Genomic DNA, 230,686 nt, shown 5'->3' with positions numbered 1-230,686 from the left:
ATATTTCTCAGGGTCGATATTTCGTGTGCTACCAATCGGGAACAGACGTGTGTAGAACTTGGCTGTGTTGCTGGTGTCTCGCTCCAGTTCCGTCAATCCATTGCCATAGCCAATGGCAAGTTCCTCACCATGCTCACAACGGCAAATGTTTACGGTTTGCCCTTCAATCCACCATTCTGCCTTTCCACCTACCTTTTCAGCGATTTCCTTCAAGGCTTCATCGCAATACTTGCCATCATAGTCAATGACAATGTTATCAGTGCCATCCACTTGGCCAATCTTCCAGTCAGTAGTATGATCCAAGCCATTATTGATGCACTTCACTATCATCTTCACATGGTCACGTGGTGGAGCCGTGAGAGTGAACACTGGTTCAGTATTGCCATCGGTGGTTTCAAGCACCAAGAAACGCTTGATGATGCTCTCTATGCCATACAGTTTCAAGTCATACACCCATTCTGTTTCGTTGTTCTGCTTTGGGGCATACTTTTCCATCAGCCAATAACGTTCGCCCTCAAAGTCCGTGTAATCGTTCACGTCAAGGGCAATGTTGGCATAATGGGTGAATGAAAGAGTGAGGATGTTGTCACCCTGCACCTCCTTCACCTGGGTTGAGCTGTCATCAGGGGCAATCTCTGCCTTTGCATAGCCTGTTTTGTCGTATATTGTTTGAACCATGTTTCAATACTGTTATAATGTCATTTAAATGATGGGTACTGGCTCACGGAATTTCACTTTGAATTTGCTTGCTTGAACACCATCTTTCCAGATATAGGTCAGAGGTTTAAACTTTCCGCAATCCAAGAATCTCATGTGCAATGTCAAATCAAGGTCAGGAAAAGTGAAGTCAAGCCAACCGTTTTTGCCTTGCTTCAGGAACTTGATGAAATCGGCATACGACTTCAACCATCCTTCCTTTGTCTTGTTATACATGGCAAAATACAGTTCCACGTCACGAGCCTCATTTTTTGGTGTCAATACGTCAGAGTATTTTTCACCATCCTCCTCTCTAATGTTCACTGCCGTTTCATCCTTTGTCTTGCTTGGTGTAAGTATGGCGGTCAGATTGGCCATGTCGCCCTTTTTGTCTTCTGTCAGAAAAACACCATATTCTTTCCAGATGTCGGTGCCATTGACCAGTACCTGGCCACTAAGTATTTCATCCATATTATTTCATTTTAAGTCCATCACGAATAATCTTTCTTATTTCCTCCTTGATGTCGTTCAGATGCGTGACACTCATACCAGTGTTTTCTGCAATGCGTGCCAGATGGCTTTCAGCCACATTCATCTTCTCGACCACGTTTTCAAGTTGGTCATCCATGCTTGACCAATGTTGCAAGCCACTGGTGAACATTCCTTCGAGCTTTGTGCCTTGGTCTTGTGTCATGGCAGAGAAACCGCCACTTTTACCGCTTTGGCTTGTGCTGCTGTTACCAGTGTACCCAGTGGCTTCTGCAAGTTTGTCACGCAAGGCAATGGCATCTTTCACATAGCCCATGTATTCCTCTTGGAGTGCATTGCGTTCTGCCTCTGTCAGGTCATTGTCTTCCATAGCAGCACCAAACTTCTTCCACCATTCCTTTAGCTTGTCAGCATACATTTCACCAATCTGGTTTGAAAGCATGGCACGCATGAAGTATTCTGACAGGTCATCAGCCATATCCTCAGCCGTGGCATTCATATCCATAAGGGTGTCCACAAAGCTGTCATACATGGAATCGAAGGAAATGCCAGTCAATCCCTCATAGAGTTCATCGGTCAGTTCCTCCAGTTTGCCAGCCTGGTCTATGTAGTCATTCAGCTTGTCAGCAACGTCATTTCCATAACTACCCTTGCCAGTGTTCTTGATATATTCCCAAATACCGACATTGGAGCGAAGTTTCTTCATTTCCTCTGGGCTAAGACTCCAGAGATCACCATTGAAGTCTTCTTTTACGTTCTGCTTGATCCAGGCAGTTTGGTCATTGTTGAAGCCATTCCAATAGTAGTTCCAACTATGATGCTTTTTCCAATAACTGGCTTGCGCCTTTGCCATATCCAGATAATTCTGGTTGGCTTCTTGCTGGTTGGCGTATGCCTGTTGATAGGCTACTACCGATTTTGTTCCCTTGCTTGCCTTGATTTCGTCTGTCAAATCCTCGATGGCATATTGCAGAAGCTCGTTGCGCTTGGTCAAGTCGTCAATGGTCTTTTGCACCTTGGCTTCATTGCCATTCAAACCGAAAAGGTCATCAATGCCAAACCAACTGCCAATGCCACTGACCAAACCTTGCAAGATGTTGCCCACATCCTTGATGATGGACAAAACGATTTCGGGCAAATCCTCAACAATTTTTTCCACACAATCGGCGATTTTGTTCAAGAGGTCATCAATGAAGCCCTTTGGATCATCACCAAGCGCATCAATGATTTGAAGGATTGCGCCAATGATACCGCCTATCTTGCCACCAAGCTCATTCAATGACTTGCCTATTCCGTCTGAGCCTTTTCCAAGTGAGGTAATGAGTTTGCTCATACCATTGGCAAAGCCATACAGGGAACCATTTGACATTTCATTCAGATAGTTGGTGAAGTTCTGAATGCCTTGCGCTGCTGCATTGGTGTTGTCCGTGAGCGTCTGGCGTGCCTTGTTGCTTTCATCCTGTGCCTCCGTTTGCTCAGTGGCAGTGGCATCGACCTTTCCTTGTGCAATATCAACCGCTTTCTGGGCAATTTCCTTTGAGGTGTCATCAGTAGCAGCAGCCAAGTTTGCTTGCGCCTTTTCCAGTTCATCGACCGCCCTTGTGTGGGCATCCGTCTTGTTTTGGAGATTTCGCACGCTTTCTTGGTATGCCGTGACATTCTTGGAGATTGTACCCCATATCTTGAAGTTGAACGGACTGGTGCTTTCCGCACCTGTCTCTTGCTTCAACTTGGCTTGCAAGTCAGTGTAAGTCTTTTTGTTTTCAGCAGACAAAGCCTTGAACTCAGCCGTCTTCATGTACGTCTCCACCTTGCCAAGTGTCTCTTTTGCCACATCTTTCAGCACATTGCCCACGCCCTCAAAGGTAGTACCCCAGTCTATATCCAGGGCAAGGCTCTTGGCATCCACTTGGCTCATGGCGGTGTCACGCTGCTTTTCGAGTGCCTTCACCTTCCACTGTTTTTCATCAGCAGTGCCAGCACCCTCATTCACCTCCTTAATCTTTTCAGCATATTCCTTGGCAATGGCATACTTTTGTTCTTGTATGGTTCCATACTCCTTCAAATAGTCTGTCATGGCAAGCAACTCATCCTTCAAGGCTTCCTTGTTGGCTTCCTCGATGGCCTTAGTTCTGCTTTTCTCGTTCAAGGCGTGCGCCTCGTTAATGGCATCGGTCTGTTCCGTGGTAAGCCCATTTGTACCAGTGGCAATGCCTGCTTTCTTGTTATCTCGTTTCCATGCGGTTTCTTGCTTGTTTATCTCGTTCTTCTGAGCCTGATAGTCGTTTTCTATCTGGCGAAGTTTCTTTTCCAAGCCTTCTTGCATGGTATTAATTTCTTCCTCGTCATTTTTACGTTGCAGTTCTGCAAGTTCCTGACCCACCTTTTCCTTGGTCTGCTTGCGGCGTTCTTCCGCTGCTTCTTCCTTGGCTCTTGCAGCTTCCGCCTTGGCTGCTGCCTTTTGTGCTTTCTCGCTGTCTTTGTCCGAACCAGGTTTGCGTGAATCATATTCCTTTTTGGCAAGTTCCATTTTTTCCTTTAGTTCCTTTGCCTTTTTGTCATATTCTTCTTTGGTTAGGTTGTTTGAGCCTTTGCTGATGAAGTCGTTGTATTTCTTCAATGCTGCTTTATAAGCCCTCTTGTCGGCTGCGCCCCAATCAGAACTTGATTTTCTTGGTTCATTACGGCGGTTCTGTTCAGATTTCAATTTGTTGAGTTGATACTGCAATTCATCCTTGGTGTATGTGCCACGGATATTTTTGCCGTCATTGGTTGTATAGCCATATTTATGACCAGACATATTCATTCGGGCAATGAGGCTTTCGCGCTCCTTTATCTGCTTTTTCAGATCGTTGTTGCTGACCCCCGTGAGATTGTCAAAGTAAGCGTTCACAGAATCCTTGCGCACCTGCTTGTTTAGGTTCTGTTGCTTCTTTTGAAGGTTTTTGAGTTCGGCTTCCTCTTTCTTGCTCAAACCTCCGACTTTCTTCATACTTGTACCAGAGCTATTGCTTTCAACCCACTTTTCCGTGCGCTGTTTTGCTTCAAGTTCTTTGATGCGTTTGTTTACGCTGTTGAGTTCGTTCTTTGGCTTTGTTATGCTTTGGCCAGCCTCCAACTCAGCAATCTCCAACTTGATTTTCTTGATGTTTTTCAGCTTCTCATACTCTGTGTCATATTTGGCAAAGATAGCAGGGTATTTCTGTTCGAGACGATTCAATGCCTCACGTCTTGTGTCGGTGCTGAGAGCTTCATCACCAGCAATGGAACAAAGCTCTTCCATCTTGCGTTTGTGCTCTTCCTCAGCCTCAATGACCTTTTGTTTTTGCGCCTCATAGTCTTCATCGGCTGCTTGCATCAGTTCTGTTTCCGTCTTCATGGAAACCATTACGGCGATAACACTTGCAATGGCTGTGGCAACCAATACGTATGGATTGCTTAGCATGGTAGCGTTAAGCAGCTTCTGCGCTTTCTCCACCATGACAATCCAACCGTAGTGAATGGCTTCCGCTGCGGTCATGCCACCAATACCAACCGTTATGAGACTGTGGACTGCTGCCACCGTCATGCAAGCCGTGCGGTATGTTCCATAAGTGGCAACCAATCCCATCAGAACACGTCCGAATTGCTCATAATGTTCCACGATATAGGAGACACCGCTAAGTGTTGTATTGATAACACCCTCGCTTTGCTTACCTAAGTCGTTGAACATTGTTGAAATAGCATCTTCGATGTTGCTTATCTGTCCTGATATGGTCTTGCTCTGTTCCTCCATCAAGCCACCGAACTTACTGCCTTCACCAGTAAGGTTCTCTATGACTTTCTGCACTTCTGGGAATCCCACCTTGCCAGCCTCCACCAAGTCCTTCACCTTGCTTTCTGCCACACCAAACACCTTGGCGAGTTCCTGGATCATCGGAATGCCACGACCAGTGAACTGGTTAAGGTCTTGCGTGTAAAGTCTGCCTTGCGCCATCGTTGTTCCGTACAGATAAACGAGGTCATTCAATGGCATACTAAGACCTGCGGCAATGTCACCCAGACGAATCAAGGTTTCGTTCACCTTCTCTGCCTCCATGCCATACGCCAAGAGTTGTTTCGCACCCTGTGCCACACCTTCAAGGTCAAACGGTGTCGTGGCTGCTGTATGAATCAGCTGAGCCATCAGATTATCGGCTTTGTCTGCACTGCCAAGCATGACATTGAAAGCCACCTCCAATTTCTGGAACTCGCCCCTGACAGTAGCGACCTCCGTAATAACCTGCTTCATGGAAAAGGCCATGCCAAGCCCCATGAGCGACTTTTTCACCTTGTCGCTCACGTTTTCCAATCCGCTCAATCCTTTCTTGGCTTCATCGGTGTAACTTTTTAGGGCATCCATCTTTTTGTTTACCCTATCAAGTCCACCGCTGATGCGGTCAAGGAGTTCAATTTCTATCGCTACTGTCTTGCCTTTGCTCATTTCAATTTACTTTGGAAAAATCCTACAATGTCGTTGGCTTCCTCTTCGGCACTTCTTTCGTCCTTGGGCTTGCCGTTCTTTTTCTTGCTAACATAATGTGGGGCATCGCTCAGCATCATAATCAGGGTTTGGTAGTTGACACCATTAAGAATATAGTCAACGCTCCAACCTGTTTCGCTTGCTATCTGCCACACAAAACCGAAAGGGCTATGGGAACCTTCGTATTCGCTCGTTAACTCCCTTTCTTCTTTTGGCTCTTCCTCAGCTTCATCGGATTCACCGCTTCTGCCGATTTGATAATATCTATAAAACTGTCCGTTCCCATCAGCCCGACAAATTTCTTTATCACGCTGACAAGATACTTGTTTTCCATCCAGTTTCTTACAGCCCATGCCGTTAAGCCAACAAACAGATGTCGGCTTATCCAGCCACGGCAAAGGGTGTAAGCTATCATGCAACTGATTTTCTTGCCGTGATCAACAAGGAACTTCATTTCTTCCTCCTTGGAGAAATGCCACATTTCTTCGCTGGTCACGCCCATTGCCAACCATTCCCTTGCAATTCTGATTTGCCCTGCCAAGGTAGGTCGGCGCATGGTCACACGTAAATGGATGGATTTTTTGCAAAAAGGAAGGTGCAACTCCTTCAATGGCACTGAAAGACCAGTGTCCAAAAGGGCTTCCGCACCTTCCTTTTCTATTAGCCTGATGGTGTTCTCATCCATACGCTAATCCTTCACGCTGTTTGCCTGGCTGGTGGATGATGAACCTATTGGGTTGGATGTGTTCTGAATGTCGTAAGGCTCACTACCATCAGAAGGTTTGTTCACCTTCAACTGACATTCCAACTTCGACACCTCTGTAAGTGTGAGTTTACCACCGAGGTTGGCCAAAATTGTGGCATTCGGGATGGTGCAAGTCTGACCAGAAACAAAGTCAATAGTCCATTTGCCCGAAAGTTGCACCAGATTCTTTGGTGCTTTCCAGCCTGTGTAATTTCCTTTGCTTCCTATGAGAGTGCCACCAAGCACCATCTGAATGTTCTCGTAGTTCAACTGTATGATGTTGAATGTTGGCGAGATTGTTGCATTCTTGGTGAGGATGGTCAGCACTGGCACATCAGGAACTTGCTCCGCATCAATGTCGGTACTCTCAGGCTTTGTGCCGCCCCAGTCCCATGATCCTTTCTCAATGTAGCCAATGATATTGTCATCAAACTTCACGGCTGCTATGCCGTACATGAAATTCTTATTCATTTTTCTTTCTTGTTTTGATTGTGATTATTATGCCAGACACCAGTCCGACAATAAAACTGAATATAGCCACTTTAACAGGGTTTGAACATTGTTCTTTCTCTGTTCTAATGGTGTTAGAGAGTTCTGCGTTTTGCTTGGTCAGCTTCTTGTTTTGTTCCTCATAATAGAGGCACAACACTTGCAAGCTGTCACAAGAGGCATCAATGTATATCACATCTTTGCCGTCTTGCTTTCCCAAACTTGCCTTCACGTTGGCACGCCCTTCTTTCTTGTTGAAGGATGCGCCCGATGGCAAACGTCCTATGCTGTCAAGCGGAATGATTAGATGCACTTGGTCTTGTGGCACCTTTTCCGTCCATATTATCTTTGTCGTGGTCTGCTTGTTTTCTGCGCTGTCCTTTTCCACCTTTGCCTCTGCCTGGGCTGTCATCGTCTTCGTCGAGCGACAACTCACTGCTGACAGGGCAAGAATTGCGATGAGGACAAAGCTTGATAGCCTCGATTGCACGGCTGAGCCGATTGATGGCGAGGCGTGTCTTGTGGTTCTCTGCCGTAAGCACTTCCACAACCTTAGTGTTGTCTTCATATTTCTGTTGTGTTTCCAACAGCACCTTTGATATGTCCTCGTACATGCCTTTGTAGGTGTCATGCACTATCTTGGCATTTTTGGCGTTGTTGGCCTTTCTGTTGGCAAACCAAACGATGGCAGCACCTATGCCGCCCGATGGTATTGCCCACTGGATGAATTGCAGTAAAATGTCTGCCATCGTTGTTCTTCTATTATGGGGTTAAACTTGCTTGATGCCTATCGACCGCAGCCACTTCTGGACATCAAACGATGGGCAAGCCTTGTGACTGTTAAGTTCGTTGTGTCCAACAATGCGGATGGTGGGGAAACGCTCATGGAAGTTGCGCACGTATTCGATCATAGCCTTCTGCTGTGCCGCCGTGCGTGTGTCCTTAGCTGTCTTGCCGTCAGTGGCAAGCCCACCAACATACACAACGTGACGGCTCACAGAGTTGAAGCCTGCTGCACCGTTTGTTATTTCCCAAGGGTCAACCTCTGCATCCTCGTTGTTCTCCACAAGTCGCTCCACTTTACCGTCAAGGTGAATCATGTCGGTATAGCCAACTTGCTTCCAGCCACGACCACCCTTCTTTACTGGGTCGGTGTGCCAGTGGCGAATTTCGTCACTGGTCACTTCACGGCCTTCTGGTGTGGCGGTGCAATGAAGCACCAGATATTTCATCTTTGCCATGGTTACGATGCACTATAGTCGCTCATCATTACGACACCTGCATCTGCCTTCTTAGGCATACAAATGAAACGATGGCGGAAGTTGATTTTGTTACGCTGGTACTCAGGATCGTTCTCCGCTGCGCTCCAATACATCTTGGTTGAACCTGTAGCCTTGAACACACGAGGAACATAGAAGGCAAACGAGCATTGGAACTCACCTGTTGTAGCAGCTTTATTCAGATCTTTCTTTACACCAGCTGTGGTGTATAATGGGTTATTAGCAAACTCGTAGATGTCAAAGCCATACAAGCGTCCAACGGTTCCGTCATTGCGGTTGATATTGTACTGCTCGCGGAATGTCTGCTCAATCTCCAAAAGGTCGTTGATGTGATCTGAGCAAAGCACAAGACGGCGACCTGCCGAAGGCACTTTCAGAGCATCCATACTACGCTTCATACAAAGCACGTCATTTCTGGTGAGCTTCTTACGCCCAGTAACAGCATCCCTCTCACCAGTAGTCTTCAATACAGGTGTTTTCTCTGAGTTCTGCTTGGCGCAAAGAGCATGGGCTGCTTTGGTAAACTTTGCATCGTTAATGGCATTACCATGTGATTCCTTCACTCGCGCAATTTTGTCGTAACTGATGGCATAAAGTTCATCATCAGTGATAGGTGTTACCTTAGTCTGGAACTTGTCAAGCTGGATGGAAATATCCTTGTCTTCCAAAGCTTGGAGACTGATAGGATATGTAGTGTTGTTAATCAACACATCTGGGTCAACGCCGACATCCACCAAATGAATAACATCATTTTCCACGATACTTGAAGCGTCAGGAATACCATCAAGCCAAGTGGCTTCCAAGCCACGGCGAAGGTACTTCACCAGCTCACCAGTCCACACCTCTTTATATACACCAGCACGCAATGCGCCCTGGGCTACTTTACCGCCTACCATTGAGGCGATACAATTCATACCCAAGGCTCCCTCTACAGGCGAAAAGCCAAGGACTGCACCGAATACACTGCCAGTGATGCAGTTGAAAAGCACTGCCATTGTCAGTGCAAGCAATCTGTTCTTCTTCATTTTTCTTGTTTTATGGTTATACATTTTAGATTTCACACTCAAAGCCATATTCAGCCTTGAAGAGGCGTTTGTATTCATCAGGATTGTCAGAGCGCATCTTCTCCAGCTCTGCGCCTGGCACCTCACTAAACTTTGAATAGGTGGTTGGCTGCTGTGTCGGTGTTCCACCCTGATGACCAATTACGGCACTGAGCTTTACCATTGGCGACATGGCTGCGAAGATCTGCTTCAAGTCTTCCACGCCAATCTTCTTGCCGAGGTTGATGAAATGCTCTTTCTTGTCCTCGCCGATGCGTTTCTCTGTGATTGCGGTCTCTACGGCGGTGGTGATTGCCGAGAGTGTCAACTGAGCCTTCTCCTTGGCAAGTGTCTCTTTTTCTGTTTCTGCTGCCTTCAATGAGTTAATCTTTTGAAGGATTGTCGCCTCGTCTGCTGTCTCTGGCAGTCCGAGCTGTGCACACAAAAGTTTCTGTTCCATTTGTTTGTTGTTTTGTTGTTTGTTACTGAGCAAGGTCAACGGGTTCTTTCCGTCCTTGCCTAATGTTATTTGTTCACCGTTCTTTCTCATTACGATGGCATCGTCATTGGCTCCTATGTCCACGACCGACACTTCAAAGAGTTTGCTTTTGGTAATTGTCTTGTACTTTTGTCCTGGAAGTATCACGTCAGGATCGTCACTTTCTTCCACGATGTCAATGCCCGCGCTCACCATTTTCAGGCTTCCGAACTCCCATTGCTTCTTGCAGCGTTTTGAGAGTTCCGTAGCTTCATCAAACATAAGTACACCACTTACCTCATCATTTTCCACTTTGAGGTCTTTCACATAGCCAATCACATTGCCACGCTCGTGCATATATAACAGTACTGGATTACGGCAATACTGCTGCACGTCCATGCCTTTTGTCAGTACACGGCTGCTGTAACTGTTAAGGCTGTCGTTTGAAATTCTTACTCGTTTCATTTTCTCGCTTTTTGCGTTTTGCGCTGCAATATTACTGCTAAATTTGTTAACCGCCAAAAAAGTGTGAAATGGTTGCACACATCTATGAAACGATTGCACACTTTTTTGGCGGTGCCACCGAATTGTTGCAATTTTGCAGCACATTTGATTTTTAACAATGTATTGCACATGACAAAAGCAGAAATAGAAAAGAAACGTTCGTTAGCCAGAACACTCTTCATGTCGGGTATGGAACAGGCTGAGATTGCCGAAAAAATAGGAGTCTCGCGTGTCACCATTTCCAAGTGGTGTGTGGCTGATGGATGGAAGGAGGCACGTGCGGCCAAGAGTGTCACACGTCCTGAACTGGTCAACAAGCTGTTGTTGACCATTGACGCGCTTATAACGCAAGTGAATAATTCTGGCGACCCAATGGCGATGGCTGGACTGGGTGACAAACTCGCAAAGCTTTCCTCTGTCATAGAGAAACTTGACAAGAAGGCCAACGTGGTTGACATCATTGAAGTGTCCATGAAGTTCAGCAAGTGGTTGGAGTTCCGTGCCAAGTCTGACCCTACGATAACAACTGAGTTGATGAAGGCAATCAATCATCTTCAAGACTTGTTTATCATGGAACAGATGGGTGTTAAATAATTAAGGAGTATGGCAACAGCAGCAGAAAAGAAACTCGCATACGAGCAATGGAAGGAACGGTGCAAGCAAGTTCAGGCTTTCACCGACACCTCTCTTATGCGTAAGGAAACGCCCCTTGAAAAGGAAAAACGTATTCGTAGGCTGCAATCCAATTACGCTGCATTCTGCGAATATTACTTTCCGCATTTCCTACAGCTGAGAGATAAGACTACAGGCGAAGTAATCCGAACCATACACAATGCGCCTTTTCACAATCAAGCTGCACAGAAGGTGAAGAACACGCCGAACCTCAAAGCGGTCTTTATGTGGCCTCGTGGTCATGCCAAGTCCACCCACATGGACATTTTTACTCCTTTGTGGCTGATGTTTCAGACCAAGCGTCTGATTAACTTCATGGTGGTAGTTGGCAAGTCCGAGGATAGTGCCATCCGTTTGCTTGGCGACATCCAGGCTGAATTGGAGTACAACCAACGCATCATTGCCGACTTTGGCACACAAAAAAACGCTGGCGACTGGCAAGAAGGTGAGTTTAAGACCAAGGACGGCGTGAAGTTCCTTGCCTGTGGTCGTGGTCAATCTCCTCGTGGTTTGCGTGACCGTGAGGCACGTCCAGACTACATTGTCATTGATGACCTCGATGATGATGAGCTTTGCCGTAACGAGAAGCGTGTGCATGACCTCACCGACTGGGTGAAAGAAGCCCTTTTCGGTTCGCTTGATGTAGGTCGTGGTCGCTTCATTATGGTTGGAAACCTCATTTCAAAAACTTCCGTTCTTTTCAACCTGGCACATACCAAGGGGGTGTTCCTTTCTAAGATTGTGGCGGTTGATTCTGATGGCGAACCAGTATGGCGTGAAAAGTGGACAAAGGATGAGGCGAAGGCTTATGCCGATTTTGTGGGCTTCCGAGCATGGAACAAGGAAATGATGCACAACCCAATTAAGGACGGCACCATCTTTCGCCATGATTGGATCCATTATAAGAAGGTTCTTCCTCTCAATAAGTACGACCAGCTTATCTGTTACACTGACCCTTCTTTCAAATCGACTACAGCCAACGACTACAAGGCTTCACGCTTTTGGGGCAAGATTGGCACAGAGTTCCATTTGATTGATTGCTATGTGCGTCAAGATACCGTTGGCGGTATGGTCAGATGGCTATACAATCTTTATGAATCATTGCCAGAGGATGTGACGGTTTCCTTCTTCATGGAGGCAAACTTTCTACAGGACACCATCCTTGATGAGTTCACGGAAGAGGGTAATCGGCGCGGCTACCAGTTGCCGATAACAGGCGACAAACGCAAGAAGCCCGATAAGTTGCAGCGTATAGAGGCCATATCCCCATTGTGGGAGCGTGGTTTTGTCTTCTACAATGAGGCGTTGAAGGATTCTCCTGACATGGAAGTTGGCATTGAACAGACGCTTTCACTTGAACGTGGCAGCCGCGTGCATGATGATGCGCCCGATGCTGATGAGGGTGCCATCTGGATGCTCCAGCGCAACACAAGGCAAGTTAAGTATAAACCGAGGTTTGGCAAGCGTCCGACCTCTAAAAACAGTTGGTAAGATTATGATTAGACTATTCAGAGATTTGATTTTCGCTTGGCGTTACAAGCGTGCTGTCAAGGAAGCCATTTTGCTCTCCCAGGGTAGTGGTTTGAAATATTATGTCCTTTATATGAACGGTGGTTTTAAGGTCGTTCCAAAGCAGACCATCAAGACGCTTGTGAAGCGTCACCGTTTCAAAAAAGGCACCAAGGTTGAAGACATCGAACGGCGTGCCTTGTTTGTTACAAAGTAAGGAGGTGCATCATGTTTATAACAGAGGATGATTATAAGGTGGTTATCGGCGATACCGCCATGAAGGTGGTTTCACAGGCTTCTGCCGAGAATCGTGCCAACGCCGAGCGTGAGGCACAGGAGGAAATTTCGGGCTATTTGCGCCCTAAGTATGATTGTGACGCTGTATTTGCAGCGGAAGGTGATAAGCGCAATCGTCAGATTGTGATGTTCACTTGCGACATTGCCCTTTACCACATGGTTTCGGCAATGCCTCAGAAAATGGGTTCCGACATCAGAAAGGAACGCTATGAGCGTGCCGTCAAGTGGTTGGAGGGTGTTCAGTCCGGAAAGATTGTACCTGACCTTCCCTTGATGCTTGATGAGGATGGTGAAATGGTTGGCTGTTCCATTGTCTATGGCTGTCAGCCTAAACTAAGACATAACTGGTAAACGATATGGGAGTTATTCAGAATTTAATACAGAACATTACAGGCAAGCCGAACGTCTTGCACACGAAATATGGTGACTACAACCTTGCCAAGTCTTCTGGACGTAGGAATGTCCAAAAGATTGTGGCACAGCTTCAACGTACCACCGAGGCACTTACACGTTCCGACATGAAGGACTGGCGCAATGCCTGGCAGATGGCAATCAGTGTGGAAAGTCCCAACCGTCAACATCTCTATGACATTTACCGTGACGCTGATGTTGATGCTCACCTTTCGGGATGTGTCGAACAGCGCAAGGGCTTTGTCATGGCTCGCTCCTTCAAGATTGTTGACAAGAATGGCAATGTGAAGGATGATGCGCTGCACTACTTCAACCAGGCATGGTTTAAGCAGCTCTTGCGCCTTGCCCTGGATTCTATCTATTGGGGACATTCGCTCATTGAACTTGGCGACATTACCACTGATGGCGATGGTTGCCCATGCTTCAGTGGTGTGAAGTTGATTAACCGTAAGTATGTCATTCCTGAGTATGGCCGTGTTATCACCGACCTTGGCATGGACTGGACTACTGGCATCGACTACCATCAGCCACCTTTCACTGATTGGCTCATTGAAGCTGGTCAGCCCGATGACCTGGGCTTGTACTTGAAGGCAGCAGCGCATACCATTCCAAAGAAAAATACGCTTGCCTTTTGGGACACGTTCGGTGAGATTTTCGGTATGCCTATGCGCATCGGCCACACCACTGTCCGTGACGATAAGGAACTTTCAAAAATGGAGGACATGATGGCAAACATGGGTACTGAGTTTTGGGCTTTGTTTCCAGAGGGTACCGACATTGAGGTGGTTGAGAGTTCCAAGGGTGACGCTTTCAATGTGTATGACAAACGTGTTGACCGTGCCAACTCAGAACTTTCAAAGCTCATCATCGGGCAAACAATGACCATTGAGGATGGCAGCAGCCTCTCACAGTCGCAAACCCACCTTGAAGTGTTTGAGAACTTGGTGGAAAGCGATGCGGATATGTTGGCAGACCTCGTGAACAATCAGCTGATTCCTCGTATGGTGAAGCTTGGTTTCCCTATTCAGGGCTTGCGCTTTGCCTGGGATGATGCTGTTGACTACACTCCAGAACAGCAATTCAGCTATGAAAAGATGATTGCCGACCGTTATGAGGTCGATCCAAAGTATTTTGCCGATAAGTACAATATGCCTGTAGGTGAACGCCGTCAACATCAATTTCCTGCACCTGACCCAGACGGTGATGGTGAGGACAAGGATGATAAGGGCAAGAAGACGCAAAAGAATGCACATCCTTTTTTCGATTAAGCCCCACCGATTACGTGGGGCTGCACCAGCGGTACGCCGAAATCTTAGGTGAAGAGCTTTCCGTTACCTCATTGTGTCTGAGCAAAAAGGAAGAGGAATTTGATGCTATTGCCAAGAAATGGGCAAGCGGTATCAGCAACAAGTACGTAAGGGAGCAAGCGGAAGAGGCTGCACGGATTGCACTCAGGCATGGAATCAAGGAATTGCCAGAGCTGCGTGAGGCAGACTTGGGTCGAATCACCAAGTATCATGGCATCCGTGCGTCTTTCCATGCTGGATTGACCGATGAGCTGCCTTCCGTTATCCGTGTGAACAAACGAGGTTACAGAGGTTGGAAGGAGGCTCATGCAAATGCCGTCCGTTATGGTCAGCTCGCTCAGGACAATCCCATCTTGCACGAATTGGGGCATTACATAGACTATTGCAATGATTCCACCTATTACAGAAAGCTCGAACACTCATGGAAAATGGAGAATGTGGATGAAACCCTTATAAAAAAGAATCTTTCCACGTATGCCCTCACTGATTATGCTGAGTTTGAGGCGGAACTGAATGCTGCCATTATGAGGGGCAAAGTGCTTCCAAAGGAATTGCTTTCATACTCGCACATGAATAAGGTGGACACACCTCTTGCCAAACGTTTGCTTAGTTTAGGCTCTGGTGATAGCGTATGCCTTCCAAGCGAAGAGGTTAGCAAGGGATTCAAGGATGCGATGAAGGCTATTTTCAATCAGAAGGGAAGTTCTTTCTCTATTGACATCATGGCAGATGGCAATGTTCAGAACTTGATAGAGGCTCATGCTGGTGTCCTTGACCGCAACTTGCAACGCTTGGAAATGTCCGACCTCATGCGTCAGCGTCTTACTCGCTCCAACTATATATTTAGTGGCTTGAAGACTTTCCATGAGTTGAATGAGACTTTTCCGTCCTTACTTGATGAGAATGGCAATAAAAAGACGTTTGAACGCTTTTTGAACGATGTCCGAAAGATAGATGAAACATACAATTCCAACTATCTGCGTGCTGAATACAATTTTGTTCAGGCATCAGCGGAAATGGCTGCTAAGTGGGAAAAATTCATGGAGGATGGTGATCATTATTATCTCCAGTATCGAACACAGCATGATGATAAGGTTCGCCCAGAACACGCTTCGCTCGATCGTATAACGCTTCCACCAACTGATTCCTTCTGGGAATCATACTACCCACCAAATGGTTGGAATTGTCGCTGTACCGTGGTGCAAGTTCTGAAACGAAAATACGAGCCAACACCACATGATGAAGCCATGTCACTGGGTGAGGATGCTTTGCAGACTGATAAAAAGGGCATATTCCGTTTCAATTCTGGCAAGGAGCAAAAGACAGTCCCTGACTACAACCCTTACACCATCAAGCGATGTCGTGACTGTGATATTGCAAAAGGTAAGTTGGATCTTGACAGAAAGCCTGTTGCAGATAATGAACTTTGTGCTGCTTGCCGCTTGGTACATAAATGCGCCAATTCGTACACTGATTCAGGAAAAACAAATCTGTCTGTTGAAGACCGTGATGCGATACTTGCAAAGCCTTTGGATGAACAATATTTCACCAAATACATAGGCATTAAAGGAAAAGTGTTGCAACATGAGTTGGCTTGCTCTACAGCAGAAGACTATAAGCGAGTTTTAGATGTTGCCAAGGCTTTTGCTGATGAATTTGGTGATTGTTTACTAAATCCTGAAATTCAATTCACCGCAACAAATGGAAGAAGAAAGGTTTATGATATGCTTCCAGAAGACAGTAAAGCAAACCCTGATTTAAAAGTGGGCGAATTTGGATATATAGATGTGAAATCACCAGAGAAAGTAATGAACTGCTGTCGTAATGCGAACCATGCTTCTGATGCACAACACGCTTGCGTTTGTCTGACTGATCATTGCTTTAGAAAGCCAATTACAGAAAGACAAATCCAAGATAGAAACAAAGCTATTTGGGATAGTAAAGATTACCACCATGACTATATCTTTTGGTATGTCAATGGCAAGCTCAGAAAATACAAGAGACCAATGGAATAATCCGTTGGCCTCAGGTTCTGCAACGTCGCACGCTGCTTTCAGTGGTTATCAGTACTTCGCTCTCCACGCTGCAAAGATAGTAATAAATCTTAATATAGCAACTAAATGACAACATTTTTTAAGATTATTCGTTATAAAATGTATAGCTACAGAGTTTTATACGTAACTTTGCAGCCCAAAAGGTGGACTTTCCCAATAAGCCGTGTGGTTTATCGTGGGTACAACAACGCGAATGCGAATGGCGGTGTCGTGAATGCGAATGCGAATAACGATGCCTCGAATGCGAATGCGAATGTCGGCTCGCGTCTGGACAAACTGATTACATTATCAATCGGCCTACCATACAAGGGACGTGCTCCCTAAGATGGTGCCGAGGGAAACGAACCTCAGCAAATTACTATTATAGGAAAGCTGAAACATCAAGTGTTGGGTGGAGTTTGGTAGGCCAGCAATGGCTCGAAGAAGTCAGACCCAGAGACAGGAAGGCCGAAAGGCCATTAAATTATTAACAATGCGTAGAGAAGGTTACATCATAGAAGAAATCATTGACTACTCCAATATGTCAGAGTCGTTTGATGAAGTTCTCCGTGGCAAGAAGCGGAAACGCTCACGTCAGGGACGCTACTTGCTTGCGCATCGTGAAGAGGTGATTAAGGAGCTAACAGAGCAAATTGCCAATGGCTCTTTCCGTGTGAGTGGTTACCGTGAGCGCACAATCCACGAATACGGCAAAGAAAGGAACCTGCAGATTCTTTCGATGAAAGACCGCATAGGTGTCCATGCTATAATGTCCGTGGTGGACAGACATCTGCAAAGGCGTTACATACGCACAACAGCAGCATCCATCAAGGAACGTGGCACGCACGACCTTATGAAGGTAATTCGTCAAGATATGCAGCACGACCCAGAAGGCACGCTATATGCCTACAAGTTTGACATCAGACATTTCTATGAGAATGTTCGTCAAGACTTCGCCATGTGGTGCTACCGCCGTGTGTTCAAAGACCAGAAGCTGCTTGTTATGTTGGAATCCTTTGTTACTATGCTGGACAGTGGCATCAGCTTTGGACTAAGAAGCTCACAAGCCACTGGCAACTTGTTGTTGTCTGTATTTTTAGACCACTATTTGAAAGATAAGTGTGGGGTCGCTCATTTCTATCGCTATTGCGATGACGGCCTTGTGCTTGGTAAAACGAAAGCGGAATTATGGGTGATTCGTGAAATTATCCACAACCAGGTGAACCAAGTCGATTTGGAAATCAAACCAAACGAAAGGGTGTTCCCAGTGGATGAGGGCATTGACTTCTTGGGGTATGTCATATATCCCGACCATGTAGCGATACGCAAGCGTATCAAACAAAAGTTTGCCCGAAAAATGCACGAGGTTAAATCGAGGAAAAGAAGGCGCGAACTCATTGCCAGTTTCTACGGAATGGCAAAGCACGCCGACTGTAATAGATTGTTTAATAAATTAACAGACAAAACAATGAAATCATTTAAAGATTTGAACGTTTCTTATAAGCCGGCAGATGGCAAGAAGCGTTTCCCTGGGTCAGTGGTAAGCATCAGGGAGTTAGTGAACTTACCAATTATCGTGAAGGACTTCGAGCTTGGTATCAAGACAGAGCAAGGCGAAGACCGCTGCATTGTCTCCATCGAACAGAACGGTGAGGCAAAGAAGTTTTTCACCAATTCGGAGGAAATGAAGAATATTCTCCAACAGATCAGTGAACTGCCAGATGGCTTGCCTTTTGAGACAACTATCAGAACAGAGACATTTGGCAAAGGTAGAACCAAATACGTATTTAGCTAATGAAACGAACAGAAGGAAGTGCGGTGGTGAAACTGCTTGAATGCGTGAACCCCGTCAAGAACAAATGGCGCATCCGTTGGGATGTCATAGTTAAAGAGGACGGTTCGGCCAACTACATGGAGGCAGAGTTTACCAATGGCAAGCCTTCTGTGGATGACATCAAGCGAATCGTCTTGGACTGGTACAACGAACAGACTGACCAAGCCATCATTTCAGGCTTCACATATAAGGGTCAGGCTGTGTGGCTCTCCACTGAAAACCAGTTCAACTATAAGGCAGCTTATGACCTTGCCGTGCAAACGGAAGGAAAGACGCTGCCAGTAACGTTCAAGTTTGGAACTGAGGATGAACCGTCATACCATACGTTTGACACACTTGAAGAACTTGCCGACTTTTATCTGAAAGCCACCGAATATGTACAAAACACCTTGGCTGAGGGATGGAAGAAGAAGGATGCTTTTGATTTGAGCTTGTATCAATAAGGTTCAAACGGCATCCGAATGACATTAAAAAAGCATCCGAAGCTGTCAAGCCATCGGATGCTTTAATCATATTTACTTGGACTGGTCAAGTTCTCTGTACCCCACATAACTATAAGTCTCAATGTTTTCCAAAATATCCTCATGGTTGTGGTTGGTTGTCGAATTGCTGATGTCGAACTCTCTGAAATGTTCACCGTTCACATCTGCCAGAACTGTGTGAATCTTTTCCAAGAGGTCAAACACTGTTAGGCTCTCTTCCCTTTGGTCACTGTTGGCTGCACTGCTGCCCACCCAGTCTGTCACCACGTGCAAGTTCACTTTCGCCTCTGTCACATAGCGCATACCTACCACCGTGGCTTCCCAGTTGATTGGGCAAAGTTCCACAAACACCGCTGGACGTTCCCAGTTATCTTCTTGCTCTATGAACTCCACGTTGTGGTTCCAAAGATCAATATACTTGATTTCTGGTATATTGCCTAAACGTTCACAAAGCATCTTGTAAATCTCTTTTCTCATTTCTTCAATCGTTTTTCAAAATGTTCCATTTCCTTTCCGAGGTATTCTTGCAAATTATCCTCGATGATGTCCGTAACTGCCTTTTCCACCTCTGGTGACAAACCAAGAAACTGCCTCTTAGGTATCTTGATTGTCGTGCCTTCCTTCTTCAATGCCATGAACTTCCAGAACTCTGCCACGTCACTGATATGCCGTGTCTTCTTGTCCTTGCGCTGCGTGCCGTCCTTGCGCCTTGCAAAGGTCAATGCACCTGCTGCATCCATGTACTTGTGCCAGAAATAGCCTTTCATTCGTTTTGTCACCACTATCTCACCGCCTTCATTGTGAATGTCGGCGTATGGCAAATCAGTGAAGAAGCGGATGCTCGTTTCCTTCATCTCGCTTCTGACGCTTCTCCTCAGCGTGCCTGTATCAACAAGAATATGCCCACCTGGTCGAAGGGGGCTTCTGTGCCGTTCCCATGCCTCGCTGAAAAATGCCTCTCGCTCAAAGTTCTGGTCAAACTCGTCACTTAGGTCAACGCGGATGTCATTCAGAATCCTCTTAATAATAGTCTTTTCCTTGCTCATCATTCCAAAAATCAAGATACGGTTGAGCGTCTGCTGGAATCACATTCTTTGATTCAGCAGACGCTTTCAATATATTGTAAAATTGACGCTCACTGATAGCATACTCAGGATATATGAACCTGCGCCATATCTCACGGTTTGGAACACCGTCCTTGATATGCTGGTCATATATCCTGTTGATGTCAGCAACACGTTTCTGATAACTTAGTCCGCGTCGCTTTCCCATAGGGCTAAATGTTTGTTGAATGTTTAACCTTTGGATGATAAGGACGGATGTCAAGTGTCATTTCACAGCTCACTGTCACACGTCCACTTCCTTCACATTGTGGGCAAATGTCTTCGCCCTTTCTCCCAGTGCCGTGGCACATTCTACACAGTGCCACCTTGGGTGCCTTGGTTGTCGTTGTCTTCATTGCCTTCTTGTTTAGTTTCTGTTGGTTCTACATCTGTAACACTCAAAGGGATGATGTGCCACTTGTTGTGTTCGTCCTTCCACTCAGCTCTGATGAACTGCTTGGTGAGCGATGGCTGATAAGCCTCTTCGATGATTTGCACACCTTCCTTGAATTGGTCGTTGTCGCTCTTGTCTGCCAGTTTGCGAAGCTGCAACACACGGCTTGCCTTCAAGTTGCCAGTTCCGTCACGGCTCAATAGCTGTAGGATGGTTGCCACAAGTTCCTTGCTTTTGGTGTCGGTTGCAAGGCTCTCGATGTACTGCTTGACGATGGCAATGCCGTCATTCACTGTGTCACGGTAGTCATCAATGCAGTTGTAACCAAGCGTGAGGCGCATCTTTCCGTTTGAATGGGTGAAGGTGTGTGTGCGCTGGGTGTCCTTGGTCAGCTTTAACACGTTTGCCTTGATGTTGATGACTTCCGCAAAGTTCTCATAAACCTTGCTCTTCACTGCAAGCATCTGTTCTGACAGGCTGCGAAGTTCGGGGATGGCACTCTCAATCTCGCTGTCCACCAACTGGGCGTAAGCCTCACGGTCTTCCTTGCGCTTCTTAGCAGCCTTTTCCTTGGCTTGCTTCTCTTGGAACTGCTTGAAGGCTTCTGCCTCTTCCGCTGTCATTTCCACTGTCTGTTTCTTGTTCTCTTCCATTGTCTTATTGTTTTAAATGGGTTGTATTTTTAGGCATGAGGGATTCCATCCAAAGGGATATACATCACCATCCTGCCAGGATTGTTCACGTCTTCTTTCTCTTTCAAACCGCCTTTCTTCTTGATTGCTCTGAGTTTTCTTTGGAAATCTTCCATTTCGTCAAGTCGGATTCTGGCAAACTCCTTTCCGCAAATTCGGGGATGCTTGCAGAACTCATTGATGCGCTGCCAGTCGGTTGTGTCCACGCCAATCTCTTGTATCAGCTTTAGGCAGATGCTGCGATTGCGTTTCAATCGTTCTTTTCGACCGCTCAGTTTCTCCAGACCGTCACAGCAATCATTGTACTCTTGCCAAGTCATTTCCTTCAAGCTCTCTGTGCGTCCGAATGTGTATTGACTGACTATTTCCTTCTTGAACTCTTCACGGCTGCCACAATAGCAAGGCAGTTCGTTGAATGAGGCAAAGAAACGGCTAAAGTTCGTTATTTGCTGCTTCATGGCCGACACCTCTGTAAGTCATAAAATACTGGCGTGCCTCTTTCACGCTTGCAGCCATGCCAAGGGTCAAGTCTTCCGTCTCCAGTATTGGCACATTGTCGAAGCAAAGGAATATCTTGCCATTGAACTCTCTCGCCTGTAGTCTTGACATGGCTTCTTCTCTCACTTGCGCTGCACGTTTCTGTTCTGCCTTTTTCTTGTAGTTCTCACGCATGACATGGAACCAATTACCGATTTTACTCATATTCGTTTATTTTTTAGTTGTCTTTTCATTGTCTGGTAGCCATGTTATTTCAATGATGGCTTTCATTTCTTTCTTGCCTTGGCATATAGGGCAAGGAACTTTCACGCTTTCCCAATTGGCGTCACGTCCCCAGAAGTAGCCATTGCCGTGGCAATATCCACATTCATGCCCATGGCATATCACTGTCTCATGGGTAATTTGGCATGATGGTGGAACCAGTTCTAACACCCTTCGTTCTTTACTCATTGTCTGCCACCTCCTTTCTCTCACCAAGATACTCACATTTCATGGCATCAAGCGACATATCGTTTAATCTGCCAGACAAGTCTCGGAACATCTGTTCTTGATCCAGGTAGGTAAAATCCTTTGTCTTGTCCTTGATGATTGCCACCAGGCTTTCAATCACTTCTTCCATAAGCTATATTATTTGATAAGTTACTTTTTCATATCCATGCCACTGGATGATTCTGTTTGCCCACATCAGACTTTTTGTTTTCAGTACAAACTTGCCTTTGTTCTTCTGTGAGCGCATTACATTCAAGTCGCACTCGTATTTCTGTTCAAGCCATTCTCTCATAACCGACTTGCATTGCTCTGCCGTCATCAAGATGAAAATGGTATCACCATCCTTGTATTTGTTCATACGCCTTATGTTTCGTTGCTTGTTTGTATTACTCCATCCTCCCATACGGTGAATGCCTCACCAGCCTCACCAATGGCACGACCTTGGCAATATGCCTTATATCCTTGCACTCTCACCTTCATACCTGCCATATATTTCAATCGGGCTGCTGGTTTGCCAAGCGGTTGTCCCTTGTATTCCTGGCTGATGAATATGAAGCACTTTCGAGGAAAGTCATCTGCAAGTGTCTTGGCTTGCTCATAGCTCCAATTTGAATATTGGAAACTATCAATGATGACAAACTTGGCACTCTTGCGTTTTTTAAGCCTTGCTATCAAATCGTCAAGGGTGTCGTCTGTTGCCACACGAAACTTGCCTTGCACCTCATTCATCTTGTAGCGGTTGATGCGGTCTTGAAAGCTCTTGCTCACACCTTCCTCATAACTCAGGTAAAGAACGCCACCATACGAGCAAAGTTCCTTGGCAAGCTGCATCACAAAGCTGCTCTTTCCGCTTGCGCTCGATCCAGACACAAACCATGTCTCTGTTATGCTTGGATAGCCAAACACCTTGCTCCATTTCTCACCCCAGGGAATGGTGACGTATGTCTTTGCTGCAATATCCCTGGGGCTGTATGCTCGCTTTGCCATCGTTATGCAAGTTTCAGTTTCTCAATCTCAGTATATACACGGCGCAAGCCACCATTTGTTTTTCTCACGATGGTTGCAATGTCAGCATCCTTTGGAGCGTTAGCCCTTGCCACCACTTCTGCCTGATGGCGCAAGAACTTGTCTCGCTCCTTGCCATCGTCTGGTGTCACCTTGGAATATCTGCCACCGTAACGGCTCAACATTTCCGTGTAACCAACTTTCTTGCACTCAATGGAACGGTTGATTTTTTCCTTCAATCCGTCCGCTCCCATCATGTACCAAGCACAACAGCGTTCCGTAGCATTCCAAAGGGCTTTGAGTTCCAAGAATGCCTCATACTGCAAATCACCAGCTTCATCAAGGATGATAAGAGGGTGTTCGATGGAACGAAGGTAATAAACCAAGTCTTCATACACATCAGCATAATGTCCTTTGCTATCCACGCCAAACTCAGATGCTATCTTGCGAACCAACTTCAACTTGGTCTTTACTTGTGAACAGTCGATATAAACTGCATTCTTGTGACCTTGCACATAATAGCGTGCCGTGAAGGTCTTTCCAATGTTGGGTATGTCGCAAAGGATGCTGCTTTGCCCTGAGCCTTGACAGAACTCTATTTGCTTGGTGATATACTTGAAGGTCTCTGTTGGGGCTGCGTTCCATTCTATTTCGTTGCGCAAGGCCACATTCAGCTTTCTTGCAATGCTCAACCAGTTGGCATCACTCAATGCCTTTTCTGTCTGACCGTTCTTCAACATACTGTAGATGGATGTTGAAAGTCCAAGGGCGGTTGCGTGCTTTGCGTCACTTGGATAGTTTGACCTGTTGGCTGCTATCGCTGCCAGGATCTTTTTCTTTGTTGCTTCTGCTATTGTCATATTCTTAATCTTTAATTGTTATTATAATGATGTTTGAACGGTGTCTAAATGTCTGCCAAAGCCCTTTCCTCAATGCTCATGTCTGGCTTATATGCTTCATCGGGGTCTTCTATCTTTGGCGGTGGAAGTACAAAGGTTTCCTCTGCCTCTTCCTTTGGCACATCCGACTTCATTACTCCAACCTTGCCAATGGCATTGTCCTTGACGTATTTCGTGAATGAGGCAACTTTCTTCTGTTGCGCTTGGTATTTCTCCAAGTCTTCATCAGTCTGTTCTGCCATCACACGGTTGTAGGTTTCCACTCGTTCCACTTGGTCAATGAATCTGTCACCTTGAAAGATGAACACCTCTTGTGGCTTGCCGTCTGCATCTGGAATGTAGTATGCCGTCACCTTATTGTTGTTTGGCTCCAGACGTTCCAGCTTTTCGGTCTTGCTCAACCACCAATCTTCGTATGCCACTCTTACGGTGGAGTTTCTTCTGATGCTTGTTTCCACTCTCTCACCAATGTATCTTGCAAGCGTAAGTTTGTCAAGCGGTTGAAGGGTTGGATTGATGTTGCTAACAAGAACGTCCCATCTGCTCATGCCAGGGTACTTCTTTTGATTCGGGTGCAAGCTGTGATTCCACTCATAGTTGTCTTGGCGGTCATCAGCTATCAGTTGATCATAGCTGAAATATTCCTTATCCTCATACAGCTCATTGGTTTCATCACTGATTTTCTTGCTTTCCGTTCGCCACTTGCCTTTTCCATAGAAACGGCCAATGCCCTCATGGTTCTTGTGGATGATGCTGCGTTTCTTCGCTCCGTTCAAGTTCTCTGCATATTTCTCTTGCGAGTTCTGAGGCGCACAGAAATGAACGAATGGGAATGCGACACCTGCTTGCAGAAATCCGTCCTTGTATTGCGACATCAAGTGATTCTCAACCTCAATACCTGCTGGCATACCCCAACCATTGCGTTCTATCAGTCGGAACATATCCCTAAAGCAGTCAAGCACCAGGATTTCATCCTTTTTCCTTGCGTAAGATGCGCCAATCACACATTGGCTGACCACATCATAAGCATAGTAAGCGTGAACCCTCTGCTTGGTGTCTTTCAACTTTCGTGTCAAGTCCACGTCATCCATTGTGATTTGGCTCAGAGAGAACTCACCTGCATGGCGGTGCATGTGCGGCATCTGTTCGTGCATGAAGGTGGTGTAACTCATAAGCTCATGTTCAATTAGCACCTTGTTTTTCGGTCGGTTCAAGTAGTTGGTGATTGTCGATTCACTCAAAACCTTTGGTTCACCGCTCTTGTCTGTGAAATCATCGGGGTTGAATAGTTCTCCAGTTTCTGGATCATAGACCTCTATTTCACCACATACAAACGAATTGTATAGTTCCAAGACACTTGTATTGAATGGCTTGTTAGGAAGTACCGCCAAGCCTAAAATCAAGCGTTCCGTCTTGTGGTCAACCTTGCGTGCGCTTTGGTTTCCGAACTTGCCACTTATCAGACAGGCATAACCAAACTTCTTGTATTCGGCTACCTTCTTTCTGAATCGCATGGTTGAAGCTGGTAGCGTATGGCCAAATTTATCTTTGAGTGTTTTGATGGTGGTTGCCATCTTTTCCCAGTCGTATTTTTCTCCCATCAGCTTCTTTGATGCGCTTGCACGGTTGTAGAGCTTGATGCAAGTGTTCAGAACTGAGGCGTTCACCACATATTCCTTCACTTTCTCTTGTGTGAGGTCAAGCCCTGTCTTGGCACGGTCGTTGAAGAAAGCAACGGCTGCTTGGTCGGTCTCATAGTTGGACGTTATCCAACCCTCCAGTCTCACAGTGTCACCACCAGGATAAAGTTCATCCACCATTTTGCGGTAGATGGTAGGAATGCTATCAACGGCAACCAGAGCATAACGTCCTTGCCCCTTACCGCTACGCACCACATTGATGCGCTTCCTGGCAGATAGCTGCTTGTAGTTCGAGGCAGTCATTATGCCACCTTCAACAAGCTCACGTGCTGAAATGCAAAGTGTGTTACCGTAATACTCCATTTCTCACCTCCTTGATTATTCGGCACAAACAGGTCTTGCGTACTTCTTGCGAAGCTCTGGGGTAGTCAAGATGTCGGCATCCCTCTGTGTCCATGCAGCAAAGATGCTTTGGATTTCTTCCAGTTGCTTGATTTTCACATCCTGGTATTGCTTCATCATCTTGCCCTTGTAGAACACATCCACATTGCCATTGGCTTTGTTGCACTCAATCATTGCACCATTGGGGAAGTATTGGCGCATATAGCCATCTGCATCATGGATGGTCTCAACCTCTGGGGCAACTATCATCACAATGCCCCCTTTCTGCTTGGCATATACACGGATGCGCTTTGCCTTGTCACTTTCGCCACGCTTTGCGTCAAAGTTCAGGGCATAATAAACCATTTTCCCTGTAACGTTGAACGCTGCCATGATGTCCTGGCGAACTTCTCTTGTTACGTCAATGTACTTTTTCATTGCTTCCATTTTTAATCGTTATACAAATCTTGTTTTATCTTTTTAAGATGCAAAATTCGTCTTTCTCACGCCTTTTTTGTATCTTTGGCGCGGTGTTCCTTTAGTAACACGGTGCAAAGATAAACAAAATATCTCGATTATGCAAGAAAATAAACAAGAAAAATCGCTTATAAAGCAAAATATCTTGCTTTACTTGTCCAAAAAGGACGTTACACCCTATGAATTTTACAAAAAATCGGGTGTAACACGTGGTATATTGCAACAAAACAATGGTATTAGTGAAGATAACATTGCAAGATTTCTCGCTTATGCTCCAGATGTAAATGTAGAGTGGCTGATAACTGGCAATGGTGATATGTTGCGCACTATGCAAGAAAATAAACAAGAAAAATCGCCATATAATGATTCTTTAACATATTGCACTCCAAAGCTCGCTGATGATCCAAATGTTGGTAAGCCATACTATGATGTTGATTTCATTGGAGGCTTCACTGAAATATTCAACTCTCAGGTAAATGTTCCTGCTACCAACATTGTCATCCGTGGTTTTGAAAAGGCCGATTTGTGGTGCAATGTTACAGGTCATTCAATGGAGCCAAAAATCAACCATGGCGACATCATTGCCCTTCGCCAATGTACGCTGGATGATGTCCAGTATGGCGAAATATACGCTGTTGTGCTTGACACGATACGAACCATCAAGATATTGCGCAAGTCTGATGATCCTGACAAGCTCCGTTTCATCCCAATCAACTTGCAAGATTTCGATGAACAAGAATACCCCAAATCAAGGATATTGAACATCTTTGAGGTCATTGGTAGCATCAGCAAGTTCTTTTAACCTCATAGTGACACCCCCTTTGGTACTCCAAGTGGGGTGTCACCCCCTCTTTATCGCCTCAAAAGCCCTATATTATATATAATAAGGTGTAAACTTCAAAAATCGTTGCTCACAAAGGGGTAGTTTCTTCACAATTAACCGCAAAAAGTGGTTAGTTTCTTCATTCAGCTTTTTGTATGCCAACGACCCCACTTTTGTAACCCTTAATTCTCGAAAGTGTAACCCTTAACTGTAACCCTTAGTGTAACCCTTACCCCAAAATCGCCACTTTTCAACACGAAAAAAGGGAGCCGTAAAGCCCCCTCATTCATATTCGGTTTGAATACCGTAAATAAGCCGTTCTAACGGCGTTTTAACCACTTCCTTTCATAGACCCTTGCCGACCACCCGAAATAAGCGTAGATTGCTTTATAATAGCTCGTTTCGTGATTATAGACCCATTCCCAGACAGCCCAGCATGAAGCAAGTAACTCTTAGTACATCCGACCTCTTCTGAGGTCAGCACGGTATAAACCGCCGATATGCTTGAAAAGTAGAAGTCTTTCAAACCATTATGTTTGCCCACAATAAGATGGACGTGTATAACCTTTGCCATATCAATTCATTTAAATTTTGGTGCAAATATACCAAATAATCATTATATGGAATAATTTTGCATTTTAAATAATCATAAAAGGGCGAAAATAAAGGGTAGCGATTGCCACCCATGCACAAGCCCCATCATCCTCATGTAAGCCATTTGTAAACCTCATTCAAGTCCACCGCCCTCAAACGCAAGCCAGAAGGCCACAGAATTAAACCAAAATTAAACTCATGTAAACGTTTCGTTTTGTGTCGTTATTCATGCGAGATTATCGTAACTAACTATATTTCAAAGACTTCACCCGATATTTAGGCATAAGGATTTATATACGCTTCGTTCTGTGCCCTTTAGATACCTTTTTTCATCTTATTTCTATTTTGTTTTTAGGTTTATTTCTTTGCCGCAAGTTCCTCTGCAGTCAAGTCTTCCGCTTTAGCAGCTTCCAATGCAAGCTTTTCAGCTTCCTTTGCCGCCTTGGCTTCAGCTATTGCCTTCTCACGCTCTTTGCGCTCCTTCTTCTTCAGCTTGATTTCAGCATCGCTGCGCTTCTCGAGCAAAACGACGTTCTCTACGTGAGGAGTATGAGGGAACATATCTACCGGCTGAACGGCAGCCACCTTGTAGTGGTCGTCCATCAACTGCAGGTCGCGAGCCTGGGTAGCAGGGTTGCAACTTACATACACGATGCGGTTAGGAGCCGCATTCAGGATTACGTTCACTACATCAGGATGCATTCCGGCACGTGGAGGGTCGGTGATGATTACGTCTGGGCGACCGTGCTGGGCGATGAATTCGTTGGTCAGAATATCCTTCATGTCGCCTGCATAGAAGAGGGTATTCTCGATGTTGTTCACCTGAGAATTCACCTTTGCGTCCTCTATGGCCTCTGGTACGTACTCGATACCGATTACCTTCTTTGCCTTGTGAGCCACGAAGTTGGCGATGGTTCCCGTGCCGGTGTAGAGGTCGTAGACCAACTCGTTTCCGGTGAGGTTGGCAAACTCGCGAGCCACGCAATAAAGGTGGTAAGCCTGCTCGGTGTTAGTCTGATAGAAACTCTTTGGACCCACCTTGAACTTCAAATCCTCCATCAGCTCGAAGATGTGGTCGTTGCCCTTGAAGAGGATGAGATCCAGGTCGTTGATGGTGTCATTTCCCTTCTGGTTGTCCACGTACATGAGCGATGAAATCTGAGGGAACTTGTCAGCCACCTGCTGCATCAGTTCCAATGCTCTCTGCTCATCACCCTCCTCATCATAATGGAACTGGAACACGAGCATCCACTCGCCAGTGTTTGAATTACGAATCATCATATTGCGGAGCAATCCATGCTGCTCACGCAGGTCGTAGAAGGTGTAGTCGTGAGAATCAGCGTATTCGAAAACGAAGTTGCGGATTTCGTTGCAGAGGTCGTCCATCAGCCAGCACTTCTTGATAGGGTAAATCTTATCGAAGGCACCGGTGATATGGAAACCGATGGCGTTCTGGGCGTGGCGCTCCTTGAGGGAAGTGATGGTTTCTTCTTCCTTCTGAGGCAGCTGGGCCAGTTCCTCGGCGGTGAACCAGCGCTTGTTACTGCATCCGAACTCAATCTTGTTTCTATACTCCTGGGTCTTCACGCTGCCCATGATAGGGCGGAACTCAGGAAGTTCAATCTTGCCGATGCGGGTGAGCTGGTCTTCCACCTGCTTCTGCTTCGCCTTGATCTGCTCCTCGTAAGGAAGATTCTGCCACTTGCAACCGCCACAGATGCCAAAGTGCTCGCACATAGGCTCCTGTCTTACGTCGCTCTTCTTGATGAAGCGAACCACCTTCGCCTCGCAATACTTATGTTTTTTCTTAACTACCTGCAAATCTACCACATCGCCAGGTACGCAGAAAGGCACGAAGATGACCTGGTCATCTACGCGAGTGATGCACTTACCCTCGGCAGCTACTGCCTCAATGGTGATGTTCTCCAAAAGCGGTAATGGTTTACGTTTTCTTGCCATAATAATGTTTTGTATTTCTTTATGGCTGCAAAGTTACTACATTTTTGCGAGAAATGAAAGATTTGCCCCGAATATTTTTAGTCTTGTCCCGGATGTTGGGATGGTGAAGGTGGAAAAGGCAGAAAAGTGGAAAGGCAGAAAGTGAAAAGGTGAAAGTGAAAAAGTGAATTTTCTCTAAAAGACGAGTTACAGATGTTTTGCTATTGTATATAGTATAGTTTGTTATTATATATAATAAGGTAGTACTTACGCGCGTACATTATTATATAAGATTTTATCTTTCTTATCTTGTAATTTCAGTCATCCATATCTTGTAATTTATATCTTATATCTTATATCTTATATCTTATATCTTATATCTTTTCATTGCATTCACCAAATTCACCATTCACCAAATTCACTTTTTCTCTTTTACCATTCACTAAAATCACCTTTTCACTTTCACTTTTTCACTTTTGCCAAATGTGACTTCCTACGTGGCGACGTAGCAATTCCTACGTCGCCACGTAATATTTCCCGCGTCGCGACGTAGGAATCAGGGCATCAGGAGAATCCCAAATGTTGTTAAAAGTATTTGAATCGCAATCTCGGCTCACTTTTAAATTCCCCACAATTTCCAACTTTTTCTTGGGGATTGTTAAAAATATCCCCGTGTGTGCGACAACAGTTTAAAATGTAATCTCGGGATAGCAAAAAAGCGTATAAAAGTTTGGTGGTTTCAAAATAATGTTGTATATTTGCATCATCAACTAAGAATTGGTAATAAGCAAAATAATATAATATTTTTGAACCTATAAAATATGAACGAAAAAAGAGTTTATACGTTCGGCAATGGAAAAGCCGAAGGAAATGCAAAGATGCGTGAAGAACTTGGCGGTAAGGGTGCAAACCTCGCCGAGATGAACCTTATTGGTGTTCCTGTTCCTCCAGGTTTCACCATCACAACTGATACCTGTAACGAGTATTATGAGGTGGGTGAGGAGAAAATCAAGGAACTCCTTCAGGACGAGGTAATGGCTGCAGTAGCTCATACGGAGGCTTTGATGAACAGCAAGTTCGGTTCTGTAGAGAATCCTCTTCTCGTATCTGTTCGTTCAGGAGCACGTGCTTCTATGCCAGGTATGATGGATACGATCCTCAACCTCGGTTTGAATGATGAAGTGGCTGAGGGCTTGGTTAAGAAGACCGGTAATCCTCATTTCGTATATGACTCATATCGCCGTTTCGTACAGATGTACGGTGACGTCGTTATGGGACTGAAGCCTGTGAACAAGGAAGATATCGACCCATTCGAGGCCATCATCGAAAAGGTGAAGGAAGAGCAGGGTGTGGTTCTCGATAAGGACCTCTCTGTTGAGTCACTCAAGAAACTCGTTGAGCTCTTCAAGGCAGCTATCAAGGAGCAGACTGGTCAGGACTTCCCTACCAATCCTATCGAGCAGCTTTGGGGTGCTATCTGCGCCGTGTTCCGTTCTTGGATGAACGAGCGTGCTATCCTCTATCGCAAGATGGAAGGTATTCCTGATGAGTGGGGTACTGCCGTTTCTGTGATGGCGATGGTATTCGGTAACATGGGCGAGACTTCTGCTACAGGTGTTTGCTTCTCTCGTGATGCTGGTAATGGTGAAAACCTTTTCAATGGTGAGTATCTTATCAATGCACAGGGTGAGGACGTTGTAGCTGGTATCCGTACACCACAGCAGATTACAAAGATTGGTTCTCAGCGCTGGGCTGAGCGTGCAGGCATCTCTGAGGAGGAGCGCGTAGCTAAGTATCCTTCTATGGAAGAGGCTATGCCTGAACTCTACAAGGAGCTCGACGCTCTCCAGGATAAACTGGAGCACCACTATCACGATATGCAGGACATGGAGTTCACCGTACAGGAAGGTAAGCTCTGGTTCCTCCAGACACGTAATGGTAAGCGTACAGGTACCGCTATGGTGAAGATTGCTATGGACCTCCTCCACGAAGGTATGATCGACGAGAAGACTGCTATCCTCCGCTGTGAGCCACAGAAGCTCGATGAGCTTTTGCACCCAGTATTCGATAAGCTGGCTCTCTCTAAAGCTAAGGTCATCACTCAGGGTCTCCCTGCTTCTCCAGGTGCTGCTTGCGGTCAGATTGTATTCCACGCTGACGATGCTCAGGAGTGGCACGAGGATGGCAAGAAAGTAATCATGGTTCGTATCGAGACTTCTCCTGAAGACCTCGCTGGTATGTCGGCTGCTGAGGGTATCCTTACTGCTCGTGGTGGTATGACTTCTCACGCTGCCGTTGTGGCTCGTGGTATGGGTAAGTGCTGCGTATCTGGTGCTGGCTCTATCAACGTTGACTACAAGACTAAGACTGTTGAGATTGAGGGCGTAGTTTACAAGGAGGGTGATTACATCTCTCTGAACGGTACTACTGGTCAGGTTTACGCAGGACAGATTGAGACAAAGGCTGCAGAGCTTTCAGGCGACTTCAAGGAGCTGATGGACCTCTGCGACAAATATACAAAGATGGAAATCCGTACCAATGCAGATACTCCACACGATGCTGAGGTAGCTCGTGCATTCGGTGCCAAGGGTATCGGTTTGACACGTACAGAGCACATGTTCTTCGATGATCAGAAGATCGTTGCTATGCGTGAGATGATTCTGGCTGACTCTGTTGAGGGTCGCGAGAAGGCTCTTGCTAAGCTCCTCCCATATCAGAAGGCTGACTTCTACGGCATCTTGAAGGCTATGGATGGCTGCCACGTGAACATCCGCTTGCTCGACCCACCTCTCCACGAGTTCGTACCACACGATAAGGCTGGTCAGGAGACTATGGCTAAGGAGATGGGCGTAAGCGTTGAGGAAATCAAGAAGCGTGTGAACTCTCTGGCAGAGAACAACCCAATGCTCGGTCACCGTGGTTGTCGTCTCGGTATTACATTCCCTGAGATTACAGCTATGCAGACTCGCGCCATCCTCGGTGCTGCTTGCGAGTTGAAGAAGGAGGGTTATAATCCATGTCCTGAGATTATGGTTCCGCTCATCGGTACTGTTCAGGAGCTCAAGCAGCAGAAGGCTATTATCCTCGCTACTTCTAAGGAGGTATTCGCTGAGTACGGCGTAGAGGTTGAGTTCGAGATTGGTACTATGATTGAGATTCCACGTGCTGCCCTTACTGCAGGTCAGATTGCAGAGGAGGCTCAGTACTTCTCATTCGGTACTAACGACTTGACACAGATGACCTTCGGTTACTCTCGTGACGACATCGCTTCATTCCTCCCTGCATACATGGAGAAGAAGATCTTGAAGGTTGACCCATTCCAGGTTCTCGACCAGGAGGGTGTTGGTCAGCTCATCAAGATGGCAGTAGAGAATGGTCGTGCTACCCGTCCTAACCTCCGCACAGGTATCTGCGGTGAGCATGGTGGTGAGCCTTCATCAGTTAAGTTCTGCGCTAAGGTTGGTATGAACTATGCTTCATGCTCTCCATTCCGCGTGCCTATCGCCAGACTTGCTGCGGCGCAGGCTGCTGTAGAGGAATAACAACAGATAGTTGTAAATCAATAGGTTAAGAGGAAAGTCCTTATTTTAAGGGCTTTCCTCTTAATTCGTTTATATCAATAGTAGCACTAAAATGATACAAATGATACTCTTTGTTTAGAAATGTTTTTGAGAAATTTATATTGATGTTTAGAACGTGTTTAGAAGAATATGGCAACATTTAAAGTAGTAGTACAGAAACAGAGAAATGACGGATTCTATGCCGTATATATAAGAGTCACACACAACAGAGGTGTGAAGTATTTGAGAACAGATAATTCTCAGGAAATGTTGGATGCTTACAACAGTTATCTTCAAGACCATGGTCTGGAAGACAGCGTAGAGTCTGCCGCCAGATACCTGGATGAAGATGATAGCATTGCGATGTTGAAAATGGAAGAGGAGAATGAAATGGAAGAAGAGGCTACTCCTGCTATTTCTCAAAGCTCGATAGAAGTTTATGAAAAGTGGAAGCAGGATGTCGAAATGACCAATTCTCTTCTTGCTGACAATACTACTGCAGCTAAGATAGCTTTGTGGAGATACAATAATCCTACTTCTGATGACAGGCATCTTTGTGCCGAAGAAACAGATACTGATGACGCTACTGTTGAGAAATGGTGGTTGGCGATAGATTTCGTCTGCGGATCCATCGGCGGCACATCTTTCAAACTGGCTTCACCAACATTACAAAACATGGAAACGCTGATTTCCAATGCCACGATAGATATTTTGGGGTAGTAATCCTCTTTTTATTATAATATATGTTTATTTCGAGTTCCCTTATCTCTTGGAGGTAAGGGAACGTTATGTTAATGTTTTAATTGACTAGCCTTACTTTATTTGGGTAGCAAAGTATGTTTTAAGGAGAGATTTAACATTCTTAAATATAAATATATTAAAGAAACCTACTTTTTTGTGAATTTTCTTGTTAAAAAGTTTGTGTTTTCAATAATTATTCGTATCTTTGCAGCGTCAGTCCTCGCCAAGCCTCTTAACAATGCTCAAATCGTGCGAGGCGTTTTTTGTTTATAAACATTTGAACATGGCAAATCTTATACCCTTTACAAAACGGTTTGAATCTTCAGAAAATCTCGTTAATTTGCTTGAATCACGAGGTTTACAGATTTATGATAGAAACAAAGCTATACAGTATCTTGACAATATTGGTTACTACAGATTGTCTGCTTATATGTATCCTTTGTTGAAGATGCCCAAGACAGCACATTTGTACAAGGAAGGTTCAACCTTCAAAAAAGTGATGATGCTTTATCGCTTTGACAAGAAACTGAGACTACTTATGTTCAATGAGATAGAAAAGATTGAAATTGCTATCAGACGGGCAGTAATGCAAATAACAGCAGATATGACGGGCAATCCTTTTTGGCTTACTGACTCTTCTTATTTCTTGGATAGTTCCAGGTTTAATGAAACAATGCGAGCTATATCCAAGGAATACAGCAAATCCAAGGAGGAGTTTGTTCTTCATTTCAAGCGAACCTATTCTGAGCCATATCCACCATCGTGGATTTTAGGCGAGCTGCTTACTATTGGAAATGTCAATGCTATTTATCGTAACATCAAACAAAATCGCATACGCAAACGCATAGCTAAACGTTTTGGTTTGCCTATCAATGTGTTTGAGTCATGGCTTACAGTTATTGCTGTTACTCGAAATGCCTGTGGTCATCATTCAAGAGTATGGAACAAACAGAATGCTATTCAGCCAGCGATTCCAAATAGTCCTGAAAGAGAATGGATAACGCTACCAACAGATTCCATGCGTGCTTACTTCGATCTGTGCATCATCAAGTACTTTCTTAATGTTATATCCCCCAATAATGATATGCAGTCCAAACTAACATGGTTGTTCATTCGTTTTCCTGAAATTGACTTAAAAGCTCTCGGCTTTCCGCAGGGATGGGAAATGGAACCATTATGGAGGTAATAATATGTGGAATGGCTAGTAGTCTGTAAAGTCTAAAAGTTGGGTAATATATATATACTGCATCATTCAATATCAACAAAAATGGATGTTGTTTTATGCAACTTTTAGACTTTACAATCCACTAGGTAAATAGTTTTGTGATTTTTGTCATAAGGTGAGGATTTTCCCCACCTTATCTTTTTACTTATCGTCTGCCATGCCTGACATGGTGGCTGACGGAATCTTCAGCCTGCTGTTCCTGGTTTTCATTGCTGCCCTGTTTCTGATCGGCAACAAGATTTTCCTGGCTATCCACTATTCCATTTCCATCGGAGTCGATATTGATGGGTGTGGCTGAGCGCATATCGATCTCATTACCTAGCTGTGGTTTTATACCTGATATGCGTGATTCTACCAATGCCTGTGAGATACTTGCTGAGACCAAAACATCTCTTGCATAATCCGGGTCATTGCGCAGTCTCTTTTTCCAGATAGCACTCTGCTGTGGAACGGTAACGTTGAAACGGTTTTCCTGTCCGAGCATATTGGCTCCTACAAGGGAAATCAGCTCTTCCTTTACCAATGCATTGTATTTGGTATTTCGGGCTTCTTTCTGTCTTGTACTGCGGATGAGTCCTTCTGCCAAATCTCTATAGAAATCATCTTCCTTATCATACTGGTCCTGGCTGCCAATATGAATGACATCCTCTTTGCTGTTGTAGGATGCCAGGTTTGGCTTGCCGTCCTGGACAATAGCAGAACTCCATCTATCAGGCTGCAACAGACGAGGGAGCCGGTTTTCCTTCTGATTCTCCTGTTCCTCGGAAAGCAGCTCGTTCTTCCGGGAAGCATACTCCTGGGGATAGCGGAAGGCATAGTTGGTCTGTTCTATGTTATAGACGTTCACGATTCCACGTTTTTCAATGAGAGGGAAACTGCTGGCGTCCTTTTTGACAAGGAGCTTCTTACTCTTCAAGTCCTCTTCAGTCAGGTATACCGGCATAAAGAAGCCGTTCTTCTCCGTGTTGAGGGCAAGAACAAAGGCATGGATTCCCTGATACTCTTTTTTATCAAGGGTGGTTGGCAGACTCCTTCTGTTGTTGGTAAGAGGAAGCTTCTCGTAGGTTTGCTGCAAAGCCAGTTTCTCTGCCAGCAGCTTACCATATTGGAGATAGACTTCTCTTTGCTTTATATCTGGAGTATGCCAACGACCATATCCCTCTGAATCAGAAACTTCTGTGTCTTCAATATTAACCTTTTCTTCGGCAACTGCAGCAGGAGTCTCAGCAGGGTGGATATGTGTTTCAACTTCCTTCTTGCTTTTTAACTGTTCATCATTAGCAGGACGTTGTTCTTCCTTAGCTACCTTGTTACTAGCGTCCAAGGAATGATTCTGTTCCATTCTTAATGGCTTTGGGGTAAAATGAAGAAGCTTATGCAAACGGTCAAAGCGTGCCTTCTTCTCCAAATCAACCTTTCCGGGATTGATTCTATAGGCATCCACCAAACGTTTCAGTTCAAGAGTATAGATGAGAGAAGCAGCATTCCATTCAGCCTTATACTGGTTGGCAAAGTCTTCATCTTCAGGATGATTTGCATATTGATTATACGCCTGTTCTAACTGCCATTCTTGTCTGCAAAGACTCTTGATTCTTGTATTGGCAGGAAGTTTATCGATATCACCGGAATGGATGTCATCTGCTATGGTCAGGGATTCCACATAATCTTTCATCAAGGGAACAATAAGATCCTTCTCTAATTCCTTTTGCTCAATGATACCATTGATAACGAGACTATTCTTCATCTTCTGAAGATCATTCTGACTGAGTTCTACATGATGATTGCTTGACAGGGCAAACAATTCACCTTGCTTATCCACCAGTATGCTGTCAATATCAACACCCTTGTCTGTATGGAATAGGGCAATACTGCGAGGCATCTTGTAGAAGGCTTCTCCATTGGGAAGTTTGTTTCCCAATGTTTTAACCAGAGCTGCAGACAGTTTGCTGTCGCGCTGTATGTAAACGCCATCATATATGACATCCAGTAATTCCTTATAGTTGCAGGCATTCATATGGTCAATAACCAAGGTTTTATCTTCATTTCTGTCAGAGTGTCCCTTCAATGCTATTTGGGTGCCACCATGAATGATGCCCCAAGATTCTGGTATAAACATACCATTCTCTACACCATACGCCTTCTGCTGCTCAATAGGTATTTTTCCTTCAGTGATAGCTATTGGAGAATCCAAGACGGTACGTCCGATCATCTCATACTGTATTTTAGCTTCCCGGGCATCCGCAAGTCTATCATTAAAAGCAGCTTCTTCTCTACTGGATAAAAGATGAAAGACAGTCTGAATATCGTTTTTGAACTTTTCAAAGTTGATGCTCTCTTTCTTCCCGGAGATATCGTCTGGAGTATATTTTATCAATGAGAGTGTTGGCTCTTCTTTGTCGCCAGTCTCTAAACCTTCTACATGGTAGATATCTCCATTGTTGGTTTTGAAGTGTCTGTCAAGAATGTCTCTTGCCTCATACTTTCTGATAATATCCAACTGTTTGTCCGGCAGGATATAGTTCTGTGCCTTCAACTCCTTCAATTTAGCTACCTGTTCGGTTTCATTGTCTGCAACCGGAAGCCCCTTGACATAGCTGCTCATGATGCCGCCTTGCCACTGCACATGATTGAAACCGGGTCTTGCTGTAGAGCCAAAGCTTTCTATGTAAGCCTTTTTACCAGCTTCTACCGCCCATTTTTCTATTTGGGTAAGAGGCTCGCCTGTCTTTGAAAGATACGCTAATTCCTCTGGGTAGAAGAAGCGGTCTCCAGGGAATGGTTTGGGTTGCGGCGCATTTTTACTGCCACCAAAAAGCTGTCCCCATCCCTGCAGGAAACGGCTTATCATATTTTGTTTTTCCTTTTCCATAATTTTCATAAGTAAAGAGAAATAGCCTGAAAGTTTCATGCTATCTCTCTTAGGATGATTACTTGTGATGCCTGAACAGCAGATGCAAGATGCCTAAAACACCTACTGCCAATACTGCAAACACATAAAATACACGGAGTAGGGAGTGCTTAAGATGGCTGCTGCTCTGCATTTGCTTCTGCCGTCTTATTCAGTTCCCAAGGTGCTATGCTCTTTACCTTGCATTCCAGCTGCAACTCTCCCTTGAACACGTCTAGCTGGAGATCGCCATGTACCTCTACATATTTATCTGCTGCCAGATACTCTTCATGAATAGGGGAGAGATTGATGAAACTTACCCAGGTAAACTCATAGTTCTCGCCATTCTTATCAGAAGAGAAAGCTGAGAATGACTGCATAGGCTTACCCTTCTTGCTGTTGAAATCCTTGATACCTTTCTTCGAAATCTTGCCTCTGAACTCCATACTGCCCACAAGGCGGTCTGGCGTGGTGGACTCATTGAACTCAATATTTGTGTCTGTACGGAGATTCAAATAGGTGCTGCTGTCGTGCTTTCTGATATGAAGCACACCGGAAACGGTTACTCTTCTTCCGGCAGAATAGTTGGCTGCACTTTGTGCATCACCTGGTGCTGAAACAGATATATACTGCTCCTTTACTGTACCATCCTTACCTTCAAAAGGTACCACCATGGAAAATGAAATGAACTTTTCACCTTCCTTACTTGTTTTCTCTTCTGCGGAACTGGTAATCACTCCACAGGTTGTTACATTACACTTGATCATAATTTTTTGTTTATTTGTTATCTAATAAATTTTCTGTTAAGCAAGACGCTGGCTCTGCTGCTGACCCTGCTCTGGACTTTCTGCATCGAACATCATACTGGCATTTGCTTGTATTTTCTGTACGTCGCTTCGGCTCATTTTCACTACATTGTTTTCTTCTGTCTCTTCTACCTTTGCCGCTTTGCTGAAAGCTAGTTCTTCGGCTTCGGCTTGTTCTTCGCTCCTTATCTTCAAGCCCAGAGTGAGAGCGGCTGAGAAAAGGGAAGAAATCAGGCTGGAGATGATATCCTGACCGCTACCTAGCGTTTCACCATTCTGCTGCATCATATAGCTCAACCATTCCGTAGGGTCGTTGGAATTAGTGATGGAAGCCAGAAGTGCCATATTGCTGTCTTGCTGTTGGTTCGTCTGCTGTGAAGGCTGGTTATTCAATGCCATACTGTTACGTGCTTCTGCAAGATAGTCTTTGCCGTTTCTATCCAGTGAAGTGGTGATGCCGCTTCTTACCTCCATCTCTGCTAGATAGTTCTTCGGATCGAACTTCTCCCACTCTCCATTCTGATTCTGGACACTGGTTTCAAAATGCAGATGGGGTCCGCTACTTCTTCCTGAATTTCCCGACATGCCCAATTGCTGACCGGCATTCACGATATCGCCCTTTTTCACGTCTATCTGGCTCAGATGCATATAGGTGGCACGTATGTTGGTACCATCCTGTCGGTTATATTCCACCGTTACCATATTGCCGGCAGCACCATTATTGTGTTGGACGGCAACCACTTTTCCATTATCTTCCGTTGCAGCCACCGGGAAATACTTTCCTTGGGTTGACAGATCCAGTCCACCATGCAGATGACCAGTACGTGATTCATGGAACTGTCCTGTTACCTTCACTTGGGCTAGGTCTATCGGCAATGCCCAATTTCCTTGAAGAGGATTCAGTAACTGCTTGGAAGGGGTAGAGGCTGGAGTGGAAGGGGCTTTGCCGTTCCTCATATATCCAATCTCCACGCCTTGCTGACGAGCCTGCTCCAATGCCATCTGGTCATATTTGTATAACTGGTTCTCACCGATAAGCTTGATGAGCTTCTGGGCATAGGTCTTATCTGAGGCATAACCGGCTGCCCTGATTTGTATAGCCCAGTTCTGATAGTCGGTAGAGGAGTAGTTGAAACATTTTCTGTAACGTGAAGCCATCAATACTTTAGAATGGTTCTCCACGCTCTCCTCTACACTGCCATAAACCCTGAATGCTTCCGGATAACTGTGGTCATCCACCTTCATAACGGTGGGACCTTTCCAGCTGCTACCGGCTTTCACACCGAAATAATTATTGTAGTTTGCTGCCAGGTCGGATTTGCCATGACCGCTTTCCAATGCCATCTGCTGCAGGGTGATAGAGGCAGGAATGCCGTATTTTATCTGTTGGTCTATTGCCAACTGGGCATATTTCTCATAAAAGTTCTGTTGTGACATTCTTTTTTGGAGTTTAAAGAGTGTGCCGAAAGGCGCACTCTTATCAATTAATGTAATCCTCGTCCCCTATGGGAAGTTTGCTCTACCTGTTCTTCCTGCTCCTGTTCAGGGGCAGGGGAGTCCTGCTTTACAGTTTCTTCTGTTTTCACAGAGGCTTGTTGGTGGACATCACTTTTCACTTCTTTCTTGATGAAAGACTCAAAGATGACAGCCGCCAGGCGTTGCTTGTAGTCACTCATATCTTCTGAAAGCCACATCTTGTTCCACTGTGCCTTGGAAACCGGGGCATGCATACGTTCTCCATTCACGGTAGCAAAGATAATGTGTTGCTTCGGATCGTTGCGCTTAGCTGTAATACAGATGCGCTCAATCTTGGCATCGCCGATATCTACCTTTCTAGGGGTTATGACATCCACCCTGGTATCCGGATGCTTGGTTCCCAGCTCGTAATACTTCTTAGCCAGAGCGTTGTGAACAACTGCCCTGTTCTCACTCTTCAAGGTGGAATAGAACTGGTTGACATGCTCTTTATTCGGATATACGGCAAAGGACGGCTCGTTTTCAGCCTTGATAAAGAAAGCATAGCGTCCCATATCGTCCGGCAAAGCCTCGAAAGTGGTAATCTTGACTTCCTTCTTTGGGGCAAGCTTGTCCTTCAAGTCAACGGTTTGTTGGGTGAGCAATTCATATTGCTTCAGTTTACTGACAGTCACCTCTTTACCCTTGTAATAGTCGTTTGACTCATGAAGGCTCAATCCACCACCGGCATTATAGAAGCTCACTTCCTTAACTCCCATTTTACCGAGGGCAGTAAGGATTCTCTTCTTGTTCATTCCCGGTACTTCATTGTTTACCTGAAGGGAAGCCCCAGCAGGTAGGATTATATCTGCAGTTTTGTGCTTCTTGTCCAATACAACAACCATTTCCTTTGTTTCTATGGAAGGAAGCTTTGCCAAAGAGAAACTGATACTGAAACGCTCAGGATTCTCTGTGAGGATTTTTCCCGGTATTTGTCCACGGATTTTCTTATAGTCCACCTCTCGTTTTGCAAGGATGCCGTCGATGGTTTCTACTGCATTGTTCACATCACGCTCCAGCACTCCCAACATCTTCGGGTTTTCCGTCAGTTCTCGCTGCCAGTAAGGAACCAGTTTTTCACTTTCCTTGGAAAGGATGGCTGGAAGTCCCTGGCGTGTCATCAGCACACCTGCAGCCAACTCCTGTACCAACTTCTCATGCTTGGCATCGTCTTCCGGAAGGAAACTGTTTCTGCCGGAACGGTCAAGACGGTTTTCTGAGCCTACAGCGGCAACTACAGCCCGGTAGATATCATTTGCCTTATACAGTGTGGCATGATTCTCATCGGCTGTTTTCTCACTCATACCGCTGACAACGATTTTGTCATCTTCCTTATCGTATTTGGCATCCTGGACAACCATGATACGCTCATACTTCATGCCGCTCTGGTCGGCAACAGCCTTGGCGGTGGAGTAGGCTTTGTTCAGAATGGCAGTATGATCCTGTACAGGAACGCTTACCTTTTTTTCCTTCGGACTATCAAAGAAGGCTACGCGATTACCTGCCCGGATAATTTTAGGAAGATACGTGTCAAGATGCTGGCTAGGGAAGGAGATAAAAGCCACTTCCTTTCCATCCATCTTCTTTTTTTCAACTTCTAAGTTGAGAATTTTAGCCACTTCTGAGGCTTTTTCCCCATAGATTTCATAGGAATCTCTCCTCTTGACCGGAATCACCATGTCAGGATATTTATTCTGATAGTCGTTATACTGCTTCAGCACAGATACCGTCTTCTCTTCTGTCTTGACGAAAGGAGCCCCCTTTGTCTTCACCAGGTTGCCATAGGCTTCGTGATCCTTAGCATTCATAATGGTCTGGTCGACATTATAGATATGTTCCACCACTCTTGATGCATGTTTGGAATAGAAACTCTTTTCTTCATCAGAGAGCGTGTCGTATTTCTTCTGGGTGATGATATCATCATGGTTCATCACGTTCTGGTAGTCCCAGTTTACCCAATTAAATCTCAAACTCTCCTCATTTCTTTTTACTGGCAAATTATTTTCTGCTGCTGTTTTATAGAAAGTATAGACGTTGGTCTTATACTTGTTGGCATCTGTGTTGAGAGTCATCATGATGCTGTTATAGGCTGTAACAGGGGTATGGGAATGGATAAACTCAGCCGGCTGACGCTGGGCACGGTTCATCCAGACTCCATTTTTCTCGGAAGCAAGACCGAGGGCTGCAAAGAGCAGGGCAGCATGGCTTACTGGCTTTTTCTCCTCTTCTTTCTTTGCCTGCTCCTCTTGCTTCTTCTGCTGTAGTTTCTGCTCGGCATCCTTTTGCTTCTCTTCATCGTGATACTCCTGGTGCTGCTGTTCCTCGGCAATGGACTTGGCTTTCTGTTCTGCCTCTTCCATCGGCATACCTTCAGCTGCAAACTGATTTGCCATGCCAGCAACATCGGTCTCGATATTGCTATCTTCACGAGGAACTTCTACCTGGTTGTCTTCATCAAGAGACTCGGCTTCTTCCTTGTCTTCTTCTATAGCCTGGTATTCCTCATTCTCCTGAAGGCTTTCATAGACAGCTTCCAGATTGGCATCAAGGGTCTGGTTGACATCATAGTCGAAAGTATGTTCTTTCATCAAACCTATATTGGTAACATGCCCCACTTCTACCTGATTTTTCTCCTGGTTATACTGGAAGTAGAGGACATCATTGTTAGGCATGGTGAAAGCTGGTATCTGAGCCTTGATCCCGGAAAATTGCTTGGCAACACTCTCATAGGCTACTTTTTTCACATCCTCAGAAGCATCCTGGTCCAAGCCATAGCGGTCAATATTGTCAAGAACCTCTTCTTTTGTCTCCTTACGCATGAGTTCATAGGTTCCTCCATTTCCATTATTGTAAACCACTGCATAATGGTCATCCTCATCGAGGATATCATCACTGCCATACTTTTTGGCATTTTTGAAGGTCTTACTCTGCTCCAGTGCATCGCCCTGGTCATACATTTGAGCAAGCTGGAGAATCTGCTTGTAATCGCCCTTCTTCTGCAAATCGTCAAATTCCTGCGTATCATCTGTTGATTGCAAGTAGGCGTATGAATAATAATAAACATCACCCTTCTTCTCCTGGGTGACAGAAGCTTTTTCCTTGTTTTCTTTTTCAGGGGAAGCCTCTTTGGTTGATTGATATTGCTTCATGTTTGCAAATTTTTGCCAAAGGTCGCCCACATTCTTCGTAGTGCTTCCTTCGTGATTATACTTTGTACTATAAATTTCTGGCTTTCCGTCCTCGGTAGTATAGGCAACGTTGAGTGTATCTTTCTCTTTGTCATACTCCACCGTAAGGACATCTCCCGACGGCATCTCCAGCTTATTGTCTGTGATTCGCCATTTGAGAGCTGTCTTTTCTCTCTGTTCAACCTCTTCTTCGCTCAGCATCCGAAAATCATCCAGGCCAGTAAGGTCATCATGGGCAATGGACAGGTTATGCTCCGGACTGCTCGACAGATCGTAGTCGAATGTATACAGTACGTTCATGCCTTCAGAGGTCATCTTGCCAACTTCTATCTGGTTGCTTTCTTCGTTATACTGAAAGTCAAGTACTTCTCTGTTTGGCATGGTTAGAAAACGTGGCTCATGCTCTGCAAACTCTGCCATCTGCTGAGCTGCATCCTCGTATGCCAACTTCTGCACGTCAACAGAAGATGCTTTGATTTCATCGTTGTCGTTGATATCGCCAATAAGTTCCAGAACCTTTTCCTTTTCAATTTTGCGCAAAAGATCGTATGTACTATTCTGCTGATTATAGGTTACAGCGTAAGAACTGTTTTCAACAAGAACTTTGTCCTCAGAATTTTTGGGTGCATTCTTTCGCACTTTATTCAATTCAATGAGGTTGTTCACATCCATGATTTCTGCCAGATGAAGCAGTGCTTCATTTTCGCCGTTTTCACGGTGATTGTCAAATGCCTTGGTACGCTCAGAAGACTCGAATCGGGCAAAAGAGTAATAGTAGCTCTCATCAATTGGTCTTTCAGAAGTTGCTGCTTGCCCCAGAGAGATACTTGCAGTGTATTCTGCTCTAGGAATAAACTTATGCTCATCTTCAAAGTATCTGTTACCATAAGCTCTGCTTATGTTGGCTTGATAGTCATAGATGATGGCTTGCGCCTGTTCTACACGATGAGTAATTTGCTTGATTCGATGATCTAGAATGTCTATTTCTTCCTTTTTGTTTGCAATAGCAGTACTGAATAGCAACCTGGTACGCATTGACTTGACTGCTGCATATTGAGAAATGAGATGATCATAGGCTTTGTTCATGTCGTGGATTGTTCTGCCTTCCTGATGAGGATACCGAATGTTGGGAAGTCTATCTGCTCCAGATTCGATGAGTTCTCGATTACTTGCGCTATTCATCCACTCGCTAACGTAAGAATTATCCTTAAAGTAATCTCTTAGCTCGGAGATGCTTTTGATTTCCAAGGCAGAATGACCTTCATGCTCGCCATCGGTGAAGCTGTTCATCAGGATGGTGAAGTATTTCTTACCGGAAAGAGCGTTCTCTTCAGAAGTTACAGGATTTTCATTTATAGCTGATTCCTTTACTTCGGCTTCGGAATTTTCCTGTTGGCTCAACTCTACTTCCTCCTGTTCTTCTGTTGATTCCGCCTCTGTATTTTGGGCGGTTTCAACTTGCGAAGGTGCAAAAGTCTGTGTATTGCCTAACTGAGCATTCTCTTGATTCTCATTGGAAAGGTTCTCCATCTCCTTTTCATTCTTTTCACGCTCTTCCTCGCCGTCTAAGTTACCTTCAAGTAAAGCCTTTTCTCCCAGTTTCACGCGCTGTTCGTCAATGTGCTCGATTACCATAGCAGAAGCCTTATTGACATCAGACATGACTGACAGGAGAAACTTCGGTTCCTTTTTCAGAGCACTCATCCAACTCTTAATGTAGGCGGTGTTGTTATCACGGATTCTGCTGTCAAAGCCCAGGGCACTGCCTACCATGGCTGCCGTAAGTTCGGCTACCAGCTCTTCCTTTGCATATTCCGAACCGCCAAATTTTCCGTCTGGATTTAAGCGGTTCAAACGGCTTTCATGACCTGTGGAATGTGCCATCTCATGAATAAGGGAGGAGTAGTACTCTTCACCATCCTTATAGATTTCTTCTGGCGTATCACTGATCTTAAACTGGTCTTTGCGAGGAACTATAATCAAGTCCTTGCTCTTGTTATAAAGAGCACTAGGGTTCTGTTGGTTATATTCCACGTGGCAGACCCAGGATTGGGAAGCCAGCATCTGGTCGATAGCGGCATTACAGTACATACCTTTATCGTCCTTGATCTCTTTGGTCTCAAACTTGGAAAGCAGGACATCGTATTTCTCCTTATTCACCTCTTCCAGATTGGTTTGGTCAATATTCCACTCTTTAAAGATTTTAAGATAAGGAATAACCTTATATTTTTCATCCCGCTCTTCTTTTGGGAGGCTGTCGTATTCCTTCAAAGTGGCTTTCTTGCCGTTTTCACGATTGTAAATACTGAGTCCCCACTTGAAAATAGGTATACTTTTCTCACCTTTCTTCGGATGAGCTCCCAAATCTCTGATCTGTTTATGGGTAAAATAGACAGGAACCTTATAGTTCTTTTTCATTGTGTGAAGCTGACACAAAAAAGCATTACTGCCAGTATACACTCTTCCTGTAACATTCTGAGGTAGTCCTATCATCGCTTCACCATCTGTCCAGCCTTTCTTCCAGTTGCTCGCTTCAATAGTCTCCATTCTGGCGATTATCATATCAGCAAATGTTTGGAGAGCTGAATTGATTCTGGCTTCAGCCCTTTCCTTTTTTTCAGCATTTAACTCTTCTCTTGTCATAATATTTTGAATAATGATTAAAATTATAGGGCAAAGTAACTGATTTTTTTTCATTGAAGAGGTGCTTTTGCGATATACCTTTGAAATTAACAATTGCAAAACAGTCCACTTTGGGGAGCTGCTACAGCTCAAACTTCCAAATTTGCGTATTTTTAAAGGATTTTGCAATATAAATTTGCGTATTTTCGTATATTTCATGGAAATAAATTTGCGTATTTTCAATATTATTCGTATCTTTGCACTGCGTAAGTATCTGACTCCTTTCGTCTAAATTCAAAAGAAAGTGTTAAGTCTTGAACTTTCACATGTGGTTCAAGAACGGGCTGAAGACCCAAAAGCCTTCCATATAATTAAAAAAAAGATACGAATAAAAGCTATGATTTTACTTGCAACGGGAATGTTGCAGGAAAAAATAGGGAGAAAACTTGGTATATTCAGATTTTCTTCGTACCTTAGCAGCGCAAAACGTAAAGTGCGTAGAATATGGCAAAAATAGTAAATAAATATCCTGTAGGAATACAGACCTTTGAAAAAATCCGCGAGAATGGCTATCTCTATATAGATAAGACCCAATACATTGTGGATTTCAGGGAAAAGAAAATGTCGTATATATTTCTGAGTCGTCCAAGGCGATTCGGAAAGTCGCTCTTTGCTTCTACCCTTCAGGCTTATTTTGAGGGAAGAAAGGAACTTTTCGAGGGATTGGCCATTGCTGATTATGAGAAAGATTGGGTGAAGCATCCTGTGTTACATTTCGACCTGAGCGGTGCCAAGCACTTTGATGCTGATGCCTTGAACAGTTATCTGAATCTGCAGCTTTTACCCTATGAAGAGCTTTATGGTAAAGGTGAAGGTGAAAATTATCCTAACGAAAGATTGGATGGAATCGTAAGGCGAGCTTACAAGCAAACTGGCGAAAAGGTGGTGGTTATCATTGATGAATATGATGCCCCATTGCTGGATGTGGTGCATGAGAAGGATGAACTCAAGCAGTTGCGTCTTATCATGCAGAACTTCTATAGTCCTTTAAAAAAACTCGACCCATATCTGGAGTTCATTTTCATCACGGGAATTACTAAGTTTTCACAGCTCAGCATCTTCAGCGAACTCAACAACCTCGACAATATCAGCATGTTTGACCAGTACTCTGCAATTTGTGGTATCAGCAAGACAGAACTGACCACAGCTATGAAACCTGATGTGGAAGCATTGGGGGAGGCTTTAGGTGTATCTTACGAGGAATGTCTAGAAGAATTGCGCCAATATTATGATGGCTATCATTTCAGTGAACATTCTGAAGATGTGTTCAATCCGTTTAGCCTGATAAGGGCTTTGTCGGGGCAGAAGATTGACGCCTATTGGTTTAGCTCCGGTACGCCAAGCTATCTCATTAAGAGTTTGCAGAAGTTTCATGTAAATGTGACTAACATCGAACAGAAGAGCGTGAGTGTTGACGATTTTGATGTGTCGCCCGAGCAGATGACCTCTGCTTTGCCTCTGCTCTATCAGAGTGGTTATCTTACCATCAAGCAATACAAACCGTTTACCAAGAGTTATAAGCTGGGCTATCCTAACCAGGAGGTGAAGATTGGTATGCTGAAGAGTCTTGCGCCCAATTATCTTTCGCCGGTTTCTGTAGATAATAACGGACTGGTGAATGAATTTGTGGAACTGGTTTATGAAGGAGAAATAGAACAGGCAATGGTCCGCCTGAAGGCCTATCTCTCCAGTATCTCAAACCGTTTAAGCAATAAGAATGAACGTGATTTTCAGACCGTCTTCTATCTGATATTCAACCTGATGGGTGCCCTTATCAAAGTGGAGGAGGATAGTGCCATAGGCAGAGCTGATGCCGTGCTCCATCTGCCTGAAGCCATCTATGTGTTCGAATTGAAATACGATGGCTCTGCCGAGGAAGCCTTGAAGCAGATTGATGACAAGGGTTATCTCATTCCATATTCAGCCGATGGCAAGCGATTGTACAAGGTAGGTGTGAATTATGATAGTACCCAGCGGACTATCAGCGATTGGAAGATCAAGGAAGAATAAGAGTATCTGAAAATCGTTGATAGTTTTGATATATTATTTTAAGTTCAACCCTTGGTACGTGATGTATCAAGGTTTTGTGTTTTCTAACAGTTAACAAAATCCTCCCGATTCTCACGAACCGGGAGGAACAATCAACTCTTTAAGTTGGCATTTTACTACTATTTAATACCTATTTGTTGTGGAACGGAATTTTCCTGTCTGTTAATCTGTTCGTACTTGTGGGATGCCAAAGACTGATTCTCATCATACTTTTTTAGTACTGCATTTGCCAGGGTATTTAGTGGTATTACACCTTTTTGATAGGCATCTGCAGCACTGTTTGAAATATTGATGACGCAAGGGCTTCCATCAATGGTTGCTATCATGGAACCGCCTTTCATTGTGACATCTGTAATACGTGGGTTCAACTTCTCATCTTCGTATTTTTTATACATTTTAAGAGTCGAACTGCTTCTACTTAAACCTTCCTTAAGGGATGCGTGACCGGCATTATTAAGGATGTTGACACCACCAAAACCTATCAGCAGCATCTTTATCAGAGGGTTTCTGATAAACATACTGCCTACGATTGCAGCCAATGGCATCAGGTTATCCTGCATCTTCATGTTAGGGTTTTTACCTGTAAACATACCGATAAGCATATCAGGAAGCATGGCAAGAACATAGCCGAGATTCTTTGATACAGTACTGAAATCATGCAGTCCCATCTGTTTCAGGATATTTCCCCATCCTGCAAATTGCTGACTATTATTACCTGTCTGCGAGTTTTGCTGAGTGGATTCTGCCTGTTGTGTCTGAATGGTTTGTGACGAAGCTGGTGTGCTTTGTTGAGCATAAGGAAGCCGTGTACTACTTGCTGAAGAACGAGTAGGAGTAGGAGAGGATGAATGCCGGTGTTTCTTTTCAGGAACTGTACCATTGATGGAAGCATTCAACTTTTCCATTTCTACTTCCCACTGGTCTTTCCCTTTTGCCGATGCTGCTTTTCGGGACTGATAAGGGGTATGCTTATCTAGATAGTCAGCAGATCTGGCGTAGTCATAGGCTCGTTGACTTACTTCTTTCAAAGACATCTTCTTGCCACCGCATTTGATCCAGTCCTTCTCCTGCTTTGACATTTCTATCGCAAGGGAATGGAACGTGGCAGCAAAGGCTCTGTTCTGTTTAGCTGTTTTAGCCAACATCCATCTGGGAATTTCAGTGTTACCCTTATAGGCGATGCATTGTTTGGAGAAATCGGTCTTGATGGTATTGAGTAGCTTTGCAGAATTACCCTTATGCTGAACCAGCAGGGCGTTGCTGGCTTTCTTGGCAGAGTCACTTACTGAGAGTGGAGCCACCTTGATTTTTCTGCTTAATGCACTGTTGATGTTGTCAATGAACTCAGTACCGCTCTTGCGATACTTTGCAGAACCTGTCTGTATCTTCTGTAATGCATCTGCATCGCCAAAGACTTCTTTACTGCTCTCCTTGGCGTATTCTTCTTTTGACCAGTCTTTGGATGATTTGTGACCAATAAATTCTCTGATACCGAAATCTGAACCTACACCAAATCCTGCTTTAGCTATAGCCTTCGTACTTCCGGAAGCAACGCCGCCAAAACCGCCCATCATAGCTGTGTCTATAAGACTCGCACCCAAAAAGCCGGTAGCTTTAGATAAGACAGAAGGGTTGTACATCGCCTCTGCCTTGTTTTCTACCTTTTCACCGTATTCGCCTTTCTTTAATCCCCAGGTAGGCATTACAAAGGCTATCAGACTGTCTGAGAAAGTTTTTCTCGCTATGTAACTTGCAGTATTTCTCGGAACCTTTTCCCTAGCCAGCTGCTCTACCATAAGCATCTCAAAGCGGTGCATCACATACGACTGGGCATATTCAAAGAGTTTCTTGGATTCCTTGCCGCCATTCTGTACCACAAGATTCTCATAGAAAGCATAAACGAATGTACTGTAGTCATTCTGCAATCTCTTGTCTTTGTTCCATCTCTGATTACATCTTTCAATGAGATCGTCTGTAGACATCTTATTCCATTTACCATTGGCATCGACTTGCTTTTTGGCACGATAAGCTGGGGTTACACCGTGTCTGCTGTCAACAGCCTGTGCCCAAATGGAACGGCCGCTCTCCTTGTCTATGGCTTCCATGAACTCCTTTGTCTGGTTTTTCTCTATTCTCTTTTTCTCTTGAACCAGAGTAGAAGCCATGTATTTACTGTAATACTGGCTGATGCAATAGTCAACCTGCGAGAAGGGTTGATAGTTATTTACTTTTGCCATAATTCTGTTTTTAAAAACCTAAAATCTGCTGACGAGCCTGTTCTATGGCTTTATAGTAAACAGACATCTGTTTCGGATAATACCGGGAAAGCCATTCATTAAGACCAATCTGGTCTTCGATGAACTTTAAAGCCAGCTGGCGTGTAATTTCAATAGCTTTCTCTCCCTTTTCTCTACCATTAAACCAGGCTTTCGTCCAGCATCTCGTACCAGAATTGTCAAAATACACAGAAGCTTCCCTGTCTATATCATAACTCTGTACGTCTATCTGTAAGTCAAGCAGAGGGTCTATGGTTTTTCCGTCGTTGGCAATTTCATCAAAAAGTTTTTTTTTTTGAGTTTCATCCCAGGTAGGAAGATAGATGTTATGATTCAAAGCCATATAGCTGAGGAAATCATCTATCAAGACATCCTGCACCTTACCGGCAAGGATGCTGCTTCTTCCGGAGAGTCCGAGAGGATTACCTATTGAAGGCATGCTTTCAAAAAAGTAATTCTTCTCGGCTGCCTGACGGAATATGTTGCGTAAAGACATATCTGCCCTTTTGGAAGAGGTATATGCTCCGCTCACGAGGTCATTCCAATAGCTTGGAAGCCATCGGAGCATCATCATTAATAGGGCATCTTTGTCTTGTTCAAAACTGTTTTCTACTTTCTTGTCTCCCAGTGTTTCCATGGATGGCAATTGACTGATTCCCATGGCTGCCAGCTGTTCGATGTTCGCCCATATCATACTCAGAAACTCGGCAGGATCGATCTCTGCATCATCAAAGCGTACCCCTATATGAAGGAATCGTCCGCTCTTTGCGATTTCCTGACCAGCAACAACCTGGGTTCCGTAAGGGGTATAGGCTTCTGCTATGTGACCGTAGGTAATTTCATACTTGCCGTATTTGGCTACAATATAGTTGTCGTAAACCGCATCCTGTCCGGCACCGATGATGATACCTGTGGCAATGGCATAGAGAGATTTATCACTAGCAGGAAAATCAATTCCTTTGTGGAAAAACTTTTCTCCTGTCAAGGGATGATTCTGTTCGCCAAAGGCTAGGGTAGCCTGTATGTTGTCTTTTTCTTCCAGAGGGAAAGGCATCATATAACCACTGGCACTTTCCAGAAGCATATCTTTATAATTCTGTTTCATTTTTATTGATTTTAAGAGGTGAAAACAGCTCCTCACCTCATGATTTTATGAGAAATACATTAACGTCTACGATGAACGGTCATGGAAGCGTCTTCTTCAGGGGCAGGTGTTGCTGCTACCTGAGGGGCTACGGCAGCTTGCATTGGGCGGTTCATCTGCTGTTCCTGGACATGAACAGAACGCAGGTTTACATTTTTCATGGTCATACCGCCCAAGGCTAGACCTGCTATCTTACTGAACCATCCGTAACGTCCGAACATCATATAGGATGCCAACAGCATACTGGCAAGGTTCATCTTACTGATATTGCCACCTGTAACGTTAGCAAGGGCAGAATTGAGATTATTCATCAAACCGCCGCCCACTCCTGATTGCCCCTGTACGCCCTGTACTGCTGACATGCTAGGATATTGGGCAGTGGTTGGGTCATAATAACCATTACCATGATTTACCATTCCATTGCCATTGAACATACCGCCTACGTATTCCTTTCCATCGTAATAAAGATTTCCGGCTTCAGAACCTACGTTACCGAGCGTACCTTTCAGTTGGTTATAGACATTGGCTCCTTCTGTGCCAACGTTACCTATTGTGTCCTTCAAGTGATAATATACATCTGCGCCTTCAGCACCAACATTGCCAACCCCAGTTTTAATAGACGAATATGCACCTTCGCCTAATAAGGTGTCAACGGTTTTTTCACTTACGGATTTTTCATTACCATAAGCATCTTTATGACTTCCGAGAAGAAGGGTAGAGGCAGAATCAACAAGTCCCTTGTTGGTGCCTTCTTCTCCTAATGCTTTTTCCTTTGCAAAAGTCAAAAGACCTTTCTTATAACCAACAATAGGAAGAGCTACTGCGGTCATTGCTGCGGAAGATTTGGGATGCTCTACTGCAAATTTTACTCCACTTTTAGTGGCAGAGCCAACTGCTTTAACACCACTTTTAACGTAAGGAAATGCCATTTTGGAAAACGTCATAATATGAGGAGCTGCAGCTTTACCGCCTTCTACGGCATTTTTAAGAAGGGATTTACATAATACTGACCAAGTTGCCATAATTCTATATTTTTAAGTTTGTTTACTCGGGATCATATATCTCTACGATTGCTCTGGCTTTATGCCGCTGCGTTTTTTTGGTAGCGAGAAACCTACCATTATCTGTGGTACAGAGCCAGGCTTGAACTCCCGGATTATCCTCTACTTCCGTTGATGTCCAATACCAGCAGTCTCCTTCCAAGGCTATAGGTGTGCCACCCAGTCTTTCCAGAACTGGATTGATGACTCTCGCTGAGGATGCAAGCAAACGCTGTTCGGCTACACTGGGAAGGTAGTCGCTCTGACCATTGGCATGAAAGTTGATCATTTCCATGGCTAAAGGAGAACCCTTGCCTGTTTCTGCGCTGTAGCTGTTATACATGGCTACGGTATTCTTGAAACCACAGAATGATGTTATATCTGTACTGGTTCCATTTACCATACCCACGGAATCACAGAACACCTCATTGAGTTCATCAAACATGACTGCCAGGGCAGGGTGGTCATCTGTTTTCTCGGCAAAGACAACGCCTACTGCCTTTCTTTTTGTCTGGTTGAAATAGGAAGCCGTGTCCATGCAGCTATGGTCGTTACAGAGAACATAGCCTACATGTATATTTCTGTCAATGGGTTCGTGATTGTCACACGAGGTACAGAGAATTGTGATGAGGGTCATCATCAGTACCATGCCCAGAACCGGATGGGTGATACCTTTTATTACTAATTTCATAGTTCTTACTTTTTACAATGGGATTTTTACACCGAAGGCTGCACCTGTTCTGAAGGTATCTTCGCCTCTTATGACAATATCTTCCTTGACTAGGAAGAACACACTCCAACCATTATAGAGATTATAGGTGTGCTCATAGCCAATATGACCGGCGGTAATCACCTTATCGAGGTCACTACCACAGCTGACACCTACTCTTACGTTTCCATGATGGTTCCTGCCTCGGTTCACGCATGGCTTGTAGGCAAAGCCCACAGCCCACGCACGATAGTTGCGCCAGAAGGAATCACTGGTGATATGACCGGCTTCCTCGTCTTTCTTATATTTCAGATACATGGTTCCGAAATACTCCCAGGCATTGTGATAGTCGGTTTCATGTTCGTAGGAGAGGGTGGTTTCTACCCCCTGGGGGTAGCTGCCACCGACACCTAACATCAAATGGTTGCCATGACTCTGGGCATACATTGCTGTTGCCGAGAATAGGGCGAACATAACAGATAGTATCTTTTTCATATATTCTTTGCTTTATTGTTCTCTGAGAAGAAGTGTATCGAAGGCATCTGCTGCCAACACATCCTCGTAGTCGAGGTTCATGGAAATGGTTCGTCCGGAAATCTGCTTTTCCGACAACTCGATGGTGAGCACCTTATCGTTAGGGAAGGTCATCTTCTTCAGAACGATGATGTTCCGATAGCCGCTCTTGAACCTTACGGAACGGTCCAGTACCAGGGCAGGTTTCAACTCGATGGTCTGGATGTTGGTAGCCTTCTGCTGTTTCTTGTCCTGGAGCTTCACTCTCAACTCGTCAATATCGAAAGGAAGATTGGTCTTGTTTGATACCGAGAAGTCGATGAAGAAATATTCTCCTACCACATAGATGTTGTTCAGTCGCATAGTCATCTTGTTGTGGGTGGTGAAGGTACTTCTGTACTTGGCAGAACTTTGCCATACCTTCATGGCATAGCTTACCATATCTACCGTTGACATACTTACATCGGGATTGTGGAAGGCATTGCGCTCGATAAGCTCCACTTCCTTATCGGTAACCGCCTCTTCTATCCTGCTGGTATAGAGTAGGGCATACTGTACTCTGTAACGCTCCGTGATAATGGTAACGATACCCATCACTTCGCCATCCTTATGATTACCTGTAACCGGTTTGAGGCGGATGACATTATCCAACGGCTTGTCGCCCACAATACTGTCGGTTGAGATATCCACCAGACGGATGGGTTCTGATGCTGTAATAACGGTGGAAACATGCTCATTGATGGTGAGCTGTTCCATATTGTTGAAGCCCTTTTGGGCAAATGTTCCTAAAGCTACACCCAAACACATGAAAAACAGTGTAAAGGCTCTCTTTTTTATATTCTTCATATTGTTACTTTCTTTTTGTTTTACTTTCTTTTCTCTTTGTCTTTCTGGCTTTCATCCATAAGATAAACCTTAGTGCCATACTTCAATCGTACCTTATTCTTCTTCACGGCAGTACCGAAGGCGTTCATGACCTTCTGGGTGGCATTCTGGGCAGCCTGGTTTGCCCAGCTGCGAATACCGGAAGATGACGTGGTTGAATTGTCAAGCATGGAACCGCCCTGCATGGCTGAACTGGCTATATCCTTGGTGGCTTCCCTGAAACTGCTCAGTGGAACATACAAGCCCTCCATACCATCGGTATCATAAATACTGAGGCTTACCTTGATGATATCTTCATCATAGAAGATGCTTTCTACCTTACCCTGCACACGCTGTTTGCCGAAGCCGCTCATGGTGGCATACAGATAGGTTCCCTTCCTGATGGTTTCGTCTCCAATCTCTATATCGTCCAGCAGACGGAGTCTCACCCGGCTACCATCTACAGCTTTCACCTCTTCATCAATGATGGCTGAAATGAGTTTGTTCTTGCCATCGGCTGCACCTAAAGTATTGAAGTATTCTGATACCTGTTTGGTCTTCTTCACTACTTTTTCTGGTTCGTCTTCACTGTCAGCGGTTCTGCTGTTGTCATAAGAAGCATTATCTGAATGGCTGTTGTAAGAGGCTGTACTTCCAGTGGAAGGAGTTCCACTTACAATGTTGCTATTTTCATGGGGTCCACCTTCTGAGACTGTTTCGTCATTACTTGTCATATAGCTGTCGCTACCAGAGAGAGTCTTATTCATCTCTTCCCAGCTTCTCTGTCTTCTCCGGCGTTGGGCAGAAGCGATTTCAGAGTCTTTCAGAGGATCTACGAAATCGTCCTTGTTGGCATCGCTGCGGTTGGCTCTCACACGTTCTTGCATTTCTGCAAGTTTTCGCTTTTCCTCGGCTTGCTGCATGCGAACTTTCCTGGCTTCATCCTCGCTGTACTTAGATTCAAAATCCTTTTTCTGATTGACAGAGTCATTGTCGTTCTCTACATTCTGCACTCCGGAAAGGTCTGAGATTCTACCAAACTGATTTTCCGTATTGGTCATCTTGTCTCCCAGGATGCTATCGGTATATGCCTCCGGCAACTCACTCGACAGATAATCCGTTGTCTTCAACTTCTTGTTGGTAGTATCTGAGACTTCAACGTTGAACATGTCAATGATGAAATAACCAACAAACAGAAGTGGCAGATAGATGATAGCCGGCAACAGATACTTGGGCTGCTTGAAGTTAATTTTCTTTATATCCATAGTTATCTCGCTTTTTTAAGTTCACGCTGCTGGTGCAAAGCCTGGTCCACCTGCTCTACAGCTGTACGGTGTGGTACGTTCTGGCTTGCCTTATAATATCTGATCATGTTGATGATGTTAAGGGCGAAAAGACTGATGACAAATCCGAAGACAATCACCAGAAATCCTACTCGATGGACATTTGCCCAGGATTGAATTTTCATTACCAGGAGCGTGAGCTTGGTTTTGTTGGCAAATTTCCTGCCGGCTTCTACCTCTCGCTCATATTGCTCCTTATAACGAGGATCATTCTTATCCGGCATTTTTTCTCCCGCAAGTATTTTCTTTATATCCATATTATATATAGGTGTATGTATTAATAATCTGACTTCTTGGTTTCTTCCAGATCCTTGTTTTTCAAGGTTCGCCAGTTGGTGATGAGGATTCCATGAGGGTTGTTCTCTGTTCTTGGTACTCTCTTCAAGTTTCCTGCCGTTACAAGTTGGCGCATCAGAATGCTGGTTCTGCGCTCTATTCGCTGTCTGCCGTAGTAGACGAAGGTGAGGGAGTCGGTATTCAGCTTGATGCTGTCACAATAGATGCTGCAGATGGTACTCGTACCGATGATGTTGTTATAGAAGCCCTTTTCTTTCAAAGCATTATACTGTGCCAGACCGGTCTCGTCAACGAGATACATTGCCTTGCGCATCGTATATTGGATATACTTGTCATCCGGTGCGAGAGTGAAGAAGAACTGGTGGAACATTTCTATATCACTCTTTGCCTCTACGTCGAAGGTTTCATCCATCGTGGTTTGTTTCACCAGGATGGGGACGTTGCCGTCCAACACATACACTTTCTTATGGGCATCGTCAACCATGCCCCTTGCAATGAAGAAACTGCCTAAACTCACGATGATGCAGCCTATCAGAAACAGGCTGCTCACTACCATCACAAGTTTGATCTTATTCTCTACATTCTTTAATACTGCCATATCTATACGATTTTAAAATTCATAACGGATGATGCGCCTCTCTTCACCTCTGAGGAAACACCCTCACCGAAGTTACGGGTTGAGAACGCTGTATCGCCTTCCGGTATCATCCAGGCTGCAAGGTCTGGAACGAGGTTGAGACACTTTAAGGCTACCACTGAAGCTGCCAGCAAATAGCCACAGGTCATAAAGGCGTTCTGGATATAGGCTGAAGCTGACCCTTCACTCTGGGTGATAGCCGTCAGGTTTTCTACCTGTACGCTCAATACGATATCAAACAGTAATAGGACATAGAAGCCTACGAAGTAGAGCATGGCTCCATAGAAATGTACCGTAAGATATCGGGTAATCCATTTTGACCAGACTCCTTCCCATTTAGGCAAAACACTGAAAGCCCACTGAATCGGTCCGAATATCGTGAGCATGCCCAGCAGAATCTGTTGGCAGAAGATGGTACTCCACCAGCCTATTCGGAAGATGACCAGGGAGAGGAACATAACTATTTTGTCCAGTCCTATCATCAGTCCCACAAAGGTGGAATTGTTTTCAGCCTTTGCTGCCTGTTTGGCTACCTCTACCGCATCAGCAGTTCCTGCACTTTCTGCAAGTGTTTCCTTACTTTGGCTATTTGCGATGTTCGTGGCTGCTGCATCCAGATTTTCTTTCACATCTCCACACACGGAATCACGCTTGTGTATCAGCGGCAACAGCTCATTGTATTTGTCGCTCACCTGTACTGCCTCGGCTTCATAGAGGTCGTGCGTGTAGGAACCGATACAGTTAGGTATGTAGGCGAGGGCATCCAAGATACATGCATTGGAACCGGCTCCGATACCACTCTTGCTAGGTGGGTACCAGAGACACATCACCAGAGCTATACCCAGGATCTTCATGATTTTTAAAACATCGATAGGCTCGTTCTTTACCATCATCTTATAGGCGATACCTCCTGCTACGACGATACTGAAGAGTGCGCCCAAAGCCATGCTCATCTGCAAGATCCACCAGAAGGGACCGTCTGAACCTATAAAATCCTGGTTACACAGAAACTCATTTGTCTGGAAGACCACGTTGTCAATGTCTTCCTCAAACAAATCAACGCCAATGGTTTGCGAAAGATCGCTTACCATATCTTTTATTCCGCCAAGTGTTCCACCACTTGCAGAATCCAAAAATAATGTACTAAATGCCATTTCCTGTTGTTTTTTATTTTTGCGCAAAAATAATGCAATTTTCATAAATACCCTGTATGAATATGATATACCTTTGAAATTAACAATTGCAAAAGCTATCACTTCTTGCCGTTGTCTTCATAAGGCTCTTATCATACAAGGGGCTTACACCTTATTATATATAGGGAGTCTAGTTCTTTTTATGGAAACCGTTTACGGCTAGTGAATGTTGCCACCTTCCCAAGGCATCTGTGGCTACCGTAGCATTACTCGTTACCCGGTCTACCTTCGTTGCCTTACTGCTGACTTCCTTCATTGTCTTTACAGCTTTCAATGTGCGAAGCTGTTTAGTCAGAGTAAGGTTCTTTTTTACGATGTCACGGTAGATGGTAAGATATTCTCGCTTTCTGCTTCCCAGATCCATATAGGACTCTCTTGTTACCTTGATAGCAAAAGCGAGACTATGATACACATTACTCCAGTCTTTGTAATCGTCAGAAGTTCCACCATATAGGGTTATCTTGTTGATGTTCTGCTGGAAGTTGCTCATGGCTCCTTCTATCTTTCCCTTTTCCATCTGCCAGGCCACATCGGCAGCTCCTGGAGTACGGTTGGCGATATTCAGTGCTTCGACCTTAGCTCTTCTGGACAAGACTGAATCTACATTTTCTGCAAGGGAGATTTCCTTCATCATATTCTGCTGCGTCTTGGTACGGAAACTCTGCTTGTTGGTAAGGGTGGCTGACTTCTGGTAGTTTTTATGCGTGAGATTATAATATTCTCTAGGAGTAAGGCTCCCGGCTCCAATCTCCATCACCGTAAACTGGTTCATGATGGCTGACTCATGATTATATGTCTGGGCTGACAACGGACTGCTGCTCAGCACTAGTAGGAATGCTGCAATATTGCCTTTGATTAAACTTTTCATTGTATCTTGTTTTCTGTTGTTTTATATGTTCTTTCAAATTTCTTCTTCACTCAACCGCTTGTTACCGAGAAGTGATCCGCCTCCGAGGGGTGCTCGTTTCTCCGACTCACTGCTGCCACCGGCACGTGAGTTCTTCAGTTTGGCTATATACTGTGCCTTCTTCCATGAATCATAGGCTTCCATAGCTAGGTTCTCAATGGTCTTGCCACGGTAGAGTCCATCCTTCCAGAAGCCTTTTCGCATAACCATATAGCTGTATAAGGTGAAATAGGCATTCTTTACTGCGGAATCGATATCGTCCATGTTGTCATTGATGCATTGAAGACAAATCATCATTGACTGGGCATCAAACTCTGCTGCTCCAGTAAGGTAGGCTGCCAAATCTATATAGGAGTCATACATGGATATGGCAGAGGTCTTTATCTGGTTAATGGCTTCTGCACTGGTGGTATAGATAACGGCATCGGAATTTTTGACGTTTCCCTTCAGAAGGAAGTTTGTCTTATAATCATCCAGGAGTTTAAGATACAGTTCTACATTACTCTTTACACTCCTGTAGGTATTCACGCCATGGAATGCAGTGGCAGTACCATTGAGTATCAGGTCGATGATGTCGAAGCATCTTTTATAGCGGTCGATAGCCTTGCTGGTCTCCTCGAAGCTAGTGGAAGATTGGGAAAAGGCTTTATGGGCTTCCAACACTCCCATCTCTGCTGCTGCTCGTATGCCAAGTACGGTTCTCACCTTCTTATGGTTGCTGATCATGGTCTCCAGTGAGCCAGCATCATAGTCCAATATGGCAAAGCTCTTCGCCGGGAAGACGAAAAGCATTGCCATAATTACAAATACCAAACCCTGTTTTTTCATTGTTGTCTTGATTTACTGTTGTTATTTTTATCAGTTTCATTGTCTCCACTCACCGAACCCTTCAAAGAGGCTTTCTGAGCTGCCCTGGCAGATGCGTCCTGCCACCTGGAGAGGGCATAGTCAGCGATGGCTCCACGCGAGGCTCTGCCCACAGCATCGAAAATCTTGTGCTTCAGGAAATCCAGGATGGTTGTCCGGCTGTCCATGACCTTTTCGAGGAGAACGAGCTGGTTGTAGATAGATACCAGCTGGAAGTCTATCTCTCTGGCTACATCCAGGCGGTCACAAGCCCAGAGCAGGTGAATGGCATCAGCATCATCTTCCTCTTCAGAAAAACCTGCATAGTTGTATTTGATGCTGATGTTGCAGTCCGGAAGGTCTTCAATGAGTTCCTTCAACTTGGCATTTACCTCTTCTGCACGATCTTTCTCACTCTTTTTCATGTCGAGCTGCATCACGGCAACCACATTGTCGGCAGCATACTCACTGGTGAGTTTGAAATCTACCGACAGGATGGCTCGGTGGATTCTTACACCCAGGAGATATTTCGGTTTCTGGGCAAGGGTGAGGGTAGCTGTATAAGTTACCAGACTCTTGACAGTAGGGCAGTAGCCGTGACGGATGAAGATATACTGGTTGTTACCATCTACCCATTCGCCCTGGTCGGACCACTGTATCTGATACATTCCTTCCAGCTCAGCCATGTTGTCATTGATTCTATACTTTCCATCCCTGTTATCTGCAAGGTCTTTATAATACTCATCAATACCATTGTTAAGTTGATTGAGCTGTTTTTGAGTAGTATTCAACTGCTGTTTCAGGGCTGCATTAGCATCAGAAAGTTCGTCATACTGCTTCTGCAAGGCATTTGCCTGGGTCTTGTTACCCATGAAAAGAGCTTGGCTTTTCTGTTGTAGGAGAGATTGCATCCTTTTGTCATTGTCGGAAATCTGTTTCTTCAAGGATGCAATCTGATTTTCATATTCCTTTTGCTTATCAAGCAGCGTGTTGATACCTTCTCCTTCCGAATCCGGCGTAGGCTCCTTTGCAAAGCCTTTGGATGCTTCGTTGAGATGATTACCCTGTTTGCCGTTCTCCTTCCAGTTGAAACTGCCTTCTCCTAACTTGGCTCCACCCTTACAGTTTGCCACGAAACTTACAGAACTACAGCCTTCCATCTTCTTCTCATCTGCCATTGTGTAATAGTGAGGGTCATCACATTCAAGATGGTAGATTATGCTCTCATCTTGATCGGATGTCTCATCTTGATAGCCCTGGAGACGGATCTTCATTTTTTCCTTGAAGGTTTTCAGATCCATCGTCTGGGAGTCAAAGATTTCCTCATAAACTTCTTGTTTGATGTACCATGAGTCTGTTACAGTCATATATACAGAAAAGTGTCTGCCTCGCCAATGCTTCGAATGTGCCCCAATACCACCACTTTTATCACGCACATAATTGTAAGAACGTTGTTCGTAATTCAGACTTATAGTATGCCCTGGATTATTCTTTTCATATTCCTTCTTTTTGCTGGCATTCCAATCGGTGGAATTTTCCGCAGCTGTCTTTAGCTGATTATACTCAGATGTGGTAAGAGTTGGAAATGGAGGAGTAGAAGTTTTCATATAATTACATTTGTAAATCCAACCAGTCCAAGAGTCCTCGTTATTTGTGCTGGCAGGAGCAGACGGACAATATGAGGCAATTTCTTTTTTGCCACTGTCTACTGTATAGATATACCATCTTTGGGTATAGTATTCTCCTTGGAGTTCTTTTACATAGTTGCTGATATAGCCGCTCACATTGTAATCGTCTATCTTGAAGAGGTTGGCAACACCCTCTGCATCTGCAGTTTTGATGACGCTCATCAGGATATTCTTTACATTACCGGCATTCTTATAGTTTTCATACTGACTTTTGAAGCTCTTGAACATGTTGTAGATTTCCTTCGGCTTGGAATGAAAAATCTCTCCAATCTTGGATATCTCAGCCCAATTACTGTCGGCTGTATTCTGTCCGATGGAAGCCAGCTTGCCTCCGAGATTCTTGAAATCTTCAACAAAATCATCTGCTGACAACTCCTTACCAAAATCTCCCAGATGATCCAGCAGCTCTTTCCAGTTGACCTCACCGCCCATTCTGGCTAAGTCAAATACAGCCTGCAGCTTGTCATTGACGAGAAGGAACTGGACATCCTTGAAGGAACGTCTGCCATTGGTACACACCAGTTCAAACTGCTTACAGAGCTGTTCCACATTGGTGGTGGTTTTCAGAAGGTAAGGACCCCAATAGATGGCATTCTCTGGCTGTTTGACCATCAGGGATGACACCGTGATGAACTTCGGCATAATCCGGTTTTTCACCAGATCCAGGATTCTAGTGTAGTAGTAGTTTTCCTCTGACGCAAAAAGACCAGGGTTGCGCATGGCAGCCCGGTCTTTCTTTTTGGACACTAAAATTCCGGCAGTGGCTACGGAAGCTGACCTGTAGTGATTGAGAATATTTTGCAGGTGCCCGTTTGCCATTGTCTCCATTGCTATTTCCACCTCATAAGCGGCAGTCATGGCAGCAGCTGTTTTCTTGTCGATGTTGACGTTGTGCCAAACCACAGCCATCATCTTGTAGGAAAACAGCATCAATAGTAATAGGGTATTGATTCTTTTCATTGCTTATCCATTTTTTTTCTTGTAAAAAAAGACTTTCTTCTCTTTCAATACTTTCTGAGAGAACTCCAGACATTTGCCGATACCGCTGTTGTGCCAGTCGCTTACAAACTGCTCAATGGCATGCTGGTAGTCTGTCTGCATAAGTTTGAGATAGAGCTTCAAGGCTTCCTTTTCTGCTTTCTCAGTAGTATACGCCATATAACACTCTGGCGGTTCCTCTACACCCAATACTTCACCAGACTGACCCCTTTTCAGAAAGACTTCCTTGAAATAGGTTCGTCCGTCCTTGTTGTCAAGACGGTTGATGGTGAAAATCTTCTTGCAGTCATTATCGGTGAGTGCAAGGGTTGCCTTGATCTCATCAAACTTATCCTTAAACTTACTCTGGTCGAGAAGCATGAACACATCGGAATTGTTGATGATGGCTTCCTTCACGATAGGGGAGGAGGTTATATCCTGTATCTCCTGGGTCACAACACCCACCATTGCCCAGTGCTTACGGGCGGTCTTATAGAGATACTTGATATATTCTGCCATCGTCGGTGTGGCTATGGCTTTCCAGGCTTCCTCGATAACCAGGCATTTTCTGCCCTTCTTGATACGCATCTTTTGGGTGAACACGTCCATGATGATGAGCACGATGATAGGGAAGAGGACTTTGTCATCCTTCACCTTATCAATCTCGAAGACGATGAACTTCTCATCAAAGAGAGAAGCATCCAAATCGTTGTTAAGAATGTATTCCTTCTCTCCACCTTTATAGAAAGGTTTGAGAATCGTTGCAAAATTATGGATATCGAAACTGATGTTCTGCTGTTTCATAATCTGCGGAATACGCTCTAGGACAAACTCATAGTAGGTGTTGAATGACAGATCTGTTACCTTCAACTTCTTCTTCTGTCGCTCCACCTTCTCCAGTTTTCTTTCAATACGCATAAGATAGTTATTTTCAATAACTTCCGGGGTGAGTCGCTGAAGGGCTTTCTTTGCCTGTTCCTTCTCGCCCTCGGTAGCTGCGCTGTCATCGATGATGGCTTTGAGCTTCGGTACCCTGCGCTTATCTTTTTCAGAAAGCTCCCTATTTTCAGTAAGTTCCAGGTTAAACTCCTCGCCATAACGCTCTTCCATTTTCTGCTCATACTCTTCATACTTGCCGTTGGCCTTATCCTGAAGCAGGATGGCATCTTTCATTTTTTCACGCTCTTCGTCCGTAAAACCTTCGAAAGGTTGGAAGTAGGCTTCATAATACTCCACGATGGTCTGGTTGATGATGGTCTCTTCCAGCATCGATGGTTGGCTGGCTCCCTTATATATCTGGAAGATAAGGTTCTTCAGGAAGTTTTTCTTCTCTCCGAAGTTCTGCTCATACTCCATCTTGGTTATCTTGAACGGATTCATGGAGATAGGCTTTTCCTTGGTGTAGGAAATGTAGGTTCCCCCGAAGTAGCTGCAGATTCCCTCATAGCTGTCACCGGTATCTACAATCACAACATCTGTGTCCTGCTCATAATATTGTCGCATCACCGTGTTCATGAAGAAGCTCTTTCCGCTTCCGGAGGGTCCCAATACGAAGAAATTGGAGTTGTTGGTATACTTCACCTTTCCTTCCTTACCGGTGGTATCTATAGGCATCGGAACACCCTGGCGGTCTGTATAGTAGCATTTCAGGGAAGACTGGTCTCCCTTGGCTTGATGCTCCTTATACATCAGACACAGAGCTGCCTCTGACAACGTAAGGAACTGATCATAGTCCTGGTTGAGACGGAAACAGTTGCCAGGAAAGCTTGCCACGAACAGTTCCAACTGGTTATAGGCACGCTTGGAGATATTGATGCTGTATTTGGAGAAGATGTTTTCCAAATTGTTGGTAATCTTCTGAAAATCCTTGTCTGCGTCAATCTTTATGACGAGATTAAAGTGTGCATATACAAGGGTTTTGCTATTTCTTGCAATTTCGTTCTGAACAGCCTTGATATCTTCTACTGCTATCAGATTGGATGGATTCGGGATAGAAGCATGGCGGTTTTTCTTCTTATCCAGCTTTGCCATCTCTCTCTTCTGGTTAGGAAGGAAGAGAATCTGATTATAAATAACGGTATCTACACCAGGGATATGGTCTATCTCTGAGAGCAAATCCTCTGGAAGAACGGCATTGTTGACTGTTGTTTCACTATAGGGACGGAGATTGCTCGGTAATCCTACATTGTCTATATCTAGGAGACTGTACACTTTCACGTGGAAATTGCCCATGCCGATTTCTTCACTGTCTACCTTGAAATTGGACATGCTTACTTTCTCATTTGTGAAATCAACCGCAAAGAAACGATCTGCAAACTCCTGGCATTCCTTGGATGTGAGGAACTTGCAGCTTATCTCGCCACTCTTCAAACGGTCTTCCACTTTACGTATCTTCACGAGAAAATCTCTCCATTTGTTAGAGTCGTAGGTTTTGAGACCACCACTCTTGCCTCGCTGTGTAATAGTGAGATAAGTAGTGCTCTCTGTATAGGTTCTACCATTGAAGAAACGGAAATATGCGTCTGAAAGGAAACGCTTCTTGCTATCTTTGTTCTCAGAAGATATCATGTTCATATCAAATTTCTTACGGACAAAGATATCCTGCTTATGGATGGCATATCCGTCTCCCAACAATTGCATTACAGATGCCATCAGGGCGGTGAAGTCGTAATAGTTATCTATATCTGCTGAATATTTTCTTACAGGATTCTCCATTTTGAGAATGGCAGAATAATCACCCTTCTTTGTATACACCACGCCAATTCCATCCACATCCTCTACACTGAAATAGATATTTTCAAACATCTTGGCTCGCTTACCGCCAGTACCAAACGCACTCACGGAAATAGCCATACCCACCAGGATGGAGATAAATACGACAATAACAAAAATTGAAATCATACTGATAGTTTTTAGAAATAAAAAAACTTGCTCATCTGCTTCTATACTGTTGCAGGTGGGCAAGTACATATACGCCTTTACTATGTTTCTTGGAATGCAATCCCTTATGCTGCTTGATGAATATCATCGCTCCACCAAAACCTATTACGATGGTGAGATAGACAAGTCCTACAATGAAACCAATCCACATGTAGAATATCAAAAAGCCTAGAATGCCACCACCAACTGCGCCGGCTGCCCAATAGATATACCTTCCTTGCAAACCCAGAAATTCAAGGGGCTTCTGAAGCCCCTTGAAAACCGGATAATCAGGATATTGCCCTTGATTATCACTTGCCATAACTCAAAAACTTAAACGTTGGTTACACCAAAGAACAATGGCAATGCCTGAGCAGCTGCAATGAGGAAGATACATGCACCTACGGTCATCATAATCTTCTTCTTGATGTCGTTCTCCTCGTTGTTCATCGCAATATAAACTGTGATCGCACCTACAACGGCAACAACACCTGCGATGGCATAGCAAAGCTTCACAACGATAGGTACATACTTGGCTATTTCCTCGGTTGCTGTAGTCAACGCCTTCGTACCTGCCGAGAAGTTTCCAGCTGCATCCTGGGCGAACACGCCAATTGTAAATACGAAAAGAAGCATCATCACCATGCCGAAGCGTGGGTTCTTCACCAATGTCTTAATCTGCTTGGCAGAAGCCGAAGCACAACTTTTTGTGGCACAAGCCAACGTACTAAAAATCATTCTGTTCATAAATTTAAACTATATTAATTATAAAAAAACTTTCTACCAAAATTTTAACGTAGACGTATTGCCATAACTGAAACCGAAGAAAGCCGGCATTACGATTGTTGCTCCTATAAGGAATAAACAACTTCCCACCAAGACGAGTACACTTTTCGTGAAACCTTCTTCTCCTGCTTGGAGTTTGATATAGATACTGGTGGCACTGTAGATGGCAAGAACAGATGCTACGGCATACATCAGGCGCATGGTGAAGACACACATGTTCAGCACATATACTACCATATCATATAATCTGCCCATACTGCCACTATAATCCGTACTACCACAATCAGCAGATGCAGAAAGAGAAACGGCAACAAGTAACAATACCATCAGGTATCTTGGATCTATCATCTTTTTCATACGTCTAAATCATCCATATTGTTTCCGCCTAATTCTACAGCTTGTTCCATAGACTCCAAGATAGAACGTTCATATTCACGAGCAGTTTTCTCATCCTCACTCTCTGCACAGAACTTGACCATTTTCTTCTTGACAGCCATTGACTGATTATAAAGAGCGTTGTCATCTGCTGCAAGAATCTCTGCTGCCAACTGCTCTCCACTCTTACCTGAGGTCGCCATTAGCGCGTTCTCACCAGTTGAAGGTTGTGAAGGAACTTCTGTCTCACCAGTCTTTACAGCAGGAGTATCGTCGTCTTCACTCACCATAGTAGGCTCTTCTTCAAAGTCTTCGTTGGGAGCATTGCCAACAGCAAACTCTTCAACTTCTGCTTTCTTCTTGCCGTTGCTGCCAACGACATCCATGCCGATCATGGCGGCATAGTATACGATATAAATGAAAGTTAATATCGCTACATAAATTCCAAATGCACCCATGTTTTTACTATTTTATTTGTTTTTGGCTGCAAAGAAAATGCTTTTTTTTCAAATTCTAGGCGTAAATACGAAATACCTTTGAAATTAACAATTGCAAAAGGTATAGCCTTTCGGGAAAAGACACTTCCATGGGGCATATAGTTCATATCTATATGGTGTTATAGGCTTATATTATTATAGCCTTATATATCTATATAGGTATTGCGTTATTTATCTATTGCTTTATTGCAAGCTTGCAGCATGGGGGTATTACTTTCTTTATATCTATATTTTATTTTTGTTCCTTACTTCGACCTCTATTTTTTATACTTGGGGTTGCCGTCTCTCTATCATTTGGCTTTTTACGGTGCAAAGTTATGGCGGTTCTGTCAGATACCAAACACCAGGCGATGCCTTATTCGGCTAAAACTTTTCCGGAATGCCTTCCACAAATGTTGCACATTTGGGTTTTCCAAAAAACTTTCTACCGAATTGTTTGGTGTTCTGACTCTTGGAACCACCATTTCTTAATGCACGTAAAAAGGCTATATGATGACGAGATGACGGAATAATAAAAAAAATATCGGATCGAAAGGAACAAAAAAACGTAAAAGGCAATGAATCCTCAAATCCAGAATAATTTATGTTGAACCATTTAAAATAGTTAGAGTATGTATAACGATTCAATTAGTGAAAATGACAAGCAGTTTGCAGACGAGTTTTCTCGTTTTGTGAATGGCAAGATGGGTAGCGCAGCCAAAACCGGCAAAGAATGGGCTAATGACCATCGTTTCTTGGTGAATGAAAAGTTCAAGGTTGTAATGGCTTTCATGGAGCAATTGGCTGAGAACTACAAGCAGGGGTGTTACGACCCTCGTGATGAATGGGCGTGCCAGTTGGCTAACGAAGCTATCGAGCACCTTAGAGAGAAGGAACTTTATTATACAATGTTTTAGTTTTACAGATATGGCTAATTGGGCACAGACAAGTTATAGAATCGAAGGTAACTCAGAAGACCTTCAGGAGTTAAATGACCTTTGCAAGGCGTTTTTGAGCAAAGAACGCCCTGTAATGGAAGAAGGAGCATCAGAGGAGTGGGAAGGAAACATCATCTTGGCTCTCGGTATAGACAAGGGGTCTAGCTATTTGAGAGGTTTCATACAGGAATGCGAACTTGAAGATGGAGTTTTATGCATTGAAGCCAGTGAAGCTTGGGGAGCTACGGATTTCAGACATCTTCTTGAAGGTCACTACGAAGATATGAAAGTATACTATATCGTGGAAGAGGAGGGATGTGAAGTGTATGCAACAAATGACGTTGAAGGAAAGTACTTTTCATATCGTTTTGCCGTTGACTCCTGCGTTGAAGGCGAAGATGAATTTGAATACTTTAAGACTGAAGCCGAAGCACTACAGTATATTGCAGGCAGATTGAATCGTAACTCCATTTCAGTTGAAGAGATAAAAGAGTGGAATGAGGAACACGAACTAGACGACGATTACATCAGTCTTCACGAATACGAAATTGTAGCATAAAAGGTAACGGAGAGGTTAACCGCCTCTCCACAAAAACATCAGAAAATGAAATATATTGATTACATCGGACAAAGAATTAATCTCCATAAGGAAATCGTTAAATCTATCATTGAGGTGATGGACAAACATGGTAAAGAGGAAGTTAACCTTTTGGAAAAAAAAGAAGAAATCGGGGCAGCTTGGCTCATCAGAGTTCACGATTGGAGTAATGAAATTACTGAAGTGCAGGTTGTTGCCGTAAAAGTAGAAAATAGCGTTCTGTTTTACAAGGGCAAAGAAAATGGCGAAGTGGATGAGGATTGGCAGACCATGGCAGTAGAAGATGACGTAGTTTCTGCTACCATTGATAGTGTATACACTGCGGTGTACTTGACTCTTGAAGATTAAGACTGAGGGCGTTATCTGATGGGGTAACGCTCTCTTGTTGTCAAGATATTTTGGTTTAGACTACAAACGGGCGGCTTCATTCTTCCATTTTCGGGATGAAAGAATGAAGCATTTTTTCTATCTAATCAGCGTAGAGCGAATGATTAACACTCTGTCGTTTAAAAAGTGATTACCGGTCTGTGTAAGCTGGTGGCGAAGATAGATTTCGCTACAACCCAACTCTTCTGGCGAGAACATCTTATAGATGGCTCTCACGCTTCCGAAATAGTAATTATGATGACCGCTTATGAAGTGGACGTGAATGATTTTTATGGTTTTGCTCATATCTATTCTATTTTTGTACCATATAATACCTATATGGTAGGTTATTGTTATCATCTATTTTTCTTTAAAAGAAATCCATATTCCGCTCTTCACAGAGCAAAATATGGACATCATTTACTACAAATGATTTAACTACAATTTCTTATTTTACATTTTTATTGGAATATCTACAGCATTCCAGTCGCTGACTCCTGGGGTTAAGCCGCTATTATTTTCAATCTTGTTTGGAATAGGTAATTTATCTAAAACTACGGTTACCTTGAAAGAATCGGAAGCTGCATCTATCTGGTTTATTATATCATAGACATAACACCATTTGCTTCCGTCTTTAAGGATTGCATAGATAACCAGTTTGTTAGATATGTTTGCATCTGGAATCTTGCCAAAGCATCGGAAGTTTCCTTTCAGTTCCATATCACCAGTCAACGACATAGAGAATGGGACTATGACCTTTTCTGTTGTTTTTGCTCCATCTGAAAGGCGGATGCCAGCTGCCAAACCGGAAACAGATGCAGACAGAATCTTGAACTCAGCGGAAAGACATAGCCATATTCGGTTCCCAGCGTATAGGAAAAGTCGGACATATTGCCTCTTTTTCCATATTCCACATCATACATACCCATCTGACTGACTATGCCAATGTGGTGCCCAGTCAATGATTGCCTGTAGCTCTGCCCACTGAAATATCTCTTTATACCTATACCGCCACCATAACTTCTCCAGTAGTTGTGTGTCGGATTGCTGTCAAACCAGGTATACCAGTAATCCAGTCCTATGGACATATTCTTTCCTAGCCCCAACTCTGCTGATAGGTTAGGGACATGCAAAGCATCATAGAGCAGGTTGGTTTTCAACTTCAATGGTATACCCTTACTGCCATGCACAGACGATTTCATAGCTGTTTTCTCATGTTGCATCATGAAATGTACATCCTGTGCTATCAGTCTTCCTGCAACACACAGGCAGACACCGAAAATGAAAAGCCTCTTTTTCATATATGTTTATTGTTTTTATATCTATATTTAATGTTGCGAGTACAAAAGTAATGCTTTTTTGCTGCTCCTTATCTATAAATGCGATATACCTTTGAAATTAACAATTGCAAAAGGTCTTGTCCTTTGGGAAGAGATGCTTCCCTGGGGGCTTAAATCTTCATATCTATATATTCTTATAGGCTTATATATCTATATAGGTATTGCTTTGTTTATATCTATATTCTATTTTTGTTCCTTACTTCGACCTCTATTTTTTATTATTGTGGTTGCCGTCTCTCAATCATCTAGCTTTTTACGGTGCAAAGGTATGGCGGTTCTGTCAGATACCAAACACCAGGCGATGCCTTATTCTGCTAAAACTTTTCCGGAATGCCTTCCACAAATGTTGCACATTTGGGTTTTCCAAAAAACTTTCTACCGAATTGTTTGGTGTTCTGACTCCTAGGAACCACCATCTCCTGATGCACGTAAAAAGGCTATATGATGACGAGATGACGGAATGATAAAAAAAATATCGGATCGAAAGGAACTTCAAAACCTTAACAAGGCAATGAATCCTCGAATCCAGAATAATTTTTATGTTGAACCCTTTAAAAATGTTAGAATGAAACAGATGAATTACAATGGTTTTTGCATGGAGGAATTTCCTCAGTATAAGGCTTTTAACAATGGGCTTGAAAACTTGACCTCAGTTGAGTTGATTTCACTGATAATTGGTACAGGAACCAAGAAAAACGTTGAGCAAGCCCGTCAGCTTTTCAATGTAATGAAGGAAAGCTTGCGTAACATCGCTAAGGCTAGAGTGGAGGATTTGCAGGTAGTGCAGGGTATAGGTGACTCTAAAGCGATAGCTCTTCAGGCAGCTATTGAGTTGGGTAAGCGTTATAATGCAGAAAAGACAGCAGAACGTCCCGATTTAGGTAGTAGTATTGCAATATACAATTATCTTCATCCGCTAGTTCGTGATTTGGATGTAGAAGAGTGTCATTTGCTCTTGATGAATCAGAACTTCCAGCTCATAAAGCATGTTCCATTAAGTCATGGTGGAATAACCGAAACTTCTATGGATGTCAGAAGAATCATGAGAGAGGTTGTTATGAACAATGCTACTATTCTGGCTGTAGCCCATAACCATCCATCCAACAACCCTCATCCAAGCAAGGCAGATGATATCATTACCAAAAATCTCAAAGCAGCTTGTGAAATCATGCGCATCTTCTTTATGGACCACATTATCATTTCTGATGGAAGTTATTATTCTTACCATGATAGAGGTAAATTGTAACATAAATAGGGAACGGAGAGGCTAACCACCTCTCCTCAATATCATAAGTTATGAACTATAAGATTATATCATAGTGAAAGAAAAAATGCGGTGGATGCATGTGTCAAGGTGCAATCCCATTCATTGTGAGGGTCATAATGGACCTTCTGATAGTTTACTGCCAACTGCTCCATGAAAGCCATCATCACCTTGAACTTCTCGTTTTCAAGAAAGCGATGGTCATTGGCAAACTCCTTGTCTCTTTCGTTAACCATATTGTTCATATCTGTTCGGATTAAATTGTGAAACTTCTTTTTCTTCCCTATTCTCGAAGCCTTTATGACTTCATCGAGGAATTTGATTTTATGTGCAATCAAGAGTTCGGGCATGGAGGCTGACAAGGCAAGAAATTGGGAGGTCATTTCTTCAAAATACCCCAATCTGTGATTGACGAAAGGCAGCTGATGAAACAAGCAGTCAATAGCAAGGCGGTACTTGACGGTTTGGTGGGCTGAACTAAATTTGCTAAGGAAAAACAAGGGAGGATGAAGGGGTATGGAATGGATTATAGCATGAAAATAGTTAAAGAAATATATAAAAGTCAAGTTTATTGCGTAAAAAACAAGACTTTTGTTAACTTTGCACTCGAAAATAGGAGATAAACATGGTTATAGCAAGTCTGATAAAGGAAAAATTGTCATCGACCCCTGCAGGGGTCGTATTGACAACAAGAGATTTTGGGGTGGAGATGCGGTATCAGCCGGCACTTGCCAAAGCTCTCAACCGTCTTGTGCTCCAAGGCGAACTGCAAAAGATAGCAAAGGGGAAATACTATATTCCGAAGAAGACCATTTTTGGAAATCTGAAACCTGCAGATTCTGAACTTGTAAAAGACTTTCTGGAGCAAAATGGCAAGATTGTAGGCTACATTACCGGAACTGCCGCATTTGCATCCATGGGGTTAACTACACAGATAAGCTCATCCATCCTTGTCGGCACAAATAAATATCGGAGACCTATCACAAGGAATGGCGTGAAAATATCTTTCTTGTTACAAGAGAACGCCATAACTTCAAGCAATATTCCACTACTTAGAATATTGGATGCTCTGCGCCTTATAAAGGACATTCCTGCCACTTCACCAGATGAATGTGTGACGAATATTTGCAAAGCAATCAATGCTCTTTCAATGGAACAGAAGCAGGAATTGGCAGAACTATCCTTGGCATACACACCTTATGTAAGAGCTTTGCTTGGAGCCATCTACGAGAACATGGGGCTTGAAACGGAAACCATCAGTAAAACATTGAATGGAGTGACCAGCTACAAGTTGCCAGTCTCCGACAAAGTATTATCAAACAAAAAAAACTGGAACATCATATGAGATTACATGAAAACAGGGATTTGTTCTCTGATGCATTGCAAGCAGCATCGCAACCTATAGAAGATGGAGGACTCGGCATTAAGAGCATCTTCATCGAGAAGGACTATTGGATTTGTCGATCGTTGTCTTTGATGGCTGCGAACGACAAGGATAACCGTGCCATTTTCAAAGGAGGAACAAGTCTTACAAAAGCATATGGTATCGGTAGTAGATTCTCAGAAGACATAGATATTGCTATCTCTGAGGCATGGACGCTCAGCGGCAACCAATTGAAGATGCTGATCAAGAGAACTGCCAAAAGCATGACGGAAGGTCTGCAGGAAATGGATATGCCTGGTTTTACGAGCAAGGGTTCTCATTATCACAAGGCATACTATTCTTATCCACGAGCCATTGATACATTACAAGTAGGTGCTATCAAAGCAGGACAGTTGCTTGTCGAAATCAATTCATTTGCCAATCCATATCCTTTTCAGAAATGTAAACTGCAAAGCTTCTTGACCGAGTTCTTGCAAAAGACAGGCAACGAGAACTTGATAGAGGAATATGATATGCAACCTTTCGAGGTGAATGTTCTCGACAGGCGTAGGACATTGACTGAAAAATTGGTGTCATTACTTCGGTGTTCCTTGGCCGACAACTACATATCGGAGTTGACAGCCAAGATACGTCATTTCTATGATTTGCATTTTCTCTTGAATGATGCTGAGACACAGGACTATTTGAAAAGTGACGCTTTCAAATTGGACTTCAGCAACTTGTTTGCACAAGACCAACAAAGATTTGACAAGCCCGAAGGATGGCAAAACAAAGACATTATGGATTCTCCAATCATCAGTGACCTGCATAATGTATGGTCAGTGTTAAGCAACGTCTATGCAAAAGAACTTCCTGACCTTGCCTACAAAGATATACCGACTATTGAGAATATCGAAAATAGCATGGAGCAGTTGATTTCGTATTTGCCAAAATAAACGGTCATGGCAAAGAAGCATAAAGGACATTACTGTAAGATTTGTGGTGAATACAAGTCGAACGAGTCATTTTCGGGTAAAGGTCATGCCCTACACATCTGTAAGGAGTGCATGGGTGAGATGAAGAAAGGCAACAAGAAGATTTTGGACTTGCCTTTCGGGGACAATGAATTTGAGATGGTTGATGCCGATGAATATATCGATACTATTTTATATGGCAACAACGAAGAACGAGAAACCAAGACTTTCAAGAAACTCAACCGTGAACAGAAAATGGTGTTGAAAGCGATAGTGCAAGATGAAGTTACGCTTTATTGGCAAGCCTATCGACAGATACCAGTAAATGACAAGTTAAAACAACTCAGAAATTCTGTCAATATTGTAGTATATGAGCAGTTGGACTTTGCTATTAAGGATGATACGATGTTCAAAGCCTATATACAAGAGCAAGTTATCGCTGTCATAAACAAGATATTGCGATTGGAGAAAGAACAAGTTATATAATAGCAGAAAGAGTCCATTCAAAAATATGTAGACAAGCTTGCAATGGTAATATTGTTGCATGGGCTAAGGGATAGCAGGTAAACTTGTTATCCCTTTTATACGTCGGGCTGCTCCCTCATCGGTCGCAGCCATCCGGTTGAACCATTCAGCTTCACCGGTGCAAGAGGTATCTCCGATGGGTTGTTGTTGGGCGCAAATAGTGGCAATTTTGTTAGTTTGCTTTGCTTTTATACCATATAGCTGCTATATGGTAGGCTATTCTTTGTATCTACATCTTCGCCGTTTAAGCCCTTTCCCTGCTTTCTCTTCCAGGAACAACGTTGGTGATTCTTCCAGAGAAAACAGGGAAACTGCACTAATGCGATGCTTGCATCACCTTAGAGCAGCTTCGGGAGAGAGGTCGAACCTTCATGTGGGGCTTGCCGCCACCACACCCCTTTTCGAAGAAGAGACATATAGGAAGGTCCGCAGAATGGGCAGGGATGCACCCTTTTCAGCGAAGATGAACTACGCTCATCTCCACCAGGGGAGCCATCCTTGGCCATTCTTTCTGACACGTGCCTATGGCACTCTTCCTACAAGTCTCTTCTTCTCTAGCCCCAATGCAAGTATGCTGGCGCATGTTGCATTGCCCAGCTGCCAAACCGAGGGTGACTACTGGGCAGGGGAGAGAGGTCTTCTTTCCACGGCACACGTGCAGTGTGGAAAGAACGGAGGGTTTGATGAGGGTTCTTCTGCTTGGTTATATCTATTTATATATTGCTATTGTGTTATATTGTTATATACCTATATAGATATAACGTTATTTGCCTAGTGCTTTATTGCATGCTTACAGCATGGGGTATTACTTTCTTTATATCTATATTTTATTTTTGTTCCTTACTTCGACCTCTATTTTTTATGATAGTGGTTACCGTCTCTTTATCATTTGGCTTTTTACGGTGCAAAGGTATGGCGGTTCTGTCAGATACCAAACACCAGGCGATACCTTATTCGGCTAAAACTTTTCCGGAATGCCTTCCACAAATGTTGCACATTTGGGTTTTCCAAAAAACTTTCTACCGAATTGTTTGGTGTTCTGACTCTTGGAACCACCATTTCTTAATGCACGTAAAAAGGCTATATGATGACGAGATGACGGAATGATAAAAAAAATATCGGATCGAAAGGAACTTCAAAACCTTAAAAAGGCAATGAATCCTCAAATCCAGAATAATTTATGTTGAACCATTTAAAATTTTAGAGTATGAAACATCTTATTGTTAAGTATTGGAAGAAAATGAGTGTTGAAGATGCTTTATTCATCTTTAGTATGTTTGGCTTCTCCTTGCTGACGTTTGGCTTTATGGGTGGCTATTTGCGGTTCTTTGGTGAACTTATGGCTATTTGGTTGATGATTGCCGGGTTGATAGTTTTATCAGTTGGTATAATTGTCCTTTTCGTCAGAAATGAGGCATTCATCCATGATGTCTCAGAATAATAGGTATTGAAGAGATAAAACTCTCCTTTACTCTTTTTTATAATACAGAATAGTAAGTATCGAATGTTTATTTTTGGCTCCCAAAAGTGCAAATTTGAATAGTTTCGTGAATTTATTTAAGCTGATAGGTATGAAACAGAAAGAAATAATATGGAAAGAGATTAGTATTCTCAATTTTAGTGCAAATGCTTATCCATCAGGTAAGCCCTACAAAAAACAGATGTTACAAGGTAAGGTTTTTCCTACTACCAAAGAGCAAGCTATTGCTTTCGTAAGCATGGGATGCTTACTTGGTATACTTAATTCTGAGGATGTCAAGGTGGTGGAAAAAGTTCTCAACAAGCACGGCTTGAAGGGAGAATACAAATATGTATGCTGCAAGCAATTTATTAAACTCATAAACAATAGCATGCTTGATATCGCATTGAAGAAAGAATATGGTTTTTAACTAACTAAAGTAACGAATATGACAGTAGAACAGATTAAAAATCTTGCAAAAGTCATGCTGGCTTTTACGCAAGGCAAAGAAATACAGACAAGATTCCTCGGTGTACAGGATGAGAATGCATGGAAGGATGAACCTTCTCCTAGCTTTGACTTTTACCTATATGATTATAGAGTAAAGGAAAATACTGAATCAGAGTATCGTCCTTTTGAAAATATTAAGGAATGTTGGGAGGAGATGCTTAAGCATCAACCTTTTGGATGGATAATTGATGTAGAACCGGTGAATGGTATAATACATTCAGAGTATGCAGCTGCGCAATGTATTGTAAATGTAGGGGAAGATTTTATCAGTCTGGCTCCATATTTGAAAGCAACTCATGAGGGTAATGTACAAGATAATTCTGTTATTTCGGGCAATTATACTTATAGTGAGGCATTAAAATATTTCTGGTTCATGGATGGTACACCTTTAGGGATTAAGAAGACAGAAAATTCAATACTGCAACTCCCTTGAAAGAAAGCTACCCGAAAAGGGTAGCTTTTATAGTTCAAATGTCCAAGGTGATTTTATAATTTCCAAATTGAGAAAATCACCCTCTATAGTGTCTTCTATCTTTTCGAGTGGCAGTTCCCAACTCCATATTCCTTTAAGTTTTCTAGATGAGTTGAATTTTTCGAGAATATTAAGAAGCGGAATATTTGGCATTTTAGAGCTTTTGTTATAGGCATCTATTATGGCTTCTTCTTCCTTACGAAAGTTTGCCGGATCAAGATGAAGCGGTTGGGTCGTCAGGTACAACATGATACTGTCTTCCTGTTCTATCCACTCATATTTGGCATTCCAGAAAGAGCGGCAGAGTCCAAACTCAGAGTGATAAATTTTCAAATCATAATACTTTTCACTCAGTTCTGCTGCGATTTTTTCACAAAGCAGGTTATTTAACGTTTCGCACTTACCGGTTACACTTTCTCTTTCTGTAATAGCAACAAACAACTCCTTTTTGAGTTGTGCAAAAAACAAATTGTTCATATTTACATTTCCTGTTTTGTATATTTATTTTAATTTATCTATGTTTTCCCTTACAAATGAACGATATCTGACTTCCCATCGCTTAGGATATTTAACCCAATTGCCAGATTTTCAAACTCACACTCCTTGCCAGGCTCTTTCTGCATGATATCGACGAAAGCGGATGAATAGAGAAAGTTCAGTCTTACATACATGTAAATGAATGGTCTTATGACTTCCTTATGATGTATAGCTGAAAAATGCTCTCTGTAGTATGAAATTGCATAGCTAATTTCCTCTCGCATCCAACGAACATGGTCAAAAGTCTTTGCGATATCACTTTTTCCGCAACTAATAAGCAGGTTTGCTATTTTTTTCAGAAAATCTATATCTGAAAAAGTATAATTAGCTATAATTAAGCGGTCTTCTAGAGCATCTTTAGTTGATTGGTCTTTTTCAAGATTTTTTATCCAACTTAGTAAATAGTGTAGCTCATAATTAAACCTTTGTAATAATTCAACGGGTTTATCAAAAAGATTATACCATCTTTTTCTTTCAGTTTCACAGTTTTCCTTCAAAAAAGGATTAACAATGAATTTACGTTCATATTCTGTCATCTTTTTTTAATTAAGTTGTGAGTAAAGATATAAGGGTCTGCTCGCCCCCTAACACCCCTCGGTATTTTCAAGGGTATAGATTGTTATGTCCTTGTTTACTGAGGGGTGGGTGAGATACTACTTAAATATTTCATCAATATTGCCTTTTTGCTTCTTTTTTACATGAATAGCACCATGACTTTTCTCATATTTTTCTATAACCATGTTTATTCCTACTCCTATCACATCTCGAATAGATAAACCTTCTATGGTTGCAATAGAACGAATCTTTGCCATTTTGTCACAATCTACCAAAGTAGAAATGGTTTCGCTTCTTACTTTACCGGACGGCTTCTTTCTTTCGGCAGACTTCATGTTGTTATCTTTCTTCGATGAAGATGAAGTGGTGGCGGTTTCATTATCCGAAGTAAGACCTTGGAGCAGATTGCTCATAGCATCTGAATTGATATCCTTTGCCATAATATATAATTTATTTATAAAACCTCATTAATAGAAAAAACTATTTCATTCTCTCCAAAAACTCATCAACAAGTGACATGTAGTCAATAGCACCATTACTTTTCTTGTCATAATCGACAATATTGACAGCTTCCAATGGGGCTTGCGCAATAGTCACATTCTTGCGTATTTTCGTTGAAAATACCATTTCGTGGAGTTGAGTACGAAGACCTTCCTCAATATTCTTACTTAACTTTGTCTGTTCCCATCTGGTAATTACAATACCAAATATATTGATTCTTGGATTGAGAACTTTCTTAATCTTATTTATGAAGTCAAAAATCATCTTCAATCCATTGAATGGCAATACTTCCGCGACAAGTGGTATTATGGCATAATCTGATGCAGTAAGAGCATTTAACGTCAGCAGACCGAGTGACGGAGGACAATCAATGAAGATGTAATCATACTGCTCCTTGTAGTCTTCAAGAAGATCGGAAAGGATTCTTTCACGAGCCATTTTACCTGCCAGTTCCAAATCAGCCTGGGCAAGGTTGAGGTCAGCAGGAATGATATCCAATTTAACGTCTTCTCTTACCTTATATATAATAAGGGATTTGGAAGACTGTTCTTTTAATCCATCGTAGATGGTATTCTCGACATTTCCTTTGAGGAGCGAACTTGTAAGGTTTGCCTGAGCGTCAAGATCTATAAGAAGAACCTTATATCCCTTTGCGGCTAAGATAGAACCCATACTTGCTGTTGTTGTTGTCTTACCGACACCACCTTTATGGTTGGCGAAGGCGATAATCTTTGCTTGTTTAGCCATATTCTTTAATCCTTTTATTATTTTATTATATACATATATAATTATAATCTTATGTAGAAAAATAACTATATATTTATTTTATGCTGCAAAGATATAAATAATTGTTTATATTACCAAATAAATATATAAATATTTGTATATATAATGTTTTTTTTGTACCTTTGCATTAGAAATATAACATAAAGTGTTAATAATATGAAGAAGTTATTTATCTCTTTAGTATTGTTGTCTGCCTCAGTAGTTGGTTTTGCACAACAGGTAACGGCTCCAGAGCCTGAGTTCATTGGTAGCTATTGTATGCTTACTAGCGATTCTACATATGTCGTTCTTCCAAAGGAAAATGGCAAGGTAGAAAAACACCAGAACAAGTTCTCTAAGTTCTCAAAGATTGCAGGTGCTGTATGTGACCTCGGTTTTGCAGGTGGCATGGTAGGACTAAGCACAGGTAGCATGGCTGGACTGGAGACCGGTGTAAGAGTGATGGGTACAGCTGCCGGTGTAGGGCTTGCTGCCGATGCAGTGAACACTTTGGCTGGAGTGGAAGGAATGGATATTGCTTTTGCCGGAGGTAAGTCTGCTCATTCTATCAAAAATGACGGAAAGGATATACAATTACTAATCAAGGCTGAGAAGAATGATTATGACCCGATGGGTATCTACCGCATCGTGCGTTTCAAGGCTTCTAAGAAGGACAGAAGAATACAGTGGCTGACACTCCAACCTGCGGTGCTCGGAAGTTCTGATGCACAGAAAAAGGGTTATCTCTCCTTCTCTGGACATAAGTATGGCAGTCAAAGTTATCTGCTCACCATCCCAGCTTCAGAGCTTGAACCAGGAGAGTATGGAATCATCTATATGGCTGTAGCTTCTGCACAGGAGATTCCTTTTGGAACATTTAGTATAACAAAGTAAAATTACAAGATTATGGAGACATTATTAATGATATTGTTTGTTGGTGCCTTGGCTAAGGGTACAACAAAGGCTGTTGTAGGTGGCGGAAAGAGAAGAAAGAAGAGAACCAACTGGGATCGTTTCAGCTATGAGCAGAAGGCATGGCTGCATGATCATTCATAAGCTATAAGTTCATCATCTAAATAAATTTAAAAGGTTCGCATTTAGGTTCCCCGGTTCGCGAGAATCGGGGGATATTATATTTCAAAACAAAACCTTTCTGTTATCACTTTTTGGGGCACCTGCATAAACCTCTGTTTAGGCAGGTGCTCCCTTTTTTATCCACGGAACTATGCAGATGCCCCGTTTTTTTGTAGTAATTTTCAGATAACTTGCAGATTTCTTGTGATTTTCTTGGTGGTTTCAAGAAAAAAGAGTAGTTTTGGCGGCAGATTGCAATCAAAGAATTTAAAAGGAGAACTATTATGGATACATTGGATAAAGAATTTTGGGAAAAACGTGAAGCTGCTATGAAAAGATTTATGGCGGCAAAAGAACGCAAAAAGGCTCGTGTAGCTGAAATTACTAAGAGTCTTTGTGAGGAATATAAGGAACGAACGGGTGTATATCCTAAATATATAAATGTTTGGTAATGAAACCCCTTTCTTTGGATATAATTAATGCTTCTGCTCCTTATGAGGTTTATTGGCATGAAAAGTCTCGAACTTATCGCTTTAAAAGTGATATTGGTGTGGTACTTGCTATTGGCTTTGATAATGATGACATAATTGAAAATGCAGAATCATATGTCTTCTCTATCATCAATGTAAATAAAATACCTTCTCCACGAGACTTGGAAATGCGTGATACGGTGGTGCTTATCATAGAGAACTTCTTTAATATGAACGAAGCAGCTCTCTTGTAAATTTGTGAGAGTGGGGATGGTAAGCAGCATATTCTTTACAGAAATACAAATACTTGGCGTACATGTCTGGGTATCTCGTGAAGAACCTCTTTGACAGGTAACTATCAATGGTTCCATCACAAGATACTGGGTTTACAAGGGTCTGACAGTTACTAAACAAGATATCTCCTTTTTGGTAACTTAACAAATCCATTTTCTTTATCTATTTAACTTTTCCTTCACTCATGTACTGGGCATACAGAAGAGACTCAACCAAAATCGTTTTATCTGTTGAGTCTTCTTTCTTCGACAAACTTGCAAGTGCCTTACTAAATACAGACTTATCTTCAATATATGCATCCATGATGAAATATCTGACCCATTCTGTCATATCTTTCGGATATTCCAGATGTAAACGTCTCACAAAGTAAGCTGATAGCAGCTTGAACCTAGTCTTGTTGTTAAACCTTACAGGTAATGCTGTTTTCGGATGAATCCAAGTAAATAGCAGATGGGCTGTATTATTTCCCCTATCAATAGCAATTTGAAAACAGGATATGTTATAATCATTCTCAATGTCGTTCAGTAGTTCCCTAATTTGCTCTAGGGTTGTACGTGATGTTATTTTGAAGCTGACTTCTCTTATGACTTTGGTGTTGCGAAATGGCGGATATCCGGTTTTCGCTTCAACAAGCTTTTGCAGTTTACCTATCATGGTTTCGTAACTTTCCGAAGCCCAATATTCAGGAGTTTCTTTTAGATCCTGTTTGGCAACCTCAATTTTTAGAATATCATTTTCCATATTATTCTTCTATATAGTGTTCTCTGAATTAACTGTTTGCTGTTTCGTTATTTCTTCCATAACCCTCCGTCTCTGTAGGTATACTTAATTTCGTAGATGTAAGCTAGAACTAATGCTAGTACAACTACAATAAATACTATTACAATTGTGTTCATATTTTATTTTCTTTAATATATGATTGTAAAAATGTCTGCAAGCTAGTATAATCTTTGTATGTATATGCCCAGTCTCTAGCAGCAGCGTTTCTGTCTAATATAGTCTTTGTGAGGGTTTTACCTGTTTCTGTATTGGGCAAAAACATATCTATAATATTGTAATCCTCGCTTTCTACGAGGAAGTAGCCAAGATTCTTATGATTATTAAGAATAATACAGTCACAGTTATCATCATAGAATATGACTGGCAAATTCACAAGAGCTTTGTATGCCAGATAATCCGTAATGGTAAGAAACAGAATGCATCTATTCTTGCTTTCATTATTCGATGGAATAATGGAAATGCCTCTTTTGTGAAGAGAAATAGGATCCTTCATGTCATTAAAATTCAGAAATTCAACGCCACCATTAATATTTCTGATGCCAATACCATGATGAGGATGGTTAAAAATCTTGCAGTCTATAGCATAGACGCAACTAGGGAAAAAGGATGCTAAATACCCTTCTTCCAAAAGCTTTTCTTTATCGCTTTCTGATATAGCGGAAAAGCATATATACTCAGATGAGTATTGTAGAAAACCAATTGCTTGTTTCATATTCTTATTATTTACCTTTTATACTATATTCGTTATCAGACTAGAGAAATCCTCAGAACTATTTCCTAGAGCAAAATAATCGCTTATATCCTTCTCTGCCTTTGTTCCGGCAAGAGGTAGCTGCACTCTTCTTACATTATATTTATTCTTGTATTCCTCTACTCTTAAACTCGATTCCTTAACTCCTGTAGTATCTGTATCGTAAAGAAATATTATTTTATGAAATCTTTCAGAAAGTTCTAGAAGCTTATCTTCTGGTATCTTTGCTGTTTCACTATTAAAAGCGATGGCACTATATCCGTGCGCCGCAAGAGAAAGAACATCCTTTTCTCCACCGGTGATGAAGACAAACTCCCCCTTGGCAGGAAGCTGTTTCCAACCGAAGACATAAGGAGAAGGTAAGTTCCCGGCATAAAGGAATCTGTTCTCGGCTTTGGGGCGGTACACCTTAAGCCCTGTCATTTCATTGAAGAAATATCCGAATGCTGGGATAGTTTTGCTTCCATATACATTAAAATCTTTACCTTCACTTTTTGTGAAGGAAACACTTTTCAAACTATGAACATTGTATCTCAGCAGCGTATCTTCATCTATACCATATTTCCCCCAATATTCCTTTTCTGAAGGTTGGAAATCCTGTATCACTGGTGTGAAAGACTTTATACTAGATGTACGCCCTTTAGTAATTTCCTTCTTTATCTGAACAATATCAACCAGCGGACGTTTCTCTACGTTTGGATTACTAGGCTCTATGATATTGAGGCACAAATCCTGGTCAATCCTCTTCAGTAGTTCATAGAAATCCGTATTGATATTTATGTTCAGAACCTTTGCTGCGATTTCAAAACAGTTTCCGCAACATCTACTGTCTCCAAAATCTTGCAAATAGTAGGTTGTCTCACCATTTTTATTCTTGTTCTCATACAGATGGCAAGACGGTCGCTTGTCATCACTTCGAAACGGACTCTTAAATTTCTTATTAAGACATTCCTTTCCCAAATAGTAGATGAATATTTCAAGCCCACTATTGGTTTTTCTAAGAACTTCTTCGTAAATTTTCATATTAATTATCGTTTTTGCCGTTTTCTTCGCGCTTCTAGACGTTTTCTCGCACCAGTTGTGCATCTTACAGTCTTTCCTCTTTTTGACGCTTCTGTGCTCGCTTATTCGATCTATGGGTTCCTGAAGTTTATGTCAGGCATGGTCACAACTTGCATCATTTCGTTGAAACGGTCTGCAAGGCGATCGCCATATTTCTCACGGATAGCCTTACCGCTGAGATTGGTTGTCACTATCGTTGGTAGCATTCTTTCATACCGATAAGACAACAACTCCTCTAGCGGTTTATATCTGTTCCCATACTGACAGAAATCACTCTCTTCTGTGCCCAAGTCATCGACAGCGAGGATGAACGTATTCATACATCTATCAAATCTCTTTTTATCTGAGGCATACAGATGATACAGTTCTTTCGATGTCAGAAACGTAATACTTGCATGTGTATAGAAGACTGCCTCTTCTTCATTCAGAGGATTCTTGAACTTGCAAATATTATAAAAGTTCTGCATGGCTTTTACCAGAGTGGTCTTTCCGTTACCGGTAATACCATTAAGGACAAGCCCAAATCTAGACTTTGATGTTGCCATCCAGTCTGCTACCTTGTGTATTGCTTCTTGTTGTTGCTTGTGAACTTTGTATTCTCTATATCTCAGTTTTACTTCTTCGCTAAACAGAAACGTCAGCCATCTGTAGCAGTAATCAGTATCGTAATTGAAATCAGAAAGGACCATTGTATATACCTCCTTCCGAGCTTTTAGGAACAAATTTCTCTCCTTCCCAACGTTCTGCATTAGGAGTGCATTTGCGTTTGCGTGGAGATTGCTCCATCAGGTTAAACTTAAGCCAATCGCAAAAATGGCTTTTGTAATCAACTATATCTTTGTGCTCCTTATTGCCTCTACAGATATGATCCAAATCAAAGTTCTCCACTTTGTCTTTCACTTCTTCAATGCTTTTGAAAGCAAACTTCTTCTTTATTGCACCCAACCAAACATCATCGTGAAGAGAAAGCGAAAGAAAACTTTCTTTCTCACCTTTCTTTTGTTGGTTTTCTTTTGATGTTTCTTTTTCTGAAAAATCAACGAAATCTTCTTCGTGCGTGCGCGCGTTGTTGGTGTTGATTTTCTTACTTTCTTTATTTCTTATATTCTTATATTCTTTAGGTAGGGGCGGCATTGGGGCGGCATTGGGGCGACATCGGGGCGACATCGGGGCGCAATTGGGGCGCAATTGGGGCGACATCGGGGCGGCTTGTCGTTTTGTGTCGTTGTAAACCTCTGTTATTCTGTTACTTACGTTGCAGTTTTGCTGTGTTGAAATTTCATTGTTTTCTATTTTTAACACAGTACATTCTTCAATCGGGGCGACATCGGGGCGGCATTGGGGCGACATCGGGGCGATTTGTCGCTTTGATGTTTGGTAACTACCAGAGTTGCAGATGGTTATGATGCTTTGTAGGTGTGTTGGTAAAGTTCTAAACGTTATTTCTCCAGTTCTTTGTAACTTACCGATACAGGTTCTGATGTTTTGCAAGCTAAGCCCAGTTTCCTTGCTTAATATTCTCAAACTAGTACACAGCTGCCAGGAATCAGACAAATCACTTCCTTTCATAATACTTGCCTTCAACATCAAATGCACGAACAGATGAACCATCTTGGCATCTTGATACCACTGCCAGTCACATATTTTCCTGTAAAGTTTAATCCAATTAGGCGCAGGCTCGTCGATTCCTACAGGCTGAAACTTATCAAAGTCGAGAAGGACAATAATACGTCCTTTGCTTAATTTTTTGTAGCTGATATCTTTGGTATCCTTGAGCTTTTTCAGGTATCTCTTAACGGAATCTCGTGATATTCCTGTATCTCTTGAAAGAGTAGATAGAGATACCAGACATTCGCCTCTCTGTATGGATATTCCAAAGTAGAGCTTATTTTCTATATTAGCATTGAGCAACAGATAGAGATACAGATGAACCATGTTGGTATTTTGATACCACTGCCAATTCATGAACATTCGTGGAAGTTTTATCCAGCTGTTATCAGTATTCATATCGTATCAGTTTAATTCTTCTATATAAAAAGCCATACATTCCTTTCCGGACTTGTACTTTACCTCTATTTTATCATCTAATAAGAGTATGGTTCGTATATGGGATAGCGAGAAAGAACCACGTCTCCATCGTACTGGTAAAGACCGTATGGTCTTATTGATTTCCATGAGACTTTTTCGACAGTCATCTTTAGCCTCATAGAGAGCGAAATGCTTAGGATTTATCTTTAGAAGCAAATCCACAACCCAAGGTTGTTTCTTTACAACTTGATATCTTCTTTTTATTTTGTACATATCACCTGTTTCTAAAAGTAATCTTGCTCTCTCCGGTGAAGCTCCTGGAGATCGCTAACCTTATATTCAATTTTACCTTTACGCTTTGAAAACGGTTTAAGTTTACCTTCCTTTAACCATCTTCTTACGTTTCCTACCCCGAAGACTTTCATGGACTCCCTTTGACTATAAAACTCCTTAGGAGGGTTCTTAATCATCAGGGCTATTTTAGGAGCCAGGAAGGATGCTAGGTCGTTCAAGAAAGTCTCATAAGAAACATTCTTGTTTTCAAAAATAACTCTCTCACTCATAATACTTATTTCTTTGGAAATATTACAGGATTAAATCGTCCTGCATAAACACCTTCTCGTCGAAGAATATTGGTTACTCCTGCTCTGGTTAAACCAAACTCTTTTGCGAGATTTTCTATCACTGGTGTTGGCTTTAGCTTGCATTCAAGAATGAGATTTCCGTACTTGTACAAGTAAGACTCTACCAGCTGTTTCTTCTTCTTTATCAGTTCACCTTTCTTTGTTCCTGAATAAATTTTATTCAAAATATCTTCGTTATTCTTGGTCATATTATAATTATTTTGTATATTTGCATACGAAATACGCAAGTATTGCGTAACGCTTTCGTGATATTTATCTGCAAAGATAAGCAAAAACTGATAAAAATATAAATAATCAGTGATATTTTAAGAATGTTTAACTACAATATAATTGTTTTATGAATGGTTCTGAACTTCGTCAGATCTTGACGAAAAGAAAAATTAGTATAAGTGAGTTGGCTGAGAAACTTCATATGTCTCAGCCTAACCTCAGCAATCAGTTCAATGTACAAGACGTTAAATCTGGTGTTCTTGAACGGATATGTGACGCTTTGGATGTGAAGATGGACTTCTTTTATGAAGGAACCAAATACTTGAATGATAGTTCTAGCTCGGACAATTCCCCAGGCTTGAACCATCAGGATGAACAACCTACTGAAGAAATGTCTGATAATGATAAAGACAAGGAAATAAGTTATCTTAGAGGACAAATTAAGGTATTGGAAAAAATAAATGAGAAGTTGCTGAATATGGCTCAAACTGTTGGTCAAACTGTTGATCAAAGTGTGGCCTATCAGAAAAAACATGCCTAATTATTAAACATGACTTTCAGAAAAAGTAATATATATAATAAGGTACGTGTATATAATAAGGTATATGGAAAAGAAATTGTTGACAAAAAAGCATAAGTTGTTAAAACAATGTTTAGAGCAATCGCTGAAATGAGGCTTTCCTACGTGATTTATTGCTGCGGCGCAGGCTGCTGTAGAGGAGTAAATCCCTCTATCGTTAAGATAGTACGATTAATGAATTAGATAATTTGAGAGGAAAGTGTTTCAATGAGAGAACACTTTCCTCTTTTTCGCTTTTTTAGCGATTGTTGGATAGAAAAACACGAAAAAACTTGCAGATTACAATTATTTTCTGTACTTTTGTCGGAAAATAGAGAAATATGACTGCAAGAGAAGATAGGGAAAAAGAAAAATTTACCAAAGAAACAGTAGTAAAGTATTTCTTTGATATGAGTAAATCGACTTATACCATAATGGTTTTAGGTGGATTGGCTGCTTTGTTTGGCATTGTTAAAACAGATGAGGGTGGTACAATAAGTGCCATTTTATTAGGTGTAGTATTATCTACAGTCTTATCTGTTATTGGTTATATAATTTCTAAACGTTAAATTTATGAATACATTGGCTTTAACTTTCGCAATATGCTTAGTTCCGGCTACGGCATTTTTGATTTGGCTCTTTACCCCTTGGGGAAAGAAATGGTCTAAGGAATTATAGTGATGAAGAAGATAAAATATATATTATGCGCTTGCATGATGATGGCAAGCTTGGGCATCGAAGCTAAGTCGATGAAAGACTTGCTGGTATCGATGCCGGATTCGATGATGCCTACACTCAACAGCAATATGCGACAGGAATTTGCCGAGTTGCAGGAGATGGGCGTGAAGGCTGAGGTGAAGAACCTCTTGGGTGAGGTGAGCGTGATGGATACGCTCACTCAGGACTTCGTGCAGGTACGTATGAGCAAGGTTTCTACTTTGCAGATGAAGAAGTTGCCAATGGAAAATGGCGACTCGGTGCTCTGTGTGGTCAAATCGTTTGCCGGACCAGAGAAGGAGAGTGAACTCTATTTCTTTAATCAAGAATGGAAAGTGCTTGATGCAAGCCCGTTCTTGGGTGGCAAGCGCATGGAAGACTTGGCGGAAACGCTCGTTCAGAAACCCGATACGATGAGCGAAAGTCGCTTTGCTGATTTAAAGGCGATGATTGAGCCTAAGATGGTGAGTGCTTTGCTCTTGCAGAACGAGAATGCACTGGTGGTTCGATTGGCTTCGCCATTGCTTTCGGCAGATGACAAAAAGACGGTAAATGTCATAAAATTGCAAAGAAAGTTTAATTGGAATGGTAAAAGCTTTAAGGAGAGTTAAATACTTGAAGTTTTTTACAATAAATTATTGCAGGTTACGAGATTATTTGTAACTTTGCATCGTGTTTTTCATGGTATTAGATTATTAAGGTTAATAAAAGATTGGTTGTCGTGAGACAATCAATTTTTTTTTGTGCCTATTTGAAGGTGTTTGGGTTGTTTAGAAGATAAACAATCCAATGATTCCACAGATGAAAAGCAGCAAAATCGGATTTGCTTTCTTGGCTTTGGTGAAATAGAATGCACCCAGAAAGAGTGCTACGCTGGCTCCGAAAGCAAATGGATTGTCGGTTGGCGATCCGAAATTCTCTTTATTCATCAGAAGTATGGCAGCAGCAGCTATCAGTCCGATGATGGCAGGACGAAGTCCGGCAAAGATATCCTTCACAATCTTGGAATCCTTATGGGTCATCAGATAACGGCTGATGAGAATCATGATAATGAATGGCAACCACATGATGGAGAGGGAGGCAAGGAAGGAACCCAAACAGGCTGCCCAGGTAGGATAACCGGCATGAAGGCAGGCGGTATAGCCCACGTAGGTGGCACAGTTGATGCCGATAGGTCCCGGAGTTGACTGGCTGATAGCCACAATATCCGTAAACTCGGCATTGGTGAGCCAGTGGTTCTTCACTACGGTTTCGTTGTGGATGAGCGAAAGCATCGCATATCCTCCACCAAAATTAAATGTACCAATTTTGGTAAATATCAGGAATAACTTTAAAAATAGCATTTTCTAACTATAAAACTATAAACTATTAACTTTTAACTATAAACTTTCCATAAAGCCATCCCAGCACGCCGGCTGCAATGATAATATAGATAGGCGAGATGCCGAATGCGGCAATCAGCAGGCAGCAAACTACTGGTATCCAGATGTTGTAGCGGTTGATGTTTGCCGTCTTTGCCATCTTGAAGCAGGGAGCTGCAATCAGCGCTACCACGGCAGGACGAACTCCTGCAAAGAACTTGCCCACCCAGTAATTGTCCTTGAACTGCTGGAAGAACATGGCGATGATGAGGATGGCGATGATGGAAGGAAGGGCAATGCCGATAGCACCCACGATGCCGCCCCATACCCCCTTCAGCTTGTAACCGATGTGGCTAGCCATATCGATAGCAAAGATGCCTGGAGTGGTTTGAGCCACCACCATGATGTCCATGAATTCCTGTTTGTCCATCCATTTGTTCTTATCCACGAATTCTTGTTCCATGATGGGAATCATAGCGTAGCCTCCACCCAGGGTAAAGGCACCAATCTTGTTACACGTAAGGAAAAACTTTACTAACATTATCTCTTTTATATTTTGATTTCGGGTGCAAAATTACATATTATTTGTTAAATAAGCTAGCTTTCCGAAGGAAAATCTTCAAAAATCTGTGTTCTTTAAGATAATTTGTGTATCTTTGCAAGATATAATCTGCAAAGCAATCCAGTTGATAACGAAAGGATGCAATCTGCAGAAAAATAAATTTAAACCAAAGAAAAAGAATTTAAGGATATGAATCTAAAAGTACGTTTGGCAGTGATGAACTTCCTGGAGTTCGCTGTTTGGGGAGCCTATCTCACTTCTATGGGCAACTATCTCGGCAAGGCCGGAATGGGTGCAGATATCTCCTGGTTCTATACCATTCAGGGTATAGTATCTATCTTCATGCCTACTTTGATGGGTATTGTGGCGGATAAGTATATCCAGCCGCAGAGACTCCTGGGCTATTGCCATCTGCTGGCGGGTCTCTCGATGATAGGGCTGTTCCTGATGGGAGAGGTGAGTGCCATGCCTGATGAGGCTCTCTTCATGACGGTTTATACCTTCAGCGTCGCTTTCTATATGCCTACGCTGGCACTGTCGAATACTTCGGCGTTCACTATCCTGAAAAATCATGGGCTGGATACCATCAAGGACTTCCCGCCTATCCGAGTCTTCGGCACCGTGGGCTTCATTGCCACCATGTGGATTGTCAACTGTGCTACCTGGGATCATGGCTCGTTCATGTTCCTCTTTTCGGAAAATGCTTATAAGTTCCAGTATACCCACCTCCAGTTCCTCGTTTCTGGTGCGTTGAGCATCGTGCTCTTCCTTTATTGCTTCAGCCTGCCTCAGTGTCCGCTGGTCAAGAAGGAAGCTCGCAGTTGGGTGGAGACCTGGGGCTTCGATTCCTTCAAGCTCTTCAAGAGTCGTGAGATGGCGCTGTTCTTCATCTTCTCATGTATGCTCGGAATGAGTTTGCAGGTAACCAATGGTTATGCTACTCCATTTATCACCAGTTTCAAGGGTGATCCTAGTATGTTAGATACATTTGCAGCCAACAATGCCACCCTCCTGGTATCAATCTCTCAGGTGGCAGAGGCACTCTGCATCCTCCTGATTCCATACTTCCTGAAGCGTTATGGCATCAAGGTAGTGATGCTCATCGCCATGTTTGCATGGGTGTTCCGTTTCGGATTCTTCGGATTGGGCAACCCTGCATTCCCTGGTGTCATTCTCTTCGTGCTCTCCTGCATCGTCTATGGTGTGGCTTTCGACTTCTTCAACGTGTCGGGTGGCCTCTTCGTAGACCAGAAGTGCGAGCCTAAGATCAGAGCATCTGCTCAGGGCTTGTTCATGCTGATGACCAATGGCTTGGGTGCATCTATTGGCACAATTCTTGCAGGACAGGTGATTAACCATTACTGTCACTGGGAAAATGGATATTTGATGGGCGATTGGCAGACTTGCTGGTTTATCTTCGCAGGTTATGCTCTTGTGGTCGGAGTTGCCTTCGCCGTATTGTTCAGACCAAAGAAGGAGACAAAACAATGATGTATAAATTAATTTATAAAGGGACTTTTTCTATTCCAGAGGCAGATGATGCCTGCGTAATCACGCTTACCGACATGGCGGAGACCCGTGCGCTCTCTATTGTGTTGGCTAAGGAGATGGCGAGCGAAATCAAACGGCATGAGCATAAGGCTGAAGAAACCCGAAATCATCTGGTTGATGTGTTTACACAGGTGATGAAAGATGAGGAAATAACCCATTACCGCATTGAGTTCGAGGGTATTCAAGATCGTGGCTTCAAGGCAAAACTGGTAAATACGATAACCGGCAAGGGCTATGAACTTCTTCCGGAAACAGCCGTGTTGCTTTCGTTGACAAGTGGTTATGAGATGTGCGCCCCTCTGGAGGTGCTTCAGAAGTTCTCTACACCTTTTAATAAGGAAGTGATGAGTGTGGCTCTCCCTATCATGAGTTTGCCTGATTCTCTGCTGCAGAAGGCGTTGGATAAGGCTGTGGAGGAAGAAAACTACGAGGGTGCTTCCTTCATCCGCGATGAGATGAAGCGCCGTGAGGAAAAAAATAAGAAGTAACATAAAGAAATTAGATATTTCAAGAAAGAAATAAGATATTTCAAAGAAAGAGATTAGATATTTCTATGAAAGAGGTTAGATATTTCTATGTGCCTGAGGCAGCAACCCAGGTGGAATTGCCTGCCGAGGAGGCTACCCATGCGCTCCGTGTGCTGAGATTGAAGGGCGGTGACGAGATTTTCCTCATGGATGGGGAAGGTTCGTTCTATCGTGCCGAGGTGACTGCGGCTTCCAGCAAGCGCTGTCTCTATGAAATCAAGGAAACGATGCCGCAGAAGCGTGCCTGGAAGGGCCATATCCATCTGGCGATTGCTCCTACCAAGATGATGGAGCGCATCGAGTGGATGGCGGAGAAGGCTACGGAAATCGGGTTCGATGAACTCTCTTTCCTTAACTGCCAGTTTTCTGAGCGCAAGGTGGTGAAGACGCCAAGAATTGACAAGATTGTGATTTCTGCCGTGAAGCAGAGTCATAAGGCTTGGAAACCGGTGGTCAATGAACTGGAGAGTTTCAAGGAGTTCATCCAGATGCCTCGTCCGGGCAGAAAGTTCATCTGCCATTGCTACGAGGAGATAGAGAAGAAAGACTTCTTCCAGGAAATCTCTTCCTTATCGAATGCTGCTGATGGCAAGGATGCATCATCCTCTGCTGATATTACGGTATTGGTAGGGCCGGAAGGCGATTTCTCCATCGATGAGGTCCGTCTTGCCCTGGAGAATGGCTACGAGAGCGTATCTTTGGGAACCAGCCGACTTCGCACGGAAACGGCGGGTCTGGTGGCGGTTCACATGGCGCATATCGCAAGAAGACTATAACAAAGATGATATAAGAAAAAATACATAAGTGTTAGTTTTTGTGATGAAAAGATTGTATAAGAACTTAGTTTTTATGGGCTTAGCAATAACTTTCTTATTGCTAAGCTCCTGTTCTGGCAGTGATTATCTCAATGCCATTCCTAAGAAAAGTACTGCCCTTATCTCTGTGGACATGAAGCAGATGACTGCTGATAAAAGCGACGAGGATAAGGCGGGCATGCTGAAAACTTTGCTCCATGTAGATGACGTAGATAATTGCGGCATCGATGTAAGCGAGAAGTTGTATCTCTTCGAAACGGCCGATGGCAACCTGGGACTCTGTGCCAAGGTGAGTAGCGAGGATGGCGTTTCTGATTGGCTCGCAACTCTCGCCAAAAAGCATATTGCCACCGAAGTAACGGAACGAAAAGGCTTCCATTTCTCGGTGTTGAAGAATTCCTGGCTCGTAGGATATTCTGATGAGGCTCTCCTCGTGATGGGTCCTGTGGTGGCTGATGCCCAGGCTCAGCTGCAGCAGCAGATGGTGAAATATCTCAAGGCTGATGAAGAGGATGGCATTACGGCTTCTCCTATGTTCGATCGTCTTTCGGGTATTTCGTCTCCGATGGCGATGGTGGCGCAGGCGCAGGCTCTGCCGGAAAAGTTTGTGGCTCCATTCACTCTGGGTGCTCCTAAGGATACCGATCCTTCACAGGTGGTTATTGCTGCCGAGATGAACGTGAAGGAGGGCATCCTGCAGATTCAGGGCGAGACTTTCTCCTTTAATAAGTCTATCGATGAGGCTCTTCAGAAGGCTCTTCAGAACTATCGCCCCATCAAGGGCAATTACGTGAAGTCGATGCCTGCTGATGCCTTGGCGGGTATCTTCATGAATGTGAAGGGTGAACAGTTCCTGCCGATGATGCAGAGCAACCGCAGTCTGCAGACTCTCCTGATGGGCATCAACCAGGCGGTGGATATGGATAATATCATGCGTAGTGTGGATGGCGACATGGCTATCATGATGCCAACCCTGGGCGATGCAAGCATGAAGATGATGATGGCTGCTAAGTTGGCGCATAGCAAATGGTTGGGTGATGTGGATTACTGGAAGACTTCCTGTCCTCCGGGTGCCAAGATTGCCAACTGGGGCAAGAATGCCTATTTCTATACCGATGGCAAGACTTCTTTCTACTTCGGAGTAACCGACGACAAGCAGTTCTTCAGCGGTAGCGACGAACTCTCTGCCCAATATGCCGTGAAGTCAAGCAATCATCCGATAGATGCGAAGATTCAGAAGCTCATCGTGGGACAGAAACTGGCGATGGTCATCAATCTAGCCAAGAGTTCCAATGGTGATGGCTCTGGCAAGGGCGATGCTATCTCTACCGTAACCGGTCTGCTCACCCCAATCTTCGGAAATCTCACTTCCGTGGTCTATACTTTAAAGGTAAAAGGGTAAAAAAGTAAAAACGTAAAAATGGGTTCATGTAAGGTTGCTTCTGCAATTAAACATGATACATTATTAATTATACATTATTCATTAAATAATATAAGGTGGAAAAGATTCAGCTTCATTCCGTTCTCCCGCAGGTCTTCGCCCAGCGTGACGACCTGAATTCGGAGATATGGAAGCAGGATGTTACCTTCGAGAAGGGACATCTTTATCTTGTAGAAGCGGAGAGTGGCAGCGGAAAGAGTACTTTCTGCAGCTATGTGCTCGGCTATCGTCACGACTACAGCGGAAGCGTGATGTTTGATCATGATGTTACCGCCAACTATAAGGTTTCTGATTGGGTAGAGATGCGAAAGCGTCACATCAGTCATCTCTTTCAGGAACTCCGTCTCTTCCCTGAGCTTACGGCGATGGAGAACGTGGAAATCAAGAATAAGCTTACGGGCTTCAAGACCCGTGAGCAGATTCTCAAGTGGTTTGATATGCTCGGCATTGCCGACAAGGTGGATGCCAAGATAGGCAGAATGTCGTTCGGACAGCAGCAGCGCGTGGCCATGATGCGCGCCCTCTGTCAGCCTTTCGACTTCATACTCGCCGATGAACCGATCAGTCACCTTGACGACAACAACTCCCGCATCATGGGTGAAATCATGATGGCAGAGGCGAAGGAGCAGGGGGCTGGCGTCATCGTAACCAGCATCGGCAAGCACATGGACTTAAACTATGAACATATATTTAGATTATGAATTTGGTTTGGAAATTACTTCGTCAGCATATCAGCATACCCCAGTTTGCCGGCTTTGCCTTTGCCAATCTCTTCGGTATGCTCATCGTCCTTTTCGGCTTCCAGTTTTATAAGGATGTGCTGCCTGTCTTCACCCAGGAAGACAGTTTTATGAAAGCCGACTATCTCATCATGAGCAAGAAGATAGGTATGGGAAATACCATCAGCGGTCGCTCAAATACCTTCTCTGGTGCCGAGATAGATGATGTAGGTGATCAGAAGTTCGTGAAGAAGGTGGGCAAGTTTACCTCCACCGAATACAAGGTAGATGCCCAGATGGGCGTAAACGGCGTGAATGTACTCAACAGCGAACTCTTCTTCGAGAGTGTTCCCGATGGTTTCGTGGATGTGCCGCTCAAGGACTGGAAATATACTCCTGGAGCCAAGGAAGTGCCTATCATCCTTCCGCGTACCTATATTAATATGTATAACTTCGGATTTGCCCAGAGTCACTCGCTGCCAAAGATAAGCGATGGTCTGATGGGAATGATAGATTTCAACATCCAGATTCAGGCGGGCGGCAAGAAGGAGCAGTTTAGAGGAAAGGTGATCGGTTTCTCTTCACGCCTTAACACCATCCTCGTGCCACAGGCGTTCATGGATTGGAGCAACCAGGAGTTCGCACCTAACCAGAAAAGCGATCCTAACCGCCTGATTGTGGAAGTAGGAAATCCGGGCGACGAGAGCATCACCAAATATTTGGATGACAACGGCTACGAGGTGGAGACCGACAAGCTGGATGCCGAGAAGACCACCTATTTCCTGCGCATGATGGTATCGCTGGTAATGATAATCGGACTGGTGATTTCTATCCTGAGCTTCTATATTCTGATGCTCAGCATCTATCTGCTGGTACAGAAGAACTCATCCAAGTTGGAGAATCTGCTGCTGATAGGTTACAGCCCTAACGATGTGGCGAAACCATACCAGGTGCTCACCATCTCGCTGAATGTAGTGGTTCTCATCATTGCATGGGTCATCCTTTTCTTCGTTCGTGGCTACTACATGGACTTCATCGAAGCCATCTTCCCTGATCTCGACGAGGGAACGATGCTCCCTGCCATCTGCCTGGGCTTGGTTCTGTTCCTGATAGTCTCCATCCTGAACATCGTTGCTATCCGCCGCAAGGTGATGAGCATCTGGCAGAGAAAGGAGTGAAAAATATTATAAGCAAAATCCATAAATAAATAATAATTTAAAGAAAATCTGCGTTATTTGCTTAACGCAGATTTTTTTTTATGTTTAAAAGCATAAAATTCACCCTTTTGTAACACTTATATTGGATTTTTTGTTTAATTTTGCACTCGATAACGATATAAGAGGGAATATTTCCCAAACAATTAATTAAATTTTTATAATAAAAGGTATGCAGAAAAGATTGCATTTATTAGTGGCTTTGCTGGCCTTTATGGTAACCACAGCAATGGCGCAGATAACAACATCTAGCGTTAGTGGTAAAATTACAGCTAATGGCGAAGATGTCATTGGCGCAACAATCAAGGCTGTTCACCAACCTTCTGGTACAGTCTATCGTGCAGTGACCAACATGGATGGTCGTTATTCTATTCAGGGTATGCGCCCAGGTGGACCTTATGTTCTGGAAGTAACCTACGTGGGTTACAAGAACAAGCAGGTAAAGGGCATTTCTCTTTCTCTTGGTCAGAACACAGTCTTGAACGAGACTTTGGCTGAGGATGCTGCTCAGTTGGAAGACGTAGTGGTTGTGGCTGATCGCAACAACAACATGCGCACCGACCGTGCTGGTGCTACAACAAGTATTAATGCCGACCAGATTGAGGCTGTTCCTACCGTATCTCGTAGCATGAACGACCTCTTGAAGTTGACTCCTCAGGGTGCCAACGTAGGTAGCGGTTTTGCTGTAGGTGGTGGTAACTACCGTCAGTCTTACGTTACTGTGGATGGTGCTGCGTTCAACAACGCCTTCGGTATTGGTGGTAACCTGCCAGGCAACGGATCACCAATTTCACTCGATGCTTTGGATCAGATTTCAGTATCTTCATCTCCATACGATGTTCGTTTGAGTGGATTTACAGGTGGTGCTATCAGTGCCGTAACCAAGAGCGGTACCAATGATTTCAAGGGTACAGCTTATATGTACACTACCAACTCTCACTTGCGTGGTAACAAGGTGAGCGATTACGAGTTGAATCGTCTCCAGTCTCATTCTACTACATGGGGTGCCAGCTTCGGTGGTCCTATCATCAAGGATAAGTTGTTCTTCTTCGCCAACGGTGAATATCAGAGCAACATCTCTGCTGGTCCTTCTGGTACGGCTCGTGTAAATGCTTCTGATGATTGGTCTCCATCATCTGGTACCGTTCACCGCCCATTGCAGAGCGATATGGACAATATGCTCAGCTTCCTCAACAAGACCTATGGTTACAACCCAGGTCGTTATCAGGGATATTCTCTTGATACACCATCATACAAGTTCCTGGCTCGTATCGACTGGAACATCAACGAGAACAACAAGTTGAACATCCGTTTCTCTAAGAGTCACGACAAGGATTCTTCAGCTCCATCTAGCTCAACCACTCCATTCAAGGATTCTGTCATTTATCCTGGTGGTGAGGATGCTACAGGTGGTAAGTCTCAGTCGGGTCGTACAGCTAATGCAGGTCTCTACTTCGAGAGTGCACGCTATTATCAGGAGAAGAACTTTACTTCTTTCGCTGCTGAGTGGAACTCTAAGTGGGGTGGTGTAAGCAATGTACTCCGTGCTACTTACTCCTATCAGGATGAGCCACGTACTTATGTAGGTGGTATGTTCCCAACTGTAGATATTCTGAAGAATGGTTCTTACTACATGGGCTTCGGTCCTGATCCGTTTACTCAGGGTAACCTGCGACAGGTGAAGACTTTCGTTGCTACAGATGAGGCTTCATGGGCCATGGGTATCCAGAACTTCACCGCTGGTCTCCAGTTTGAGACCAACGAGGCTACCAACGGCTTCGGTGCTGCTTCTGCAGGTTACTATGTGTTCGAGTCTATGGACGATTTCATGAACGGCAAGGCTCCTAGAAGCTATGGTGTTACCTTCCCTATGGATGGTTCAAGCCAGTTTAACGCTACCATGAAGTACAACCAGTTCTCTGCTTATGTTCAGGATCAGGTTAACTTCTCAGACCGTTTCCGCCTTACAGCAGGTTTGCGTTTCGAGTTGCCTATCTATCCAGAGCTGAAGAACAACTACAACAAGGCCTTCGCAGCCATGAAGTGGAAGAACGATGCTGGTGTAGAGTCTCAGTACACTACCGATCAGCTTCCTGATGCTCCTTTGACAGTTTCTCCTCGTGTAGGTTTCAACTGGGATATCCTCGGCAACCACAAGTTGGTGCTCCGTGGTGGTACAGGTTACTTCATCGGTCGTCTGCCTTTCGTCTGGCTCGTATCTGCTGTAGGTAACGCTGGTTGCGGTCAGTACACCTATTATTATAATACTCCATCTGACAAGGGTGCTAAATATTTGATGGATAAGTTCTATGCTAGCCGTGATGAGCAGGTAAATGTATTGAAGCAGCAGGGCTTGGCTGTTAACCGTGATGATGCAGCAGCTCCTTCTTCTCCTACCATCATCGACAAGGACTTGAAGATGAATGCTACCTGGAAGACTTCTCTGGCATTGGATGCCAAGTTGCCTTACGATATTGACTTCTCTCTGGAGGGTATCTATAGCCGTGAGTTCAATCCAGCTACTGTTATCAACCTCGACCGCTACTGGGATGGTAATTCATACATAGAGTTGGCTCCTGGTGACAAGCGTAAGTGGTATTCACGCAACTCATCTATCAACCCTTATATGATTACAAACGCTGGTCATAAGGCATACTACTACTCAATCACTGCATCTTTGGCTAAGAAGTTTGCATTCGGTTTGAACCTCTCTGCATCTTACACCTATTCAAAGGCTAAGTCTTACGGTGATGGTGTAGGCGACCAGGTTTCTTCTGCCTACTACAACAACCGTTACTCTGTAAACGGTAACAACGATAAGGAGTTGGGTTATGGTACCTACGTGGCTCCTAACCGCTTGCTCATCTCTGCTTCTTACAAGAAGGACTACGGTAAGAACTTCGGTTCTGAGGTTGGCTTGATCTACGAGGGTATGAATATGGGTTATGCTGACGGTTACAGCTGCACACGTTACACTTACCAGTTGACTGGCAATGTAGTTAACGACTACGGTTCTAACGGTTTGGTTTACATCCCAGCTTCCCGCGAGGCTTTGGATAAGTGGAACTTCAAGGACAATGGTAAATATACAGCTGAGCAGCAGAAGGATGACTTCTGGGCTTACATCAACCAGGATGATTACCTGAAGAATCACAAGGGTGAGTATGCTGAGCGTGGTGGTGCTGTGATGCCTTGGCATCATCAGTTGGACTTCAAGTTCAACCAGAACTTCTATCTCAACGTAGCTGGTCAGAAGAATACTCTCCAGTTTGGTGTTGATATCAAGAACTTGGCTAACCTGTTGAACAACAGCTGGGGTCTCTACAAGACCGTTAACAACACCAAGTTGTTGAAATATACAGCTGGCAAGAATGGTGCTCAGGGTTCATTCCAGTTCCAGAAGAATGGTAAGGAAGTATTGTCTAAGACATACACCAACAACACAAGCTTCAACTCTACCTATTCTATCCAGTTCTCTATCCGTTACATCTTCAACTAATGGATAGGAGTGGTACAGAATAGATAAGCCATAAAATAAATGGATGCACTTCTCTAGTAATAGGGGAGTGCATCTTTTTTTGTCTGCGTGTTCGGCAGTTATAGTCAGCTGTTTATATCCCAAAACACCTATTTCGGGGTCTTTTTCCAATTTTAATCGAATTTTCTTCCTCTAAAAACTTGTTATTTCAAAAATTTTGTTTAAATTTGCAGCTAAGAAGTATAAAAAGGATTAAGTAAGTCTTCTGGGAAGATGAAATCCTGTTATTATTAACCAATTTATCTGAAATTCTATGCAGAAAAGATTGCATTTACTAGTGGTTTTGCTAGCCTTTGTTGTCTCTACGGCAATGGCGCAGATTACCACATCTGGCATCAGCGGTAAGGTAACATCCGACGATGAGAGTGTCATCGGTGCTACCGTTACTGCCATTCACCAGCCTTCAGGTACGGTGTATCGTGCCGTGACGAATATCGATGGCCGTTACACCATCCAGGGTATGCGTCCGGGTGGACCATACAAGGTTGAAGTATCTTACATCGGATACAAGGACAAGAGTGTCAACAATGTAAACCTGAGCTTGGGTGAGACTACCAACCTCACCTTCTCCTTGAAGGAGGATGCGCATCAGCTCCAGGAAGTGGTGGTAGCTGGCAAGGCGGGTCTCGCTGCTTCTCGTACAGGTGCTGCCACCAGTATGAATGCCGAGCAGATCAACAATATGCCTAGTATCACCCACGGCATTGCCGATGTGGCTCGCTTGAACCCTCAGCTCACGGTTACCAATTCGGGTAACATGTCGTTTGCCGGTACCAACAACCGATACAACAACTTCATGATTGATGGTGCGGCCAACAACGACGTGTTCGGTCTGGCTTCCAGCGGTAATAACGGCGGTCAGGCGGGTGCTCAGCCTGTATCTATGGAGACCATCGAGCAGATTCAGGTGTCTGTAGCTCCTTTCGATGTGCGACAGAGCGGTTTCACCGGTGGTGCCATCAATGCCATCACCAAGAGCGGTACCAACAAGTTCCACGGTTCTGCCTATTACTATGGCTACAACCAGGACCTCATCGGTACCAAGTATCCTTATCTGGATGGCACGGGTTATGCGCCTAAGTATCAGAAGCAGACTCAGTATAACATGGGTGTTACCCTGGGTGGACCTATCATCAAGAACAAACTCTTCTTCTTCGCCAACTACGAGCGTACCAACAAGGAATATCCTAACCTCTATGGTGTGGATTCCGGTAACTCGAAGGTGAATACCGATCAGGCGAAGGACATCATGAATATGTTGCAGAAGATGGCTGAGAAGCAGGGCGTAGCATTCAATGACTACTTCAGCAACCAGGATATCTACACCAAGAGCGATAAGGCGGGCTTGAAACTCGACTGGAACATCAACGAGTTCAATAAGTTTGCCATCCGCTGGAGTCTGGTCAAGGCAGAGCAGTTGAGTGGCGGCGGCAGTGCTTCCAGCCTGAACACCTATGCCTACAGCTATCCTTTCAAGAGCAATACCAACTCTTTCATCGCTGAGCTTCAGAGCCGTATCTCTCCAAACGTGAGCAATGAGGCCCGTGTCAGCTTCGTAAGAGTACGCGATAGCCGTGATATCAAGGCCAACCTCCCTATGATTTCCATCACAGGTGTGGGTAGCGGTACGGTGAACATCGGTACAGAGCGTAACTCTCAGGCTAACTACCTGAACCAGGATATCTGGACCATTGAGGACAACCTGACATGGCTCCGTGGCAACCATACCTTCATCTTCGGTACCCACAACGAGTTTTACCATTTCAAGAACATGTTCATCTCTGATAAGTTCGGTTCTTATACCTTCAAGGGATACGACAACTTCAAGGCTTATTATGATGACTATATGAATGATAAGCTGGATCCTAACAAGGTTTACATGAACCAGTATCGTTACGGACAGGCTAATACAAGTGTAACCGGCGACCCTAACTGGGCTTCTGAGTTCTCATCAGGTCAGTTTGGTTTCTATGCGCAGGATAAGTGGAATGCCAGCAACAATTTCACTCTTACCTATGGTCTCCGTCTGGATATTCCTGTGTTCTTCGACACTCCGATGGAGAATGCCGAGTTCAACGCCTTGTCTGAGAAGATGGGTTGGGGCATGAAGACCAATGATAAGCTCAAGTTCTCTCCAATGCTCTCTCCTCGTGTGGGATTCCGTTGGGATATCAACAACGACCGTAAGTTCATCCTCCGTGGTGGTGCAGGTGTCTTCACCGGTCGCATCCCATTTGTTTGGGTAAGCAACAACTTCTCAGGCACAGGTCTGCAGCTTTCTTCATACGATAGCAACAACTCTTCTACCAAGGGCTTGGAGCTCATCCTCGACCCAAGCAAGCAGAATGCCAATGCCGATAAGATGAAGGTGAGCGCCGGTAACCAGGATATTGCCGTTTGCAGCAAGAACTTTAAGTTTGCCCAGAACCTCCGTCTTAACCTCGGTTTCGATTTTGAACTGTTGGGCATCGACTGGACCGCTGAGGCCATCTACTCAAAGACATTGAATGATATTCTCTATAAGAACCTGGCTCAGGAGCAGAGTGGTGAAACCTTCTCTCAGAAGTATGGTTACGAGTGGGACAACCGTCCGCTCTATCAGAGTGTAGTGAAGGGTACTCCTATCGCAGGTGTCTATGCCCTGGGCAATACATCGAAGGGTCATACCATCAACCTCTCTCTGAAGGCGGAGAAGCATTTCGACTTCGGTCTCGACCTGATGGCAAGTTACACCTGGACCCGTTCACGCAGTGCTGCCAATGGCGGTTCTTCTGTGGCTAAGAGTTCATGGACTTACCAGTATACTCATCGCGACTGCAACGACTTGGAGGTGGGTAACTCTGCCTACAACGTGCCTCACCGCATCCAGGCATCTGCTTACTACCACATCGACTATGGTCATCAGAAGCAGTGGAAGACAACCCTGGGTGTCATCTACCAGGCTAAGAGCGGTTCACCTTACACCTATTATTATTATGGTGATGTGAACGAGGATGGTTCCAAGGGTAATGACCTGTTCTTCATCCCAACCGATGCACAGATTGACAAGATGCGTTTCGAGGAAACCAAGTATAACAACAATACCTTCACCAAGCGCATGTTTGGCGATAATCATGGCGATAAGCTCACCGAAGAGATGCAGCGTGAGATGTTGAAGAAGTGGATTGCAGAGGATTCTTACCTCAGCAAGCACCGTGGCGAGTACTACGAGCGTTATGCAGATAACCTGCCATTCGAGCATCATTTCGATGTTCACTTCGGTCAGAAGTACAGCTTCAAGGTAGCTGGTCAGATTAACTCCATCGAGTTGACCTTCGATATCCTCAACGTGGGCAACCTCTTGAACAAGGATTGGGGTCATACCTATGGTGATGGCTTCGGCACCTACTATTCTCCTGTTAACTATCAGGGTGGTGGTGTTTACCAGTTTACCGGTGCTTATGCTTACAAGAGCTATAGCGATTACTACAGCCGCTGGCGTGGTCAGATTGGTTTGAAGTATACTTTCTAAAAAAAGCATATTTCATTTGGAAGTAAAAACAGATAAGATAATAAAGTAAAATAAAAGTCCCTGGAGATGTTTCCATTCTCCAGGGACTTTTATTTTGTTTCTTTTCATCTATGTCTATCTATATTCAAAGCTAAAAATGCCTATCCTCAAAGCTAAAAATATCTATCCTTAAGGCAAAAAATATTTTCCCTTAAGGCTAATTATATTTTCCCTTAAGGCTAATTATATTTTCCCTTAAGGCTAAATATATTTCTCCTTAAGGCTAATTATATTTCCTCTTCAGGCTATATAAATCTATCCTTTATGAGGAATCAGCTTTCCTTTAGATGAACAAATCCTTCTTAGGCATGCCCGGCATGTATTTCTGTCTTAGTTTTTCAAAGAAAGCCATGCTGTCGTTTGAGAAGCCGTGACCCTTCCAGGTGGATGTGTTCGTGATGAGAATCCAGCACTGACCGTCGGGATACTTCAGAACCAGAGCCGATGTGCCGGCCAGTGAACCCGTGCGAATCCATGGGCGATTGCTCTTCGGCGTGTAGTTCCAGCCGATGGAATACTGATGGTCGGGCTGCTCGGTGGTCATAAACTGGATGCTCTTCTTGCTCAGGATATCCTTCACATGAGGCATTCCGTCGATGCTGGCTATGAAACGGCTCAGCTCGGCAGCCGAACCACACCAGGCTCCTGCGCCCGACAGGCGGGGAAGGTCGGTGTCACCATAGCATTTTTCCACCAGTCGTCCACTGTTGTTGTATTCATACACAGGGATGCTGCCCTGGTGCATGTAGTACTTCGTCTCGTTGGGGCGGCGGTCCTTTAAGTAAGTGCCGGCAATGTGCATGTCGTAGCATCCGGCAGGCTGGAGCACATACTTCTGCATGAAGTTCTCGTATTTCATGCCGCTCTTCTTCTCGATAATCATCGAAAGGATCATGTAGCCCAGGTTGCTGTAGCATTTGCCCTGACCCGGCGTATAACCCAGATGGCGCTTCAGCAGAATCCTGAGCAGTGTCTTGTGGTCGGGAGGAGTAGTGAGGCGGTTTTGCATCATGATGTATCGGGTGGAGGATACCGGGTCGCCGGCGTAGTTGTTGAAACCCGCCTGATGGCGAAGCAGCTGCTCCACGGTGATGTCGTAATATCGCTGGTCCTTGATGCCATTATTATAGGTGGTATCGTTGAGGATTCCCTTCGGTCCGAACACCTTCTCGTTCAGCTTCAGTTTCTTCATCTCCTGCAGTTTCATGATGCCCACAGCCGTGATGAGCTTCGATACCGAGGCAAATCGCATCAGCATGTTAGGCTCCATCTTGATGCCCTTTTCCTTGTCAGCCCATCCGAATCCGCGGGCGTAGAGTAGGGAGTCGTTGCGGGTGATGACGAGCTGGGCACCGTTGATTTCCCAACGTTTCAGGTATCTCTCTACCACGGAGTCAATCTCGTGGTATTCCTTTCCCTCGGTCAGTGCGTTCGAGATGGAGTCGTTGATGTGCGCCTTGGGCAGGGTATCCGCTTTAGCCTTCTCGTCAGATGATGAACAGCGGGATACGCAGCTGTGCGTAGTCCATCCTATGATAGCGGTGAACGTAATCAGTATGATAGCGATGCGTTTCTTTCTTAATCTTCTTGCCATTGTTTTCTTTAAAATATAGGTTTATGCCATGACTAGCTTCAGCTCCTGGGTGAGTTTGGCGATGGCTGGGTTCTCCTTCATCAGGTTGTCCAGCAATTCCCGTTTCGAGAGAATCTTGGTCACCTCGTTGGCTTCTGCCAGTCGATAGTCGATGGTTACAGATTGGTTGCCCAGTCCTATCTTGAAGGTTTGCAGTATTCTTCCCTTGATGCTCTGAATGTCGTTGAGCAGCAGTTGGTTGTCTACCACCACTTCAATGTTCGGGTATTGTGTAATCTTCGGAACCACCGCTTTCATGCGGTTGGCAAGACCAATGAAATCCTTCACGTTCTGCATTCTCAGACACATGCCTATCCATTGTCCTTCCACCTGTTCCTGGGTAAATTCGATATCCGTAGCCGTATCTGTATGGGCAGCCTGGGCGTTCGGGTCGTCCTTCAACTGGTCGATAGGATTATACGTGCGTCGGTTAGCCTCTTCCGTTTTCTTCAGGTTGGCAAAACTCATGCCTATGCCGCTCAGTTTCACCTGGCTTATCTTCTTCTTCGCAGGAGCTGCTTTTGTAGCTGCTTTTGGCGCAGCAGTAGCCGCAGCGACAGTCGCAGCTTCTCCCTCTGGGGATGAGGCTGTGCTTCCGCTCTCTTGCCCGGCACCTGCACCCTGAGCAGCAGGCTTAAGCTGGGCAATGATTTTCTGAAACAGGGATTTTAGTCTATGGGGCGTACGCCCCGCACTAGGCACGTCCTGGTCTTCCGGTTGTGTAATCTGTCCTATCTGTATCAGGGTAAGCTCTACCAGCAGGCGCTTGTTCGAACTCTGGCGATAGTGCACATCGCATTCGTTCATCAGTTTCAGTGCCTTATATAAGAAAGGTGTAGGTGCCTTCTTGGCCTGTTCGGCATACTTAGCCTTCTGCTCGTCGCTTACTTCCAGCAGGGGCAGGGTCTGAGGGTCTTTTGCCATCATCACGTTTCTCACGTGCTTGGCGAGTCCCTGAATCATGTTGCCGCCGTCGAATCCCTTGTTCAGGATACCGTCGAGCACCACCATCATCTGGCTTATCTTGTTCTCTATGGCGAGGTCTACCAGCTTGAAGTAGTTGTCGCTGTCGAGCACGTTCAGGTCTTCTATCACCTTCTGATAGGTAATGTCGCCCTGGCAGAAGCTTGCCGCCTGGTCGAAGATGGAGAGGGCATCGCGCATACCGCCGTCTGCTTTCTCTGCGATGACGGCGAGTGCCTGGTCCTCGTATTTCACGCCTTCCTTCTCAGCCACCATCTTCAGGTGGGCGATGGTGTTGGCCACGGTCATGCGCTCGAAGTCGTAAATCTGGCATCGGCTCAGGATGGTAGGCAGAATCTTGTGCTTCTCGGTGGTGGCGAGGATGAAGATTACGTGCGATGGCGGTTCCTCCAGTGTCTTGAGGAAGGCGTTGAAGGCCTGTGCACTCAGCATGTGCACCTCGTCGATGATGAACACCTTGTACTTACCCACCTGAGGCGGGATGCGGGTCTGCTCCATCAGGGTCTTGATCTGGTCAACGCCATTGTTGCTGGCGGCGTCCAGCTCAAAGATGTTGTACGAACGCTGTTCGTTGAAAGCCTTGCAGCTCTCGCACTCGTTGCATGCCTCGCCGTCTTCGCGGGGATGCTCGCAGTTGATTGCCTTGGCAAAGATGCGGGCACAAGTGGTCTTGCCCACGCCTCGAGGACCGCAGAAGAGGTAGGCGTGCGCCAGCTTGCCGCTCTTCACCGCGTTCTTCAGAGTGGTGGTCAATGCACTCTGTCCAACAACCGAATCGAAGGTCATCGGACGGTATTTTCTTGCAGAAACGATGTATTCTTCCATTACTTTTTGCTTGAAACTTTGTTGTCTTGCATTATTTTTTCTTAATTGTGATGCAAAGATAACAAAAAAATATTATCTTTGCAAACAAATTCAGACAAATAAAGTCAAATTATAGAAATTAATGAGTCAGAAACTAAGTATTATATGGAACTATCTCGCTCACTATAAGTATCTTATAGTCATTATAGCGGGTGTTTTGATTGTGGGCGTTGTTGATGATAACAGCATCCGCCAGCACATCAAGTATCAGTTGCAGATAGCAACTTTGCGTGAAGAGATCGGAAAATACCGTGAACAGTATGAAAAAGACTCCCGTCAGCTCAAGGAGATGCGCCAGGGACCCGATGTCTTTGGCAAGATAGCCCGTGAGCGTTACTTCATGAAGTCGGACGATGAAGACATCTTCGTGCTGAGCACCGATCTGCCGGATGAGGTGGTGCCGCCGGATGATGCTGACGAACCGCAGACTGAGAGTGTTGAGTAATATTGTTAAACCCTATTTATATCATAACGATGAAACAGTTAAGTAAGATACAGAGTGCTATTTTTCTGCTTGGCGGCGTACTGATGGTTGTCGGTGCGGGCTGCTTTGCATTTGGCTTTATTTATCCTAATATGTTGCTTTACACCTGCTGGATGTTCCTGTTGGGCACCGTGCTTTTCTCCCTGGTGCAGGCGATGCAGTTCTACGAGGGCGATTCGCAGGTCATCCACCGTCTGAAGCGCATGCAGTATATTGCCGATATTTTCTTCGTGCTGTCGGGTATCTCGATGGTAGATACGGTGTACGCCTTCTTCCGCCATTGGTTTGCCAATCAGGAGACTTACATCACGTATTTCTACAACAAGTGGGTGGTGTTCCTGCTCATCGCAGCCTTGCTCGAACTCTACACCACGCATCGCATTTCGCACGAGCTAAAATGCAAATAAAACATAAATAGATGTAATATTCAATTAAATTGCTTGAATTTATTTCGCTACTTCAATAATTGATTGTACTTTTGTTCACTGAATTGTGAATTACAAAGCTTATGAATAAGATATTTTACGCACTGATCACCTTAATGGCGCTTACATCATGCGCCGCCAGTTACGATATCTCAGGTACTTCTAACGTAAGCACCTTAGATGGTCGTATGCTGTATCTTCAAATCTTGAAAGACAATGAATTTAAGAAAATTGATTCATGTGATGTAGTCCATGGGCAGTTCCACTTCCAGGGAAGTGTGGATTCTGCCAAGATGGCCAACATCTTCATGGATGATGAACCCGTGCTGCCACTCGTTCTGGAGAGCGGATGCATCACGGTGAAGCTTGATGATACCCAGCAGGTGGTGAGTGGCACGCCGCTCAACGACAAGCTCTTCGGGTTCTTCAAGAAATACCAGCAGTTGCAGAATCAGCAGCGTGAGTTGGTTCATAAGCACGACCAGGCTATCATGAACGGTAGCGATATGCAGGTGGTTACGGCGAAACTCAACGAGGAGGCGATGCGACTCTCTGACCAGGAGGATAAGCTGATCACATCCTTCGTCACCGATAATTTCGATAACGTGTTGGGTCCGGGCGTCTTCTTTCTCGTCACCATGGGCAATCAGTATCCGATGCTTTCACCATGGATTGAGGACATCATGAGCAAGGCCACCGACCATTTCAAGAACGATGCCTACGTGAAGGATTACTATCAGAAGGCGCAGGAAAACCAGGCCATCATGAATGGTACGCATGAATCTACAGGCGGCGTGACTCCGGAAATGGAGCAGATGGCAGCACCTCAGGGAGACCCTAGTGCGGCGACAGCCCCAGCAGCGACTCCAACCCCTAATGATTTAGCAAAGCCAACTATTCCGGCTGCAAAATAAAAGATAACATTATATTATGTCTAAAGTATTAATTCAAAACGGAACTATAGTCAACGAGGGTCGCTCCTTCAAGGGCGATCTTCTTGTTGATGGTGAAGTTATTTCTGAGATATATGAAGGCATGGCACCCCGTGGCATCTACGACGAAGTAGTGGATGCTTCGGGGTGTTTTGTTTTGCCTGGAGTGATAGATGACCATGTCCACTTCCGTGAACCGGGATTAACCCGCAAGGCGGACATCGAGAGCGAGAGCCGTGCGGCTGCCTATGGTGGCGTCACCTCTTATTTCGAGATGCCGAACACGGTGCCGCAGACTACCACCCTTGAGGCGTGGCAGGAGAAGCGAAAGCTGGGTGCACAGAAGAGTCATGTAAACTACAGTTTCTTCTATGGAGCCACCAACGACAATGTGGATTCCTTTGCCCAGCTCGATGTGCATCACGTTCCGGGCATCAAGCTCTTCATGGGCTCCAGCACTGGCAATATGCTGGTGGATAAGATGGAGTCGTTGCAGCGCGTGTTCAGCACAGCCCAGCAGCTCGATCTGCCCGTAATGACCCATTGCGAGGATACCGACATCATCAATCGCAATATGGCGGAGGCAAAGGCGAAGTATGGTGAAGACCCTGCCGTGGAGCACCATCCTGAGATTCGCAGCGTGGAGGCATGCTACGAGAGCAGCAAACTGGCGGTAGAACTCGCCAAGCAGTTTGGTACCCGCCTTCATATCGCCCACGTTACCACCGCCAAGGAATTGGAACTCTTTGATAATCAGGAAGAGAATCTTCCGAAAGAGAATCTTCAGAACACAGATTCAGTGAATCTTCCTCAGATAACCGGCGAAGCCGTGATAGCCCATCTCGTCTTCTCCGATGCCGATTACGCAACAAAGAAGGCACTCATCAAGTGCAATCCTGCCATCAAGACGCTTGCCGACCGCGATGCCCTTCGCCGTGCCCTGAACGACGGGCGCATTGCCACCATCGGCACCGACCATGCCCCACATGAGTTGAAGGATAAGCAGGGTGGGTGTGCCAAGGCAGCATCAGGCATGCCGATGGTTCAGTTCTCCCTCGTTTCTATGCTCCAACTGGTGGACGAAGGCGTGCTCACCATCGAAAGGATGGTAGAGCTGATGGCACATCAGCCAGCCCAGCTCTTCCAGGTAAGTCAGCGAGGATTCCTTCGCAAGGGATACCAGGCAGATATCGTCATCGTCAGACCGCAGTCGCCATGGAAGGTGACCAAGGAGGTGATTCAGAGCAAGTGCCAGTGGAGCCCGATGGAGGGACACGAATACCAGTGGCAGGTGGAGCAGACCTTCTGCAACGGCCACCTTATATATAATAAGGGAGCCTTTGATGCCGACTATCGTGGAGAGGAATTGAATTTCAGAAGTTAATGAATAAGACTTATAGCATATCAGAATTGACCCCGTACATCAACTGGCTCTATTTCTATCATGCCTGGGGACTGAGCGGAAAGCCAAGGGAAGACAAGGAGAAGATGAAGCAAGAGGCATTGCAGATGCTTGCCTCCTGGGAGGAGAAATACCATACCCGTGCCATCTTCCGGCTCTTTGAAGTCTGCAGCGAAGGGGATGATTTAATTTTCTTCCTTCCTGGAACACGCTTCCGTTTTCCGATGCTCCGCCAGCAGCATCCTTCGGCACCAGGCGAACCCAATCTCTGCCTTGCCGACTTCATCCGTCCTCTTTCCCAGGGCATCAGAGACCAGATAGGAGTGTTCTGCACATCGGTGGATGGAACCATCATCGACGAGTATAGCCATGACGACTATCTCAACATGATGGCACAAACCCTGTCCGACCGACTCGCTGAGGCTACGGCAGAGAAACTCCACGAAGAGGTGAGAAAAGATAGAGCGTATTGGGGCTATGCACCCGATGAAAACCTCACCATCGAGCAGCAGCATCGCGAGGAATACCAGGGCATCAGGCCAGCCATCGGCTATCCGTCGCTGCCCGATACCAGTGCCAATTTCCTCATCGACCAGCTCATCGACATGAAGCAGGCAGGCATTCGACTCACCGAAACGGGAATGATGACGCCTCATGCCAGCGTCTCGGGATTCATGTTCGCACATCCCAAGTCGCACTACTTCGAATTGGGAAAGATAGGCGATGACCAGCTTCGCGATTACGCCCGCCGCCGTGGCGTGCCCGTAGAACTGATGAGAAGGTTTTTGGCAGTTTATAGTTTATAATTTATAGTTTATAGCTGGGCATATTAAACGATAATACGATAAGATATAATAATATAATCATAATGATATGATAGCAAGAATTCTAATTCCCATCGTGCTGTTCTCTGTGTTGCCTTATCTCTGGATAGATAGGCAGTATCTGCACGTGCGCAAGGGATGGAGAAAGATTTTATATTGGCTGCCTGTGGCCATCGTGATAGGATACAGTTCCTATCTGGCGCTGGGTGCCGACTTCATGCCCGACGACCCGATGCTCATCGACATCTGGTTCGGAATGATGGCGGTACTTGCCGTGCCGCAGTTTGTCTTCGCCCTCTGCAGCTTCGTGGGCTGGGAGTGCATGCGCCTTTCACGCCGATTCAAGCACCACCGCAATACGCCTAGCCGGCATGCTTCACGCAACTGGGGCAAACTGGTGGGTGGCGTGCTTGCCGTCGTGGCATTCTTCTGCTTCATCTATGGCTTCACTAAGGGCATCAGGCAGTTTGAGGTCAAGCATATCACCGTCTATGTCCCAGATCTGCCGAAGGAGTTTGATGGCTACCGCATCGTACATTTCAGCGATATCCACCTGGGTTCCTTCTACGGATGGCGACGCGATTTGCCGCAGCGCGACATCGACAGCATCAACGCCCAGCGTGCCGATCTCATCTGCTTTACGGGCGATATTCAGAATGTAAAGCCTTCTGAATTAACGCCTTATCACGAATTGCTCAGTTCGCTGAATGCCAAGGATGGCGTGGTGAGCGTGTTGGGAAACCACGATTACACCTATTATATGCACATCGATGACAACGACCAGCTTGCCAAGAAGGAGATGGAGCTCAGGGTGCAGAATTTCGAGCGATCCTGCGGATGGCGACTGCTGATGAATGAGCACATCGTGCTGCATCGGGGCAAGGATTCCATCTATGTGGCTGGCACGGAAAACTACGACAAGCCTAAGCGCACGCAGGTGGCGCAGGCACTCTATGGCATCAGGCCGGGACAGTTTGTGCTGATGCTCCAGCACATCCCAACGCAGTGGGAGGAAATGCTGCCGTCTACCATCAACGAGATGCACGGCTCCAGAGACTCCGTGCTCGTGGCTCCGCAGTTCACCCTCAGCGGTCACACCCATGCCGGACAGGTTTCCGTGCTTGGTCTGCGTCCGACCATGTTAGCTTCTTACGATTACGGACTCTACGAGCGTGAGGGCTGCCAGCTCTATACCACAGCCGGACTCGGCGGCACCGTGCCTATCCGCATCGGAGCCACCCCGGAAATCGCAGTTATAACTTTAAAGAGAAAATAAACAAGATGAAGTACATATATAGATTATACCAATTAGTCATTTGCTTGCCCATACTCATTGTGGCAAGCATCCTTACCAGCCTGACTACAGTGATAGGCTGCATGCTGGGCAATGGCCACTTCTGGGGATATTATCCAGGCAAGTTGTGGTCACAGTTGTGGATCAGAATCCTCTTCCTGCCCGTCAAGGTAGAGGGTAGGGAGCACCTGAAGAAAGGCCAGAGCTATGTGTTCGTGGCGAATCATCAGGGTGCCTTCGACATCTTCCTCATCTATGGCTTCCTGGGCCGTAACTTCAAGTGGATGATGAAGAAAGGCATCCGCAACATCCCGCTCGTGGGTCTTGCCTGCGTCTATGCCCACCACATCTTCGTAGACAAGAGCGGTCCTTCCAAGATCCGTGCCTCTTACGATAAGGCGCGCGAGGTGTTGAAGGAAGGCATGTCGCTCGTGGTGTTCCCAGAGGGTGCCCGCACCTTCACCGGCCACATGGGCGTGTTCCGCCGTGGAGCCTTCATGCTTGCCGACGAGTTGCAGTTGCCGGTTTGTCCGCTTACCATCAACGGCAGTTTCGATGTCAAGCCACGCATGAAGGACATCTATTGGGTATTCTGGCATCCTATCAGGCTCACCATCCACGAGCCAATCCAGCCGATAGGCAAGGGACCGGAGAACATCAAGAACCAGATGACCAAGAGCTACGACGCCATCATGCAGGGGCTTGATAAGGAATATCAGGGCTTTGTTGAAAATCCCGACCAATAAATTCGCTTATTTCAGATAAAAGTTGTACTTTTGCACTTGTAACTATAAAACAAAAGAATATGAGTGATAGCATTGTAATCATTCCTACATACAACGAGAAGGAAAACATAGAGAAAATCATCCGTGCCGTCTTCGGTCTGGAGAAGGAATTCGACATCCTTGTCATCGACGACGGAAGTCCGGATGGCACGGCTGCCATCGTCAAGAATCTCATTGCCGGCGAGTTTGCCAATCGCCTCCACATCCTGGAGCGTAAGGGCAAGCTGGGTCTCGGCACCGCCTACATCAAGGGCTTCAAGTGGTCATTGGAGCATGGCTACGACTTCATCTTCGAGATGGATGCCGACTTCAGTCATGACCCTAACGATCTGCCACGCCTCTACGCCGCCACCCACGACGAGGGTTTCGATGTAGCCGTAGGTTCCCGCTATGTATCGGGAGTCAACGTGGTCAACTGGCCTATCGGTCGCGTGCTGATGAGCTATTTCGCTTCCAAGTACGTGCGCATCGTCACGGGCTTCCAGGTACACGATACCACAGCCGGATTCGTGTGCTACCGTCGCAAGGTGTTGGAAACCATCGATTTGGATGCCATCCGCTTCAAGGGCTACGGTTTCCAGATAGAGATGAAGTACACCTCTTATAAGATTGGTTTCAAGATCAAGGAAGTGCCGGTTATCTTCGTGAATCGCCGCGAGGGAACCAGCAAGATGAGTGGCGGTATCTTTGGCGAAGCATTCTTCGGAGTGATGAGATTGCGACTCGATGGCTGGTTCAGGAAATACCCAAAAATAAGTTAGTAACAGGACTTTTGCAAGTGACATCCTGCTGCCTTAGAATAGTCGACTCTCGCAAACGTCCCCGAAGGGGGCGAATGTGAATAACCGCTGGTGGAATGACCGAAGGTCATGGAACCTGCGGATAGCTGACACACTCTCTAATCGTCCCCGAAGGGGGCGAACAGTAGCAAGACAGGAGGTGGTTCGCCCCCTTTGGGGACGCTTTCTTCCTCCTGTTGATTGTCCGCAGGTTCCATGACCTTCGGTCATTCCACCAGCGGTTATTGAAAGTTGGCCCCCTTCGGGGACCGGAGGTTACTTCCGAAACTTGAATTAGTAATTAGTAGTAATTAGAAGTGACATTACAGGATATAGCAAAACTTTACGGGCGTTCGCCCCAGGCGAATGCCCTCGTTGATTTACTGAAGAAGAAGTCGGTGCATTCACTTTTTCTTCAGGGATTGGTGTGCTCTTCAGCCTCCATGTTTTTCGGTTCGATGAAGGCGAGGTTGAAGCGGTCGGTGCTTTTCGTGCTCGATGATGCCGACGAGGCGGGATATTTCTACCACGACCTCACTCAGATGCTGGGGCAGGAGAGCGTCTTCTTCTTCCCCTCCAGCTATCGCCGTGCCGTGAAGTATGGCCAGCGCGATGCCGCCAACGAGATACTCCGAACCGAAGTGCTTGCCCGATTGTCGGCAGGCAACCCCATTTTTATCGTTTCCTATCCCGATGCCCTTGCCGAACTCGTGGTGTCTAAACAGCATCTGGATGAGAAGATTCTGAAACTTTCTGTCGGTCAGCAGATTCCACAGGTAGATGTGGTGCATCAGTTGCGCGATTTCAAGCTCCAGGAGGTGGACTATGTCTACGAGCCTGGCCAGTTTGCCGTGCGTGGAAGCATCATCGATGTCTATTCCTACAGTTGTGAATTTCCGTTCCGCATCGATTTCTTCGGAGATGAAATCGATACCATCCGCACCTTCAGCATCGAAGACCAGCTCTCCAAGGACAAGCGCGAGAGCATCGAGGTGGTGCCGGAACTCGCCACCGGACAGACCGTGAAGCAGTGCTTCCTCCAATTCCTCGAACCTTCTGCGCTCGTGGTGATGAAGGATTACACCTATCTGCACGACTGCATCGAGAAGATTTACAACGACGGATTCTCCACCCAGAGCCTTACCGAGCAGCTGGAAGGAGCCACCGAGATGGAGGCAGAACGCATCCGCCAGGAGATGAAGAAGGAACTCAACCTGGTGAGTGCCACCGACTTCCAGCATGCCCTGTGCGAACACGTGCGCGTGGAATTCGGCAAGATGGCAGATGGCGCAATAGCCCGCAAGCAGGATCAGTTTGCCGAAGCCAAGGGCCATTCCAATGCCGTGATCAGTTTCGATATGGCACCGCAGCCGCTCTTCCACAAAAACTTCCAGCTCCTGGCACAGACCCTGGAGGATTACCAGCTCAAGGGCTACACCTTATATATATTGGCCGATAGCCAGAAGCAGCAGCAGCGACTCAAGGACATCTTCGCCAGCGAGGAACTGGAGAAATATCAGATACAGTTCAAGCCCGTTGACAAGACTATCCACGAGGGATTCGTTGACCACGAGAAGAAGGCATGCTTCTTCACCGACCATCAGATTTTCGACCGTTACCACAAGTACAACCTGCGTTCCGACTCTGCCCGTGCGGGCAAGATGGCGCTCACCATGAAGGAGTTGCAGGAGATGGCACCGGGCGATTTCATCGTACACGTGGATTTCGGTATCGGAAGATTTGGCGGACTGGTACGTGTGCCTACGGGCGACAGTTACCAGGAGATGATCCGCATCTTCTATGCCAACCACGACATCGTAGACGTCTCCATCCACTCGCAGTATAAAATCAGCAAGTATCGCCGTGGAGATACCGGCGAACCGCCGCGCCTCTCCATCCTGGGTTCGGGCGCCTGGGATAAGCTGAAGAACAAGGCCAAGAAGCGCATCAAGGATATAGCCCGCGACCTGATCAAGCTCTATGCCAAGCGTCGCAAGGAGAAGGGATTCGCCTACAGTCCAGACAGTTATCTGCAACACGAGCTGGAGGCTTCGTTCCTCTACGAGGATACCCCCGACCAGAGCAAGGCCACAGCCGATGTGAAGAAGGATATGGAGAGCAAGCGTCCGATGGACCGACTGGTGTGTGGCGACGTGGGCTTCGGCAAGACCGAGGTGGCCATCCGTGCAGCCTTCAAGGCAGCGTGCGACGGCAAGCAGGTGGCAGTGCTCGTGCCTACCACGGTGCTCGCCTACCAGCACTACCAAACCTTCATGCATCGCCTGGAGCAGTTGCCCGTCACCGTGGATTATCTGAGCCGTGCCCGTACTGCCAAGGATACCCGACAGATTCTTCAGAGCCTGGAAGAAGGCAAGATAGATATCCTCATCGGAACCCACAAGCTCATTTCCAAAACCGTGCATTGGCACGACCTGGGCCTGCTCATCATCGACGAGGAGCAGAAGTTCGGCGTTTCCACCAAGGAGAAGCTGCGCCAGCTGAAGGTGAACGTGGATACCCTCACCATGAGTGCCACGCCTATCCCGCGCACCCTGCAGTTTTCGCTAATGGGTGCCCGCGACATGAGCATCATGCGCACTCCGCCACCAAACCGCTTTCCTATTCATACAGAGGTGGTTACCTTCAATGCGGAAACCATATCCGATGCCATCAACTTCGAGATGAGCCGCAACGGACAGGTGTATTTCGTGTGCGACAGGATAGCCAAGCTCCCCGAACTGAAGATGCTGATAGAGAAGAAGGTGCCCGATTGCCGCGTAGCCATCGGACATGGACAGATGAAGCCCGAGGAACTGGAAAAGATCATCATGGGATTCATCAACTACGACTTCGACGTGCTGCTCTCCACCACCATCGTGGAGAACGGAATCGACATCTCCAATGCCAACACCATCATCGTGATGGATGCCCACCACTTCGGACTGAGCGACCTGCACCAGATGCGAGGCAGAGTGGGGCGTAGCAACAAGAAGGCATTCTGCTATCTGATAGCTCCGCCTAAGGCTGCGCTCACCTTCGATGCACGCCGCCGACTGGAAGCCCTGGAAACCTTCAGCGACCTGGGCAGCGGTTTCAACCTTGCCATGCAAGACCTGGATATCCGTGGTGCCGGCAACCTGCTGGGTTCCGAACAGAGCGGATTCATGGAAGACCTGGGTTACGAAACCTACCAGAAGATTCTCTCGCAGGCAGTAACCGAACTGAAGAACGAGGAGTTCAGCGACCTCTATCAGGAAGAGATGAAAGAGGGCGAGCAGCTTACGGGCGATGACTTCGTAGACGATTGCGCCGTAGACAGCGACCTGGAGATGTATTTCCCTGATTCCTATGTTCCCGGCAGTGCCGAGCGAATGCTGCTCTATCGTGAACTCGACCATCTGGATAGGGATGAGGAAGTGGAGGCATTCCGCCAGCGCATGATCGACCGCTTCGGTCCGATACCTCAGGAAGGTGATGAGCTGATTCATGTGGTAGGTCTTCGCCGTGTGGGCAAGCTGCTGGGTTGCGAGAAGATTCTGCTCAAGGGTGGAGCCATGCAGCTGCAGTTTGTAAGCAATGTGGATAGTCCGTTCTATCGCAGTAAAATGTTCTCGCGAGTGATAGCTTATGCCACCAGTCATATTCAGGATTGTGCCCTGAAGGAAAAGAACAACAAGCGTATCCTCCGCATCAGTCATGTAAAGAGCGTGGAGCAAGCCAGAAGTCTGCTGGATATGATTTCCGGGATTCAGGTGGATGAATAAGTGCCATCAGGTTTTCTCATCATAAAACCAGGTGGACTAAAGATAGCTTTTAGTTGGATATATATAAAAATAGCAATGGTTTCGATACTCTTATCGAAACCATTGCTTGTTTATTTGTATAAGTAAAAGATGATGATTTAGCGTTTCCCAACGCCGTTTGTTTTAACTGTTGCAAAGATACGAAGTTTTCTGTAAATGATGGGGTAAATTTTGTTGTTTATAGGAGTAAAAACTGTTTTATATATGCTTTTTGGACTAAAATAACACCGAGTAGGATAATTTTCACCCATTGTCCACCCCTTTGGAGTACTTTCTAAAATATTTTATAAATAAAATCAGCATTTCTTTTGCCTATATCGAAAATTCTTTGTATCTTTGCGCCCAAGTTCTGACAGATTGAAAGGGAATCTTTCGTAAATCCGTGCAATCTGTAAACGAATGTAGGTAGAATTATAGAAATAATCAAATAATAACAATCATGAGACAGAAAAAGTTTATCCTTCAGGAGCAGGAACTTCCTACTCAGTGGTACAACATTCAAGCTGACATGCCTAACAAGCCATTGCCACCTTTGAATCCACAGACCCACAAGCCGCTCACAGCCGACGACTTGTCACACATCTTTAATAAAGAGTGCTCCAAGCAGGAGCTCGATACAGAGCATGCATGGATCGACATCCCAGAGGATGTGCGAGAGAAGTATGCCTACTACCGTTCCACACCGCTGGTTCGTGCCTACGGACTGGAAGAGGCGCTGGGTACCTCGGCACACATCTACTTCAAGAACGAGAGTGCTACTCCATTAGGTTCACATAAAATCAATTCGGCACTGCCTCAGTGCTACTACTGCAAGCAGGAGGGTGATACCAACGTTACCACCGAGACCGGTGCCGGACAGTGGGGCTGTGCCCTTTCTTACGCAGCCAAGCTCTACGGTTTGGAGGCAGCCGTTTACCAGGTGAAGATTACCATGCAGCAGAAGCCATACCGCTCCAGCATCATGCGCACCTTCGGAGCCACCGTCGAGGGTTCTCCATCCATGAGTACCCGTGCGGGCAAGAACATCATCACCCGCGACCCACACCATCCAGGTTCTCTGGGTACGGCTATTTCCGAGGCAGTGGAGCTGGCTACTACCACTCCGGGCTGTAAGTACACCCTGGGTTCCGTTCTGAACCATGTGGCTTTGCACCAGACCGTCATCGGACTGGAGGCAGAGAAGCAGATGGCGATGGCTGGCGAATATCCTGATAAGGTGATTGCCTGCTTCGGTGGAGGTAGTAACTTTGGCGGATTGGCTTTCCCATTCATGCGTCATAACCTGAGTGGCAAGAAGCACACCGAGTTTATCGCTGCCGAACCGGAGAGCTGTCCTAAGCTGACACGTGGTAAGTTTGAGTATGATTTCGGAGATGAAGCGGGATATACTCCATTGCTGCCTATGTTTACCCTGGGTCATGACTTCAAGCCAGCCAACATCCATGCCGGCGGTTTGCGCTATCATGGTGCGGGCATGATCATTTCGCAGCTTATCAAGGATGGCTACATGCATGGTGTTGACATCCCCCAGATTGAGGCGTTCGAGGCAGGTATGCTTTTCTCTCGTGCCGAGGGCATTATTCCGGCTCCAGAGAGTTGCCATGCCATCGCAGCTACCATCCGCGAGGCAAAGAAGGCGACGGAGGAGGGAACCGCTCCGGTTCTCCTGTTCTGTCTCTCAGGTCATGGCTTGATTGATATGCCATCCTACGAGAGCTATCTCAATGGAGATTTGCAGAATTATAAGGTTAGTGACGAGGAGATTGAGAAATATCTCAAGAATGTTCCTCAGGTAGATTAAATTCAGGTAGATTAAAAAGCAAAAGCCAGGCTGCTCACGCAGGCTGGCTTTTTTATTTTTCAAGCTAATTTTATTAGCAATAAAATTGAACTAACAATCTTTTTGACTTAACAATCTAAAATACTTTTATGCATTCAGCCACTCTTCGATGGCCTTGGCAATTACGTCGAAACTGGTTGTTGGCTCGAAGCGGGCTACAACCTGACCCTTCTTGTTGACCAGGAACTTGGTGAAGTTCCACTTAATGTCAGCGCTCTCCTTATAGTTAGGGTCTTCTTCAGAGAGCATCTTGTCGAGCACAGGGTAGAGCGGATGGCTCTCGTCCCATCCAGCGAAACCTTTGCATTCCTTGAGGAACTTGAAGAGGGGAGCGGCATCGTCGCCATTCACCTTAATCTTCTTGTAGCGCTGGAATTCCGTGCCGTATGTAAGCTTGCAGAACTGATGAATGCTTTCGTCAGTACCTGGTGCCTGCTGTCCAAACTGGTTGCAAGGGAAGTCGAGAATCTCGAAACCCTGCTGGTGGTATGTCTCATAGAGCTTTTCCAACTTCTCATACTGAGGGGTGAAGCCACACTTGGTAGCTGTGTTAACGATGAGCAGCACCTCGTTGGCGTACTCTTTCAGGGAAACATCCTTTCCCTTTCTGTCCTTAACGGAGAATTCGTAAACGGTTCTCATTTCTTATTTATATATTCTAATTTTATGTTACTTCTTAAAGCCCATTTGCAGGGCAGTTTTAAAAACTAACTGCAAAGGTAATACTTTTCTTTCAGAAATCATCATACATTGGTATAAAATTTCTAAAAAAATAGAAACAAAAAAGGCTCCGGCAATTTCACAATCCCCGGAGCCCTTCCCTTCCCCTAGAAAAAAAGAACGTTAGGGGAAGTTACGATTAATCTATCATTTAACTTTTCTAAGAACTTGTGCAAAGGTACAAACTTTTTTTGAATAATGTATCATTTACAACTAAAATTTTCCTAAAATTGTAGTTAAAAAGCCTTAATTACCCTTTTTGTATGCACTTTAGACCCTTTTCAGGTACTTTTATACCCTTTTTCTGCATTTCTAAGCCCCATTTCAATCCGTTTAAACCCTGTTTACGACCACATAAACAATATATAGATTCAAGTTTCGCAAGTAATCTCCGGTCCCCGAAGGGGGCCAACTTTCAATAACCGCTGGTGGAATGACCGAAGGTCATGGAACCTGCGGACAACCAACAGGAGGGAGAAAGCGTCCCCGAAGGGGGCGAACCACATCCAGTCTTGCTCCTGTTCGCCCCCTTCGGGGACGATAAGAGAGTATCTGTCAATATCCGCAGGTTCCATTCCCTTCGGTCATTCCACCCGCGGTTATTCACATTCGCCCCCTTCGGGGACGGTAGAATGCTACTTGCGAAACTTGAAAATATATAGATAAGGCACGGATTTCACGGATTACACGGATTGAGGGCGCTCATGTAAGTTAAGCGATTGTCTTCTCATAAAAAATCCGTGTAATCCGTGTAATCCGTGCCTTAAAACTCCAAAGTACAGACTTCCTTATCCGTTATCTGGTACGTTCACGATATTCCGTAGGAACGATGCCCGTTTCCCGCTTGAACACCTTGGAGAAGTACTTCGGATCGCTGAAGCCCACGGCGAATGCCACAGACGAGAGCGCCTCGTCGGTATCCTTCAGCAGCTCGCAGGCTCTCATGATTCTCACATGCCTTACGAAATCGATAGGCGTCATGCCCAGCTGCTGCTTGATCTTGAGGTAGAGCACGCTTCGGCTCATGCCCATCGCGTCGGCGATGTCATCAATCTTCAGGTCTGGCGAGTCTATATGCTCCGTCACGTACTTCAGAATCCTTGCCGTCGTAGCATCGTTGATCTGACTTGCCATGAAGGCAAAGTCGCTCTGTTCGCGCTTCAGCCTTGTCTTCTCCTCCTTCTCACGTTCCTTCTCCGTGATTTCTCTGGTTATCTGGCTCAGCGTCTTCTCCGGTTCATTGGCAGAAGAAGCTATCAAGCCGCCGTTCTGACCATCGTTCAGGGCATTGTTCAAACCGTTGTTCAGAGCATTGTTCAAACCGTTGTTCAGGGCATTGTTCTTGCTGCCGTTTATACCGCTGCTGATGCCGCCGCTCATGGCTTTGCCTATCAGATTGCCCGTATGCTCCAGTTTCTGGATCATTTCCTTCTGCAGGTTGTGGCGCTGCTTGAGCACGGCGCTGATTCTACCCAGCAGGTATTCTGTAGAGAACGGCTTGGTCATGTAGGCATCCACACCCATCTCGAATCCCTTGAGTCGGTCTTGCACGCTCGCCTTTGCCGAGAGGATGATGATAGGAATCTGCGAGAGTTCGTGATCCTGCTTGATTTCGCCAACCATGGTGATGCCGTCCATCACCGGCATGGTTACGTCGGTGATGATGAAGTCTGGCAGTTCGGTGCGCGTCATCAGCAGTCCCGCCTTTCCGTTTTCGGCAAGCAGCACGTTGTAGTGTTCAGAGAGGATGGTGTAGAGGTACTTGCGCAGGTCTTTGTTGTCTTCCACCACCAATACGGTGTGCTCCTTGCTCTGCTCCTCCCTTGCCATTTTTTCCTCTTCGGTCATGTTCTCTTCCAGTTCCTTCTCAGCCTTTTCGGCTTCTGCCAGGAATCTTGCCACGTTCTCGTCGTTGATCTGTCCTGAAATCTCGTCCTCTTCATTCTCGGTAGAGTCCATGTAGCTTACGCCGCCGGTGTTCACCAGGGTGTCGCCGCTTGTCTGACTTCCGTCCCTGTTCATCAGGGTAGAGTTGTCGTATCTCAGAATCTTGTTGAGCATGTCGAGCATCTCGTACGAATTCTTCAGGGCGATGGTAAGCATCTCCCTTCCCTTTCGGGTGATGCCGTGTTCCGTGTCGAGCACTTCCTTCAGCGGTCCTCCTATCAGGGTGAGCGGCGTGCGCAGCTTGTGGCTGGCGTCGCTGAAGAAGTCGTTCTTCATCAGGCTCATCTCGTGGCTCATCTTCTCGCGCTGGTTGCGGTTGTAGATGTAGAAGATGCTGCCCACGATGCACATCAGCAGGATCACCATCAGTATTTTTCCCCAGATACTCTCCCAGAAGGTAGGTCTTACCTCGATAGGCAGCTCGGCTACGTATTTGCTCCATACGCCGTGCGAATTGGTGGCCATCACCTTGAGCACGTAGTTGCCGCTGGCGATGCGGTTGAAGGCGATGTAGTTTCTCTTTCCCAGGTCTATCCACTTGCCCTCAGGGGTATGCCCGTCAATGCGATAGCGGTATTTCGTGTTGTATTTGCGTGAGTAGTCGAGCGATGCGAAGCTGATGCTCAGGTTTCGCTTGTTGGCAGGAATCTCCACCTTTTCTTTATGCAGGATAGGTTCCGATGCGCTTTCGCCCGTATAGTGCAGCATGGTAAAGATAATGCGTGCCTGGTATGGGCTCTTCTTCATCTTGGCAGGGTTGAAGGTAAGGCTGCCCATCGGCGTGCCCACGGTTATATCGTTGGTGCCTGGGTCGTGGACAGGGCGTGCCTCGGTAAACGACATGTTGAAGTCGAAATCGTTAGGGCCGAACACTTCCGTCGTTCCCGTCTTCGGGTTATAGAGGTCGATACTCGATTCGCGTACCACCCAGAGGTTTCCCTGGTTGTCTTCCACCATGCTCTGCACGATGCCCTCGTCGTAGCTGATGTGTCTGTTGATACGGGTCTGCAGGTTGTTCTGCAGCAGGTTTGTGCTGCTGATGTTCTCCAGTGCTCCGCCCAGCTGCGATATCAGGGTCTGCCCGTTGCTGTGGCGCATGATGAAGTATATGTCGCTGGCTGATATCGAGTTGGAGTCGTTTTCTATGTGCTGGCTGGTAAAGAACTTCATCTTGCCTGGTGTGCTGAAATTGTCGCCGAAGGTAATCAGTCCTTCGGTGGTTCCCACCAGAATCTCTCCCGTAGGGGAGCAGAAGATGCGTCTCACCTTCTGGAATTGCTTCTTGGGCCAAGGCATTCCGTTGTTCTTGCTTACAAACGATATCTGACCCGTGGCGCTCTGCTTCGCCAGCACGAGTCCGCCGCCATAGGTAGCCAGCCATATTCTGCCGTGGCGGTCGACTGCTACGTCAAATATGTTGTTGTCGGGCAGCGAGTTCCGGTCGGCAGGGTTCATCGTGTAGTGGGCCATGCCCTGGCTGGTCCGCACAAAGAGACCGTCGTTCCTGGTGCCTATCCACATCTTTCCCTCGGTGTCGAAGAAGAGCGCGAAGATAGGCGACTGGCAGAACTTCACCTGCTGTGGCACCACCTGTCCGTTAGGTGCCAGGTATCCCACCTTTTCATATCTGCTGTTGCTCACCTGGATGATGCCGTTGTAATATCCCGTCCAGTGGTAACCTTCGGGGGTGTTGCAGAGCGAGCGTACGTCAGATTCTCCCTGGTCCAGCCCGTTGAGGTGGTATTGGTGGTCTTTAAAGGCCACCTGTGTAAGGTCGTGCGTACCGCTTATCCAGAGGATGCCCTGGTCTGAGAGGCAATATTTCTTGATTGTAGGCACACGGAAGTTGCCCGAAGAGTTGCTTCGCAGCAGATAAGGTACCAGTTTTCCTGCCTTACGGTCGAAATAGCTGAAGGTTCCGCCATTGGGCACGAGCCAGAGGGTATGGTTTTCATCTTGGGTGATGAAGAATTTATCCGATTCCGTGCGGTCGGCAGGGTCGGGCTGGTCGGCGAAGAGCCACGCCTTTCCGCCCGTTTTCGGGTTCACCAGGGTTACGCCCATGCCGTCGGTAAACACCCAAACCATGCCGAAGTCGTCGGTATAGATGTTCTTCACCTCTGCCATAGGCTGGCTTGGGCTCTGCACGTTGATGAGTTGGGTTTTAAAGTTGCGCGGGTTGTAGATTACCAGCCCCAGGTTGGTGGCTATGAGCAGCTGGTAGCCGGTGTTCTTGAGCTGGTTGATGCGTGTAACGCCTTCTGGCATCGGAATCATGATGAGTTTTTCTCTCTCATCGAAAGCGGCGAGTTTGCCGTCGGGTGTAGCCAGGAAGATGTTTCCACCCACCTCTCTGATCCATTTGAATGGGAGGGGTGTACTGAAGTGGTGATTGTAGATGGTGGTTCCCTTTTCGGTGAGAATCCACTCACGTCCTTTCCCGTCGCTCCAGATATGCCATACTCTTCCGCTTCGCAGACCATGTTCTCCCACCTTGATGAGTTCTCGGCTGACTTCCTCCTGTTGCGATAAGATGGCTCTGATGATATAGTTTCCGTCCTGGGTGGTAATCCAGGTGCTGCCGTTTTTGATAGGATACAGTTGATCCACCTTCAGTTTGATGCCAAACTGCTCGTTGATGCTCTTTTCGGTGTTGCGGAATCTGCAGTAGTGGGTGCTGTACAAATAGAATTTTCTATCCGAAGTAACGCACCATACGTTGTTTCTTGCGGTGGGATAGATGGCGATGATTCGGTTGGATGAGAGCACATCTTCTCCGCCGGGTTCATCTCGGAAGGTATAGAAAGAGTATCCGTCGTAGTAGGAGAGTCCGTTCCAGGTGCCGAACCACATCAGTCGGTCGGATGCCTGCTTCATGTCAGAAATGGTGTTGGCGGCGAGTCCGTCAACGATAGAGAATTTTCTTACGTCGCAGTAAGGCACAGCCGTCATGCTTAGGGTATTGGACATGATGGCGATGATAGTTACGATGATAGAGAGAAAATATCTTTTATTCATACTTTGTCATTGTTTTGATGCATTGTTTTGTTTCGATGCATAGTTTTGTTTGATAATTGGCACAAAGGTAGTGTATTTTTTTGAGAAAAGCAAGAGATAGTAGGGAAAAACTGTTGCAGAATAGGGAAATTCCCCTAATTTTTTCCACTTTTCCCTTTGCAGGGTGTAATTTTTGGTATATCTTTGCATCAGAATTCAAGAAAGAACATATAAGTATTGATAACTGAAGTTTCACAAGTAGCATTCTACCGTCCCCGAAGGGGGCGAATGTGAATAACCGCTGGTGGAATGACCGAAGGGAATGGAACCTGCGGATAGTGACAGATACTCTCTTATCGTCCCCGAAGGGGGCGAACAGGAGCAAGGCTGGATGTGGTTCGCCCCCTTTGGGGACGCTTTCTCCCTACTATTGGTTGTCCGCAGGTTCCATGACCTTCGGTCATTCCACCAGCGGTTATTGAAAGTTGGCCCCCTTCGGGGACCGGAGGTTACTTGCGAAACTTGAATTGATAAGTATACCTAAATTCCGCAGCATTTTAGTTTAACTTATTTTATAAGTACCTGAGCAACAAAAAGTTGCTCAGGATTTTGCCATGTCAGATTTTTCACCTATCTTAGTGTTGCAAATCAAAATATGTATCAAACCCGACAGACATGGCAAAGGTAGCAATAAAATCTGAGAAACTCTCTCCTTTTGGAGGAATTTTTTCAATAATGGAGCAATTTGACTCCAATCTCTCATCTGTAATCGACTCAACCCTCGGTATGAGATGTAGGCTGTATGGTTATCAATACAGCGAAATCATCCGTTCGCTTATGAGCGTTTATTTCTGTGGCGGCTCATGCATAGAGGATGTCACCACTCATCTGATGTATCACCTCTCGCTTCATCCGACACTTCGCACATGCAGTGCCGACACGATTCTCAGAGCCATAAAGGAACTGACCCAGGATAACATTTCCTACACATCCGACACTGGCAAGACCTACGACTTCAACACGGCAGACATGCTGAATACACTGCTCCTCAATTGCCTATTGTCCACAGGGCAGCTGAAAGAGGGCGAGGGGTATGACGTTGACTTCGACCACCAGTTCATAGAGGCTGAGAAGTTTGATGCGAAACCCACATACAAGAAGTTTCTCGGGTACCGTCCAGGTGTGGCTGTCATTGGCGACATGATTGTCGGCATAGAGAACAGCGACGGCAACACTAACGTTCGTTTCCACCAGAAGGACACGTTGAGGAGATTCTTTGAGAGGATTGAACAGAAAGGATTGACAGTCAATCGTTTCAGGGCAGATTGCGGATCCTGCTCAGAGGAAATTGTGGAAGAGGTCGGAAAGCATTGCATGACTTTCTATATCCGCGCCAACCGCTGCGGTTCGCTCTACGATGACATCTTTGCACTCAGAGGGTGGAAGAGAGAGGAACTGGGCGGCATTGAGTTTGAACTGAACTCCATTCTTGTTGAGAAATGGAAAGGGAGGGCATACCGTCTTGTAATCCAAAGGCAGAAGCGAATTGACGGTGAGATTGACCTGTGGGAAGGCGAATACACCTACCGCTGCATCCTTACAAATGACTACGAGTCTTCCGAGAAAGAGATTGTCAAATTCTATAACCTCCGTGGAGGGAAGGAACGCATCTTCGATGAAATGAATAACGGATTCGGCTGGAACAGGCTTCCAAAATCCTTCATGGGAGAAAACACGGTGTTTCTTCTGCTTACGGCACTCATACGCAACTTCTATAAATTCATCATGGCGAGGCTTGACGTGAAGAGGTTCGGACTCAAAGCAACAAGCCGCATCAAGGCGTTTGTCTTCAAGTTCATCTCTGTGCCAGCCAAATGGGTCAGGACATCAAGGCAGTATGTGCTGAATATCTATTCATGCAACAACGCTTATGCTGATGTGTTCCAGAATGACTTTGGATGACACCGACAACTTATGGTCGTGATTTTGCGTATTGCCTCAAGTCGCATGGTGGGGTAAGGGGATTTAATGCGTCTTTGTGGCGATTTTTGCTGCGTTGCACCCTCTTTTGCCACAGTGTCGCTACCTTTTTGACCTCTGTGTCATCTTATGAGGGCGGTTGCGGATTTGAGGGTATATAAAAAATAAGTATATAAATAAGTATATAAGAAAGGATATAAGATAATGAAGAAGATGAAATCAATCTTGATGTTGATGGCGATAGCTGCGGCATCATTCACATTTACGAGTTGTGACGACGATCCATGGGATGATGGTCATTATTGGCACGACGACTATGGCTGGTACGAGGATTACAACCAGGGTGGCTGGGGTTGGAACCAGGGTGACTGGAACCAGGGTTCAGGCGGTTCGCAGAACAGCCAGCTCATAGAAGAGGCCCAGACGCTGGTGGGCAAATGGTATGGCCCGGTGACCTACAGTTACATCAACGATGATGGCGTATCCCGCGGCAAGGATGAATTCTATGCCACCATGATATTCTACCAGAGTGGCAACAGGAAGAATGCGCTGAGCGGAAGTGGTGTTGAGATTGACGAGGTGTATGATGGGAAGGGCGAGGTAGAGGATTCGCAGACCTTGGAGTTCACCTGGTATATCGACAACAATGGTGATATCTATATAAGGTATGCCAAGAGTGGAGCCACCTTCGTATTGGATGCCGGTGCCAGCCAGACGGGTTTCCATCTGGGCGAAGAGCAGGGCAGAGACCGCTACACCTTCTATGGTTATATGATAGGCGTGGGTTCAGCCAAGGGCGACGTCATCACCTTCAATTTGGAGGAGCAGTATACGGGATTGGCAAAGAAGGCTACCAGAGCTTCTGCGGCAGCAGCATCAGTGAATACCTTCGGCAAGGCTTCGGGCATCAAGAAAATGACGGGAGCAGAAAAGAGATTGAATGATAGAAGATAAAAAGAAATCCGCTTTCACGCATGATAGTCGTGGAAGCGGATTTTTTATTGGTTATCCTTTGATAACCGGAATGTTTCTGAATCTTACAGAAAGATTTGTAATCTTACTGAATCATCTTCTTGCCAGCCTTGATCACTACACCCTTGTAGCTCTTGCTTACCTTCTGACCTGCGAGGTTGAAGATAGGAGCATTGTCAGCAGCAGATGTTGTGATGTTGGTGATGCCGGTAGAAGTGCCAGGTACAACTTTCTGGGTAGGGAGAATCTCTGGAATACCCTTGAAGATAGCGCCATAGAGACCTGTTGCGGTGTAAGTTTCACCCTCTGTGAGTTCTGCAACGCCGCCCACCTTGTTGAACTTGTCGTAAATCATAATCTTCTGCTCGCCGTCGTTAGCGTAGTAGTTGAACTTGCCTTCCTGATACTCTTCCTTGCTGAAAGTGAAGTTCTTGATGGTAACGAGGTCGTTCAAGTACTTGTTGGCGATGAGGTCGGCGATGGTAGCCTCGATAGGCTGAGCAGCTTCTTCGCTCTCGGTAACGGTGATGCTCTCATCGTCTGTACCTGCATTGGCTGTGAGGTAAGGAACGCCATAGTTGTACTTCAAATCTACCTTTACCTTACCTGTAAGGATGCTGTTCACTGGCATGTTGAAGCCGAGTGTACGAAGCTCGATGGCTGTATCGCCCTCGCGAACATAAGTATTGATGGTTCCCTTGTACTCGTTAACGAAAGTAACCTTAGCGTTGGTAAGAGTGAGGTTGAGGTTCTTGGTATCCTCTTTGTAGTTAGCCAAGAGATCTTTCACGCTTGCCACGTCGGTGTAGGTAATCTCTACTGGTGGCTGAGGAGTTTCACCTTCGCCGAGAGTTGTTACTGTGATAGCAGAGATGTAGAGAGCAGCCTGAGCTGAGTTCTTGTATGACAAAACGATTTCGCCAGCTTCCTCGCCCTTGAATTCAGCCTCGGTCTTTGTTGTAGTTACGGTATATTGCTTACCGAAAGCCTTACCTCCTACAGTAACATCGAGTGTAGCCTTGATGCCGCCGGCACCTGCAGTTTCAACTGTAATAGCAGTGATTTTGTCCTTGAAAGCAGCAGTTGAGAGAGTCAAAGTAGTAGCTGGCTTTTTCTTGCTACCAAACTGCTGACCTTTTCCGTAGTTTTCATCGAATCCGAAGTAACCTGCATCTGTAGTAGCAGTCCACTCAATACCGCCCAAATCTGCGGTTTCACCAGATTTTCCAAATGCTTTTTCAGTAAAACTGTAGGTGTAGGTTGCTGCGAAGCTAACGCTCGCTACGAGCGCGAAAACCAGTGTTAATGAATAGCGTAGTAACTTTTTCATAAGCTAATTTTTTAATTGTTAATAATGTTATAGAATGATTTCTTAGTCATTTCTGCTGCAAAGATACAAAAAAAAGCGATAGGGTCTATAAATTATGTGTTAAAATTCAATTAAATATCTCTAATATATGGATTGTTCCATCGGTTTTCTTTTTCCCGCCATTTTTTTCTTCCTGCCGGTTTCCCTTCAACCGTCCCCGAAGGGGGCGAACTCCTAATAACCGCTGGTGGAATGACCGTAGGTTATGTAACCTGCGGATCAGCTGGTGCTCTCTCCCCATCGTCCCCGAAGGGGGCGAACCGCATCCCCTCTTTCTCCTGTTCGCCCCCTTCGGGGACGGTAGTGTGTGTGGTTTTCTGCTTTCCGCAGGTTCCATTCCCTTCGGTCATTCCACCCGCGGTTATTGAGAGTTCGCCCCCTTCGGGGACGGTAGTGTGTGTAGTGTTCTGCTTTCCGTAGGTTCCATTCCCTCCGGTCATTCCACCCGCGGTTATTGAGAGTTCGCCCCCTTCGGGGACGGGAGGGCTGGATGCTGCTTTGAGGAGGGCTGGATGCTGCTTTGAGGAGGCTGGATGCTGCTTTGAGGAGGCTGGATGCTGCTTTGAGGAGGTTCTATTAATTTACTTTCTAAATGCTTGAGTCTTATTGAAAAGTATATTTACGTTAAATGCTCAATGAAATATTCTCGGTTCTGTTAATGAAATAAAAAGTTTCGGTTATTAAGAAACCCCATTTCTAGTGCTTATCTCAGTAAAAAGTTGTTATTTTGCTGAAATTTAATAACAAAATTATGAAAAGTGAAATTAAACAACAACTAAAGAGAGTAATGGTAGGTACACCTTCAGACCATGAGATGCAGATTCTCAACCATCTGATGACTGACTTGAAAGACCAGCGTGAACGTGATATCCTGCACCTGCTGAAGAAGGTGGTAGGGGTAGGCAATCCCGTTACAGAACAGGAATTTGCTGAGCTCACCTATATCGACAAGAAAAATGTGGGTAACTATCTTAATCATACTGCTCATCCTAGCCCTTTGGCCATCAAGCGCATCGCTTATGGACTCGCCTTCTTCTGGGAAATCCTGGAAGATATCTTTTGGCAGGATGAAAAGAAATTGTTGATAGATAAGGGACTGGTTACTGAGTTGAATAATCCTCTCCGCAGGCAAGTGGCTGAAGAAAAATTGCAACAGCAGTTTGTTGCTCTCTTCGGTATCGCCGGTCAGAATGCCGTAAAGATTATCACTTCCGAGAAGTGGCATAAGGAGTGTGATGCCAAAGTCTTGATCAAGGCTCAGCTCTATTCTCTCTATATTCAAACTCCTAGAGGAAAAAATAAGTATAGAATTTTAAAAAATAACGCTAATGGAAAGTAATAATTTAATGAATGGTGTCCCCAATGGGAACCAAATGATGGATGGAAATGGTGTCCCCAATGGGAACCTTCCTGCAAAAAGAAAGAAGCTGCAACCCGTCAGCAACTGCGTGAATATCTACGACTTACGCAAGCTGATGGGCAGCTGGAAACAGGCGGGGGTTACACCCTCTCAGCTTTATAAGTTGCTGCGACTCTATCTGGGAGAGAGCGACTGGATGGATGCCGACGGCAGATATCCTAACAGCAATCTCTTTCAGATAGCCAAGGGGATGAAGTTTGATTCCGTGCCTTCGCTCTATAAATGCATCCGCCATAGTGCAGGGTTCGGATTCATTTATTACGGAGAGATTCAGGATGTGCAGCATCTGAAATTCTTCTTTTCAGAGTTGTGGCATCAGGCTGATGCGGCAGAAAACGATGAGGTATTTTCCGATACTCCTCAAATCGAGGTTTTAGGCGATGTTAATAATAATATTAATATCACTACTGTCCAATAAAAAAGGGCAATTCGATCTTTGAAACAGTTGAATTATAGTCTTTTATGCAGTATTTTGCAATGAAACGGACTTGATTTTGTAACTTTGCAGCCAAAAAGAATTGGCTACTATGTTTCAAGACAAATATGTTTTCGCTCAACTTACTGCATTTCTGAATAGAACTCAGTTCAACAACTACGTACGCAAGTATGATGGCAACCGATACGTGAAACACTTCACTTGCTGGAACCAGCTTCTTGCAATGATGTTTGGGCAACTGAGCAATCGTGAGAGTTTACGTGACTTGATAGTTGCGTTGGAAGCTCATCGAGCTAAGCAATATCATCTGCGGCTTGGACGTAATACTATCGTAAAAGCAACTCTTGCTTATGCCAATCAGACTCGTGATTACAGGATTTTCGAAGACTTTGCATTCTATATGATGAAGGAAGCTTGCAAAAAGCGAGAAACCAACATTTTGAATATACCAGGAAAGAAGTATGCTTTTGATTCGACAACTATTCCGTTGTGTCTTGCAACTTTTCCATGGGCAAAGTTCAGAAGTAAGAAAGGAGGAGTCAAAGCACATGTCTTATATGACGTAGAAGCACAAGTTCCAGCTTTCTATACTGTGACCACAGCATCAAAGCATGATTCTACAGCAATGTCTTCAATTACGTATGAACCAAATAGTTACTACATTTTCGATAGGGCTTATGATACTTTCAAGGAACTTTATAAGATTCATCTTACAGGTTCCTACTATGTAGTCAGAGCCAAAACGAACTTGAAGTACAAAATGGTAAAATGGAAGCGAAGAATGCCAAAGAATGTACTAACTGATGCAGAAGTAAAACTAACAGGATATCTTTCCGAAAAGAAGTATCCTGAATCATTCAGATTCATTCGATACTACGATGAAGAAGATGATCGTGAGTTTACTTTTCTGACGAATGCAAAGCATCTTTCTGCGTTGGATGTCGCGAATCTATATAAAAAAAGATGGTTGGTTGAACTATTTTTCAAATGGCTAAAGCAGCATCTTAAGATAAAGAGATTCTGGGGCACAACGAAGAATGCTGTACGCATACAGATTAGTGTTTCCATTATCACTTATTGTCTCGTGGCTATTGTGCACCATGATATGCAATTGAAACGCTCGACATATGAAGTTTTGCAGATTCTAAGCATTTCATTGACGGACAAAACCCGTCTAAGAGATCTATTTGATAAGACTATTTTCAACGATGTCAAAGAACTCGATTATCCCCTTTTTAAGGGACTATTTGATTAATTAATTAACGTGTCCAATTTTTATTGGACACTAATGTATTAATATTAATAATAAATATAATAATAAATATCGCCAGAAATCGCAATTTGAGGAGTGCGATGCAAAATCCACCTCTTACGACCTGGCTTTCACCCACTTCATGTTCTTCCTCAAGTCGGATTCGGGCGCATGGGAGAGTATCATCAAGGATTTGGATGAGAAGTGTATGAGTTATCTGGAAGACAAGGACAAGAAGGAGAATGAGGACCAGGACCTGCTGATGATGAAGGTTCCTTTCGGGGAGCATTCCGTAAGTCTTGCCACCATGCGATACCTTGAGGTATATGTTAAGAATTACATGGCGGGCAAGAAGGAAACGTTTTTAAGAAATAGCGATGAGGGGAATAAAATCTGGCTCTTCCGTGTGAGGAATTTCCCCTTCATGAAAGATAATGTCAGGAAAGCGGCGCTGGATATTCGAAGAGAGGTGGCTGCCGATGGCTTTAATATCATCCGAGAGAACCGCCCCCTCTGCCCGTTTGAGTATCAGCAGCCCTCTTCGGGCCAGCGCCTCTACGATTCCTTCGAGGCGCTGGATGCCCAGGGAAACATCCTGCCCGATGCCTCGAAGGAGAGCGTGGGCAAGTATATCCCGAAGGATGCACCGCCAAGACCTTCGGCTCATGCTGAGTGGGACAACGACTACCAGCAATGGGTGGAGGAATAGATTGTGCCGTGAAAACACACAACCGAACAACAGAGAGTATATTTTTACTAGAGAGTTTTTAACCTAAAAGGTTTTTAACCAGAGTTTTTTTTATCTTAATCAATCAAGTTTTGCAGGTTTCGCAAGTAACCTCCGGTCCCCGAAGGGGGCCAATTTTCAATAACCGCTGGTGTAATGACCGAAGGTCATGGAACCTGCGGACAAGCCTCAGGAGGGAGGAATCGTCCCCGAAGGGGGCGAATTACATCCAGTCTTGCTCCTGTTCGCCCCCTTTGGGGACGATTAGAGAGTGTATCTGCTATCCGCAGGTTCCATGACCTTCGGTCATTCCACCAGCGGTTATTGGAAGTTCGCCCCCTTCGGGGACGGGTGGATGCCACATGTGAAACTTCAGTTAATAAAAAGAATTATGAATAAACAATCATCGAATGGATTCCAATCATCGGATGGAGTTCAACCAGACTATGAATTCCAGGAGAAACCTTGGTACACCGCCTATGACTTTGAGGCCTTGCGCGACAAGATGACTCCTGAGGAAATGGAGATTTACAAGGAGGGTAAGGATATGCAGAAGATGCGCTCGCTTACCATCACGCTGCTCAAGCAGTTGCAGCACAGATCGGAGCAGAACATCAAGGTGAGATGCCCTAAATGCGGCAAGAATGCATGCTGCATCAAGGTGGAGAACGGACTCTTCCTATGCTGGAGCTGCGACCAGGGGGCGCAGTTCAAGGGACAGCTGCATGAACTCGCCAAACTGAAGCACTCGGAGGGCAGCAGCATCGATGCCGGATATTACCTGCGTGCCAACGCCGACGCCAAGCACAAGGCCGAACCTGACTATACGCCTATGGTTGACGATGACTATGAAGAAATTGACGAGAAAACCAGAAGCATGATTTTCCCACTAGAAGACGAAGAAGAGGGAAAAACTGTTGCCCAGTCTGTCATCTCCGCCCGATACATGGTGAAGCAGTATCTCAAGGATATGGGCATTTCGGTGGAGACGGCGATGAAGGCGGGCGTATGTTGCGGATACATGTCGCACAAGGTGGATGATGCCCAGAACCACGACCCCCAGGGATACGAGCAGGTGGCCGCCATCGCCTACTGCAACCGTGTGTGCGGCCGCATCGTGAACGTGAAGATGAGAAGCGTGGCCAAGGATCCCCACGGCGGATACATCAAGGATTTCTGGCAGAAATCGCCCACGCAGCCCTGCGCCCCTTACGGAATCGACTGCATCAACCCGCTGAGAATCAATGCTGAACCCATCGACCGGCTCATCATCACCGAGGGCGAAAAAGACCGGCTCACCCTGATGCAGTGCGGATTCCCCTACGTTATCAGCGTGGCAAGCGGATGCAAGACGGATATCAGAAAGAGCCACGAGGCATTTGCCGAATGGATTGCTCAGGCGGAGGAAATCGTGGTGTGTGGCGACTCCGACCGCCCCGGCAGGGGACTGGTGAAGCGACTGCTTAAGTTCTACGCCGACCAGGCTACCCTTGCCGAACTGCCCGGCCGCTGCAAGGACATCAGCGAGGTGTATGCCCGCTATGGCGCCGAAACCGTGAGGAAGATTATCCTCGGAGCCAAGGAGCTGGGCATGGAGGATGTGTATGCCGCCGAACAGCATGCCGACGACATCAAGCGCGTGATGCTGGGACAGTATGACCACGGCTACAGCATCGGCATGGGGCCGCTGACCGACCGCGTGTTCCATCTCACTTCCTCTGGCGGACTGGTGGTGGTGACGGGCATCCCTAACTCGGGAAAGACGGATTTCCTGAACTGCATGATGGCGCATCTCATCTTCCACTGCCACAAGCGCGTGGGCTTCTTCTCGTTCGAGTTGCCCGACAAGGCGAAGCATTTCACCAACGTGGCCCAGGTGGGTGTGGGGGTTACCAGTTTGCAGAAATGGGTGCAGAACGTGCGCACCCGAGAGTTGGATCCCGAGCTGGAGCGCACCCGTCTGGACCCTCTGATTTCCTATCTGGGCGACCACATGGTGGATTTCACGGCTCAGAGCGAGCTGCCTACGCCTTCGTATATCGTGAGGATGGGCGAGCGCCTGCGCCGCAAGCACGGGTTGGATTTCCTGGTGATAGACCCCTACATGTTCGTGGCGATAGACGAGGGCAAGGAGCGGCTCACGGAGACGCAGCAGGTGAAGGAGTTCCTGACCAAGGTGCAGTCGTGGAGCCGCAAGCACGGCGTGTGGACGTTTGTGGTGGCGCACCCTAGAATCCAGCACAAGGACGGCACGCAGGGCGACCTGGATTTCTATGAGATTGCGGGCAGTGCCAACTGGGTGAACCTGGCTGATTTCCTCTTCTCGGTGAGACGTGTGATTGATCCGAATCCGAATTCGCCGTTGGCGGTGAACTACACGGTGATGAAGATGATGAAGGTGAGAGACCAGCAGCTGAGCAGTCTGGGTGAGGTATATTACACGCGCCGCGAGTGTGGCAGATATGAGGAGCGTGCGTCGCAGCAGGAGTGCGAGGCGGAGTGCCGCAAGGAGGTATTCCCCGAGCACGACATGGGTTCGTGGCTGAAAACCGCCCTATAAACTTTAAACTATAAACTATAAACTAAGATTAGATGGATAGGAAAGTATATAATGAGCGTAAGTCGAGGGCTCAGGCACTGATGCTTTCGGATTACGAGTGGTTGCTTTCGCAGAAGGGTCTGTATAAGTGGGCGAGGAGCAAGTGTCTGCTGCTGGAGTGGGTGAACGATGTGGGCTATTATATAGCACCGATGATGGAGGGTGACGGGCTTCATCAGCATCAGGGGATGTATGATGAGTTGATGCAGCCCAAGACGTTTTTGAGGCTTTACCAGGAGTGTTTCGAGGCGTTGGGGATGGAGGCTCCTCTTCATCCTTCGTCGGCGCTGAGCAAGTTGCGTGCCAGGGAGCAGCGTCAGGGTATCAAGCCTGATACCATCACGCTGTTTTACATGAATCTTCTGGATGGGGTGGAGGAGTGTAGGATTATCGAGCGGCTCATCAGGCTTGTTTGAAGCCGGGTGGTGCATCATTAAGAATTGATGTAAGGCTTATTTGAGGTTGGTTGAAGCATTGTGTAAACTTTACGTAACGCTTCTTTGCGGTTAGAATAGGCTTGTTTGGCGAGGCTGCCCTAAAAGCTGCCCTCAAAGCTGCCCTCAAACTCTTGACAGGAAGCGATTTTTTTTGTATCTTTGCACCAGAATTCAGAAGCAAATCTGTTTTTAAAGATAAGTTACTGAAGTTTTGCAAGTAGCATCCTGCCGTCCCCGAAGGGGGCGAATGTGAATAACCGCTGGTGGAATGACCGAAGGGAATGGAACCTGCGGATAGCAGACATACTCTCTATCGTCCCCGAAGGGGGCGAACAGGAGCAAGACTGGATGCGGTTCGCCCCCTTTGGGGACGCTTTCTCCCCTCTGATGCTTGTCCGCAGGTTCCATGACCTTCGGTCATTCCACCAGCGGTTATTGAAAGTTGGCCCCCTTCGGGGACCGGAGGTTACTTGCGAAACTTGAACAAGTTAGTTGTAGTAATAGTAGGAATCAGTGTTTAGGTAACAGACTTTGAGACCTGCAAAATTTAATGTCTATGGAATACACCAGTTTGGAAGTGGAGAGGATGCATCAGATGCTCCTCTCCCCCCATTTTGCCCTTGGGGAGTTTTTACGTTCGGGCACCGCCATCAAGTATGGCATCGACAACACGCCGCAGCACGCCATCGTGATTTCTCGATTGATGCTGCTCTGCGAGTGCGTACTTGAACCCCTGCGCCAGCATTGCGGCGTGGTGGTGATTACCAGTGGATATCGCTGTCCGCAGTTGAACCTCGCTGTTCACGGCGTGCCGGGCAGTCAGCACACGCTGGGCGAGGCTGCCGACATCTTCATCTCCAACAAGGAGCAGCTGGAGAAGTTCTCTTCCTTTATCCGCGACCATTGCGAGTTCGACCAGATGATTCTGGAACCCCAGGGCTCGGAGCACCGACGTTGGCTGCATGTGAGCTATACGCTGCGCCGCAGGAACCGGCATCAGATTCTGATGTGAGTGATTCGAATGATGTGAATGCGTTGATTGATTATTTCTACGATGAATGATATTTTAAAGTTTAATAGTTTAATACGATGAAAAAAGAGACATGGAAAGCTTTGATTCAGGTTTTGATTTCCGTGCTCACGGCGGTTTTAACCTCGATGGGGGTTAGCTCCTGCATGAGCGTGGGGAACTAAGAATGAATTGTTTGATTTGTGTTTTTGATTCAGGTTTTTGACTTGGATTATTTGATTGAGTTTTAGTTTTTAATTTTTTGTTTAACCTTTAATTTTTTACTGAAGTTTCGCAAGTAGCATTCTACCGTCCCCGAAGGGGGCGAATGTGAATAACCGCGGGTGGAATGACCGAAGGGAATGGAACCTGCGGATATTGACAGATACTCTCTTATCGTCCCCGAAGGGGGCGAACAGGAGCAAGACTGGATGCGGTTCGCCCCCTTTGGGGACGCTTTCTCCCTACTATTGGTTATCCGCAGGTTCCATGACCTTCGGTCATTCCACCAGCGGTTATTGAAAGTTGGCCCCCTTCGGGGACCGGAGGTTACTTGAGAACCTTTAATTTTTTTGATTATGAGTGTAAAATACAGAAAAGTAGTGAACAATCGTAAGGGTTCCAAGACCCAGGGTAAGATCTATGGCCGTGCCGTAGTGAGTGACACCATCTACACCAAGAAGCTGTGTCAGAACATCCGCGACCGCTGTACTCTTACCGAGCCTGATGTGGTGGCTGTGGTCAGCGCCCTGGTCACCGAGGTGACTACCCAGCTTGCCTTGGGCAACCGCGTGGTGCTGGATGGTTTCGGATCGTTCAAGGTGGGTCTCAACACTTCGCCTGCCGACACCGCCAAGAAGTTTACCTCTGCCAATATCGTGGGCATGCACGTCATTTTCCAGTCGGCCATCGAGATGCAGCAGGGCAAGCGTGTGAAGACTCTGCTCAAGGACGTGAAGGTGGAGGAGCTTGTGGAGTACAAGGGCTTGAACGATTCCGCCGGCAACTCTCCATCGGGCGGCTCTAACGCTGGCGGAAGTTCTAATCCTGGCGGCTCTAGCGCCGGTGGCAGCGGCACCACGGGCGGCACGGGTTCTGACTCCGGCACCACCGGTTCCGGTTCGCAGGGAGGCGGAAAGGACACGGGCTCGGATGGTGACAGCTCCGACGTTGTCATCTAACCTTCGGGTTATTTGATGAAGTATTAAAAAAAAGAGGGTGTGTCATAAGTACATGACACACCCTTTTTCTTATGCTGTTATCTGATAGCATGAATGCTGTTTTATTTCGATGACTTGAATCCCCAGAGGTTCTTGATAGCCTCCACATCCTGGGTCTCTACCTTCTTCTCGATATCATCTGGCAGATTGCAGAAGAAGTCGATGCCGGTTTTGTCTTCCAGCGTCTTGATGTTCACCACGTAGTTGCCCAGCAGGTCGCTCTTGTCGAACGCCTTGTTCTCGTGCAGGAACCAGTAGCCGAAGGCACTGTAGCTATACTGCTTGGTCTTCTGGTTATACTCCTTCTTCAGTACGGCAACGAAGAAATACTTTGGCACAGGGATGTAGCCCGGCAGCTTCACGTCGCTTGATGCACCCTGCTTCTTCCATCCCAGGATGTTGCTCTCGCTGCCCACCGGGTCGATGGTACCGCCCTTCACGATGAAGAGGGTATCGGTGTCAATCTTCGGAGCCAGCTTGCGCAGTTCATCCTCCATCTTATACCAGGTGCCACGCTGGTTGAAGTTGCTATACTGTGGCTGCATATTGGTCATGAAGAAAGTCTGCTTCTGCTGGGTAAGGTTCAGCTTGCGGTCGGCAGAAGGACAGATATGACCGTGGTCGAATCCCTGCTTGGTTGGGGTAGGGTCTTCGGTGAAATCGGTGATGCCCCACTGCTCCTGCAGGTCGGTATCCCATGGATACTGGCGCTCGCCCTGAGCAGGTTTCCATCTATCTACGTTAGATGCTGTGTTTCCGGTGTGGAAGGTATAGCAGCTCCATCGCTGGCTCTTCATGTCGTCGTCCCATTCGGTAGAGAAGTTCACCATGCCCGTGGTGTTATCCATGTGCACGATGGCGTAGCTGCTGCCGTTGTTCTTGAGTTTCGGGAACTCCAGACCGTTGATGGCGTTCTTCACCACGGCAGGCATATTGGCTGTAGCCACATTCTTGTTGGCATTGCTCTTGTCGGTTGATTCTCCGGTGCCGCCACCAGTATTGTCACCCTTGTTTTCCTGGTCAGGGAATCTGAACTGCAGGGAGTCGTCGGTGCCGCAGGCAGAGAACGTCATGGCTGTCAAAAGCGTGAGGATGAGTAGTTTGGTATATTTCATAATTTTCGTAATTCTTGTTAATGTTTTAAGTTATAAAAGAAAAAAAGTGCATTCCGACGTATATGCAACTACGACGGAACACACTTCCTATCTTTCGCTGATAATATATCTTTAATTAAAAAGGTATATTACTTCTTCAACTTGCCGTAACGGTTCATGAAGCGGTCAACGCGACCAGCAGTATCAACGAGCTTGCTCTTACCTGTGTAGAATGGGTGAGATGTGCTAGAGATTTCAATCTTAACTACTGGATAAGTCTCGCCCTCGAACTCTACAGTGTCGTTAGTCTTGCATGTTGACTGAGTGAGGAACATATCGCCGTTAGACATATCCTTAAATACTACAGGACGATAGTTCTCTGGATGAATACCTTTTTTCATTTTTTCTTTTATTTATTATTTGATGATTAAAAAATAGACGTCATGGGGAAGCTTTCTCCTCATTTCATGTCCCTCATCGGGGCATGCCCATTATAGCCTGTTAACAATTTCAGGGTGCAAAGTTACGCTTTTTTCCTGAAACCACCAAATTTTTCTTCTTCTTTTTAAGAAATATTTTGGAAATAGGATAACTTCCTCTTATTCTTGACTCTAGAAACTACAGTTAACGCCTTTACCACGAAGAAATTCGTAGTCACGCATGATCTGTTCTTTTCTTTCTTGAGAAACTGGGGTTGGATTAAGCATCCTCATTTCAAATCTCCGGTCCCCGAAGGGGGCCAACTTTCAATAACCGCTGGTGGAATGACCAAAGGTCATGGAACCTGCGGACAACCAATAGTAGGGAGAAAGCGTCCCCAAAGGGGGCGAACAACACCTAGTCTTGCTCCTGTTCGCCCCCTTCGGGGACGGTAGAGGGTGTATGTCTGCCATCCGCAGGTTCCATTCCCTTCGGTCATTCCACCAGCGGTTATTCACATTCGCCCCCTTCGGGGACGGTAGAGGAGAAATATCTTACTCCGCATAAACAATCTTGATAGTCTTCACGCGAAGCTGAACACCGCCGCCTGTTGCCTCTGTAAAGAGGTTGGTGTAGGTGGCTGTGGTGCCTGAAAACTCGATGGTGGCTGTGGCATTGCCCACGTAGTTGATGCCGTTGTAGCTGTCGCAAGTCATCACAATCTGCTTAATCTTCTTGATGCCCTTGAAGATGAGCTTGTTGTTGGCATATACGCGAACGCCCTTGGTGTTGGTGTAGAACTTAGGACCATTCTCCTGACCGTTGGCATCGAAGGTAACGGTGGAACCATCTGAGAACTTCACGGTTTCTACGGCTGCCTGGTTGGCCAAACCTGCTGCGTTGAGATTCAGCTCTACGCTGGCACCTGCGGTTGTGGCTGCCGCATTGCTCAGTGTAACGGTGGTGCCATCGATGGTCAAGCCCTCGCCTGTGGCTGGAGTATCTGGCTTGGATGGGGTATCTGGAGTCTCGGAGCCGCCTTCGCCGCTGGTCTTGCCGTTCACGGAGATGAGCTTACCGCCCTGGTTGGTCTCTGGAGTGTTGCCCATGTAGTTGATGAGCTTGGCGCAAACCACAATCTCATCGCCTTCCTTCAGCGTCATATCGCCCTCCTTCCACTTCTCGCCACCGAAGTAGTAGATGCGGAAGATATAGAACTGGGTGCTGTTGGCATCATCGGCAATATAGAATGATCCGTTGCCGAAGGATGCAGAGAACTGCTCCTTGATGCTCTGTACCTTACCCTTGATGTAGAACTCCTTGTCTGAAACTGCGCCCGATGCCAGGGCTGCGGTGTACTTCTGCGCTGCCACACTGTTGAATGGGTTGGCTGCGGAACCATCGCCCTTTGCCGTGCCAGTGACATCACCACTGCCTGAGCCACCGGCTGTCTTGCCGTTCAGGGAAACCAGATAGGTTTTGTTGGCTACGGTCTCTGGGGTGTTGCCCATGTAGTTCATCACCTTGGCGCAAACTACCACCTCGTCGCCTTCTTTCAGCTCAGGGTCGCTGGCTGTCCACTTCTTGTTGCCCAGATAGAGGGAACGGAAGATGTAGAACTTCTCGCTGGTCTCGTCATCGGCGATGTAGAACGATCCGTTGCCGAAGCTGGTAGAGAACTGCTCCTTGATGCTCACTACCTTGCCCTTGATATAGACCTCCTTGTCAGACTCCACGCCTGCCTCCAGGGTCTTGCAATAGTTGATAGCTGCAATGCTGTTGAATGGGTCGGCAGCAGTACCTGTACCCTTTGGCTCGCCCTGAGTGGTGCCACCGGCTTCTGGCTTGGTAGGCAGGGTGTAAGGTTCTGGCACATCCTCGCAGCTGCTGAATGTGAAGGCAGCCATTGCCGCCATCAAAACTGAAAATATATACTTTTTCATATTGTTGTCTTTTTTATTGATGTTACTATATATAATAATGTATATTCAAGTTTCACAAGTAACCTCCGGTCCCCGAAGGGGGCCAACTTTCAATAACCGCTGGTGGAATGACCGAAGGTCATGGAACCTGCGGACAAACTAATAGTAGGGAGAAAGCGTCCCCAAAGGGGGCGAACCACATCCAGTCTTGCTCCTGTTCGCCCCCTTCGGGGACGATAAGAGAGTATCTGTGACTATCCGCAGGTTCCATTCCCTTCGGTCATTCCACCCGCGGTTATTCACATTCGCCCCCTTCGGGGACGGTAGAATGCTACTTGCGAAACTTCAGATGTATAGAAGTGATTTCTGTTAATCTATCACGAAGTTCTTGACTTCCCATGTTGGGGCCGCTGATGTGGAACTGCTATAGAGGAAACCGATGTATATGGTCTTGCCACAATACTTGGTTAAATCTGCAGTAGAGGTAACGAAATCCCAACCATTCTTTGTTGGATAACCCGCAACTTTCAAATCAGTCCATGTCTTTCCGTCAGTAGAAACCTGAACCTTGCATTCCTTGGTCATGTCGGAAGAGAAATTGATGGCCTGGTCGAACTTGAGTGTAGCACTCTTGACAGATGACAGGTTGATGGCAGGTGACTTGAGTCGTGACTGGAGTTCAACATTGGCTCCGTTCACATAGCCTGATGCCTTCATGCCGTATGCAGCCGAAGCCCATTTCCATGCATAGCTTACGCCTTCGGCCAGTTTGATGTTTTCTGTGGTGAATTCACCCTGGCTTTCATCGAAAGCCTCCTTGAAGATGGAGAGCACAGAAGGAGAGAGATCGTCGGTGTTGCGGATGATGATCTGCCATACATTATTATATCTTGTAAAGATACCCGTGATGTCATAGGCTCCGTCTGGCAGGATGGCATTGGCAAAGCGGGCATAGCCCGATGTTCTCACTACCACGGTGTTGCTGCTGATCCACTGGCCGGTAACGGCATCCTTCAGGCTCTGGTTGGTGGTCTCATCGTTGGCTGCCCATACGTTTTTGCCGTTGGCGCTGTTGAACTTCACTTTCCTGATGGTCATCAGTTTGCCTGCATTCTCTTCCAGATAGTTGGCATCGGCAGCCTTGCTCAGGTCGAACTCTTCTGCCTCTACGTTGCTGGCATCTGCTTCATCAAGAAGCTTGAAGTGCTTCTGCCAGGTTGGTCGATCCATCTTTCCCACGGATGTGGTTCCCTTCTTCAGGTTGGTGTAGATGCCGCCTATCTGTGCCTGCTTGCCGTAGCCGCCGATGTAGAGGCCGTTGAGGTCGATGAGAATCTCCTGACCCACTGGCAGATAGCCGTAGAGTCCGCCGCCGTTGATATCTACGAGGATAGCACCCGTGGCATCCTGCAGCGCCACCTGCTGGTAGAGGTTGCCGCTGATATCGTTGCCCGTGATGTAACCCTTGATCATCATCGGCTTGTCGATGAGCTTGTATCCGCCGCCGGTGATGGTGGTCTTGTAGTCGCTCTTGAGCTGTGCAATGGTAACCACGTTCTTCTCTCTGAGCAGGTTGTTGCCGTAAGGAGGAGCAGGGATGGTCTCTACCATCTCCGGGTCGGCATAACTGTCGCCCATGCATGATGCCAGCATCATTCCCGCCATCGCCATCATGGCCATTGCTATGAATTTTATCTTTTTCATTGTCGTGTCGTTTTAGAATCTATTTTATGTCATTCTAGAATCGATGATACATCGTTTTAGAATCGGTAGCCAATCTGGAACATGCCGTTGGTGCCGAATGCGTAATACTTCTTTGGATTCTTTGAGAACTGATAAACGCGTACGTTGTTCACCTCGCCGCCTGTGGTGAGGGTGTAGCCCGAACGTGAGTTCTGCTCATATCCGCCCGTTACCAGCTTCTGGTTGTTCAGCAGGTTGGTAATCATCAGGTTGAAGTTGAGCGAACCCTTCTTCAATCGGATGCTCTTGCCGATGCTCATGTCAACCATCCATCCTCCGTGACCCTTCGCCTGTGCCACAGCCTCAGGCAGCCAGCTGTTTCCATCTTCTGTAACCACAGATGGGAAGATCTCCGGATACTTCTGGTGGGCACTCTGGCGGTTCTTGAGCACCTTCTCGTAGCGATAGCTTGGAGAATAGGAGAGGTAGATGCGGTCGTAGTAGTTGGCATTCAGATTCACGAACCATCCGTTGGTATGGAGGTCGAGACCGATGCTTCCCACGGTGAGCGGCGTACCGCTCTCGCGCATATCTATCACGTATGCCTTGTCGGTATATACCTCGGCACTCTTCGAGAGCATGTAGTTGGCAGTAACGTTGTTGATGTTCTTTGCCTCGCTGATGGTGCCCAGGGTCTTGAAGTCGAGCCATGAAGTGAGCTTGAACTTCAAGCCAGCCTCCAGACCGTAGTATTCCTTCTTCAATCCCGTCATGCTCACGTAGGTGAACGAGTTCTCATCGTCGTTGTAGAAGTTCTGCCACTCGGTTACATTCTCCATTCGGCTGTAGTAACCGCTCAGGTTGGCATGCATCCATGCGTTCTGATACTGGTAGCTTACCTCTGAGCTGAAGATGCGCTCGTTCTTGAGGTTGGTAACGAAATCGTTGTTGATTTCAGGCGCGATGAAGGCGGTGCTTGCCATAGGCGCACGCCACTCGTAGCCGGCTCCGATGCGGAAGGCATGACCGCGGCCTGCATCATAGTTCACGCTCAGCTTGCCGCCTCCGTCGAGGAAGTGGGCTGTGCCGCTGTTGCCATAGCTGTTGTCGGCAGCCATACCGTTGCGCATGTATCCCTTGCGCTTCATGCCGGTGTAGCCGATGCGGCCGCTCACCATGGCCTCGAAGCGTGAAATCTGGGTCTTGTAGGTGCTCCAGGCGCCTGCCTTCTGCACGTCGATGCGGTAGTCGTAGCCGAACTTGTCGCCCTCGTACACCAGTTTGCCGGTGTTGTTAGGTCCGGCGGTGTTCAGGTCGTACTGCACGCGTGGGTCGGAGATGGAGTATTCGCCGATGGCATAGGAGTTGATGTTGTGGAAGATTTTTCCTCCCAGCATATCCTCCATGGTCTGGTAATGGCGGTTCTGGTTTACGCCGAGCATGAAGCCCGAAGCCAGGCTCGACTTGTTGTTGAGCTTGGTGTTGAGGGTAGAGGAGAGCACGAGGTTGAGGTTGTCGTTGTGCTTGGCCTGCAAGTAGTACATGGTCTCCTGTCCGTTCTTGGCAGCCTGCTGGTTGGAGTAGTAGAGGCGGTCCCAGTCTATCTGGCGGTTCTGCTTGCTAGCCTGCCAGTAGTTCACGGCGTTGTTCCAGCTATCCCAGTTGTAGATGTTGTTTCCGTTCTGGAAGTCGCCCCATACGTAGTAGTTGGCAGATGGCATGTTCTTCCAGTAGTCTGGCTGCGGATTCTCGGCGTTGTTGTAGTTGAGCTTGGTGCTCTTGTACATGGAGTATTTTCCGAAGAGGGATGTGGTGAGCTTCATGCCTTCGTTGATATCCCAGTCCCATGTGGCGATGGCAGAAGGGGCGAAGTCGTTCACTACTCTCGAGTTACGCTTGTGTCCGTTCTGGTATCCCCAGTATGGGTTGTAGTAGTAGTCGTTGGCAAGCCAGTAGGCCTCGTCGGTAGAAGCGCCCTGGGTGCTTCGCTCGGTAGGGTTGCCCCAGGTGGAGAGGCTCAGCGAGTGGCCGTTCATCCACTTCTTCTGCACGCCGAAGAAATAGGAGAGGGCGTTGTAGTAGGTGCCCTCCACGTATCCGCGGTTGGCCCAGCGGTAGGTGAGTCCGGCTGTGACGGCCCATCCCTTGGCGTTGAATCCGCTGGAGTAGGTGTAGAGTCCGCGCAGGGTGTAGTTGCGGTTGGCAGCAGCCACGCTGGCATACTGTCCTTCCTGCATGCTTCCGGCACGGAAATCATAGTTGTTGGAACCCGCCATTCCGGTCATGGAATAGCCGTTGGCCTCGAACGGCAGCGCGAAATCCACGTTGCGTGAGAATCGGTTCAATCCTCCGATGTTGGAGAATCTGAACTGTCCGGTCTCCATATCGTTCATTGCCGCACCATTGATATACACATCGTTATATTTCTGGTTGAAGGCACGATAGCGGAATCTTACAGGCGAGAAGAGGTAACCTGCATCCTTGGCATATACGTTGGATGAAGAGTTGAGGATGGTGACATTGGATGACATGTCATCGTCCTCGCCCAACTGTGCTTCAGAGAAGGTGAAAGCATTCTCGTCGAGGGAGCCAGCCATCAGACTGTTGTCGAAGCTGCGGTCATTCTGGAGTTTGACCTGCATCTTGTTCTTTGCCTTGACCGTTGCGGATATGAATCCGATATAACTGATTCTGAGATTTGTTCCAGGCTTTACATCGATGATGAAATTGCCTTCCATATCGGTAACTGTGCTCTGAGTGGCTCCGTTGCCGACTGCCTGGATGTTGGCTCCGATGATAGGAGTGCCATCCTTGTCGACCACTACGCCCTTGATGCTCTTGTTCTGCTGCACGCTGAGCATGTCGGCATGAGCGGCCTTGGCTCCGTTATCTGGAGCGGCTGTCATCGCCTGCGCTGCCATGGCCTGCATGGAATTGAGGGCCAGAGCGCTGGAGCAGAGTGCGAACGTCGCTAATTTTATTTTCTTTTGCATAGTCTGTATAAGTTAATAATAAAATGTACAAGTGCAAAGTAACACATTTTTTTTGAATATAGAAAGACATTTTAGTTAAAAATTTGCTAAAAATGATTTTTTCTCCATTTTTGCAGCGTTTTTTGCGATATTTATGCTATCTTTGCGGTCTAGATTGAATCTAGATTGAATTAAATATTCAAGTTTTGCAAGTAATCTCCGGTCCCCGAAGGGGGCCAACTTTCAATAACCGCTGGTGGAATGACCGAAGGGAATGGAACCTGCGGACAACAAACAGGCGGGAGAAAGCGTCCCCGAAGGGGGCGAATCACATCCAGTCTTGCTCCTGTTCGCCCCCTTCGGGGACGGTAGAGAGTATGTCTGTTATCCGCAGGTTCCATGACCTTCGGTCATTCCACCCGCGGTTATTCACATTCGCCCCCTTCGGGGACGGTAGAATGCTACTTGCGAAACTTCAGTTCAAGTTTTGCAAGTAATCTCCGGTCCCCGAAGGGGGCCAACTTTCAATAACCGCTGGTGGAATGACCGAAGGGAATGGAACCTGCGGACAACAAACAGGCGGGAGAAAGCGTCCCCGAAGGGGGCGAACCACATCCAGTCTTGCTCCTGTTCGCCCCCTTCGGGGACGGTAGAAAGTTACATGCGAAACTTCTGTTAAATACGAGTAATATTGAACGAGATAGAATCAATAATAACGAGATAGAATCAATAATAACGAGAAAGAATCAATAATAAAGAATCAAAAGTTATGAGAAGACAAGTATGGTTTTTGGCTGCCCTGCTGATGATTATTGGCTTGGGTGCTTCCGCTCAGAAGAAAAAGACGGCTGCAGCCGGAGGGAAACAGTTTCAGGTGTATGCAGTGGGTTTTTATAATCAGGAGAATCTTTTCGATACTTGCCACGATGCGGGTAAGAACGACTATGAGTATCTGCCTGCCAAGGGCTGGAACGGAATGAAATATACGAGTAAGCTGAAGAACATGTCGCGTGCCCTGGCTGATATGGGTACGGATGTGCTCCCTAACGTGGGCTGTGCCTTCATCGGTCTTGCCGAGGTGGAGAATGCCAATGTGCTGAAGGATCTTACGGCTCAGCCTCCGCTGAAGGCGCGCAACATGCAGTTCTGCCACATCGAGGGTCCGGATAAGCGCGGCATCGACTGTGCGCTGCTCTATAACCCTGCACTCTTCAGGGTGAAGAACGTGAAGCTGGTGCCTTACGTGCAGGAACTGGCGAAGGATTCTGCCTTCAAGACCCGCGGTTTCCTGACGGTGCGTGGCGAAATGGCGGGCGAAGATGTGGCTGTGATTGTGTGCCACTGGCCAAGCCGTTTCTCGGTTTCGTTCTATCGTGAGAGCGGTGCGCGCCAGACCAAGGTGGTGAAGGACAGTCTGCTCAGAGTGAATCCGGACATGAAGGTTTTCGTGATGGGTGATATGAACGATGACCCTACGGATAAGAGTATGCATGAGGTGCTCCGTGCGAAGCCTGAGATTTCGCAGGTGGGCGAGGGCGACATGTATAATCCTTGGTATAATATTCTGGCTAAGGAGGGCAAGGGTACCTTGTTCTATAATGGCAGCTGGAACCTCTTCGACCAGATTGTGATGACTCCTAACCTGCTGAACAAGGATGCGAAGAAGAAGGATTACTCTAGCCTGAAGTTCTGGAAGAACCACGTGTTCCGCAGAGACTACCTCATCCAGCAGGAGGGCCAGTATAAGGGTTCGCCTCTGAGAACCAAGGCTGGTGGCAGATGGCTCAATGGCTACAGCGACCACCTGCCAGTGGTATTGTATCTGGTGAAGGAAAAGAAATGATTTAGTTAATAGTTAAGAGTTAATAATTAATAGTTGATAGTTGATAGTTTATAGTTTATAGGACTTTGTTAAGTTCTAAAATTTATAGCTAAGCTAATCATAAAGTTCAAAGTGTAAAGTTCAAAGTTCAAAGTTGAAAGTTCAAAGTGTAATGGTTGAGATTCATCCTTTTGAGCCTTGGTTGCCGGGCAATGCCAAGTTGCTGATGCTCGGCACGTTTCCACCTTCGGAGAAGCGATGGTGCATGCCTTGGTATTATCCTAACTTTCAGAATGATATGTGGCGAATCTTCGGCATCATCTACTTCGCGGATAAGCTGCACTTCGTGGATGTGGAGAACAAGACGTATCGCCTGGATGCCATCAAGGAGTTCCTGAAGGAGAAGGGCGTGGCGATATACGATACTGCCCAGCAGGTGATCCGTACCAAGAACACGGCATCGGATAAGGACCTGCAGGTGGTTGAACCTTCTGATTTGGATGGCATGCTGAGGCAGCTGCCCGAATGCAGGGCGGTGCTGACAGCCGGTCAGCTAGCCACCAAGATCTTTTCAGAACATTTCGGGATTAAGGAAAAGCCGGAAATGGGAGGATTCGTGGAGTTTGAGTTTGAAGACCATGAAGGAGCATCTGCTGGTTCTTCTTCGGGTTCATCTTCCCGCAAGCTTCGTCTCTATCGCATGCCATCGAGTTCGAGGGCGTATCCGATGGCGGTGGAGAAGAAGGCTGAGTTCTATCGCAAGATGTTTGAGGATATCTTGTTATAGTAAAATATATCTTATAGAAGTTTCGCAAGTAGCATTCTACCGTCCCCGAAGGGGGCGAATGTGAATAACCGCGGGTGGAATGCCCGAAGGGAATGGAACCTGCGGATAGTTACAGATACTCTCTTATCGTCCCCGAAGGGGGCGAACAGGAGCAAGGCTGGATGTGGTTCGCCCCCTTTGGGGACGCTTTCTCCCTACTATTGGTTGTCCGCAGGTTCCATGACCTTTGGTCATTCCACCAGCGGTTATTGAAAGTTGGCCCCCTTCGGGGACCGGAGGTTACTTGCGAAACTTGAATATCTTATAGAAAAATAGAATAGAATAAATGGAAAATCTAGATAAAGTAACTGTAATTGGTATTGCCGGCGGAACGGGTTCTGGCAAGACCACGGTGGTGAAGCGACTGGTAGAGGCTTTACCGCCTCATTTCGTGGCTGTGGTGCCATTGGATTCCTATTACAATGATACCTCGGAGATGACCGAGGAGGAGCGTCATCAGATCAACTTCGATCATCCTGATGCTTTCGACTGGAAACTGCTGCACGAGCAGTTGGCGGATCTGAGAGCGGGCCGTGCCATCGAGCAGCCTACCTATAGCTACATCAAATGCAACCGTGAGAAGGAAACGGTGCATGTGGATCCGAAGCCCGTGGTTATCATCGAGGGTATCATGACGCTGGTAGACAAACGATTGCGCGACCTGATGGATCTGAAGGTTTTCGTGGATACGGATGCCGATGAGCGCCTGATCCGCAATATCCAGCGTGATACCATCGACCGTGGAAGAACGGTTTCGATGGTGGTAGACCGCTATCTCAAGGTGCTCAAGCCTATGCACGAGCAGTTTATCGAACCAACCAAGCGCTATGCCGACATCATCATCCCGCAAGGCGGCGAGAATGCCACCGGCATCGGTATTCTATGTAAATATGTGGAGGGCTTGGTGGATTAATCGTAGATTAGCATCTGTCGTTAGGCGTCTCGGCGGATTTGCAATCATAAGAGGTTGAAAGATTCCGTTAGGCGTCTCGGTGTTGACTTTCTCTCCATCCGTCCCCGAAGGGGGCGAATGTGAATAACCGCAGGTGGAATGACCGAAGGGAATGGAACCTGCGGATAAAATCGCTACTCAACAAACGTCCCCGAAGGGGGCGAACAGCATCCAATCTGATTCCTGTTCGCCCCCTTCGGGGACGCTTACTTTTTTCTATGCCACTATCCGCAGGTTCCATTCCCTTCGGTCATTCCACCAGCGGTTATTGAGAGTTCGCCCCCTTTGGGGACGGCAGTAGTCTTTTATTTCTCTTCAATGAATGTGGCATCCTCGAAAACCTTATCAGAAGAAGAGGCGGATGTCTTGATTTCCTGCATCTTCTTCCATTTTCTCCGGTTGTTGGAAACCTTGAAGGCATTCATGGCTTCTACCACTCCATATACCAGCATCGCCCATCCTATGACCAGGAGTGGGGCAGAGGCGATGGAGCTAGGACGGAAGAGGGCAAGGAGACCGAGCAGGAGGAGTGCTGTAGGCATCAGCCAATACACGATTCCCACTCTTCCCATCTTGGCAGCTGCCACCAGATTCGCCATCTGACTGAGCGCTCCCATAATCAGCAATGCCGAAAGGATGAACATCAGCCAGGAGATAAACACGTTTGGCATCAGCGCCAGGATCAGTCCCAGAATCAGCGAACCCATTCCCACCAGCGGGAAGTTGGGACGCATGCCCACGATGTGGTTACCCTGGGCATCATATAGATACTGTCCCTTCATCTTCTCGGAATTTCGCTTGGCACTCAGGTAGGTGAGCAGCGAGATGACACCCGAGAGGAAAAACAGTATGCCGATGGCTATGGTAATCCAGGTTACGGTCTGCTCGCGGTATTGAATGAGCAGTCCGCCCACGATGATAGCGCAAACGGCGCGGAATAATGAACTATGTATCACTTTCATTTTTTGTTAATATTTTATTCGTTTGCAATCTTGTTTTCTTCCTTTTGTCATATCCGTCATCTTATATCTCGTTTCAGGATATATTTCCTACTGCAAAAATACAAAAGAAATTTCATATAACCCGTGTTTTCTACACCTTTTATATCTTATTTAACGCAATTTATTCCTTATTCTCAATAAATATCAGTAATTTTGTAAGCAAAAACAAAATATGACAACATTGTATCTGGTGCGTCACGGAGAGACCGTTGACAATGCCGCACAAATTATGCAGGGACAAACGCCTGGAAGACTGAATGAAAGGGGTATTGAGCAGGCTGAGGAAGTAGCCCGGAAGATGGCAAACGACCACATCGATGTCTTCGTTTCGAGCGACCTTTACCGCAGCATGCAGACCTGTGCCATCATCGCCCGTCCTCATCTGGAATGTGAACCTGCAGGCTCTCGCCATGTTTTGTCTGAAGACGAAATTCTTCAGCATATCGTGACGACTCCTCTGATTCGTGAGCGTGACTGGGGAGATTTTACGGGGAAATTCATCCCTTCTCTTCCCAAGGACCCGAAGGATTGGCCTGATAACATCGAGGGATTGGAAAAGATGAAGTCGAGAGCCCAGAACTTCCTTACCTGGCTCAAGGTGGCGTATCCCGACAAGACGATTCTTGCCGTGGGCCACGGCATCATCAACAAGGCGATTCAGAGTGTTTACTACAAGCGCCCGATGAACCAGATAGAAAAAATGGCGAATGCTGAAGTGAGAGTTCTGATACTTTAAGATGGAAGAACCCTTTAAAAACAAAGACTAATCATAAAGTTCAAAGTAACAAAATACATGAATAAAATTGCTCTTATTACTGGCGCAACCAGCGGAATAGGCGAGGCTTGCGCACGTCGCTTTGCTCAAGGCGGCTACAATCTGATTCTTACGGGTAGAAACACCGGTAAGTTGGAAATCTTGAAGAAACAGTTGGAAGGTACTGGCATCCAGGTGCTGGCACTTGCCTTCGATGTGCGCAACCGTGATGCTGCCAAGAAGGCGGTGGATTACATCCCGCTGGATTGGCGAAAGATTGATGTGCTCATCAACAATGCCGGATTGGCTCGTGGTCTGGAACCTGAGTATGAGGGAGATTTTGATGATTGGGATCAGATGATTGATACCAATATCAAGGGCCTGCTCACCATGACCCGTCTCATTGTGCCGGGGATGGTGAGAAGAAACCATGGTCATGTCATCAACATTGGTAGTGTGGCTGGCGATGCTGCCTATGCGGGTGGCAACGTGTATTGTGCTACCAAGGCGGCTGTGAAGGCTATCACCGATGGACTGCGTATTGACGTGGCTCACACCAAGGTGCGTGTTACCAACGTGAAGCCGGGATTGGTGGAGACCAACTTCTCTAACGTCCGTTTCCATGGCGATGCCCGCCGTGCCGACAATGTGTATCGTGGCATCGAACCATTGAATGGTGATGATGTGGCAGACGTAGCCTTCTATGCTGCCAGTGCCCCAGAGCATGTGCAGATAGCCGAAGTTCTGGTTTTGGCTACGCATCAGGCCAACGGAACCGTGATACACAGAGACTAGTTTATAGTTGATAGTTGATAGTTTATAGGCAATCTTGCTATAAACTATCAACTATCAACTTTTAACTATGCAATAATGTGGCAGAGGCGATTGACATCCGATTCGAACGTATCGCGGTTGATCGCCTTTGCTCTCATGCCCGATTTGTAGTTGTAGATGGTCTGGGTGGAGTAATGCAGCAGGGTGGCTATTTCCTGACTGTCGGTTACGCCCAGTCGCATCAAGGCATAGATGCGGATTTCCGTGGTCAGCGTGTGGGTAGTTGGCACCTCCAGCTGGCTTTCTGGCAGCAGGAGCTTGTTCAACTCCGTAACAAAACCTGGATACAGTTCCATGAACGCCTTGTCGAAACGGTTGTAGAACATCTGTGTCTCTTCCTCTTCCAACTTGTGGGTGTTGAGACTCTTCAGCAGGTCGGCAGCCTGGTTTGCCTTGATTTTTCGGCTTACCAGTTTGCGATAATCAGCGAGCTTACTGATGTATGCAGCGCTGATGTCCATAAAGAGGCGCAAGTATGTTTCGCGCTTGATGTTGGTTTCTATGAGCTGCTGGTTCAGTTCGGTGAGCTGATTGTTCATCTCTGAAAGCTGGCCGTTCATCTCTATCTGTTTCTTGTTCTGCTCTTCAATCTTCTGCTTGTTTTTCTTCAGTTTGTTCTTCTGCCTGTTGTTCACGAAGGCAAGGATGATGATGATGATCAGTGCTGCGCTTACTGCGATGAAGCCCGTAAGGATGCGGGCACGTGAACGCTCGGCAGCCTGCTGGTTGGCAGCTGCGATGACTGGCAGGATGTTTGAAATCTCCATCATGCGCAGTCGGTTGTTGAAGAACTGGGCATCTTCCATGGTGTGCTGGATGTATTTAGCCGCTCTCTTGCTGTTGTTTTCATCCTTTTTAAAGAGGAAGTAGGCAAGTTTCTGCAGGGCTACCGTTTCCTTGAGCTGGCATAGGCCGTCGCTCACGGATGCTTCCACGAGATATTCCTCGTATAGATCGAAGTTGCCTGTAAGCTTGTAATATCTGGCGACAGCGTATGCCGACATGGCATGGATGCGTGATTTGGCTGGAGACATTTTCAGTGCCTTCTGGTAATGGTTGAGTCCTTCCTTACTGGTAGGATTGTCGAGATAGATGTATTCGCCCATGAGATAATGATAGTACGCACTATGTTTGTCCTCTTCGTTAAAATTCAGAATCAGGAGGTTCATGTAATGCTTCTTCTGGCTGCGGAATTCCTCGGCGTAATTAGATCCCTTGGCGTAGGATTCCAAGTAATTATACAACCAGGCATACGTGAAGTAGTAGTACAGCTTCTGCTTGTGGGGCATCTCGTCGGGGTTGAGCGATTCGAGCTTGTTTTTGGCCATGCCATAGAATCCCCTAACCGAGAGTATGGACGCTTGGTTGATCTGGTTGAGTGTTATATAATAGGTGTCGTTGACCTTCTGGGCCAACTCCAGTCCACGCTGCATGTAGGCGTAAGCCGAGTCGTAGCGGTAGGCACTGTAGGCATGGTATATGCTGTCAAGGAAAAGCAGTCGGGTCTTGCTGTCTTCTGCCTCAATGGCTTGCAGTTTCAGCTGTTTCAGCTCTTTTTCCTTGATATCTTGATAATACTGGTCGTTATCAATCATGTAATCTATACGCTCCAGAAGCTTCTTCTCATCGGTTTTGCCTTGGGTGAGCAGTGGCATCATAAGCATAAGAAGTAAAAATAACAATTGCTTCATCTTTTATTAGTAATTTGTTAATGATAAAATTGTCTCCAAATGGGACAAAATAGTCTCAAAAGGGTGACAAAATAGTCTATTTGTCGATTTTGTGGTGCAAAGATACAAATTTCTTTTCATATAATATCATTTACTTTGATAAAAATAGTTAAGATTTAACCTGTATTGATTATCAGGTGGTTATGGAGTTTTTGCTTTTTAAAAGTTTACTAAGTTCCTACTAGGGTATACAACTTTGAGAAATTATGCCTACTTTTGCATCGGAATTCAAAAAAGCAGTATAATTAAGACAAAGGTTTTATTACCACTTCAAGTCTTCTTAAAAGTTAGTTTTAAAGGTATAAAATATTCCTTTTGTTGATTTAGTATGTTGATTTAAATAAGGACAGTATTAGTTTTTTAGGGAAAAGGATTGATTGAATAGGAAGCCTGCTTGATTGAATCAGTATTGCTTTCAAAAAAGCAGAAATGCTTTTCTATTATGTTTAGGAAAGACCCATCATTTTCTTGTGAAAGAAGGTGATGGGCTTTTTTATGCCCTAAACTTTCATATCTATGCTCTATACTTTCAAAGCCTAATCTTTAATTTTTGTTACTATCTCCCTCTTTATCCTCACTTTGTTCACCGAAAACTTGCGTATATCAGATTTATTACGTACCTTTGCCACATATTTATATATATGGCTTTATATATATGGCAGGAATTAGGTAATAAGTTGAATAAAAAATATAATTCAATGAATATATTAGTAACAGGCGCTAATGGTCAGCTCGGCCATGAAATGCAGATTTGCGCCAAAAACAGCAATCACAAGTTTGTCTTCACCGATGTGGCTGAAGGCTATGAGAAATTGGACATCACTAACCTCGACGCTATCCGCGAAAAGGTGAAGGAAAATGATATCCAGGTTATCGTTAACTGCGCTGCCTATACCAACGTGGATAAGGCAGAGAGCGACTTCGACCTCGCTAACCTGCTCAACAATACGGCGGCAGGCAACCTGGCGCAAGCGATGAAGGAAGTCGATGGAACCCTGATTCATGTGAGCACAGACTATGTGTTCCAGGGCGACAAGAACATCCCTTGCAAGGAAGACTGGGAAACCAACCCCCTCGGTGTATACGGCAAGACCAAGCTCGCAGGAGAAAAGAGCATCGAGGCTACAGGCTGCAAGCACATCATCATCCGCACAGCATGGCTCTACTCGCAGTGGGGTAAGAACTTCGTGAAGACGATGCAGAGCCTCACGGCTAGTCACGACACCCTGAAGGTGGTATTCGACCAGGTGGGTACTCCTACTTACGCTGGCGACCTGGCTGCCGTCATCTCTCACATCATCGAGACCAACCAGCTCGACAAGACCGGTATCTACCACTTTTCTAACGAGGGTGTATGTTCCTGGTTCGACTTTGCTAAGATTATCTGCGAACTCAGCGGCAATACCTGCGATATCCAGCCTTGCTACAGCGAGGAGTTCCCAAGCCCAGTGAAGCGTCCTCACTTCTCTGTGCTCGACAAGAGTAAGCTGAAGCAGACCTTCGGTTTCAAGGTGCCATACTGGACTGACAGTTTGAAGAAGTGCATCGCCGAATTGGCGGAAGCAAAATAATTATTAATTATTAATTGTAAATTATTAATTGAAATGAAGAATATCATTATCACGGGCGGTGCTGGTTTCATCGGCTCACACGTAGTAAGACTTTTCGTGAACAAATATCCTGAGTATCACATCATCAACCTCGATAAGTTGACATACGCAGGCAACCTGGCTAACCTCAAGGACATTGAGGACAAGCCTAACTATACTTTCGTTAAGGGCGACATCTGCGATTTCGACCTGATGTTGAAGCTGATGCAGGACTACAAGGTGGATGGCATCATCCATCTCGCTGCCGAGAGCCACGTAGATAGAAGTATCAAGGATCCATTCACTTTCGCTCATACCAACGTGATGGGTACCCTGTCTCTGCTCCAGGCGGCAAAGATCTACTGGGAGAGTCTTCCTGAGGGTTACGAGGGCAAGCGTTTCTACCACATCTCTACTGATGAGGTTTACGGTGCATTGCAGATGACTCACCCTGAGGGCGTTCCTGCTCCTTTCACTACCAAGGCATCCAGCGGTAAGAACCACGAGGCTTACGGCGAGGAGTTCTTCGTAGAGACTACCAAGTACAATCCTCACTCTCCATACTCAGCATCCAAGGCAAGCTCAGACCACTTCGTTCGTGCTTTCCACGATACATACGGTATGCCAACCATCGTAACCAACTGCTCTAACAACTACGGTCCATACCAGTTCCCAGAGAAGTTGATTCCGCTGTTCATCAACAACATCCGTCATCGCAAGCCATTGCCTGTTTACGGTAAGGGTGAGAACGTGCGCGACTGGTTGTATGTAGTGGATCATGCCCGTGCCATCGATATGATTTTCCACAAGGGTAAGATTGCCGAGACTTACAACATCGGCGGTTTCAACGAGTGGAAGAACATCGATATTATCAAGGTAGTCATCAAGACAGTAGACCGTCTGCTCGGCAGAAAGGAAGGCGAGGATATGGATCTCATCACTTATGTAACCGACCGAAAGGGTCACGATATGCGTTACGCCATTGACTCTAGAAAGTTGCAGAAGGAATTGGGTTGGGAGCCATCTCTCCAGTTTGAGGAGGGTATCGAGGAAACCGTAAAATGGTATCTCGAGAACCAGGAATGGATGGACAACGTAACCTCTGGTGATTACCAGAAGTACTACGACAACATGTATTCTAACCGATAGTAGTACATCCTATCATATAGAAGCCCTGCATTTGTTAGCGCAAATGCAGGGCTTTTTTGCTTTTCATCGATTAAAAACCTATAAATCTATTATAAATTCTTAATATTTTCATGTTTGTTTCAAGGAAAACTCAAAAGTAGAAAATATTTTTTTATCTTTGCAGTTTCAAGTTAGATAATGATAAGGAATATCCTAGAATAGTAACAAGAATATCCTAGAATGAATTAAGGAATAATAAAAGGTATTGAGATGAAGAAGCATAATGTATTCGGCATAGCAATGGCGGTTGCCGCCTTGTCGTGCCTCCCTATAAAGGGACAGGAAAAGGTGGTTCCATTGAAATATGGAAACATGGACCACTGGGTAGTAAGAAATATCAAGGAATCGGCTATCATCGGCGGTAATCAGAAAACCATCTATGCCGTGGGACCGAATATGACCCTCAACGGAAATACGCCTTATACCAACAAGGGCGGTTCGCCATGGGGATCATCCAATGTGCTGGCACATGTATCAGGCATCTATAAAACCAACAACTCGGTGTATCGCGACAAACACGAGGGGGGATATTGTGCCAAACTGGTTACCCATATAGAAAAGGTGAAGGTGCTCGGACTCATCAACATCAAGGTGCTGGCTGCCGGCTCCCTCTTTCTGGGCGATGTGCGCGAACCGATTACCAGTACCAAGGATGGTCCGAAGGCTATCAACTGGGGCATCCCGTTTACGGCACGTCCTAAGGCTGTGAGATTCGACTACAAGACCTACATGCCGAATGTGGCTCATCGCATCAAGCAGACCGGATTCAGCAGTGCATCCACCGTGGCGGGTCGCGACTATGCCATCGCCGTGCTCTATCTGCAAAAGCGTCATGAGGATGCCCAGGGCAACATCACGGCCAAGCGTGTGGGAACGATGGTGGTGAAGTATGGCAAGAGTACCAATGGATGGGTGGAGAATGCCACCTATACCATTCATTATGGTGACATCCGCCACATGGCCGGTTACGATGCAGCCACGATGGGTCTCCGTTCTACCGATTACGCCCGCAACAGCAAGGGAAAGCGTGTGCCTGTGAAGGAAGTGGGATGGGCGAGTGCTGGCGATACGCCGAGCCATCTCATCCTGCAGTTCTCTTCTTCGCATGGCGGAGCCTATATCGGTACGCCGGGCAATACCCTGTGGATTGATAATGTGGCAATGGTGTATTAATCATTTAAATATTGACTTTATGAAGCATATCCTGACAATACTTGTTATGATGTTGGCATTGGGCAGCTATGCCTCGGAGCCGGATTCAACTCTTCAAACCAGGAAATCGTGGATGACGCGCTTTCTGGATTACTTCAATGATGCCAATAAGAACAAGAAGCATAAGCGTTTTGACTTCAGTGTGATAGGTGGTCCGCACTATGCATCCGATACCAAGTTTGGCTTGGGCATGGTGGCGGCGGGTCTCTATCGTACAGATGTGAATGACAGCATTCTTCCTCCTTCCAATGTATCGCTCTTTGGCGATGTGAGCACGGTGGGGTTCTATATGTTGGGTGTTAGGGGTAACCACCTCGCACCCCAGGGGCGCTATCGCATAGACTATCACCTTTATTTCTATTCATTCCCTTCTGATTTCTGGGGAATGGGTTTTGAGATGGGCGATAACGACGACAACAAGAGCGATATGAAACGATGGCAGGCTCAGGTGGAGGCAAGCTTCCTCATCAAGGTGGCTGATAACTTCTATGTAGGACCGATGGCGGCTTATGATTATGTAATCGGAAAGCAGATAGAACGTCCGGAACTGTTGCAGGGCATGGATAAGCATACCTGGAATGTGGGAGCGGGTGTATCGCTGGTTTATGATAATCGAGATAACCTGACCAATCCACATCGGGGCATCTATCTGAATATCAAGCAGATGTTCCGGCCTAAGTTCATGGGCAATGACTATGCCTTCAGCAGTACGAAATTCCGCTTTGATGCTTATCAGCGGCTGGGTAAGGGAACGATACTTGCTGAGGATTTCGGAGCCAATTTTAATTTCGGAAATCCTTCGTGGGGCATGATGGCGGAGTTGGGCGGAACCAGTTCGATGCGTGGCTACTACGAGGGGCGCTATCGTGACAAGCATTCACTGGAGGCTACGGTGGAGCTGCGCCAGCATGTGTGGAAGCGCAACGGCATTGTGGTTTGGGCAGGAGCCGGCACCGTTTTTCCTAAGTTCTCTGCCATGAGAAGCCGGCAGATTCTGCCGAATGCCGGTGTGGGCTATCGCTGGGAATTCAAGAAGGATGTGAATGTAAGATTGGATTATGGTTTTGGAAAGTCGGGACAATCCGGTTTCCTCTTCAATATCAACGAAGCATTTTGATGAGGCTTTTTCATGATATGCTCTATATATAATAAGGTGTAGGCTATGAATAATTCTATATGTAAAACGATATGTAATACTATATATAATAAGGTGTCTTCGGGAGCCTTTCTTTATGGTTATGCGGTGGTGGCGCTGCTGCTGCCTAATATAGCCCTGTGCTTTACCGAAAGATTATCTTTCTGGGCTTGTGGTGTCAACGTGCTGCTGCCTTTGGCACTGTATATGTGGTTCTTTTCCGTCGCCAAATGTCCGGGAAAGATGGTATGGTGGGCGTTCATCTTCATCTTTTTCGCAGCCTTCCAGCTGGTGCTGCTCTATCTCTTCGGTACGGGAGTGATAGCGGTGGATATGTTTCTGAATCTCGTAACCACCAATGCGGGTGAAGCGATGGAACTCCTGGATAATCTGGCTCCTGCCGTGGTGGGTGTCTTCGTCATCTATCTGCCACTGCTGGTTCTGGGCATTATCCATATCAGGAAGAAACATCAGATATCGGCTGCATTTCAGCATCACGTTCGAAAATGGGTGATGGAGGTGGGAGGTATCGGCCTCTTCTGTCTGCTGGCATGCTATGTGGCGGTGGATGATTACTGCATGCGCAACCAGCTCTATCCTGTCAACGTCTGTTACAATCTCTATCTGGCTTTCGAGCGCAATGCGGCATCGGAAAATTACAGGGAGGCAAGCAGGGACTTCAAGTTTGATGCCAGGAGCGAGCACGATGCTGAGGCTCCAGAGGTGTATGTGATGGTGGTGGGTGAGACGGCGAGAGCCCATAACTTCAGTCTCTATGGCTATCCGCGGGATACCAACCCGTTGCTTTCGAAGACACCGGGTATCATCGCCTTTCCTGATGCCATGACGCAGAGTAACACCACCCACAAGAGTGTACCGATGCTCCTTTCGGCAGCATCGGCAGAGGATTTTGAGCGGCTCTTTCATGAGAAAGGCATCCTGGCGGCATTCAAGGAAGCCGGATTCCATACCGTGTTTATCAGTAACCAACAGCCCAACCATTCGTTTATCGATTTTCTGGGAGAACAGGCTGATGAGCATTATTTCCTGAAGACAGAGGATGCTTCACAAGGCAACCATTATGATGAGGATCTGTTGCAGAAACTGGATGAGATATTGCCATTGGCTGATGCTTCCTCGTCTTCCCATTACCGCTATCGCAAGCTCTTCGTGGTGCTTCATACCTATGGTTCGCACTTCAATTATCAGGAGCGCTATCCTAGGAGTTTTGCTTACTTCAAGCCCGATAGCAGGAGTGAAGCGAAGCCGGAGAATCGACAGGATTTGTTGAATGCCTACGATAATACCATCCGATATACCGATTATATTCTGCATGGTATCGTAGAACGTCTGCAGAAATGGGAGAAGCTTCAAACTAAGGCTCTAGCTAAGACTCAGGCAAAGCTTCAGGCAAAGACGGATGGGGCAACCTGCCAGCCTACATCGGCAATGCTCTATACCAGCGACCATGGCGAGAATGTCTTTGATGACGACCGTCGCCTCTTCCTGCATGCTGCCCCGAAGGCATCTGATTACGAACTGCATGTGCCTTTCATCATCTGGACCTCCGAAGGTTTCGGAAAGCAATATCCAGGCGCATGGAAGGCATTGGAAGAAAATCGCACGAAACAGGTGCAGACGAGTCTTTCTGCTTTCCATACCATGCTGGGTATCGGCGGCATCCGAACTCCTTATCGCCTGGATGAATACTCGGTGGCAAGCGGGAAGTATCATCCTGCCAGGTTGCTTTATCTGGATGATCATGATGAGGCGATTCCGCAGGAGGATGCCAAGTTTTAGTATTTAAATGACAATGAAAAGGCTTTCCTGATGTAAAATTCATGAAAAGAGTTTTCGTAAATATCAATTATTTGCGAAAACTCTTTGTCGTATCTATAATTTGCTGTATCTTTGCACCCGGATTTAGATAATAATAAAAATACAGTTGTTATGGAACCAACTCGAAAAATAGAAAAGGTGGGTATGCGCAACCTCCGCATGGAGGATTACGACCAGCTCGCCAAGTCGTTTAAGCGTATTTACGCTGACTCAGATGTATTCTGGACAAAAGAACAGATTAAGAAACTCATTACTATCTTCCCTGAGGGACAGGTGGTTATCATCGTGGATGATAAGATTGTGGGCTGTGCCCTCTCTATCATCGTTAACTATGATATGGTGAAAGGCGACCATACCTATGCTCAGGTTACGGGTAATGAAACCTTCAATACCCACAATCCTCATGGAAATATCCTTTACGGCATTGAGGTGTTTATCCACCCAGACTATCGTGGCTTGCGATTGGCGCGCCGTATGTATGAGTATCGCAAGGAACTCTGCGAGAAGCTCAACCTGAAGGCTATCATGTTTGGAGGTCGTATTCCAAACTATCATAAGTATGCCGACAAGATGCGCCCTAAGGAGTATATCGAGCACGTAAGAAACCGTGAAATCTATGATCCGGTTCTTACCTTCCAGCTCTCTAACGATTTCCACGTGCGTCGCGTCATCCGCAACTATCTTCCTAGTGATGAGGAGAGCGAACACTGCGCCACCCTGCTGCAGTGGGATAACATCTACTATCAGCCACCTACGGATTCTTATGTAGATAGAAAACCAACCGTGAGAATCGGTCTGGTACAGTGGCAGATGCGTCCATACGCTTCGGTGGACGACCTCTTTGAGCAGGTGGAGTTCTTCGTGGATTCCGTGAGCGATTACAAGAGCGATTTCATCCTCTTCCCAGAGTATTTCAATGCGCCATTGATGGCGAGATTCAACGATTTGGGTGAGGCACAGAGCATCCGCATGATGGCTCAATATACCGATGAGATTCGTGACCGATTCCGAGAGTTGGCCATCAGTTACAACATCAACATCATCACGGGTAGTATGCCTTATCTCAAGGATGACTCCCTCTATAACGTGGGCTTCCTGTGCCGTAGAGATGGTAGCGTGGATATGTATGAGAAGATTCACGTAACGCCAGATGAGCAGAAGTGCTGGGGATTGAGCGGCGGTAGCCATATCCAGACTTTCGACACCGATTGCGGTAAGATTGGTATCGTGATCTGCTATGACGTGGAGTTCCCTGAGTTGTCAAGATTAATGGCAGAGGATGGCATGCAGATTCTCTTCGTTCCGTTCATGACCGATACGCAGAATGCTTACTCCCGAGTAAGAGTCTGTGCCCAGGCGCGTGCCATCGAGAATGAGTGCTATGTAGCCATTGCGGGTAGTGTGGGCAACTTGCCTCGTGTTCACAACATGGATATCCAGTATGCCCAGAGTGCCGTATTCACTCCTTGCGACTTCGCCTTCCCTAACGACGGCAAGCGTTCGGAGGCAACACCGAATACCGAGATGATTCTCGTTTCGGATGTTGATTTGAACCTTCTGAACGAGCTTCATACCTATGGTGCTGTAAGAAATCTTCGCGATCGCCGCAAGGATCTTTATGACTTGAAGCAGAAGAAGTAAGTTAAGTGAAGAGCACTTTCTTTTAGTGAAGAGTGAAGAACGAAGAGTGAAGAATTCAATTGTATTGATATATAGATATAAATAATGTATAAGATAGACATCTCGGAGCGCACGCTCCACTTCAAGCAGCCGGCAGGCACGTCTCGTGGCGTATATACCACGAGACACAGTTATTATCTCACCCTTACATCGGATGAATTGCCGGGAGTAGAGGGAGTGGGTGAGTGTGCTACGCTCCCAGATCTCAGTTGCGATGCCAAACCGGAATATGCTGTCACCCTTCGGCAGGTGTGCCAGATGGTGGAGCAGATGGGACGCATTCCATACGATATGATTCGTGCTTACCCTAGCATCACCTTCGGTTTGGAAACAGCCTTCGCTTCGTTCTTCGATGCAGCGAAGAAGCAGAACTTAAGTGTCTCTGTTCCAGCAGGAATGGAGAACCTGACAGATCTTTTCGACTCTCCTTTCGGTAGGGGAGAAGAGGGCATCACCATCAACGGACTGGTGTGGATGGGTACTTACGAGGAAATGCTGGCACGGCTGGAGGAGAAACTCCAGGCGGGTTTCCATTGCGTGAAACTGAAGATTGGTGCCATCGATTTCTTCAAGGAACTTGACCTCGTCAAGCGCATTCGTGATGTCTATACCCAGGAGCAGGTGGAGTTGCGAGTGGATGCCAATGGCGGTTTTCTGCCAGAGAATGCCATGAGCCAGTTGGAGGCTTTGGCCAAGTATGATATCCATTCCATCGAGCAGCCTATCAAGCAGCATCAGTGGCCTAAGATGGCTCAGCTCTGTATGGAAACTCCGCTCCCTATCGCCCTGGATGAGGAGTTGATTGGGGTGAATGTGAGAAGCATGAAAGAGGCTCTGCTCGATACCATTCGTCCACAATATATCATCTTGAAGCCTTCGCTTCATGGGGGTATCTATGGTTGCAACGAGTGGATTCAGTTGGCCAGCCAGCGAGGCATCGGCAGTTGGATTACCTCTGCATTGGAGAGCAACATCGGTCTTCATGCCATTGCTCATTATGCTGCCAAGGTATATGGTCCGAATGTCGAGATTCCGCAGGGTTTGGGCACCGGTCAGCTCTTTACGGATAACATCCCGATGCCATTGGAAATCCGTGGTGATAAATTATTTGTTGTAAAATGACTTTAGAAGATTTCCTTTCTGAATGGAATAACGATAGCGACACGGTGCTGGTGCATACCAGTGGCTCCACGGGAAAGCCCAAGCCGATGATGGTGGAGAAGAAGCGAATGCTCAACTCCGCCCGCATTACTTGTGATTTCCTGGGTTTGAAGCCGGGTGATAGTGCTCTGCTCTGTATGTCGCTTGATTATATCGCAGGTAAGATGGTGGTGGTGCGCAGTATCGAGCGCCATCTCCATCTTATTTCTGTTTCTCCCAGTGGTCATCCGCTGAAGGATATCAATTTGAAAGATGCAAATGGAAAAGATGTAAACGGGGAAATTACTTTTGCTGCCATGGTTCCGATGCAGGTGTATAACACCCTGCAGGTTCCTGAGGAGCGGGAGCGACTTACTCATGTACGCCATCTGATTATCGGAGGTGGAGCCATCGATGCATCTTTAGAAAAAGAACTCCGTTCGCTTCCTGGCAATATTGCCATCTGGAGCACTTACGGCATGACCGAAACCTTATCTCATATCGCCTTGCGAAGAATCAATGGCGATGAGGCTAGCGAATGGTATCAGCCTTTCGATAGCGTGAAAATCAGTCAGACTGATGAAGGTTGTCTCGTCATCGATGCTCCTCTGGTTTGTGCCGAAACCCTGGTAACGAATGATATTGTGGAAATAGAACCCTATATATATAATAAGGTGGAAAAACATGATAAGGAGGAAAAACATGATAAGGTGGAAAAACTTCGTTTCCGAATCAAGGGCAGAAAGGATAATGTAATCTGCAGCGGTGGTATCAAGATTCAGATAGAAGAAGTGGAGGCTCTCTTGAAGCCTCATCTTGAAAAGCCTTTCATGATAGCCAAGAAGAAAGATGAGAAGTTTGGAGAAATCGCCGTTCTCCTGACAGAGGATGAGGATCTCAAAAAAGTAGAGGCGACTATCCGCCGCCTCTTATCAGATCATAAATATTGGATTCCAAGGGAATTCCGATATGTAGAGCATCTTCCGCTTACCGAAACCGGAAAGCCGAAGCGATCTATCCTTCTCTGAAGAAATCGAGTGCTTCCTTGATTTCCTCAGCGGTAGCCGTCTGGTTGATGCGGATATCTCCGATGCCTCCCATCATGGTGAAGTTGATGATGCCATTCTGGTTCTTCTTGTCGTGATGCATCAGCTCAATCAGCTCGTCGTAGTCATCGCAGGTGATGTTCAGCGTACCGTAGTTCTCCTTGATGAAGTTCACGGTCTGGCGCATCTTCTCTGTAGGGAATCCCGTTTTGATGACACTGAGGTAAAGTTCTGGAATCAAACCGAATGCCACGGCGTAGCCATGGAGGATAGGCTTGCGCTTCAAAGCCCAACTCTCGAAGGCATGACCGAAGGTGTGACCTAGGTTCAGTGCCTTGCGGATGCCCTTCTCATGAGGGTCCTGCTCCACGATGCGCTCCTTCACCTTCACGCTGTCGCCCACCATACGCTGCAACTGCTTCAGGTCGGGGTTGGCAAGGTCGAAGCTCACCAGTTCTTCCCACATCGCCTCGGTAGAAATCAAACCGTGCTTCAGCATCTCGGCATAGCCCGAACAGATGTTCTCGGCATCCAGGGTCTTCAGGAACTCGGTGTCGAGAATCACGAACTTGGAGTCGTTGAAAACGCCCACTTCGTTCTTCAGTCCGCCGAAGTTGATACCGGTCTTTCCGCCCACCGAAGCATCCACCATGGCAAGCAGGGTGGTTGGGATATTGATGAAGTTGATGCCACGCTTAAAGGTGCTGGCAGCGAAACCTCCCAGGTCGGTCACCATGCCGCCTCCCAGGTTGATCATGCAAGAGTGACGAGAAGCGCCACCCTCCTGCAATCCTTTCCAAACCATCATGAGGCTCTCGATGTCCTTGTGACTGTCGGTTGCCGGAATCGTAATCACCTGTGCTTCCTTCATGCAGTAGAATTTCTTCAGCAGCGGGAGGCACTCTTTCTGGGTAGTGGTATCAGTAAGAACAAACAGCTTGTCGTGCTCACATTCGGCAAGGGCGCTCACCAGTTCGCCTTCTAGATGGGTTGATATGATAACTCTCTGATTCATAACATATAAACATTTTAAAGGTCATTATTTATGAGCCATCTTTGGCTGGCTCATCTGAAATTATGTTGCAAAGGTACGTTAAATAAGAGACAAAACAAAATAAAAAAGCAATTTTTTAACGATAAAAGTTTAAACCTTGTTATATTTCGTGCGTCAAAATAGGCAGTTATAAACTACATAGAATAAATAATAACATTAAATAAATAATGAAACGAACAATTCTGACGATGCTCCTGGCTATCTTCGCCATGGCATCCTTTGCTCAGGAACGCCTGATAAGCGGTGCGATTATCGACCGCGATACTAAGGATCCCGTGGAGCAAGTAACGATTCAGCTACTTAAGGCCGACAGCACCTATGTGTCGGGTGCCATTAGCAACGAGAAGGGACTCTTCCATCTCAATGCACCTGCCAATGGCAAGTATTTACTAAAGATTTCGAGTGTGGGTTACAAGACTACCGTGAAGCGTGTGCAGATTGCCGACGATAAGAATCTGGCAATGGGCAATGTGGTTCTCGGTGCAGATGCCATCATGCTGAAGGGTGCCGTGGTTACTGCCATGGCGCAGAAGGTGAACCTGAAGGAGGATACCTTCGTCTATAACTCGGCGGCTTACCGCACACCGGAAGGTTCGGTGGTTGAGGAGCTGGTGAAGCGCCTGCCGGGTGCTGAGGTCAGCGACGACGGTACCATCAAGATCAATGGTAAGGAAGTGAAGAAGATTCTCGTGGATGGCAAGGAGTTTATGACGGGCGATACCAAGACTGCCCTGAAGAACCTGCCTACCAGCATCATCGACAAGATCAAGGCCTACGATGAGAAGAGTGATCTTTCTAAGGTAACCGGCATTGATGATGGCGAGGAGCAGACCGTGCTCGACTTCGGTGTGAAGAAGGGTATGAACAAGGGTATGATTTCCAATATCGACCTGGGTGTGGGCAACAAGAGCCGCTACAATATGCGTGGCATGGGCGCTTATTTCAATGATAACAACCGATTCATGCTCTTTGCCAATGCCAACAATACCAGCGACCGTGGATTCGGCGGTGGTCCTGGCAGAGGATTCTGGGGCGGTGCCAACGGATTGAATGCCAGCAAGATGATTGGAGCCAACTATAACTATGAGTTAAAGAACAAGTTCAAGTTTAATACTTCCCTTCGCTGGAATCACAGCGATGGCGATGTATGGAGCAGGCGTTCCAGTGAGAACTTCATGGGTAGCAGCAGCTCTTTCAGCAATAGCCTGAGCCAGAGTTTCTCCCGCAGCAACAGTTGGAATGGTAACATCCGATTGGAGTGGATGCCTGATACGATGACCAACATCCTCTTCCGTCCTTCCATCTCCTGGAGCATCAGCGATGGTTTAAGCGGCAGCCAGTCGGCATCTTACAACAAGGATCCTTACACCATCACCACCAAAGACCCTCTTTCTGAGGAAGGTATTGAGGAGTTGGACAAGGCTGAGGCTATGGTGAACAGACAGCTTTCTCAGGGAATCAGCTATTCTGATAACAACAATATCCGTGGCATGTTGCAGATCAACCGCAAGTTGGGCAACAAGGGACGCAACATCACCTTGCGTATGGATGCCAAATATACGGATAAGGACAGCAAGAGCATCTCGCTCAACAATGCCAAGCTCTATCTCGTGCAGACAGCGGAGGGTAAGGATTCTACCTATCAGACCAACCGCTATAATCTGACTCCTTCAAAGAATTACAGTTATGCGGGTCAGTTGACCTATAGTGAGCCACTCTGGAAGGCCACCTTCCTGCAGTTCAGCTATAAGTTTACTTACAGCTACTCCAAGAGCGACCGCAACACCTACGATTTCAGCAAGTATACGATGACAGGAGATCATGAGTATCGTGGTTGGGATAGTTATCTGAATCCGTTTGCCGGTCAACTCAATGACTATAGGGATAATGAGTTGAGCCGTTTCTCTGAGTATCGCAACTATAACCATGATATCCAGGTGATGATGCGATTCATCCGTAAGAAGTATAATCTGAACTTCGGTGTGATGGTTCAGCCTCAGCAGTCGAAGTATATCCAGGATTATCAGGGCGTGCATGTAGATACCGTTCGCAACGTGACGAATATCAGTCCAACCCTCGATTTCCGTTATCGCTTCTCAAAGATGAGCAACCTGCGTGTGAACTATCGTGGTACTACTTCTCAGCCAAGCATCTCGCAGTTGCTTGATATCACAGATAACAGCGACCCACTGAACATCTCGAAGGGTAACCCTGGCTTGAAGCCATCGTTCACCCAGAACTTCCGATTGTTCTACAACAACTTCGTGCAGAACCACAACAAGGGTGTCATGACCTTCATCAACTTCTCTACCACCAACAATAGCATCAGCAACAAGGTGACCTACGATGAGACGACTGGTGGAAGAATCACCCGTCCGGAGAATATCAATGGTAATTGGAATGTGATGGGAGCCTTCATGTTCAACTGCTCTATCGACAGTGTCGGTGTATGGAACGTGAATACCGACACCAACTTGGGTTACAATAACTACGTGAGCTATCTGAGTCTCGACAAGCAGTCTGATTCCCAGAAGAATACCACCAGAAGTACTACTTGGAGAGAACGTCTCTCGTTCAGCTATCGCAACGACTGGCTGGAGCTTTCGCTTGATGGAACATTGAATTATAACCATGCCAAGAACAAGTTGCAGCCTAACAGCAACCTCGATACCTGGCAGTTCTCTTATGGTCCTAGCATGACGCTTACAGCCCCTTGGGGAACCAGCTTGAACTCAAGCCTCTCTATCAGCAGTCGCCGTGGCTATAACGACAGCAGCATGAATACTGATGAGTATGTATGGAATGCTCAGCTCTCCCAGAGCTTCCTGAAGGGCAAGCCATTGACCATCATGCTCCAGTTCTACGATATTCTTCGTCAGCAGAGCACTTTCTCCCGTGCCATTTCTGCTACATCCCGTACGGATACGGAGTATAATGCCATCAACAGCTATGCGATGCTTCATGTGGTATATCGCTTGAATCTCTTCGGAGGCAAGCAGGCTCGTCAGGGTGGTCCTGGTGGTCCTGGTGGTCCTGGTTATGGTCCTGGCGGTCGTCCTGATTTCCGTGGTCGTCCGTTCGGTGGCGGTCATCCAGGCGGAAGGATGTTCTAAAAAGAAAATGAAGTAAGCTTCATTTAAAACGATAGTAAGCCTCACTCAATGTTTATGCGAGGCTTATTTCAAATAGGTATGACGAGAAAAAAGAAATCCCCGCTCTTCGTAATGAAGAACGGGGATTGTTTTATTTGGGATTACTAAAAGTTCATTGATTAGAGAGCGAACTTGTAACCTACAGTAATCTGAATCACGTTGTTGTAGTGATCCCAGTTGTCTGCAACCTTAGTTACACCGATGTTGTAACGAGCATCGAATACGATGCCCTGATACTCGTAAGAGAGACCTACTGGGATAGAGAGATCTACAGTCTTAGCATTTTCTGCATCATCCTTATTTACCAAGAAACCTGGCTGCAAACCTGCCTTGAGAGCGAGACCAGATACAGGATAGTAGTTCAAAGTGATAGGCACATTGATATAGCCTGGGTTCCATTTACCACCTTCAAAAGTCATACCTGCAACTTTTACATCCTTGGCCTTGAAGCCCTGCACAGAATAGAGAGCACCAACAGCAACACCTAAGTTACTTGATGCCTGATACTGCAATTCAGCACCAGCTGCGAAACCAGCCTTCCAGTCGTTATCACCGATTGTAGCAACGTTCAAACCTACCTTAGGCTGGAGAGTTGTTGTACCTGCAGCCTGCTGTGCGAAAGCACCTACTGAAGACAGCGCCATAGCTGCCATAACAAATAATTTCTTCATAACTCTTTCAAATTATAAATTTAAAACTGTTAATATTCACGTAGCTTTTGAAATAGTATGTTACTATAAAGCTGAAATGAGGTAGTCATTTATCATGCCTTACCTTCATCTTTCGGGTGCAAAGATATAGGTTTTTACAATAGAGTCCAAACAAATTAATGATTATTTGCTTAAATCGGGCGAAAAAATACGAAATTGTTACCATATAGAATATTTTTAGATTTTTTTTATCCCCGTTTTCTTGCATTGTTTGATAAAAAGTAGTATCTTTGCAAAGTAAAAAAGAAAGGAAAATAAATATGGATGCTCATGAACTTAATACTTGGCTTATATTAGGAACCCTTTTCTTACTTTGTTTGGTAGGATTAGGAATAGGTATCTATGATACAAAGAAGCAAAAGAAAGAAAAAAGCCTTTCGGCTTAAAGGAAAATAATTATGACTACACAAGAAATTAATTTCGCAATGATTTGTGGAGCACTCATCCTGATTTGTCTTTTTGCTGTCGGGTTGATTATTCACGAAAAAAGCCAGCTAAAGAAGAATGCTCAATGGGAATAAAAAAATCCCCTATACAGTATAAAAAATGTATAGGGGATTCTTTTATTCTTCATCCTCGTCCCAACCTTCTTCGTCAAATCCAAACATGGCTGGATCTACGAAGGCGTCCAGGGCTCGGCGTTCCTTCTTGGTTGGGCGACCAGTGCCTCTTGCTCTATCTACGAATCCGCTGATGCGACTCATCTCCAGCAATTCATATTGCTTAGGATCCGTCACGTTCTTATAGACTCCGAAGAGCATTTTGGCTCCTACACGCTGCTCTATGCAATCAAGCACCTCGAAAGAGTAGGTGATAGGGGCTTTCTTTACGCTCACCACATCGCCACGCTTGATGATGAAGGAAGGCTTTCTCGTTACGCCTCCCACCATGACGCGGCCATTCTTACAGGCATCGGCAGCAATGCTGCGGGTCTTGTAAATGCGGGCAGCCCAAAGCCACTTGTCTATTCGTGCTGATTCTTTCATGATTATTTCTTTCCTAGCTTATTGTATTGGTTCATGGTGATGTCGATACCAGCCAATACGAAGCTCTTGATAATCTCCACACCCAGGTTGATGGCAGGCTGAAGCTGCTTCATGTCTTCCTCAGTGTATTTACCCAGCACCCAGTCTATCTGTCCGCCACGTGGATAATCGTTGCCGATACCCATGCGCAGGCGGGCGTAATTCTGGCCGATAAGCTGCTGGATATGACCCAATCCGTTGTGACCACCATTGCTTCCGTTAGCCTTCAGGCGGAAAGCTCCGAGAGGCAGGGCAAGCTCATCGCTGATTACCAGGAGTCGGCTCTGGTCAATCTTTTCCTGATTCAGCCAATATCTCACGGCATTACCACTCAGGTTCATGAAGGTGGTAGGCTTCAGCAGGATAATCTTTCTTCCCTTGAGCGTGGTCTCGGCAACGAAGCCATATCGCTTATCCTCAAAATGAATATTGGACGCTTTAGCAAAAGCGTCCAATACCATAAATCCTGTGTTGTGCCTGGTATCAGCGTATTCGTCGCCAGGATTACCAAGCCCACAAATCAAATATTTATCCAATGTTTGATAATGCTTTACTCAGGTTCGTAAAATCTTTGATGACTATCGATTAAGCCTCCTCAGCAGCAGCCTGTGCAGCGAGCTGAGCGTTACGTGTCATCTTGATAGAGCAAACTACGACAGCCTTGCTTGTAGCCAACTCGAGACCCTCGAATGAGAGGTCACCTACCTTGATGCTCTTACCAATCTTCAACTCTGTAACATCTACATCGAGGTGCTCAGGAATCTGCTGGTATGGAGCAGTAACGTTGATCTTACGGATAGAGAGGTTCATACGACCACCATCACGTACACCCTGTGCAAGACCTACCAACTTCACTGGAATACCGATAGTGATAGGCTTCTGGTCGTTCACCTCGTAGAAGTCAACGTGCAGAGGAGCGTCTGTTGTTGGGTGGAACTGAATCTCCTTCATGATAGCTGTACGGCTCTCACCATCGATGATGAGGTTGATAACATATACATGAGGAGTGTAGATAATCTTACGCAACTCTGTGAATGGAACTGCGAATGACAAAGCCTCAGGAGCACCGTTAGCATCCTTCTTCTCACCATAAAGGTTACATGGGATAAAACCTTCCTTACGCAATGCCTTAGAAGCTTTCTTGCCAAGGTCTGTACGCTTCTGACCTGTTACATTAATCTCTTTCATTTGTGTTACTCTAAATTAAGTTGTGAATAATAATTTTGCCTTAACTCGCCATCACACGGATTAGCTTTGTTTTAAGCATGCCCCGCGAGGTTTTCTCGCAAAGCGGGTGCAAAATTACTACTTTTATTTGAATTACGCAAGTTTTAGCCCGTTTTTTCTTCCTTTAGATGCGTTAAATATTTAAAAACGCTCTTCTAACCTTAAAAAAATAGAAAAGATTACCCGTTTTCTTGCATATTATATATTAAATATGTAAATTTGCAGTGTTTTAGGTAAATATATAAATAAATCTTTTAAATTATTAGAGAATGATTAATAGGGATTTGATTAGACGTAAGATTGTGCAGTTAACCTACGCATACTATCAGAACGGCAATCATAATATTGATAATGCTGAAAAGGAGCTCATGTTTGCTCTCTCAAAGTCGTATGATTTGTACAACTACATGTTGCAGCTCATGGTGGCTATCACCCAGGAGGCTCGCAAGCGTTATGACGTTGAGGTGGCACGAGCTCAGCGTGAGGGTACACCAGAGCCTTCTTCAAGAATGGCTTTCAACCGCTTCGCTACGCAGTTGGAGGAGAACAAGATGCTCGTAGAGTGGATTGATATCAAGAAGTCTTCGTGGGAAGAGGATATCGAAGTGGTTCGCAAGCTCTATACTGCCATTGTCTCTAGCGATCTCTATACCAGCTATATTGATGGTTCCATGACGAAGGATCACGAAGAGGGGGAACTCGATGACTATGCATACGACCGTGAGTTCTGGCGCCGTGCCTACAAGGCTTTCATCCAGAACAATGATGAACTCGATGCCATGCTCGAAGAGAAGAGCCTCTACTGGAATGACGATAAGGACATCGTAGATACCTTCGTGCTGAAGACCATCAAGCGCTTCGACCCAGCCAACAAGGCAAACCAGGAGTTGCTCCCTGAGTATAAGGATGCAGAAGACCGCGACTTTGCCCGCAAGCTCTTCCGTGCCACCCTGCTCAATTGCGAATCCTACCAGCGCTACATCAGCGATGCCTGCCGCAACTGGGATTTCGGACGCCTGGCTTACATGGATGTGGTAGTCATGCAGATTGCCATCGCCGAGATGATGACTTTCCCTGGCATCCCGGCCATCGTTACTATCAACGAGTATGTGGATCTTGCCAAGGTATACAGCACTCCTCGAAGCGGTGGTTATGTGAATGGTATGCTTGATAGCATCGCCCGTTTCCTCAACTCTCGCGGACTCATCCAGAAGGAAATGCCTGAGCGCAAGAACAACAAAGGCGGTCAGCATCCTAATCACTCAAACCATCCACATCGCCCACATTACGATAAGTAATATATATTATAATGTACGCGTACATTATAAATGGCATAATGCCGAGTATGATAGAGTGAATAGATAGATAAATAGATAATTCAACAAAATAATAGCATAAAGACATGACAAATTTGGTATTGCAAGCAGCTGCTGGTGGTAGCAGCATGAGTTTCCTCATTATGATGGTAGCCATCTTCGCTATCATGTGGTTCTTCATGATTCGTCCTCAGCAGAAGAAGCAGAAAGAGATACGCAAGTTCCAGAACTCTCTCGCCGAGGGATCTAAGGTGGTTACTGGTGGTGGTGTTTATGGCACCGTAAAGCATGTAAACCTTGAGCAGAACACTGTTGATGTGGAGATTGCACGTGGCGTGGTCATCACTGTAGCCAAGGGCTATGTATTTGCCGATGCTGCCAGCCAGACTCCTAACGCATAAATAGGATTCACTAGGAACTCTCATGCGTAGTGTTCGGAACATATTGAAAGCTGTCAGAAACTTCCTGTTCAGTGGCCTGAATAAGGAGTTTCTGATTTTTTTGTTCTTTCTCGCTCTCAGCGGCGCCTTCTGGTTGTTGATGACGCTCAATGAGACCATGGAGAGAGAATTCAAGATTCCTATGCGCTTGACCGGCGTGCCTGGAAATGCCGTGATAACGGGTGAACTGCCTGATACCGTGCGCGTTACGGTGAGGGATAAGGGATTCACGCTCGTTACCTACGATTTCCGTCCTCTCGTCTTCCGATTCAGCAACTATGCTGATGAGGATGAAGGCAAGGGAGTGATACCGCTGACGGATGTGCAGAAACAGGTGCTCTCGCAGATGTATGGTTCCAGTAAACTGCTGCAGGTAAAACCGGGTGCATTCGACTTCTATTTCACCTATGGAACTTCCAAGAAGGTGCCGGTGGTGTTCAGGGGTAAGATTACGACCAGCAAGAGTTATTATCTGGCTCATACGGAATTCTATCCGTCTATAGTCACCGTGTATGCCAACAAGCAGCAGCTTGACAAGCTTCAGACGGTAGAGATAGAACCTTTCAATTACCGCAATCTTCAGGATACCATCCGCCAGGCGGTGAAGATCAGGAAGATTCGTGGCGTTAAAATCGTTCCGTCTACGGTTAGATTGTCGGTATATCCTGATGTGCTGACCGAAGAAGCTATCGAAGTGCCGATTACTGCCATCAATATGCCTCCGGGCATGGTGCTCAGAACCTTCCCTTCCAAGGTGACAGTGAGGTTTACCATCGGAGCCAGTCTCTTCCGTACCATCAAGCCAAACCTGTTTAAGGTGGTGGTAGATTACGAAGAGTTAGCAGCCAATCCGTCGGATAAATGCACCTTGCAGCTTCGCAGTGTGCCACGCTCAGTGAGCAAGGCATCGCTCGAAATAGATAGGGTGGATTATCTGCTGGAACAGCAGTGATGGTTTATAGTTTATAGTTGATAATTGATAGTTTATAGTTGATAGTTTTTCTACTATGATGAAGATAGCTATAACGGGGGGCATAGGTAGCGGAAAGAGCTATGTGTGCAGAATCTTGGAGAAGCACGGCATCAGGGTTTACGACTGCGATGCCGGGGCTAAGCGGTTGATGAGGCAGGATGCTGACTTGCAGACCGACTTGAAGAAGTTGGTGGGCGAGGAGGTGTATAGTGCCGATGGCATCTTGCAGAAGCCCGTGCTTGCCCAGTTTATCCTCACCGGCGAGGCTAACAAGCAGGCAGTGAATGATGTGGTGCATCCAGCCGTGGCACGCGATTTCGAAAAGAGCGATTGCAGCTGGTTGGAGAGTGCCATCCTCTTTGATAGCGGTTTCTATCGTCGCACCCACTTCGATTTCGTGGTCTGTGTCACAGCTCCCATCCCCGTGCGTATCGAACGCATCATGAAGCGTGATCATATCTCGCAGCAGAAGGCACAGCAATGGATAGATGCCGTGATGCCGCAGGAAGAACTCAAAGCCCGTTCTGATTTTGAAATCGTGAATGATGGGGTGAGGAATGTGGAAGAGCAGGTAGTGAATCTGCTGAATCATCTGGAAATTCATTTGAAATAAAAGAAATCATATAAAAAATAGAAAAATAAGAAAATGGAAACAATCCTTTCAATTGCAGGCAAGCCAGGCCTTTATAAACTGGTTTCAAGAGGTAACAGAACTCTTATCGTTGAGACTCTCGACGAGACTCACAAGCGTGTGCCAGCTTTCGCAACAGACCGCGTTACAAGTCTTGGCGACATCGCTATGTATACTGATGCTGACGAGGTTCCATTGTGGGAGGTTCTCGACAGCGTAAGCAAGAAGGAAGAGGGCAAGCCTAGCACCTTCAACTACAAGAAGGCTTCAGCTGCTGAGCTCCACGATTACTTCGCAGAGGTTCTTCCTAACTACGACCGTGACCGTGTACACGACAGCGATATCAAGAAGCTCCTCCAGTGGTACAACATTCTTGCCAAGTACGGCATCACCGATTTCAAGGCTACTCTCGCTCCTACAGAGGGTGAGAACGTAGATGATCGTGCTGAGCAGGTTGCTGAGTAAGAATCATTGATCAGTTAAAATATAAAAAGAGGGTGTGTCATAAATCCATGGCACACCCTCTTTTCGATTCTTATTCCTTTTCTATCTTTTTCAATTCCTTCTCAAATCTTCTGCGATACATTTCGCCCGCTATGGTCAAACCAAACGGGAAGGCTATCCAGATGCCCAGCAAGCCCATGCCGCATGGAAAACCGAGGGTATAGCCCAAAGGCAATGAAATGACGAAATAGGCGATGAAGGCATAGAGCACCATCGGCTTTACGCAGGCGATGCCTCGCAGCGCATTGGCAAAGGTATATTGCAGGCCGTCGCCAAACTGATATACCATCATCAGGATAATCAATACCGCCACATAAGCCTGAACCTCAGCATTGTCGTTAAACCAACCGCCTATCTGGTGGCGGAGCAGAAGCACCGGCAAACCCATACACAGCGAGAACAGCAGGTTCAATCGGAATCCGTCGTAGGCATTGCGGCGCACTGCAGCATAGTCCTTCTGTCCCATAAAGTGGCTCACGCGGATAGCCATCGCTGCCGCCATACCCGAAAGTACCAGATAGAACAACTGCGAAATGGTAATCATCACCTGGTGAGCCGCCAGCGGAATAGTGCCCAGCCAGCCCACCATCACGCAACTCAGCGTAAAGGCAGCCGATTCCATACCCAATTGCAATGCCACAGGCCATCCCAACCGGTTCATCTCCTTGAAATCCACCTTGTTGATTTCACTATGAATAATATTGTGCCTGTAATCGGCAAATTTCCTGCACACCATCACCATGCCCACCATCGCCGTAGCCATGAGGATGCGGCTTACCAGGGTAGAGATGCCCGCTCCGAGCAAACCCAGCTCCGGGAATCCCGCAACACCGTAAATCAATACCCAGTTGCCCAGGATGTTGACCACGTTTCCGCCAATCATCGCCCACATCGCCACCTTGGTCTGTCCGATACCATCCAGGAATTGCTTCATCGTGAAGAAGATGCCCATAAAGAGCACCGATGCCAGGTTTACCAGGAAGTAGGGGCGGATGAGTGTGAGCAGTTCCTCCGGTTGTCCAATGCGCCCCAGGTTGAAATAGAGCAGGATGAGGACCAGGGTGAAGAGAATGCCCGTAATCATGTTGGCAAAAAAGGAATTGCGCACCTTCTGTCCGATGCAGTCTGTGCGTTCCTCTCCGTAAAGCCTGCCGATGATAGGGGTGAGTCCGTAGGTGAATCCCATGTAGGATACGAATACGAGACCGAAGATATTGTTCACCAGTCCGGCTGCCGCCAGTTCGGGCGTACTGTGATGGCCAATCATCAGCGTGTCGGCGAATCCCAGGATGATGGTACCCAGCTGTCCGATGATGATAGGAATACCGATGGAAAGCAGTTCCCTGTAGTGATGTTTATTGTGACTTGTAATTGATGTAGTATGAGTCTTCATTACTTGGTTGTTTATTTTACTTTTTAATGATATTATTATATAATTATGATTTCTCTTTTGTCCTTGAATCGGCAAAGTTACTGCTTTTTTATGAGAAAACAAAATATTCTTCAAAAATTCACGAAAGAATGGCTAGATATTTTTCAGAACCAATATTTTATTGTATATTTGCAGCAACTTAGTACAAACTAACATATTATAAACGTAAAAAACATTTCAACTAAATGGAGAAAACGACATTATTCATTGCTTTGGGATTGGCAGCATTCTCACAGTATGCACAGAATACCCAGGCTCAGACCGCAGATTTCCGACCATCGCACGCTTCAATGTATTTGCAGCCAAACGTAGGTTCCACCACCGTTCCTTTCGATTGGAACGATGTAGGCAGAGAATTTGTTGTGCGCTGGGGCATGGATACCGCTTGGGACGACGAGGGTAACGTGCGCCGAGGAACCAACCATATCGGCAAAAATCTGATTTCTACGGGTAGAATTTCTTTCCAGCCTAGCGACCTGGTGGGGGAGGATGGCGAGCTTTCTGCTGCCCAGAAAACTGCCCTCAATTCCCGCATCGCCCATATCAAGCTTTCGGGAGCCACTTCGGTGGAAATCAACTGCGACCACGAGGCGCTCAATGCTGCCAACTACAAGGGCAAGCCTGAGCAGTGGTTCCGCGTTATCAAGGCCACCGTGAAATATGCCCAGCAGAAAGGACTCATTGTAGAGAGTGTGGCACCATTCAATGAGCCTGATTATACGGCATGGAACGAAGGCACAAAGGCCGATTTCCTGAACATCTGCAAACTCATCAAGGCGGATGCCGATTTCGCCGGAATCCGCATCTGTGGCGGCAATACGCTTAATTGTGATGAGGCTTTGCCTTGGTACAATGCACTCAAGGATTATCTCGACGAGGGAAACACCCATCAGTTGGCAGGTTCCTTCGATAACTATGCCCTTTTCTTCCAGACCGTGAAGAACGATGGCAAGGTGGCTACGGCTGATGAGCTTCACAATGTGGGTGAGGCCATCGTAGGCGTGGAATATGGCATGGAGAATGGTATCTGGTGGAGCTTCGATGGCGTGGCAAGAGGCGAATTCTGCAAGGCAAACACTGCAGGAGGCAGCCGGTTGGGTTATGCCGAGGACCGTGGCAGTTGGACCTCAGCCGCCGTTTATCGCCTGCCTGATGGCAAGGTTGAGGGCTTCATCGGCTCTTCCGAGCGCCAGGCAACTACCCATTCCTATGATTTCGTATCCAAGGGCCGTGATGTCTATTTCGATGGCTACGGACCGATGCGTGCCTTCTCCATCACCATGCCAGGCGGCACGGGCTATCAGAAGGGACAGACCAATGCCGAGCGCATGGTGCGCATCACCAGCGGCGAGGATGTTCCTCCATATCCTATCACCAATGGCGATTACGTGCTCATGAACAAGAAATCAAGAAAGGTGCTCCAAGCAGCGGGCAATCCTGTACAGGCGGGCACCAACCTTACCCAGGGCACCTATTCCAAGTCGAAGTCTTTCCAGAAATGGGTGGTCAATGCCGTGGATTCCCGCATCGGTGGCGACTTTGGATATTTCACCCTGCAGTGTGCCAATAATAAGGAAATATATGCCGATGTGCTCAACTGGTCAACTGTAACGGGCGGTACGCTGATAGCTTATAATGGCACCGTGGGCAGCAACGAGCAGTGGTCGTTTGAATATGCCGACAATGGCGATTATTACATCCGTTCCCGCCATTCAGGCTTGTATCTTCAGGTGATGAACACCACCGATGGCACCAACGTGCAGCAGCATGCCTTTAAAGGCAATGCGGAGCAGCGCTGGCGCATCCTGCCTTATGGTGCGGCTTGCGAAACCGTGGCTCCTAAGGTACCGCAGGGATTAACGGCAGAGGCTCAGACGGCTTCCGTGCTCCTTTCCTGGAATGCCAATACAGACAAGGATCTGGAGGGCTACATGGTGCTTCGTGGCAATGCCGATGCAGAAGATGCCCAGTGGCAGGTGATAGGCCGACAGGTGAAGGATACCGCTTTCGTAGATAACACTTGCGAGCCGGGCCATACCTATTTATATAAGCTGAAGGCCATCGACCACTCCAGCAACATGTCGAAGGCTGGCGATGAGGTGCAGGTGGAATTGCCTGAAATGGCTGCCCTGGTGGCTTCTTACAGCATGGAGGGCAGTCTGCGCGATACCACCATTAATCTGATGGATGCCGTGTCGGCAGGAACCATCTCTTACGCTTCTTCATCCAAGAAAGAGGGCACCCAGAGCCTCGTGCTCAATGGTCAGGATGCCTTCCTGCAGTTGCCAGCCCAGGTGGCTAATCAGACTTGCTTCACCATCGGAGCCTGGGTTTATTGGAAGAACACTGGTGCACAGTGGACCCGCATCTTCGATTTCGGCAATGGCACCGACGAATATATGTTCCTCACGCCAAGCAATGGCAGCCAGATGCGCTTTGTTATCAAGCAGAATGGAGAAGAGCAGATACTTTCGGCATCTCGTCTGCAGACCGGTTGGCATCATGTGGTAGTCAGCCTTGATGAGAGCATGCAGGCAGTGCTTTATGTGGATGGCAAGCAGAAGGGCAGCAAGCAGATGACCTGCACGCCAGCCATGCTGAACCTGAGTCGCTGCTATGTAGGAAAGAGCCAGTTTAGTGCCGACCCACTGTTCAAGGGCAACATCGACGACCTCCGTATCTACAACTATGCCCTGTCTGCTGAAGACATCGCCCACTGGTATCAGGGCGAGCCAATCACAGGCATCCAGGGCATCGAAGCCACTTCTCCTTCCTCTTCTTCATCCTCTTCTGCAGCCATCATTCAGCAGCAAATCTATTCCTTGAATGGAGCTTTGCAAGATGGTAAGCGTCAGGGCGCTAATATCGTGAAGCAGATTGATGCAAAGGGCAAGGTAATCACCCGCAAGGTGATGTATTAATCAAAATAAATTATACCGTTATGAACAACATTCCATTAGTTTTTTGGCTCATCCCGATAGCCAGCATCGTGGCATTGGGAATGGCATGGTATTTCTTCCGCTCCATGATGAATGAAGACGAAGGAACCGACAGAATGAGAGAAATTTCGGGCTTGGCAGGCTTCTTCGGCATGAAGACAGCCACCTACGCTTCGGCACCACTGCCTTTGCCATGAACAGCGATATGCAGCTTCGTGCCGTTATAGCCCCTATGATTATCGCCGCTATCGGCATCTTCCTTTCGCTCATCGGCATCTTATCAGTACAGGACTTTACGGCATTGGCATCGCGGCCGTAGGTATGCTGTCAACGCTCGGTATCACCCTTGCTACGGATGCCTACGGTCCTATCGCCGATAACGCCGGAGGTAATGCCGAGATGAGCGGATTGGGCAAGGAAGTTCGTGAGCGCACCGATGCCCTCGATGCCTTGGGCAACACTACGGCAGCCACCGGCAAGGGCTTTGCCATCGGTTCAGCCGCTCTCACGGCATTGGCACTTCTTGCCTCTTATATCGAGGAGATTAAGATAGCTATGATTCGAGCCGTGGAGAATGGCAAGCAGTATATGGATGCTGCCGGAAATCTCTTTGATCCTACGAGTGCCACCACCATCGATTTCATCAATTTCTTCCAGGTGAATCTCATTAATCCGAAGGTATTGGTAGGTGCCTTCCTGGGAGCGATGGCTGCCTTCCTTTTCTGCGGATTGACGATGGGAGCCGTGGGCAGAGCTGCTGAATCCATGGTTCGGGAGGTTCGCCGCCAGTTCAGGGAAATCAAGGGAATCCTTGAGGGGCAGGCTGTGCCTGATTACGGAAGATGTGTGGAGATTAGTACCCGTAGTGCTCAGCGCGAGATGATTGTCCCATCGTTGCTGGCCATTATTATTCCTATTGTAGTAGGTTTGGTTTTGGGTGTAGCCGGCGTATTGGGACTTCTTACGGGCGGTCTGGCTGCCGGATTCACGCTAGCCGTATTCATGTCAAATTCTGGAGGCGCATGGGATAATGCGAAGAAGATGATAGAAGAGGGCAGTTTTGGCGGCAAGGGTAGCGAGAACCACAAGGCCACGATAGTGGGCGATACGGTGGGCGATCCGTTTAAGGATACATCGGGTCCATCGTTAAATATTTTGATAAAACTGATGTCGATGGTAAGCATCGTGATGGCGGGTTTGACCATTGCGTTCTTGTAAGACAGAGGTTCGTTGTCTCGTGCCGATTATACCTCCCAGCATTACTATAGTCTTTCTTCTGAGATTCTGAATCATCGTAAAGATTATTATCAATATCTGGAGCAGGCTCAGAAGGGTGCTCTTGATGTGACGCCTTGGATTCAGTGGTTTTTGCAGACATTGAAGTTAGCGCTGGAAGCTGCTTTTGCAAAAACAGAAGGAGTATTGCGCAAGTCCAGGTTTTGGGATGCGCATCGCACGGTTTCCATCAACGAGCGTCAGCGTAAGGTTCTCAACATGCTTTTTGATGGTTTTGAAGGCAAGTTGAATTCCTCCAAATGGTATAAGATAAATCATTGTTCTCAGGACACGGCCAATCGTGACATCAAGGATTTGATAGCCAAGGGTATATTGAGACCCACAGGAGAGGGTGGCAGAAGCACCAATTATGAGTTGTTTTTTCCTTGATAAAGCGTAGGGCTTCTTGGTTGCAAGAACGTCTCTTCGTGGTTGCAAGTACGTCTCTTTTAGGGCTCAAGTATATCTCTTTCGGGGTTCAAAAAGGTCTCTTTCGGGGTTCGGGAAGGTATCTTCTTGACTGTTGCTACTAGGCTCAGCAGACCTGCTGAGCCTAGTAGCCAGGTCTGCTGACTGCAGTCAGCACGTCTGCTGAGCCTAGTGGCAACACCTTTAAAGCGTACAACTACAACCTGAATAGTCGTACGAGTATACACCTCTTAGTCGTACGACTGTATACCCTTTAGTCGTACGAGTGTATACCCTTTAGTTGTACGACTGTATACCCTTTAGTTGTACGACTATCTTTGTGTGAAATAAATAGACATTCTGTTGCCCTCTGTGCGATTTCTCGATGAACGCTTGGTGAGGCAAAAAGCGTTACGTTACGGTTGTGACAGTTTTTCTCGCACCCCTCTTTCTTTCGTTATATAGAAGGAACTTATATATTATATATATAAGTTATTATATACTACTTACAGATTGAAACTTGCAAAAAACGGGGTACCCCCTTCGAAAAAAAACTGTCACAACTGTAACTGTAACGTTTTTGAGTAAAATGAGAGCAAAAACGCACTAAGCTTTTCCAGATATCATCTCATAGAGTTCCTGGTATCATCTCATAGTTTTCTCACCCAAAGATCTATGAGTTTTTATTTTTAACTGAATCCGTCGCAAATGTTAATTCCGTTTAACAGAACTGTGCAGGGTGTTTTTTGGTGGTATCCGAGAAAAGTTGTACCTTTGCACCGTCATTCAGAGAAATCGTCCCCCTCTGATTTTTTAGAAAGCCAAGAGTTACTTACCATTCCTTCATTGCTCGCTACTCACTACTCACTAAAAAAATGGACAGGGAACATTAAGTATCGTAAAGTAAAGTGCACTCCACGGAATGGTAAGAACGCAGGTAAGTAACTTTTGTATTGACTACAGCCATTGGTACGTCGCTCGGAGTAATGAACTGCATGTGAGTTAAGGAAAAGTAATGAAAGCAAGCAAAAGAGTTAGGTTAGGTTTAGCAATGCTGCGTTTCGCAGCGTCGCTAGACCTGACTTTTTTTGTTTTTTCGCTGCTATCATTATTCTCAAGCCACAGCTAATCGTGACAAGCATAATCAAGCATTTGATGCATAGGACTAAAAAAGAGTATATAGCTGTAAACCAGAGTGTTAATCCACATGATGCAGCGAAACGCTGCGTATGGGTAGAGACAGCCAACTGGTAGATACAGTAAATTAGCCAGACCTACCTATTCTAGTGACCCTGTAAAACGCAGGGTCACTAGATTTAAAGTATTGATAGCCAGTAATATATACTTTTAATCGTTAGGATTTACTTGTACTAAAAACGTTACATTACAGTTGTGACAGTTTTATTTTGGCCTCCTATAACAATATATGTTAGCATTCCTAATAGCTGTGTATAGCCAATATTCTGAAAAAAAAGTATGAGAAAAGTAACGTAAGTGGAATCTTTTTTGTACTTTTGCATTTGAAATAAAATACAAGGCTTATGAAATCGAGATTCTTAACAAATTATACAGAGACAACCTTCTTGTCAACCATTCAGATGAACTTGCGTCGCTGCAAGGCATTTGATTTCTCGGTCAGCTTTATCAAGAAAGCCGGCTTGGTACTCCTGTCTAAGGACATCAAGGCTGCTGTAGAACGTGGAGCCAAAGGAAGAATCATCACTTCTACCTATCAGAACTTCACGGATGTGGAATCTTTGAACTTTTTCATGAGCCTGACCCGATATCCCAATTTTGAATGCCATCTGGATGACGAATGCTTCCACGATGAGAAAAACTATTCTACCAATGGATTCCACTCCAAGGGCTATCTCTTCGAGATGGAAGATGGAATCGAGATGATTGTTGGGTCATCTAATATCACCCGCTATGCTTTGTTGAAAAACATAGAGTGGGATTTGGTTGTAAACTGCGACCGTGATACCGAGGCTTATCTTGATGCAATGAATGAGTTTGAAAATCTTTGGAACCAGACTTATGAATTATCACAGGATAGAATCAAGGATTACTCTACAAAACTCAGTTTTGCGATAGAGCGTTGGGATATGGATTACGATATGGCGAATTCCGATATCAAGCCTAACTATATGCAGCGTAAAGCACTTCGTGAATTGAATCGTTACCGTGCCATCGGACAGGAGAGGGCTTTGGTGATTTCTGCTACAGGTTCCGGAAAAACATATCTGGCAGCATTTGATGCGCTCAATTTCAACCCAGACAGATTACTCTATATTGTGCACGAGGGCTCTATCTTGAAGAAATCTTTAGAGACATTCCAAAAGGTATTTGGTGGCTCTAAAACTTGCGGCTTGTATAATGCGGAAGCAAAGGAAACAGAAGAAGATTTTCTGTTTTCTACCAATGTATCTATGTGTCGCTCACTCGAACTCTTTGATAAGAAGGAATTCGATTATATCATCATCGATGAGTGTCATCATGCTGTTGCGGACAGTTATCGGAAAATCATCGACTATTTTGAGCCAGAGTTCCTGCTGGGTTTGACAGCTACCGAGAACCGTATGGATAATCAGGATGTAGTAGAGATTTTCGGCAATAATATCCCATACGAGTTGCGACTTCGTGATGCCATCATCAATGATCTGATTGTGCCATTCCATTATTTCGGCATTCGTGACGAACTGGTTGATTATGGCTTGACAGCTTCAGGAGAACGCCGTTTGATTTCGCAGATTTCTACACCGGAAAACTGTGAGTTTATCCATAAACAGATTGAAAAACATCGTATGGAAGGACAGAAACTGAAGGCTCTGGCTTTCTGTAGAAACATCCAGCATGCTAGAATGATGGCTGATAATCTGGGTGATTATTATCATACTGCTTTCTTGAGTGGTAAGAACAAGACCGGTGAACGTATTCGTGCTTATAATGATTTGCAAGATGAAAACCGGGATTTGGAAATCCTGTTTGCTGTAGATATCCTGAACGAGGGTGTGGATATTCCTGGTGTCAACATGGTGCTTTTCCTGCGCCCAACGGAATCGAGTACCATCTTCTTACAGCAATTGGGTCGAGGACTTCGTAAGTATGCCAACAAGCCTTATGTTACGATACTCGATTTCATCGGCAATAGCTATAAGCGTAGCGTTCATATAGCCTTGGCACTTGGTAGTCTTTCCCGCAATTCCATCTTGGAAAAGAAACTCTTGAAGTTTATGGTAAGGAATGATTTCAAAAGTTTGGGCTTGGATGATTATGGTGTTGAGATACATATCGACGATCTTTCTAAAGAAGAAATCATTGACAAGATAGAGAGCGAGAATTTCAATCGCATCAACTATCTGAAGATGGATTATCAGAATTTCAAGGCATATCTGAAGACTCCGTCTTATCCATCGCACATGGATTATATGAATAGTGATTATGCTCCTAATCTCTTGAAATTCATGAAGATAAAGATTGGTTCCAAGAAAACCAATTCTTATTATGGCTTCTTGAAGGGTATAGAGGAAGAGGATTTGCCTGTATTCTCAGAAGAGCAGATAGCTTGCATCAACTATCTTTCAAGTCTTTTGCCTTTGGTAAGAGAACACGAGTATTTGATAATCAGGAATTTACTGAACGGAGAGACTACGTTATCGCATATAGAAGCCAATATCCAGGAGGAGATCCCAGGTTTCAAGTATGAGCAACTGGAGCACGCTTTGCGATTCCTGGAAGATGGAAATGCGGTGAAGATAAAAGAGAGTGAAGTGCATTTGTGTGGTGAAAGAGAACAGGAATATGAGGCATATCTGCAAGATTTGCTCAACTATGGGCTGACGCAATATGAGGCAAGGTATGCTGACACGAAAGAAGATTTCCTGTTATGGCAGGATTATCGCCAGGACCAGGTGCTCTTGAAGATATTGGAGAATCCGAAGCACAATCAGTATGGCACTTACTATAAGAATGGCAATATGTATGTTTTTGCTGGTTTGAAGAAGGATGCTTCCCTGGATGATCATCTGAAGTATAATGACAAGTTCTTGGCTCCGGATATTTTTCAGTGGGAAAGTATTGCCCATATTTCTGCCAAGGATGAGGCTTTGCAGCGGGCTGCCAAAAGGGTATTAGTATTTGTGAGAAAGGTGAGTGCCGAGAATGGTATCACTCTGCCATATACCTATATCGGAACAGGGCATTTGGAGAATCCAAGAAAGGAAGCAACGACGAATGGTTCCATATTGTATGATATTCACATGGACAATCCGTTGCCGCAAGAATTGCAGGAGGATTTCCAGTGGATGGAGTAAATTATATTTTAGGAGAATAGACAATGAAACATTATAATGTAGTAGCAGCCGTGGTTTGCCATGATGGCAAGTACCTCTGCATGCAGAAAGGCAAGACGAAGTTTGAATATACCAGCTATAAATGGGAGTTTCCTGGTGGCAAGATAGAACCTGGTGAAACTCCTCAGCAGGCGCTGGCTCGTGAGCTGATGGAGGAGATGGAGTATCCTGTTGAAGTAGGAGAGGAGCTGGTGACCGTGAATCACGAGTATCCTGATTTCTCAATAACCATGACTGCTTATCTGTGTACTCCAAAAGCTGAGGCTGATGGGTTCAAGAGAAGGGAGCATGCTGATAGCAAGTGGTGCAGCCCTGTAGAGTTGAAAAATCTCGACTGGGCTGCAGCGGATGTTGGGGTAGTGGAAAGTATCTTATAATAGGCTAGTCAATCTTGCCGTTAGTTGATAAGGCAAATTCCTCTAGATGGAATTTCTCCTTGGCAGCCTCTATTATCTCTTCTTTTAGCTTCTCATCAGAATTGTTCTTTTCGAGTGCAAGTATCAGATAATCATTGTCTTTTGAAGGAGAAAAGATTTTGCCGATAAGCATTCTGAAATGCCTGCTGACAAATTCTTCTACTTGAGTACCTTCTTTTGGCGTGAGGCGATAGAACTCATATCTTTCATCCAGCATTTTCTGGATTTCATCCCGGAACATCTTGCGAACTCTGTTTTTCCACGAGAATTTCTGGTGCTCATTATGACGGGCATACAGAGATACGACATAGAGAAAGTTTACATCGTAATGGAAGACTAGGAGGGTGTCTCGATCGAACAGGCGGTCGTTGAAATGCTGGGTGTTGAAGCACTTCTTTTCCCTGTCGGTTGACGAAATCTGGTCTGAGAAAGAGAGATTCTCTGCCATCTTTGCGCTGATGAAGAAGTTCGGAATGATGTTGTAGCCTTCCGTCAGGTCATCGCGAAGCTTGGGTACGTAGCCAAAGTTACGCTTGTCGTATTGCAGTTCTTCATCGTCCTTATCGTCGTTCATAAAGAGGTTCAGGTTCCACTGGATGATGTTTCTGGCGTACGTAAACTGCTTATATACAGATTCTTTTCCGATGGCATGGCCCAGCTTGTAATATTTGCTGTCACCGATGTAATAAACAGGCTCTGGGTCTCTGCTTGTAATGAGGTTCTGGTAGGTGTACAAATGGTCTATGCGTTTGCCATCAGCTTGTTCTTTCAGACCAGCTGGGATGTTCTTTTCTCCCAGAAGTTCATCAATAATGGCTTCGAAAACGATATTGAAACTCTTAACCAGAAGATACTCTTTACGTTCCTTCTGGATGTTCATGCGCTTGGCGTTGTCAAAGAAGTCATAGCATAACTGCCAGAGATATAATGCTTTATCCGAAAAGTACTTGTATTTAATCTGGAGGAGTCTGGTCTTTCCTAATCCATCAAGATATGTATTGAAGCGATAACCTTTGATCAACTGGAAATTGCAGTTGATATGATTGGTGAAACCATATCTTTCGCTGATATAGTTCAGGATAGAATAGAAAATAATCAGTAACTCTTCATCGAAGTTGATCTGCTTCTTCCTGTTGACAGGATGGGTATAAACAGGGCTGTTTTTGCTGATGATGGCACTCGTGGTGGCTATGGTCTTTGACCAATGAATGCGGTTGTAACCGGAATGGATGTTCTTCAGGATGAAGAAGATGAAATCCTGGTTATGCTTGTTGAAGTCGATGAGAGCCAGCAGAATATCGAGGAATGTGTTGTTGATTTGTCTGGTACTTTTTCCGAGACATGCTATTTTCTGGTGATATACAATACCGTTTCTGGTGGTATTGTTGTAAACCTCGATGGTGCGGTAAATCCAGACAGAGAACTCGTAGATGAAGTCTTTCTCGTGTTGAGAAAGAGGGTTGTTCTGGTTCAGGTTGACGATGTTTTCTGGGGCGTATTTGCCAAAAACTCTTTCGCCTTCTGGAGTGTCTTCCAGCAGTACCTTTGGTAAAATAAAGACGCAATCGTTCAGTTGGGTATTGTAGTAATACCCAACATAGTTAACGCTGACGTTGCCATCAATGTCCTGCATGGCGTCAATGCCGTGCAGGACATCCCTGATCTGTTCAGCCTGATACTGATGTTCTTCTATGAGGATTCTCATGTTATGTTATTTTACGGATTCAACAGTACATCCTTTTGATTTTGCTAATTCAATAATAAGATCGATATTATCTATGCCCCATTGTGTTGTAAAATAAAATTTGACGTTATCTATTGTTGTTAAAGGATTATCGTCGTACCAACGTTTACCTTTGTCATTTTTATGTTTCTCTTTCCATTGAGGATAGTCCTCTACCTTTATAACTATTCTATCAGTCTTCTTCGGATTGATAAATCTGGTTATATCTGCTAAAATTTCAGAATATGTCTCTTTCTTATTATTAACCAGATATTCTATTATGGCAAGAGCCGTTTCTCCCTTATTTAGGAGTTCGCTGCTTCCATTAACTCGATATTTCGTCTTGTCGTATGAACGCTGATTGCTATTGGTATTATTGTTAAGTTCCAAATCTGATTCGTTTTCGTATGAATCATCAGAATCCTCTTCTTCTGAAATGTATTCCTCCACTCCCAAATTCTCCAAGAACTGCTTAACGATAGCTATATCAACGTTAGTCTTGCCGTTCTTATCCTCGTAGAATCGGTCGAAAGACAGAATCTTGCCTTCTTCATCCTGAAAGTCCTTGTCATCGAAACCATAGTCTTTAAACACATCATTCCAGAGATAGAAGATAACCTTACTTACGAATAAATCGGCATCGATTTCACCATCTTTTGCCTTGCAGAAGAAATAGCCGAGTTTCTTGTCTTCAGAATTGGTAAGTGAACCTATCAACTTGTTGACCTGGCTGACGAATGACCACCAGTCGTATTGCCTATCACCCGTGTTGATATACCAGTTGAGTTTAGCGTTGGTTTCTTTGTCACGTCCTTCACGAATAGGCACATACTTCCAATCCCAACGACGTTTAAAGGCAGAGTCAATAGGGAAGAGGCTCTGGTCGCTGGTATTCATTGTTGCCCAAATATAGAGGTTTGAAGGCAAAACAAGTCGTTCTCCCTTCATGATGAGGCCTATCATATTGGCTTCGCCATAGAGCTGATTGATTTTGTCTTTATTCGTAATCTCCCATCCTTCAAATTCCTTTTTAAGATATTTCTGCATATCCTTATCTGCAACGATAGGATAATCAGAAAAACCATATTCGTTGCGATCGAGCAATTGGAACAGGTCACCAAAGATCTGGGCACAATTTCCTCTGTTTATTTCTTCGATGATAAGATATTGCTTTTTGCCGGATCCAAGTTTCTTCCACGCTTCAACATAGGCTTCGAGAAAAGCCTGAGGAATGAACTTGTAGGCAATTCTGTCTTCCTTTACAACCTTTCCGGTTTCCTCATCAATAACCTTTTTGCCATTACAATCTCGGAGTACAACTTCTTCTGTAATAGGTTTATAAGTACCTACAAAAGAGGCGTAATCAGAGTCTGGATGGAATGTGGTACGAATAACATCTTCACCAAAAGTCAAATCCTTGATGGTCTTTGATTTACCTGTACCAGGAGCGCCATAGTAAATCTGTTGAAGAGTAAGATTTGAAGGAGCCTTTATCTTTTTAGCTTCATTCTGGAAAATTTCTTTAGCGTAAAGAAATCGCATGTATGTCTTTAGGGCGTTAGAATACTGGTTACTGCCAGTTTTCTCATACTGCTTGAATTCTTCATTGTTGTTAAGTGAATCAATTATATCTTGTAGTTCTTTGGTATGTACACAAGAGTAGATATCAAAGGAATCAACTCCTTTGATTTTGGCTACAGTTTCATTGATGCGCTTAAAGTCACTATAGTTGTTGACACTTTTTGGTGAGGTAGTGCAATTCTTAATGAAATTTTTATATTGTTCTTCTGTTGTCATATTTCTACAGTTTATTTTGCTGCAAAAATAAGAAATATTTCTCTTTTGTGCAAGTTTTTGGTCTTTTTCTTTTGTGTTTTCGTGAGAAAAGATTCATTTACGGATGAAAATAGTGGATGGATTGAAGAAATCCTTTTAAAGATTGAGTAAGATGTCTGTCTATTGGTGTCCCCCATCTATCGTTCCGCTATCACTTCAATCCCATCTTTCTCAATTTCCTTGAGTAGGAAGGGATTGAGGTGCTGATGCTTCCGGATAATATCAACAGGATTGTCTAGAAGTTCTTCCAAGTATGCCTTCAGACGTACTACTAGAAAAAACTTGGGTGGCATTTCTACAAAGACATCTACATCGCTTCCTTCGTGGTGCTCGTTTCTTGCAACTGAGCCAAAGAGACGCAAGGAGGTGATGCCGAAGGTGTTCTGCAGTTCTTCGGCATGAGAAGCGATGAGAGCTATGTATTCTTCCCTTGTCTTCATTTTAGTTTTCTTGTTTTTAGAATGCTTTTCCCTTTCAGGGCGTGTGGGGGTAAGATGGCTCTGGTATAAACTACTGCTTAGTACCCTCTCTGTTTCTCGTAAATGAAATCATCGGCGATGTAGCCATTGCTCATAAGATACAAGCCGGTGCGCTTATCGTGGAGCTGTGCACAGGTCTTGCTGCGATAGAAGAGATCAAGAGCCAGGGCTGGCGAAATCTCGAGGCGCTGTGATAGTTCGTATGCTACGCCTCCTATCTGATAGCTGAGAATCATTTCTTGAATCTCAGGCGTCTTGGTGTTGATCTGTTTATATTTTTTCTGTTCCATTATAAACTAAGTATTTATTGATGAGAAGCTTTCTTCTCCCAATTAGTTAGACACTCTATGACATCTTCTATAAGATACTCTCTACTTTCTGTATGGAGCGTATCATAGTGTGGCAGAATGAATTTGTTGATTAAATCAACCTTTCTCATTCTTTCGTATATCTCGATATATGGCACCCCGAGCTTTCTTGCGGCTCCCTCAACACATGACGCTGCGAAGGCGAGCTTGATTTCTTCTAGTGGTAATTGTATTCTGTTGTTTTCTTTTTCCATTTTTCGTCCTTTCCTCTTAATCCTATAAAGATAATGCAAAAATAAGAAATATTTCTCTTTTATCAAAACTATTCTTGATTATCTTTTAATCTCTTTTCCAATTCCTCTATAGTCGGCATAGAAGACTTAAAGTCTTTCGGAAAGAGTTTGGATAGTTGATATTCTGATATTCCCATCGGTTCCTTGTATGATTCCAAGGCGTATTTCGCCACCACATTGTCTTTGTCCTTGCAGATGAGCAAGCCGATGGTCGGGTTGTCTATATCGGTCTTGAACTGATGGTTAATGGCAGATACATAGAAACTCAGTTGCCCCAAAAACGATGGATGGAACGACTGGGCTTTTAGCTCTACGACCACATAGGCGTGGAGGTGGGTATTGTAAAAAAGCAAATCGGGGAAGAACTCCTGTTGACCTACTTCCAAACGAAATTGTCTGCCCATATAGGAAAATCCCTTTCCAAGTTCCAAAAGAAAACGAGTAACGTTGTTTACCAATTCATTCTCAATGTCACGCTCGTCATACTTCTCCCTAAGATTAAGAAAATCCAACTGATAAGGGTCTTTTGTTATCTGTTGCGCTAAGTCACTCTGCACAGCAGAGAGCGTGGATTGGAAGTTTGTGATGGCTTTGCCGTCACGCTCATAAAGGTCGGTATCAAGCCAGTTGAGAAGAGCGTCACGTCCCCAATTGTTCTCCCAAGTCTTTCTTACGAAGAACAGGGCTTTGTCCATATCATCCTTGCATTTGTCGATGATACGGCGATGATGATCCCAAGGAATGAGAAAAAGCATCTTGAAATCGTCCGCAGCTTGCGGACGATTTTTGTTTTGTTCTGCAACTGTTTGAATATCAGAACCAATTAAGTGTTCTGTAAAATCGTCAGCAGCTTGCTGACGATTTGCTGCCAATGGAGCATAAAGCTTATAAAAGTAGCTCATGTACTTCAAGTTGGTTGGCGAGAATCCCTTCACCCCCGGCATTTCATTTTTCAAATCTTGACTGAGATTCTTGTAAAAACCAGAACCATAATTGTTGGTATATTGCTTAGCTTCAATGTCTCGTCCCAGCTTCCAATAGAAGTCTAACAGGTAGCCATTAGTAGCGCAAGATGCCTTTAGGCGATGGCTGTAGAATCGTTCCTTGAGTTCTACGAGCCAGTCCTTATAGTCGCTATCATCATGAAGGACTACTGATAAGTCTATATTTTCCTTTGCCATCGTTCTTTCTTTTTATTTGCTGCAAAAATAAGAAATATTTCTCTTTTATGCAAGTTTTTGGGCTTTTTCTTTTCAAGGAGTTACATAACGAGTGGCTGCAATGTGGGTTAAGTTTTATATCTCTTCGCAACCCACCATTTCCGCTCCGCGGTAGATGACCACCAGCTTGTGGAGCTTTGTGGTCTTTACCGCCTCTCTGACCATATCACTGTCCGCATAGCGAGAGATTTGAGCTGAAGCCTCCTCGAAGAGCTTTTTCACTTGCTCATCGGTGGTTTGGCTCTTGCAATATTTCAACTCGATGATATATGAATCCACCATGTCCTTGTAGATGTCACAGAGCGGAGAGAGGAAGATGTCGGCATAGCCGCCGTCATTGTCCAGTTCTGAGATAGGGCGATAGAACTTGTTCTGGCTCGTCATCGCCAAGGTGAAGCCATGCACGAAAGCCTCTCCCTTCTGCTTGTCTCGCTGGGAGGAGTACTTCTTCAGGCAGTCGGCAATATACTCAAAGTATGGCTTGAATTGTCCATCGTATGCCAGTTTGCTCTCCAGTTTACCCTTGCTATATCTATCATATACCAAGTCATTCTCCTTGTAGGTGTCGAGCAGGTAGGTGTACATCTGGTCACGCACCACCTCATTCGGGATGATGAACTTGGTCTCACCCTTGTATGTTCCGTCTATCGTCACCATGCCGAAATAGAACAGCAGGCTGAGGAAGTTGTCTGGGTCGTTGATTCGCTCGGCAGGGAAGTTCTCGTTGAGCGTACCTGTCACGAATCCCTGGGTTACCAACTGCTGGATGATGCTGGCGTCATGGGCGAACTCCTTGTCGTGGCGGATAAGCATTCGCATCTTGTCATAGTCGATGCGGATGTTGGTCTCCACCATCTTCTTAGGGATTTGGTATTCGCTTCGGATGTAATTATCTACGAAGTTGAGCACCATTACCGAGTTGTACATGGTGGTCTCACCATATCTCTCCTCGGCAAAGCAATAGTTGTCGTACCAAGGCTTCATCACCTTGATCAGTTCATCGGTGGTGTGATTGAACGGCAGGACGCTGCCGTAATAATCCAGCATCTCTCTCACTTCTTCCTCGGTAAATCCCGTCAGTTCATTGAAGTCAGGTGAGAGCGAGTAGTTGGTTCCGATGTTGAATCCGCTGGTCAGGTCATCCATGGTCACAGGGCTTACTCCCGTGACGAACACTCTGCCCAGGGTATTGCCAGCCGCACCCTTGATGGTGTTGAAGAACTGGCGCAAGTATCCCTCACCGTGGGTCTGGTTGCGATACCTCACAAGATGCTCCTCATGGGCGAGAATCATATTGGTGAAGTTGTCGTACTCATCGATGAAGAGATAAATCTTCTTTCCCACCTCCTGGCACTTCTGGCAAAGAAATCTCAACTTGGATACCGCATCAGGCTCCTGTTGCAATCCTTCCTTGGTACCAGTAGGAAGAATATGTGCATAGATGTCACAAAAGAAATTGAACACAAGGCGACAATGGTTGTCCAGTCCATCCTTATAATCATCCAATCCTGCTGCTACCTCGGCAAAATTGAGGTGGATGATGAGATATGTATTATGCTCCGGTGTAGGATTCTGACCGATGTAAAGCTTGCCAAAGATTTCCTCAAACTTGTCTTTCTTATTGATATCATAGTAATTCTCAAGCATGGAGAGAGTAAGGCTCTTGCCGAAACGGCGAGGGCGAATGAAGAAGAAATACTTGTTGGATTCTTCTATTTGCTCTATGAAAGGAGTCTTGTCCACATAGTAACAATCCTCCTTTATGACATCCTCAAAATTCTGCATGCCGTATGGTATGCGTTTGCGATAAATGCGCTTTGGTCTTACTATCATAACTCAGTTTGATTATTCGTTTTTGAATCTGATGGCAAAGATAACACTTTGTCTCCTAATCTCCAAAACTTTTCACGAAAAACTTCTACCATACAGCTAGAATATTTCTCTTTTATGTAAGTTTTTGGGCTTTTTCTTTTGTGTTTTCATGAGAAAAGATTAATTTTGTATCGAATGGTGTATACTAATAAATACAAAAATCCCCTGATGAACTCCGATGGGGGAGTTGTCATCAGGGGATTCTTTGTATCCTTATTTCTTTTTATTCCATATATCCTTTTCCTTTTCAGATCTTTCTTTTATCTGATGCTTTCGCCTGCTTCGCTATAGCCTTCCAGCATCCTGGTGCTGGTGATGGACTTGCGGGAACAGTAGTCGAAATCTACCTTCTTGTAGCCTTGGCTTGAACGCCAGCGGATGGTGAGCTTCACCGTCTTGCCCTTGGTATCTGGCAGGGCTTCGTTGAGATTGAAGGCTACCAGGGCATCACGCCAGTAGTTCTGAGGGTCGCCATTTACGTTGTGACGAAGCTCTACCTCGTATGGATTCTCTGGATTTACTCCTGTTACGAGATTGATGTAATGAGGCTTCTGACCTCCCCAGAGAGCACGGAAGCGGAGGGTGAGATAGCCATCCTCGGCTACGGTTACCCAGTCGCGAACGATATCTACCTGGTTGTTGCCATATTTCTCGCTGTTTGCTTCGTCGGAACCCAGAGATGGCACTGGCTTCTTGGTCAGAATGCTGTCTATCCAGTTTACATGAACCACCTGGTTGTAAAGGTCGCTCTTCTCATTGGTGACGGAGTAGTTGACGAGTGCACGCACCTCTTTGTCGCCGAATGGCTTGTTGAGGTTCTTGGCGAGCAGCGTGGTGTTGTCGTCGAGCTGCAAATAGCAGGCATCGCCATTCTGTTTTACTGTTACCAATGCGTTTGGTAAAATACGATCCCAATCGGTGTCATCGTCGTTGTTGCACGATTGGAAGGTGAGGGCTGACAGGAGCAGTGCCACTGCCAGCCACGCCTTCTTGAACTCTATTTTTCTCATACTTATTCTTTTTCCTTTCTTGTTTATTTTTTCACTATTATCTATTAGAACTAGAGTACACGTGTTGATTCTCTCTTTAGATGTTCTGTCTGTAAAATAACGAAAGAAGGAAAAACTTGCGTGAGATTTAGCAAAAGAAAGTTAAAACGAAAGAAGGGGGATTATTGACTTGCTGAATAAATGGAATAATCTGGCTTGACGGATAAAAAAATGGGGATTTATTTTGTAGTGTCTCCGTTTTGCAGTACCTTTGCAGCAAGATGTTGCAATCTGTAATAAACCAGATGCTGCTATCTATAATAATAGGTATATGAATAAGATTATAAAAAAGATATTTAGATCCATATTATATGTCGTGGGCGTCGTGGCGCTTTCGATGGTGCCCGATGTGTGGCTCTGGCATATCGGAGTGGACGAATGGCCCCTGGCGCTTGCCATCCTCTGGTGGGTTCCTACGCTGCTCATCCTCCTTGCCGAGGTGGGGTTGCAGCTGGGCAAGTTTCATCGCACATCCGTAAGGGTGCTCTTTACGCTGATTCTTTTCTCCGTGATGCCGAAGGTGGTGTTCATCCTCTTCGATTTCATCATGCCTTGGTTCTTCGCCATCTTGCCGGCACTGGCTTTGATGGGGTGGTTCCTCTTTGGCTTCGTGGCGGGATGGAAACGGCTGGAGGTGAAATACATCACTTATTCATCGCCCGATCTTCCTCCTTATTTCGACGGATACAAGCTTCTGCATTTCAGCGATTTCCATCTGGGTACCTTCCCTAAGGGTTCTGACTTCGTAAAGCAGGTGGTAGAACGTGCCAATGCCGAGGGGGTGGAGATGATGCTCTTTACCGGCGACCTGGTGAACAATGATGCCAGCGAGGTGGAGGCTTATGTGGATGAGTTGAAGAAACTGCATGCGCCCGATGGCATCTTCTCGGTGTGGGGCAACCATGACTATTGCGAATACAATACGCATCATGGCATCAGGGATTTGAGAAAGAATAGACGACTGCTGTTCAGTCTGCAGGAGCAGATGGGATGGCACCAGCTGATGAACGAGCATTTCACCATATCGCATGGCATGGCTTCAATAGAAATCATTGGTGTGGAGAATGCGGGACAACCGCCGTTTACCAACCGCAGTAATCTGAAGAAGGCGATGAAGGGGGTGGAGAAGGATGCCTTTAAGATTGTGCTGACCCACGACCCGCATCATTGGCGCAGAGAGGTGCAGAAGACGGGTGCCCACCTGACACTGGCTGGTCATACCCATGCCGGACAGTTGAAGATAGGCAATCTGACTCCTGCTAAGATGGCTTTCAAGGAGTGGGGCGGCGAATACTGGCTGGGCAGGCAGCTGCTTTATGTATCGGCTGGCTTGGGCGGCTCCTTCCCGTTCCGTTTGGGAGCATGGCCGGAAATGACCGTGATTACCCTGAAGCGAGAGCTACGATAGTTAAAAACTGGCGCAAAGTGTTAAGCCTTGGTAAAAAAGGCGAGAAAAACAGATTAATTTGAAAAATCATCGCTTAAAAGTTTGGTGATTCAGAAAATAATCGTAACTTTGCAATAGTTTTCGCATATATTTGGGCAAATGGGGGGTGTCGAGAGATTGTACTCCATTTGTTTTTTTTAGTAAAAAGTTCAAAGTTTAAAGTTCAAAATAAAAATGAAGATTCCAGTAGAAGAACAATATAAATTCGTGAAACTTTCTCTCCCTGATGGAAGCAAGGCCGATGGTCATGCCGTATTGCTGCATGCCTGCTGCGCCCCTTGTTCGTCTGCCATCGTGGAGTGTATGCTTCGTAATGGTATGAAGCCTACGGTGTATTTCAGCAACAGTAATATCTATCCGCAGCAGGAGTTTGAGATTCGCAAGCACGAGCTGATGCGATTCCTGGAGGCGCAGGGCGTGCCATACGTGGAGGATGAGTACGACCATGAGGAATGGCTTGCCAACATCAAGGGTTTGGAGAATGAACCGGAAAGGGGAAGCCGCTGCTCGGCTTGTTTCCTCTATCGCCTGAAGCATGCGGCTAAGTATGCGCAGGAGCATGGCTTCCATCTGCTTACCACTACGCTGGCTTCGTCGAGATGGAAGAACATCAGGCAGATTGATGCTGCCGGACATATCGCCGTTGAGGGATGCCCAGATGTAGAGTGGTGGGATATGAACTGGAGAAAAGGCGGTTTGCAGAATCGCCGAGGAGAATTGTTGAAACAGAATGAATTCTACAACCAATTGTATTGCGGTTGTGAATTCAGCATGAGATAAGAAATCGCCCTGAAAGGCAAAAGCATTGTCTATCGAAAGCTTTTGCTCTTTCAGGGCGAATAGTTTTATATAAAAATCTGTGTGAATCTGTGAAATCTGTGGGACTTAAGAAAGACCAGTAATCTCACCATTTACCACGTCGATGCGCTCTGCCTGTGGGCTCTTTGGCAAACCTGGCATTCGCATGATAGGACCAGCGATGACTACAATCATCTCGGCACCCATGTTGACAGTGATGTCGCGAACGTGGAGCTCGAAACCTTCTGTAGGACCGTATGCCTTGGCATCGGTAGAGAAGCTATACTGGGTCTTGGCAATACAGATAGGGAACTTCTCGGCACCCAACTTCTTGATTTCTTCAATCATTGCCTTGGCAGAATCGCTCAGGGTTACGCTGCCGGCGCCATAGAGGTTGAAGGCTACATCCTCAATCTTCTTCTCCACTGGCTCATCGTCATCGTAGGTGAAGTAGAGAGGAGCAGATGGATGCTCATCGATAGTCTTCACTACCAGCTCTGCCAATTCCATCGCACCCTTGCCACCCTCGGCGAAGGCACTGTTCACGGCGAAACCGCAACCCATCTCCTCGCAATGCTTGCGCAATACATCAATCTCTTCGTCGGTATCGGTGGCAAACTTGTTGAAGGCGATAACCACGGTCTGACCAAAGCTCTGCAGGTTCTTCACGTGCTTATCGAGGTTCCAGTAACCAGCCTCCATGCCAGCTACATTTGGCTTCTTGATATCTTCCTGAGCTACGCCACCATGCATCTTCAATGCCTGGAGAGTTACCACGAGCACAGTGAGGTCTGGCTGCAGACCGGTCTTGCGGCACTTGATGTTGTAGAACTTCTCTGCACCGAGGTCGGCACCGAATCCAGCCTCTGTAATGGCATAGTCGCCATACTCCAGAGCGGCAGCAGTAGCCATCACTGAGTTACAGCCATGGGCGATGTTGGCAAACGGACCGCAGTGAACGAAGGCAGGAGTGCCCTCTGTGGTCTGAACCAGGTTTGGCTTCAGGGCATCGAGGAGCAGAGCCACGATACTTCCGCCTACACCCATGTCCTTGACGGTGAATGGTTTGTCATCCTCAGTGATACCGAGGAGAATATTGTCGATGCGACGACGCAGGTCGTCAACGCTAGTTGCGAAACACATGATAGCCATGATTTCAGAAGCAGGAGTGATATCGAAGCCAGCCTCTGTCTCGATGCCGTTCTTATCGCCGATACCGGTGATGATGCGGCGGAGACCACGGTCGTTTACGTCCATCACACGGCGCCAGAGAATTTTCTTCAACTTGAATCCCTCTGCCTCGTGCTGGAAACGATAGTTGTCCAGAAGGGCAGCAATCATGTTGTTAGCCTCGGTGATGGCATGGAAATCGCCAGTGAAATGGAGATTGATCTTATCCATAGGCAAAACCTGGGCGTAACCGCCACCGGCAGCACCACCCTTCATGCCGAAGCAAGGACCCAGAGATGGTTCGCGAAGAGCCACTACAGCCTTCTTGCCAATCTTCTGCATACCCAGGGCGAGACCCACAGATACAGTGGTCTTGCCATTACCAGCCTTGGTAGGACTGATAGCGGTAACGAGGATAAGGTGATGATTCTTGAACTTGTTAGGATCGATGTCGCCAGTAGTAATCTTGGCAATGTAGCGACCATAGTTTTCAACCTGGTCTTCATGAATTCCTAGTTCTGCTGCTACCTCATTGATAGGGCGCAGTTTAACTGATTTAGCTATTTCAATATCTGTCAACATAAATAATGAATTTGTATTTGTGGTGCAAAGATACGCAAAAGTATTCAGATTGCGGCATAAGAAAGTATAAAAAAAACAAAAGGGGCAGAATATCAGGCTTTATCATGATTTATAGGGAAACTAATGATAAAGACTGATGAATTTGAATCATCATTTATGGTGATAAACCGAGTGAAATCAAATCATTATTTCTAGGTATTGCGAAAAAGTCTAAATAGTTGTATCTTTGCAACCCAATTTGAAATAATAATAAACAGTATAAATAGTAATAAGTAGTAATAAATAGAAATAAAACATGATGAAGACAAAAAACTTGGGAATGACCATAGGGTCTATATTGATTATCTTGTTGTTGATGCCTTTGGGCCATGCGCTGATGATTATCATGGAGCATACCATGCAGCCTGCCACCTTGCATTATTCTGCCTTTGCCATGGGTTTCGTGGGACTGGTGATTACCATCTGGGGCGTATTCGTGAAGGGTGATACCAAACAGACCGTGTTCGGTATGGCGGGTGCCCTGCTGTTCTGGACCGGCTGGGTGGAGTTCCTGCTGGCTTATTATGCCCAGCGCTATGGTGTGCATTGCGACCTGGTGGGCAATGGCGTGGTTCAGACTGCTACAGAATATGTGAATGGCATCGGCGTGCATCATACCTATACCATCAACGGCACTCCGCTGGAGGAATTCAGCCGTGCGGAACTGAAGGAAATTCGTGGCTCACGCCCTGAATATCTCATTATGCCAGCCACTTTCGGCATGTGGATGATGTTCCTGGTGATGTATATATTCTGCACCAAGACGGGCTGCAATTTCATCCGTTGGATTCAGAACCATTGCGGCGTGAAGAACCATGTAGAGCTTCGTCCGATGGCTCATCATGCCAGCATAGTTACCTTTATGGAGTGGAACATCATGATGTGGGGCTTATACCTATTATTAATGTTCTGCTACGACCCGGTGTTCCTCGGCACCACTCATCCTGTGACTTATGCCATCGGCATCCTCTGTCTCATCGGTTCGGGCATGATCTTCAAGAAGCAGTTGTACATCGGTCATTGGGGTAGAAACCTGCGCATGTCGCTTGCCAACGTCATCGTATTGTGGACGGCTGTGGAGATTGCAGCCCGCAACGGATTCTTCAAGGAGATTTGGGTGGATCCGGGCAACCATGTTGCAGAGATGGTGGGCATCCTGCTGGTGTTTGTAGGATTGATTCTCGGTTTCTGGTTTTACAACGCCAAGGATAACGGGGGAGAGATTGAAATAAAGGAGTAAGAAGCTTCTTTCGAGTTGCTTCTTTCATTGGGTACCTAAAAGTAGGTATTGATGAGAATCCTTATTTATGGGTATTGCAGGTATGGAGGAAACTCCGTACCTTTGCACCCCAAAAACGATAAGTGAAACAAAATAGATATAATAATTTTAATAAACAAATAATAGAAAATAGAATAGATATGAAGAAATTCTTTACTCTCGTCTTTGCCACCATGTTGGCAGGTAATATGATGGCACAGATGCATGGTGCCTTGACTTTTGCTGGTGCTTCAACCATGAGCGTGTTGACTCAGAATACTGAGAATGCCAGCGATACCGTAAAGTTTGAAATGGCTAGCATGAGTGCTGGCAACATCACGCTTCCAGCCATGAAGGGCATGGCTACCATCCCTTCTTTCACCATCAAGAACGTAGCTTTCACCAAGGGTGACAATCATGTGATTACCATGGCTGAGCAGCCTTTTGAAGCTCAGGTTACCGTGGATGGCGTTGAGAAGGCTATCAAGGGCTCATCAGTATCTGGCACCTATAACATGGCAGATAACTCGCTTACCTTGAAGGCTGTCTTCCAGTATGGTGCTATGCCTTTCCCTATGACTTACAACATCAAGTCATATTATGTAAAGGCTGTTACCAGTGCTATCACCGTGAATGTAGGCGGCATGTTCCCTTATGCAAACGAGGGTGTAACCTACAATGTGCGCAAGTATATGGATGGCGACGTGCAGAAGGTGGATGTTGAGATTCCTACCTATAAACTGGACAACACCTTGATGGGTAACCTGACGCTGGGTACTTACACCGTGAAGGGCTTGACCTACGATGAGGAGAAGGGCGGTTTCTACCGTGATTACAAGAACGATGGCTTGAGCTTCCACTTCACCGCAGAGAAGGATGGCAACAAGTCCATGGACGGTGAGTATGGATTCAATACAGCGAAGGATAACAACATCCTCGTGAAGTATGACGGCAGCAAGATTACCGACATCGTGAACACCTTCCAGATGGGTGCCATGCCTTTTGGCATCGTTTCAAGCTTCAATAGCGCGGCTACCGGCATCTCTTCTGTCAAGAACGATGTTCAGAAGAAGAACGATGGCAAGATGTACAACCTCAACGGTCAGGTTGTCAGCGAGAGCTACAAGGGTGTAGTCATCGTAAACGGCAAGAAATATTTCAAGAAATAAAACTGAAAGATTTCAAGAAAGCGATATTTCGCAGGAAATAGAGTATCAATTATCAGACAAACAAGAATAGATGACGAATTGGATAAAAATGAATCATCTGAAAATGACCGTTGCAGGCTTGGGCATGCTGATGCTTACTGCCTGCAACGGTATTTTTGATGATATATATGATGAGCCGGAAGAGATTGTGCCGGCTAAGGGACAGATTGTGATGAATGCCACCAGTTGGACCGACTGGTATTACATTGATTTGCCTCGGTTGCAGAAACTGACGGAGGCTGGCGATGAGGCTGCGCTCTTGAAGGCGCAGACCGAGTTTGAGGCTTATCCCATCCCGATGACTGCCACTGGCGAGAAGGATGAATCGGAAGCCGGGCATGCTGCTGCCACAGCGGGCAGAAAGGCTGGACAATATATGTATTGGTTTGATGTCTTCGGCGAAGGCATCAGGAAGAATACTTTTACTTACTTTGTGCCTACTGCTGAGCAGACTGCTCCAAGCGAATGGACTCTTGCCATTCATCGCAACAATGTGCGTACCAATGGCGGAGCCGTTCTGGAAACCAGCTATACTTCCATGGATCAGTTGCCTGAAACCAGCGAAGCCTTCCATAACAAGCAGTTTACCGAAGATGAATGGTCGGAGAATGAGGTTTGGGACAGTCAGGAGCAGATGCTTCTGGGTTCCGTGCCATCGCAGGGCATCGCCATAAACAAGGTGTTGTCTTCCTGGCTCTCGATGGAGATTCCACCGATGCCGCCATCGTTCTCGCTCAACAACCATGTGTTCATCCTCCGACTGAAGGATGGTACCTACGCCGCTATCCAGCTTGAGAACTATCTCTCACCAAAGGGCGTAAAGTGCTGGATGACTATCAATTATAAATATCCATATTAATTATAAATATCCATATTAATTGTATCCTTACGAAAACAATGAAGAAGAAATATCTGTTATACTCGATATTATTAGCCAATATGGCGGCTCTTCCGGCTGGCGCAGCGCTTTCTGCCAGCGCCGACAATGTGCCTACCCATGACAATGTGCCGGGCGTAGACCAGAAGAGCATCCGTGACTCCCTGGCTTTCGAGGCCTATCTCGATTCCATCAGTCGCCAGTTTGACCTCACCGAGGTGGTGGTTACGGGCACCCGTACCCCTAAGTTCCTGAAGGATACACCTATCCAGACCCGAGTGATCGGCTCCAAGGATATCGCCAGGCTCGATGCCACCAATGTGCAGGATCTGCTTCAGCAGGAGTTGCCGGGCGTGGAGTTCTCTTATGCCATGAATCAGCAGACCCATCTCAACTTTTCCGGATTCGGCGGTCAGGGAGTTCTCTTTCTTGTGGATGGCGAGCGACTGGCTGGAGAGACGATGGATGATGTGGATTTCACCCGATTGAACATGGACAATGTGGAGCGCATCGAGATTGTGAAGGGTGCGGCTTCTGCCCTTTACGGCAGCAATGCCACGGGCGGCGTCATCAATATCATCACCAAGAAGGGTAAGAAACCCTGGACGCTGAATGTGAACGGCAGACTTGCCAAGCATAACGAGCAGCGATATGGCGCTTCCTTCGGACTGAACAGCAAGCATTGGAACAATATGTTTACGGCAAATTTCAACCGTCTGGATAATTACAATGTGCATAGTGCCGAAAATCCCGTGACCCGCGTCATTGCTACTGTTTATGGCGATAAGACAGCCAACTTCAAGAACCAGCTGGTATGGAGTCCAACCCAGAACTTCAGTCTCACCGGTCGGGCCGGCTATTTCTTCCGCGAAACCGTGAGAACAGCCGATTTACCAGAGCGTTATCGTGATTTCTCGGGTGGCTTGAAGATGAATTGGGATATCACTACAGATGATGCCTTGCAGTTGAGCTATGCTTTCGATCAATATGATAAGTCTGATTATCAGAAAATTCGCCATCTGGATATCCGTGACTACAGCAATGTGCAGAACACATTCCGCCTGCTCTATAACCACGCATTCGAGGGCGGCGACGTGCTGACCATCGGTTCCGACTATATGCACGACTATCTGATGAATACCAATTTGAGCAATGGCACCCGCAAGCAGGATACCTTCGATGTATTTGCGCAGTATGACTGGCGCATCTCTGAAAAATGGGAGATGGTGGGCGCCTTGCGCTACGACTATTTCTCGGATGGCAAGGATTCGCATGTTACCCCGAAGCTGAATCTCCGTTATACCCCGATACGCAATCTCTCGCTGAGAGCAGGTTACGGTATGGGCTTCCGTGCCCCATCGCTCAAGGAGAAATACTACAACTTCGATATGAGCGGCATCTGGATTGTGGAAGGTAACGAGCATCTGAAGGCGGAGGTGAGCCACAACTTCAATCTCTCTGCCGAATACACCAAGGGACATTACAACTATACGGCATCCCTCTATTATAATAAGGTGAAGAACAAGCTGTCTACATCGGCTCCTTATTTCAAGAGTGTAGAGGATAAGCTGCCTTATCTGCCTTACACCAATCTGGATTCCTACAGCGTGTGTGGAGGAGAGGTAGGCGTGCAGGCACGATGGAACAACGGTTTTTCTGCCCGCTTCACCTATGCCTATACCAAGGAGCAGCTGGCGAAGGATAAGGATGGCAACACCATCAACAACCAGTATATTCCGACTCGTGAGCATGCCTTCAATGCCCGCATGGATTACGACCATCAGTTTAATAAAAACTATGGACTGAACATCGGATTGAGCGGCCGCTATCTTTCGGGCGTAGAAAACGTGGAGTATAAGAATTATTATAATGTAAGCGAGGGAACCCTTACGGTGAGCTATCCTGCCTACACCATCTGGAAGCTTTCGCTGGTGCAGCGCATCGGCAAGGCGGTGAAGGTGACTGCGGCGCTGGATAATCTCTTCGGTTATAAGCCGAAGTATTATTATCTGAACAGTCCTATCACCGATGGCGTGAATCTTCAGGTAGGATTATCTGTAGATATTGACAAGTTGTTTTAAAAGAGGCGGGTCTCACGACTCGCCTCTTTATCATTCTAACTAACTTTCACAAATATTCTATATAAACTTATGCTAAAAACTATTATTTCTTTACATAGAGCTTGAATGCCTTCACGCTGCCTGGAGCACCCTGCTCGGCACGTGGCAAATACTCGAAGGCTGAGATGGTAACCTCCTTGCCCATATCCACGATGCCGAGGTGTGGGAAGTTGGCTCCCTTTTCGGTCTGCCAGTAAGTGCTCTCCTGCAAGTCAAACATCTTGTCGAGTGTTGAGTTGCCCTTCTCGCTGTCGGCATAGAAGGCTACCCAGTTGTTGCGGTCGATGCGGTTGCCGCTGGCATCCTGAAGATAAACCTCGGCGATGGCAATCTGGTTGTCGCCGCTCTGGCTGCTTTCTGCCTGGATGGCGAAGTAGCGACCTGTTACAGGCTTGTCGAGCTTGATGGTCTGCCAGCCGTTGCCAGCCTTGAACTCGCCCTTCAATACTGGAGTCGCAGAATTGAGATCCATGCGATGACCTGGCTCGTTGTGCTTGTTGCTCTTTTCGAGATTCAGCTTGTCGAGCTCCGGATGATCCTGGCAGAAAGCGGTAGGAGCCACGTTAGAACCTGGCTTGCCTGCTTCGCCCTTAGGACCTACTACATCGAGAACAATCACCTCGTTCTTGCCCTTCTTCAACCAGCAACCTGGGAGATAGAGGGTCTGCTGAGGACCAATCTGCCAGAAGCGGCCGAGGGCATGTCCGTTTACATAAACCTGTCCCTTGCCGAATGCCTCCATATTAATAAAGGTATCGCCCACCTTCTTCAGGTTGAAGTAGCCGCGATAGTAACCTGCCTTGCTTTGCAGACCACGCATCTTGTTGGTTGGCATGGCGAGTGCCTTCACTGCCGTCTGATAATCATCAGCGATGGTACTGTTGTTCCATCGGGTAGGGGTGAGGGCAAGTTCGCAATCCTCCTTCTGAGTGGTGAGGGTTACGTTGCCGATGATACCCTTGTAGTCCTTGATGGCACGGCCGAAGTTGATTCGTCCCATACCTTCTACCACGATGGTGAGCTGAGCACCCTGTGGCATGGCTGGCAATTCGAGTGATTTCTCGTTCTTCACACGGTCTATCTTGCCAACATACTTACCATTCACATATACCTGGGCAAAATCGTGGAACTCACCGGTGAGGGTAGAGGTTCCCTGGATGGCAGGAACCTGGGTCTCGTAAACCATCGTTCCCCATCCCATGTCCATATCCTCGAAACTCTGAGGAACATTGCTTTCCTTCTCCTTTCCGATGCCATAGCTCAGAGGCTTGTACTCGGTGAACTTGAACTCAGGCACCTTGATGATTTGCATTGGAGCCTTAGGCACGGCTGGCAACTTCTTGCCGTCGTTGTATTTCGCCATCATCTTCTGCAGTTCATAGAACTTAGGAGTAGCCAATCCCCATTCATTGATAGGGGCATCGTAATCGTAGCTGGTTACGTCTGGCTGGAAACCAGGAGAGTTGGCACCTGCCCAATGGCCGAAGCTGGTTCCGCCGTGGGTCATATAGAGAGAGAAGCTGATGCCTTTGCTCAGCATTTCGTCCATTCCTTCTACCATATCCTTGGCTGGGCGGGTTTCGTGGCGGGCTCCCCACTTGTCGAACCAGCCGCTCCAGAACTCAGAACACATCTTAGGAGCATTCGGACGAACCTCGCCGAGACGCTTAAACTGCTGGTCGATGTTGGCACCTGTACCGAAGTTCATGGTCCAGGTAAGGTCATCGAGACCATTGTTCAGGAAGTTGGATGACCAGTCGCACTGGAAGAGGCTCACCTTGTCGAAGCCTGATTTGCGGACGATGTCACGGATAGCACTTACGTATGGCTTGTCCTTGCCGTAAGAACCATATTCATTCTCCACCTGAACCATGATGATAGGGCCACCATTCTGGATGGTGAGTGGAGCCAGCTGCTTGCCCACTTCCTTCTCAAAGATTTCAACACGCTGCATGAAGTAAGGATCCTGCTCACGAAGGCGGATGTCCTTCTTCTTCAAAAGCCACCAAGGCAGACCGCCCATTTCCCATTCTGCACAAACGTATGGACCCGGACGAACGATGACATACATGCCGTTCTTCTGAGCCAGTCGGCAGAAAGCAGCCACATCGTTATTACCTGTAAAGTCGAACTTGCCTTCCTGCTGCTCGTGTATATTCCAGAACACGTAGAGGCAGACGGTATTCATGCCCAGAGCCTTGCACATCTTGATGCGATGCTCCCAGTAGGCACGAGGAATACGTGGGTAGTGCAACTCGGCAGCCTTCACCACGAAAGGCTTGCCATTGAGGAGAAATGTCTTATCTCCTGTTGTGAAAGTACCGCCTTTCTGTGCTGCCATCATTTGTGATGGAGCCAGAGCCAAAATAGAGGCAAGGGCGAGTGTCTTGATTGTAGTTGATAATGTCATATATCTTTTTTTGTTTTATAATCTTAATACGTTTTTATCTATATTCAGTTTATTTCTGATAAGCGATTATTGCTTGATTACAGTTTATCTCTGATAAGCGATTGCAAAATTACAGAAAAATCCTCTTTTTGACGTTAATAAATCGTTCAAAAATGAGGATTTTTCGTTAATTTTTAGTATAAATGGCTATTTTTTCTTGTTTTCAGCTTATTCCTTAACTTATTTCTGTACGAAAGTCGTGATGCTTCGTGGGGCTAGGAGCGTGTTTCCATCGCAGGTTCCCACGGGTGCCAGACTTTCGGCAGAGATATCGCTGGTGCGGTACATCTGCCAGTTTTTCTTCTCCTGATTATCGAACTTGAAGTTCACCGGTTTCACATCTTCTGCATAGTTGATGGCTACAATCACCCATTTGCCGTCGGCATTCTGATAGGCAGAGCACATCACTCCGTAAGGGTCGTTGAAGCCTTCTTCTATCTGCTTGCCATCGGCTGAGGTGGTGGCGATGTCGTAGCGCCGTGCTCCCGGACGGATGAAGCGGGAGTAGTTGCCCATCGCCCACATCAGTTTGGAATCCACAGCCCATCCGCTTTTCCAGCCATCCTTGCTGTAGATGCGGATGAGGCCGTCGCGATAGTCGCCGCCGGCAGCACGCCACCAGCTCCAGCTCTCGGCATTGGCATACACCAGGTCGTGGTGGATGACGCGAGCCACATAGAGGGCTGTCTTCATCGAGAAGTCGTAAGGGGTTCCGCCGCCTATCTCCTCATCGTTGCCCATGATGCAGATCTCGGTTTGCCAGAACTTGATGCTCTTCTGCTTGCACGCCTCGCGTATCTGCATTCTTATCTCTCTCATGTAGGGGATAGGGGTGTTGGTCCAGTAACTGTGACCGCCGATGAGGGGGAGCAGTTGCTTCACCTTGCCCAGATAGGTTTGCGTACTGTCTTTGGTAAAGAAGGAGTTGATTTCATAGCCTCGCTGCCAGTCGGTCATGTGCGTGCCGAGCAGACAGCGGTAGTCGCTCGATTCATTGATCAATATCTGGGTGTTGAGCTTGTTCTTTACCAGCGCTTTGCTCACTTCCTTTGCCACCTTGGCAAACTCGCGGTTGGTTGCCGGACTACCTTCCTGCTTCGGTCCGGTCCAGTTCCAGTGGCCATCAGGCTCATTAATCGGACTGATGTAGTCGAAGTGGATGCCATCGTGCTCTTCGATGCCTTTGAGCGAAGTGGCGATAAACTTGCCGAACTTTCCGTAGCAGTCATCCTTCAGGTTGAGCGTACCGCCGCGTCCCGTGTTGGTGGCAAGTCCGTTTTGGGTATAGAAAACCGGGGCTGAGTTGCAGAAGGCCAGGAAATAAGGCACGCCTCTCTGCTGGGCAAGCTTCAGAAACTTGCGCTGGCCAGCCTGCTTGCTCCAGTCGTAGGAGCCGTCGGCATTGAGGAAGCACTGTGTTCTGGTGCCCGGCTGAATCTGCGAAGCCTTTCCCTGTTCCTCGCTTCCGGCTCCCAGGTTGAATCGCCAGATAGAGAGTCCGATGCCTTTAGGCTTGCCCAAAGCATCATTTTCGGTAGAGAAAAGCCAGTCGGCTATCTGCTCCTGCTGCTTCTCTGGCCACAGACCGAGAAACTGCATGCTCCATGCATCACTGGCTCCGAAATGCTGAATGTGCTGTTCGGGGCTCTGGGTAAGAATAGTGTATTCTGTAGTTCCATCTTGAGCTGCCATCATGTGGAGGCTGCCCGTCATCAAGAGGAGAACTGAGAGTGCTTTGTATATCATCATATATAATATGTATTTGTTGTTATCGTTATATTTATGTATTTGTCGTTGTTGTCTATAGTTAAGTTATCCCTACTAACAGTCTTTTTCCTTTCAGATTCCTAATACCTATTCAAAACATAAATCTTTTTTTGAATCTTAACGAATTTGAATAGTCGATTTAGTTATTGTTAGTTTTGAAAATCTAAATGTTGTTGTAATTCGGCAGCAAAGGTACATGGATTGGGGCAAAAAGGAGGAAATAATTCGTTCAAAATAGGTAACAAATCGCTCAAAAATACGATTATGTATCGTTTTTAGTTTATTTTTGAGTCGTTTTGGGCAGATTTAGGGCGTTTTGATGGCAACCGCTTCTTTAATTATTATAAGCGGAGAGACAGACAGGGCATCTCGAGCAGCGAACTGAACTGCGTGATAGATGATGCCAAGGATGCTGCCAGCATTGCTACCAACGATATTACCAGTATGACGCAATCGGAGGATGGCAAACTCTGGATTTCTACCTATTGGGCGGGTGTGGAACAGTTGGATCCCGCCACGGGCAAGTACCAGCTCAGGGCAGAGAAGGTGAACCACGAGAAGGAGCAGAAACTCAACGAGGAGCGTCTGCGCTTCTTCACCAATATCACCCACGAGCTCCGCACGCCGCTCACGCTCATCCTGGGACCGCTCGACGATATCTCTCATTCGTCGGATATCTCGAAGGCTGTGAAGCATAAGCTGGCAGTGATTCATCAGAGTATCTCAAGAAATTGAAGCAAATGTAACATAGAATTTGAAGCAAATGTAATATTCATATTGCACATTCAATTTGTTTTGTGCAGAAATGCTACTTATAAATGATGATTTTAGGGGAAAGAGGTGAAAAATCTTTGGTTTTTCTTCTCTTTTCCCGTTTTTTTATAGTACCTTTGCATCGAAAATAACGATAGCAGAATTTTATAGACAAAAGGTATAAAGATTCAGCAGGACTTTGAAGAAAACAGTGTGTACAAAATAAATATATTATTAACTTATAAAATAAGGATATCAAAATGATGAAAACAGAATGGAGAGGTTTCAAGGGAAACTTGTGGCAGAGTGAGGTAAATCTTCGCGATTTCATCCAGCACAACTATACTAGCTACGATGGCGACGAGTCGTTCCTGGCAGAACCTACTCAGGCTACCAATACCCTTTGGGGTATGTTGAAGGAGCTCCAGAAGGAAGAGCGTGCCAAGGGTGGTGTGCTCGATATGGAGACCGAGGTGGTTTCAGGATTGACAGCTTATGGTGCTGCTTACATCGGCGAGGGTACTAAGGAGTTGGAGAAGGTGGTTGGTCTGCAGACCGACAAGCCTTTGAAGCGTGCCTTCATGCCATACGGCGGTATCAAGATGGCAGAGCAGGCTTGTACTACATACGGCTACCAGCCATCAGAGAAGTTGCATGAGATTTTCCACAAGTATTGCAAAACTCACAACGACGGCGTGTTTGATGCTTACACTCCAGAGATGAAGCTCGTGCGTCATAACCACATTCTTACTGGTCTTCCTGATACATACGGTCGTGGACGTATCGTAGGTGACTACCGTCGTGTAGCTCTCTATGGTATCGACTTCCTCATCGAGGAGAAGAAGAACGACCTCGCTAACATGGGCGACCGTGAGATGATCGACGACGTTATCCGTCTTCGTGAAGAGGTTGCTATGCAGATCAAGGCTCTCAAGGGCTTGAAGGAGATGGCTCAGTTGTATGGCTACGATATCAGCCAGCCTGCTAAGAACGCTCGCGAGGCTGTACAGTGGTTGTACTTCGGTTACCTCGGAGCTGTGAAGACTCAGAATGGTGCTGCGATGTCTGTAGGCCGTATCTCTACATTCCTCGATATCTATATCCAGCGCGACTTGAACGAGGGTACTCTTACAGAGGATGAGGCTCAGGAGCTCATCGACCACTTGGTCATGAAGTTCCGTATGGTTAAGTTCGCCCGCATCCCTTCTTACAACGAGCTCTTCACTGGCGACCCAGTTTGGGCTACTCTCGAAGTAGGTGGTATGGGTCAGGATGGCCGCTCAATGGTTACCAAGAACGACTTCCGTTTCCTCCACACATTGGAGAACATGGGTCCTTCACCAGAGCCAAACCTCACTGTACTCTATAGCTCTCGCTTGCCAAAGTCATTCAAGCACTACGCTTCTCTCATCTCTGTAAAGACAAGCTCTATCCAGTATGAGAACGACGATGTAATGCGCCCAGTTTGGGGTGACGACTATAGCATCTGCTGCTGTGTATCTGCTACACAGACAGGTAAGGAGATGCAGTTCTTCGGTGCCCGTGCCAACTTGGCTAAGTGCTTGACCTACGCTGTTTCTGGCGGTGTTGACTCAAAGACACGCGAGCAGTGCGGTCCTAAGTATCGCGCCGTTGAGGGTGATGTATTGACATACGATGAGTTCATGCCACGTTTCATGGATATGATGGACTGGTTGGCTGGCGTTTATGTGAAGACATTGAACCTCATCCACTACATGCACGATAAGTACTTCTACGAGGCAGCAGAGTTGGCGCTCATCGATACAGATGTTCGTCGTACTTTCGCTACAGGTATCGCTGGTTTCAGCCACGTGGTTGACTCTATCTCAGCTATCAAGTATGCCAAGGTAAACATCATCCGTGATGAGACTGGTTTCCCTCTCAGCTTCAAGACCGAGGGCGACTTCCCACGTTACGGTAACGATGATGAGCGTGCTGATGAGATTGCAGTATGGTTGCTCAAGACCTTCATGAACATGATCAAGAAGCATCATACATACCGCAATTCAGAGCCTACTACATCTATCTTGACTATCACATCAAATGTAGTATACGGTAAGTTCACCAGCAATATGCCTGATGGTCGTCCAGCCGGTGCTCCTTTGGCTCCAGGTGCTAACCCATCTTACGGTGCAGAGAAGAATGGTCTTTTGGCTTCATTGAACTCAGTAGCTAAGTTGCCATACGAGTATGCCCTCGATGGTATCTCTAATACTCAGACCATCAGTCCAGGTGCTCTCGGCCACAACGACGAGGAGCGTGCCCAGACATTGGTAGGTGTATTGGATGGTTACTTCAACCAGGGTTCTCACCACCTGAACGTGAACGTATTCGGTATCGACAAGCTCAAGGATGCGATGGAGCACCCAGAGAAGGAAGAGTACCAGAACTTCACCATCCGTGTAAGTGGTTACGCAGTTAAGTTCATCGACTTGACACGCGAGCAGCAGCTCGACGTAATCGCTCGTCAGGCTCACGAGAGACTCTAAGGAAGTGAAGAATGAAGAGGGAAGAATTCTCTTGTCTCTTTGTAACATATAGATTGCCCGCTAGATTTTCTTTCCGAGGATATTTAGCGGGCAATTTAGCTTATTTAACTGCAAAATAGAACAAGATATTGATTATTTTACTAATTTTGCAGTATGAAATTGAATATAGAACAAAAAACAACTCTTTGGAGTGAAGGAGGAAAGTTTTGCCTGGATTTAGCCAAACTAATATTTGGTGGTATCATCTTGGCAAGTATCATGAAAAAGGATATAGATACAGGGAAACTTTTAGTTTTTGGTGCTCTCATAACAATGTTTCTTGCTGTATTTGGATTCTTTTTAATATTAATGTCTAAAGATAAAAAAAAGAAAGGAAAATAAATATGGAACTATTAATGTTTATGGGATTTTTTGCTCTGCTTGCTGGTGCTTTTACCCTATGGGCTTATAATGATTATCGTAAAATGTAGGCTTAAATGGGCTTCTTGTTTTTAATCATTTCTAAAAAGATAAAATAATATGGGACTGATTTATTTTTTAGGTGCCGTAACTTTTTTGATTTGCGGAGCATGTTTAACTCTTGTTTATATAATCCACAAACAAGAAAAAACTGAAGCTGGCGCATGAAGGGATTTGTTCACAGCATAGAGAGCTTTGGTTCAGTAGATGGACCAGGCATCCGATTTTTGATCTTTCTGCAAGGTTGTCCCATGCGCTGCCAGTTCTGCCACAACCCGGATTCCTGGAAGACGGGGGTAGGAGAAGAGTGGAGTGCCGATGACCTGCTGGATAAGGCAGAGCGATTCAAGAGTTATTGGGGAGACAAGGGCGGCATCACCGTGAGCGGCGGAGAAGCCCTGATGCAGATAGACTTTCTCATCGAACTTTTCGAGAAAGCCCATCAGCGCGGCATCAACACCTGTCTTGATACCTCGGCTCAACCCTTTAGGAAAGAAGGGGAGATGTTTGAGAAATTCGAGCGTCTGATGGCCGTAACCGATACCGTTCTTCTTGATATCAAGCATATCAATGATGAAGAGCATCGCAAGCTGACGCTTCATAGCAATAAGAACATACTCGATTGTGCCCGCTATCTCAGCGATATACACAAGCCGGTATGGATTCGTCATGTCCTGATTCCAGGCATCACGGATAAGGATGAATATCTGCAGCAGCTGCGCAGTTTCCTCGATACGCTCACCAACATTGAGCGCATAGATATCCTGCCTTATCATACACTGGGTGTATATAAGTACGAGAAACTCGGTATCCCTTACCCTTTGCAAGGGATAGAGTCTCCTTCAAAAGATCGCATTGATCATGCTAATGCGATACTTCAGAAATAATTTCAATGGATTCAGCCAATATGCTTGACTGAATCCATTTCTACTACTGATGCAGGCTTCGTCGTGTTCAGCTGATGCTGCTCAGCCTTAGGCTCATATTCCGCATACTTCACATTTCGCATTTGGGTCTCTACCGAACTGATGATGCGGCCCGGAATGATAGGCTTGGACACATAGTCGTTCACACCCATTTCGTAACACTCATCAATGTTGTCCTTGTTGCTGAGCAGGGAGGTGATGATGATAATCATTTCATTCTTGTCGTAACGGGCTCTTACATGCTCAATTACATCCCAACCATTAACTTCTGGCATCATCAAGTCGAGCAAGATGATGTTAGGTCTGAAGGTTTCTACCAGCTGGATGGCTTCCTTGCCACCGTAGGCTTTCTTGATTTCGATGTCCAGATTGCTGAGCATATTCACCATTTGTGCTATGTTTTCAGCAATATCATCTACTATTAAAACTCTACACTTACTCATACTCATGCTATTTTAGTTCTCGTTTTTTAGGGCATGCCTAAGTTCTCGCTTTATGAATTCCATAGATATCGCAAATGAAACCCTTGTCTGTGAGAATCTTACTCATGTCTATGTTATTAAATATCTTATGATTTGTACCGATTACGACAATCTGATACTGCTTGTTGAGCACTGCCTCGTCGCCGGTTACTTTAATTCCGTATTCTTCTTTTACTTCGTCTCTGTCTACCAATGGGTCGTAGAGGGTCGTCTTGTAGCCGGCTCCCACCAGGTTGATGTAGAGGTCAGCCACCTTGGTGTTGCGGATGTCGTCGCTGTCGGGCTTGAAAGAGAAGCCCAGAATCAGCACGTTGGTCTCGGGAGCCACGAACTTTCTGTTCTCGCAGGCACTCTTGATCTTACCCGCCATCCAAACCGCCATCTGCTCGTTCACCTCGCGTGCCGTAGAGAGGAGTGACGGAACCACATCCACCTCCTGTGCCTTGTTGATGAGGTAGTAAGGATCCACGGCGATGCAATGGCCGCCCACCAGTCCCGGTGTGGCAGGAACGAAGTTCCATTTGGTCTTTGCCGCTTCCGTTACGTCCTCAATGCTGATGCCCATCTTGTCGAAGATTTTCTCCATCTCGTTGAAGAAGGCTATTTGCACGTCGCGCTGGCAGTTTTCCATCAGTTTGCAGGCCTCTGCCACCCTGATACTTGGCGCCTTGTGGGTGCCGTGGGTAAGTACCGAAGCATAGAGACTGTCGATAATCGCGGCTGCCTCAGGGGTAGAACCGCTGGTTACCTTCACAATGTTCTCGATGGTGTGCACCGTGTCGCCCGGATTGATGCGCTCTGGTGAGAAACCAACGTAGAAACTCTGGTTAAGTTTTAGTCCTGAGGTTGCCTCAAGCAGTGGGGCGCATACTTCTTCGGTGAGTCCCGGATATACGGTTGATTCGTATACCACGATGTCGCCTTCCTTCAGAATGCTGCCCACGGAGCGTGTGGCATTTCTTACGCAGCTGATGTCTGGCTTGTTCGACTTGTTGACGGGCGTTGGCACTGCGATGATATACACGTTGCAGGCTCTGAGGTTTTCTATATCGCTCGTCAACTTCAGCCCGTGAGCCAAAGCCTTCGACAGTTGCTTGTTGTCAGACATTTGCTTGTTGGCGAGTTTATTCACCTTGGCGGCATTGATGTCGTAACCCCATGTCTCATATTTCTTTGAGAATAAGCAGGCAAGGGGGGTACCCACATAACCCAATCCTATTACTCCTATCTTAAACTCAAAAGATTTGTTTATCATATAATATCGTTTTATTAATTGTTTAATTTCTATTTTGATTTTCATTTCCCAGACGTCCGTTTCCCTGTCATCCGTTTCCCAGGTCAGTAAACCTTAGATACCTTCCAGCTGAGCATAGCGGGAGGTCTTTTTCGGATTCCAGGCATCCTTGTAGGATGTTCTGAAGAACAGCTCCTGCAGATGTGCCGAGAGTCGGGCAAAGCGCAGGAAGTAACCTGTGTATGGCGACATCAGCGGCGTGAACCTGTAGAGGAACAGTGCCGTCTTCTTTCTTTCCGTTACCAGAAGCACCAGCAGGAAGGCAAACTGCGAGAAGCATACTCGGATAAAGTAGCCCAGAGCCAGCACCTCCACGATGTGTGTGTTGAAGGTAATCGCCAGGTTGATGATATACCACAGCCACAGGAAGTTGAGGAAGCAGTCGAACATCACGCTCTCCATGTTGGATATCCAGTTCAGGATGCTCCAGTTCTTGGTAGGCAGCAGGATGTCGATGTGCTTGCGCAGGCGGAATCTCACGAGCGATCGCGACCATCTTATTCTCTGGTGATAGAGCTTGTACCATTTGGTAGGCACGTTGGTCATGCAGATGGCATCCTCCACGAATTTCACCTTGTAGCCTGCCTTTCTTATCTTCTGCGTCAGGTCGCCGTCGAGTCCCGGTCCTATATCCCAGTATCCCACCTCCTTGAGCGTCTGCGTCTCGAAAGCGCCGAAGGCTCCCGAAATGATATGGTAGATGCCCAGTTCGCTGGTCACGATGCGTCCCACCTGTATTCGCTTCAGGTATTCAAAAGCCTGCAGCGACGAGCAGATGGTAGCCTTGTAGTTTCTCACCTCAATGCATCCACCCACGGCTTTCACCTCTCCATCCAGATAGAATGGGATGAGCACTTTCTCCAGGGCATCGCGGTCGAGCGAGGAGTCGGCGTCGAGGCTCACGATGTATTTGCCCCTTGCCATGTAGGCTCCGTAGTTGCTGGCTGCTGCCTTTCCGCCACGGGTTTCCAGTCGCAGATAGTGCGTAATGAGTTTCGCACGATACAGGTCGGTGCATATCAGTTTGGTGTCGTCGTCGCTACCGTCGTCCACCACGATGATTTCGTAGTTCCGGTAGGTCTGCTCGTTCAGCGACTTCACCATCTTATAGATGTTCTTGCCTTCGTTCTTTCCCGGTACCAGGATGCTGATGAGGGGATTCTCTCGGTAGAGATAGAACTTAGCAATCTCATTTTCCTTTTCTCTCTTGTTCCTGTCCATCAGTCGCCAGAAGATCACCAGGTATTCCAGGATGTAGTATCTAGGCATCTCGATGTAGAAGAGAAACCAGTAGGTGCTCACGATGCTCGACAGCGAGAGTGTCGATATCCAGTCCCAGAAGTGGTTCAAGTTTTCTGCAATGTTAAACATAGGCGTAGTTCCCTTTCTTCTGTTTGCTTATCTCAGCACGGTGAGCGTCAGGATGGAAAGCAGTATCAGTACGCCGGCGATGAGGATGAGCACGGCTACCAGCTGCTTGTAGAGTTTCACGCGCTTCATGATCTTGTCGTCTTCCTTCGGAGTGAGGTCGAGTGTTTCCTGTTGTGGTTTCACTTCCTCTTCTTCCGATATTGGCGATTCTGCGTAGCCGCAGTAGTCATCCGGCGTCAGCTCTATAAAGCTCATCTGGTTAAAGAAGTCTTCATATTGTCCGCTGGTCAGTGCTCTCTTCGTGCTCAGCACGCAGCATACTATCTGTTCCGGTTCTATGTCGGTAGCAATCTTGCGGATGGCCTTCGACATCTCCTTGCTCAGCTGTTGCTGTGCCGCTTCCACGCTCATGTCGTCGAACGCCATGAAGGTGACGTAGAAGATGTTGTTGTTGTAGGATACCTTGTGACTGTTGAAGAGGCGGCATAACTGAGCCTGGATAGACTCCTTGATTCTCACCGTCTCCTGGTTCTTGTCGAGTATCCATATCTTACCCACCATCACGGTCAGCTCGTCCTTGCGGTATGTCTCCAGCAACTGGCGGCGCAGGCGGTTGATCAGCAGCGAGTATTCCATATAGTTATCGTATGTGTTCGACATGTTGCTGAACATGAGTCCAGTCTTTGTCAGCATACGGATTCCTTCTTCCGTTATCTCATAGTCTACCACATCTCGCGGCACCAGTGCGTTCACCGGATAGGTGCTCTGGCAGTAGCAGCAGGTGGCCTTGGTGAGTGGGGTGGTGAACGAACTCTCGCAGTCGTTGCAGGAGTAGATCACCGCCGGACGTTCGTAGTCCACACCGATGTGGCGCAGCTTCTTGTGACACTTCGGGCAGATGAGCATACCACCCACATTATAGGCACTTTCCGGAGCCACGTTGGCGCAGGAGAAGTGGTGGATGATGTTCTGAATCTTCAAATTAGAGCTGCCGCAGTTTGGGCAGCACTCTGTGTAGAGCAGATGGCTGTGGTTGCACTTAGGGCAGAGGTGCTCCTTGATGAGGTAGTGACTCTTGCGCAGTGCTCCGCATTCCACCATACTGTCCTTGAAGGTGAACATTTCGGCAAGATGGAAGAGGCTCATGCTGTGGTAGTGCTCGAAGATAGGGTTGATGTAACCCAATGACGATTTCTCCATCAGTCGGTGGCCCAGCACTCTCTGGTCTCTGGATAGCAGGTATCTCAGGATGTTGGAGAACAGCTGGTTGGGCTGCGTAGGTCGTGCTATCTCCTGCTTGATGCCGTATTTCTCCCTGGCTTTCTTAATCTTGTCGATAATCTCGTACACCTTCTCGTTGCTCATGTCGCTCACGTAAGCATCCACGATGTAGTCAATCATCTGTTCCTTTCCCGATACTGCCGTGTTGGCAAATATCGGTTTATAGCTGCATTTATACGATAGGATAGGGCTGGCTCCAAACATGATTGCATGGAACGCACGCTCACTCGCCGTATTGATGTATATGCAATCGAAGTAGTCGGACTGGATATCTGGTGTTGAGTCAACATCAACGAAGCTGTCGATGGTCAGCACCATGTCTCCACGCTTGTTTCTTCTGAGTCCAATCATTTCTTCTCTGTGTTGTCTGTTTCTTTATTCTTTTCCGTAGAGATCAGCTTCGAGCTTCTCACTACGTTCTGGTTTCTATCCACTGGGATGGTGTACATCGGCAGCGGTCTTGGGTCGAGCATGGCACTCAACTTGTTGATTCTCACTCTCACTGGCAGTCGGTTGCTCATCACCCATGCCGGAACTCGCTGGTTGGGGCGGAAGGTGAACATGGCTACCACGGCGTTGGCATCGTGCGAGAAGTTGCTCTGAAGGTGCTTCGGAATTTCCTCCACTCTCAGACCCACCATCTGCAGCTTCGCCTTCAGTTCCAGGTCGTTGTTGATGATGATGTCAGCATCGTCTGGGCTTTCCATGTACTTCACCTTCGAGTTGGGCACGTAGGTGATAACTCCCAGGTGGCATGCTGCATAGTCGGTATGCTGGATGGCCATTACTTCGTCGCTCTTGAACACCAGCGTCTTGTCGCTCACGTTAATCTTGGTAATGTAGGCATCGGCTGGAGCGCAGCAGTAGTGTATCAGTCCCTTGCTGTAGAGGCTTGTTCTTGAGTAAGGCATCGAGGCATTCTGCATGTCGGCACCTCTTCTTGCCATGAAGTTATAGGTGGTGTTCTTGGCTCGTGCGTAGATTTCCACCTTGTTAGCCTGTTTTCTCAGCTCTTCTTCCACTTCGGCAATCTCCGCATCCAGGGCGTTTCGCTTGCTGTTGTCGGTGAGTCCGTAGTAGATGTCTGATGTTTCCGAGGCTTTCTGCTTCTTCAGTTCGGCGAGTCGGGTTCTGAGCACGGGAATCTCTTCTCTTGCCAGCTGTGCCTGTACCTCCATGTCGTGGGTTTCCTTCACGGCAGTAGGCAGGATGTTGGGGTCATACTGGTTTACGATGTTTCCCAGCAGCACGTAGGAGTAGAGTGTGTCTCCCTTGTGTACCACCTCGCCTATTTCCTTGTTCACCTTCAATATGTAGATGTCATCTACGGCAGATATCGGATTTTCATCCAGGGTGATGTATCCGTCGTAGATAACCCATATCATTCGGGTGATGATATAATATGCCGCCAGAACGATGACCAGCAGGAATATCAGCGCGAAGATAATCTGCTGCCTGGCCAGTCGGTGGCTCTGCGACTTCAGCAAGTCGGCCATAGCCTGTTCTTGTGGCGTATTATTATATTGAAACTCATTCATAGTTCTATTTCCTTGAATATATTGTTGTTGTCGTAGATGCTTACTGCCTTCTCAATGTTGATGATGGCGAGTCCGCGGTTTAACATCAGCTTATACATTCTCTCCATGCTTTCCAGGAGTCCCGTATATTCGTCCATTCGCATCAGGTAGTTGTACCCCTGCTTCTGGTTCTTGTAGGCAAATCTTCGCATGTCGATGTATTTGCTGGTCTGGTTGATGTGGTAAGCTTCGGTGGCGATGGCCTGGTTCAGGTTTTCTATTCTCTTGAGCAGGATGTTTACCGACTGCTTGATTTCCTTCACGTCGGTGTTGCGGCTGCTTCTGATGATTTCCTTCTCCGTTTCCAGTGCCTTGCGCTTTCGTGGATTCTCGTTATAGATAGGGAAGGTGAATCTTACGCCCACGTCGCCGTTGTTGCTTATCTTGTTGTTGCTTTGCCAGTAGCTTGACCATCTGGCGAAGGGTGTGATTCTTGTTGTTCCCAGATAGTTCGAGAGTTTGCTGTCGTTGTCGGCTATCTGTTCCTTCACCATCACGATTCGTGCGTCGATGCTTTCCTCGTCTATGTGTCGCCAGAGGGCCGCCGTATCTACGAGCACTTTGGATGGCTTCATTCTGTAGATAGGCTTGTTGGAGATGTCACGGTCGGAGCAGAGGATAGAGATGTCGTATTCTGCTTCCAGTTTTTCGTTCATCACCTTCAGCATCTTGTCGTTGCTGATTCGGTCTTTCTCCAGCATGTACTGGTATGCCTCGTTCATGATGTCGAGGTTGTCCAGCCGGTGGGCTATCACTGTGCCGATGTAGAAGTTATACTGTTCGGTGAGGTCATCGGCTGCTTTTTCGTAGATGTCGGCCGTCTGTCTCTTCTTTCCTTGCAGTCTTGAGAGTTCGTTGGCTAGAGCCACCTTGGTTCTTTTTTCTTTTCCCTGGTAGAATTTGCTGTTGATGATGTTCCATCCCAGTTCGGCTTGAACCTTAGCCTTATATTTTGATACCTGTTCGGCGTCGTCGTTTTCTGAGTCAAAGTAGGCGTCTGGCCGGGCATAAACCTGTCCGGTTACTTCCAGTCCGTTGTGGCGTTTGATGGCGAGCTGTTCGTGTGCCGTCTTCGCCCAGTACAGGGAATCAGTTTTTTTGATGTCCGCTGTATGTTGTTTGTTGAGTCCCAGGTCAATGACCGGTGATTTTACCCATATTGGGTTATTGAGTAGGGTGTCGAGTTGTGCGAAGCGTTGTTTGAAGTGTCTGAGTACGTTGTTGTTTTTCAGATTTTCATATACGAGCATTTTAGGGCTAAAGCTCTTTTTCTTCAGCTGTTGCTGCCTTTGAGCCTGAGCCATAGCGCTTTGTCCTCCGAGTGTGATGAGGAGAGCAGTAGTCGTATATAGTATCAAATTTTGCTTCATTGTTTTTTGGTTTAAACACTATGAATGCAGCCGCAAGCTGTTGCAGCTGCATTCAACTAGTGTCTTCTTGAGTTTTTTATTCTCTAGTATTTCTTATCTTGCTATTTAGTGCCATAGCCTGTATTTGATCCAGAAGTGGCACCATCAACCAATTGGTAAACCTTGAGTCGGTTCTTACCGTAAGCTACGTAAATCAGACCATTATAGAGTGTTACGTAGTTAGCAGAGTTCCAAACTACTCTTCCCTGTTCGTTGGTAATACCAGTAACTCGGGTCTTGGCGTAAACTGCTGGTTTGCCATCCACCATCTTGTTCTTGTCGAGAACTACGAGACCGTAACCTCCGCAAGCCAGATAGACATACTTGTCGTCGAATGTCACACCGTTGGCATAGCCTTGAGGCTTGAATGTGGATGCAGTAAGCGGAGCTTGCCATGTCCACTTCTCTGCGCCGGTATTCTTGTCGTAACAAGTAAGACCGTTTGCACTTCGGCATACATAGACGTTGTTTCCGTCGATGGCTATGGTGTTCTTACCATTGTTTGGTGCAATCTCTGAAACGGCGATTGATTTCTGTGGTGTTACAGTTGTGATGTCATCACCAGCATTGAAAATCTCCAGTGTTCCAGCTACAGGCGTTTCTGCGCTATTAACTTCGTCATTATAATATAAGGTGGCAATCTCGCCATTGTTCAATGCGATGTGCTTAGCCTTGCCTGGAGTCTTCTTGTTGCTCAGCAGTTCCAGTGTGTTAGGGTCGTAAACCTCATAACCTCTGGTACTTGTTACGAGCAGTTTGTCACCGTCGCGAACGATTGCATTCTCATCCTCATTGTTGCTCTGGTTGTTCTCCAGAGGAACGATGATCAGCGGATTGATGGCTGCATCACCGATATTCTTAACCTCAGTATTCAGCAGTCCGTTGCTCTTGAGGTCGATTCTTGCCATCATGGCTCCTGCATCACTCTGCTTGCCAGTATTCTTGTTTGTATATCCGTAGTTGCCTACCACATACAGGTTTGGAGTAGATGATTTGCCATCTACCATCAGATGGTTGAAATCCAGTGATTTATCAGTATCCTGCAAGAACTGCAAGAGTTTTGTCTGCTTCTGGTTGTCTGTCTCGAATACCTCGATACATCCGCCATGTCCTTTTCCACGAGTGTGGTATGACATATAGAGCTTTCCGTTGTATGGCTGGATACAGGTAGCAGTGATGTCTGTATGGGTATGGTCGTAGAGGACTTCACCCACCTCATCAATATGTGGTGGAGTAGGAACGTCTGGGTTCAGCGTGTAGCCACATTCTGCCTTTACCAGGGTAACAGGTGCACTGTTGTTTCTGAAGTTGTGGACTTTACCTGATCCCAGGAACTGGATGTCGCTGAATGCGAGGTTACCAGAATCATCGTTGTCGAAATGATCTGCATCTATGTAGAATTCGCCACCGGTATCCATAGCGTTGAACATATAGCAGTCCATCAGTGAGGCAGGGCTTCCGCTACCATTATATTTGATGACATTTGCCTTGATATAAGCTTTAGAGTTGGCGCCCTGCAGGAAGATCATGGCACTGGCATTCTTGTTGCACTGAAGGGTTCCTTCTACTTCTATGCTGCTGTTGTTCACCAGATAGATGTTGTTGCTGGAAGCAAGCAAAAGATTCTTTGCCTTCAGGTAGCTGGTATGTAAGGCGCTGCCTTGTCCATCACCGCCCGTAGACTTGAATTCGCCTGTCAGCTCCAGAGAACAGCAGAAGAGTTGACCGCTTCCTTGGAGAATCAGGTCTTTCATCTTGCAGTTACCATCAATGTTTACGACACCATCAAGTTCGACGGGTTTGTCTTCGATTCCCTCGATGCCGCCTTGTATATTTGTATAAGCGTTAGCCTGGTTCTTGAATTCGTTGCAAATAAGTTTGCCTCCGATATAAACACTGGCATTGTTCACTTTGAATGTATGTCCTTTTAAGTTTAAATCGCCTGCAATCTTGAAGATACCTCTGTTGTGAACTTCCAGGTCTGCATTGCATTCGAAGTTTCCGTAGCAGAGGATTTTTCCGCCGTTCTGATTAGGAAAAATGTTTCCACCTGTCCATTTTAGTGTTCCACCTTTTAATACTACGATGGTGTAGTTTCCCTCTGTCCAAGTTGAGTTGCATTCATAAGTTCCTGCTACGTATATTGTATTTCCATTAAGATGGTAGTTTTGATTGAAAGCGATGGTTTCGCCTGGTGCAATATACATATCTGTGTTTGCAGGTAAATTATATGGCTTGTAGTTTGACATCTTTTCCATTTTGGCAAAGTCCAATCCTGTTGGTTCAGCCTCCATGGTATATGCCTGGTTTAAATCGGCAGATGTTACTCCTGCCGCTCTTGTTGCACTTGGTCTTTTGAAGTTATAGACACGTGCAGCCAGTTGCTGAGCATCCGTAATCGAGGTTACTTCCTTTCCTATGATTCCTGTTTCTGCAGGATTCGGAGTTGGAGTAGGGGTATCATTAGAGTCGCTACAAGATGCCAGGAGCATTGCAGCGAAACCGAATGTTGCCAATTTGATATTTCTTGTTTTCATATCAGTTCGCTTTTTAAATCGTTAGTTTACATCCTTAACGTTATACTTTCTTTTTGAGCGGTCTTTCTAGTTTTATAGGTTTGTTCTCCCACTAGAACCCCATTGGGATGGTAGTGAGAGAACATTCTTTTGATAATTGATTAATTATTACTTTGTCTGGGTCAACTTGAATACCTGTACGCGGCTCTTACCATAAGCTACGTAGATATAGCCGTCCTGACCAATTGTTACATAGTTCGCAGAGTTAGCTTTTGCCCACTTGCCGTTCTCCAGGAAGCCGTTGAATGCGGTGCGATGGCAAAGCTCCGTACCATCTTTCTTGTTAAGAACAACTACACCGTAACCACCTGCTGCTACATATACGTAGTCGCCACTGATTGCTACGCCATTGCAGTAACCCTTCACGCTACCATACTTTTCGCTGTTCTGGTTTGCGATGACAGGAACCTTGTAAGACCAAACCTTCTTGCCGTTGGCATCGTAGCGAACGAGACCTTCCTCGCCCTGGCAAACATAGATATCTGTTCCGTCAACAGCAACAGTGTTCTTGCCATCCTCAGGACCTACATTACCATTAGTAGTAAATGTTGTTGTAGCTTTACCCTGACTGAGGTCAATGCCGTTGAATACATTTACAGTACCTGTTGTGTTCTTACCTGTAGCCAACAAGCTATAGAGGTTGCCGTTAGCTGAAGCAAGCCCCTTGGCGTCTGCTGTAGTCTGGAAATATGTATGACCGAAGTTGCTGTCGTAGAACTCGTAACCTCTTGTAGAAGACATAACGATATTATCGCCATACTTCACTACGCAGTTAGCATCGATACCGTTATTCTTGTTCAATGCATCGAGAACATACTGGGTCATATTTGTAGAATAAACATTGTTCTCCAAAGGAACAACGCCGAGGAATGCACCCTTGTCGATGTCGGTAGCAGCGATGTATGCCTTGTTGTTGTCAACCATTACGTGATTGATGTCAATCGATGTATTTCCTTGAACTGCCTGGTCGCCGACAAGTTTGTTGTCAGCCATGTGGAGAACCTCAAGACCACCCTTCAGGTTTGTTTTGCCGTTGCCATGAGTGTGGTAAGATACATATACGTAGTTGCCAACGGTCTGGATGCAAGATGCAGACATGCCATTGTTGTCGCCGAATGAAGCAACCAAGTCGAGCTTAGGAGTAGCCTTGGCATTCTTTGCATCTTTGCTCAGAATATAGCCATACTGTTCATTAGCCTCATCCTTTCGTTCAACAAGTGCACCATCAGTTGCCTTGTCGTAGTCGAGGTATGATGCAGAGATGTCAAGGTCGCCAGAAGAAGGCATTAGTGTAGTACCCATGAAGCACTTGCTCATCTGCAACAGAAGTACAGAGTTTGTACCAGGAGTAGCGAATGCATTGATTGTAGCATTACCATTGTTTGTGAAGTTATCTGCCTTGATGACGGCTACGGCATTATCGCCCTGCAACTCAATCTGAGCAGCAGAAGCGTTGTCTGTAACGAGGTTGTTCACGTTGATAACACCGAGGTCTGCAATCTGAATCTGACCGCCATTCTTCAAGTTAAGCTGGGCTTCACCCACTTTATCAATAACCTTGTGGTCCTTTTCGCCCTTATATGTGTTGTTGGTTACATTTACGTAGTTAGCCTTGATGAGAGAACCATTCTCCAGGTTGAGCTGCTTAGTAACCTTAACTACTGCATTTGCGTTAGATGCATCCAAAAGACCTGTGATATTGAGGTTTTCTGACTTGCAGAAGCCACCCACCTTCAATGCACCGGCAAGGTCAACCTTTGTTGCATTCAGGATGTTTCTTGTAGCTGTAACTACAGCGCCATCTTCAATGGTAAGGTTCTTAGCACGGATTGAACCGTCGATGTAAGCCTTAGCGCCACTCTTGAAAGTGATATTCTGGGTAGGGTTAACCTTTGATTCTACAGCACCGAAGCCGCCATGAAGTTTATCCTGTTCGCCCTGACCTTCCCAAGAAGCATAGAGTTCACCTTCTACAACGATATTGTTGTTGCTATTGGTAGCCTTGATAATACTGCTGGCTGCGCCATATACCTTATCGGTAGCCTGAATCATAGAGCCTGTGCCTGTATATTCAAGGATAGCACCCTTGGCCAATACAATCGTGTTTCCACCGAGAGACTCATTATAAGTCATCTTGCAGTCACCGCTAATGAAGATGGTTACACCCTGAATCTTCTTGCCTGTAAAGTCAAGCTTGTTCTGGTTCTTGATAACGTAAGTGTTTGTTGGATTGTCCTTGCTGTAAATCAAATCAGTAGCAGCATTGAGCTCCTTGATTACATTTGGCTTTGTTGGGAAATCCGGCATTGCAGTTACGAAGTTTGTAGCTGAAGCTCCTCTTGTAGCGAAGAACTTGCGAGCCATAGCAGTGCTGTTCTTGTAATTGATTACAGAACTTGGGGTTGAAGCTGTAAGTTCAACAGAATTAACCTCTGGCTTTACACCATCGCCACCAGTAGGATCGCTGTTGCTGTCGCTACATGATGCGAAAACGAATGCCGCCAAACCGATGGCAGCAAGCTTAGAATTGATTACTTTCATATCTATTATAAGTTTAAATTGTACTTACGAATTTATTATCTTTTACGATCTTCGTCTTTGTTTTTGGTTTAACATTCAGTAGTTTATGCGCTTGATAGTGTATTTAGTTGCTACGCTATTTTACTCATACCTGCTATTATCGGGTGCAAATTTAATGTAAATTTTCCAAAACAAGACAATTTTCTGCGTTAAATAAGCTTAATTTTTCGTGTTTTGTGCTGATTGCCACCATGTTGACTTGTTGTGCACGATAACGAGGGAGTATTTACTTGCCAGAGATGCCCTGTGCCCATTCCGGTATTTCCGTTACGTACTCCTTGAACACCTTGCCGTCGGTCATTCGGAAGAGAAGCTGGGCCTCTACGCCGTCTGTAGAATTATCGTAGACGTAGGTGCGGTCGGCGTATTGTGATGCTATTCCGCAATTGATGATGGACTTTGCGTATCTTGAAATGATTTTTGCGATTGGAACATCGTGACCACCCTTCATGACTCTTGCTGCAATTCTTGAAGCATTGATGGTTGGAGATGAAGTTCCAACGAAAAAGAGGCGAATGAAGAAGCCGGCTTCTTTCGCTCTTTGGATAAAGTTTATTTTCTCGTCTGTTGACATGACAGTCTCGAAAATCATACTATGTTTGCTTTTCAGGCACTCTTCTCTTTGCTCTTGGCAATATTGGGCAGCCTTCAAAACGGCTTCCTGGTTGTTCCAGTCGCCAAACATGTGTTGGGCTACATTGTCGGGGTTGATATAGAGCGAGTCCTCTAGCCAGTCGTGTTGCAGAACTCGGCTGGTTATGGTAGTCTTTCCGGATCCGTTTGGTCCCGCAATGACTATGAGAACTGGTTTATGTTGTTTTGTGTCCATTAGTTCAAGTTGAATTTTTGTCGTTGTTCCTTTGCCATTTTTTGCATGTTGGCAAAGAGCTTGTCATGGGCTTCCTGGTTTTCTCTGTTGTAGATTTCCGCAGCCTCATGCATAATCTGGGCCAGCATCTCGTCTGTTGGCTCTTCCATGCTTGTCAAGCGATAGCTATTTAGTTCTTTTTTTATGAAATCATAATTATATTCATTTTTGTAGTCGAACGACTCTGGTGAGTTGATGCCTTTAGTCATGGCTGCAATTCTTGGGTCTATAACTAAGTCTGCCCTGGTTATTTTCTTAGTCTTTGTCTTGTTGGTAGACACAGCCTTGTTGGGAGACAATATTTTCTTCAGTGCTTTGACTGCCTTGCTTATCGTCTCGTAATCCTCGTTGGCTATTCTGCTGACGAGTGATTGGTATTCTGATTGTAACTCTAATGCTGTCATAATTCTCTTCGTTTTAAAACCGCTGCAAATATACGATTATTTTGTGAAACCTACAAGGAAAAGCGGCTTTTTTTCGAGAAAAACAGGTTTTTTATGGGTTGGGGTGTTGGTTGGGTACCCCTGTTTTTGCCTGTGATGTGAACCCTATGCTTCCGAACTTTGTATATACAGCGTGTTATTAAAGGTAAAGGAAATGAATATCAGGGTTTTAGATATAGGTTTTTATATGAAATAATATAGTTTTTTTAGGGAGTAGGGTTCACATCACACCCTGCCTTCACCATTTTCGACTCGATTTCGATTCTGTTTTGACTCCATTTCGCCAATGGCTTGTTGGGGATTCTCTGTTAGTCACTGAGAAATTTCTGTTAGTCACTGAGGATTCTCTGTAAGTCACTGAGATGGGGCTTACTTGAAGCTAGAATGAGGCTTAAGTAAAGGTTAACTGAGACTCACGTAAAGGTTGAATGAGGCTCAAACCAACTTGGAATGAGGCTTACTTCGATTCGGAATGAGGCTTACTTCGATTCGGAATGAGGCTTACTTCTTTTTTTCTGAAGTTTCGCAAGTAGCATTCTACCGTCCCCGAAGGGGGCGAATGTGAATAACCGCGGGTGGAATGCCCGAAGGGAATGGAACCTGCGGATAGTTACAGATACTCTCTTATCGTCCCCGAAGGGGGCGAACAGGAGCAAGGCTGGATGTGGTTCGCCCCCTTTGGGGACGCTTTCTCCCTACTATTGGTTGTCCGCAGGTTCCATGACCTTTGGTCATTCCACCAGCGGTTATTGAAAGTTGGCCCCCTTCGGGGACTGGAGGTTACTTGCGAAACTTGATTTTTTTTTCTTTAAATTTCTTCTTTTCCCTGCAACTTTCCTGCAACTTCTTTCGTCTAACCATCAGAATTTAGAAACGTAAAATTGGAAAGATATGAAGAAATTTGGTTTTTGGGCGGTGGCTGCCGCCTTGTTACTTGCCCCTATGGGCTTCTGTTCCTGCAGCATGGGGTCTACTACCACTTCTGAAATGAAGGGAGGACTGGACTATGTGCAGGATGATTTGAGAGAGAAACCTTTCAAGGCAATCGACGTGGATGTGGTTGCCAGCGTTTATTATACACAGAACAATGGCGATGAATGCAGCGTTCGACTGGATTACTCTGCCATCAAGGATGCTGAGTTCGCAGAGAAACTCAAGGAGAAACTCAAAGTGGTTTATCGTGACGGCGAGGTGAAGATCGGTCTCACCGGAAGACTCAAGGTGCCTGCCATGTGCAGCTCAGAAAAGAATAGGCTCAAGATTTATATCACCAGCCCCGACCTGGTGAAGATTACACAGGAAGGCGTGGGCTCCTTCTATGCCAAGACCATCAACAGCGACCGACTGGAAATCGATAACGAGGGCGTAGGCTCCGTTAACATCGACAAGATTCTCGCCAACAAACTGGATGTTACCAACGAAGGTGTGGGTTCCGTCAGCATCGATGATGCCAAGGGCGATGTGATGAAGATTGATAACGAAGGCGTAGGCTCCGTTAAAGTGGGTCGCGTGGCTATGGGCGACCTGAAGGTGGATAACGAGGGTGTAGGCTCCGTAACGCTCGATTTCTTTAAGGGCGAAAATCTGAAGATCAACAATGATGGCGTGGGCAAGGTTAGCGCCAAGGTGGATTGCCAGGTTCTGAACGTGGATCTGGATGGTGTTGGCGGCGTGCATCTGAGCGGCGTTACCGGCAAATATACCCGTCACAAGGATGGTGTGGGAAGCATCTCTGACGGAGGACTGAAAGTTGGAAGATAAGGAAGACTGAAAGTCGGAAGATAATCTGACTTTCAAAAAAACAAACGAGCAAGTTAGCTTCCGCTAGTATAGTTATATATTTTCTTTTATATATTTTTCTTTTATATATATTATATAATATATTATACTAGCGGAAGCTAACTTGCTCAAATTTGAACAAAAGTTGTTAGAGAGAAGTAAAAAATGCTTGTTTCAAGCAATTCTCGTCAAGCTATCAGCAGTCCTTAGAAGTCCCACTTCATACCCAGGCAAGGGCGAACCTTTGCTCCATCGGTGCTACCGAAATTATTCGTAATCTCTACCTCACCACCCAGACTCAGGTTCTCGCAGCCGAAGTGCTGACCTACATTGTACCAGAGCTGTGGCTCGGTGATGAATACCGTGTGGCGGGTCTTTGCCTGTCCGTCGCCATCGAATGTGGCGTGAGTCTCCCACCAGAAATCAGCGAAGCCGTCAAACTTCAATCCCTTTACGCCGAAGAGGTCGTTGCAGGTCCATACGGCTGTCAGCTGCATCGGAACATTCTGGTCTTTCTTGCGGATGGTCTTGTAGAGCACATCCAGGTTCAGGGTGTTCTTGTAGGTGGCATCGTGAATGAGATACTCCACACCAAAGAGCCATGCGTTGTTGATAGGGTAGTTCTTGGTGATACCGCCATTGTACTCAGCATGCAGACTCCAGTTTTTCAGGCTT

At 45.9% G+C, this 230,686-nt stretch carries 198 protein-coding genes and 5 pseudogenes (2 of these 203 cut by a window edge); 97 read left to right on the top strand and 106 right to left on the bottom strand.

Going from position 1 to position 230,686, the window contains the following annotated elements; translation table 11 throughout:
- The 11 genes in view from KUA49_RS13060 to KUA49_RS13010 are tightly spaced (at most 38 nt apart) and all read right to left on the bottom strand, a layout consistent with a single transcriptional unit that may run on beyond the window.
- Positions 1-678, bottom strand: partial view of a hypothetical protein gene (locus tag KUA49_RS13060; protein ID WP_256624744.1) — the 5' portion only. Its footprint begins 3,549 nt before the window's first position; only the first 678 of its 4,227 coding nucleotides appear in the window; the start codon lies at positions 676-678; its stop codon lies off the left edge, out of view.
- Between the two features lie 24 nt (positions 679-702).
- Complete coding sequence (locus KUA49_RS13055; RefSeq protein WP_118311833.1) at positions 703-1,167, bottom strand: hypothetical protein; 465 nt, start codon at positions 1,165-1,167, stop codon at positions 703-705.
- Position 1,168: 1 nt separating this feature from the next.
- Entirely contained in the window at positions 1,169-5,647 is a 4,479-nt protein-coding gene (locus KUA49_RS13050) for a tape measure protein (RefSeq protein WP_218411595.1), read from the bottom strand.
- Positions 5,644-5,841, bottom strand: a complete 198-nt coding sequence (locus KUA49_RS13045) for a hypothetical protein (protein ID WP_118311835.1) — start codon at positions 5,839-5,841, stop codon at positions 5,644-5,646. The genes KUA49_RS13050 and KUA49_RS13045 overlap by 4 nt, the downstream gene beginning before the upstream one ends.
- Before the next feature lie 38 nt (positions 5,842-5,879).
- Entirely contained in the window at positions 5,880-6,371 is a 492-nt protein-coding gene (locus tag KUA49_RS13040; RefSeq protein WP_218411596.1) for a hypothetical protein, read from the bottom strand.
- Between the two features lie 3 nt (positions 6,372-6,374).
- On the bottom strand, positions 6,375-6,902 hold the full coding sequence (locus KUA49_RS13035) for a hypothetical protein (RefSeq protein ID WP_218411597.1): 528 nt from the start codon (positions 6,900-6,902) through the stop codon (positions 6,375-6,377).
- A complete protein-coding gene (locus tag KUA49_RS13030) occupies positions 6,895-7,233 on the bottom strand; it encodes a hypothetical protein (protein WP_318331616.1) in 339 nt (112 codons plus the stop codon). The genes KUA49_RS13035 and KUA49_RS13030 overlap by 8 nt, the downstream gene beginning before the upstream one ends.
- Positions 7,211-7,669, bottom strand: a complete 459-nt coding sequence (locus KUA49_RS13025; protein WP_118311839.1) for a hypothetical protein — start codon at positions 7,667-7,669, stop codon at positions 7,211-7,213. Before KUA49_RS13025 ends, KUA49_RS13030 begins: the two co-directional genes overlap by 23 nt.
- Before the next feature lie 21 nt (positions 7,670-7,690).
- Positions 7,691-8,161 (bottom strand): N-acetylmuramoyl-L-alanine amidase, encoded by a 471-nt coding sequence (locus KUA49_RS13020; protein ID WP_218411599.1) that lies wholly within the window; start codon positions 8,159-8,161, stop codon positions 7,691-7,693.
- Between the two features lie 2 nt (positions 8,162-8,163).
- A complete protein-coding gene (locus tag KUA49_RS13015; RefSeq protein WP_218411600.1) occupies positions 8,164-9,225 on the bottom strand; it encodes a hypothetical protein in 1,062 nt (353 codons plus the stop codon).
- 25 nt (positions 9,226-9,250) lie between these two features.
- Positions 9,251-10,186, bottom strand: a complete 936-nt coding sequence (locus KUA49_RS13010; protein WP_218411601.1) for an HK97 family phage prohead protease — start codon at positions 10,184-10,186, stop codon at positions 9,251-9,253.
- Between the two features lie 168 nt (positions 10,187-10,354).
- Here KUA49_RS13010 and KUA49_RS13005 point away from each other — a divergent pair, with 168 nt between their 5' ends.
- The 8 genes and pseudogenes from KUA49_RS13005 (at position 10,355) to KUA49_RS12970 (ending at position 18,731) form a co-directional block, all read left to right on the top strand.
- On the top strand, positions 10,355-10,819 hold the full coding sequence (locus tag KUA49_RS13005) for a terminase gpP N-terminus-related DNA-binding protein (protein ID WP_118311843.1): 465 nt from the start codon (positions 10,355-10,357) through the stop codon (positions 10,817-10,819).
- A gap of 9 nt (positions 10,820-10,828) precedes the next feature.
- Positions 10,829-12,388 carry a hypothetical protein gene (locus KUA49_RS13000; protein WP_218411602.1) on the top strand — a complete coding sequence of 520 codons (1,560 nt, stop codon included), beginning with the start codon at positions 10,829-10,831 and terminating at the stop codon, positions 12,386-12,388.
- Positions 12,389-12,392: 4 nt separating this feature from the next.
- Entirely contained in the window at positions 12,393-12,623 is a 231-nt protein-coding gene (locus KUA49_RS12995) for a hypothetical protein (protein WP_118311845.1), read from the top strand.
- Between the two features lie 11 nt (positions 12,624-12,634).
- A complete protein-coding gene (locus KUA49_RS12990) occupies positions 12,635-13,054 on the top strand; it encodes a phage protein Gp36 family protein (RefSeq protein ID WP_118311846.1) in 420 nt (139 codons plus the stop codon).
- 5 nt (positions 13,055-13,059) lie between these two features.
- Positions 13,060-14,382: a DUF935 family protein gene (locus KUA49_RS12985; RefSeq protein WP_218411603.1), complete on the top strand. Its 1,323-nt coding sequence runs from the start codon at positions 13,060-13,062 to the stop codon at positions 14,380-14,382.
- 713 nt (positions 14,383-15,095) lie between these two features.
- Positions 15,096-15,905, top strand: a pseudogene (locus KUA49_RS12980) (phage minor head protein); the annotation flags it as partial.
- Positions 15,906-16,947: 1,042 nt separating this feature from the next.
- Positions 16,948-18,249: a reverse transcriptase domain-containing protein gene (locus tag KUA49_RS12975; RefSeq protein WP_218411604.1), complete on the top strand. Its 1,302-nt coding sequence runs from the start codon at positions 16,948-16,950 to the stop codon at positions 18,247-18,249.
- The gene (locus KUA49_RS12970) at positions 18,249-18,731 is read left to right on the top strand and encodes a hypothetical protein (protein ID WP_118311848.1); all 483 of its coding nucleotides are present in this window, start codon (positions 18,249-18,251) and stop codon (positions 18,729-18,731) included. The genes KUA49_RS12975 and KUA49_RS12970 overlap by 1 nt, the downstream gene beginning before the upstream one ends.
- Before the next feature lie 72 nt (positions 18,732-18,803).
- Here the strand turns inward: KUA49_RS12970 and KUA49_RS12965 are convergent, their stop codons facing one another.
- The 13 genes from KUA49_RS12965 to KUA49_RS12905 form a co-directional block, all read right to left on the bottom strand.
- Positions 18,804-19,247, bottom strand: a complete 444-nt coding sequence (locus KUA49_RS12965; protein WP_218411605.1) for a hypothetical protein — start codon at positions 19,245-19,247, stop codon at positions 18,804-18,806.
- Positions 19,244-19,819, bottom strand: a complete 576-nt coding sequence (locus KUA49_RS12960) for a phage virion morphogenesis protein (RefSeq protein WP_153083924.1) — start codon at positions 19,817-19,819, stop codon at positions 19,244-19,246. Before KUA49_RS12960 ends, KUA49_RS12965 begins: the two co-directional genes overlap by 4 nt.
- Positions 19,791-20,042 (bottom strand): hypothetical protein, encoded by a 252-nt coding sequence (locus KUA49_RS12955; RefSeq protein WP_153128502.1) that lies wholly within the window; start codon positions 20,040-20,042, stop codon positions 19,791-19,793. Before KUA49_RS12955 ends, KUA49_RS12960 begins: the two co-directional genes overlap by 29 nt.
- 143 nt (positions 20,043-20,185) lie before the next feature.
- Positions 20,186-20,920 carry a DUF3164 family protein gene (locus tag KUA49_RS12950; protein ID WP_218411606.1) on the bottom strand — a complete coding sequence of 245 codons (735 nt, stop codon included), beginning with the start codon at positions 20,918-20,920 and terminating at the stop codon, positions 20,186-20,188.
- Between the two features lie 29 nt (positions 20,921-20,949).
- Positions 20,950-21,417, bottom strand: coding sequence for a hypothetical protein (locus KUA49_RS12945; RefSeq protein ID WP_153096490.1), 468 nt, complete (start codon positions 21,415-21,417; stop codon positions 20,950-20,952).
- The gene (locus KUA49_RS12940; RefSeq protein ID WP_153096491.1) at positions 21,392-21,661 is read right to left on the bottom strand and encodes a hypothetical protein; all 270 of its coding nucleotides are present in this window, start codon (positions 21,659-21,661) and stop codon (positions 21,392-21,394) included. Before KUA49_RS12940 ends, KUA49_RS12945 begins: the two co-directional genes overlap by 26 nt.
- Positions 21,662-21,667: 6 nt before the next feature.
- On the bottom strand, positions 21,668-21,907 hold the full coding sequence (locus KUA49_RS12935; RefSeq protein ID WP_153096492.1) for a hypothetical protein: 240 nt from the start codon (positions 21,905-21,907) through the stop codon (positions 21,668-21,670).
- Complete coding sequence (locus KUA49_RS12930) at positions 21,900-22,076, bottom strand: hypothetical protein (RefSeq protein ID WP_153083917.1); 177 nt, start codon at positions 22,074-22,076, stop codon at positions 21,900-21,902. The genes KUA49_RS12935 and KUA49_RS12930 overlap by 8 nt, the downstream gene beginning before the upstream one ends.
- A 3-nt stretch (positions 22,077-22,079) precedes the next feature.
- Positions 22,080-22,304 (bottom strand): hypothetical protein, encoded by a 225-nt coding sequence (locus tag KUA49_RS12925; RefSeq protein ID WP_218411607.1) that lies wholly within the window; start codon positions 22,302-22,304, stop codon positions 22,080-22,082.
- A gap of 5 nt (positions 22,305-22,309) precedes the next feature.
- Positions 22,310-22,933 (bottom strand): DNA repair protein RadA, encoded by a 624-nt coding sequence (locus KUA49_RS12920; protein WP_218411608.1) that lies wholly within the window; start codon positions 22,931-22,933, stop codon positions 22,310-22,312.
- 2 nt (positions 22,934-22,935) lie between these two features.
- Positions 22,936-23,811, bottom strand: coding sequence for an ATP-binding protein (locus KUA49_RS12915; RefSeq protein ID WP_153083914.1), 876 nt, complete (start codon positions 23,809-23,811; stop codon positions 22,936-22,938).
- A gap of 44 nt (positions 23,812-23,855) precedes the next feature.
- Entirely contained in the window at positions 23,856-25,853 is a 1,998-nt protein-coding gene (locus KUA49_RS12910; protein WP_218411609.1) for a hypothetical protein, read from the bottom strand.
- A 15-nt stretch (positions 25,854-25,868) separates the two neighbouring features.
- Entirely contained in the window at positions 25,869-26,309 is a 441-nt protein-coding gene (locus tag KUA49_RS12905; RefSeq protein WP_218411610.1) for a hypothetical protein, read from the bottom strand.
- A gap of 139 nt (positions 26,310-26,448) precedes the next feature.
- On the opposite strand from KUA49_RS12905, the gene KUA49_RS12900 reads away from it, so the two are divergent.
- Positions 26,449-27,150, top strand: a complete 702-nt coding sequence (locus KUA49_RS12900; RefSeq protein ID WP_218411611.1) for a helix-turn-helix transcriptional regulator — start codon at positions 26,449-26,451, stop codon at positions 27,148-27,150.
- A 352-nt stretch (positions 27,151-27,502) separates the two neighbouring features.
- On the opposite strand, the gene KUA49_RS12895 is transcribed toward KUA49_RS12900, so the two are convergent.
- Both KUA49_RS12895 and rlmD read right to left on the bottom strand, forming a co-directional pair.
- Entirely contained in the window at positions 27,503-27,745 is a 243-nt protein-coding gene (locus tag KUA49_RS12895; protein WP_153083912.1) for a hypothetical protein, read from the bottom strand.
- Positions 27,746-28,275: 530 nt separating this feature from the next.
- Positions 28,276-29,724: pseudogene (gene rlmD / locus KUA49_RS12890) on the bottom strand (23S rRNA (uracil(1939)-C(5))-methyltransferase RlmD); the annotation flags it as partial.
- 800 nt (positions 29,725-30,524) lie between these two features.
- On the opposite strand from rlmD, the gene ppdK reads away from it, so the two are divergent.
- The 3 genes from ppdK (at position 30,525) to KUA49_RS12875 (ending at position 35,190) form a co-directional block, all read left to right on the top strand.
- A complete protein-coding gene (gene ppdK / locus KUA49_RS12885; protein WP_218411612.1) occupies positions 30,525-33,245 on the top strand; it encodes a pyruvate, phosphate dikinase in 2,721 nt (906 codons plus the stop codon).
- 168 nt (positions 33,246-33,413) lie between these two features.
- Positions 33,414-33,983, top strand: a complete 570-nt coding sequence (locus KUA49_RS12880; RefSeq protein ID WP_218411677.1) for a hypothetical protein — start codon at positions 33,414-33,416, stop codon at positions 33,981-33,983.
- 304 nt (positions 33,984-34,287) lie between these two features.
- A complete protein-coding gene (locus KUA49_RS12875) occupies positions 34,288-35,190 on the top strand; it encodes an Abi family protein (RefSeq protein WP_119226802.1) in 903 nt (300 codons plus the stop codon).
- Between the two features lie 184 nt (positions 35,191-35,374).
- Here KUA49_RS12875 and KUA49_RS12870 read toward each other — a convergent pair whose 3' ends face one another.
- From KUA49_RS12870 to KUA49_RS12855, 4 genes are all read right to left on the bottom strand, one after another.
- Positions 35,375-38,098, bottom strand: a complete 2,724-nt coding sequence (locus KUA49_RS12870; RefSeq protein WP_218411613.1) for an ArdC-like ssDNA-binding domain-containing protein — start codon at positions 38,096-38,098, stop codon at positions 35,375-35,377.
- Positions 38,099-38,247: 149 nt separating this feature from the next.
- Positions 38,248-38,883: a single-stranded DNA-binding protein gene (locus KUA49_RS12865; RefSeq protein WP_218411614.1), complete on the bottom strand. Its 636-nt coding sequence runs from the start codon at positions 38,881-38,883 to the stop codon at positions 38,248-38,250.
- 36 nt (positions 38,884-38,919) lie between these two features.
- Complete coding sequence (locus tag KUA49_RS12860; RefSeq protein WP_218411615.1) at positions 38,920-40,359, bottom strand: glucosaminidase domain-containing protein; 1,440 nt, start codon at positions 40,357-40,359, stop codon at positions 38,920-38,922.
- A gap of 47 nt (positions 40,360-40,406) precedes the next feature.
- On the bottom strand, positions 40,407-46,268 hold the full coding sequence (locus KUA49_RS12855; protein WP_256624746.1) for a zincin-like metallopeptidase domain-containing protein: 5,862 nt from the start codon (positions 46,266-46,268) through the stop codon (positions 40,407-40,409).
- Positions 46,269-46,751: 483 nt separating this feature from the next.
- On the opposite strand from KUA49_RS12855, the gene KUA49_RS12850 reads away from it, so the two are divergent.
- Positions 46,752-48,317, top strand: coding sequence for an ATP-binding protein (locus tag KUA49_RS12850; protein WP_218411617.1), 1,566 nt, complete (start codon positions 46,752-46,754; stop codon positions 48,315-48,317).
- Between the two features lie 158 nt (positions 48,318-48,475).
- On the opposite strand, the gene KUA49_RS12845 is transcribed toward KUA49_RS12850, so the two are convergent.
- The 19 genes and pseudogenes from KUA49_RS12845 to KUA49_RS12755 all read right to left on the bottom strand — a co-directional run bounded on the left by KUA49_RS12845 (position 48,476) and on the right by KUA49_RS12755 (position 67,329).
- Positions 48,476-50,593 carry a hypothetical protein gene (locus KUA49_RS12845; RefSeq protein WP_218411618.1) on the bottom strand — a complete coding sequence of 706 codons (2,118 nt, stop codon included), beginning with the start codon at positions 50,591-50,593 and terminating at the stop codon, positions 48,476-48,478.
- 10 nt (positions 50,594-50,603) lie between these two features.
- The gene (locus KUA49_RS12840; RefSeq protein ID WP_119226759.1) at positions 50,604-50,876 is read right to left on the bottom strand and encodes a hypothetical protein; all 273 of its coding nucleotides are present in this window, start codon (positions 50,874-50,876) and stop codon (positions 50,604-50,606) included.
- Positions 50,877-51,401: 525 nt separating this feature from the next.
- A pseudogene (locus KUA49_RS12835) lies at positions 51,402-51,686 on the bottom strand (M23 family metallopeptidase); the annotation flags it as partial.
- A gap of 110 nt (positions 51,687-51,796) precedes the next feature.
- A complete protein-coding gene (locus KUA49_RS12830; protein WP_318331615.1) occupies positions 51,797-52,798 on the bottom strand; it encodes a hypothetical protein in 1,002 nt (333 codons plus the stop codon).
- 22 nt (positions 52,799-52,820) lie between these two features.
- Complete coding sequence (locus tag KUA49_RS12825; protein WP_218411620.1) at positions 52,821-53,507, bottom strand: DUF1566 domain-containing protein; 687 nt, start codon at positions 53,505-53,507, stop codon at positions 52,821-52,823.
- Positions 53,508-53,519: 12 nt separating this feature from the next.
- Positions 53,520-54,020 carry a hypothetical protein gene (locus KUA49_RS12820; protein WP_218411621.1) on the bottom strand — a complete coding sequence of 167 codons (501 nt, stop codon included), beginning with the start codon at positions 54,018-54,020 and terminating at the stop codon, positions 53,520-53,522.
- A gap of 12 nt (positions 54,021-54,032) precedes the next feature.
- Positions 54,033-54,884 (bottom strand): conjugative transposon protein TraN, encoded by an 852-nt coding sequence (gene traN / locus KUA49_RS12815; RefSeq protein ID WP_218411622.1) that lies wholly within the window; start codon positions 54,882-54,884, stop codon positions 54,033-54,035.
- Positions 54,885-54,904: 20 nt separating this feature from the next.
- Positions 54,905-56,167, bottom strand: coding sequence for a conjugative transposon protein TraM (gene traM, locus KUA49_RS12810; RefSeq protein WP_218411623.1), 1,263 nt, complete (start codon positions 56,165-56,167; stop codon positions 54,905-54,907).
- Between the two features lie 2 nt (positions 56,168-56,169).
- A complete protein-coding gene (locus KUA49_RS12805; protein WP_119226755.1) occupies positions 56,170-56,502 on the bottom strand; it encodes a hypothetical protein in 333 nt (110 codons plus the stop codon).
- Positions 56,503-56,522: 20 nt separating this feature from the next.
- Positions 56,523-57,140, bottom strand: coding sequence for a conjugative transposon protein TraK (traK, locus tag KUA49_RS12800; RefSeq protein ID WP_119226754.1), 618 nt, complete (start codon positions 57,138-57,140; stop codon positions 56,523-56,525).
- Between the two features lie 2 nt (positions 57,141-57,142).
- Complete coding sequence (locus KUA49_RS12795) at positions 57,143-58,270, bottom strand: hypothetical protein (protein ID WP_119226801.1); 1,128 nt, start codon at positions 58,268-58,270, stop codon at positions 57,143-57,145.
- Positions 58,271-58,502: 232 nt separating this feature from the next.
- Positions 58,503-59,240 carry a DUF5045 domain-containing protein gene (locus KUA49_RS12790; RefSeq protein ID WP_218411624.1) on the bottom strand — a complete coding sequence of 246 codons (738 nt, stop codon included), beginning with the start codon at positions 59,238-59,240 and terminating at the stop codon, positions 58,503-58,505.
- Positions 59,241-59,273: 33 nt separating this feature from the next.
- Positions 59,274-60,107 (bottom strand): hypothetical protein, encoded by an 834-nt coding sequence (locus KUA49_RS12785; protein WP_218411625.1) that lies wholly within the window; start codon positions 60,105-60,107, stop codon positions 59,274-59,276.
- A complete protein-coding gene (locus KUA49_RS12780; protein ID WP_218411626.1) occupies positions 60,104-62,773 on the bottom strand; it encodes a hypothetical protein in 2,670 nt (889 codons plus the stop codon). Before KUA49_RS12780 ends, KUA49_RS12785 begins: the two co-directional genes overlap by 4 nt.
- A gap of 3 nt (positions 62,774-62,776) precedes the next feature.
- Positions 62,777-65,689, bottom strand: coding sequence for a helicase HerA domain-containing protein (locus KUA49_RS12775; RefSeq protein ID WP_412178611.1), 2,913 nt, complete (start codon positions 65,687-65,689; stop codon positions 62,777-62,779).
- Positions 65,690-65,723: 34 nt separating this feature from the next.
- Positions 65,724-66,032, bottom strand: a complete 309-nt coding sequence (locus tag KUA49_RS12770; RefSeq protein ID WP_119226748.1) for a DUF4133 domain-containing protein — start codon at positions 66,030-66,032, stop codon at positions 65,724-65,726.
- Positions 66,033-66,043: 11 nt separating this feature from the next.
- Positions 66,044-66,355 carry a DUF4134 domain-containing protein gene (locus KUA49_RS12765; RefSeq protein ID WP_119226800.1) on the bottom strand — a complete coding sequence of 104 codons (312 nt, stop codon included), beginning with the start codon at positions 66,353-66,355 and terminating at the stop codon, positions 66,044-66,046.
- A gap of 135 nt (positions 66,356-66,490) precedes the next feature.
- Positions 66,491-66,853 (bottom strand): DUF4134 family protein, encoded by a 363-nt coding sequence (locus tag KUA49_RS12760; RefSeq protein ID WP_228112962.1) that lies wholly within the window; start codon positions 66,851-66,853, stop codon positions 66,491-66,493.
- Complete coding sequence (locus KUA49_RS12755; protein WP_218411628.1) at positions 66,850-67,329, bottom strand: hypothetical protein; 480 nt, start codon at positions 67,327-67,329, stop codon at positions 66,850-66,852. Before KUA49_RS12755 ends, KUA49_RS12760 begins: the two co-directional genes overlap by 4 nt.
- Positions 67,330-67,979: 650 nt before the next feature.
- Between KUA49_RS12755 and KUA49_RS12750 the strand changes: the two genes are divergently transcribed.
- From KUA49_RS12750 to KUA49_RS12740, 3 genes are read left to right on the top strand one after another with little or no spacing between them, the layout of a single operon-like run.
- A complete protein-coding gene (locus KUA49_RS12750) occupies positions 67,980-68,264 on the top strand; it encodes a sulfide:quinone reductase (protein WP_119226746.1) in 285 nt (94 codons plus the stop codon).
- 10 nt (positions 68,265-68,274) lie between these two features.
- Positions 68,275-68,844 carry a hypothetical protein gene (locus KUA49_RS12745; RefSeq protein WP_153091684.1) on the top strand — a complete coding sequence of 190 codons (570 nt, stop codon included), beginning with the start codon at positions 68,275-68,277 and terminating at the stop codon, positions 68,842-68,844.
- Positions 68,845-68,889: 45 nt separating this feature from the next.
- Complete coding sequence (locus KUA49_RS12740) at positions 68,890-69,231, top strand: hypothetical protein (protein ID WP_218411629.1); 342 nt, start codon at positions 68,890-68,892, stop codon at positions 69,229-69,231.
- A 117-nt stretch (positions 69,232-69,348) separates the two neighbouring features.
- On the opposite strand, the gene KUA49_RS12735 is transcribed toward KUA49_RS12740, so the two are convergent.
- From KUA49_RS12735 to KUA49_RS12725, 3 genes are all read right to left on the bottom strand, one after another.
- Complete coding sequence (locus tag KUA49_RS12735) at positions 69,349-69,555, bottom strand: hypothetical protein (RefSeq protein ID WP_119226798.1); 207 nt, start codon at positions 69,553-69,555, stop codon at positions 69,349-69,351.
- A gap of 147 nt (positions 69,556-69,702) precedes the next feature.
- On the bottom strand, positions 69,703-69,969 hold the full coding sequence (locus KUA49_RS12730) for a hypothetical protein (RefSeq protein ID WP_218411630.1): 267 nt from the start codon (positions 69,967-69,969) through the stop codon (positions 69,703-69,705).
- A 29-nt stretch (positions 69,970-69,998) separates the two neighbouring features.
- Positions 69,999-70,550, bottom strand: coding sequence for a DUF3575 domain-containing protein (locus KUA49_RS12725; RefSeq protein ID WP_218411631.1), 552 nt, complete (start codon positions 70,548-70,550; stop codon positions 69,999-70,001).
- Between the two features lie 604 nt (positions 70,551-71,154).
- Here KUA49_RS12725 and KUA49_RS12720 point away from each other — a divergent pair.
- Positions 71,155-71,835, top strand: a complete 681-nt coding sequence (locus KUA49_RS12720) for a JAB domain-containing protein (RefSeq protein ID WP_228112860.1) — start codon at positions 71,155-71,157, stop codon at positions 71,833-71,835.
- A gap of 68 nt (positions 71,836-71,903) precedes the next feature.
- Here KUA49_RS12720 and KUA49_RS12715 read toward each other — a convergent pair whose 3' ends face one another.
- Positions 71,904-72,089: a hypothetical protein gene (locus tag KUA49_RS12715; RefSeq protein ID WP_218411632.1), complete on the bottom strand. Its 186-nt coding sequence runs from the start codon at positions 72,087-72,089 to the stop codon at positions 71,904-71,906.
- Between the two features lie 389 nt (positions 72,090-72,478).
- Here KUA49_RS12715 and KUA49_RS12710 point away from each other — a divergent pair, with 389 nt between their 5' ends.
- The 6 genes from KUA49_RS12710 (at position 72,479) to KUA49_RS12685 (ending at position 77,117) form a co-directional block, all read left to right on the top strand.
- Positions 72,479-73,198: a DUF6088 family protein gene (locus KUA49_RS12710; protein WP_218411633.1), complete on the top strand. Its 720-nt coding sequence runs from the start codon at positions 72,479-72,481 to the stop codon at positions 73,196-73,198.
- Entirely contained in the window at positions 73,195-74,172 is a 978-nt protein-coding gene (locus tag KUA49_RS12705) for a nucleotidyl transferase AbiEii/AbiGii toxin family protein (RefSeq protein ID WP_218411634.1), read from the top strand. The genes KUA49_RS12710 and KUA49_RS12705 overlap by 4 nt, the downstream gene beginning before the upstream one ends.
- A 6-nt stretch (positions 74,173-74,178) precedes the next feature.
- A complete protein-coding gene (locus tag KUA49_RS12700) occupies positions 74,179-74,676 on the top strand; it encodes a hypothetical protein (protein ID WP_218411635.1) in 498 nt (165 codons plus the stop codon).
- 1,246 nt (positions 74,677-75,922) lie between these two features.
- Entirely contained in the window at positions 75,923-76,156 is a 234-nt protein-coding gene (locus tag KUA49_RS12695) for a hypothetical protein (RefSeq protein WP_218411636.1), read from the top strand.
- A gap of 130 nt (positions 76,157-76,286) precedes the next feature.
- A complete protein-coding gene (locus tag KUA49_RS12690) occupies positions 76,287-76,604 on the top strand; it encodes a hypothetical protein (RefSeq protein WP_218411637.1) in 318 nt (105 codons plus the stop codon).
- An 18-nt stretch (positions 76,605-76,622) separates the two neighbouring features.
- Positions 76,623-77,117, top strand: a complete 495-nt coding sequence (locus KUA49_RS12685; RefSeq protein WP_218411638.1) for a hypothetical protein — start codon at positions 76,623-76,625, stop codon at positions 77,115-77,117.
- Positions 77,118-77,144: 27 nt separating this feature from the next.
- Here KUA49_RS12685 and KUA49_RS12680 read toward each other — a convergent pair whose 3' ends face one another.
- The 4 genes from KUA49_RS12680 to KUA49_RS12665 form a co-directional block, all read right to left on the bottom strand.
- Positions 77,145-77,633: a hypothetical protein gene (locus KUA49_RS12680; protein WP_119226731.1), complete on the bottom strand. Its 489-nt coding sequence runs from the start codon at positions 77,631-77,633 to the stop codon at positions 77,145-77,147.
- 50 nt (positions 77,634-77,683) lie between these two features.
- Complete coding sequence (locus KUA49_RS12675; RefSeq protein ID WP_218411639.1) at positions 77,684-78,229, bottom strand: hypothetical protein; 546 nt, start codon at positions 78,227-78,229, stop codon at positions 77,684-77,686.
- Between the two features lie 117 nt (positions 78,230-78,346).
- Entirely contained in the window at positions 78,347-78,688 is a 342-nt protein-coding gene (locus tag KUA49_RS12670) for a hypothetical protein (protein WP_218411640.1), read from the bottom strand.
- 40 nt (positions 78,689-78,728) lie between these two features.
- A complete protein-coding gene (locus KUA49_RS12665) occupies positions 78,729-79,496 on the bottom strand; it encodes a ParA family protein (protein ID WP_119226728.1) in 768 nt (255 codons plus the stop codon).
- Positions 79,497-79,691: 195 nt separating this feature from the next.
- On the opposite strand from KUA49_RS12665, the gene KUA49_RS12660 reads away from it, so the two are divergent.
- The 4 genes from KUA49_RS12660 (at position 79,692) to KUA49_RS12645 (ending at position 81,312) form a co-directional block, all read left to right on the top strand.
- Positions 79,692-80,408: a hypothetical protein gene (locus KUA49_RS12660; protein WP_218411641.1), complete on the top strand. Its 717-nt coding sequence runs from the start codon at positions 79,692-79,694 to the stop codon at positions 80,406-80,408.
- A gap of 12 nt (positions 80,409-80,420) precedes the next feature.
- Positions 80,421-80,570 (top strand): hypothetical protein, encoded by a 150-nt coding sequence (locus KUA49_RS12655; RefSeq protein WP_218411642.1) that lies wholly within the window; start codon positions 80,421-80,423, stop codon positions 80,568-80,570.
- A 302-nt stretch (positions 80,571-80,872) separates the two neighbouring features.
- Positions 80,873-81,040 carry a hypothetical protein gene (locus KUA49_RS12650; RefSeq protein WP_167529954.1) on the top strand — a complete coding sequence of 56 codons (168 nt, stop codon included), beginning with the start codon at positions 80,873-80,875 and terminating at the stop codon, positions 81,038-81,040.
- Complete coding sequence (locus tag KUA49_RS12645; protein ID WP_318331614.1) at positions 81,040-81,312, top strand: hypothetical protein; 273 nt, start codon at positions 81,040-81,042, stop codon at positions 81,310-81,312. Before KUA49_RS12650 ends, KUA49_RS12645 begins: the two co-directional genes overlap by 1 nt.
- A 202-nt stretch (positions 81,313-81,514) precedes the next feature.
- On the opposite strand, the gene KUA49_RS12640 is transcribed toward KUA49_RS12645, so the two are convergent.
- The 7 genes from KUA49_RS12640 to KUA49_RS12610 form a co-directional block, all read right to left on the bottom strand.
- Positions 81,515-82,093, bottom strand: coding sequence for a hypothetical protein (locus KUA49_RS12640; protein ID WP_218411644.1), 579 nt, complete (start codon positions 82,091-82,093; stop codon positions 81,515-81,517).
- Positions 82,094-82,244: 151 nt separating this feature from the next.
- Positions 82,245-82,844 (bottom strand): hypothetical protein, encoded by a 600-nt coding sequence (locus KUA49_RS12635; RefSeq protein WP_218411645.1) that lies wholly within the window; start codon positions 82,842-82,844, stop codon positions 82,245-82,247.
- Between the two features lie 18 nt (positions 82,845-82,862).
- The gene (locus tag KUA49_RS12630; protein ID WP_218411646.1) at positions 82,863-83,906 is read right to left on the bottom strand and encodes a toprim domain-containing protein; all 1,044 of its coding nucleotides are present in this window, start codon (positions 83,904-83,906) and stop codon (positions 82,863-82,865) included.
- A gap of 110 nt (positions 83,907-84,016) precedes the next feature.
- Positions 84,017-84,634, bottom strand: a complete 618-nt coding sequence (locus KUA49_RS12625; protein ID WP_194255021.1) for an ATP-binding protein — start codon at positions 84,632-84,634, stop codon at positions 84,017-84,019.
- A complete protein-coding gene (locus KUA49_RS12620; protein WP_218411647.1) occupies positions 84,621-85,952 on the bottom strand; it encodes a helix-turn-helix domain-containing protein in 1,332 nt (443 codons plus the stop codon). Before KUA49_RS12620 ends, KUA49_RS12625 begins: the two co-directional genes overlap by 14 nt.
- A gap of 305 nt (positions 85,953-86,257) precedes the next feature.
- Positions 86,258-86,536 (bottom strand): hypothetical protein, encoded by a 279-nt coding sequence (locus tag KUA49_RS12615; protein ID WP_119226721.1) that lies wholly within the window; start codon positions 86,534-86,536, stop codon positions 86,258-86,260.
- A 5-nt stretch (positions 86,537-86,541) separates the two neighbouring features.
- Positions 86,542-86,805: a hypothetical protein gene (locus KUA49_RS12610; protein ID WP_151201707.1), complete on the bottom strand. Its 264-nt coding sequence runs from the start codon at positions 86,803-86,805 to the stop codon at positions 86,542-86,544.
- Positions 86,806-86,954: 149 nt separating this feature from the next.
- Between KUA49_RS12610 and KUA49_RS12605 the strand changes: the two genes are divergently transcribed.
- From KUA49_RS12605 to KUA49_RS12595, 3 genes are all read left to right on the top strand, one after another.
- Positions 86,955-87,368, top strand: coding sequence for a helix-turn-helix domain-containing protein (locus tag KUA49_RS12605; RefSeq protein WP_218411648.1), 414 nt, complete (start codon positions 86,955-86,957; stop codon positions 87,366-87,368).
- A 359-nt stretch (positions 87,369-87,727) separates the two neighbouring features.
- Positions 87,728-87,955: a hypothetical protein gene (locus KUA49_RS12600; protein ID WP_153129200.1), complete on the top strand. Its 228-nt coding sequence runs from the start codon at positions 87,728-87,730 to the stop codon at positions 87,953-87,955.
- Positions 87,956-88,066: 111 nt separating this feature from the next.
- Positions 88,067-88,714, top strand: coding sequence for a DUF3256 family protein (locus tag KUA49_RS12595; RefSeq protein ID WP_256624747.1), 648 nt, complete (start codon positions 88,067-88,069; stop codon positions 88,712-88,714).
- Positions 88,715-88,873: 159 nt separating this feature from the next.
- Here the strand turns inward: KUA49_RS12595 and KUA49_RS12590 are convergent, their stop codons facing one another.
- The gene (locus KUA49_RS12590; RefSeq protein WP_218411649.1) at positions 88,874-89,446 is read right to left on the bottom strand and encodes a chromate transporter; all 573 of its coding nucleotides are present in this window, start codon (positions 89,444-89,446) and stop codon (positions 88,874-88,876) included.
- A 25-nt stretch (positions 89,447-89,471) separates the two neighbouring features.
- The gene (locus KUA49_RS12585) at positions 89,472-90,005 is read right to left on the bottom strand and encodes a chromate transporter (RefSeq protein WP_218411650.1); all 534 of its coding nucleotides are present in this window, start codon (positions 90,003-90,005) and stop codon (positions 89,472-89,474) included.
- Between the two features lie 210 nt (positions 90,006-90,215).
- Here KUA49_RS12585 and KUA49_RS12580 point away from each other — a divergent pair, with 210 nt between their 5' ends.
- The 8 genes from KUA49_RS12580 to KUA49_RS12545 all read left to right on the top strand — a co-directional run bounded on the left by KUA49_RS12580 (position 90,216) and on the right by KUA49_RS12545 (position 103,342).
- Positions 90,216-91,517 (top strand): MFS transporter, encoded by a 1,302-nt coding sequence (locus KUA49_RS12580; RefSeq protein ID WP_218411651.1) that lies wholly within the window; start codon positions 90,216-90,218, stop codon positions 91,515-91,517.
- On the top strand, positions 91,514-92,065 hold the full coding sequence (locus KUA49_RS12575; RefSeq protein ID WP_218411676.1) for a bifunctional nuclease domain-containing protein: 552 nt from the start codon (positions 91,514-91,516) through the stop codon (positions 92,063-92,065). The genes KUA49_RS12580 and KUA49_RS12575 overlap by 4 nt, the downstream gene beginning before the upstream one ends.
- A gap of 65 nt (positions 92,066-92,130) precedes the next feature.
- Positions 92,131-92,880 carry a 16S rRNA (uracil(1498)-N(3))-methyltransferase gene (locus tag KUA49_RS12570; RefSeq protein WP_218411652.1) on the top strand — a complete coding sequence of 250 codons (750 nt, stop codon included), beginning with the start codon at positions 92,131-92,133 and terminating at the stop codon, positions 92,878-92,880.
- A 73-nt stretch (positions 92,881-92,953) separates the two neighbouring features.
- Complete coding sequence (locus KUA49_RS12565) at positions 92,954-94,321, top strand: DUF4836 family protein (RefSeq protein WP_256624748.1); 1,368 nt, start codon at positions 92,954-92,956, stop codon at positions 94,319-94,321.
- 95 nt (positions 94,322-94,416) lie between these two features.
- Positions 94,417-95,061: an ATP-binding cassette domain-containing protein gene (locus KUA49_RS12560; protein ID WP_203040250.1), complete on the top strand. Its 645-nt coding sequence runs from the start codon at positions 94,417-94,419 to the stop codon at positions 95,059-95,061.
- Complete coding sequence (locus KUA49_RS12555; protein WP_218411654.1) at positions 95,058-96,257, top strand: ABC transporter permease; 1,200 nt, start codon at positions 95,058-95,060, stop codon at positions 96,255-96,257. The genes KUA49_RS12560 and KUA49_RS12555 overlap by 4 nt, the downstream gene beginning before the upstream one ends.
- Before the next feature lie 208 nt (positions 96,258-96,465).
- Entirely contained in the window at positions 96,466-99,792 is a 3,327-nt protein-coding gene (locus KUA49_RS12550; protein ID WP_218411655.1) for a TonB-dependent receptor domain-containing protein, read from the top strand.
- A 292-nt stretch (positions 99,793-100,084) separates the two neighbouring features.
- Entirely contained in the window at positions 100,085-103,342 is a 3,258-nt protein-coding gene (locus KUA49_RS12545) for a TonB-dependent receptor (RefSeq protein ID WP_218411656.1), read from the top strand.
- Positions 103,343-103,664: 322 nt separating this feature from the next.
- On the opposite strand, the gene KUA49_RS12540 is transcribed toward KUA49_RS12545, so the two are convergent.
- Both KUA49_RS12540 and KUA49_RS12535 read right to left on the bottom strand, forming a co-directional pair.
- Entirely contained in the window at positions 103,665-104,975 is a 1,311-nt protein-coding gene (locus KUA49_RS12540; protein WP_203049040.1) for a serine hydrolase domain-containing protein, read from the bottom strand.
- A 21-nt stretch (positions 104,976-104,996) separates the two neighbouring features.
- Positions 104,997-106,823 carry a DNA polymerase III subunit gamma/tau gene (locus KUA49_RS12535; RefSeq protein ID WP_218411657.1) on the bottom strand — a complete coding sequence of 609 codons (1,827 nt, stop codon included), beginning with the start codon at positions 106,821-106,823 and terminating at the stop codon, positions 104,997-104,999.
- Between the two features lie 121 nt (positions 106,824-106,944).
- Between KUA49_RS12535 and KUA49_RS12530 the strand changes: the two genes are divergently transcribed.
- From KUA49_RS12530 to KUA49_RS12485, 10 genes are all read left to right on the top strand, one after another.
- Complete coding sequence (locus KUA49_RS12530; protein ID WP_218411658.1) at positions 106,945-107,307, top strand: FtsB family cell division protein; 363 nt, start codon at positions 106,945-106,947, stop codon at positions 107,305-107,307.
- A 29-nt stretch (positions 107,308-107,336) separates the two neighbouring features.
- Positions 107,337-107,753 (top strand): hypothetical protein, encoded by a 417-nt coding sequence (locus KUA49_RS12525; protein WP_203049037.1) that lies wholly within the window; start codon positions 107,337-107,339, stop codon positions 107,751-107,753.
- Between the two features lie 101 nt (positions 107,754-107,854).
- Positions 107,855-108,685, top strand: a complete 831-nt coding sequence (locus KUA49_RS12520; protein ID WP_203040258.1) for a DUF4369 domain-containing protein — start codon at positions 107,855-107,857, stop codon at positions 108,683-108,685.
- 16 nt (positions 108,686-108,701) lie between these two features.
- A complete protein-coding gene (locus tag KUA49_RS12515) occupies positions 108,702-110,087 on the top strand; it encodes a dihydroorotase (protein WP_218411659.1) in 1,386 nt (461 codons plus the stop codon).
- Entirely contained in the window at positions 110,087-110,911 is an 825-nt protein-coding gene (locus KUA49_RS12510) for a vitamin B12 dependent-methionine synthase activation domain-containing protein (RefSeq protein ID WP_218411660.1), read from the top strand. Before KUA49_RS12515 ends, KUA49_RS12510 begins: the two co-directional genes overlap by 1 nt.
- A gap of 67 nt (positions 110,912-110,978) precedes the next feature.
- Positions 110,979-112,205 (top strand): metallophosphoesterase, encoded by a 1,227-nt coding sequence (locus KUA49_RS12505; protein WP_218411661.1) that lies wholly within the window; start codon positions 110,979-110,981, stop codon positions 112,203-112,205.
- A 5-nt stretch (positions 112,206-112,210) separates the two neighbouring features.
- Positions 112,211-112,969, top strand: a complete 759-nt coding sequence (locus tag KUA49_RS12500; protein WP_218411662.1) for a lysophospholipid acyltransferase family protein — start codon at positions 112,211-112,213, stop codon at positions 112,967-112,969.
- Between the two features lie 59 nt (positions 112,970-113,028).
- A complete protein-coding gene (locus KUA49_RS12495) occupies positions 113,029-113,769 on the top strand; it encodes a polyprenol monophosphomannose synthase (protein WP_218411663.1) in 741 nt (246 codons plus the stop codon).
- A 335-nt stretch (positions 113,770-114,104) separates the two neighbouring features.
- Entirely contained in the window at positions 114,105-117,551 is a 3,447-nt protein-coding gene (gene mfd, locus KUA49_RS12490) for a transcription-repair coupling factor (RefSeq protein ID WP_218411664.1), read from the top strand.
- A gap of 478 nt (positions 117,552-118,029) precedes the next feature.
- Positions 118,030-119,391 carry a TrpB-like pyridoxal phosphate-dependent enzyme gene (locus KUA49_RS12485; protein ID WP_218411665.1) on the top strand — a complete coding sequence of 454 codons (1,362 nt, stop codon included), beginning with the start codon at positions 118,030-118,032 and terminating at the stop codon, positions 119,389-119,391.
- Positions 119,392-119,517: 126 nt separating this feature from the next.
- On the opposite strand, the gene KUA49_RS12480 is transcribed toward KUA49_RS12485, so the two are convergent.
- Positions 119,518-120,072 carry a glutathione peroxidase gene (locus tag KUA49_RS12480; protein WP_218411666.1) on the bottom strand — a complete coding sequence of 185 codons (555 nt, stop codon included), beginning with the start codon at positions 120,070-120,072 and terminating at the stop codon, positions 119,518-119,520.
- Between the two features lie 873 nt (positions 120,073-120,945).
- On the bottom strand, positions 120,946-125,115 hold the full coding sequence (locus tag KUA49_RS12475; protein WP_218411667.1) for a response regulator: 4,170 nt from the start codon (positions 125,113-125,115) through the stop codon (positions 120,946-120,948).
- A gap of 654 nt (positions 125,116-125,769) precedes the next feature.
- On the opposite strand from KUA49_RS12475, the gene KUA49_RS12470 reads away from it, so the two are divergent.
- Together KUA49_RS12470 and KUA49_RS12465 are read left to right on the top strand one after the other, a co-directional pair.
- Positions 125,770-127,056: an IS1380 family transposase gene (locus tag KUA49_RS12470; protein WP_118354577.1), complete on the top strand. Its 1,287-nt coding sequence runs from the start codon at positions 125,770-125,772 to the stop codon at positions 127,054-127,056.
- A 222-nt stretch (positions 127,057-127,278) separates the two neighbouring features.
- A complete protein-coding gene (locus KUA49_RS12465) occupies positions 127,279-128,028 on the top strand; it encodes a hypothetical protein (RefSeq protein ID WP_218413596.1) in 750 nt (249 codons plus the stop codon).
- 103 nt (positions 128,029-128,131) lie between these two features.
- On the opposite strand, the gene KUA49_RS12460 is transcribed toward KUA49_RS12465, so the two are convergent.
- On the bottom strand, positions 128,132-129,376 hold the full coding sequence (locus KUA49_RS12460) for a hypothetical protein (RefSeq protein WP_218413597.1): 1,245 nt from the start codon (positions 129,374-129,376) through the stop codon (positions 128,132-128,134).
- A 790-nt stretch (positions 129,377-130,166) separates the two neighbouring features.
- Here KUA49_RS12460 and KUA49_RS12455 point away from each other — a divergent pair.
- From KUA49_RS12455 to KUA49_RS12415, 9 genes are all read left to right on the top strand, one after another.
- A complete protein-coding gene (locus tag KUA49_RS12455) occupies positions 130,167-130,754 on the top strand; it encodes a hypothetical protein (RefSeq protein ID WP_218413598.1) in 588 nt (195 codons plus the stop codon).
- Positions 130,744-131,253: a hypothetical protein gene (locus KUA49_RS12450; protein WP_318331613.1), complete on the top strand. Its 510-nt coding sequence runs from the start codon at positions 130,744-130,746 to the stop codon at positions 131,251-131,253. The genes KUA49_RS12455 and KUA49_RS12450 overlap by 11 nt, the downstream gene beginning before the upstream one ends.
- 109 nt (positions 131,254-131,362) lie before the next feature.
- Entirely contained in the window at positions 131,363-132,526 is a 1,164-nt protein-coding gene (locus KUA49_RS12445; RefSeq protein ID WP_218413642.1) for an IS4 family transposase, read from the top strand.
- A gap of 139 nt (positions 132,527-132,665) precedes the next feature.
- Entirely contained in the window at positions 132,666-133,232 is a 567-nt protein-coding gene (locus KUA49_RS12440; protein ID WP_218411866.1) for a hypothetical protein, read from the top strand.
- Between the two features lie 409 nt (positions 133,233-133,641).
- Entirely contained in the window at positions 133,642-135,810 is a 2,169-nt protein-coding gene (locus KUA49_RS12435; RefSeq protein WP_218411865.1) for a bifunctional DNA primase/helicase, read from the top strand.
- Between the two features lie 32 nt (positions 135,811-135,842).
- Positions 135,843-136,265 (top strand): hypothetical protein, encoded by a 423-nt coding sequence (locus tag KUA49_RS12430; RefSeq protein ID WP_218411864.1) that lies wholly within the window; start codon positions 135,843-135,845, stop codon positions 136,263-136,265.
- Between the two features lie 577 nt (positions 136,266-136,842).
- Positions 136,843-137,298, top strand: a complete 456-nt coding sequence (locus tag KUA49_RS12425) for a D-Ala-D-Ala carboxypeptidase family metallohydrolase (protein ID WP_256624765.1) — start codon at positions 136,843-136,845, stop codon at positions 137,296-137,298.
- 77 nt (positions 137,299-137,375) lie between these two features.
- On the top strand, positions 137,376-137,480 hold the full coding sequence (locus KUA49_RS12420) for a smalltalk protein (protein WP_203040274.1): 105 nt from the start codon (positions 137,376-137,378) through the stop codon (positions 137,478-137,480).
- 393 nt (positions 137,481-137,873) lie between these two features.
- Positions 137,874-138,476: an HU family DNA-binding protein gene (locus tag KUA49_RS12415; RefSeq protein ID WP_218411862.1), complete on the top strand. Its 603-nt coding sequence runs from the start codon at positions 137,874-137,876 to the stop codon at positions 138,474-138,476.
- Positions 138,477-138,577: 101 nt separating this feature from the next.
- On the opposite strand, the gene KUA49_RS12410 is transcribed toward KUA49_RS12415, so the two are convergent.
- From KUA49_RS12410 to KUA49_RS12390, 5 genes are all read right to left on the bottom strand, one after another.
- Positions 138,578-139,630 (bottom strand): DNA/RNA non-specific endonuclease, encoded by a 1,053-nt coding sequence (locus tag KUA49_RS12410; RefSeq protein ID WP_218411861.1) that lies wholly within the window; start codon positions 139,628-139,630, stop codon positions 138,578-138,580.
- Positions 139,631-139,758: 128 nt separating this feature from the next.
- On the bottom strand, positions 139,759-140,010 hold the full coding sequence (locus KUA49_RS12405; protein WP_203040277.1) for a type B 50S ribosomal protein L31: 252 nt from the start codon (positions 140,008-140,010) through the stop codon (positions 139,759-139,761).
- A gap of 573 nt (positions 140,011-140,583) precedes the next feature.
- Entirely contained in the window at positions 140,584-141,972 is a 1,389-nt protein-coding gene (locus KUA49_RS12400) for a hypothetical protein (protein WP_218411860.1), read from the bottom strand.
- 348 nt (positions 141,973-142,320) lie between these two features.
- Positions 142,321-143,655: a DUF5689 domain-containing protein gene (locus tag KUA49_RS12395; RefSeq protein ID WP_218411859.1), complete on the bottom strand. Its 1,335-nt coding sequence runs from the start codon at positions 143,653-143,655 to the stop codon at positions 142,321-142,323.
- Positions 143,656-143,711: 56 nt separating this feature from the next.
- Positions 143,712-146,627 (bottom strand): carboxypeptidase-like regulatory domain-containing protein, encoded by a 2,916-nt coding sequence (locus KUA49_RS12390; RefSeq protein ID WP_256624764.1) that lies wholly within the window; start codon positions 146,625-146,627, stop codon positions 143,712-143,714.
- A gap of 748 nt (positions 146,628-147,375) precedes the next feature.
- On the opposite strand from KUA49_RS12390, the gene KUA49_RS12385 reads away from it, so the two are divergent.
- From KUA49_RS12385 to udk, 3 genes are all read left to right on the top strand, one after another.
- The gene (locus tag KUA49_RS12385; protein ID WP_218411858.1) at positions 147,376-148,449 is read left to right on the top strand and encodes an endonuclease/exonuclease/phosphatase family protein; all 1,074 of its coding nucleotides are present in this window, start codon (positions 147,376-147,378) and stop codon (positions 148,447-148,449) included.
- Positions 148,450-148,600: 151 nt separating this feature from the next.
- A complete protein-coding gene (locus KUA49_RS12380; RefSeq protein WP_218411857.1) occupies positions 148,601-149,215 on the top strand; it encodes a uracil-DNA glycosylase family protein in 615 nt (204 codons plus the stop codon).
- A 325-nt stretch (positions 149,216-149,540) separates the two neighbouring features.
- Positions 149,541-150,167: a uridine kinase gene (gene udk, locus KUA49_RS12375; protein ID WP_218411856.1), complete on the top strand. Its 627-nt coding sequence runs from the start codon at positions 149,541-149,543 to the stop codon at positions 150,165-150,167.
- Positions 150,168-150,511: 344 nt separating this feature from the next.
- Here the strand turns inward: udk and KUA49_RS12370 are convergent, their stop codons facing one another.
- On the bottom strand, positions 150,512-151,168 hold the full coding sequence (locus KUA49_RS12370; protein ID WP_218411855.1) for a DUF308 domain-containing protein: 657 nt from the start codon (positions 151,166-151,168) through the stop codon (positions 150,512-150,514).
- 211 nt (positions 151,169-151,379) lie between these two features.
- On the opposite strand from KUA49_RS12370, the gene KUA49_RS12365 reads away from it, so the two are divergent.
- Both KUA49_RS12365 and KUA49_RS12360 read left to right on the top strand, forming a co-directional pair.
- Entirely contained in the window at positions 151,380-151,943 is a 564-nt protein-coding gene (locus KUA49_RS12365; protein WP_218411854.1) for a histidine phosphatase family protein, read from the top strand.
- 57 nt (positions 151,944-152,000) lie between these two features.
- Positions 152,001-152,756: an SDR family NAD(P)-dependent oxidoreductase gene (locus KUA49_RS12360; RefSeq protein ID WP_218411853.1), complete on the top strand. Its 756-nt coding sequence runs from the start codon at positions 152,001-152,003 to the stop codon at positions 152,754-152,756.
- A 65-nt stretch (positions 152,757-152,821) separates the two neighbouring features.
- Here KUA49_RS12360 and KUA49_RS12355 read toward each other — a convergent pair whose 3' ends face one another.
- Positions 152,822-154,486: a DUF6377 domain-containing protein gene (locus KUA49_RS12355; protein WP_218411852.1), complete on the bottom strand. Its 1,665-nt coding sequence runs from the start codon at positions 154,484-154,486 to the stop codon at positions 152,822-152,824.
- A gap of 737 nt (positions 154,487-155,223) precedes the next feature.
- On the opposite strand from KUA49_RS12355, the gene rfbD reads away from it, so the two are divergent.
- From rfbD to KUA49_RS12315, 8 genes are all read left to right on the top strand, one after another.
- Entirely contained in the window at positions 155,224-156,096 is an 873-nt protein-coding gene (gene rfbD, locus KUA49_RS12350) for a dTDP-4-dehydrorhamnose reductase (protein WP_203049013.1), read from the top strand.
- A 33-nt stretch (positions 156,097-156,129) separates the two neighbouring features.
- Positions 156,130-157,263 carry a dTDP-glucose 4,6-dehydratase gene (locus KUA49_RS12345; protein WP_203040289.1) on the top strand — a complete coding sequence of 378 codons (1,134 nt, stop codon included), beginning with the start codon at positions 156,130-156,132 and terminating at the stop codon, positions 157,261-157,263.
- Positions 157,264-157,542: 279 nt separating this feature from the next.
- Positions 157,543-158,475 carry a PCMD domain-containing protein gene (locus KUA49_RS12340; RefSeq protein WP_412178610.1) on the top strand — a complete coding sequence of 311 codons (933 nt, stop codon included), beginning with the start codon at positions 157,543-157,545 and terminating at the stop codon, positions 158,473-158,475.
- 46 nt (positions 158,476-158,521) lie between these two features.
- Entirely contained in the window at positions 158,522-159,631 is a 1,110-nt protein-coding gene (locus KUA49_RS12335) for a BamA/TamA family outer membrane protein (protein WP_256624762.1), read from the top strand.
- A 45-nt stretch (positions 159,632-159,676) separates the two neighbouring features.
- Positions 159,677-161,449, top strand: coding sequence for a phosphoethanolamine transferase (locus KUA49_RS12330; protein WP_218411849.1), 1,773 nt, complete (start codon positions 159,677-159,679; stop codon positions 161,447-161,449).
- A 150-nt stretch (positions 161,450-161,599) separates the two neighbouring features.
- The gene (locus KUA49_RS12325; protein WP_218411848.1) at positions 161,600-163,129 is read left to right on the top strand and encodes a carbon-nitrogen hydrolase family protein; all 1,530 of its coding nucleotides are present in this window, start codon (positions 161,600-161,602) and stop codon (positions 163,127-163,129) included.
- Positions 163,130-163,213: 84 nt separating this feature from the next.
- Complete coding sequence (locus KUA49_RS12320) at positions 163,214-164,290, top strand: o-succinylbenzoate synthase (protein ID WP_218411847.1); 1,077 nt, start codon at positions 163,214-163,216, stop codon at positions 164,288-164,290.
- Positions 164,287-165,336 carry an AMP-binding protein gene (locus KUA49_RS12315; protein WP_218411846.1) on the top strand — a complete coding sequence of 350 codons (1,050 nt, stop codon included), beginning with the start codon at positions 164,287-164,289 and terminating at the stop codon, positions 165,334-165,336. The genes KUA49_RS12320 and KUA49_RS12315 overlap by 4 nt, the downstream gene beginning before the upstream one ends.
- On the opposite strand, the gene aroB is transcribed toward KUA49_RS12315, so the two are convergent.
- A complete protein-coding gene (aroB, locus tag KUA49_RS12310; protein ID WP_218411845.1) occupies positions 165,323-166,369 on the bottom strand; it encodes a 3-dehydroquinate synthase in 1,047 nt (348 codons plus the stop codon). The genes KUA49_RS12315 and aroB overlap by 14 nt on opposite strands.
- A 206-nt stretch (positions 166,370-166,575) precedes the next feature.
- Here aroB and KUA49_RS12305 point away from each other — a divergent pair, with 206 nt between their 5' ends.
- A complete protein-coding gene (locus tag KUA49_RS12305; RefSeq protein ID WP_218411844.1) occupies positions 166,576-169,521 on the top strand; it encodes a TonB-dependent receptor in 2,946 nt (981 codons plus the stop codon).
- Between the two features lie 158 nt (positions 169,522-169,679).
- Here KUA49_RS12305 and KUA49_RS12300 read toward each other — a convergent pair whose 3' ends face one another.
- Positions 169,680-170,231, bottom strand: a complete 552-nt coding sequence (locus KUA49_RS12300) for a porin family protein (protein WP_203049005.1) — start codon at positions 170,229-170,231, stop codon at positions 169,680-169,682.
- A gap of 437 nt (positions 170,232-170,668) precedes the next feature.
- Here KUA49_RS12300 and KUA49_RS12295 point away from each other — a divergent pair, with 437 nt between their 5' ends.
- On the top strand, positions 170,669-170,791 hold the full coding sequence (locus tag KUA49_RS12295; RefSeq protein WP_256624760.1) for a hypothetical protein: 123 nt from the start codon (positions 170,669-170,671) through the stop codon (positions 170,789-170,791).
- A gap of 42 nt (positions 170,792-170,833) precedes the next feature.
- Here the strand turns inward: KUA49_RS12295 and KUA49_RS12290 are convergent, their stop codons facing one another.
- Genes KUA49_RS12290 through KUA49_RS12280 form a run of 3 tightly spaced genes read right to left on the bottom strand, consistent with a single transcriptional unit; the run spans position 170,834 to position 172,483 of the window.
- Positions 170,834-171,256, bottom strand: a complete 423-nt coding sequence (locus KUA49_RS12290; RefSeq protein WP_203040298.1) for an RNA-binding S4 domain-containing protein — start codon at positions 171,254-171,256, stop codon at positions 170,834-170,836.
- Positions 171,257-171,258: 2 nt separating this feature from the next.
- The gene (pth, locus tag KUA49_RS12285) at positions 171,259-171,831 is read right to left on the bottom strand and encodes an aminoacyl-tRNA hydrolase (protein ID WP_218411843.1); all 573 of its coding nucleotides are present in this window, start codon (positions 171,829-171,831) and stop codon (positions 171,259-171,261) included.
- A gap of 49 nt (positions 171,832-171,880) precedes the next feature.
- Complete coding sequence (locus KUA49_RS12280; RefSeq protein WP_203049003.1) at positions 171,881-172,483, bottom strand: 50S ribosomal protein L25/general stress protein Ctc; 603 nt, start codon at positions 172,481-172,483, stop codon at positions 171,881-171,883.
- A gap of 308 nt (positions 172,484-172,791) precedes the next feature.
- Between KUA49_RS12280 and nusB the strand changes: the two genes are divergently transcribed.
- From nusB to KUA49_RS12255, 5 genes are all read left to right on the top strand, one after another.
- On the top strand, positions 172,792-173,820 hold the full coding sequence (nusB, locus tag KUA49_RS12275; RefSeq protein ID WP_218411842.1) for a transcription antitermination factor NusB: 1,029 nt from the start codon (positions 172,792-172,794) through the stop codon (positions 173,818-173,820).
- Positions 173,821-173,924: 104 nt separating this feature from the next.
- Entirely contained in the window at positions 173,925-174,239 is a 315-nt protein-coding gene (gene yajC, locus KUA49_RS12270) for a preprotein translocase subunit YajC (RefSeq protein ID WP_218411841.1), read from the top strand.
- A gap of 22 nt (positions 174,240-174,261) precedes the next feature.
- Positions 174,262-175,230 (top strand): CdaR family protein, encoded by a 969-nt coding sequence (locus tag KUA49_RS12265; RefSeq protein WP_218411840.1) that lies wholly within the window; start codon positions 174,262-174,264, stop codon positions 175,228-175,230.
- 58 nt (positions 175,231-175,288) lie between these two features.
- The gene (gene coaE / locus KUA49_RS12260) at positions 175,289-175,864 is read left to right on the top strand and encodes a dephospho-CoA kinase (RefSeq protein ID WP_256624767.1); all 576 of its coding nucleotides are present in this window, start codon (positions 175,289-175,291) and stop codon (positions 175,862-175,864) included.
- Positions 175,865-175,897: 33 nt separating this feature from the next.
- Positions 175,898-176,347 carry a DUF5606 domain-containing protein gene (locus KUA49_RS12255; protein WP_203040304.1) on the top strand — a complete coding sequence of 150 codons (450 nt, stop codon included), beginning with the start codon at positions 175,898-175,900 and terminating at the stop codon, positions 176,345-176,347.
- 70 nt (positions 176,348-176,417) lie between these two features.
- On the opposite strand, the gene KUA49_RS12250 is transcribed toward KUA49_RS12255, so the two are convergent.
- Positions 176,418-177,779: an MATE family efflux transporter gene (locus KUA49_RS12250; RefSeq protein WP_218411839.1), complete on the bottom strand. Its 1,362-nt coding sequence runs from the start codon at positions 177,777-177,779 to the stop codon at positions 176,418-176,420.
- A 224-nt stretch (positions 177,780-178,003) separates the two neighbouring features.
- Between KUA49_RS12250 and KUA49_RS12245 the strand changes: the two genes are divergently transcribed.
- The 7 genes and pseudogenes from KUA49_RS12245 to KUA49_RS12225 all read left to right on the top strand — a co-directional run bounded on the left by KUA49_RS12245 (position 178,004) and on the right by KUA49_RS12225 (position 187,169).
- Entirely contained in the window at positions 178,004-180,739 is a 2,736-nt protein-coding gene (locus KUA49_RS12245; RefSeq protein ID WP_218411838.1) for a LamG-like jellyroll fold domain-containing protein, read from the top strand.
- A 20-nt stretch (positions 180,740-180,759) separates the two neighbouring features.
- Positions 180,760-180,954 carry a hypothetical protein gene (locus KUA49_RS17655; protein ID WP_412178582.1) on the top strand — a complete coding sequence of 65 codons (195 nt, stop codon included), beginning with the start codon at positions 180,760-180,762 and terminating at the stop codon, positions 180,952-180,954.
- Complete coding sequence (locus KUA49_RS17650) at positions 180,951-181,076, top strand: hypothetical protein (RefSeq protein ID WP_412178580.1); 126 nt, start codon at positions 180,951-180,953, stop codon at positions 181,074-181,076. Before KUA49_RS17655 ends, KUA49_RS17650 begins: the two co-directional genes overlap by 4 nt.
- Positions 181,037-181,975: pseudogene (locus KUA49_RS12240) on the top strand (sodium/proton-translocating pyrophosphatase); the annotation flags it as partial. The gene KUA49_RS17650 and the pseudogene KUA49_RS12240, both read left to right, overlap by 40 nt.
- A 12-nt stretch (positions 181,976-181,987) precedes the next feature.
- Positions 181,988-182,422, top strand: coding sequence for a Fic family protein (locus tag KUA49_RS12235; RefSeq protein WP_218411837.1), 435 nt, complete (start codon positions 181,988-181,990; stop codon positions 182,420-182,422).
- A 1,559-nt stretch (positions 182,423-183,981) separates the two neighbouring features.
- Positions 183,982-186,753, top strand: a complete 2,772-nt coding sequence (locus tag KUA49_RS12230) for a DUF3427 domain-containing protein (RefSeq protein WP_218411836.1) — start codon at positions 183,982-183,984, stop codon at positions 186,751-186,753.
- A 23-nt stretch (positions 186,754-186,776) separates the two neighbouring features.
- A complete protein-coding gene (locus KUA49_RS12225; protein WP_218411835.1) occupies positions 186,777-187,169 on the top strand; it encodes a (deoxy)nucleoside triphosphate pyrophosphohydrolase in 393 nt (130 codons plus the stop codon).
- A gap of 4 nt (positions 187,170-187,173) precedes the next feature.
- On the opposite strand, the gene KUA49_RS12220 is transcribed toward KUA49_RS12225, so the two are convergent.
- From KUA49_RS12220 to KUA49_RS12185, 8 genes are all read right to left on the bottom strand, one after another.
- Positions 187,174-188,913 (bottom strand): LlaJI family restriction endonuclease, encoded by a 1,740-nt coding sequence (locus KUA49_RS12220; protein WP_218411834.1) that lies wholly within the window; start codon positions 188,911-188,913, stop codon positions 187,174-187,176.
- A 6-nt stretch (positions 188,914-188,919) separates the two neighbouring features.
- Positions 188,920-190,728, bottom strand: coding sequence for an AAA family ATPase (locus KUA49_RS12215; RefSeq protein WP_218411833.1), 1,809 nt, complete (start codon positions 190,726-190,728; stop codon positions 188,920-188,922).
- Positions 190,729-190,904: 176 nt separating this feature from the next.
- Positions 190,905-191,207 carry a nucleotidyltransferase family protein gene (locus KUA49_RS12210; protein ID WP_218411832.1) on the bottom strand — a complete coding sequence of 101 codons (303 nt, stop codon included), beginning with the start codon at positions 191,205-191,207 and terminating at the stop codon, positions 190,905-190,907.
- 77 nt (positions 191,208-191,284) lie between these two features.
- Positions 191,285-191,536 carry a hypothetical protein gene (locus KUA49_RS12205; protein WP_117588197.1) on the bottom strand — a complete coding sequence of 84 codons (252 nt, stop codon included), beginning with the start codon at positions 191,534-191,536 and terminating at the stop codon, positions 191,285-191,287.
- Between the two features lie 14 nt (positions 191,537-191,550).
- Entirely contained in the window at positions 191,551-191,808 is a 258-nt protein-coding gene (locus tag KUA49_RS12200; RefSeq protein WP_203050532.1) for a DUF3791 domain-containing protein, read from the bottom strand.
- A gap of 68 nt (positions 191,809-191,876) precedes the next feature.
- Positions 191,877-193,028: a PDDEXK nuclease domain-containing protein gene (locus KUA49_RS12195; protein ID WP_218411831.1), complete on the bottom strand. Its 1,152-nt coding sequence runs from the start codon at positions 193,026-193,028 to the stop codon at positions 191,877-191,879.
- Positions 193,029-193,142: 114 nt separating this feature from the next.
- Entirely contained in the window at positions 193,143-194,900 is a 1,758-nt protein-coding gene (locus KUA49_RS12190) for an ATP-binding protein (RefSeq protein ID WP_218411830.1), read from the bottom strand.
- 299 nt (positions 194,901-195,199) lie between these two features.
- Complete coding sequence (locus tag KUA49_RS12185) at positions 195,200-195,949, bottom strand: NigD-like protein (protein ID WP_218411829.1); 750 nt, start codon at positions 195,947-195,949, stop codon at positions 195,200-195,202.
- A gap of 310 nt (positions 195,950-196,259) precedes the next feature.
- On the opposite strand from KUA49_RS12185, the gene KUA49_RS12180 reads away from it, so the two are divergent.
- Complete coding sequence (locus KUA49_RS12180; RefSeq protein ID WP_218411828.1) at positions 196,260-197,396, top strand: metallophosphoesterase; 1,137 nt, start codon at positions 196,260-196,262, stop codon at positions 197,394-197,396.
- 213 nt (positions 197,397-197,609) lie between these two features.
- Complete coding sequence (locus tag KUA49_RS12175) at positions 197,610-198,215, top strand: epoxyqueuosine reductase QueH (protein WP_218411827.1); 606 nt, start codon at positions 197,610-197,612, stop codon at positions 198,213-198,215.
- Positions 198,216-198,320: 105 nt separating this feature from the next.
- On the opposite strand, the gene KUA49_RS12170 is transcribed toward KUA49_RS12175, so the two are convergent.
- On the bottom strand, positions 198,321-199,985 hold the full coding sequence (locus tag KUA49_RS12170) for a formate--tetrahydrofolate ligase (protein ID WP_218411826.1): 1,665 nt from the start codon (positions 199,983-199,985) through the stop codon (positions 198,321-198,323).
- Positions 199,986-200,283: 298 nt separating this feature from the next.
- Between KUA49_RS12170 and KUA49_RS12165 the strand changes: the two genes are divergently transcribed.
- From KUA49_RS12165 to KUA49_RS12150, 4 genes are all read left to right on the top strand, one after another.
- Entirely contained in the window at positions 200,284-201,264 is a 981-nt protein-coding gene (locus tag KUA49_RS12165; RefSeq protein ID WP_218411871.1) for a hypothetical protein, read from the top strand.
- 179 nt (positions 201,265-201,443) lie between these two features.
- Positions 201,444-202,451: a calycin-like domain-containing protein gene (locus KUA49_RS12160; RefSeq protein WP_218411825.1), complete on the top strand. Its 1,008-nt coding sequence runs from the start codon at positions 201,444-201,446 to the stop codon at positions 202,449-202,451.
- 88 nt (positions 202,452-202,539) lie between these two features.
- The gene (locus KUA49_RS12155; RefSeq protein ID WP_218411824.1) at positions 202,540-203,349 is read left to right on the top strand and encodes an HmuY family protein; all 810 of its coding nucleotides are present in this window, start codon (positions 202,540-202,542) and stop codon (positions 203,347-203,349) included.
- Between the two features lie 38 nt (positions 203,350-203,387).
- Positions 203,388-205,448, top strand: coding sequence for a TonB-dependent receptor plug domain-containing protein (locus KUA49_RS12150; protein WP_256624759.1), 2,061 nt, complete (start codon positions 203,388-203,390; stop codon positions 205,446-205,448).
- 82 nt (positions 205,449-205,530) lie between these two features.
- On the opposite strand, the gene KUA49_RS12145 is transcribed toward KUA49_RS12150, so the two are convergent.
- Positions 205,531-207,897: a beta-galactosidase gene (locus KUA49_RS12145; RefSeq protein ID WP_218411823.1), complete on the bottom strand. Its 2,367-nt coding sequence runs from the start codon at positions 207,895-207,897 to the stop codon at positions 205,531-205,533.
- Between the two features lie 219 nt (positions 207,898-208,116).
- The gene (locus KUA49_RS12140) at positions 208,117-209,682 is read right to left on the bottom strand and encodes a glycoside hydrolase (RefSeq protein WP_412178609.1); all 1,566 of its coding nucleotides are present in this window, start codon (positions 209,680-209,682) and stop codon (positions 208,117-208,119) included.
- Positions 209,683-210,225: 543 nt separating this feature from the next.
- Here KUA49_RS12140 and KUA49_RS12135 point away from each other — a divergent pair.
- From KUA49_RS12135 to pflA, 4 genes and pseudogenes are all read left to right on the top strand, one after another.
- Positions 210,226-210,432: pseudogene (locus KUA49_RS12135) on the top strand (histidine kinase dimerization/phospho-acceptor domain-containing protein); the annotation flags it as partial.
- 287 nt (positions 210,433-210,719) lie between these two features.
- The gene (pflB, locus tag KUA49_RS12130; protein WP_218411868.1) at positions 210,720-212,966 is read left to right on the top strand and encodes a formate C-acetyltransferase; all 2,247 of its coding nucleotides are present in this window, start codon (positions 210,720-210,722) and stop codon (positions 212,964-212,966) included.
- Between the two features lie 153 nt (positions 212,967-213,119).
- Complete coding sequence (locus KUA49_RS12125; RefSeq protein WP_218411821.1) at positions 213,120-213,347, top strand: DUF6722 family protein; 228 nt, start codon at positions 213,120-213,122, stop codon at positions 213,345-213,347.
- A 242-nt stretch (positions 213,348-213,589) separates the two neighbouring features.
- Positions 213,590-214,312 (top strand): pyruvate formate-lyase-activating protein, encoded by a 723-nt coding sequence (gene pflA, locus KUA49_RS12120; protein WP_218411820.1) that lies wholly within the window; start codon positions 213,590-213,592, stop codon positions 214,310-214,312.
- A gap of 11 nt (positions 214,313-214,323) precedes the next feature.
- On the opposite strand, the gene KUA49_RS12115 is transcribed toward pflA, so the two are convergent.
- From KUA49_RS12115 to KUA49_RS12070, 10 genes are all read right to left on the bottom strand, one after another.
- Positions 214,324-214,794, bottom strand: coding sequence for a response regulator (locus KUA49_RS12115; protein WP_218411819.1), 471 nt, complete (start codon positions 214,792-214,794; stop codon positions 214,324-214,326).
- Between the two features lie 37 nt (positions 214,795-214,831).
- Positions 214,832-216,088, bottom strand: a complete 1,257-nt coding sequence (locus tag KUA49_RS12110) for a nucleotide sugar dehydrogenase (RefSeq protein ID WP_218411818.1) — start codon at positions 216,086-216,088, stop codon at positions 214,832-214,834.
- A gap of 93 nt (positions 216,089-216,181) precedes the next feature.
- A complete protein-coding gene (locus tag KUA49_RS12105; protein ID WP_218411817.1) occupies positions 216,182-217,498 on the bottom strand; it encodes a glycosyltransferase family 2 protein in 1,317 nt (438 codons plus the stop codon).
- Positions 217,499-217,525: 27 nt separating this feature from the next.
- Positions 217,526-219,130 carry a hypothetical protein gene (locus KUA49_RS12100; RefSeq protein ID WP_218411816.1) on the bottom strand — a complete coding sequence of 535 codons (1,605 nt, stop codon included), beginning with the start codon at positions 219,128-219,130 and terminating at the stop codon, positions 217,526-217,528.
- Positions 219,127-220,317 (bottom strand): multidrug transporter, encoded by a 1,191-nt coding sequence (locus KUA49_RS12095; RefSeq protein WP_218411815.1) that lies wholly within the window; start codon positions 220,315-220,317, stop codon positions 219,127-219,129. The genes KUA49_RS12100 and KUA49_RS12095 overlap by 4 nt, the downstream gene beginning before the upstream one ends.
- Positions 220,314-221,726 (bottom strand): TolC family protein, encoded by a 1,413-nt coding sequence (locus KUA49_RS12090; RefSeq protein ID WP_218411814.1) that lies wholly within the window; start codon positions 221,724-221,726, stop codon positions 220,314-220,316. Before KUA49_RS12090 ends, KUA49_RS12095 begins: the two co-directional genes overlap by 4 nt.
- A gap of 101 nt (positions 221,727-221,827) precedes the next feature.
- On the bottom strand, positions 221,828-224,302 hold the full coding sequence (locus KUA49_RS12085; protein ID WP_218411813.1) for a PQQ-like beta-propeller repeat protein: 2,475 nt from the start codon (positions 224,300-224,302) through the stop codon (positions 221,828-221,830).
- Positions 224,303-224,449: 147 nt separating this feature from the next.
- A complete protein-coding gene (locus tag KUA49_RS12080) occupies positions 224,450-226,882 on the bottom strand; it encodes a PQQ-binding-like beta-propeller repeat protein (protein WP_218411812.1) in 2,433 nt (810 codons plus the stop codon).
- Positions 226,883-227,147: 265 nt separating this feature from the next.
- Positions 227,148-227,750 carry a zeta toxin family protein gene (locus tag KUA49_RS12075; protein ID WP_218411811.1) on the bottom strand — a complete coding sequence of 201 codons (603 nt, stop codon included), beginning with the start codon at positions 227,748-227,750 and terminating at the stop codon, positions 227,148-227,150.
- On the bottom strand, positions 227,750-228,193 hold the full coding sequence (locus KUA49_RS12070; RefSeq protein ID WP_218411873.1) for a hypothetical protein: 444 nt from the start codon (positions 228,191-228,193) through the stop codon (positions 227,750-227,752). The genes KUA49_RS12075 and KUA49_RS12070 overlap by 1 nt, the downstream gene beginning before the upstream one ends.
- Before the next feature lie 930 nt (positions 228,194-229,123).
- On the opposite strand from KUA49_RS12070, the gene KUA49_RS12065 reads away from it, so the two are divergent.
- Positions 229,124-229,993: a GIN domain-containing protein gene (locus tag KUA49_RS12065; RefSeq protein ID WP_218411810.1), complete on the top strand. Its 870-nt coding sequence runs from the start codon at positions 229,124-229,126 to the stop codon at positions 229,991-229,993.
- Positions 229,994-230,217: 224 nt separating this feature from the next.
- Here the strand turns inward: KUA49_RS12065 and KUA49_RS12060 are convergent, their stop codons facing one another.
- Positions 230,218-230,686, bottom strand: the 3' portion of a protein-coding gene (locus KUA49_RS12060; protein WP_203050584.1) for a DUF5020 family protein. Its footprint extends 278 nt past the window's final position; the window shows 469 of its 747 coding nt (coding positions 279-747); the start codon falls outside the window, past its right edge — the gene reads right to left on this strand; it ends in the stop codon at positions 230,218-230,220.

Origin of the sequence: Segatella copri (genome assembly GCF_019249655.2) — a bacterium.
Lineage (GTDB): Bacteria > Bacteroidota > Bacteroidia > Bacteroidales > Bacteroidaceae > Prevotella.
This window is presented reverse-complemented; position numbering and strand designations above follow the sequence as displayed.

What these genes read in the sequence shown, in the direction of transcription:
- KUA49_RS12550 (WP_218411655.1), top strand. Translation starts at nt 96,466, where the DNA reads ATGCAGAAAAGATTGCATTTATTAGTGGCTTTGCTGGCCTTTATGGTA.
- KUA49_RS12165 (WP_218411871.1), top strand. Translation starts at nt 200,284, where the DNA reads ATGAAGACAAAAAACTTGGGAATGACCATAGGGTCTATATTGATTATC.
- KUA49_RS12925 (WP_218411607.1), bottom strand. Translation starts at nt 22,304, where the DNA reads ATGAACAAATACAAGGATGGTGATACCATTTTCATCTTGATGACGGCA.
- KUA49_RS12880 (WP_218411677.1), top strand. Translation starts at nt 33,414, where the DNA reads ATGGCAACATTTAAAGTAGTAGTACAGAAACAGAGAAATGACGGATTC.
- KUA49_RS12470 (WP_118354577.1), top strand. Translation starts at nt 125,770, where the DNA reads ATGGCAAAGGTAGCAATAAAATCTGAGAAACTCTCTCCTTTTGGAGGA.
- KUA49_RS12080 (WP_218411812.1), bottom strand. Translation starts at nt 226,882, where the DNA reads ATGAAAGTAATCAATTCTAAGCTTGCTGCCATCGGTTTGGCGGCATTC.
- KUA49_RS12075 (WP_218411811.1), bottom strand. Translation starts at nt 227,750, where the DNA reads ATGGACACAAAACAACATAAACCAGTTCTCATAGTCATTGCGGGACCA.
- KUA49_RS12070 (WP_218411873.1), bottom strand. Translation starts at nt 228,193, where the DNA reads ATGACAGCATTAGAGTTACAATCAGAATACCAATCACTCGTCAGCAGA.
- KUA49_RS12495 (WP_218411663.1), top strand. Translation starts at nt 113,029, where the DNA reads ATGAGTGATAGCATTGTAATCATTCCTACATACAACGAGAAGGAAAAC.
- KUA49_RS12085 (WP_218411813.1), bottom strand. Translation starts at nt 224,302, where the DNA reads ATGAAAACAAGAAATATCAAATTGGCAACATTCGGTTTCGCTGCAATG.
- pflB (WP_218411868.1), top strand. Translation starts at nt 210,720, where the DNA reads ATGAAAACAGAATGGAGAGGTTTCAAGGGAAACTTGTGGCAGAGTGAG.
- KUA49_RS12450 (WP_318331613.1), top strand. Translation starts at nt 130,744, where the DNA reads ATGGAAAGTAATAATTTAATGAATGGTGTCCCCAATGGGAACCAAATG.
- KUA49_RS12570 (WP_218411652.1), top strand. Translation starts at nt 92,131, where the DNA reads ATGAAAGAGGTTAGATATTTCTATGTGCCTGAGGCAGCAACCCAGGTG.
- KUA49_RS12405 (WP_203040277.1), bottom strand. Translation starts at nt 140,010, where the DNA reads ATGAAAAAAGGTATTCATCCAGAGAACTATCGTCCTGTAGTATTTAAG.
- KUA49_RS12735 (WP_119226798.1), bottom strand. Translation starts at nt 69,555, where the DNA reads ATGAGCAAAACCATAAAAATCATTCACGTCCACTTCATAAGCGGTCAT.
- KUA49_RS12415 (WP_218411862.1), top strand. Translation starts at nt 137,874, where the DNA reads ATGAGTGTAAAATACAGAAAAGTAGTGAACAATCGTAAGGGTTCCAAG.
- yajC (WP_218411841.1), top strand. Translation starts at nt 173,925, where the DNA reads ATGACAAATTTGGTATTGCAAGCAGCTGCTGGTGGTAGCAGCATGAGT.
- KUA49_RS12675 (WP_218411639.1), bottom strand. Translation starts at nt 78,229, where the DNA reads ATGACAGAATATGAACGTAAATTCATTGTTAATCCTTTTTTGAAGGAA.
- KUA49_RS13010 (WP_218411601.1), bottom strand. Translation starts at nt 10,186, where the DNA reads ATGAAACGAGTAAGAATTTCAAACGACAGCCTTAACAGTTACAGCAGC.
- KUA49_RS12670 (WP_218411640.1), bottom strand. Translation starts at nt 78,688, where the DNA reads ATGGCAAAGGATATCAATTCAGATGCTATGAGCAATCTGCTCCAAGGT.
- KUA49_RS12690 (WP_218411637.1), top strand. Translation starts at nt 76,287, where the DNA reads ATGAAACAGAAAGAAATAATATGGAAAGAGATTAGTATTCTCAATTTT.
- KUA49_RS12155 (WP_218411824.1), top strand. Translation starts at nt 202,540, where the DNA reads ATGAATCATCTGAAAATGACCGTTGCAGGCTTGGGCATGCTGATGCTT.
- KUA49_RS12265 (WP_218411840.1), top strand. Translation starts at nt 174,262, where the DNA reads ATGCGTAGTGTTCGGAACATATTGAAAGCTGTCAGAAACTTCCTGTTC.
- KUA49_RS12125 (WP_218411821.1), top strand. Translation starts at nt 213,120, where the DNA reads ATGAAATTGAATATAGAACAAAAAACAACTCTTTGGAGTGAAGGAGGA.
- KUA49_RS12830 (WP_318331615.1), bottom strand. Translation starts at nt 52,798, where the DNA reads ATGGCAACTTGGTCAGTATTATGTAAATCCCTTCTTAAAAATGCCGTA.
- KUA49_RS12900 (WP_218411611.1), top strand. Translation starts at nt 26,449, where the DNA reads ATGCAAGAAAATAAACAAGAAAAATCGCTTATAAAGCAAAATATCTTG.
- KUA49_RS12295 (WP_256624760.1), top strand. Translation starts at nt 170,669, where the DNA reads ATGACTACACAAGAAATTAATTTCGCAATGATTTGTGGAGCACTCATC.
- KUA49_RS12725 (WP_218411631.1), bottom strand. Translation starts at nt 70,550, where the DNA reads ATGAAAAAGAGGCTTTTCATTTTCGGTGTCTGCCTGTGTGTTGCAGGA.
- KUA49_RS12845 (WP_218411618.1), bottom strand. Translation starts at nt 50,593, where the DNA reads ATGGCAAAAGTAAATAACTATCAACCCTTCTCGCAGGTTGACTATTGC.
- KUA49_RS13020 (WP_218411599.1), bottom strand. Translation starts at nt 8,161, where the DNA reads ATGGCAAAGATGAAATATCTGGTGCTTCATTGCACCGCCACACCAGAA.
- KUA49_RS12525 (WP_203049037.1), top strand. Translation starts at nt 107,337, where the DNA reads ATGAAACAGTTAAGTAAGATACAGAGTGCTATTTTTCTGCTTGGCGGC.
- KUA49_RS12170 (WP_218411826.1), bottom strand. Translation starts at nt 199,985, where the DNA reads ATGTTGACAGATATTGAAATAGCTAAATCAGTTAAACTGCGCCCTATC.
- KUA49_RS12965 (WP_218411605.1), bottom strand. Translation starts at nt 19,247, where the DNA reads ATGAGAAAAGAGATTTACAAGATGCTTTGTGAACGTTTAGGCAATATA.
- KUA49_RS12480 (WP_218411666.1), bottom strand. Translation starts at nt 120,072, where the DNA reads ATGAGAACCGTTTACGAATTCTCCGTTAAGGACAGAAAGGGAAAGGAT.
- KUA49_RS12825 (WP_218411620.1), bottom strand. Translation starts at nt 53,507, where the DNA reads ATGAAATTAGTAATAAAAGGTATCACCCATCCGGTTCTGGGCATGGTA.
- KUA49_RS12770 (WP_119226748.1), bottom strand. Translation starts at nt 66,032, where the DNA reads ATGGCAAGTGATAATCAAGGGCAATATCCTGATTATCCGGTTTTCAAG.
- KUA49_RS12195 (WP_218411831.1), bottom strand. Translation starts at nt 193,028, where the DNA reads ATGGCAAAGGAAAATATAGACTTATCAGTAGTCCTTCATGATGATAGC.
- KUA49_RS12095 (WP_218411815.1), bottom strand. Translation starts at nt 220,317, where the DNA reads ATGAATGAGTTTCAATATAATAATACGCCACAAGAACAGGCTATGGCC.
- KUA49_RS12545 (WP_218411656.1), top strand. Translation starts at nt 100,085, where the DNA reads ATGCAGAAAAGATTGCATTTACTAGTGGTTTTGCTAGCCTTTGTTGTC.
- KUA49_RS12140 (WP_412178609.1), bottom strand. Translation starts at nt 209,682, where the DNA reads ATGATATACAAAGCACTCTCAGTTCTCCTCTTGATGACGGGCAGCCTC.
- KUA49_RS12700 (WP_218411635.1), top strand. Translation starts at nt 74,179, where the DNA reads ATGGCAAAGAAGCATAAAGGACATTACTGTAAGATTTGTGGTGAATAC.
- KUA49_RS12460 (WP_218413597.1), bottom strand. Translation starts at nt 129,376, where the DNA reads ATGAAAAAGTTACTACGCTATTCATTAACACTGGTTTTCGCGCTCGTA.
- KUA49_RS12185 (WP_218411829.1), bottom strand. Translation starts at nt 195,949, where the DNA reads ATGAGAAAAATAGAGTTCAAGAAGGCGTGGCTGGCAGTGGCACTGCTC.
- KUA49_RS12210 (WP_218411832.1), bottom strand. Translation starts at nt 191,207, where the DNA reads ATGAAGACAAGGGAAGAATACATAGCTCTCATCGCTTCTCATGCCGAA.
- KUA49_RS12750 (WP_119226746.1), top strand. Translation starts at nt 67,980, where the DNA reads ATGTATAACGATTCAATTAGTGAAAATGACAAGCAGTTTGCAGACGAG.
- KUA49_RS12245 (WP_218411838.1), top strand. Translation starts at nt 178,004, where the DNA reads ATGGAGAAAACGACATTATTCATTGCTTTGGGATTGGCAGCATTCTCA.
- KUA49_RS13055 (WP_118311833.1), bottom strand. Translation starts at nt 1,167, where the DNA reads ATGGATGAAATACTTAGTGGCCAGGTACTGGTCAATGGCACCGACATC.
- KUA49_RS12435 (WP_218411865.1), top strand. Translation starts at nt 133,642, where the DNA reads ATGAATAAACAATCATCGAATGGATTCCAATCATCGGATGGAGTTCAA.
- KUA49_RS12950 (WP_218411606.1), bottom strand. Translation starts at nt 20,920, where the DNA reads ATGGAAGAGAACAAGAAACAGACAGTGGAAATGACAGCGGAAGAGGCA.
- KUA49_RS12875 (WP_119226802.1), top strand. Translation starts at nt 34,288, where the DNA reads ATGGCAAATCTTATACCCTTTACAAAACGGTTTGAATCTTCAGAAAAT.
- KUA49_RS12615 (WP_119226721.1), bottom strand. Translation starts at nt 86,536, where the DNA reads ATGAGTGAGAGAGTTATTTTTGAAAACAAGAATGTTTCTTATGAGACT.
- KUA49_RS12905 (WP_218411610.1), bottom strand. Translation starts at nt 26,309, where the DNA reads ATGAAAAAGTACATTGACGTAACAAGAGAAGTTCGCCAGGACATCATG.
- KUA49_RS12485 (WP_218411665.1), top strand. Translation starts at nt 118,030, where the DNA reads ATGAGACAGAAAAAGTTTATCCTTCAGGAGCAGGAACTTCCTACTCAG.
- KUA49_RS12850 (WP_218411617.1), top strand. Translation starts at nt 46,752, where the DNA reads ATGGCAAAAATAGTAAATAAATATCCTGTAGGAATACAGACCTTTGAA.
- KUA49_RS12345 (WP_203040289.1), top strand. Translation starts at nt 156,130, where the DNA reads ATGAAGAATATCATTATCACGGGCGGTGCTGGTTTCATCGGCTCACAC.
- KUA49_RS12635 (WP_218411645.1), bottom strand. Translation starts at nt 82,844, where the DNA reads ATGAAACAAGCAATTGGTTTTCTACAATACTCATCTGAGTATATATGC.
- KUA49_RS12785 (WP_218411625.1), bottom strand. Translation starts at nt 60,107, where the DNA reads ATGAAAAAACAGGGTTTGGTATTTGTAATTATGGCAATGCTTTTCGTC.
- KUA49_RS13015 (WP_218411600.1), bottom strand. Translation starts at nt 9,225, where the DNA reads ATGAAGAAGAACAGATTGCTTGCACTGACAATGGCAGTGCTTTTCAAC.
- KUA49_RS12360 (WP_218411853.1), top strand. Translation starts at nt 152,001, where the DNA reads ATGAATAAAATTGCTCTTATTACTGGCGCAACCAGCGGAATAGGCGAG.
- KUA49_RS12975 (WP_218411604.1), top strand. Translation starts at nt 16,948, where the DNA reads ATGCGTAGAGAAGGTTACATCATAGAAGAAATCATTGACTACTCCAAT.
- KUA49_RS13025 (WP_118311839.1), bottom strand. Translation starts at nt 7,669, where the DNA reads ATGGCAGACATTTTACTGCAATTCATCCAGTGGGCAATACCATCGGGC.
- KUA49_RS12105 (WP_218411817.1), bottom strand. Translation starts at nt 217,498, where the DNA reads ATGTTTAACATTGCAGAAAACTTGAACCACTTCTGGGACTGGATATCG.
- KUA49_RS12620 (WP_218411647.1), bottom strand. Translation starts at nt 85,952, where the DNA reads ATGAATACTGATAACAGCTGGATAAAACTTCCACGAATGTTCATGAAT.
- KUA49_RS13040 (WP_218411596.1), bottom strand. Translation starts at nt 6,371, where the DNA reads ATGGATGAGAACACCATCAGGCTAATAGAAAAGGAAGGTGCGGAAGCC.
- KUA49_RS12920 (WP_218411608.1), bottom strand. Translation starts at nt 22,933, where the DNA reads ATGGCAAAGCGAGCATACAGCCCCAGGGATATTGCAGCAAAGACATAC.
- KUA49_RS12420 (WP_203040274.1), top strand. Translation starts at nt 137,376, where the DNA reads ATGAAAAAAGAGACATGGAAAGCTTTGATTCAGGTTTTGATTTCCGTG.
- rfbD (WP_203049013.1), top strand. Translation starts at nt 155,224, where the DNA reads ATGAATATATTAGTAACAGGCGCTAATGGTCAGCTCGGCCATGAAATG.
- KUA49_RS12090 (WP_218411814.1), bottom strand. Translation starts at nt 221,726, where the DNA reads ATGAAGCAAAATTTGATACTATATACGACTACTGCTCTCCTCATCACA.
- KUA49_RS12665 (WP_119226728.1), bottom strand. Translation starts at nt 79,496, where the DNA reads ATGGCTAAACAAGCAAAGATTATCGCCTTCGCCAACCATAAAGGTGGT.
- KUA49_RS13050 (WP_218411595.1), bottom strand. Translation starts at nt 5,647, where the DNA reads ATGAGCAAAGGCAAGACAGTAGCGATAGAAATTGAACTCCTTGACCGC.
- KUA49_RS12395 (WP_218411859.1), bottom strand. Translation starts at nt 143,655, where the DNA reads ATGAAAAAGATAAAATTCATAGCAATGGCCATGATGGCGATGGCGGGA.
- KUA49_RS12355 (WP_218411852.1), bottom strand. Translation starts at nt 154,486, where the DNA reads ATGAAGCAATTGTTATTTTTACTTCTTATGCTTATGATGCCACTGCTC.
- KUA49_RS12970 (WP_118311848.1), top strand. Translation starts at nt 18,249, where the DNA reads ATGAAACGAACAGAAGGAAGTGCGGTGGTGAAACTGCTTGAATGCGTG.
- KUA49_RS12455 (WP_218413598.1), top strand. Translation starts at nt 130,167, where the DNA reads ATGAAAAGTGAAATTAAACAACAACTAAAGAGAGTAATGGTAGGTACA.
- KUA49_RS12225 (WP_218411835.1), top strand. Translation starts at nt 186,777, where the DNA reads ATGAAACATTATAATGTAGTAGCAGCCGTGGTTTGCCATGATGGCAAG.
- KUA49_RS12915 (WP_153083914.1), bottom strand. Translation starts at nt 23,811, where the DNA reads ATGACAATAGCAGAAGCAACAAAGAAAAAGATCCTGGCAGCGATAGCA.
- KUA49_RS12380 (WP_218411857.1), top strand. Translation starts at nt 148,601, where the DNA reads ATGGTTGAGATTCATCCTTTTGAGCCTTGGTTGCCGGGCAATGCCAAG.
- KUA49_RS12625 (WP_194255021.1), bottom strand. Translation starts at nt 84,634, where the DNA reads ATGGTCCTTTCTGATTTCAATTACGATACTGATTACTGCTACAGATGG.
- pflA (WP_218411820.1), top strand. Translation starts at nt 213,590, where the DNA reads ATGAAGGGATTTGTTCACAGCATAGAGAGCTTTGGTTCAGTAGATGGA.
- KUA49_RS12645 (WP_318331614.1), top strand. Translation starts at nt 81,040, where the DNA reads ATGAAACCCCTTTCTTTGGATATAATTAATGCTTCTGCTCCTTATGAG.
- KUA49_RS12600 (WP_153129200.1), top strand. Translation starts at nt 87,728, where the DNA reads ATGACTGCAAGAGAAGATAGGGAAAAAGAAAAATTTACCAAAGAAACA.
- KUA49_RS12065 (WP_218411810.1), top strand. Translation starts at nt 229,124, where the DNA reads ATGAAGAAATTTGGTTTTTGGGCGGTGGCTGCCGCCTTGTTACTTGCC.
- KUA49_RS12575 (WP_218411676.1), top strand. Translation starts at nt 91,514, where the DNA reads ATGATGTATAAATTAATTTATAAAGGGACTTTTTCTATTCCAGAGGCA.
- KUA49_RS12220 (WP_218411834.1), bottom strand. Translation starts at nt 188,913, where the DNA reads ATGAGAATCCTCATAGAAGAACATCAGTATCAGGCTGAACAGATCAGG.
- KUA49_RS12100 (WP_218411816.1), bottom strand. Translation starts at nt 219,130, where the DNA reads ATGATTGGACTCAGAAGAAACAAGCGTGGAGACATGGTGCTGACCATC.
- KUA49_RS12465 (WP_218413596.1), top strand. Translation starts at nt 127,279, where the DNA reads ATGAAGAAGATGAAATCAATCTTGATGTTGATGGCGATAGCTGCGGCA.
- KUA49_RS12475 (WP_218411667.1), bottom strand. Translation starts at nt 125,115, where the DNA reads ATGAATAAAAGATATTTTCTCTCTATCATCGTAACTATCATCGCCATC.
- KUA49_RS12520 (WP_203040258.1), top strand. Translation starts at nt 107,855, where the DNA reads ATGAATAAGATATTTTACGCACTGATCACCTTAATGGCGCTTACATCA.
- ppdK (WP_218411612.1), top strand. Translation starts at nt 30,525, where the DNA reads ATGAACGAAAAAAGAGTTTATACGTTCGGCAATGGAAAAGCCGAAGGA.
- KUA49_RS12650 (WP_167529954.1), top strand. Translation starts at nt 80,873, where the DNA reads ATGGATACATTGGATAAAGAATTTTGGGAAAAACGTGAAGCTGCTATG.
- KUA49_RS12760 (WP_228112962.1), bottom strand. Translation starts at nt 66,853, where the DNA reads ATGAAAAAGATGATAGATCCAAGATACCTGATGGTATTGTTACTTGTT.
- KUA49_RS13005 (WP_118311843.1), top strand. Translation starts at nt 10,355, where the DNA reads ATGACAAAAGCAGAAATAGAAAAGAAACGTTCGTTAGCCAGAACACTC.
- KUA49_RS12655 (WP_218411642.1), top strand. Translation starts at nt 80,421, where the DNA reads ATGGAGACATTATTAATGATATTGTTTGTTGGTGCCTTGGCTAAGGGT.
- KUA49_RS12940 (WP_153096491.1), bottom strand. Translation starts at nt 21,661, where the DNA reads ATGAGTAAAATCGGTAATTGGTTCCATGTCATGCGTGAGAACTACAAG.
- KUA49_RS12530 (WP_218411658.1), top strand. Translation starts at nt 106,945, where the DNA reads ATGAGTCAGAAACTAAGTATTATATGGAACTATCTCGCTCACTATAAG.
- KUA49_RS12440 (WP_218411866.1), top strand. Translation starts at nt 132,666, where the DNA reads ATGTTCTTCCTCAAGTCGGATTCGGGCGCATGGGAGAGTATCATCAAG.
- KUA49_RS12145 (WP_218411823.1), bottom strand. Translation starts at nt 207,897, where the DNA reads ATGACATTATCAACTACAATCAAGACACTCGCCCTTGCCTCTATTTTG.
- KUA49_RS17650 (WP_412178580.1), top strand. Translation starts at nt 180,951, where the DNA reads ATGAACAGCGATATGCAGCTTCGTGCCGTTATAGCCCCTATGATTATC.
- KUA49_RS12730 (WP_218411630.1), bottom strand. Translation starts at nt 69,969, where the DNA reads ATGGAACTGAAAGGAAACTTCCGATGCTTTGGCAAGATTCCAGATGCA.
- KUA49_RS12250 (WP_218411839.1), bottom strand. Translation starts at nt 177,779, where the DNA reads ATGAAGACTCATACTACATCAATTACAAGTCACAATAAACATCACTAC.
- KUA49_RS12585 (WP_218411650.1), bottom strand. Translation starts at nt 90,005, where the DNA reads ATGTTAGTAAAGTTTTTCCTTACGTGTAACAAGATTGGTGCCTTTACC.
- KUA49_RS12755 (WP_218411628.1), bottom strand. Translation starts at nt 67,329, where the DNA reads ATGGGTGCATTTGGAATTTATGTAGCGATATTAACTTTCATTTATATC.
- KUA49_RS12715 (WP_218411632.1), bottom strand. Translation starts at nt 72,089, where the DNA reads ATGGTTAACGAAAGAGACAAGGAGTTTGCCAATGACCATCGCTTTCTT.
- KUA49_RS12790 (WP_218411624.1), bottom strand. Translation starts at nt 59,240, where the DNA reads ATGAAAAGTTTAATCAAAGGCAATATTGCAGCATTCCTACTAGTGCTG.
- KUA49_RS12945 (WP_153096490.1), bottom strand. Translation starts at nt 21,417, where the DNA reads ATGAAGCAGCAAATAACGAACTTTAGCCGTTTCTTTGCCTCATTCAAC.
- KUA49_RS12385 (WP_218411858.1), top strand. Translation starts at nt 147,376, where the DNA reads ATGAGAAGACAAGTATGGTTTTTGGCTGCCCTGCTGATGATTATTGGC.
- KUA49_RS12180 (WP_218411828.1), top strand. Translation starts at nt 196,260, where the DNA reads ATGAATAAGATTATAAAAAAGATATTTAGATCCATATTATATGTCGTG.
- KUA49_RS12280 (WP_203049003.1), bottom strand. Translation starts at nt 172,483, where the DNA reads ATGAAAGAGATTAATGTAACAGGTCAGAAGCGTACAGACCTTGGCAAG.
- KUA49_RS12565 (WP_256624748.1), top strand. Translation starts at nt 92,954, where the DNA reads ATGGGCTTAGCAATAACTTTCTTATTGCTAAGCTCCTGTTCTGGCAGT.
- KUA49_RS12680 (WP_119226731.1), bottom strand. Translation starts at nt 77,633, where the DNA reads ATGAACAATTTGTTTTTTGCACAACTCAAAAAGGAGTTGTTTGTTGCT.
- KUA49_RS12535 (WP_218411657.1), bottom strand. Translation starts at nt 106,823, where the DNA reads ATGGAAGAATACATCGTTTCTGCAAGAAAATACCGTCCGATGACCTTC.
- KUA49_RS12895 (WP_153083912.1), bottom strand. Translation starts at nt 27,745, where the DNA reads ATGGCAAAGGTTATACACGTCCATCTTATTGTGGGCAAACATAATGGT.
- KUA49_RS12290 (WP_203040298.1), bottom strand. Translation starts at nt 171,256, where the DNA reads ATGAAAGAATCAGCACGAATAGACAAGTGGCTTTGGGCTGCCCGCATT.
- coaE (WP_256624767.1), top strand. Translation starts at nt 175,289, where the DNA reads ATGAAGATAGCTATAACGGGGGGCATAGGTAGCGGAAAGAGCTATGTG.
- KUA49_RS12580 (WP_218411651.1), top strand. Translation starts at nt 90,216, where the DNA reads ATGAATCTAAAAGTACGTTTGGCAGTGATGAACTTCCTGGAGTTCGCT.
- KUA49_RS12930 (WP_153083917.1), bottom strand. Translation starts at nt 22,076, where the DNA reads ATGGAAGAAGTGATTGAAAGCCTGGTGGCAATCATCAAGGACAAGACA.
- KUA49_RS12330 (WP_218411849.1), top strand. Translation starts at nt 159,677, where the DNA reads ATGAATAATTCTATATGTAAAACGATATGTAATACTATATATAATAAG.
- udk (WP_218411856.1), top strand. Translation starts at nt 149,541, where the DNA reads ATGGAAAATCTAGATAAAGTAACTGTAATTGGTATTGCCGGCGGAACG.
- KUA49_RS12630 (WP_218411646.1), bottom strand. Translation starts at nt 83,906, where the DNA reads ATGAAAATTTACGAAGAAGTTCTTAGAAAAACCAATAGTGGGCTTGAA.
- KUA49_RS12740 (WP_218411629.1), top strand. Translation starts at nt 68,890, where the DNA reads ATGAAATATATTGATTACATCGGACAAAGAATTAATCTCCATAAGGAA.
- KUA49_RS12150 (WP_256624759.1), top strand. Translation starts at nt 203,388, where the DNA reads ATGAAGAAGAAATATCTGTTATACTCGATATTATTAGCCAATATGGCG.
- KUA49_RS12995 (WP_118311845.1), top strand. Translation starts at nt 12,393, where the DNA reads ATGATTAGACTATTCAGAGATTTGATTTTCGCTTGGCGTTACAAGCGT.
- KUA49_RS12110 (WP_218411818.1), bottom strand. Translation starts at nt 216,088, where the DNA reads ATGATAAACAAATCTTTTGAGTTTAAGATAGGAGTAATAGGATTGGGT.
- KUA49_RS12685 (WP_218411638.1), top strand. Translation starts at nt 76,623, where the DNA reads ATGACAGTAGAACAGATTAAAAATCTTGCAAAAGTCATGCTGGCTTTT.
- KUA49_RS12720 (WP_228112860.1), top strand. Translation starts at nt 71,155, where the DNA reads ATGAAACAGATGAATTACAATGGTTTTTGCATGGAGGAATTTCCTCAG.
- KUA49_RS12410 (WP_218411861.1), bottom strand. Translation starts at nt 139,630, where the DNA reads ATGAAATATACCAAACTACTCATCCTCACGCTTTTGACAGCCATGACG.
- KUA49_RS12365 (WP_218411854.1), top strand. Translation starts at nt 151,380, where the DNA reads ATGACAACATTGTATCTGGTGCGTCACGGAGAGACCGTTGACAATGCC.
- KUA49_RS12370 (WP_218411855.1), bottom strand. Translation starts at nt 151,168, where the DNA reads ATGAAAGTGATACATAGTTCATTATTCCGCGCCGTTTGCGCTATCATC.
- KUA49_RS17655 (WP_412178582.1), top strand. Translation starts at nt 180,760, where the DNA reads ATGAACAACATTCCATTAGTTTTTTGGCTCATCCCGATAGCCAGCATC.
- KUA49_RS12960 (WP_153083924.1), bottom strand. Translation starts at nt 19,819, where the DNA reads ATGATGAGCAAGGAAAAGACTATTATTAAGAGGATTCTGAATGACATC.
- KUA49_RS12255 (WP_203040304.1), top strand. Translation starts at nt 175,898, where the DNA reads ATGGAAACAATCCTTTCAATTGCAGGCAAGCCAGGCCTTTATAAACTG.
- KUA49_RS12780 (WP_218411626.1), bottom strand. Translation starts at nt 62,773, where the DNA reads ATGAAAAGAATCAATACCCTATTACTATTGATGCTGTTTTCCTACAAG.
- KUA49_RS12610 (WP_151201707.1), bottom strand. Translation starts at nt 86,805, where the DNA reads ATGACCAAGAATAACGAAGATATTTTGAATAAAATTTATTCAGGAACA.
- KUA49_RS12400 (WP_218411860.1), bottom strand. Translation starts at nt 141,972, where the DNA reads ATGAAAAAGTATATATTTTCAGTTTTGATGGCGGCAATGGCTGCCTTC.
- KUA49_RS12910 (WP_218411609.1), bottom strand. Translation starts at nt 25,853, where the DNA reads ATGGAGTATTACGGTAACACACTTTGCATTTCAGCACGTGAGCTTGTT.
- KUA49_RS12215 (WP_218411833.1), bottom strand. Translation starts at nt 190,728, where the DNA reads ATGACAACAGAAGAACAATATAAAAATTTCATTAAGAATTGCACTACC.
- KUA49_RS12765 (WP_119226800.1), bottom strand. Translation starts at nt 66,355, where the DNA reads ATGGTGATGATGCTTCTTTTCGTATTTACAATTGGCGTGTTCGCCCAG.
- KUA49_RS12605 (WP_218411648.1), top strand. Translation starts at nt 86,955, where the DNA reads ATGAATGGTTCTGAACTTCGTCAGATCTTGACGAAAAGAAAAATTAGT.
- KUA49_RS12335 (WP_256624762.1), top strand. Translation starts at nt 158,522, where the DNA reads ATGATGTTGGCATTGGGCAGCTATGCCTCGGAGCCGGATTCAACTCTT.
- KUA49_RS12955 (WP_153128502.1), bottom strand. Translation starts at nt 20,042, where the DNA reads ATGGGAAAGCGACGCGGACTAAGTTATCAGAAACGTGTTGCTGACATC.
- KUA49_RS12595 (WP_256624747.1), top strand. Translation starts at nt 88,067, where the DNA reads ATGAAGAAGATAAAATATATATTATGCGCTTGCATGATGATGGCAAGC.
- traK (WP_119226754.1), bottom strand. Translation starts at nt 57,140, where the DNA reads ATGGCAGTATTAAAGAATGTAGAGAATAAGATCAAACTTGTGATGGTA.
- KUA49_RS12315 (WP_218411846.1), top strand. Translation starts at nt 164,287, where the DNA reads ATGACTTTAGAAGATTTCCTTTCTGAATGGAATAACGATAGCGACACG.
- KUA49_RS12935 (WP_153096492.1), bottom strand. Translation starts at nt 21,907, where the DNA reads ATGAGTAAAGAACGAAGGGTGTTAGAACTGGTTCCACCATCATGCCAA.
- KUA49_RS12190 (WP_218411830.1), bottom strand. Translation starts at nt 194,900, where the DNA reads ATGATAGTAAGACCAAAGCGCATTTATCGCAAACGCATACCATACGGC.
- KUA49_RS13000 (WP_218411602.1), top strand. Translation starts at nt 10,829, where the DNA reads ATGGCAACAGCAGCAGAAAAGAAACTCGCATACGAGCAATGGAAGGAA.
- KUA49_RS12805 (WP_119226755.1), bottom strand. Translation starts at nt 56,502, where the DNA reads ATGGATATAAAGAAAATACTTGCGGGAGAAAAAATGCCGGATAAGAAT.
- KUA49_RS12695 (WP_218411636.1), top strand. Translation starts at nt 75,923, where the DNA reads ATGAAACATCTTATTGTTAAGTATTGGAAGAAAATGAGTGTTGAAGAT.
- KUA49_RS12340 (WP_412178610.1), top strand. Translation starts at nt 157,543, where the DNA reads ATGGCGGTTGCCGCCTTGTCGTGCCTCCCTATAAAGGGACAGGAAAAG.
- KUA49_RS12590 (WP_218411649.1), bottom strand. Translation starts at nt 89,446, where the DNA reads ATGCTATTTTTAAAGTTATTCCTGATATTTACCAAAATTGGTACATTT.
- KUA49_RS12990 (WP_118311846.1), top strand. Translation starts at nt 12,635, where the DNA reads ATGTTTATAACAGAGGATGATTATAAGGTGGTTATCGGCGATACCGCC.
- KUA49_RS12860 (WP_218411615.1), bottom strand. Translation starts at nt 40,359, where the DNA reads ATGTCACAACAGAACTTTTATGAGAAATATGCCCAGTTGGCAATAGAC.
- KUA49_RS12300 (WP_203049005.1), bottom strand. Translation starts at nt 170,231, where the DNA reads ATGAAGAAATTATTTGTTATGGCAGCTATGGCGCTGTCTTCAGTAGGT.
- traN (WP_218411622.1), bottom strand. Translation starts at nt 54,884, where the DNA reads ATGAAGAATATAAAAAAGAGAGCCTTTACACTGTTTTTCATGTGTTTG.
- KUA49_RS12870 (WP_218411613.1), bottom strand. Translation starts at nt 38,098, where the DNA reads ATGGAAAAGGAAAAACAAAATATGATAAGCCGTTTCCTGCAGGGATGG.
- KUA49_RS12705 (WP_218411634.1), top strand. Translation starts at nt 73,195, where the DNA reads ATGAGATTACATGAAAACAGGGATTTGTTCTCTGATGCATTGCAAGCA.
- KUA49_RS12205 (WP_117588197.1), bottom strand. Translation starts at nt 191,536, where the DNA reads ATGGAACAGAAAAAATATAAACAGATCAACACCAAGACGCCTGAGATT.
- KUA49_RS12865 (WP_218411614.1), bottom strand. Translation starts at nt 38,883, where the DNA reads ATGATCAAGTGTAATGTAACAACCTGTGGAGTGATTACCAGTTCCGCA.
- KUA49_RS12445 (WP_218413642.1), top strand. Translation starts at nt 131,363, where the DNA reads ATGTTTCAAGACAAATATGTTTTCGCTCAACTTACTGCATTTCTGAAT.
- KUA49_RS12115 (WP_218411819.1), bottom strand. Translation starts at nt 214,794, where the DNA reads ATGAGTAAGTGTAGAGTTTTAATAGTAGATGATATTGCTGAAAACATA.
- KUA49_RS12230 (WP_218411836.1), top strand. Translation starts at nt 183,982, where the DNA reads ATGAAATCGAGATTCTTAACAAATTATACAGAGACAACCTTCTTGTCA.
- KUA49_RS12510 (WP_218411660.1), top strand. Translation starts at nt 110,087, where the DNA reads ATGAATAAGACTTATAGCATATCAGAATTGACCCCGTACATCAACTGG.
- KUA49_RS12320 (WP_218411847.1), top strand. Translation starts at nt 163,214, where the DNA reads ATGTATAAGATAGACATCTCGGAGCGCACGCTCCACTTCAAGCAGCCG.
- KUA49_RS12640 (WP_218411644.1), bottom strand. Translation starts at nt 82,093, where the DNA reads ATGGAAAATGATATTCTAAAAATTGAGGTTGCCAAACAGGATCTAAAA.
- KUA49_RS12500 (WP_218411662.1), top strand. Translation starts at nt 112,211, where the DNA reads ATGAAGTACATATATAGATTATACCAATTAGTCATTTGCTTGCCCATA.
- KUA49_RS12160 (WP_218411825.1), top strand. Translation starts at nt 201,444, where the DNA reads ATGAAGAAATTCTTTACTCTCGTCTTTGCCACCATGTTGGCAGGTAAT.
- KUA49_RS12425 (WP_256624765.1), top strand. Translation starts at nt 136,843, where the DNA reads ATGGAATACACCAGTTTGGAAGTGGAGAGGATGCATCAGATGCTCCTC.
- KUA49_RS12515 (WP_218411659.1), top strand. Translation starts at nt 108,702, where the DNA reads ATGTCTAAAGTATTAATTCAAAACGGAACTATAGTCAACGAGGGTCGC.
- KUA49_RS12390 (WP_256624764.1), bottom strand. Translation starts at nt 146,627, where the DNA reads ATGCAAAAGAAAATAAAATTAGCGACGTTCGCACTCTGCTCCAGCGCT.
- KUA49_RS12200 (WP_203050532.1), bottom strand. Translation starts at nt 191,808, where the DNA reads ATGGAAAAAGAAAACAACAGAATACAATTACCACTAGAAGAAATCAAG.
- KUA49_RS12505 (WP_218411661.1), top strand. Translation starts at nt 110,979, where the DNA reads ATGATAGCAAGAATTCTAATTCCCATCGTGCTGTTCTCTGTGTTGCCT.
- aroB (WP_218411845.1), bottom strand. Translation starts at nt 166,369, where the DNA reads ATGAATCAGAGAGTTATCATATCAACCCATCTAGAAGGCGAACTGGTG.
- KUA49_RS12660 (WP_218411641.1), top strand. Translation starts at nt 79,692, where the DNA reads ATGAAGAAGTTATTTATCTCTTTAGTATTGTTGTCTGCCTCAGTAGTT.
- KUA49_RS12710 (WP_218411633.1), top strand. Translation starts at nt 72,479, where the DNA reads ATGGTTATAGCAAGTCTGATAAAGGAAAAATTGTCATCGACCCCTGCA.
- KUA49_RS12305 (WP_218411844.1), top strand. Translation starts at nt 166,576, where the DNA reads ATGAAACGAACAATTCTGACGATGCTCCTGGCTATCTTCGCCATGGCA.
- KUA49_RS13035 (WP_218411597.1), bottom strand. Translation starts at nt 6,902, where the DNA reads ATGAATAAGAATTTCATGTACGGCATAGCAGCCGTGAAGTTTGATGAC.
- KUA49_RS12985 (WP_218411603.1), top strand. Translation starts at nt 13,060, where the DNA reads ATGGGAGTTATTCAGAATTTAATACAGAACATTACAGGCAAGCCGAAC.
- KUA49_RS12855 (WP_256624746.1), bottom strand. Translation starts at nt 46,268, where the DNA reads ATGACAAGAGAAGAGTTAAATGCTGAAAAAAAGGAAAGGGCTGAAGCC.
- traM (WP_218411623.1), bottom strand. Translation starts at nt 56,167, where the DNA reads ATGGATATAAAGAAAATTAACTTCAAGCAGCCCAAGTATCTGTTGCCG.
- KUA49_RS12325 (WP_218411848.1), top strand. Translation starts at nt 161,600, where the DNA reads ATGGAACCAACTCGAAAAATAGAAAAGGTGGGTATGCGCAACCTCCGC.
- KUA49_RS12175 (WP_218411827.1), top strand. Translation starts at nt 197,610, where the DNA reads ATGAAGATTCCAGTAGAAGAACAATATAAATTCGTGAAACTTTCTCTC.
- KUA49_RS12795 (WP_119226801.1), bottom strand. Translation starts at nt 58,270, where the DNA reads ATGGTAAGCGATCTTTCGCAAACCATTGGCGTTGATTTGTTTGAGGAA.
- KUA49_RS12555 (WP_218411654.1), top strand. Translation starts at nt 95,058, where the DNA reads ATGAATTTGGTTTGGAAATTACTTCGTCAGCATATCAGCATACCCCAG.
- nusB (WP_218411842.1), top strand. Translation starts at nt 172,792, where the DNA reads ATGATTAATAGGGATTTGATTAGACGTAAGATTGTGCAGTTAACCTAC.
- KUA49_RS12745 (WP_153091684.1), top strand. Translation starts at nt 68,275, where the DNA reads ATGGCTAATTGGGCACAGACAAGTTATAGAATCGAAGGTAACTCAGAA.
- KUA49_RS12820 (WP_218411621.1), bottom strand. Translation starts at nt 54,020, where the DNA reads ATGAAAAAGATACTATCTGTTATGTTCGCCCTATTCTCGGCAACAGCA.
- KUA49_RS12540 (WP_203049040.1), bottom strand. Translation starts at nt 104,975, where the DNA reads ATGGCAAGAAGATTAAGAAAGAAACGCATCGCTATCATACTGATTACG.
- KUA49_RS12430 (WP_218411864.1), top strand. Translation starts at nt 135,843, where the DNA reads ATGGATAGGAAAGTATATAATGAGCGTAAGTCGAGGGCTCAGGCACTG.